225 protein-coding genes, 6 tRNA genes, 1 other RNA gene and 1 pseudogene (2 of these 233 only partly in view) are annotated in these 226,111 nt (G+C 75.1%); 136 read left to right on the forward strand and 97 right to left on the reverse strand.

What is annotated here, in order from left to right; genetic code table 11:
• Window positions 1–491, forward strand: partial view of a sigma-70 family RNA polymerase sigma factor gene (locus BM158_RS16430; RefSeq protein ID WP_091561766.1) — the 3' portion only. It extends 514 nt beyond the left edge of the window; the window shows 491 of its 1,005 coding nt (coding positions 515–1,005); its start codon lies beyond the left edge, outside the window; its stop codon occupies window positions 489–491.
• 1 nt (window position 492) lies between these two features.
• On the opposite strand, the gene BM158_RS16435 is transcribed toward BM158_RS16430, so the two are convergent.
• Window positions 493–563, reverse strand: a tRNA-Gly gene (locus tag BM158_RS16435).
• A 57-nt stretch (window positions 564–620) separates the two neighbouring features.
• Here BM158_RS16435 and BM158_RS16440 point away from each other — a divergent pair.
• The 5 genes from BM158_RS16440 to clpX all read left to right on the forward strand — a co-directional run bounded on the left by BM158_RS16440 (window position 621) and on the right by clpX (window position 5,488).
• Window positions 621–694 (forward strand) — tRNA-Pro (locus BM158_RS16440).
• A 113-nt stretch (window positions 695–807) separates the two neighbouring features.
• On the forward strand, window positions 808–2,397 hold the full coding sequence (gene tig / locus BM158_RS16445; protein ID WP_165628983.1) for a trigger factor: 1,590 nt from the start codon (window positions 808–810) through the stop codon (window positions 2,395–2,397).
• Window positions 2,398–2,659: 262 nt separating this feature from the next.
• A complete protein-coding gene (locus BM158_RS16450; RefSeq protein WP_457920189.1) occupies window positions 2,660–3,292 on the forward strand; it encodes an ATP-dependent Clp protease proteolytic subunit in 633 nt (210 codons plus the stop codon).
• 16 nt (window positions 3,293–3,308) lie between these two features.
• Window positions 3,309–3,935, forward strand: coding sequence for an ATP-dependent Clp protease proteolytic subunit (locus BM158_RS16455; protein ID WP_091561773.1), 627 nt, complete (start codon window positions 3,309–3,311; stop codon window positions 3,933–3,935).
• A 278-nt stretch (window positions 3,936–4,213) separates the two neighbouring features.
• Window positions 4,214–5,488 (forward strand): ATP-dependent Clp protease ATP-binding subunit ClpX, encoded by a 1,275-nt coding sequence (clpX, locus tag BM158_RS16460; RefSeq protein ID WP_091561776.1) that lies wholly within the window; start codon window positions 4,214–4,216, stop codon window positions 5,486–5,488.
• Between the two features lie 154 nt (window positions 5,489–5,642).
• Here the strand turns inward: clpX and valS are convergent, their stop codons facing one another.
• Entirely contained in the window at window positions 5,643–8,219 is a 2,577-nt protein-coding gene (gene valS, locus BM158_RS16465; protein ID WP_229827834.1) for a valine--tRNA ligase, read from the reverse strand.
• 43 nt (window positions 8,220–8,262) lie between these two features.
• On the opposite strand from valS, the gene folC reads away from it, so the two are divergent.
• From folC to def, 12 genes are all read left to right on the forward strand, one after another.
• Window positions 8,263–9,657 carry a bifunctional tetrahydrofolate synthase/dihydrofolate synthase gene (gene folC, locus BM158_RS16470; protein WP_229827833.1) on the forward strand — a complete coding sequence of 465 codons (1,395 nt, stop codon included), beginning with the start codon at window positions 8,263–8,265 and terminating at the stop codon, window positions 9,655–9,657.
• A complete protein-coding gene (locus BM158_RS16475) occupies window positions 9,654–10,046 on the forward strand; it encodes a DUF4233 domain-containing protein (protein ID WP_091561783.1) in 393 nt (130 codons plus the stop codon). Before folC ends, BM158_RS16475 begins: the two co-directional genes overlap by 4 nt.
• Window positions 10,047–10,053: 7 nt before the next feature.
• Entirely contained in the window at window positions 10,054–11,121 is a 1,068-nt protein-coding gene (locus BM158_RS16480; RefSeq protein WP_229827832.1) for a DUF3048 domain-containing protein, read from the forward strand.
• Window positions 11,122–11,132: 11 nt separating this feature from the next.
• A complete protein-coding gene (gene ndk, locus BM158_RS16485) occupies window positions 11,133–11,540 on the forward strand; it encodes a nucleoside-diphosphate kinase (RefSeq protein WP_091561787.1) in 408 nt (135 codons plus the stop codon).
• 47 nt (window positions 11,541–11,587) lie between these two features.
• Window positions 11,588–13,543 (forward strand): TIGR03960 family B12-binding radical SAM protein, encoded by a 1,956-nt coding sequence (locus tag BM158_RS16490; RefSeq protein WP_091561790.1) that lies wholly within the window; start codon window positions 11,588–11,590, stop codon window positions 13,541–13,543.
• A complete protein-coding gene (locus BM158_RS16495; protein WP_091561794.1) occupies window positions 13,543–14,310 on the forward strand; it encodes a TIGR03936 family radical SAM-associated protein in 768 nt (255 codons plus the stop codon). Before BM158_RS16490 ends, BM158_RS16495 begins: the two co-directional genes overlap by 1 nt.
• Before the next feature lie 309 nt (window positions 14,311–14,619).
• The gene (locus BM158_RS16500; RefSeq protein ID WP_091561798.1) at window positions 14,620–17,745 is read left to right on the forward strand and encodes a ribonuclease E/G; all 3,126 of its coding nucleotides are present in this window, start codon (window positions 14,620–14,622) and stop codon (window positions 17,743–17,745) included.
• A gap of 238 nt (window positions 17,746–17,983) precedes the next feature.
• Entirely contained in the window at window positions 17,984–18,304 is a 321-nt protein-coding gene (gene rplU / locus BM158_RS16505; protein ID WP_091561804.1) for a 50S ribosomal protein L21, read from the forward strand.
• Between the two features lie 7 nt (window positions 18,305–18,311).
• Window positions 18,312–18,587 (forward strand): 50S ribosomal protein L27, encoded by a 276-nt coding sequence (rpmA, locus tag BM158_RS16510; RefSeq protein WP_091561808.1) that lies wholly within the window; start codon window positions 18,312–18,314, stop codon window positions 18,585–18,587.
• Window positions 18,588–18,681: 94 nt separating this feature from the next.
• Complete coding sequence (gene obgE, locus BM158_RS16515; RefSeq protein WP_091561812.1) at window positions 18,682–20,157, forward strand: GTPase ObgE; 1,476 nt, start codon at window positions 18,682–18,684, stop codon at window positions 20,155–20,157.
• On the forward strand, window positions 20,154–21,272 hold the full coding sequence (gene proB / locus BM158_RS16520) for a glutamate 5-kinase (protein WP_191328732.1): 1,119 nt from the start codon (window positions 20,154–20,156) through the stop codon (window positions 21,270–21,272). The genes obgE and proB overlap by 4 nt, the downstream gene beginning before the upstream one ends.
• A 12-nt stretch (window positions 21,273–21,284) precedes the next feature.
• Window positions 21,285–21,764 carry a peptide deformylase gene (gene def, locus BM158_RS16525; RefSeq protein ID WP_091561821.1) on the forward strand — a complete coding sequence of 160 codons (480 nt, stop codon included), beginning with the start codon at window positions 21,285–21,287 and terminating at the stop codon, window positions 21,762–21,764.
• A gap of 18 nt (window positions 21,765–21,782) precedes the next feature.
• Here the strand turns inward: def and BM158_RS16530 are convergent, their stop codons facing one another.
• Window positions 21,783–22,328: a GNAT family N-acetyltransferase gene (locus BM158_RS16530; RefSeq protein ID WP_091561825.1), complete on the reverse strand. Its 546-nt coding sequence runs from the start codon at window positions 22,326–22,328 to the stop codon at window positions 21,783–21,785.
• Window positions 22,329–22,412: 84 nt separating this feature from the next.
• Between BM158_RS16530 and BM158_RS16535 the strand changes: the two genes are divergently transcribed.
• From BM158_RS16535 to BM158_RS16565, 7 genes are all read left to right on the forward strand, one after another.
• Window positions 22,413–23,663 (forward strand): glutamate-5-semialdehyde dehydrogenase, encoded by a 1,251-nt coding sequence (locus tag BM158_RS16535; RefSeq protein ID WP_091561827.1) that lies wholly within the window; start codon window positions 22,413–22,415, stop codon window positions 23,661–23,663.
• Between the two features lie 7 nt (window positions 23,664–23,670).
• Window positions 23,671–24,555, forward strand: a complete 885-nt coding sequence (locus tag BM158_RS16540; RefSeq protein ID WP_091561831.1) for an AAA family ATPase — start codon at window positions 23,671–23,673, stop codon at window positions 24,553–24,555.
• The gene (locus tag BM158_RS16545) at window positions 24,555–25,958 is read left to right on the forward strand and encodes a vWA domain-containing protein (protein ID WP_091561835.1); all 1,404 of its coding nucleotides are present in this window, start codon (window positions 24,555–24,557) and stop codon (window positions 25,956–25,958) included. The genes BM158_RS16540 and BM158_RS16545 overlap by 1 nt, the downstream gene beginning before the upstream one ends.
• A gap of 274 nt (window positions 25,959–26,232) precedes the next feature.
• Window positions 26,233–26,946, forward strand: a complete 714-nt coding sequence (gene nadD / locus BM158_RS16550) for a nicotinate-nucleotide adenylyltransferase (RefSeq protein WP_229827831.1) — start codon at window positions 26,233–26,235, stop codon at window positions 26,944–26,946.
• Window positions 26,943–27,380 (forward strand): ribosome silencing factor, encoded by a 438-nt coding sequence (gene rsfS, locus BM158_RS16555; protein ID WP_091561845.1) that lies wholly within the window; start codon window positions 26,943–26,945, stop codon window positions 27,378–27,380. The genes nadD and rsfS overlap by 4 nt, the downstream gene beginning before the upstream one ends.
• The gene (locus BM158_RS16560; protein WP_091561852.1) at window positions 27,377–28,174 is read left to right on the forward strand and encodes a histidine phosphatase family protein; all 798 of its coding nucleotides are present in this window, start codon (window positions 27,377–27,379) and stop codon (window positions 28,172–28,174) included. Before rsfS ends, BM158_RS16560 begins: the two co-directional genes overlap by 4 nt.
• Window positions 28,175–28,207: 33 nt before the next feature.
• Complete coding sequence (locus BM158_RS16565) at window positions 28,208–29,077, forward strand: DegV family protein (RefSeq protein WP_091561856.1); 870 nt, start codon at window positions 28,208–28,210, stop codon at window positions 29,075–29,077.
• A gap of 39 nt (window positions 29,078–29,116) precedes the next feature.
• On the opposite strand, the gene BM158_RS16570 is transcribed toward BM158_RS16565, so the two are convergent.
• Window positions 29,117–30,703, reverse strand: a complete 1,587-nt coding sequence (locus tag BM158_RS16570; RefSeq protein WP_091561862.1) for a hypothetical protein — start codon at window positions 30,701–30,703, stop codon at window positions 29,117–29,119.
• A 93-nt stretch (window positions 30,704–30,796) separates the two neighbouring features.
• On the opposite strand from BM158_RS16570, the gene BM158_RS16575 reads away from it, so the two are divergent.
• The 4 genes and pseudogenes from BM158_RS16575 to holA all read left to right on the forward strand — a co-directional run bounded on the left by BM158_RS16575 (window position 30,797) and on the right by holA (window position 35,893).
• On the forward strand, window positions 30,797–31,696 hold the full coding sequence (locus BM158_RS16575; RefSeq protein WP_091561866.1) for a ComEA family DNA-binding protein: 900 nt from the start codon (window positions 30,797–30,799) through the stop codon (window positions 31,694–31,696).
• A gap of 23 nt (window positions 31,697–31,719) precedes the next feature.
• Window positions 31,720–32,352, forward strand: a complete 633-nt coding sequence (bluB, locus tag BM158_RS16580; RefSeq protein ID WP_091561870.1) for a 5,6-dimethylbenzimidazole synthase — start codon at window positions 31,720–31,722, stop codon at window positions 32,350–32,352.
• Between the two features lie 789 nt (window positions 32,353–33,141).
• Window positions 33,142–34,221, forward strand: a pseudogene (locus BM158_RS22870) (ComEC/Rec2 family competence protein); the annotation flags it as partial.
• Window positions 34,222–34,981: 760 nt separating this feature from the next.
• Window positions 34,982–35,893, forward strand: coding sequence for a DNA polymerase III subunit delta (gene holA, locus BM158_RS22875; RefSeq protein ID WP_423221524.1), 912 nt, complete (start codon window positions 34,982–34,984; stop codon window positions 35,891–35,893).
• A 74-nt stretch (window positions 35,894–35,967) separates the two neighbouring features.
• Here holA and rpsT read toward each other — a convergent pair whose 3' ends face one another.
• Entirely contained in the window at window positions 35,968–36,228 is a 261-nt protein-coding gene (rpsT, locus tag BM158_RS16595; protein ID WP_091561881.1) for a 30S ribosomal protein S20, read from the reverse strand.
• 204 nt (window positions 36,229–36,432) lie between these two features.
• Between rpsT and lepA the strand changes: the two genes are divergently transcribed.
• From lepA to BM158_RS16615, 4 genes are all read left to right on the forward strand, one after another.
• Complete coding sequence (lepA, locus tag BM158_RS16600) at window positions 36,433–38,271, forward strand: translation elongation factor 4 (protein WP_091563222.1); 1,839 nt, start codon at window positions 36,433–36,435, stop codon at window positions 38,269–38,271.
• Complete coding sequence (locus tag BM158_RS16605) at window positions 38,268–38,915, forward strand: MOSC domain-containing protein (protein WP_091561885.1); 648 nt, start codon at window positions 38,268–38,270, stop codon at window positions 38,913–38,915. The genes lepA and BM158_RS16605 overlap by 4 nt, the downstream gene beginning before the upstream one ends.
• A 62-nt stretch (window positions 38,916–38,977) precedes the next feature.
• Window positions 38,978–39,667 (forward strand): LppX_LprAFG lipoprotein, encoded by a 690-nt coding sequence (locus tag BM158_RS16610; protein ID WP_165628985.1) that lies wholly within the window; start codon window positions 38,978–38,980, stop codon window positions 39,665–39,667.
• Window positions 39,636–41,363: an MFS transporter gene (locus BM158_RS16615; RefSeq protein WP_091561891.1), complete on the forward strand. Its 1,728-nt coding sequence runs from the start codon at window positions 39,636–39,638 to the stop codon at window positions 41,361–41,363. Before BM158_RS16610 ends, BM158_RS16615 begins: the two co-directional genes overlap by 32 nt.
• Here the strand turns inward: BM158_RS16615 and BM158_RS16620 are convergent.
• Both BM158_RS16620 and selD read right to left on the reverse strand, forming a co-directional pair.
• Window positions 41,353–42,321: a zinc-binding dehydrogenase gene (locus BM158_RS16620; RefSeq protein WP_091561894.1), complete on the reverse strand. Its 969-nt coding sequence runs from the start codon at window positions 42,319–42,321 to the stop codon at window positions 41,353–41,355. The two genes, BM158_RS16615 and BM158_RS16620, sit on opposite strands and share 11 nt — an antisense overlap.
• A 34-nt stretch (window positions 42,322–42,355) precedes the next feature.
• A complete protein-coding gene (gene selD / locus BM158_RS16625; protein WP_229827830.1) occupies window positions 42,356–43,351 on the reverse strand; it encodes a selenide, water dikinase SelD in 996 nt (331 codons plus the stop codon).
• A gap of 91 nt (window positions 43,352–43,442) precedes the next feature.
• Here selD and BM158_RS16630 point away from each other — a divergent pair, with 91 nt between their 5' ends.
• The 5 genes from BM158_RS16630 to BM158_RS16645 all read left to right on the forward strand — a co-directional run bounded on the left by BM158_RS16630 (window position 43,443) and on the right by BM158_RS16645 (window position 48,151).
• Window positions 43,443–44,498: a permease gene (locus BM158_RS16630; RefSeq protein ID WP_165628987.1), complete on the forward strand. Its 1,056-nt coding sequence runs from the start codon at window positions 43,443–43,445 to the stop codon at window positions 44,496–44,498.
• Window positions 44,499–44,519: 21 nt separating this feature from the next.
• Window positions 44,520–44,615: transfer RNA gene (locus BM158_RS21865), tRNA-OTHER, on the forward strand.
• 49 nt (window positions 44,616–44,664) lie between these two features.
• The gene (gene selA, locus BM158_RS16635; protein WP_229827829.1) at window positions 44,665–45,918 is read left to right on the forward strand and encodes an L-seryl-tRNA(Sec) selenium transferase; all 1,254 of its coding nucleotides are present in this window, start codon (window positions 44,665–44,667) and stop codon (window positions 45,916–45,918) included.
• The gene (gene selB / locus BM158_RS16640; RefSeq protein WP_091561903.1) at window positions 45,909–47,639 is read left to right on the forward strand and encodes a selenocysteine-specific translation elongation factor; all 1,731 of its coding nucleotides are present in this window, start codon (window positions 45,909–45,911) and stop codon (window positions 47,637–47,639) included. Before selA ends, selB begins: the two co-directional genes overlap by 10 nt.
• Complete coding sequence (locus tag BM158_RS16645) at window positions 47,636–48,151, forward strand: GNAT family N-acetyltransferase (protein WP_131802070.1); 516 nt, start codon at window positions 47,636–47,638, stop codon at window positions 48,149–48,151. The genes selB and BM158_RS16645 overlap by 4 nt, the downstream gene beginning before the upstream one ends.
• Here the strand turns inward: BM158_RS16645 and BM158_RS21870 are convergent.
• Together BM158_RS21870 and BM158_RS16650 are read right to left on the reverse strand one after the other, a co-directional pair.
• On the reverse strand, window positions 48,127–48,297 hold the full coding sequence (locus BM158_RS21870) for a hypothetical protein (RefSeq protein WP_165628988.1): 171 nt from the start codon (window positions 48,295–48,297) through the stop codon (window positions 48,127–48,129). The two genes, BM158_RS16645 and BM158_RS21870, sit on opposite strands and share 25 nt — an antisense overlap.
• Window positions 48,298–48,335: 38 nt before the next feature.
• On the reverse strand, window positions 48,336–49,097 hold the full coding sequence (locus BM158_RS16650) for an enoyl-CoA hydratase-related protein (protein ID WP_091561908.1): 762 nt from the start codon (window positions 49,095–49,097) through the stop codon (window positions 48,336–48,338).
• A 40-nt stretch (window positions 49,098–49,137) separates the two neighbouring features.
• Here BM158_RS16650 and hemW point away from each other — a divergent pair, with 40 nt between their 5' ends.
• A complete protein-coding gene (gene hemW, locus BM158_RS16655; RefSeq protein ID WP_191328728.1) occupies window positions 49,138–50,370 on the forward strand; it encodes a radical SAM family heme chaperone HemW in 1,233 nt (410 codons plus the stop codon).
• 55 nt (window positions 50,371–50,425) lie between these two features.
• On the opposite strand, the gene recQ is transcribed toward hemW, so the two are convergent.
• Window positions 50,426–52,237 (reverse strand): DNA helicase RecQ, encoded by a 1,812-nt coding sequence (gene recQ, locus BM158_RS16660; RefSeq protein ID WP_091561911.1) that lies wholly within the window; start codon window positions 52,235–52,237, stop codon window positions 50,426–50,428.
• A gap of 96 nt (window positions 52,238–52,333) precedes the next feature.
• Between recQ and BM158_RS16665 the strand changes: the two genes are divergently transcribed.
• Genes BM158_RS16665 through BM158_RS16680 form a run of 4 tightly spaced genes read left to right on the forward strand, consistent with a single transcriptional unit; the run spans window position 52,334 to window position 55,696 of the window.
• Entirely contained in the window at window positions 52,334–53,215 is an 882-nt protein-coding gene (locus BM158_RS16665; RefSeq protein WP_091561915.1) for an ABC transporter ATP-binding protein, read from the forward strand.
• The gene (locus tag BM158_RS16670) at window positions 53,212–53,955 is read left to right on the forward strand and encodes an ABC transporter permease (protein ID WP_091561920.1); all 744 of its coding nucleotides are present in this window, start codon (window positions 53,212–53,214) and stop codon (window positions 53,953–53,955) included. Before BM158_RS16665 ends, BM158_RS16670 begins: the two co-directional genes overlap by 4 nt.
• A gap of 17 nt (window positions 53,956–53,972) precedes the next feature.
• On the forward strand, window positions 53,973–55,094 hold the full coding sequence (locus BM158_RS16675) for a sensor histidine kinase (protein ID WP_165628989.1): 1,122 nt from the start codon (window positions 53,973–53,975) through the stop codon (window positions 55,092–55,094).
• Window positions 55,091–55,696 carry a response regulator transcription factor gene (locus BM158_RS16680; protein ID WP_091561923.1) on the forward strand — a complete coding sequence of 202 codons (606 nt, stop codon included), beginning with the start codon at window positions 55,091–55,093 and terminating at the stop codon, window positions 55,694–55,696. The genes BM158_RS16675 and BM158_RS16680 overlap by 4 nt, the downstream gene beginning before the upstream one ends.
• Window positions 55,697–55,790: 94 nt before the next feature.
• Here BM158_RS16680 and BM158_RS16685 read toward each other — a convergent pair whose 3' ends face one another.
• Window positions 55,791–56,147 (reverse strand): type II toxin-antitoxin system VapB family antitoxin, encoded by a 357-nt coding sequence (locus BM158_RS16685; protein WP_457920188.1) that lies wholly within the window; start codon window positions 56,145–56,147, stop codon window positions 55,791–55,793.
• Between the two features lie 119 nt (window positions 56,148–56,266).
• Here BM158_RS16685 and hrcA point away from each other — a divergent pair, with 119 nt between their 5' ends.
• The 9 genes from hrcA (at window position 56,267) to BM158_RS16730 (ending at window position 63,808) form a co-directional block, all read left to right on the forward strand.
• Complete coding sequence (hrcA, locus tag BM158_RS16690) at window positions 56,267–57,313, forward strand: heat-inducible transcriptional repressor HrcA (protein WP_091561927.1); 1,047 nt, start codon at window positions 56,267–56,269, stop codon at window positions 57,311–57,313.
• 13 nt (window positions 57,314–57,326) lie between these two features.
• Window positions 57,327–58,463, forward strand: a complete 1,137-nt coding sequence (dnaJ, locus tag BM158_RS16695) for a molecular chaperone DnaJ (protein ID WP_091561930.1) — start codon at window positions 57,327–57,329, stop codon at window positions 58,461–58,463.
• Window positions 58,460–59,215, forward strand: a complete 756-nt coding sequence (locus BM158_RS16700; protein WP_091561933.1) for a 16S rRNA (uracil(1498)-N(3))-methyltransferase — start codon at window positions 58,460–58,462, stop codon at window positions 59,213–59,215. The genes dnaJ and BM158_RS16700 overlap by 4 nt, the downstream gene beginning before the upstream one ends.
• Before the next feature lie 13 nt (window positions 59,216–59,228).
• Window positions 59,229–59,588 (forward strand): HIT domain-containing protein, encoded by a 360-nt coding sequence (locus BM158_RS16705; protein WP_229827828.1) that lies wholly within the window; start codon window positions 59,229–59,231, stop codon window positions 59,586–59,588.
• Window positions 59,585–60,391: an enoyl-CoA hydratase/isomerase family protein gene (locus tag BM158_RS16710; protein ID WP_229827827.1), complete on the forward strand. Its 807-nt coding sequence runs from the start codon at window positions 59,585–59,587 to the stop codon at window positions 60,389–60,391. The genes BM158_RS16705 and BM158_RS16710 overlap by 4 nt, the downstream gene beginning before the upstream one ends.
• A gap of 89 nt (window positions 60,392–60,480) precedes the next feature.
• Window positions 60,481–61,575 (forward strand): PhoH family protein, encoded by a 1,095-nt coding sequence (locus tag BM158_RS16715; RefSeq protein WP_091561940.1) that lies wholly within the window; start codon window positions 60,481–60,483, stop codon window positions 61,573–61,575.
• A gap of 3 nt (window positions 61,576–61,578) precedes the next feature.
• Window positions 61,579–62,070 (forward strand): rRNA maturation RNase YbeY, encoded by a 492-nt coding sequence (gene ybeY, locus BM158_RS16720; RefSeq protein WP_091561941.1) that lies wholly within the window; start codon window positions 61,579–61,581, stop codon window positions 62,068–62,070.
• A complete protein-coding gene (locus tag BM158_RS16725; RefSeq protein WP_091561945.1) occupies window positions 62,067–63,479 on the forward strand; it encodes a hemolysin family protein in 1,413 nt (470 codons plus the stop codon). The genes ybeY and BM158_RS16725 overlap by 4 nt, the downstream gene beginning before the upstream one ends.
• Complete coding sequence (locus tag BM158_RS16730; RefSeq protein WP_091561949.1) at window positions 63,476–63,808, forward strand: cytidine deaminase; 333 nt, start codon at window positions 63,476–63,478, stop codon at window positions 63,806–63,808. The genes BM158_RS16725 and BM158_RS16730 overlap by 4 nt, the downstream gene beginning before the upstream one ends.
• Before the next feature lie 6 nt (window positions 63,809–63,814).
• Here the strand turns inward: BM158_RS16730 and BM158_RS16735 are convergent, their stop codons facing one another.
• On the reverse strand, window positions 63,815–64,411 hold the full coding sequence (locus BM158_RS16735) for a hypothetical protein (protein ID WP_091561951.1): 597 nt from the start codon (window positions 64,409–64,411) through the stop codon (window positions 63,815–63,817).
• 50 nt (window positions 64,412–64,461) lie between these two features.
• Between BM158_RS16735 and era the strand changes: the two genes are divergently transcribed.
• From era to BM158_RS16750, 3 genes are read left to right on the forward strand one after another with little or no spacing between them, the layout of a single operon-like run.
• Window positions 64,462–65,376, forward strand: coding sequence for a GTPase Era (era, locus tag BM158_RS16740; RefSeq protein WP_091561954.1), 915 nt, complete (start codon window positions 64,462–64,464; stop codon window positions 65,374–65,376).
• Window positions 65,377–66,123, forward strand: coding sequence for a DNA repair protein RecO (recO, locus tag BM158_RS16745; RefSeq protein WP_091561957.1), 747 nt, complete (start codon window positions 65,377–65,379; stop codon window positions 66,121–66,123).
• Window positions 66,120–66,884 carry an isoprenyl transferase gene (locus BM158_RS16750; RefSeq protein ID WP_091561961.1) on the forward strand — a complete coding sequence of 255 codons (765 nt, stop codon included), beginning with the start codon at window positions 66,120–66,122 and terminating at the stop codon, window positions 66,882–66,884. The genes recO and BM158_RS16750 overlap by 4 nt, the downstream gene beginning before the upstream one ends.
• Before the next feature lie 21 nt (window positions 66,885–66,905).
• Here BM158_RS16750 and BM158_RS16755 read toward each other — a convergent pair whose 3' ends face one another.
• The 4 genes from BM158_RS16755 to BM158_RS16770 all read right to left on the reverse strand — a co-directional run bounded on the left by BM158_RS16755 (window position 66,906) and on the right by BM158_RS16770 (window position 71,064).
• Window positions 66,906–68,477 carry a serine/threonine-protein kinase gene (locus BM158_RS16755; RefSeq protein WP_207506701.1) on the reverse strand — a complete coding sequence of 524 codons (1,572 nt, stop codon included), beginning with the start codon at window positions 68,475–68,477 and terminating at the stop codon, window positions 66,906–66,908.
• Between the two features lie 67 nt (window positions 68,478–68,544).
• Window positions 68,545–70,242 (reverse strand): serine/threonine-protein kinase, encoded by a 1,698-nt coding sequence (locus BM158_RS22105; RefSeq protein WP_207506703.1) that lies wholly within the window; start codon window positions 70,240–70,242, stop codon window positions 68,545–68,547.
• 82 nt (window positions 70,243–70,324) lie between these two features.
• Window positions 70,325–70,723, reverse strand: a complete 399-nt coding sequence (locus BM158_RS16765; RefSeq protein ID WP_091561964.1) for a Fur family transcriptional regulator — start codon at window positions 70,721–70,723, stop codon at window positions 70,325–70,327.
• Window positions 70,723–71,064 (reverse strand): ArsR/SmtB family transcription factor, encoded by a 342-nt coding sequence (locus BM158_RS16770; RefSeq protein WP_091561968.1) that lies wholly within the window; start codon window positions 71,062–71,064, stop codon window positions 70,723–70,725. Before BM158_RS16770 ends, BM158_RS16765 begins: the two co-directional genes overlap by 1 nt.
• A gap of 52 nt (window positions 71,065–71,116) precedes the next feature.
• On the opposite strand from BM158_RS16770, the gene BM158_RS16775 reads away from it, so the two are divergent.
• The 8 genes from BM158_RS16775 (at window position 71,117) to BM158_RS16810 (ending at window position 78,245) form a co-directional block, all read left to right on the forward strand.
• Window positions 71,117–71,386 carry an antibiotic biosynthesis monooxygenase gene (locus BM158_RS16775; protein WP_229827826.1) on the forward strand — a complete coding sequence of 90 codons (270 nt, stop codon included), beginning with the start codon at window positions 71,117–71,119 and terminating at the stop codon, window positions 71,384–71,386.
• Window positions 71,387–71,451: 65 nt separating this feature from the next.
• A complete protein-coding gene (locus BM158_RS16780) occupies window positions 71,452–72,864 on the forward strand; it encodes a glycine--tRNA ligase (protein WP_242657485.1) in 1,413 nt (470 codons plus the stop codon).
• A 136-nt stretch (window positions 72,865–73,000) separates the two neighbouring features.
• A complete protein-coding gene (gene dusB, locus BM158_RS16785; protein WP_091561975.1) occupies window positions 73,001–74,152 on the forward strand; it encodes a tRNA dihydrouridine synthase DusB in 1,152 nt (383 codons plus the stop codon).
• Entirely contained in the window at window positions 74,149–74,598 is a 450-nt protein-coding gene (locus BM158_RS16790) for an Rv0361 family membrane protein (protein WP_091561979.1), read from the forward strand. The genes dusB and BM158_RS16790 overlap by 4 nt, the downstream gene beginning before the upstream one ends.
• Before the next feature lie 34 nt (window positions 74,599–74,632).
• Window positions 74,633–75,253, forward strand: coding sequence for a YdcF family protein (locus BM158_RS16795; RefSeq protein WP_091561982.1), 621 nt, complete (start codon window positions 74,633–74,635; stop codon window positions 75,251–75,253).
• Window positions 75,250–75,753 (forward strand): hypothetical protein, encoded by a 504-nt coding sequence (locus tag BM158_RS16800; RefSeq protein ID WP_091561987.1) that lies wholly within the window; start codon window positions 75,250–75,252, stop codon window positions 75,751–75,753. The genes BM158_RS16795 and BM158_RS16800 overlap by 4 nt, the downstream gene beginning before the upstream one ends.
• Before the next feature lie 60 nt (window positions 75,754–75,813).
• A complete protein-coding gene (gene dnaG / locus BM158_RS16805) occupies window positions 75,814–77,712 on the forward strand; it encodes a DNA primase (RefSeq protein ID WP_091561991.1) in 1,899 nt (632 codons plus the stop codon).
• Window positions 77,709–78,245 carry a hypothetical protein gene (locus BM158_RS16810; RefSeq protein WP_091561995.1) on the forward strand — a complete coding sequence of 179 codons (537 nt, stop codon included), beginning with the start codon at window positions 77,709–77,711 and terminating at the stop codon, window positions 78,243–78,245. Before dnaG ends, BM158_RS16810 begins: the two co-directional genes overlap by 4 nt.
• Before the next feature lie 4 nt (window positions 78,246–78,249).
• On the opposite strand, the gene BM158_RS16815 is transcribed toward BM158_RS16810, so the two are convergent.
• Window positions 78,250–78,450: a hypothetical protein gene (locus BM158_RS16815; protein ID WP_091561998.1), complete on the reverse strand. Its 201-nt coding sequence runs from the start codon at window positions 78,448–78,450 to the stop codon at window positions 78,250–78,252.
• A gap of 116 nt (window positions 78,451–78,566) precedes the next feature.
• Here BM158_RS16815 and BM158_RS16820 point away from each other — a divergent pair.
• Window positions 78,567–78,642: transfer RNA gene (locus tag BM158_RS16820), tRNA-Asn, on the forward strand.
• A 118-nt stretch (window positions 78,643–78,760) separates the two neighbouring features.
• Window positions 78,761–79,240, forward strand: coding sequence for an ATP-binding protein (locus BM158_RS16825; RefSeq protein WP_091562002.1), 480 nt, complete (start codon window positions 78,761–78,763; stop codon window positions 79,238–79,240).
• Between the two features lie 12 nt (window positions 79,241–79,252).
• Here the strand turns inward: BM158_RS16825 and BM158_RS16830 are convergent, their stop codons facing one another.
• Window positions 79,253–81,340 carry a SpoIIE family protein phosphatase gene (locus BM158_RS16830; protein WP_091563242.1) on the reverse strand — a complete coding sequence of 696 codons (2,088 nt, stop codon included), beginning with the start codon at window positions 81,338–81,340 and terminating at the stop codon, window positions 79,253–79,255.
• Window positions 81,341–81,551: 211 nt separating this feature from the next.
• Between BM158_RS16830 and BM158_RS16835 the strand changes: the two genes are divergently transcribed.
• A complete protein-coding gene (locus tag BM158_RS16835) occupies window positions 81,552–82,343 on the forward strand; it encodes a CPBP family intramembrane glutamic endopeptidase (RefSeq protein ID WP_091562006.1) in 792 nt (263 codons plus the stop codon).
• Window positions 82,344–82,355: 12 nt separating this feature from the next.
• Window positions 82,356–82,916 carry a dihydrofolate reductase family protein gene (locus BM158_RS16840; RefSeq protein ID WP_091562011.1) on the forward strand — a complete coding sequence of 187 codons (561 nt, stop codon included), beginning with the start codon at window positions 82,356–82,358 and terminating at the stop codon, window positions 82,914–82,916.
• Window positions 82,917–82,922: 6 nt separating this feature from the next.
• Here BM158_RS16840 and BM158_RS16845 read toward each other — a convergent pair whose 3' ends face one another.
• The 6 genes from BM158_RS16845 to BM158_RS16865 form a co-directional block, all read right to left on the reverse strand.
• Window positions 82,923–84,203, reverse strand: a complete 1,281-nt coding sequence (locus tag BM158_RS16845) for an ABC transporter permease (RefSeq protein WP_091562015.1) — start codon at window positions 84,201–84,203, stop codon at window positions 82,923–82,925.
• A complete protein-coding gene (locus BM158_RS16850) occupies window positions 84,200–84,916 on the reverse strand; it encodes an ABC transporter ATP-binding protein (protein ID WP_091562018.1) in 717 nt (238 codons plus the stop codon). The genes BM158_RS16845 and BM158_RS16850 overlap by 4 nt, the downstream gene beginning before the upstream one ends.
• The gene (locus BM158_RS16855; protein ID WP_091562022.1) at window positions 84,913–86,451 is read right to left on the reverse strand and encodes an efflux RND transporter periplasmic adaptor subunit; all 1,539 of its coding nucleotides are present in this window, start codon (window positions 86,449–86,451) and stop codon (window positions 84,913–84,915) included. Before BM158_RS16855 ends, BM158_RS16850 begins: the two co-directional genes overlap by 4 nt.
• Before the next feature lie 2 nt (window positions 86,452–86,453).
• Window positions 86,454–86,960 (reverse strand): hypothetical protein, encoded by a 507-nt coding sequence (locus BM158_RS22110; RefSeq protein ID WP_207506707.1) that lies wholly within the window; start codon window positions 86,958–86,960, stop codon window positions 86,454–86,456.
• A 51-nt stretch (window positions 86,961–87,011) separates the two neighbouring features.
• Window positions 87,012–87,452, reverse strand: coding sequence for a hypothetical protein (locus BM158_RS22115; RefSeq protein ID WP_207506709.1), 441 nt, complete (start codon window positions 87,450–87,452; stop codon window positions 87,012–87,014).
• A gap of 114 nt (window positions 87,453–87,566) precedes the next feature.
• A complete protein-coding gene (locus tag BM158_RS16865) occupies window positions 87,567–87,836 on the reverse strand; it encodes a hypothetical protein (RefSeq protein ID WP_091562026.1) in 270 nt (89 codons plus the stop codon).
• A gap of 150 nt (window positions 87,837–87,986) precedes the next feature.
• Here BM158_RS16865 and BM158_RS22740 point away from each other — a divergent pair, with 150 nt between their 5' ends.
• Window positions 87,987–89,078, forward strand: coding sequence for an FUSC family protein (locus BM158_RS22740; RefSeq protein ID WP_091562030.1), 1,092 nt, complete (start codon window positions 87,987–87,989; stop codon window positions 89,076–89,078).
• 19 nt (window positions 89,079–89,097) lie between these two features.
• The gene (locus BM158_RS16875; protein ID WP_091562033.1) at window positions 89,098–89,553 is read left to right on the forward strand and encodes a cupin domain-containing protein; all 456 of its coding nucleotides are present in this window, start codon (window positions 89,098–89,100) and stop codon (window positions 89,551–89,553) included.
• A gap of 4 nt (window positions 89,554–89,557) precedes the next feature.
• On the opposite strand, the gene BM158_RS16880 is transcribed toward BM158_RS16875, so the two are convergent.
• Both BM158_RS16880 and BM158_RS16885 read right to left on the reverse strand, forming a co-directional pair.
• Window positions 89,558–91,744, reverse strand: a complete 2,187-nt coding sequence (locus BM158_RS16880) for an MMPL family transporter (protein ID WP_091562036.1) — start codon at window positions 91,742–91,744, stop codon at window positions 89,558–89,560.
• 5 nt (window positions 91,745–91,749) lie between these two features.
• On the reverse strand, window positions 91,750–92,343 hold the full coding sequence (locus BM158_RS16885) for a TetR/AcrR family transcriptional regulator (RefSeq protein ID WP_229827825.1): 594 nt from the start codon (window positions 92,341–92,343) through the stop codon (window positions 91,750–91,752).
• 183 nt (window positions 92,344–92,526) lie between these two features.
• On the opposite strand from BM158_RS16885, the gene BM158_RS16890 reads away from it, so the two are divergent.
• Window positions 92,527–92,784, forward strand: coding sequence for a hypothetical protein (locus tag BM158_RS16890; RefSeq protein ID WP_091562042.1), 258 nt, complete (start codon window positions 92,527–92,529; stop codon window positions 92,782–92,784).
• A 9-nt stretch (window positions 92,785–92,793) separates the two neighbouring features.
• On the opposite strand, the gene BM158_RS16895 is transcribed toward BM158_RS16890, so the two are convergent.
• Window positions 92,794–94,002, reverse strand: a complete 1,209-nt coding sequence (locus BM158_RS16895) for an acyl-CoA dehydrogenase family protein (RefSeq protein WP_229827824.1) — start codon at window positions 94,000–94,002, stop codon at window positions 92,794–92,796.
• Between the two features lie 28 nt (window positions 94,003–94,030).
• Here BM158_RS16895 and BM158_RS16900 point away from each other — a divergent pair, with 28 nt between their 5' ends.
• Window positions 94,031–95,140, forward strand: a complete 1,110-nt coding sequence (locus BM158_RS16900; protein ID WP_091563244.1) for a glycerate kinase — start codon at window positions 94,031–94,033, stop codon at window positions 95,138–95,140.
• On the opposite strand, the gene BM158_RS16905 is transcribed toward BM158_RS16900, so the two are convergent.
• The 3 genes from BM158_RS16905 to BM158_RS16915 are packed head-to-tail and all read right to left on the reverse strand — an operon-like array spanning window position 95,133 to window position 97,391.
• A complete protein-coding gene (locus BM158_RS16905; RefSeq protein WP_091562049.1) occupies window positions 95,133–95,738 on the reverse strand; it encodes a GyrI-like domain-containing protein in 606 nt (201 codons plus the stop codon). The genes BM158_RS16900 and BM158_RS16905 overlap by 8 nt on opposite strands.
• A complete protein-coding gene (locus BM158_RS16910) occupies window positions 95,735–96,238 on the reverse strand; it encodes a mycothiol transferase (RefSeq protein ID WP_091562052.1) in 504 nt (167 codons plus the stop codon). The genes BM158_RS16905 and BM158_RS16910 overlap by 4 nt, the downstream gene beginning before the upstream one ends.
• A 31-nt stretch (window positions 96,239–96,269) precedes the next feature.
• Window positions 96,270–97,391: a serine/threonine-protein kinase gene (locus tag BM158_RS16915; protein WP_229827823.1), complete on the reverse strand. Its 1,122-nt coding sequence runs from the start codon at window positions 97,389–97,391 to the stop codon at window positions 96,270–96,272.
• A gap of 194 nt (window positions 97,392–97,585) precedes the next feature.
• Between BM158_RS16915 and BM158_RS16920 the strand changes: the two genes are divergently transcribed.
• Window positions 97,586–98,110 carry a gamma carbonic anhydrase family protein gene (locus BM158_RS16920; protein ID WP_091562055.1) on the forward strand — a complete coding sequence of 175 codons (525 nt, stop codon included), beginning with the start codon at window positions 97,586–97,588 and terminating at the stop codon, window positions 98,108–98,110.
• On the opposite strand, the gene BM158_RS16925 is transcribed toward BM158_RS16920, so the two are convergent.
• Together BM158_RS16925 and BM158_RS16930 are read right to left on the reverse strand one after the other, a co-directional pair.
• The gene (locus BM158_RS16925; RefSeq protein ID WP_165628991.1) at window positions 98,103–98,543 is read right to left on the reverse strand and encodes a DUF2505 domain-containing protein; all 441 of its coding nucleotides are present in this window, start codon (window positions 98,541–98,543) and stop codon (window positions 98,103–98,105) included. The genes BM158_RS16920 and BM158_RS16925 overlap by 8 nt on opposite strands.
• A gap of 173 nt (window positions 98,544–98,716) precedes the next feature.
• A tRNA-Ile gene (locus BM158_RS16930) sits at window positions 98,717–98,790 on the reverse strand.
• A 35-nt stretch (window positions 98,791–98,825) separates the two neighbouring features.
• Between BM158_RS16930 and BM158_RS16935 the strand changes: the two genes are divergently transcribed.
• Window positions 98,826–99,329, forward strand: coding sequence for an OsmC family protein (locus BM158_RS16935; RefSeq protein ID WP_091562061.1), 504 nt, complete (start codon window positions 98,826–98,828; stop codon window positions 99,327–99,329).
• Between the two features lie 380 nt (window positions 99,330–99,709).
• Here BM158_RS16935 and BM158_RS16940 read toward each other — a convergent pair whose 3' ends face one another.
• Window positions 99,710–99,982 (reverse strand): hypothetical protein, encoded by a 273-nt coding sequence (locus tag BM158_RS16940; RefSeq protein ID WP_091562064.1) that lies wholly within the window; start codon window positions 99,980–99,982, stop codon window positions 99,710–99,712.
• Between the two features lie 451 nt (window positions 99,983–100,433).
• Between BM158_RS16940 and BM158_RS16945 the strand changes: the two genes are divergently transcribed.
• A complete protein-coding gene (locus tag BM158_RS16945; RefSeq protein ID WP_229827822.1) occupies window positions 100,434–100,901 on the forward strand; it encodes a DUF3145 domain-containing protein in 468 nt (155 codons plus the stop codon).
• Window positions 100,902–101,090: 189 nt separating this feature from the next.
• Here BM158_RS16945 and BM158_RS16950 read toward each other — a convergent pair whose 3' ends face one another.
• The 6 genes from BM158_RS16950 to BM158_RS16975 all read right to left on the reverse strand — a co-directional run bounded on the left by BM158_RS16950 (window position 101,091) and on the right by BM158_RS16975 (window position 107,606).
• Window positions 101,091–102,503: an acyl-CoA carboxylase subunit beta gene (locus tag BM158_RS16950; RefSeq protein WP_229827821.1), complete on the reverse strand. Its 1,413-nt coding sequence runs from the start codon at window positions 102,501–102,503 to the stop codon at window positions 101,091–101,093.
• 10 nt (window positions 102,504–102,513) lie between these two features.
• Entirely contained in the window at window positions 102,514–103,755 is a 1,242-nt protein-coding gene (locus BM158_RS16955) for a beta-ketoacyl-[acyl-carrier-protein] synthase family protein (protein WP_091562070.1), read from the reverse strand.
• A 74-nt stretch (window positions 103,756–103,829) separates the two neighbouring features.
• Complete coding sequence (locus BM158_RS16960) at window positions 103,830–104,072, reverse strand: acyl carrier protein (protein ID WP_091063849.1); 243 nt, start codon at window positions 104,070–104,072, stop codon at window positions 103,830–103,832.
• A 66-nt stretch (window positions 104,073–104,138) separates the two neighbouring features.
• The gene (locus BM158_RS16965) at window positions 104,139–105,119 is read right to left on the reverse strand and encodes a beta-ketoacyl-ACP synthase III (protein ID WP_091562075.1); all 981 of its coding nucleotides are present in this window, start codon (window positions 105,117–105,119) and stop codon (window positions 104,139–104,141) included.
• Window positions 105,116–106,378, reverse strand: coding sequence for an acyltransferase domain-containing protein (locus BM158_RS16970; protein WP_229827820.1), 1,263 nt, complete (start codon window positions 106,376–106,378; stop codon window positions 105,116–105,118). The genes BM158_RS16965 and BM158_RS16970 overlap by 4 nt, the downstream gene beginning before the upstream one ends.
• A gap of 58 nt (window positions 106,379–106,436) precedes the next feature.
• Window positions 106,437–107,606, reverse strand: a complete 1,170-nt coding sequence (locus BM158_RS16975) for a PucR family transcriptional regulator (RefSeq protein ID WP_091562081.1) — start codon at window positions 107,604–107,606, stop codon at window positions 106,437–106,439.
• Between the two features lie 32 nt (window positions 107,607–107,638).
• Here BM158_RS16975 and BM158_RS16980 point away from each other — a divergent pair, with 32 nt between their 5' ends.
• Window positions 107,639–108,295, forward strand: a complete 657-nt coding sequence (locus BM158_RS16980) for a phosphatase PAP2 family protein (RefSeq protein ID WP_229827819.1) — start codon at window positions 107,639–107,641, stop codon at window positions 108,293–108,295.
• A complete protein-coding gene (locus BM158_RS16985; RefSeq protein ID WP_229827818.1) occupies window positions 108,280–108,852 on the forward strand; it encodes a pirin family protein in 573 nt (190 codons plus the stop codon). Before BM158_RS16980 ends, BM158_RS16985 begins: the two co-directional genes overlap by 16 nt.
• Here BM158_RS16985 and BM158_RS16990 read toward each other — a convergent pair.
• Window positions 108,849–109,316: an SRPBCC family protein gene (locus tag BM158_RS16990; protein WP_091562085.1), complete on the reverse strand. Its 468-nt coding sequence runs from the start codon at window positions 109,314–109,316 to the stop codon at window positions 108,849–108,851. The two genes, BM158_RS16985 and BM158_RS16990, sit on opposite strands and share 4 nt — an antisense overlap.
• Window positions 109,313–109,624 carry an ArsR/SmtB family transcription factor gene (locus tag BM158_RS16995; protein WP_091562088.1) on the reverse strand — a complete coding sequence of 104 codons (312 nt, stop codon included), beginning with the start codon at window positions 109,622–109,624 and terminating at the stop codon, window positions 109,313–109,315. The genes BM158_RS16990 and BM158_RS16995 overlap by 4 nt, the downstream gene beginning before the upstream one ends.
• Window positions 109,625–109,707: 83 nt before the next feature.
• Between BM158_RS16995 and BM158_RS17000 the strand changes: the two genes are divergently transcribed.
• Window positions 109,708–110,910 carry a M20 metallopeptidase family protein gene (locus BM158_RS17000; RefSeq protein WP_091562091.1) on the forward strand — a complete coding sequence of 401 codons (1,203 nt, stop codon included), beginning with the start codon at window positions 109,708–109,710 and terminating at the stop codon, window positions 110,908–110,910.
• Between the two features lie 98 nt (window positions 110,911–111,008).
• Here BM158_RS17000 and BM158_RS17005 read toward each other — a convergent pair whose 3' ends face one another.
• Entirely contained in the window at window positions 111,009–112,037 is a 1,029-nt protein-coding gene (locus BM158_RS17005) for a type IV toxin-antitoxin system AbiEi family antitoxin domain-containing protein (RefSeq protein WP_091562094.1), read from the reverse strand.
• A 184-nt stretch (window positions 112,038–112,221) separates the two neighbouring features.
• The gene (aceE, locus tag BM158_RS17010) at window positions 112,222–115,023 is read right to left on the reverse strand and encodes a pyruvate dehydrogenase (acetyl-transferring), homodimeric type (protein WP_091563260.1); all 2,802 of its coding nucleotides are present in this window, start codon (window positions 115,021–115,023) and stop codon (window positions 112,222–112,224) included.
• Between the two features lie 183 nt (window positions 115,024–115,206).
• On the opposite strand from aceE, the gene BM158_RS17015 reads away from it, so the two are divergent.
• The 3 genes from BM158_RS17015 to BM158_RS17025 all read left to right on the forward strand — a co-directional run bounded on the left by BM158_RS17015 (window position 115,207) and on the right by BM158_RS17025 (window position 116,213).
• The gene (locus BM158_RS17015; RefSeq protein ID WP_091562097.1) at window positions 115,207–115,632 is read left to right on the forward strand and encodes a DUF3052 domain-containing protein; all 426 of its coding nucleotides are present in this window, start codon (window positions 115,207–115,209) and stop codon (window positions 115,630–115,632) included.
• Between the two features lie 13 nt (window positions 115,633–115,645).
• Window positions 115,646–116,107, forward strand: a complete 462-nt coding sequence (locus tag BM158_RS17020; protein WP_091562100.1) for a peroxiredoxin — start codon at window positions 115,646–115,648, stop codon at window positions 116,105–116,107.
• A gap of 34 nt (window positions 116,108–116,141) precedes the next feature.
• Window positions 116,142–116,213, forward strand: a tRNA-Val gene (locus BM158_RS17025).
• 16 nt (window positions 116,214–116,229) lie between these two features.
• On the opposite strand, the gene BM158_RS17030 is transcribed toward BM158_RS17025, so the two are convergent.
• Window positions 116,230–118,170, reverse strand: a complete 1,941-nt coding sequence (locus tag BM158_RS17030; protein ID WP_091562104.1) for an FUSC family protein — start codon at window positions 118,168–118,170, stop codon at window positions 116,230–116,232.
• A gap of 52 nt (window positions 118,171–118,222) precedes the next feature.
• On the opposite strand from BM158_RS17030, the gene BM158_RS17035 reads away from it, so the two are divergent.
• The 4 genes from BM158_RS17035 to BM158_RS17050 all read left to right on the forward strand — a co-directional run bounded on the left by BM158_RS17035 (window position 118,223) and on the right by BM158_RS17050 (window position 125,278).
• Window positions 118,223–121,960 (forward strand): ABC transporter transmembrane domain-containing protein, encoded by a 3,738-nt coding sequence (locus BM158_RS17035; protein WP_229827817.1) that lies wholly within the window; start codon window positions 118,223–118,225, stop codon window positions 121,958–121,960.
• 174 nt (window positions 121,961–122,134) lie between these two features.
• Complete coding sequence (locus BM158_RS17040; protein WP_229827816.1) at window positions 122,135–123,409, forward strand: Nif3-like dinuclear metal center hexameric protein; 1,275 nt, start codon at window positions 122,135–122,137, stop codon at window positions 123,407–123,409.
• A gap of 34 nt (window positions 123,410–123,443) precedes the next feature.
• Window positions 123,444–124,184 (forward strand): zinc ribbon domain-containing protein, encoded by a 741-nt coding sequence (locus BM158_RS17045; protein ID WP_091562111.1) that lies wholly within the window; start codon window positions 123,444–123,446, stop codon window positions 124,182–124,184.
• Window positions 124,181–125,278 carry a bifunctional RNase H/acid phosphatase gene (locus BM158_RS17050; protein WP_091562115.1) on the forward strand — a complete coding sequence of 366 codons (1,098 nt, stop codon included), beginning with the start codon at window positions 124,181–124,183 and terminating at the stop codon, window positions 125,276–125,278. The genes BM158_RS17045 and BM158_RS17050 overlap by 4 nt, the downstream gene beginning before the upstream one ends.
• 12 nt (window positions 125,279–125,290) lie before the next feature.
• On the opposite strand, the gene BM158_RS17055 is transcribed toward BM158_RS17050, so the two are convergent.
• The 3 genes from BM158_RS17055 to BM158_RS17065 form a co-directional block, all read right to left on the reverse strand.
• Window positions 125,291–126,037 carry an amino acid ABC transporter ATP-binding protein gene (locus BM158_RS17055; RefSeq protein ID WP_091562119.1) on the reverse strand — a complete coding sequence of 249 codons (747 nt, stop codon included), beginning with the start codon at window positions 126,035–126,037 and terminating at the stop codon, window positions 125,291–125,293.
• Complete coding sequence (locus BM158_RS17060) at window positions 126,034–126,777, reverse strand: amino acid ABC transporter permease (protein ID WP_207506711.1); 744 nt, start codon at window positions 126,775–126,777, stop codon at window positions 126,034–126,036. The genes BM158_RS17055 and BM158_RS17060 overlap by 4 nt, the downstream gene beginning before the upstream one ends.
• Window positions 126,778–126,892: 115 nt before the next feature.
• A complete protein-coding gene (locus tag BM158_RS17065; protein WP_091562126.1) occupies window positions 126,893–127,759 on the reverse strand; it encodes an ABC transporter substrate-binding protein in 867 nt (288 codons plus the stop codon).
• A gap of 86 nt (window positions 127,760–127,845) precedes the next feature.
• Here BM158_RS17065 and nadA point away from each other — a divergent pair, with 86 nt between their 5' ends.
• Together nadA and BM158_RS17075 are read left to right on the forward strand one after the other, a co-directional pair.
• Window positions 127,846–128,874 (forward strand): quinolinate synthase NadA, encoded by a 1,029-nt coding sequence (gene nadA, locus BM158_RS17070; RefSeq protein WP_091562131.1) that lies wholly within the window; start codon window positions 127,846–127,848, stop codon window positions 128,872–128,874.
• A gap of 136 nt (window positions 128,875–129,010) precedes the next feature.
• On the forward strand, window positions 129,011–130,975 hold the full coding sequence (locus BM158_RS17075) for an outer membrane protein assembly factor BamB family protein (RefSeq protein WP_165628993.1): 1,965 nt from the start codon (window positions 129,011–129,013) through the stop codon (window positions 130,973–130,975).
• A gap of 7 nt (window positions 130,976–130,982) precedes the next feature.
• Here the strand turns inward: BM158_RS17075 and BM158_RS17080 are convergent, their stop codons facing one another.
• From BM158_RS17080 to BM158_RS17090, 3 genes are read right to left on the reverse strand one after another with little or no spacing between them, the layout of a single operon-like run.
• Window positions 130,983–132,233 carry an SLC13 family permease gene (locus BM158_RS17080; protein ID WP_191328724.1) on the reverse strand — a complete coding sequence of 417 codons (1,251 nt, stop codon included), beginning with the start codon at window positions 132,231–132,233 and terminating at the stop codon, window positions 130,983–130,985.
• Window positions 132,230–132,985: a sulfite exporter TauE/SafE family protein gene (locus BM158_RS17085; RefSeq protein ID WP_091562137.1), complete on the reverse strand. Its 756-nt coding sequence runs from the start codon at window positions 132,983–132,985 to the stop codon at window positions 132,230–132,232. Before BM158_RS17085 ends, BM158_RS17080 begins: the two co-directional genes overlap by 4 nt.
• A 54-nt stretch (window positions 132,986–133,039) precedes the next feature.
• A complete protein-coding gene (locus BM158_RS17090; RefSeq protein WP_091562140.1) occupies window positions 133,040–135,151 on the reverse strand; it encodes a PKD domain-containing protein in 2,112 nt (703 codons plus the stop codon).
• A 147-nt stretch (window positions 135,152–135,298) separates the two neighbouring features.
• On the opposite strand from BM158_RS17090, the gene BM158_RS17095 reads away from it, so the two are divergent.
• The 3 genes from BM158_RS17095 to BM158_RS17105 are packed head-to-tail and all read left to right on the forward strand — an operon-like array spanning window position 135,299 to window position 138,375.
• Complete coding sequence (locus BM158_RS17095; protein ID WP_091562144.1) at window positions 135,299–136,903, forward strand: MFS transporter; 1,605 nt, start codon at window positions 135,299–135,301, stop codon at window positions 136,901–136,903.
• A gap of 16 nt (window positions 136,904–136,919) precedes the next feature.
• The gene (locus tag BM158_RS17100; protein WP_423221523.1) at window positions 136,920–137,633 is read left to right on the forward strand and encodes an alpha/beta fold hydrolase; all 714 of its coding nucleotides are present in this window, start codon (window positions 136,920–136,922) and stop codon (window positions 137,631–137,633) included.
• Between the two features lie 22 nt (window positions 137,634–137,655).
• The gene (locus BM158_RS17105; RefSeq protein ID WP_091562147.1) at window positions 137,656–138,375 is read left to right on the forward strand and encodes a PIG-L deacetylase family protein; all 720 of its coding nucleotides are present in this window, start codon (window positions 137,656–137,658) and stop codon (window positions 138,373–138,375) included.
• Between the two features lie 6 nt (window positions 138,376–138,381).
• Here BM158_RS17105 and BM158_RS17110 read toward each other — a convergent pair whose 3' ends face one another.
• On the reverse strand, window positions 138,382–139,230 hold the full coding sequence (locus BM158_RS17110) for an NmrA family NAD(P)-binding protein (protein ID WP_091562149.1): 849 nt from the start codon (window positions 139,228–139,230) through the stop codon (window positions 138,382–138,384).
• A gap of 79 nt (window positions 139,231–139,309) precedes the next feature.
• On the opposite strand from BM158_RS17110, the gene BM158_RS17115 reads away from it, so the two are divergent.
• The gene (locus BM158_RS17115; protein ID WP_091562152.1) at window positions 139,310–140,032 is read left to right on the forward strand and encodes a TetR/AcrR family transcriptional regulator; all 723 of its coding nucleotides are present in this window, start codon (window positions 139,310–139,312) and stop codon (window positions 140,030–140,032) included.
• 30 nt (window positions 140,033–140,062) lie between these two features.
• On the opposite strand, the gene BM158_RS17120 is transcribed toward BM158_RS17115, so the two are convergent.
• Window positions 140,063–140,824 (reverse strand): copper homeostasis protein CutC, encoded by a 762-nt coding sequence (locus BM158_RS17120; RefSeq protein WP_091562156.1) that lies wholly within the window; start codon window positions 140,822–140,824, stop codon window positions 140,063–140,065.
• A gap of 66 nt (window positions 140,825–140,890) precedes the next feature.
• Here BM158_RS17120 and rnpB point away from each other — a divergent pair.
• The 3 genes from rnpB (at window position 140,891) to BM158_RS17135 (ending at window position 142,235) form a co-directional block, all read left to right on the forward strand.
• Window positions 140,891–141,293: RNase P RNA component class A (rnpB, locus tag BM158_RS17125), an RNA gene on the forward strand.
• Between the two features lie 28 nt (window positions 141,294–141,321).
• Window positions 141,322–141,552, forward strand: coding sequence for a hypothetical protein (locus tag BM158_RS17130; RefSeq protein WP_091562160.1), 231 nt, complete (start codon window positions 141,322–141,324; stop codon window positions 141,550–141,552).
• Window positions 141,549–142,235, forward strand: coding sequence for an SDR family NAD(P)-dependent oxidoreductase (locus BM158_RS17135; RefSeq protein WP_091562163.1), 687 nt, complete (start codon window positions 141,549–141,551; stop codon window positions 142,233–142,235). Before BM158_RS17130 ends, BM158_RS17135 begins: the two co-directional genes overlap by 4 nt.
• A gap of 31 nt (window positions 142,236–142,266) precedes the next feature.
• Here the strand turns inward: BM158_RS17135 and BM158_RS17140 are convergent, their stop codons facing one another.
• Both BM158_RS17140 and BM158_RS17145 read right to left on the reverse strand, forming a co-directional pair.
• Complete coding sequence (locus BM158_RS17140) at window positions 142,267–142,671, reverse strand: VOC family protein (RefSeq protein ID WP_091562166.1); 405 nt, start codon at window positions 142,669–142,671, stop codon at window positions 142,267–142,269.
• A gap of 22 nt (window positions 142,672–142,693) precedes the next feature.
• Entirely contained in the window at window positions 142,694–142,900 is a 207-nt protein-coding gene (locus BM158_RS17145) for a hypothetical protein (RefSeq protein WP_091562169.1), read from the reverse strand.
• Window positions 142,901–143,057: 157 nt separating this feature from the next.
• On the opposite strand from BM158_RS17145, the gene BM158_RS17150 reads away from it, so the two are divergent.
• From BM158_RS17150 to BM158_RS17205, 12 genes are all read left to right on the forward strand, one after another.
• On the forward strand, window positions 143,058–143,738 hold the full coding sequence (locus BM158_RS17150; protein ID WP_229827814.1) for a prepilin peptidase: 681 nt from the start codon (window positions 143,058–143,060) through the stop codon (window positions 143,736–143,738).
• 180 nt (window positions 143,739–143,918) lie between these two features.
• Window positions 143,919–144,131 (forward strand): Flp family type IVb pilin, encoded by a 213-nt coding sequence (locus BM158_RS17155; RefSeq protein ID WP_091563270.1) that lies wholly within the window; start codon window positions 143,919–143,921, stop codon window positions 144,129–144,131.
• A 106-nt stretch (window positions 144,132–144,237) separates the two neighbouring features.
• Window positions 144,238–144,654 (forward strand): TadE/TadG family type IV pilus assembly protein, encoded by a 417-nt coding sequence (locus BM158_RS17160; RefSeq protein ID WP_165628995.1) that lies wholly within the window; start codon window positions 144,238–144,240, stop codon window positions 144,652–144,654.
• Window positions 144,651–145,613: a pilus assembly protein TadG-related protein gene (locus BM158_RS21400; protein ID WP_165628997.1), complete on the forward strand. Its 963-nt coding sequence runs from the start codon at window positions 144,651–144,653 to the stop codon at window positions 145,611–145,613. The genes BM158_RS17160 and BM158_RS21400 overlap by 4 nt, the downstream gene beginning before the upstream one ends.
• Before the next feature lie 34 nt (window positions 145,614–145,647).
• Entirely contained in the window at window positions 145,648–146,358 is a 711-nt protein-coding gene (cpaB, locus tag BM158_RS17170) for a Flp pilus assembly protein CpaB (protein ID WP_091562178.1), read from the forward strand.
• A complete protein-coding gene (locus BM158_RS22745) occupies window positions 146,355–147,539 on the forward strand; it encodes a CpaE/TadZ family protein (protein ID WP_091562181.1) in 1,185 nt (394 codons plus the stop codon). Before cpaB ends, BM158_RS22745 begins: the two co-directional genes overlap by 4 nt.
• A complete protein-coding gene (locus BM158_RS17180) occupies window positions 147,536–149,032 on the forward strand; it encodes a TadA family conjugal transfer-associated ATPase (RefSeq protein ID WP_091562185.1) in 1,497 nt (498 codons plus the stop codon). Before BM158_RS22745 ends, BM158_RS17180 begins: the two co-directional genes overlap by 4 nt.
• Window positions 149,032–149,967, forward strand: a complete 936-nt coding sequence (locus BM158_RS17185; protein WP_091562189.1) for a type II secretion system F family protein — start codon at window positions 149,032–149,034, stop codon at window positions 149,965–149,967. Before BM158_RS17180 ends, BM158_RS17185 begins: the two co-directional genes overlap by 1 nt.
• On the forward strand, window positions 149,967–150,854 hold the full coding sequence (locus BM158_RS17190) for a type II secretion system F family protein (protein WP_091562192.1): 888 nt from the start codon (window positions 149,967–149,969) through the stop codon (window positions 150,852–150,854). Before BM158_RS17185 ends, BM158_RS17190 begins: the two co-directional genes overlap by 1 nt.
• A gap of 24 nt (window positions 150,855–150,878) precedes the next feature.
• Window positions 150,879–151,094 carry a hypothetical protein gene (locus BM158_RS17195; protein ID WP_091562195.1) on the forward strand — a complete coding sequence of 72 codons (216 nt, stop codon included), beginning with the start codon at window positions 150,879–150,881 and terminating at the stop codon, window positions 151,092–151,094.
• Between the two features lie 4 nt (window positions 151,095–151,098).
• Complete coding sequence (locus BM158_RS17200) at window positions 151,099–151,488, forward strand: acyl-CoA thioesterase (RefSeq protein WP_091562199.1); 390 nt, start codon at window positions 151,099–151,101, stop codon at window positions 151,486–151,488.
• Window positions 151,489–151,498: 10 nt separating this feature from the next.
• Window positions 151,499–151,927, forward strand: coding sequence for a ChaB family protein (locus BM158_RS17205; protein ID WP_091562202.1), 429 nt, complete (start codon window positions 151,499–151,501; stop codon window positions 151,925–151,927).
• Here BM158_RS17205 and BM158_RS17210 read toward each other — a convergent pair.
• Both BM158_RS17210 and BM158_RS17215 read right to left on the reverse strand, forming a co-directional pair.
• A complete protein-coding gene (locus tag BM158_RS17210; RefSeq protein WP_229827813.1) occupies window positions 151,914–153,155 on the reverse strand; it encodes a M24 family metallopeptidase in 1,242 nt (413 codons plus the stop codon). The genes BM158_RS17205 and BM158_RS17210 overlap by 14 nt on opposite strands.
• Window positions 153,156–153,203: 48 nt before the next feature.
• Window positions 153,204–154,304: a GGDEF domain-containing protein gene (locus tag BM158_RS17215; RefSeq protein WP_229827812.1), complete on the reverse strand. Its 1,101-nt coding sequence runs from the start codon at window positions 154,302–154,304 to the stop codon at window positions 153,204–153,206.
• 127 nt (window positions 154,305–154,431) lie between these two features.
• Between BM158_RS17215 and BM158_RS17220 the strand changes: the two genes are divergently transcribed.
• Both BM158_RS17220 and npdG read left to right on the forward strand, forming a co-directional pair.
• Complete coding sequence (locus BM158_RS17220) at window positions 154,432–154,626, forward strand: hypothetical protein (RefSeq protein WP_091563275.1); 195 nt, start codon at window positions 154,432–154,434, stop codon at window positions 154,624–154,626.
• Window positions 154,627–154,674: 48 nt separating this feature from the next.
• Window positions 154,675–155,382: an NADPH-dependent F420 reductase gene (gene npdG, locus BM158_RS17225; protein ID WP_229827811.1), complete on the forward strand. Its 708-nt coding sequence runs from the start codon at window positions 154,675–154,677 to the stop codon at window positions 155,380–155,382.
• Between the two features lie 39 nt (window positions 155,383–155,421).
• Here the strand turns inward: npdG and BM158_RS17230 are convergent, their stop codons facing one another.
• Together BM158_RS17230 and panB are read right to left on the reverse strand one after the other, a co-directional pair.
• Window positions 155,422–156,006 (reverse strand): hypothetical protein, encoded by a 585-nt coding sequence (locus BM158_RS17230; RefSeq protein WP_091562210.1) that lies wholly within the window; start codon window positions 156,004–156,006, stop codon window positions 155,422–155,424.
• A gap of 83 nt (window positions 156,007–156,089) precedes the next feature.
• Window positions 156,090–156,950, reverse strand: coding sequence for a 3-methyl-2-oxobutanoate hydroxymethyltransferase (gene panB / locus BM158_RS17235; protein ID WP_229827810.1), 861 nt, complete (start codon window positions 156,948–156,950; stop codon window positions 156,090–156,092).
• Window positions 156,951–157,096: 146 nt separating this feature from the next.
• Between panB and BM158_RS17240 the strand changes: the two genes are divergently transcribed.
• The 5 genes from BM158_RS17240 (at window position 157,097) to BM158_RS17260 (ending at window position 163,940) form a co-directional block, all read left to right on the forward strand.
• On the forward strand, window positions 157,097–158,296 hold the full coding sequence (locus BM158_RS17240) for a L,D-transpeptidase (RefSeq protein WP_091562220.1): 1,200 nt from the start codon (window positions 157,097–157,099) through the stop codon (window positions 158,294–158,296).
• A 73-nt stretch (window positions 158,297–158,369) separates the two neighbouring features.
• Window positions 158,370–159,710 carry a glutamine synthetase family protein gene (locus BM158_RS17245; protein WP_091562223.1) on the forward strand — a complete coding sequence of 447 codons (1,341 nt, stop codon included), beginning with the start codon at window positions 158,370–158,372 and terminating at the stop codon, window positions 159,708–159,710.
• 92 nt (window positions 159,711–159,802) lie between these two features.
• Window positions 159,803–160,522, forward strand: a complete 720-nt coding sequence (locus BM158_RS17250; protein WP_091562227.1) for a type 1 glutamine amidotransferase — start codon at window positions 159,803–159,805, stop codon at window positions 160,520–160,522.
• A complete protein-coding gene (locus BM158_RS17255; RefSeq protein ID WP_091562231.1) occupies window positions 160,519–163,605 on the forward strand; it encodes a bifunctional [glutamine synthetase] adenylyltransferase/[glutamine synthetase]-adenylyl-L-tyrosine phosphorylase in 3,087 nt (1,028 codons plus the stop codon). Before BM158_RS17250 ends, BM158_RS17255 begins: the two co-directional genes overlap by 4 nt.
• 59 nt (window positions 163,606–163,664) lie before the next feature.
• A complete protein-coding gene (locus BM158_RS17260) occupies window positions 163,665–163,940 on the forward strand; it encodes a CDGSH iron-sulfur domain-containing protein (protein WP_091562236.1) in 276 nt (91 codons plus the stop codon).
• Here BM158_RS17260 and BM158_RS17265 read toward each other — a convergent pair.
• The 4 genes from BM158_RS17265 to glnA form a co-directional block, all read right to left on the reverse strand.
• Window positions 163,898–164,938 (reverse strand): iron-containing redox enzyme family protein, encoded by a 1,041-nt coding sequence (locus BM158_RS17265; protein ID WP_091562239.1) that lies wholly within the window; start codon window positions 164,936–164,938, stop codon window positions 163,898–163,900. The two genes, BM158_RS17260 and BM158_RS17265, sit on opposite strands and share 43 nt — an antisense overlap.
• 61 nt (window positions 164,939–164,999) lie before the next feature.
• On the reverse strand, window positions 165,000–165,173 hold the full coding sequence (locus BM158_RS21875; protein ID WP_165628999.1) for a hypothetical protein: 174 nt from the start codon (window positions 165,171–165,173) through the stop codon (window positions 165,000–165,002).
• 157 nt (window positions 165,174–165,330) lie between these two features.
• Complete coding sequence (locus BM158_RS22750; RefSeq protein WP_091562241.1) at window positions 165,331–166,875, reverse strand: methyl-accepting chemotaxis protein; 1,545 nt, start codon at window positions 166,873–166,875, stop codon at window positions 165,331–165,333.
• A gap of 125 nt (window positions 166,876–167,000) precedes the next feature.
• A complete protein-coding gene (gene glnA / locus BM158_RS17275; protein ID WP_091562243.1) occupies window positions 167,001–168,437 on the reverse strand; it encodes a type I glutamate--ammonia ligase in 1,437 nt (478 codons plus the stop codon).
• Window positions 168,438–168,561: 124 nt separating this feature from the next.
• Here glnA and BM158_RS17280 point away from each other — a divergent pair, with 124 nt between their 5' ends.
• Complete coding sequence (locus BM158_RS17280; protein WP_091562245.1) at window positions 168,562–168,981, forward strand: RDD family protein; 420 nt, start codon at window positions 168,562–168,564, stop codon at window positions 168,979–168,981.
• Between the two features lie 3 nt (window positions 168,982–168,984).
• Here the strand turns inward: BM158_RS17280 and BM158_RS17285 are convergent, their stop codons facing one another.
• From BM158_RS17285 to BM158_RS17300, 4 genes are all read right to left on the reverse strand, one after another.
• Complete coding sequence (locus BM158_RS17285; RefSeq protein WP_091562248.1) at window positions 168,985–170,103, reverse strand: aminotransferase-like domain-containing protein; 1,119 nt, start codon at window positions 170,101–170,103, stop codon at window positions 168,985–168,987.
• Between the two features lie 52 nt (window positions 170,104–170,155).
• On the reverse strand, window positions 170,156–170,938 hold the full coding sequence (locus BM158_RS17290) for a DUF4191 domain-containing protein (RefSeq protein WP_091562250.1): 783 nt from the start codon (window positions 170,936–170,938) through the stop codon (window positions 170,156–170,158).
• A gap of 36 nt (window positions 170,939–170,974) precedes the next feature.
• A complete protein-coding gene (lipA, locus tag BM158_RS17295; protein ID WP_091562252.1) occupies window positions 170,975–171,919 on the reverse strand; it encodes a lipoyl synthase in 945 nt (314 codons plus the stop codon).
• 77 nt (window positions 171,920–171,996) lie between these two features.
• Window positions 171,997–173,310, reverse strand: coding sequence for a hypothetical protein (locus tag BM158_RS17300; RefSeq protein WP_091562255.1), 1,314 nt, complete (start codon window positions 173,308–173,310; stop codon window positions 171,997–171,999).
• A 117-nt stretch (window positions 173,311–173,427) separates the two neighbouring features.
• Here BM158_RS17300 and BM158_RS17305 point away from each other — a divergent pair, with 117 nt between their 5' ends.
• A complete protein-coding gene (locus tag BM158_RS17305) occupies window positions 173,428–174,357 on the forward strand; it encodes an LLM class F420-dependent oxidoreductase (RefSeq protein ID WP_091562258.1) in 930 nt (309 codons plus the stop codon).
• Between the two features lies 1 nt (window position 174,358).
• Here BM158_RS17305 and BM158_RS17310 read toward each other — a convergent pair whose 3' ends face one another.
• The 3 genes from BM158_RS17310 to BM158_RS17320 are packed head-to-tail and all read right to left on the reverse strand — an operon-like array spanning window position 174,359 to window position 175,914.
• Window positions 174,359–174,832 (reverse strand): hypothetical protein, encoded by a 474-nt coding sequence (locus tag BM158_RS17310; RefSeq protein ID WP_091562262.1) that lies wholly within the window; start codon window positions 174,830–174,832, stop codon window positions 174,359–174,361.
• Window positions 174,833–175,276: a hypothetical protein gene (locus tag BM158_RS17315; RefSeq protein WP_091562266.1), complete on the reverse strand. Its 444-nt coding sequence runs from the start codon at window positions 175,274–175,276 to the stop codon at window positions 174,833–174,835.
• A gap of 56 nt (window positions 175,277–175,332) precedes the next feature.
• Window positions 175,333–175,914 (reverse strand): TIGR03086 family metal-binding protein, encoded by a 582-nt coding sequence (locus tag BM158_RS17320; RefSeq protein ID WP_091562269.1) that lies wholly within the window; start codon window positions 175,912–175,914, stop codon window positions 175,333–175,335.
• Between the two features lie 62 nt (window positions 175,915–175,976).
• Here BM158_RS17320 and BM158_RS17325 point away from each other — a divergent pair, with 62 nt between their 5' ends.
• Together BM158_RS17325 and leuS are read left to right on the forward strand one after the other, a co-directional pair.
• A complete protein-coding gene (locus BM158_RS17325; RefSeq protein WP_091562273.1) occupies window positions 175,977–176,927 on the forward strand; it encodes a helix-turn-helix transcriptional regulator in 951 nt (316 codons plus the stop codon).
• Window positions 176,928–177,024: 97 nt separating this feature from the next.
• Window positions 177,025–179,916 (forward strand): leucine--tRNA ligase, encoded by a 2,892-nt coding sequence (gene leuS / locus BM158_RS17330; RefSeq protein WP_207506717.1) that lies wholly within the window; start codon window positions 177,025–177,027, stop codon window positions 179,914–179,916.
• Between the two features lie 94 nt (window positions 179,917–180,010).
• On the opposite strand, the gene BM158_RS17335 is transcribed toward leuS, so the two are convergent.
• From BM158_RS17335 to BM158_RS17345, 3 genes are read right to left on the reverse strand one after another with little or no spacing between them, the layout of a single operon-like run.
• Window positions 180,011–180,388 (reverse strand): PPOX class F420-dependent oxidoreductase, encoded by a 378-nt coding sequence (locus BM158_RS17335; RefSeq protein WP_091562277.1) that lies wholly within the window; start codon window positions 180,386–180,388, stop codon window positions 180,011–180,013.
• Complete coding sequence (gene lipB, locus BM158_RS17340; RefSeq protein ID WP_091562280.1) at window positions 180,385–181,044, reverse strand: lipoyl(octanoyl) transferase LipB; 660 nt, start codon at window positions 181,042–181,044, stop codon at window positions 180,385–180,387. The genes BM158_RS17335 and lipB overlap by 4 nt, the downstream gene beginning before the upstream one ends.
• Before the next feature lie 9 nt (window positions 181,045–181,053).
• Window positions 181,054–182,298 (reverse strand): FAD-dependent oxidoreductase, encoded by a 1,245-nt coding sequence (locus BM158_RS17345; protein ID WP_091562284.1) that lies wholly within the window; start codon window positions 182,296–182,298, stop codon window positions 181,054–181,056.
• 110 nt (window positions 182,299–182,408) lie between these two features.
• On the opposite strand from BM158_RS17345, the gene BM158_RS17350 reads away from it, so the two are divergent.
• Entirely contained in the window at window positions 182,409–184,079 is a 1,671-nt protein-coding gene (locus BM158_RS17350; RefSeq protein ID WP_091563283.1) for a serine/threonine-protein kinase, read from the forward strand.
• Between the two features lie 8 nt (window positions 184,080–184,087).
• Here the strand turns inward: BM158_RS17350 and BM158_RS17355 are convergent, their stop codons facing one another.
• The 3 genes from BM158_RS17355 to lpdA all read right to left on the reverse strand — a co-directional run bounded on the left by BM158_RS17355 (window position 184,088) and on the right by lpdA (window position 188,401).
• Window positions 184,088–184,993 carry a TIGR01777 family oxidoreductase gene (locus tag BM158_RS17355; RefSeq protein WP_091562288.1) on the reverse strand — a complete coding sequence of 302 codons (906 nt, stop codon included), beginning with the start codon at window positions 184,991–184,993 and terminating at the stop codon, window positions 184,088–184,090.
• Window positions 184,994–185,116: 123 nt separating this feature from the next.
• A complete protein-coding gene (gene sucB, locus BM158_RS17360; RefSeq protein ID WP_091562292.1) occupies window positions 185,117–186,973 on the reverse strand; it encodes a 2-oxoglutarate dehydrogenase, E2 component, dihydrolipoamide succinyltransferase in 1,857 nt (618 codons plus the stop codon).
• Between the two features lie 48 nt (window positions 186,974–187,021).
• Window positions 187,022–188,401 (reverse strand): dihydrolipoyl dehydrogenase, encoded by a 1,380-nt coding sequence (lpdA, locus tag BM158_RS17365; protein ID WP_229827808.1) that lies wholly within the window; start codon window positions 188,399–188,401, stop codon window positions 187,022–187,024.
• A 200-nt stretch (window positions 188,402–188,601) separates the two neighbouring features.
• Between lpdA and BM158_RS17370 the strand changes: the two genes are divergently transcribed.
• Entirely contained in the window at window positions 188,602–188,958 is a 357-nt protein-coding gene (locus BM158_RS17370; RefSeq protein WP_229827807.1) for an oxidoreductase, read from the forward strand.
• Between the two features lie 22 nt (window positions 188,959–188,980).
• On the opposite strand, the gene BM158_RS17375 is transcribed toward BM158_RS17370, so the two are convergent.
• Window positions 188,981–190,492 carry a leucyl aminopeptidase gene (locus BM158_RS17375; protein ID WP_091562301.1) on the reverse strand — a complete coding sequence of 504 codons (1,512 nt, stop codon included), beginning with the start codon at window positions 190,490–190,492 and terminating at the stop codon, window positions 188,981–188,983.
• A gap of 37 nt (window positions 190,493–190,529) precedes the next feature.
• Here BM158_RS17375 and gcvT point away from each other — a divergent pair, with 37 nt between their 5' ends.
• The gene (gene gcvT / locus BM158_RS17380; RefSeq protein WP_091562305.1) at window positions 190,530–191,642 is read left to right on the forward strand and encodes a glycine cleavage system aminomethyltransferase GcvT; all 1,113 of its coding nucleotides are present in this window, start codon (window positions 190,530–190,532) and stop codon (window positions 191,640–191,642) included.
• A 3-nt stretch (window positions 191,643–191,645) separates the two neighbouring features.
• Here gcvT and BM158_RS17385 read toward each other — a convergent pair whose 3' ends face one another.
• From BM158_RS17385 to BM158_RS17400, 4 genes are read right to left on the reverse strand one after another with little or no spacing between them, the layout of a single operon-like run.
• On the reverse strand, window positions 191,646–192,791 hold the full coding sequence (locus tag BM158_RS17385) for a YihY/virulence factor BrkB family protein (protein ID WP_091562309.1): 1,146 nt from the start codon (window positions 192,789–192,791) through the stop codon (window positions 191,646–191,648).
• A 13-nt stretch (window positions 192,792–192,804) separates the two neighbouring features.
• A complete protein-coding gene (locus BM158_RS17390; RefSeq protein WP_091562312.1) occupies window positions 192,805–193,077 on the reverse strand; it encodes a DUF4235 domain-containing protein in 273 nt (90 codons plus the stop codon).
• Complete coding sequence (locus tag BM158_RS17395; RefSeq protein ID WP_091562314.1) at window positions 193,074–193,364, reverse strand: DUF3618 domain-containing protein; 291 nt, start codon at window positions 193,362–193,364, stop codon at window positions 193,074–193,076. The genes BM158_RS17390 and BM158_RS17395 overlap by 4 nt, the downstream gene beginning before the upstream one ends.
• A complete protein-coding gene (locus BM158_RS17400) occupies window positions 193,361–193,795 on the reverse strand; it encodes a phage holin family protein (protein WP_091562317.1) in 435 nt (144 codons plus the stop codon). The genes BM158_RS17395 and BM158_RS17400 overlap by 4 nt, the downstream gene beginning before the upstream one ends.
• A gap of 118 nt (window positions 193,796–193,913) precedes the next feature.
• Between BM158_RS17400 and BM158_RS17405 the strand changes: the two genes are divergently transcribed.
• Window positions 193,914–194,138: a hypothetical protein gene (locus BM158_RS17405; RefSeq protein WP_091562320.1), complete on the forward strand. Its 225-nt coding sequence runs from the start codon at window positions 193,914–193,916 to the stop codon at window positions 194,136–194,138.
• A 4-nt stretch (window positions 194,139–194,142) separates the two neighbouring features.
• Here the strand turns inward: BM158_RS17405 and BM158_RS17410 are convergent, their stop codons facing one another.
• Window positions 194,143–195,126 (reverse strand): aldo/keto reductase family protein, encoded by a 984-nt coding sequence (locus BM158_RS17410; protein WP_091562322.1) that lies wholly within the window; start codon window positions 195,124–195,126, stop codon window positions 194,143–194,145.
• Window positions 195,127–195,156: 30 nt separating this feature from the next.
• Window positions 195,157–195,756: a DUF3043 domain-containing protein gene (locus tag BM158_RS17415; RefSeq protein ID WP_091562326.1), complete on the reverse strand. Its 600-nt coding sequence runs from the start codon at window positions 195,754–195,756 to the stop codon at window positions 195,157–195,159.
• A 159-nt stretch (window positions 195,757–195,915) separates the two neighbouring features.
• Between BM158_RS17415 and BM158_RS17420 the strand changes: the two genes are divergently transcribed.
• On the forward strand, window positions 195,916–196,266 hold the full coding sequence (locus BM158_RS17420) for a HesB/IscA family protein (protein WP_091064115.1): 351 nt from the start codon (window positions 195,916–195,918) through the stop codon (window positions 196,264–196,266).
• A 53-nt stretch (window positions 196,267–196,319) separates the two neighbouring features.
• Here the strand turns inward: BM158_RS17420 and asnB are convergent, their stop codons facing one another.
• From asnB to BM158_RS17435, 3 genes are read right to left on the reverse strand one after another with little or no spacing between them, the layout of a single operon-like run.
• On the reverse strand, window positions 196,320–198,281 hold the full coding sequence (gene asnB / locus BM158_RS17425) for an asparagine synthase (glutamine-hydrolyzing) (protein ID WP_091562330.1): 1,962 nt from the start codon (window positions 198,279–198,281) through the stop codon (window positions 196,320–196,322).
• A gap of 39 nt (window positions 198,282–198,320) precedes the next feature.
• A complete protein-coding gene (locus BM158_RS17430; protein ID WP_091562332.1) occupies window positions 198,321–198,686 on the reverse strand; it encodes a DUF3817 domain-containing protein in 366 nt (121 codons plus the stop codon).
• A complete protein-coding gene (locus BM158_RS17435; RefSeq protein ID WP_091562335.1) occupies window positions 198,676–199,035 on the reverse strand; it encodes a metalloprotease in 360 nt (119 codons plus the stop codon). Before BM158_RS17435 ends, BM158_RS17430 begins: the two co-directional genes overlap by 11 nt.
• A gap of 233 nt (window positions 199,036–199,268) precedes the next feature.
• Here BM158_RS17435 and ctaC point away from each other — a divergent pair, with 233 nt between their 5' ends.
• Both ctaC and BM158_RS17445 read left to right on the forward strand, forming a co-directional pair.
• Window positions 199,269–200,150, forward strand: a complete 882-nt coding sequence (gene ctaC, locus BM158_RS17440; protein WP_091562338.1) for an aa3-type cytochrome oxidase subunit II — start codon at window positions 199,269–199,271, stop codon at window positions 200,148–200,150.
• Window positions 200,151–200,189: 39 nt separating this feature from the next.
• Window positions 200,190–200,591, forward strand: coding sequence for a cytochrome c oxidase subunit 4 (locus BM158_RS17445; RefSeq protein WP_091064131.1), 402 nt, complete (start codon window positions 200,190–200,192; stop codon window positions 200,589–200,591).
• A gap of 698 nt (window positions 200,592–201,289) precedes the next feature.
• Here the strand turns inward: BM158_RS17445 and qcrB are convergent.
• From qcrB to ctaE, 4 genes are read right to left on the reverse strand one after another with little or no spacing between them, the layout of a single operon-like run.
• On the reverse strand, window positions 201,290–202,966 hold the full coding sequence (qcrB, locus tag BM158_RS17450) for a cytochrome bc1 complex cytochrome b subunit (RefSeq protein WP_091562341.1): 1,677 nt from the start codon (window positions 202,964–202,966) through the stop codon (window positions 201,290–201,292).
• Entirely contained in the window at window positions 202,966–204,072 is a 1,107-nt protein-coding gene (qcrA, locus tag BM158_RS17455) for a cytochrome bc1 complex Rieske iron-sulfur subunit (protein WP_229827806.1), read from the reverse strand. Before qcrA ends, qcrB begins: the two co-directional genes overlap by 1 nt.
• A complete protein-coding gene (qcrC, locus tag BM158_RS17460) occupies window positions 204,069–204,956 on the reverse strand; it encodes a cytochrome bc1 complex diheme cytochrome c subunit (RefSeq protein WP_207506720.1) in 888 nt (295 codons plus the stop codon). Before qcrC ends, qcrA begins: the two co-directional genes overlap by 4 nt.
• A 7-nt stretch (window positions 204,957–204,963) precedes the next feature.
• Window positions 204,964–205,563 carry an aa3-type cytochrome oxidase subunit III gene (gene ctaE, locus BM158_RS17465; RefSeq protein ID WP_322789675.1) on the reverse strand — a complete coding sequence of 200 codons (600 nt, stop codon included), beginning with the start codon at window positions 205,561–205,563 and terminating at the stop codon, window positions 204,964–204,966.
• 270 nt (window positions 205,564–205,833) lie between these two features.
• Between ctaE and BM158_RS17470 the strand changes: the two genes are divergently transcribed.
• The gene (locus BM158_RS17470) at window positions 205,834–206,277 is read left to right on the forward strand and encodes a response regulator (protein WP_091562348.1); all 444 of its coding nucleotides are present in this window, start codon (window positions 205,834–205,836) and stop codon (window positions 206,275–206,277) included.
• Window positions 206,274–207,344 (forward strand): anthranilate phosphoribosyltransferase, encoded by a 1,071-nt coding sequence (gene trpD, locus BM158_RS17475; protein WP_091562351.1) that lies wholly within the window; start codon window positions 206,274–206,276, stop codon window positions 207,342–207,344. The genes BM158_RS17470 and trpD overlap by 4 nt, the downstream gene beginning before the upstream one ends.
• Here trpD and BM158_RS17480 read toward each other — a convergent pair.
• Both BM158_RS17480 and BM158_RS17485 read right to left on the reverse strand, forming a co-directional pair.
• Window positions 207,341–207,622 carry an Lrp/AsnC family transcriptional regulator gene (locus BM158_RS17480; RefSeq protein WP_091562355.1) on the reverse strand — a complete coding sequence of 94 codons (282 nt, stop codon included), beginning with the start codon at window positions 207,620–207,622 and terminating at the stop codon, window positions 207,341–207,343. The genes trpD and BM158_RS17480 overlap by 4 nt on opposite strands.
• On the reverse strand, window positions 207,619–209,463 hold the full coding sequence (locus BM158_RS17485) for a DEDD exonuclease domain-containing protein (protein ID WP_109504863.1): 1,845 nt from the start codon (window positions 209,461–209,463) through the stop codon (window positions 207,619–207,621). The genes BM158_RS17480 and BM158_RS17485 overlap by 4 nt, the downstream gene beginning before the upstream one ends.
• A gap of 90 nt (window positions 209,464–209,553) precedes the next feature.
• On the opposite strand from BM158_RS17485, the gene BM158_RS17490 reads away from it, so the two are divergent.
• The 5 genes from BM158_RS17490 (at window position 209,554) to BM158_RS17510 (ending at window position 215,401) form a co-directional block, all read left to right on the forward strand.
• Window positions 209,554–211,350: a D-alanyl-D-alanine carboxypeptidase family protein gene (locus tag BM158_RS17490; protein WP_131802071.1), complete on the forward strand. Its 1,797-nt coding sequence runs from the start codon at window positions 209,554–209,556 to the stop codon at window positions 211,348–211,350.
• Window positions 211,351–211,441: 91 nt separating this feature from the next.
• Window positions 211,442–211,777, forward strand: a complete 336-nt coding sequence (locus BM158_RS17495) for a hypothetical protein (protein ID WP_091562361.1) — start codon at window positions 211,442–211,444, stop codon at window positions 211,775–211,777.
• A 210-nt stretch (window positions 211,778–211,987) separates the two neighbouring features.
• A complete protein-coding gene (locus tag BM158_RS17500) occupies window positions 211,988–213,028 on the forward strand; it encodes a C40 family peptidase (RefSeq protein ID WP_091562364.1) in 1,041 nt (346 codons plus the stop codon).
• A gap of 19 nt (window positions 213,029–213,047) precedes the next feature.
• Window positions 213,048–214,283 (forward strand): M48 family metallopeptidase, encoded by a 1,236-nt coding sequence (locus tag BM158_RS17505; protein ID WP_091562367.1) that lies wholly within the window; start codon window positions 213,048–213,050, stop codon window positions 214,281–214,283.
• Window positions 214,271–215,401, forward strand: a complete 1,131-nt coding sequence (locus BM158_RS17510; protein ID WP_278247583.1) for a glycosyltransferase family 4 protein — start codon at window positions 214,271–214,273, stop codon at window positions 215,399–215,401. Before BM158_RS17505 ends, BM158_RS17510 begins: the two co-directional genes overlap by 13 nt.
• A gap of 1 nt (window position 215,402) precedes the next feature.
• Here BM158_RS17510 and BM158_RS17515 read toward each other — a convergent pair whose 3' ends face one another.
• Window positions 215,403–217,217 carry an AMP-dependent synthetase/ligase gene (locus BM158_RS17515; RefSeq protein WP_091562373.1) on the reverse strand — a complete coding sequence of 605 codons (1,815 nt, stop codon included), beginning with the start codon at window positions 217,215–217,217 and terminating at the stop codon, window positions 215,403–215,405.
• 153 nt (window positions 217,218–217,370) lie between these two features.
• Here BM158_RS17515 and BM158_RS17520 point away from each other — a divergent pair, with 153 nt between their 5' ends.
• Genes BM158_RS17520 through BM158_RS17535 form a run of 4 tightly spaced genes read left to right on the forward strand, consistent with a single transcriptional unit; the run spans window position 217,371 to window position 220,214 of the window.
• On the forward strand, window positions 217,371–217,802 hold the full coding sequence (locus BM158_RS17520) for an SRPBCC family protein (RefSeq protein WP_091562376.1): 432 nt from the start codon (window positions 217,371–217,373) through the stop codon (window positions 217,800–217,802).
• A gap of 8 nt (window positions 217,803–217,810) precedes the next feature.
• Window positions 217,811–218,938 carry an ArsA family ATPase gene (locus BM158_RS17525; protein WP_091562380.1) on the forward strand — a complete coding sequence of 376 codons (1,128 nt, stop codon included), beginning with the start codon at window positions 217,811–217,813 and terminating at the stop codon, window positions 218,936–218,938.
• On the forward strand, window positions 218,935–219,234 hold the full coding sequence (locus tag BM158_RS17530) for a hypothetical protein (protein ID WP_091562383.1): 300 nt from the start codon (window positions 218,935–218,937) through the stop codon (window positions 219,232–219,234). The genes BM158_RS17525 and BM158_RS17530 overlap by 4 nt, the downstream gene beginning before the upstream one ends.
• Window positions 219,231–220,214: an ROK family glucokinase gene (locus tag BM158_RS17535; protein WP_091562387.1), complete on the forward strand. Its 984-nt coding sequence runs from the start codon at window positions 219,231–219,233 to the stop codon at window positions 220,212–220,214. The genes BM158_RS17530 and BM158_RS17535 overlap by 4 nt, the downstream gene beginning before the upstream one ends.
• Window positions 220,215–220,218: 4 nt before the next feature.
• Here BM158_RS17535 and BM158_RS17540 read toward each other — a convergent pair whose 3' ends face one another.
• Window positions 220,219–220,920 (reverse strand): hypothetical protein, encoded by a 702-nt coding sequence (locus BM158_RS17540; protein WP_091562390.1) that lies wholly within the window; start codon window positions 220,918–220,920, stop codon window positions 220,219–220,221.
• A gap of 128 nt (window positions 220,921–221,048) precedes the next feature.
• Between BM158_RS17540 and BM158_RS17545 the strand changes: the two genes are divergently transcribed.
• Complete coding sequence (locus BM158_RS17545; RefSeq protein ID WP_091562393.1) at window positions 221,049–221,807, forward strand: lysophospholipid acyltransferase family protein; 759 nt, start codon at window positions 221,049–221,051, stop codon at window positions 221,805–221,807.
• Window positions 221,808–221,819: 12 nt separating this feature from the next.
• On the opposite strand, the gene BM158_RS21880 is transcribed toward BM158_RS17545, so the two are convergent.
• The 3 genes from BM158_RS21880 to BM158_RS17560 are packed head-to-tail and all read right to left on the reverse strand — an operon-like array spanning window position 221,820 to window position 224,805.
• Window positions 221,820–222,368, reverse strand: a complete 549-nt coding sequence (locus tag BM158_RS21880; RefSeq protein ID WP_165629001.1) for a TetR/AcrR family transcriptional regulator — start codon at window positions 222,366–222,368, stop codon at window positions 221,820–221,822.
• Window positions 222,365–223,282, reverse strand: coding sequence for an alpha/beta fold hydrolase (locus tag BM158_RS17555; protein ID WP_091562397.1), 918 nt, complete (start codon window positions 223,280–223,282; stop codon window positions 222,365–222,367). The genes BM158_RS21880 and BM158_RS17555 overlap by 4 nt, the downstream gene beginning before the upstream one ends.
• Window positions 223,279–224,805 (reverse strand): flavin-containing monooxygenase, encoded by a 1,527-nt coding sequence (locus BM158_RS17560; RefSeq protein WP_229827805.1) that lies wholly within the window; start codon window positions 224,803–224,805, stop codon window positions 223,279–223,281. The genes BM158_RS17555 and BM158_RS17560 overlap by 4 nt, the downstream gene beginning before the upstream one ends.
• Window positions 224,806–224,902: 97 nt before the next feature.
• Here BM158_RS17560 and BM158_RS17565 point away from each other — a divergent pair, with 97 nt between their 5' ends.
• The gene (locus tag BM158_RS17565; protein ID WP_091563300.1) at window positions 224,903–225,811 is read left to right on the forward strand and encodes a short-chain dehydrogenase/reductase; all 909 of its coding nucleotides are present in this window, start codon (window positions 224,903–224,905) and stop codon (window positions 225,809–225,811) included.
• A 63-nt stretch (window positions 225,812–225,874) separates the two neighbouring features.
• On the opposite strand, the gene BM158_RS17570 is transcribed toward BM158_RS17565, so the two are convergent.
• Window positions 225,875–226,111, reverse strand: partial view of a DUF6584 family protein gene (locus BM158_RS17570; protein ID WP_109504865.1) — the 3' end only. 282 nt of this gene lie beyond the right edge of the window; the window shows 237 of its 519 coding nt (coding positions 283–519); the start codon falls outside the window, past its right edge; it ends in the stop codon at window positions 225,875–225,877.

Raw genomic sequence — 226,111 nt, forward strand, 5'->3', positions numbered from 1 at the left:
GGCTGCTGGACACCACCGTCGCCGCGGTCAACAGCGCGCTGCAGCGCGCCCGCGCCACGCTGGCCGGGCACGACGGCAAGGCGCGGCCGGGCGAGGTGGACGCCGACCAGGCGGAGCTGCTCGCCGCCTACGTCGACGCCTTCCAGCGCTACGACATGGAGGCCTTCGTCAAGCTGCTGCACGACGACGCCGTGCAGGACATGCCGCCCTTCGCCATGTGGCTGCGCTCGGCGACCGACGTCGTCGCCTGGATGCAGGGCCCGGGCTCGGCCTGCAAGGGCTCGGCGCTGCTGCCGGTGGACCTCAACGGGTCGACCGCGTTCGCGCAGTGGAAGCCCGATGGCCAGGGTGGGTGGGCGCCGTTCGCCTTCCAGGCCCTCGAGGTGCACGACGGCCGGATCAGCCGGATCACGTCGTTCCTGGACACGCGGCTCTTCGAGCTGTTCGGGCTTCCGGCGACCCCTCCTGCGGAGGCGTTGCCCGGGCGGTGAGAGCGGGTGACCGGGATCGAACCGGCATGGCCAGCTTGGAAGGCTGGGGCTCTACCATTGAGCTACACCCGCGGGGCAGTGCCCGACCAGGGTAGCTGTTGGCCTGCGGCCTAGACTCGGGCCTCGCCGCGGGGTGTGGCGCAGCTTGGTAGCGCACCTGCTTTGGGAGCAGGGGGCCGCAGGTTCAAATCCTGTCACCCCGACACGACGCCCACCTGGTCTCTTGGGAGACTGGTGGGCATCTGGGTGCGCTGTGGGTCCCCTCGACCCCCGCGCGCCGCCCACCCTGACCGTCTGCACCGAGGAGCGCTGCACTGTGAAGAGCACCATCGAGAACCTGGGCCCGACCCGGGTCCGGCTCGCGATCGAGGTGCCGTGGGGCGACCTGGACCACGCCTTCGGCGAGGTCTACAAGGAGCTGGGCCGGCAGGTCCGCGTCCCCGGCTTCCGCCCGGGCAAGGTCCCCAACCGCATCCTCGACCAGCGCATCGGCCGGCCGGTCGTCCTGGAGCAGGTCGTCCAGCACGCCGTCCCCGAGGTCTACTCCGAGGTCGTGCGCGAGCACCAGGTCCGCGTGCTGTCCCAGCCCGACGTCGAGGTCACCCGCATCGACGACGGCGACACCCTGGCCTTCACCGCCGAGGTCGACGTCGCCCCCACCCTCGAGCTGCCCGAGCTCGACTCCCTGGCCGTGACCGTCGACGACGTCGAGGTCACCGACGAGGAGATCGACGGGCAGGTCGACACCATGCGCGAGCGCTTCGCCGTGCTGACCGGCGTCGACCGCGCCGCCGCCGACGGCGACTACGTCTCCATCGACCTGGAGGCCACCCTCGACGGCGAGGTCCTCGAGGACGGCACCACCTCGGGCATGTCCTACGAGGTCGGCACCGGCACCCTCATGGAGGGCCTGGACGAGGCCGTGCGCGGCCTGTCCGCCGACGAGTCGGCCACCTTCACCACCGCGCTGCTGTCGGGCGAGAACGCCGGCCGCGACGCCGAGGTCACCGTCACCGTCCGCTCGGTCAAGGCCAAGGACCTGCCCGAGCTGGACGACGACTTCGCCTCCACCGCCAGCGAGTTCGACACCCTCGCCGAGCTGCGCGACGACGTCCGCGCCCGCCTGGGCCGGGTCAAGGTCATGCAGCAGGGCAGCCAGGCCCGCGACAAGCTGGTCGAGCACCTGCTCGAGGTCACCGAGGTCCCGGTGCCGGAGAACCTCGTCGAGCGCGAGCTGCAGTGGCGCACCCAGGCCATGGAGCGCGAGCTGCAGCAGGCCGGCATGGACTGGGACTCCTACTTCGAGATGGCCGGCATCGACGGCCGCGAGGCCTACGACGCCGACATGCGCGGCAACGTGGAGAACGCGGTGCGCACCCAGTTCGTGCTCGACGCGATCGCCGACGCCCGCGAGGTCACGGTCGACAACGACGACCTGTCCGCGCAGATCATGGCCCAGGCCCAGCGCAACCGGATGAGCCCGGAGCAGTACGCCCAGCAGCTGCAGCAGGGCAACGGCATCGCCGACTTCGTCGCCGACGTCCGCCGCACCAAGGCCCTGGCCCAGCTGCTCGAGCAGACCACGATCACCGACGCGTCGGGCAACGAGGTCGACCTCGAGGCGCTGCGTCCGCGCACCGAGCGGGCCGAGGGCTCCGACGACGGCGACGACTCCGCCGAGGAGAAGCCGGCGAAGAAGGCCGCCGTCAAGAAGGCGCCGGCCAAGAAGGCCCCCGCCAAGAAGGCCGCGGCCGCCGAGGCACCGGACGACGAGGCCTCCGAGGAGGCCCCCGCCGCCGACGCCGAGGAGAAGCCGAAGAAGAAGGCCGCCGCCGCCAAGAAGGCCCCGGCCAAGAAGGCCCCCGCGAAGAAGGCCGCCGCGAAGGCCGCCGACGACGAGGCCTGACCTCCCGCTCCACCCCACGACGCCCGCCCCACCGCGCACGCAGCGGTGGGGCGGGCGTCGTCGTCCCCGGGTGCGGTGTGCGCCCTCGGCGAACACCGGCCGCAGCGGGAGTGGCCTGTCGGACGTGCGCGTTAGGGTCGACGTGACACCGAGAAGGGCCACCCCCGCCAGCGGGCACGGCCCGCCCCCGGCGGCCCACAGCTCCACCGCACCACCCACCAGAGACCGCCTGCTCGACAGTCCTACGGAGGTCACCGCACACGTGAGCACCACACACCCGACCGCGCCGGTGATGCGCGGCGCCGGGACCATGATGAACCTCGGCGACTCGGTCTACGAGCGCCTCCTGCGCGAGCGCATCATCTTCCTGGGCACCCAGGTCGACGACACGATCGCCAACCAGCTGGCCGCCCAGATGCTGCTGCTGTCGGCCGAGGACCCCAAGCGCGACATCCACCTGTACATCAACTCGCCCGGTGGCTCGGTCAGCGCCGGCATGGCGATCTACGACACGATGCAGTTCATCGACTGCGACGTGGCCACCTACGGCATGGGCCTGGCGGCCTCGATGGGCCAGTTCCTGCTGACCGCCGGCACCAAGGGCAAGCGCTACGCCCTGCCGCACGCGCGGATCATGATGCACCAGCCCTCCGCCGGCGTCGGCGGCACGGCGGCCGACATCGCGATCCAGGCCGACCTGTTCCGGCGCACGAAGCGGGAGCTCAACGAGCTCCAGTCGCTGCACACCGGGCAGACCGTCGAGCGCATCAACGAGGACTCCGACCGCGACCGCTGGTTCACCGCCCAGGAGGCGCTGGAGTACGGCTTCGTCGACCACGTCGTGAGCAAGGCCTCCGCGACCACCGAGACCGACAACCCGGTCACCGAGAACTGACGCCGGAGGACCCGACATGAGCTTCCAGCTGCCCAGCAGCCGCTACATCCTGCCCTCCTTCACCGAGCGCACCAGCTACGGCATGAAGGAGTCCAACCCCTACAACAAGCTCTTCGAGGAACGCATCATCTTCCTCGGCGTGCAGGTCGACGACGCCAGCGCCAACGACGTCATGGCCCAGCTCATCACGCTGGAGTCCACCGACCCCGACCGCGACATCACGATGTACATCAACTCGCCCGGTGGCTCGTTCACCGCGCTGATGGCCATCTACGACACGATGCAGTTCGTCCGCCCCGACATCCAGACCGTGTGCATGGGCCAGGCCGCCTCCGCGGCCGCCGTCCTGCTCGCGGCCGGGACCAAGGGCAAGCGGCTGGCGCTGCCCTACTCGCGGGTGCTCATCCACCAGCCCTCGGGCGAGGCCGGCGGCCAGGTCACCGACCTGGAGATCCACGCCGCCGAGATCGAGCGCGTGCGCACCCAGATGGAGCAGATCCTCGCCCGGCACACCGGCCGGTCCCAGGAGCAGGTCCGCAAGGACATCGACCGCGACAAGATCCTCACGGCCGCCGAGGCCAAGGAGTACGGGATCGTCGACGAGGTCATCCAGAGCCGCAAGCTCAACGCCCTCCCGGCCTGACCGCACGGGCTCCGGGGCCTCGCTCCTGAGGCTCCGGAGCCCTACGGTCACAGGCGTGCACCGGGGGTCCCCGGGGCGCGTGTGGAAGGCGGTGGACGACGTCTGACACCCGGGTGCGTCACTGCCCGGGAACGTCGGAGAGGGCCGGTACGGTCGGCGGACGCCCGATCCCCGGCACCCGCCGGCTCGCGCACGAGTCCCGCCGCCGGCGGGGTCAGGGACGACGATCGAGGGCCTGCACTTCCCAGCAGGCCCGCTGTGACACGGAGGTCAGCCAGGTGGCACGTATCGGTGAGAGCGGCGACCTGCTCAAGTGCTCCTTCTGCGGGAAGAGCCAGAAGCAGGTCAAGAAGCTCATCGCTGGCCCCGGGGTCTACATCTGCGACGAGTGCATCGAGCTGTGCAACGAGATCATCGAGGAGGAGCTCAGCGAGTCCTCGGACCTCAAGTTCGACGAGCTCCCCAAGCCCAAGGAGATCCACGCCTTCCTCGAGCAGTACGTGATCGGCCAGGACAAGGCCAAGCGCACGCTCGCGGTCGCGGTCTACAACCACTACAAGCGGATCCAGGCCGGCGGTGAGCGCGCCTCGCGCGACGAGGGCGTCGAGCTCGCCAAGTCCAACATCCTGCTGATGGGCCCCACCGGGTGCGGCAAGACCCACCTGGCGCAGACCCTGGCCCGGATGCTCAACGTGCCCTTCGCGATCGCCGACGCCACCGCGCTCACCGAGGCCGGCTACGTGGGCGAGGACGTCGAGAACATCCTGCTCAAGCTGATCCAGGCCGCCGACTACGACGTCAAGCGCGCCGAGACCGGCATCATCTACATCGACGAGGTCGACAAGATCGCCCGCAAGAGCGAGAACCCGTCGATCACCCGCGACGTCTCCGGCGAGGGCGTGCAGCAGGCGCTGCTGAAGATCCTCGAGGGCACCACCGCCTCGGTGCCGCCGCAGGGCGGCCGCAAGCACCCGCACCAGGAGTTCATCCAGATCGACACCACCAACGTGCTGTTCATCGTGGGTGGCGCCTTCGCCGGGCTCGAGGAGGTCATCGAGGCCCGCACCGGCAAGCAGGGCATCGGCTTCGGCGCCCAGGTGCGCGGCAAGGCCGAGATCGAGGAGGCCAACGCCATCGCGCAGGTGCTCCCCGAGGACCTGCTCAAGTTCGGCATGATCCCCGAGTTCATCGGGCGCCTCCCCGTCATCACCACGGTGCAGAAGCTCGACCGCACCGCGCTGATCAACATCCTCACCGAGCCGAAGAACGCCTTGGTGCGCCAGTACCGCAGGCTCTTCGAGCTCGACGGCGTGGAGCTGGAGTTCACCGGCGACGCCCTCGAGGCCGTCGCCGACCAGGCGCTGCTGCGCGGCACCGGGGCCCGTGGGCTGCGGGCGATCCTCGAGGAGGTGCTGCAGTCGGTCATGTACGACATCCCCAGCCGGGACGACGTCGCGACCGTGGTCATCACCGGCGAGGTCGTGCTGGAGCACGTGAACCCGACCATCGTGCCGCGCAAGCCCGCCCGCGAGCGCCGCGAGAAGTCCGCCTGACCCGCTGACACACCGAGGCCCGGCACCCCCGACGGGGTGCCGGGCCTCGCTGCGTCCGGGATCCGGTCAGCCGGTGCGCACCCGGTCACCGCACAGCGATCCGGTCGCGGTGTGCGGTGACCGGATCGCTGCGCGGTGACCGTGTGTGCCGGGGTCAGGCCTCCGCGGCGGGGGCGAGGACGACGTCGACGGTCAGCGGGCCCTCGCCGGGCTCCACGGTGAGCGTGGAGATGATCCCGGCGGCCACCAGGTCGCGGCGCACGGCCTCGACCAGCGCGACCTGGTCGGCCGGGGCGTGCACCACGGCCGACTCGACCGGCGCCCGCATCGACACCTTGGCCTCGCTCTTGGCCTTGCGGACCGCGGCCAGCGCCTCGGCGGCCACGCCCACGAGCGCTGCGTCCCCGCCGGCCGGCAGCTCCTCCACCGTCGGCCAGGGCGCACGGTGCACCGAGCCGGTCCGCCACCACGACCAGACCTCCTCGGTGGCGAAGGGCAGCACCGGCGCCAGCAGCCGGTTGAGCACCGACAGCGCCGTCGCCAGGCCCGCCTTCGCCGAGGTCGCACCCTCGGCGGGGCCGCCGTCCTCCCCGTAGGCGCGGGTCTTCACCAGCTCCACGTGGTCGTCGCAGAACTGCCAGAAGAAGGTCTCGGTGACCTCCAGCGCACGGGTGTAGTTGTAGGCCTCCATCGCCGCGGTCGCCTCGGCGACGACCTCGCGGAGGCGGGTCAGCAACGCCGCGTCGACCGGCTCGCTCACCGGCGTGCCCACCAGGTCGGCGGTGGCGCCGATGCTGCCGAGCACGAACTTGCCGACGTTGAGCAGCTTGATGGCCAGCCGGCGGCCGACCTTCATCTGCACCTCGTCGAAGGGCGAGTCCGCACCCGGCCGCGCGCCGGCGGCCCGCCAGCGGACGGCGTCGGTGCCGTACTTCTCCAGCACGTCGATCGGCGTCGTCGCGTTGCCCTTGGACTTGCTCATCTTCTTGCGGTCGGGGTCGACCACGAAGCCGGAGATCGCCGCGTGCGTCCAGGGCACCTGGCCCTGCTCGTAGTGCGCCCGGACCACGGTGGAGAACAGCCAGGTGCGGATGATGTCGTGCGCCTGCGGCCGCAGGTCCATCGGGAAGACGTGCCCGAACAGCTCCGGGTCGGTGTCCCAGCCGGAGGCGACCTGCGGGGACAGCGACGACGTCGCCCACGTGTCCATGACGTCGGGGTCGGCGGCGAACCCGCCGGGCACCCCGCGCTGGTCCTCGGTGAAGCCCTCGGGCACGTCGGAGGACGGGTCGACCGGCAGCGCCGACTCCGGCGCCAGGATCGGCTCGTCGAACACCGGCTCGCCGGCGTCGTCGAGGCGGTACCAGACCGGGAACGGGACGCCGAAGAACCGCTGCCGGCTGATCAGCCAGTCGCCGTTGAGGCCCTCGACCCAGTTCTCGTAGCGGTGCCGCATGTGCTCGGGGACCCACTGGATCTCGCGCCCGCGGGCGACCAGGGCGGCGCGCAGGTCGGCGTCCCGGCCGCCGTTGCGGATGTACCACTGGCGGGTGGTGACGATCTCCAGCGGGCGCTCGCCCTTCTCGAAGAACTTCACCGGGTGCGTGATGGGCTTCGGGTCGCCCTCGAGGTCGCCGGACTCCCGCAGCAGCTCCACGATGCGCTGCTGGGCGCTGAAGACGGTCTTGCCGGCGAGCTCGGCGTAGACCTCGGCGGGCACGCCGTCGGGGGCGTCGGGCAGCAGCCGGCCGTCCCAGCCGATGATCGCCCGGGTGGGCAGCTGCAGCTCCCGCCACCAGATGACGTCGGTGAGGTCGCCGAAGGTGCAGATCATCGCGATGCCCGAGCCCTTGTCCTTCTCGGCCAAGCGGTGCGCGACGACGGGGACCTCGACGCCGAACAGCGGCGTCCGGACGGTCTGCCCGAACAGCGGCTGGTAGCGCTCGTCGTCGGGGTGGGCGACCAGCGCGACGCAGGCCGGCAGCAGCTCGGGCCGGGTGGTCTCGATGTGCACCGGGCCCTCCGGGCCGGCGAAAGCGACCCGGTGGTAGGCGCCGGGGCGCTCGCGGTCCTCGAGCTCCGCCTGGGCGACGGCGGTGCGGAAGGTGACGTCCCAGAGGGTCGGCGCCTCCTGCGCGTAGGCCTCGCCCCGGGCCAGGTTGTGCAGGAACGCCCGCTGGGCGGTGGCGCGGGAGGTCTCGGAGATGGTCCGGTAGACGTTGCCCCAGTCGACCGACAGGCCGACCTGGCGCCAGAGCTTCTCGAACTCGGCCTCGTCGACGGCGGTGAGCTGCTCGCAGAGCTCGACGAAGTTGCGCCGGCTGATCGGCAGCTGGTCCTTGCCGGGCTTCTCCGGCGGGGTGAACCCGGCGTCGTAGGGCAGCGAGGGGTCGCACCGGACGCCGTAGAAGTTCTGCACCCGGCGCTCGGTCGGCAGGCCGTTGTCGTCCCAGCCCATGGGGTAGAAGACGTGCTTGCCGGTCATCCGGTGGTAGCGGGCGACGATGTCGGTGTGCGTGTAGCTGAACACGTGCCCGACGTGCAGCGACCCGCTCGCGGTCGGCGGCGGGGTGTCGATCGCGTAGGTCTGCGACCGCGGGGCCGCGAGCGCCGCGGCCCGGTCGAAGCCGTAGACGTCGTCGCGCGCCCAGGCGGCCACCCACTTGGCCTCGAGGCCCTCCAGGGTGGGCTTGTCGGGCACCGTGCCCGGGGTGGTGGCGTCTGCTGGCATGGGGCCCATCCTAGGAAGGCCCGCGACTGGCATTCTTGACGGAGTGACCACCTCCCGCGACCGGTCCCGCGACGAGGCCCGGGTCGAGGCCGAGCTCCTGGCCCGGTGGCCCGAGAGCCGCCTGGAACCGAGCCTCACCCGCATCTCCGCGGTGCTGGACCTGCTGGGTTCCCCGCACCGCGCCTTCCCCGTCGTCCACGTGACCGGCACCAACGGCAAGACCTCCACCGCGCGGATGGTCGACGAGCTGCTGCGCGGGTTCGGCCTGCGGGTCGGCCGGTTCACCAGCCCGCACCTGGAATCCGTCCGCGAGCGCATCGTCGTCGACGGCCGGCCGATCAGCGCCGAGCGCTTCGTCGAGGTGCACGACGACATCGCCCCGTACGTGCGGATGGTCGACGGCTCCTCCGACGTCCCGATGTCCTTCTTCGAGGTCATGGTGGCCATGGCCTACGCCGCCTTCGCCGAGACCCCGGTCGACGTCGCGGTGGTCGAGGTCGGGATGGGCGGCACCTGGGACGCCACCAACGTCGTGGACGGCCGGGTCGCCGTCGTCACCCCGGTGTCGCTGGACCACGCCGAGTACCTGGGCCCCGACGTCGCCACCATCGCCGCCGAGAAGGCCGGGATCATCAAGCCCGCGCCCCCGACCGAGGAGGGCGTGCCCGGCCCGGACGTCGTCGCGGTGCTGGCCCACCAGCCGGCCGGCGCCCTGGAGGCCCTCGTCCGCCGGGCGGTGGAGGTCGAGGCCACCGTGGCCCGCGAGGGCACCGAGTTCGGCCTGCTGGAGCGGAAGGTCGCCGTCGGCGGCCAGCAGCTGCGCATCCAGGGCCTGGGCGGGGAGTACCCCGAGGTCTACCTGCCGCTGTTCGGCGCGCACCAGGCGCAGAACGCCACCGTCGCGCTCGCCGCGGTCGAGGCCTTCCTGGGCGCCGGCGCGGCCAGCGGGCCGGTCGACCCCGAGGTCGTGCGCGCGGCCTTCGCCGCCGTCCGCTCGCCGGGCCGGCTGGAGCGGGTGCGCAGCTCGCCGTCGGTGCTGGTGGACGCCGCGCACAACCCGGCCGGGATGCGGGCCACCGTGGAGGCCGTGCGGGAGTCCTTCGACTTCACCCGGCTGGTCGGCGTGGTCGGCTGCGTGCGCGGCAAGGACGTCGCCGGCATGCTCGCCGAGCTCGAGCCGCTGTGCGCCGAGCTGGTCGTCACCCAGAACAGCTCGCCCCGCGCGATGCCGGCCGACGAGCTGGGCGCCCTCGCCGTCGACGTCTTCGGCGCCGACCGGGTCAGCGTGCACCCCCGCCTGCCCGAGGCGCTGGAGTCGGCGATCGAGCTGGCCGAGGCCGGCAGCGACCACGCGCTCGGCGGTTCGGGGGTGCTGGTCACCGGCAGCGTCGTCACCGCCGGCGAGGCCCGCACCCTGATGGGGCGGAAGGACGCATGAGCGGCACCCCCAGGGCGGCGGACCCGGCGCGGGCGGCCAAGGCGCTGTCCGGTGCGGCCGCGGCCACCCTGTTCCTCGAGGGCCTGGCCGTGCTGTTCGTGCCGCGGGCGATCGCGCAGACCGACGGCCTGGGCGGGTGGGTGCTCACCGTCCTCGTGGTGCTCGCGGTCGTGCTCGTGCTGGCCAGCGGGGTGCAGCGGCGCCCGCAGGGCCTGCTGGTGGGCACCGTCCTGCAGGTCCCGCTGCTGCTCACCGGGCTGGCGTCCAGCGCCATGTGGTTCGTCGGCGGCGTCTTCCTGCTGATCTGGCTGTACCTGCTGCAGACCCGCAAGGACCTCGTCGGCTCCCCGTTCGGGCCGGTGCCCGACCCGCCGGCCACCGGCCGATAGGGGAGGGGTGACCCGAACGCGCCGGGCCCGGGCCCTGCTGGTGCTGCTGGCGGTGGCCCTGCCGCTGGTCGGCTGCGGCGCCGACGAGCCCGCCCCGGCCGCGGCCCCCTCGACGACGGCCGCCGCGCCGACGACGACCGCCGCGCCCAGCACGCCCGCGTCGCAGCCGGTGGCCCCGCTCACCGGCCTGCCGGTCGCCGCCGTCGACCCCCGCCCGGCCCTGGCGGTCAAGATCGAGAACCCGCCGATCGCCCGTCCGCAGGCCGGGCTGACCGAGGCCGACATCGTGTGGGAGCAGCTGGTCGAGGGCGGCACCAGCCGGCTGGTCGCGGTCTACCAGTCGCGGGTCCCGGCCAGCATCGGCCCGGTCCGCTCCACCCGGCCGATGGACCCGGCGATCACCGCGCCGCTGCACGGGCTGTTCGCCACCTCCGGCGGCCAGGTGCCCTACCTGCAGGCGGTCAGCGCCGCCGGGCTGCAGCTGTTCAGCTTCGACGCCGGTGACGACGGCTTCGCCCGGCAGGGGCCGCGGTCGGCGCCGCACAACGTCTACCTCGACCCCGCCCCGCTCTACGCCGCCGCCGACCCCGCCCACCAGGCCCCGCCCGCCGCGCAGTTCGGCTACGCACCCACCGCCGGCACGCAGACCACCGTGGTCGCCGGTGCGCCCACCGCCCGGCTGGACCTGCGGCTCTCGCCCGAGGCGGTGCCGTCCTGGACCTGGAACCCGCTCGCCCGGGTGTGGGAGCGGGCCGAGGGCGCCGACCCGGCCTTCGCCGCCGACGGCGTCCGGGTCGCGGCCACCAACGTGGTCGTCCTGCGGGTCGAGGTGGTGGAGACCGGCGCGCTGGACCCGGCCGGCAACCACGTGCCCGAGACCCTGCTGACCGGGCGCGGGGGACAGGCCGTGGTCGCCACCGCGGGACGCACCGCCACGGTCACCTGGTCCAAGGGCTCCGACGCCGACCCCGTCGTCCTCACCGCCGCCGACGGCAGCCCGGTGCTGCTGGCCCCCGGCACCACCTGGGTGGAGCTCGTGCCCACCGGCAGCGGCTCGGTCACGACGGTTCCGTAGGCTCCGGCCTCGTGACTGAGCGCACCCTGATCCTGGTCAAGCCCGACGGCGTCGCCCGCGGCCTCGTCGGCGAGGTCGTCTCGCGGCTGGAGGCCAAGGGCCTGCGGCTGGTGGCCGCCGAGCTGCGCACCCTGCCCCGCGAGACCGCCGAGCAGCACTACGCCGAGCACGCCGAGAAGCCCTTCTTCGGCTCGCTGGTCGACTTCATCACCGGCGGCCCGCTGCTGGCCCTGGTCGCCGAGGGCCCGCGGGCCATCGAGGCCTTCCGCGCGCTGGCCGGCGCGACCGACCCGGTGAAGGCCGCCCCGGGCACCATCCGCGGCGACTTCGCCCTGGAGGTGCAGAACAACATCGTGCACGGCTCGGACTCCCCGGAGTCGGCCCAGCGCGAGATCGGGCTGTTCTTCCCCGCGCTCTGACGAACCCGGGGGCCGGGCCCGCGGGCCCGGCTACCCTGGGGGGCGCCATGACTGTCGAGAGCCTGTACCCCCGCCTCGAGCCGCTGCTGGCCCAGGTGCAGAAGCCCATCCAGTACGTCGGCGGCGAGCTGAACGCGCAGACCAAACCGTGGGACGACGTCGCCGTCCACTGGGCGCTGATGTACCCCGACGCCTACGAGGTCGGCCTGCCCAACCAGGGCCTGATGATCCTGTACGAGGTGCTCAACGAGCGCCCCGACGCCCTGGCCGAGCGCACCTACGCCGTCTGGCCCGACCTCGCCGCACTGATGCGCGAGCACGGCGTCGGCCAGTTCACGCTGGAGAACCACCGGCCGGTGCGCGACTTCGACGTCCTCGGCGTCAGCTTCGCCACCGAGCTCGGCTACACCAACCTGCTCGAGGCCCTCGACCTCGCCGGCGTCCCGCTGCACGCGGTGGACCGCGACGAGACCCACCCGGTCGTCGTCGCCGGCGGGCACGCCGCGTTCAACCCCGAGCCGGTCGCGGACTTCGTCGACTGCGCGGTGCTCGGCGACGGCGAGCAGGTCGTCGGCGACATCACCGACGTCGTCGCCGCCTGGAAGGACGCCGGCCGCCCCGGCGGGCGCACCGAGCTGCTGGCCCGCCTCGCCCGCGTCGAGGGCGTCTACGTGCCGCAGTTCTACGCGGTCAGCTACCTGCCCGACGGCACCATCGAGGCCTTCACCCGCACCCGGGACGACGTCCCCGCGCAGGTGGCCAAGCGCACCGTCATGGACCTCGACGAGTGGCCCTACCCCAAGCAGCCGCTGGTCCCGCTCGCCGAGAGCGTGCACGAGCGGATGAGCGTGGAGATCTTCCGCGGCTGCACCCGTGGCTGCCGGTTCTGCCAGGCCGGGATGATCACCCGCCCGGTGCGCGAGCGGACCATCACCGGCATCGGCTCGATGGTCGACACCGGCCTGAAGGCCACCGGCTACCAGGAGGTCGGCCTGCTCTCCCTGAGCAGTGCCGACCACTCCGAGATCGGGCAGCTGGCCAAGGAGCTGGCCGACCGGTACGAGGGCACCAACACCGGCCTGTCGCTGCCCAGCACCCGGGTCGACGCGTTCAACGTGACCCTGGCCAACGAGCTGTCCCGCAACGGCCGGCGATCCGGGCTCACCTTCGCCCCCGAGGGCGGCAGCGAGCGCATCCGCCGGGTGATCAACAAGACCGTCTCCAAGGACGACCTGGTCCGCACCGTCACCACCGCCTACGCCAACGGGTGGCGGCAGGTGAAGCTCTACTTCATGTGCGGTCTGCCCACCGAGACCGACGAGGACGTGCTCGAGATCGCCGAGCTCGCCACCGAGGTCATCCGGGCCGGACGGGAGGCCAGCGGGTCCAAGGACATCCGCTGCACCGTCTCGATCGGCGGCTTCGTGCCCAAGCCGCACACCCCGTTCCAGTGGGCGTCGCAGGCCTCGGCCGAGACCATCGACCACCGGCTGCGGGTGCTGCGCGAGGCCATCAACGCCGACCGGCGGCTGGGCCGTTCCATCGGCATCCGTTACCACGACGGCAAGCCCGGGATCATCGAGGGCCTGCTGTCCCGCGGCGACCGCCGGGTCGGCCGGGTCATCGAGCGGGTGTGGCGCGACGGCGGGCACTTCGACGGCTGGAGCGAGCACTTCTCCTACGACCGCTGGGTGGCCGCGGCCGCCGACGAGCTGGCGCCCTTCGGCGTCGACCTCGACTGGTACACCACCCGCGAGCGCGGCCAGCACGAGGTGCTGCCCTGGGACCACCTGGAGTCCGGCCTGGACAAGGAGTGGCTCTGGGACGACTGGCAGGACGCGATCAACGAGGACGAGGTCGCCGACTGCCGGTGGACCCCCTGCTACGACTGCGGCGTCTGCCCGACGATGGGCACCGAGATCCAGATCGGCCCCACCGGCCGTTCGCTGATCCCGCTCACCCCGGTCGGTGCCGGTCCGCGCCCCGCGGCGCACGCGCACTGATGGCCCGCCAGCCCGACGGCCCCCCGCCGCCGCCCACCGTGCAGAAGCTGCGGCTGCGCTACACCAAGCGCGGTCCGCTGCGGTTCGCCTCCCACCGCGACCTGGCGCGCGCCCTGGAGCGGGCGCTGCGCCGGGCGCAGGTGCCCATGGCGTTCTCCGCCGGCTTCAGCCCGCACCCCAAGATCAGCTACATGGGTGCGGCGCCGACGGGTGCGGCGTCGGAGGCGGAGTACGTCGAGATCGGGCTGGCGGTCCGCTGCGACCCCGAGGCCGTGCGGGTGGCGCTGGACGCCTCCCTGCCGCCGGGCATCGACGTCCTGGAGTGCGTCGAGGCCGGTGAGGGCACCGGTGGCCTCGCCGAGCGGCTGGACGGCACCCGCTGGCGCGTCGACCTGGCCGACGTCGACCCCGCGGAGCTGTCGGCCGCGGTCGAGCAGCTGCTGGCGGCCGAGGTGGCGATGGTCGCCAAGCGCACGAAGAACGGCACCAAGGACGTTGACGTCCGGGCTGCCCTGGTCTCCGCATCGGTGGCCGGGGAGGCAGGTCGTGCCATACTGCACGTGGTGGTACGGCAGGTGACGCCGACCGTACGACCGGACGACGTGTTGGCCGCACTGGCTGCCGTCGCCGACCTGCACCCGCCGGTGCCCCCCCGGGCCGTGCGTGAGGCGCAGGGCCGGCTCGACGGCACCGGTGAGGTGACCGACCCGCTCGAGCCCGACCGCGAGGCCGGCTCCCGCTGCCAGGGGGAGCCCCAGCCGGTCTGACCCGGACGGGGCCGGACACCCGGGCCGACGCAGGACGTCGCCCCGCACCACGAACTGCCAGCCGTGGCGCACCCAGCCTTCAGCTCCACCCAGCTTCTGCACCACCTGCAGCACCGCTCCACCCGCGAGCCAGCACTGCGCACAGCACCACCCGGGACCCCGGTCACCCGGCCGGGTCCCGCGCACAGACTTCACGCGGGCCCCGGCGCGCCGCACGGCGTACCGACCCGCCCGACCCGCGCCCCTGCGCGGCCGCCAGTCGCCTCCCGGCGATCGGCGCCCGGGGGCGCACCAGGAGGCGAGCCCTTCGTGGCCGACACCGACGACACCACCGGCGACACCACCGAGCAGCAGGTCGCCGAACCGCAGGACACCACCCCGCCGGACACCCCGGCCGGCGAGCCCGCCCCCGACGAGGAGGCCGCCGGGAGCGCCTCCGAGGAGCCGGCCGAGGACGAGGTCCCGGCCGAACCGGTCGCCGAGCTGCGGGCCGACGCCGCCACCCTCGAGGCCGCGGCCATCCCGCCGACCCGCGCGCTGGCCGAGGACGCCGAGGCCCCCCGCTTCGGCGCCCACTTCAGCTCGCCGGAGCCCACCACCGTCACCGCCCGGCCCCGTCGCCGGGCCACCCGCCCGGCGCTGTCGGCCGACCCCGACTCCGTCGAGCCCGCCCCGGCCGCCCCGCCGGCGCCGGCGTTCGTCAGCTTCGTGGCCGCCCCGCAGGAGGTCGCCCCGCCGGCGCCCCGCCGCCGCAGCCGCCGCACCCAGGCCGAGACCCCCGCCGAGCCGGAGGAGCCCTCTGCGCCCGCGGAGGCGCCCGCAGACGAGGACACGGCCAAGCCCCGCCGCAGCCGCTCCCGCCGCCGGGCCGTCGAGCCCGCCGCGGAGGAGCCCGCCGACGAGGCCGTCGTGCTGCAAACCGCGGACGCCGACGAGGACACCCGCGACGCCGAGGACGACGGCACCGACGGCGACGAGGACGACGACCGCGACGCCGCGTCGGGCAGCCGCCGGCGCCGCCGTGGCCGCCGCGGCCGTGGCCGGGGCCGCTCCGGTGAGGACGAGGACGAGCAGCCCGGCACCGCCGAGGGCGAGGGCGCCGAGGACGAGGGCGACGACGAGACCGACGGCGCCGAGGACGAGGACGGCGCCGACGACTCCGCCGAGGGCGGCCGCTCCACCACCCGCCGCCGGCGTCGCCGTCGCCGGCGTGGCGAGTCCGGCGGCGAGGCCACCGACACCGCCGACGACGACCGCCCCGAGCGCGCCGGCCGCAACGGCAAGGACTCCAGCGACGACGCCGTCCGCGGCGTGGCCGGGTCCACCCGGCTGGAGGCCAAGCGCCAGCGCCGCCGCGACGGTCGCGACACCGGCCGCCGCCGCGCCCCGATCCTGAGCGAGTCGGAGTTCCTGGCCCGCCGCGAGGCCGTGGACCGCGCGATGGTCATCCGCCAGCAGGGCGAGCGCACCCAGATCGCCGTCCTCGAGGACGACGTCCTGGTCGAGCACTACGTGACCCAGGCGCAGTCGACGTCCTTCGCCGGCAACGTCTACCTCGGCCGCGTGCAGAACGTGCTGCCCTCCATGGAGGCGGCGTTCGTCGACATCGGCAAGGGCCGCAACGCCGTGCTCTACGCAGGCGAGGTCAACTGGGAGACCGCGGGCCTGTCGGGCAAGTCGCGCTCCATCGAGCAGGCGCTGAAGTCCGGCGACAAGGTGCTGGTGCAGGTCACCAAGGACCCGATCGGCCACAAGGGCGCCCGGCTCACCCAGCAGATCAACCTGCCCGGCCGGTTCCTGGTCTACGTGCCCGGCGGCTCGATGACCGGGATCAGCCGCAAGCTGCCCGACACCGAGCGGCAGCGGCTCAAGGACATCCTGAAGAAGATCGTCCCCGAGGACGCCGGCGTGATCATCCGGACCGCCGCGGAGGGCGCCTCGGAGGAGGAGCTCACCCGCGACGTCGCCCGGCTGCAGGCGCAGTGGGAGGTCATCCAGACCAAGGCCGGGTCGGCGACCAACGCCCCGACGCTGCTCTACGGCGAGCCCGACCTGGCCATCCGGGTCATCCGCGACGTGTTCAACGAGGACTTCAAGCGGCTGGTCGTCCAGGGCGACGACGCCTGGGACACCGTCGAGGCCTACGTCGCGCACGTCTCCCCGGAGCTCTCGCAGCGGCTGGAGCGCTACATCGGCAACGGTGACGTCTTCCGCGACCTGCGCATCGACGAGCAGCTGCTCAAGGCGCTGGACCGCAAGGTCTGGCTGCCCTCGGGCGGGTCGCTGGTCATCGACCGCACCGAGGCGATGACCGTCGTCGACGTCAACACCGGCAAGTTCACCGGCTCGGGCGGCAACCTCGAGCAGACGGTCACCCGGAACAACATCGAGGCCGCCGAGGAGATCGTCCGCCAGCTCCGGCTGCGCGACATCGGCGGCATGATCGTCATCGACTTCATCGACATGGTGCTGGAGAGCAACCGCGACCTGGTGCTCCGCCGGCTCACCGAGTGCCTGGGCCGCGACCGCACCAAGCACCAGGTCGCCGAGGTCACCTCGCTGGGCCTGGTGCAGATGACCCGCAAGCGGGTGGGCCAGGGCCTGCTCGAGGTCTTCAGCGAGAACTGCGAGCACTGCCGCGGCCGCGGCGTCGTCGTCCACCTCGACCCGACCGAGAAGCGCTCCGGCGGCAACGGCGGGAACGGGCACGGCGGCAACGGCGGCGGCAGCGGGAACGGCGGCGGCCGGTCCCGCGGCGAGGACAAGGCCGAGAAGCCGGCCGAGCCCGCCGACGACGCCCCGGCGACCGGGCCGGACACCGAGGGCACCCAGGAGTCCTCGGGCCGCTCGGGCCGCCGCAACCGCGGCCGGCGCAACCGGGGCCGCAGCGGCGACGAGCAGGTGGCCGAGGACGCCGCCGTGCTGGCCGCCAGCCGCGGCGACGAGGCCCCCGAGCCGGCCGACGAGCCCGGTGTCCCCGACACCGGCGACGCCACGACCACCCCGGACGCCGGTGTCCCCGACACCGGGGACGCGGCGGGGGAGAAGGCCGGCGTCGTCGAGCCCGACGAGGTCGCCGACGCCGTCGAGGCCGCTGCGCCGGAGGCCGGTGCGCCGCAGGCCGATGCACGGCAAGCCGAGGCGCCGCAGGGCGAGCCGGCCGAGGTCCAGGCCCCCGACGCCGAGGCCCCGTCCGTGGACGGGTCCGGCGAGGAGGACGGCGACACGGCCCCGGAGGCCCCGGCGCTGCCCGAGCCCGCCGACGCGGTCACCGAGCAGTCCCCGGCCACCAGCACCGAGGGCGACGCCGCCCCCGAGCCGACCGCCGTCGCGGCCGAGGCCGCCCCGACGGCCCCGGACGCGCCCGCCGCGCCCGTGGCCCGTCCGCGGCGTCGTCGGGCGGCCAGCCGACCGGCCGGTCCGCCCGCCGAGTGACCTGCTCCGGCCCGGGGGACCCCCCGGGCCGGAGCGCGGACGCGATGTCCGGCACAGGGGTTCGACCCCGACCGCCGGGCTCGGGTACGCTAGCCGGGTTGCTCCGTCCGGAGTGGCTGCTGCCCTGTGCCCCGTGCGCAGACGGTGGTGGGCCCCGGGTGCGTGAGCGGCCCGTCCCGCACACCGGTCCACGCCGGGGTGCGCCCAGGACAACGAGAGACCTATCGAGGAGTCAGTGGTGTACGCAGTCGTCAAGGCCGGTGGCAAGCAGCACAAGGTTGCTGTCGGTGACCGGTTCACCGTCAACCGTCTCGAGGGTGCGGCCGGCGACACCGTCACGCTCCCCGTGGTGCTCCTGGTCGACGGCGACACCGTCACCAGCGACGCCGAGGCGCTGGCGCAGGTCACCGCCACCGGCGAGATCGTCGAGCACGGCAAGGGCCCGAAGATCCGCATCCACAAGTTCAAGAACAAGACCGGCTACCACAAGCGCCAGGGGCACCGTCAGCCGCTGAGCGAGGTCGTGGTGACCGCCATCGGTTCCGAGAAGAAGGGCTGAGCACGCCATGGCTCACAAGAAGGGCGCATCGTCGTCCCGCAACGGTCGTGACTCCAACGCCCAGCGCCTGGGCGTCAAGCGCTTCGGCGGGCAGATCGTGAAGGCCGGCGAGATCATCGTCCGCCAGCGCGGCACCCACTTCCACCCCGGCCTCGGCGTCGGCCGCGGCAAGGACGACACGCTGTTCGCCCTGACCCCCGGCGCGGTCGAGTTCGGCCGCCGCGGTGGCCGTCGCGTGGTGAACGTCCAGCTCGTCGAGCCGGCCCTCGAGCCGGCCAGCTGACACCAGCACCCGTTCCACCAGCAGGGGCCCGGCGGATGACCCTCCGCCGGGCCCCTGCTGCGTCCGCACCACCGATCGTCTGAGAGGTACCTCCGTGGCCGCGTTCGTCGACCGCGTGACCGTGCACGTCACCGCGGGCAACGGCGGCCACGGCGTGAGCTCCGTGCACCGCGAGAAGTTCAAGCCGCTCGGCGGCCCCGACGGCGGCAACGGCGGCGACGGCGGGGACGTCGTCCTCGAGGTCGACGCCAGCGTGCACACGCTGCTGGACTTCCACCACCACCCGCACCAGAAGGCGCCCAACGGCAAGCCCGGTGCGGGCGGGCACCGCAACGGCGCCCGCGGCGAGGACGCCGTGCTGCGCGTCCCCGAGGGCACCGTCGTCACCATCGGCGGGGAGACCGTGGCCGACCTGATGGGCGTGGGCACCCGGCTGGTGCTCGCCGCCGGCGGCAAGGGCGGGCTCGGCAACGCCGCGCTGGCCAACGCCCGCCGCAAGGCGCCCGGCTTCGCGCTCCTCGGCGAGCCCGGCGAGGAGGTCGACGCCGTCCTCGAGCTCAAGAGCGTCGCCGACGTCGGCCTCGTCGGGTTCCCCTCAGCCGGCAAGTCCTCGCTGGTCGCCGCCATGAGCGCGGCCAAGCCGAAGATCGCCGACTACCCGTTCACCACGCTGGTGCCCAACCTCGGCGTCATCCGCTCCGGCGACGTCACCTACACGATGGCCGACGTCCCCGGCCTCATCCCGGGCGCCTCCACCGGCAAGGGCCTGGGCCTGCAGTTCCTGCGGCACGTCGAGCGCTGCGCCGTCCTGGTGCACGTGGTCGACATGGCCACCATGGAGCCCGGCCGCGACCCCGAGAGCGACATCGAGGCCCTCGAGCACGAGCTGCGCGAGTACGACGAGGAGCTCGACCTCGTCGGCCGGCTGCGCATCGCCGTCCTCAACAAGGTCGACGTCCCCGACGGCCGCGACCTGGTCGACCTGGTCCGCGCGACGCTGGAGGCCCGCGGGCTCGAGGTCTTCCCGATCAGCGCGGTCACCGGCGAGGGCCTGGCCGAGTTCGGCTACGCCCTGGCCCGCGAGGTCGAGGCCCACCGCGCCTCGCTGCCCGCGCCCGACGCCGTCCGGGTCACCCTCACCCCCCGCGCGGTCGACGACGGCGGCTTCAGGGTGCAGCCCGACGCCCGCACCGGCGGCTGGGTGGTGCTCGGCCTCAAGCCCGAGCGCTGGGTCCGGCAGACCGACTTCTCCAACGACGAGGCCGTCGGCTACCTCGCCGACCGGCTCAACCGGCTGGGCGTGGAGATCGAGCTGGCCAAGGCCGGCGCCGTCCCCGGCGACGCGATCACCGTCGGCGACGTCACCTTCGACTGGGAGCCCACGCTGCCGGCCGGCACGCTCACCGTCGAGGAGACCGCCGGGCTGGGCGGCCGCGGCACCGACGCGCGGCTGGAGAGCAACCACCGGCCCCGCGCCGAGGAGCGGCTGGCCGCCAAGCGCCGCCGCCGCACGCCCTACGAGCTCCTGGAGCCGGAGGACGACGACCCCAGCTGGGACGACGAGCCGTGAGCCGCGCGGCGGTCGCCGGTGCGCACCGGGTGGTCGTCAAGGTCGGCTCCTCCAGCCTGACCTCGCTGGAGGACGGGCTGGACGCCGGCCGGCTGCGCGCCCTGGTCGACGTCCTGGCCGGGCTGCGGGCCGCGGGCCGGGAGGTCGTGCTGGTCTCCTCCGGCGCCATCGGCACCGGGCTGGCGCCGCTGGGCATCACCGGGCGGCCCCGGGACCTGGCCACCGCGCAGGCCGCGGCCAGCGTCGGCCAGCTGCGGCTGATGGCCGCCTACGCCGAGGCCTTCGCCGCGCACGGCGCCACGGTGGGCCAGGTGCTGCTCACCGCCGACGACCTGACCCGACGCGGGCACTACCGCAACGCCCGGCAGACCGTCGACCGCCTGCTGGCCCTCGGCGTCGTCCCCGTGGTCAACGAGAACGACACGGTGGCCACCGAGGAGATCCGGTTCGGCGACAACGACCGGCTGGCCGCGCTGGTGGCCCACCTCGCGGTGGCCGATGCGCTGGTGCTGCTGTCCGACATCGACGCGGTCTACGACGGCGACCCCCGCGAGGGCGCGGCGTCGCGCATCGACACCGTCGCCGACCCCGCCGAGCTGGCGTCGGTGGTGCTGGGCTCGGCGTCGCGCAACGGCGTGGGCACCGGCGGCATGGCGACCAAGGTCGAGGCGGCGTTCATCGCCGCGCGCGCCGGCGTCCCCGTCGTCGTCACCTCGACCGCGCAGGCCGCGGCCGCGCTGGCTGGGGAGCCGGTGGGCACGCTGTTCCCCGCCCACGGCCGCCGTCCCTCGGCCCGGCAGTTCTGGCTGCGCTACGCCTCCCGCCCCCGCGGGCAGGTGCTGCTGGACGCCGGCGCGGTCGCCGCGGTCCGCGAGCGCGGCGCCTCGCTGCTGGCCGCCGGCATCACCGGGGTGGCCGGGGACTTCCTGGCCGACGACCCCGTCGAGCTGGTCGGGCCGGACGGCGTGGTGGTCGCCCGGGGGCTCGTCTCCTACGACGCCCGCGAGCTGCCGGCGCTGCTGGGCCGCAAGACCGGGGAGCTGGACCCCGAGCACCGGCGCGAGGTGGTGCACCGCGACGAGATGGTGCTCGTCCGCACCCGCGCGGGCGCCTGAGAGGATCCCCGCGTGGCCGTCCGTCCCCTCCGTGAGCTCGGTGACCCGGTGCTGCGCACCCCCTGCGACCCGGTGCGCGCCTTCGACGCCTCGCTGGCCGCGCTGGTGCGCGACCTGGAGGAGACCGTCGACCACCCCGGCCGGGCGGGCCTGGCGGCCAACCAGATCGGCGTCTCGCTGCGGGTGTTCTCCTACAACGTCGACGACCGGATCGGCCACCTGGTCAACCCGGTGATCGTCGAGCGCAGCGAGGAGACCCAGGACGGCGACGAGGGCTGCCTGTCGGTCCCCGGCCTGTACGCCCCCACCGTGCGGGCGATGTGGTGCGCGGCCGAGGGCTTCGACGTCCACGGCGAGCCGCTCCGGCTGGAGGGCGAGGGCCTGATGGCCCGCTGCCTGCAGCACGAGGTCGACCACCTCGACGGCACGGTCTTCCTCGACCGGCTGACCGGCGACGCCCGCAAGGCGGCGTTGCGCGCCCTCCGCGGCTGACGGCAGCTCCGCGCCGGGTCATCGGGTGGTGCGGCGGGCCCGCCACTCGTCGGCGAGCAGGCTGCCGATCCAGGCGTCGTGCCGCTGGCCCCGGGCCACCGACGACCCGCGCGCGGTGCCCTCGACGAGGAAGCCGTTCCTCTCGGCCACCCGCCGGGACGCGGTGTTCCCGACGAGGGCCTCCCACCGGACGCCGACCAGGTCCCGCTCGCCGAACCCCCACCCCAGTGCCAGTCCGGCGGCGGTCGTCATCACCCCGCGACCGCGGGCCCAGGGGTGCAGGCCGTAGCCGATCGACGCCCAGCCCTCGCCGAAGCGCAGGTCGACGCTGCCGGCGAACCGGCCGTCCACCTCGATCGCCCAGGACGCCGCGCTGCCGTCCTCCCAGCCTCGCCGCACGTGCTCGAGGAACCAGGCCGCGTCCTCGCGGGCGTAGGGGACCGGGACGGTGGTGAACCGCTGCATGTCCGGGTCCTGGCACTGCTCCCACACCGCGTCGAGGTCGGCCTCGGTGTGCGCACGCAGCAGCACGCCGCCGTCGCGGAGCGCGGGCACCTCGGTCATGCCTGCGCACGGTAGGCAGGCGGTGGACACAGGTCATCCGGTTTCCCGGACGGTCAACGCTGACGGTTGCGTAAGCTCGGCCGCGTGCCCGAGGTCGAGCTGCCCCTGATCGGCGACGCCGCCCGTCGCGCCCGCACCGCTGCCCGGGTGCTGCGCACGCTGCCGACGGCCGCCAAGGACGGCGCCCTGCTGGCGATGGCCGACGCCCTCGTCGCGCACACCGACGACGTGCTGGCCGCCAACGCCGCCGACGTCGAGGCCGCCCGGGACGGGGGCACGCCCGACGCGATGCTCGACCGGCTGCGGCTGGACGCCGACCGGGTCGCCGGGGTGGCCGAGGCGCTGCGCCAGCTCGTCGCGCTGCCCGACCCGGTGGGCGACGTCGTCCGCGGGTCGACCCTGGAGAACGGGCTGCAGCTGCGCCAGGTCCGGGTCCCGCTCGGCGTGGTCGGCATCGTCTACGAGGCCCGGCCCAACGTGACCGTCGACGCCGCCGGCCTGTGCCTGAAGAGCGGCAACGCCGCGCTGCTGCGCGGGTCGGCCTCGGCCTACCGGACCAACGTCGCCCTGGTGCAGGTGCTCTCCGAGGCCGCCGCCAAGGCCGGGCTGCCGGCCGACAGCGTGCAGCTGCTGCCCGCCGAGCGGGCCAGCGTCGGGGAGCTGCTCAACGCCCGCGGCCTGGTGGACGTCGTCATCCCGCGCGGTGGCGCCGAGCTGATCCAGCGGGTCGTCCGGGAGTCCACGGTGCCGGTCATCGAGACCGGCGTGGGCAACTGCCACGTCTACGTCGACGCCTCCGCCGACCCGGCGATGGCCGAGGCCGTCGTCCTCAACGCCAAGACCCACCGGGTCAGCGTCTGCAACTCCGCCGAGACCCTGCTGGTGCACCGGGACTACCCGCAGCTCGACCGGCTGCTGGCCGCGCTGGTCGAGGCCGGGGTCACCCTTCACGGCGACGACACCACCCGCACCGCGCACGACGCCGTCGTCCCCGCGACCGACGAGGACTGGGCCACCGAGTACCTGTCGATGGACATGGCCGTGCGGGTGGTCGACGACGTCGACGCCGCGCTGGACCACATCGCTGCGTGGGGGAGCGGGCACTCCGAGGCGATCCTCGCCGACTCCGCCGCGGCGATCTCGGTCTTCGTCGCCGGGGTGGACGCCGCCGCGGTGCTGGTCAACGCCTCGACCCGGTTCACCGACGGCGGCGAGTTCGGGTTCGGCGCCGAGATCGGCATCTCCACCCAGAAGCTGCACGCCCGCGGCCCGCTCGGCCTGCCCGAGCTGACCTCCACCACCTACGTCGTGACCGGTTCCGGCCACACCCGATAGGAGCCCCGTGACGCACGCGCAGCAGGCAGCCCGGTTCGCCGACGTCGCGGACGTGTCCGCGCGGCTGGCCGCGGCCGGGTACCTCCCCGACGCCCAGATCGCCACCACGGTGTTCCTGGCCGACCGGCTGGGCAAGCCGCTGCTGGTGGAGGGCCCGGCCGGCACCGGCAAGACCGAGCTCGCCAAGGCCCTGGCCACCGCGACGTCGTCGGACCTGATCCGGCTGCAGTGCTACGAGGGCCTGGACGAGGCCCGCGCGCTGTACGAGTGGAACTACAAGAAGCAGCTGCTGCGCATCCAGGCCTCCCAGGGCACCGACGGCGCCGACTGGGGCGAGCTGCACGACGACGTGTTCGGCGAGGAGTTCCTGCTCTCCCGGCCGCTGCTGACCGCCATCCGGCGCGAGGACCCCACCGTGCTGCTCATCGACGAGACCGACAAGGCCGACGTCGAGGTCGAGGGCCTGCTGCTGGAGGTGCTCAGCGACTTCCAGGTCACCATCCCCGAGATCGGCACGATCGTGGCCACCCGGCGGCCGATGGTGGTGCTGACCTCCAACGCCACCCGCGAGCTGTCCGAGGCGCTCAAGCGCCGCTGCCTGTACCTCGCGCTGGACTACCCCAGCGCGGAGCGGGAGCGGGAGATCGTGCTGTCCCGGGTGCCCGAGCTCGCGCCGGCGCTGGCCGAGCAGCTGGTGCGCACCGTGCGGGCGCTGCGGGCGATGGAGCTGAAGAAGTCCCCGTCGATCTCCGAGACCCTGGACTGGGCGCAGACCCTGCTCGCCCTCGGCCTGGACACCCTGGGCAACGACGAGGTCCGCGAGACCCTCGGCGTGGTGCTCAAGCACGCCAGCGACCAGACCCGGGCCGCCGCCGAGCTGCGGCTGAACTGATGACCGACGGCGGCCTCCCGGCCCACCTCGACGGCTTCGTGCGCGCGGTGCGCGAGGCCGGCATCCCGGTGGGCATCTCGGCCGCCGTCGACGCCGCGCAGGTGCTCACCGCCGTCGACCTGCTGGACCGGGAGCAGCTGCGCCACGGGCTGGCCGCCGTCCTGCTGCAGCGGGCCGCCCAGCGGCAGACCTACGACGTGCTGTTCGACCTGTGGTGGCCGCTGTCGGACCGGCCGGAGGTGCCCGCCGAGGACGGCGACGACGTCGAGGCCGTCCCCGACGACGGGAGCACCGACGCGGAGCGGCAGGCGGCCCTGGCCGCGCAGCTGCGCGAGGAGCTGCTGCGCCGGCTGCTGGACGGCGACGAGGAGGCGTTGCGCCGGTTCGCCCGGCTCGCCGTCGACCAGCTCGGCCAGGGCCAGCCCTCGGCGTCCGGTCAGTCCTTCTTCTCCTACCGGGTGCTGCGCGCGCTGTCCCCGGACACCCTGGTCTCCCAGCTGCTGGACGGCCTGCTCGGCGGTGCCGACCGCGGCGGGCTGGCCGAGCAGGTGGCCCGGCAGACCGTCCGCGAGCGGCTGGCCGCCTTCCGCGCCGCGGTCGAGGCCGAGGTCCGGCGCCGCTCGGCCGCCGAGCGCGGCCGCGACCGGGTGGCCCGGACGGCGGTCAAGCCGCTGGCCGACCAGGTGGACTTCCTGCGGGCCCAGTCCGCCGACCTGGCCGAGCTGCGCCGGTCCGTGGCGCCGCTGGCCCGGCGGCTGGCCGCGCGGCTGTCGGCCAAGCGCCGGATGGGCCGGGAGGGCCGGCTGGACTTCCGGCGCACCGTCCGGGCGTCGCTGGCCACCGGCGGGGTGCCCGTGGTGACGCACCACAAGCCGCGGACGGTGCACAAGCCCGAGCTCGTCGTGCTGTGCGACATCAGCGGGTCGGTGGCCGGCTTCAGCCACTTCACGCTGATGCTCACCCAGGCGCTGCGCGAGCACTTCTCCGGCGTCCGTGCCTTCGCGTTCGTGGACTCCACCGACGAGGTCACCCGGTTCTTCGCCCCCGGCGCCGACGTCGCCGACGCGGTGCAGCGGATCGGCCGCGAGGCCGAGGTGGTGACCTTCGACGGGCACAGCGACTACGGCAACGCCCTCGGGGTGTTCGCCGAGCGGTGGGCGAGCGCGGTGGGCCCGAAGACGTCGCTGCTGGTCCTCGGCGACGGCCGGACGAACTACCGGCAGCCCGGGTTGCCGGTGCTGGCCGACCTGGTGCGGCGGTCGCGGTCGGCGTACTGGCTGAACCCGGAGCCGGCCCGGCTGTGGGGGAGCGGGGACTCCGCGGCCGACCGGTACGCCGAGGTCATCCCGATGATCGAGGTCCGGAACGCAGCCCAGCTCGCGGACTTCGTCACCACCCTCTGAACCGCCCTGGGTTCGATCCCACGGCGGACGACGAACATTTCTCCGGGTGCGGCCGTAACCGAGTCGGTCCCGTGCCGTTGGTCAGCGCGGAGGCAGGGATGCCTTCGCGCGCCGCCCGGGCAACCGGTCGGCCGGCCGGCGACACGGGGGCGCCGGCCGGGCGGGCCGGCCGGCCCCCCGCCGAGGAGGCGGGGGCCGGTCGGCCCGCACGCGCGCCCCACGGACCTGCGCGATCGCTCCGTGGGCCGCGTGCGGACCGGGCTACGCTGCTGAGGTGGCGGGCAGTCGACTGGGCGTGATGGGTGGCACCTTCGACCCGGTGCACCACGGTCACCTGGTCGCCGCCAGCGAGGTGGCGAGCCTGTTCGAGCTCGACGAGGTGGTCTTCGTGCCCACCGGCGAGCCCTGGCAGAAGGCCGACCGGCAGGTCAGCCACGCCGAGGACCGCTACCTCATGACCGTCATCGCCACCGCGTCCAACCCGCGGTTCTCCGTCAGCCGGGTCGACGTCGACCGCGGCACGACCACCTACACCATCGACACCCTCACCGACCTGCACCGGCAGCGGCCGGACGCGGAGCTGTTCTTCATCACCGGCGCCGACGCGCTGGCCCAGATCGTGGGCTGGCGGGACACCGAGCGGCTGTTCGACCTGGCCCACTTCGTCGGCGTCACCCGGCCCGGCTACCAGCTGGCCAGCGCCGACCTGCCGGCCGACCGGGTCAGCCTGGTGGAGATCCCGGCGCTGGCGATCAGCTCGACCGACTGCCGTGACCGGGTCCGGCGGGGCATGCCGGTCTGGTACCTCGTCCCCGACGGCGTGGTGCAGTACATCGAGAAGCGCGGCCTGTACCGCGACGGCATCCCCGCCACCCCGCCCGGGCAGCTGCTGCCCGGCACCGGCGTCCGTCACGCCGACGCCCCCGTTCCCCCGCCGGCGGTCGACCCCGACCCCGGCACCCCCGAGCTCCAGGAGATCCCCCGATGACCGCCTCGACCGAGGCCCGCGAGACCGCGCTGCTGGCCGCCCAGGCCGCCGCCGACAAGCTCGCCACCGACGTGTCGATCGTCGACGTCAGCGACCGGCTGGCCATCACCGACGCCTTCGTCCTCGCGTCGGCCCCCAACGAGCGCCAGGTGCAGTCCATCGTCGACGAGGTCGAGGACCGGCTGCGCGAGCACGGGATCAAGGCGGTGCGCCGCGAGGGCGTGGCCGAGTCCCGCTGGGTGCTGCTGGACTTCGTCGACGTCGTGGTGCACGTGCAGCACGCCGAGGAGCGGGCCTACTACTCCCTCGAGCGGCTCTGGAAGGACTGCCCGGTCATCCCCTTCACCGACAGCGCGTTGCCGCCGGCCGGGGCGGCAGGGGCGGACGGGGCGCCGGACGCCGACGGGTCCGCGCAGGCCGACGCCGACCGGTGAGCGACGGCACGGGGGAGCAGACCGCACCGACCGTCGAGCGGGTCCTCGTCTGGCGGCACGGCCGGACGGAGTGGAACGCCAGCGGGCGCTTCCAGGGCCAGCTCGACCCGCCGCTGGACGGCACCGGGCGGGAGCAGGCCCGGCGGGCCGCGGACGCCCTGGCCGCCGAGCTGCCCGCGGGCGCCCTCGTCGTGACCAGTGACCTGGTGCGGGCCCGGGACACCGCGCAGACCCTGGCCGACGCGCTCGGCACGCCGCTGCGGGTGGAGCCCCGCCTGCGCGAGCACGGCCTGGGCAGCTGGGAGGGCCGCACCCGCGAGGACGTCGCCCGCGACCTGCCCGAGCAGTACGCCGACTGGACGGCGGGCCGGCCTGTCCGCGGCCGCGGCGGGGAGGACCCCGCCGACGTCACCCGTCGCGCGCTGGCCGCACTCGCCGACCTGCCGTCGGCGCCGGTGGCCGTGCTGGTCACCCACGGCGGCACCGGGGGCCGGCTCATCGAGGCCCTGCTCGGGTTGGGACCGGAGCACCGCCGCGTCTTCGGCCCGCTGGGCAACTGCCACTGGACCGAGCTGGCGCACCAGGGCAGCCGGTGGCGGGTGCTGCGGCACAACGCGTCGGCGACCGGGGGTGCGCCCGGCGTGCCGCGGCGCTCGGGAGCCGACGGGGCCCCGGACGTCGCGGAGGCAGCCGGGGTGCCCGAGGCCGCCCCCGGGGACGGCGGCGTGGTCCGCGCCGGGGCGACACCCGACGAGGCGCCGCCCGCGCCGACCGACGCCGACGCCCTGTCCTGAAGCCGCAGCTGCGGGCCGGTTAGCCTCGCGCCCATGCCCGTCGCCGTGGTCACCGACTCCACGGCCTACCTGCCCGGGCAGCTCGTCGACGAGCTCGGCATCGAGGTGGTCCCGCTCTACGTCGTGCTCACCGGCCGCTCGGGCCGCGAGGGCATCGACGTGGGACCGGCGGAGGTCGCCCGCACCCTCGCGGTGAGGGGCCAGCAGGTCACCACGTCCCGGCCGACGCCGGGGGACTTCGTGGCGGCCTACCGGCGGCGCCTGGACGCCGGGGCCGACCGCATCGTCTCGGTGCACCTGTCCAGCGAGCTGTCCGGTACCTGGGACGCCGCGCGCACCGCCGCCGCCCAGGTCGGCGAGCACGTGGTGACGGTCGTCGACAGCCGCACCGCCGCGATGGGCACCGGGTTCGCCGTGCTCGCCGCGGCCCGGGCCGCCGCCGGGGGCGCCGAGGCAGCGGAGGTCGCCCGGTTGGCCCAGAGCACCGCAGACGCCTCCAGCACCCTGTTCGTGCTCGACACGCTGGAGCACCTGCGCCGGGGCGGGCGGATCGGGCCGGCCGCGGCCGTGCTCGGCACCGCGCTGTCGGTCCGGCCGGTGCTGCACGTCCAGGACGGCCGGATCGTCGCGCTGGAGAAGGTGCGGACGACGTCGCGCGCGGTGGCCAAGCTGGTGCAGCGGGTGGCCGACCTCTGCGGTGACAGGCCGGTCTCCCTCGCCGTGCACCACCTCGCCGCGGCCGCCCGCGCGGACGCGCTCGCCGACCAGCTGCGCGAGCGGGTGCCGGGGCTCCGGGACCTGCACGTCAGCGAGCTGGGGGCGGCGATCGGGGCGCACGTCGGGCCGGGTGCGCTGGGCGTCGTCGTCGACCCCACCGCGACCCCGGCCGCCGTCGCGGACTGACCGCCGGGGACCCGGCCGCCGAGGGCCGGGCCACGGAGGTCAGCAACGGCCGGACGTGCGCCAGCCGCTGGTCACCGTGACCGTCCCGGCCGAGGGTGCGCGGAGGCGCACCGTGCCCTCCGCGGGGCCCGGCTCCAGGCAGCCGTCACCGACCAGCGTCAGCCGGTCGTCCCAGAACATCGACAGCAGCACGTCGCCGCCACCGACCGAGAGCACCAGGTCGGTGCGGCCACTGGCCACCACCTGCGCGTCGCCGTCCAGCACCAGGCCCGGCCCGTCGACGGCGTACAGCGACCAGGTGCCGTCCGACCACACCCGGTCCAGCCCCGGCACCCCGCCGCGGACCAGGGCCGCCTCCTCGCGGCCGGCCCAGTCGGGACGCTGCGTCGACAGCGCGACGTAGGAGACGCCCCGCGCGCGCAACCAGGCCAGGTAGGAGCCGGCGTCCAGCCCGCCGTCGTAGAACAGGGGGTTCCGGGCGAGGTCCAGCTGGCGGGTCCACCCCCGGGCCAACGGCACCTGCGCGCCCATCGCGGCGTCCGAGTGGTCGGCCAGCGGCACCACCTCCACCCGGCCCACCGGACCTCGGCGTCCCAGCTCCGCCAGCAGCGGCGCCGCGGCCCGCTCCACCGGCCCGGTGTCCCTCGGGACCAGGTCCTGGGGCACGAGCGGTGGCAGCAGCCAGGTCACCAGCACCGCGGCCAGCGCCACCAGCACCGTCGACCGGCCCGGGACCGCCACCAGCACCGGCACCGCGAAAAGCAGCACCAGGCGCGTCGTGTTCGAGCCCATCGGGTCGGGCACCAGCCACGCCGCCAGCAGGGCCAGGACGGTCAGCGCCGCCCCGGCGCGCACGACGGGCAGACGTCGGCCGACCACGGCCAGCACCACCAGCGCCGCGAGCACCGCCGCCAGCATCTGGTGCGCGCTGCCGGTCATCGGTCCCCCGGACGCGCCCAGCGCCACCATCACCAGCAGCGGTACGCCGGCCCCCGCCAGCAGGACCGCCACGGCCGTCCACCCGCTCCGTGACCTCCGTGCGGCGACCGCCCACCACGCCACGGCAGCGAGGCCGAGGAGAACGGCCGCCACCGGGCTGAGCGCCCCCGCCACCGCCGCCAGCGACCCGGCCGCGAGAACCCGGCACCGGGTCGGCCGACCCAGCCGGTGCTGCACCGCCACCAGCGCCAGCAGACCTGCCGCCGCGCCCATCGCGAACGTCGTCCGGCCCGACAGCTGGTCGGCCAGGAACGCCAGCGCGCTCACCACCGCCACCGCCGTCGGCCGGGCCGCTCCGCCGCGGACCAGCAGCCGGGTCGTCGCCCAGGCGCCCGTGGTGCTGCTGACCACCCCCGCCACCGCCGGGCCGACCAGGGCCAGCACCCAGGGGGCCAGCAGGCTGTAGGAGACGGCCGGCGAGCCGGCGTACCAGGCCAGGTCGACCGGGTGCCCACCGGCGGAGGCGGCCCAGGACTGCCACCACCGCTGCGCGACCAGGTCGCCACCGCCCACGGGCAGCAGCTCGACCAGCACGCCGCCGACCAGTGCCACCAGCGCCGCGAGCAGCGCGGCGTCCGGTCGGGTCGCAGGTCGGGTCCACCGCGGCAGGGTGACCCGGAGCGGCATGGGGCTGCATGGTGCCATCCACAGCTGGGGGTCCTGTCCACAGATGTCGGCGACGGGGCCCACCGGGTCGGCCGGGGCCCTACGGTCCGCGCCGTGCTGTTCTCCCCGAGGCGGGCCGACGACGCCGACGTGATCCGCGCGCGCCTGCGCGCCCTGCTGGCCGAGGGGTCGGCCCGACCGGGCTGGGTCCCCGACGACGACCCGCCCGGCCCCCGCGACGCCCACCGGCGGGGCACCGGGTCGGACGACGCACTCGACGACGGGGCCGACCCCGAGGACGACGCCTGGTCGCTCGACCCGCCCCACGACCACGGACCGGCCGCCGCGGAGCGACCCGAGGGGGCAGGGTCCGGCCGGCACCGGGCCGCGGGCCCGTCGACCCGGCTGGACCCAGGACCGGTCGGCACCCGCAGCCTCTGGCTGGTCGCCGTCCTCGCCGCCGTCGCGGTCGCCCTGTGGAGCTGGACCAGCCGCCCGGAGGTGACGGCTGCACCCGACCCGGCGCCCTCGGTCCCGGCGGCACCCGCTGCGAGCACCACGTCGCCGTCCGGTGCCGACGCCGGCGGCGCCCCTGCCGACGTCGTCGTGGTGGCCGTGGTCGGTCAGGTGGCCAGCCCGGGCCTGGTCACCCTGCCGGCGGGCTCCCGGGTCGCGGACGCGCTGGCTGCGGCCGGGGGCCTCCTGCCCGGCACCGACCCGGCCACGGTCAACGCCGCGGCGCTGCTGGTCGACGGCCAGCAGGTCGCGGTCGGCGTCCCGGGTGCGGCGCCCGGTGCGGCGGCAGGCGGGCCCGCGCCTGGCGGGCTCGTCGACCTGAACACCGCTGCGCTGGCCGACCTCGACGCGCTGCCGGGCATCGGCCCGGTCCTGGCCCAGCGCATCCTCGACCACCGGGCGCAGCACGGCCCGTTCGGCAGCGTGCAGGAGCTCGACGACGTCAGCGGCATCGGGCCGTCCCTGTTCGCGGAGGTCTCCCCGCTGGTGACCGTCTGACCCCTCCGGTGTGTGATGGGGGCATGGACCCAGGGCTGCACGAGGTCATCCACCGCCGCCGCGACGTGCGCCGCGAGTTCACCGGCGCCCCGGTGGACCCCGCCGCCCTCGAGCGGGTGCTGACCGCAGCCCACGCCGCGCCCAGCGTCGGGATGACCCAGCCGTGGGACTTCGTGCTGGTCCGCGACCAGGGGTTGCGCGCACGCTTCCAGGCCCACGTGGCCGCAGAGCGCGAGGCGTTCGCCGCCGGGCTGGACGCCGAGCGGTCCGAGGTGTTCGCGCGGATCTCCGTCGAGGGCGTCCGGGAGGCCAGCCTCGGCGTCGTCGTCACCTACGACCCCACGCGCGGTGCGCCCGCGGTCCTCGGTCGGCACGCCATCGCCGACACCGGCCTGTACTCCACCTGCCTGGCGGTGCAGAACCTCTGGCTGGCCGCGACCGCGGAGGGCTGGGGCGTGGGCTGGGTGTCGTTCTACCGCGAGCCGTTCCTGCGCGAGCTGCTCGGCATCCCCGACCACGTGCGCCCGGTCGCGTGGCTGTGCGTCGGCCCGGTCGACCGGCTGCAGGAGGTCCCCGACCTGGAGCGGCACGGGTGGCGCCGGCGCCGGCCGCTCGCCGACGCGGTGCACGCCGACCGGTGGGGCGCCCGGCCCTAGCAGACCGGAGGGCGGCGTGCGGCCCGCCGTCCACAACCGTGGTGCCCGTCCACCACCTCGCCGGCGACGGGTCCCGGAGGCCGGGCCGTCCCTAGCGTCGCGGCCGTGCGGGTGCAGCGTCGGCGGGTCGAGGACCGGTGGTCCTGGACGGACCTGCGGCTGGTGCCCCCCGCCGTGGCGGTCTGGTCCACCACGCTCGCGCTGGCCGGGACGGGCTCGGCAGCGGCGGTGGCCCTGGCGGTCGCCGCCGCCGTGCTCGCGGCAGGCGTGGGCCGGTGGGGGCGGCGGGGCCCGGTCCGCCGGGTGGTGCTCGCCGCCCTGGCCGGTGTCCTCGTCGCATCGGCCACCGGTGCCGTCCGCGGGGCGGAGCGCAGCGCCTCGCCCCTGCTGGAGCTGGCCGAGCGCGGCGCCACCGTGACGGTCCTGCTCGACGTCGACGAGGACCCCCGTGCGCTGGCCGCCGGGCTCGGACCACCGCGGGTGCTGGTGACCGGGACCGTCGAACGGGTCCTCGACGGGCCCGGGCAGCGACCGGCCGCGGTGCTGCTGTTCGGTGCGGCCGACGACTGGGCCGGCACCCTGCCCGGCACCCGGGTGACCGTCCGCGCGACGGTGCGCCCGGCCGAGGACGGCGACGACGTCGTGGCGGTGCTCAGCGCCCGCGGGCCGCCGGAGGTGGTGGCAGGAGCCGGGCTGGCCCAGGACGTCGCGGGGGAGCTGCGCGCCGGTCTCGGCGACGCGGCCGCCCGGGTGCTGCCCGCCGACGAGGCCGGCCTGCTGCCCGGCCTGGTGGTCGGGGACACCACCGCCATGCAGCCCGGCGTCACCAGCGACTTCCGGCGCGCCGGGCTCGGCCACCTCACCGCCGTGTCCGGGGCCAACGTGGCGATCGTGCTGGCCCTCCTGCTGTGGCCGCTGCGCCGCCGGGCGGTGGACCGCCGGTGGCAGGCCGTGCTCGGGCTGGCGGGCCTCGTGGGGTTCGTCCTGCTGGCACGGCCGACGGCCAGCGTCGTGCGGGCCGCCGCGATGGGCGCGGTCACCCTGCTGGCCCTGGCCTCCGGGCGCACCCGGGTCGCCGTGCCCGCGCTCGCCGCGTCGGTCTGCGTCCTGCTGCTCGTCGACCCCGCGCTGGCCCGGGACGGCGGCTTCGCGCTCTCGGTGGCCGCCACGGCCGGCATCGTCCTGCTCGCGCCCGGGTGGTCCCGCGCGGTGCGCCGGCGCGGACTGCCGGGACCGCTGGCCGACGCGCTGGCCGTCAGCGCTGCGGCCGGGCTGGTGACCGCACCGCTGGTGGCCGGGCTGTCCGGGCTGGTCAGCCTGGTCTCCCTGCCGGCGAACCTGCTCGCCGCGCCCGCGGTCGCCCCGGCCACCGTGCTGGGCCTGCTGGCCGTGCTCGCCGGCCCGGTCAGCCCCGAGCTGGCCGACCTGCTGGTGTGGCTGGCCGGCTGGCCCACCCGCTGGCTGGTGCTGGTCGCCGACCGCGCCGCCGCCGTCCCCGACGGCGCCTTCGGCTGGCCCGCCGGCGCGGGCGGTGCGCTGCTCCTCGTCGCGCTGGTCGCGGGCGGGGCCGCCGTCCTGGTCCGGTGGCCGCGGGCCCGCCCCCTGGCGCTGGCCGGGCTCGTGGGTGCCGTGGCGATCGGGTGGCCGGCCCGGCAGCTGGCCGACGGCTGGCCGGTCCCCGGCTCCGTGGTGGTGGCCTGCGACGTCGGGCAGGGGGACGCCCTGGTGTTCCCGACCGGCGAGGGCGAGGCGGTGCTCGTCGACGCCGGACCCGACCCCGAGCTCGTCGACGGCTGCCTGACCCTCCTCGGGGTCGAGCGGTTGCCGCTCGTGCTGCTGTCCCACCTGGACGCCGACCACGTCACCGGCCTGCCCGGCGCGCTCGCCGGCCGCGCGGTGGGGGAGGTGGCCACCGGCGTGCTCGCCCCCACCGAGGACCGCCTCGCGCCGGTCGCGCGGGAGGTCGCCGCAGCCGGGGCGCGGCTGACCGTGCTGCCGGCCGGCACGGTCCGCACCGTGGGGACGGCGACCCTGCAGGTGCTCGCGCCCGACGAGGCCGACGCCCGGCCCGGTGCCGACGCGAACGCGCTGTCGGTGCTGGCCCGGGTCACCCAGCACGGGATCACCACCCTGCTCACCGGCGACCTGGGCGCCGACCGCGAGGCGCGGCTGCTCGCCGACGGGCTCAACCTGCGCGCCGACGTGCTCAAGGTCCCGCACCACGGCAGCGGGGACGTCGACCCGGGGTTCCTCGCCGCGGTCGGCGCGCGGGTGGCGCTGGTCTCCGTCGGCGCGGACAACGACTACGGCCACCCCGCGCCGCGGCTGCTGGACCTCCTGGCCGCGGACGGCGTCGCGGTGCACCGCACCGACCTCGACGGCGACGTCGCCGTCGTCGGCGACGCCGGCGGTTGGGGCGTGAGCGCCCGCGGTGTCGACGACGTCCAGCGCGCGGTGGCCACCGCGCCCGTGCCGGCGGTGCCCACCGCCGCTCGACGCGGCCGGGACCGTCGGTGCCCCGTGACACGATGGCCGCGTGCCGCAGACCGCCTCCGCGCCGCCCCCGCTGTCCCGGCTGCGCCTGGTCGTGGGGGAGGAGGAGCTGCTGCGCTCGCGGGCGGTCGCCGAGGTGCGGGCCGCGGTCCGCCAGCTCGACCCCGCCTACGAGGAGCACGAGCTCACCGCCGCCGGGCTCCCGGTGGGGGACCTGGCCGACGTGCTGGCGCCGTCGCTGTTCGGCGGCCACCGGCTGGTGGTCGTCTCCGGTGTGCAGGAGTCCGCGGCCGCGCTGGTCGACTCACTGGTCAGCTACGCCAAGGACCCCGACCCCGAGCTGACCCTGGTGCTGGTGCACGCCGGCGGCAAGCGCAACGAGGCCCTGCTGCAGGCCTTCCGCCAGGCCGGCGCCACCGAGGACACCTGCGCCAAGCTGAGCTCACCCGGCGACCGGATGAGCTTCGTGCGCAACGAGGTCCGCCGGGTGGGCGGGCGCATCACCGCCGACGCGGCCAACGCCCTGCTGGACGCGGTCGGCAACGACCTGCGGTCGCTGTCGGCGGCGGCCAGCCAGCTGGTGTCGGACTTCGGCGGCTCGATCGACGCCGACGCGGTCGCCCGGTTCCACCGCGGTCAGGCCGAGGTCACCGGGTTCACCGTCGCCGAGCGGGTGCTGGTGGGCGACAACGCGGGCTCCATCGAGATGTTGCGGTGGGCGCTGGACCGGGGCGTGCCGCACGTGCTGGTGGCCGACGCCATCGCCGACGGGGTCCGCACCGCGGCCCGGGTGGCCTCGGTCGGCAGCTCGAACGTCGGTGACCTGGCCCGCCAGCTGAAGATGCCGCCGTGGAAGGTCAAGAAGGCGCTCGCCCAGTCCCGGGGCTGGAGCATCCCGGCGCTGCAGCAGGCCGTGGGCGTGGCCGCCGAGCTGAACGCCGACGTCAAGGGTGTCGCGGCGAGCGCGGACTACGCGCTCGAGCGGGCGGTGCGGCGGATCGTGGAGCTGCGCGCCACCGCGGGCGCCGGCCGCGGCCCGCGCCGCTGAGCCCGACCCCGGAACGCGACGAGCCCCCGTCCCCGGTGACCGGGGAGGGGGGCTCGTCGACGAGGCGGTCGGCCTCAGAGCGAGGCGGCCTGCTTGGCCAGCGCCGACTTGCGGTTGGCGGCCTGGTTCTTGTGGATGACGCCCTTGCTGACGGCCTTGTCCAGCAGCTTGCTCGCGTTGCGCAGCGCGGTGCCGGCGGCGTCCTTGTCCCCGGACTCGGCGGCGGTGTGGAACCGACGGACCGACGTCTTCAGGGCGGACTTGACCGCGACGTTGCGCTGACGCGCCTTCTCGTTGGTCTTGATCCGCTTGATCTGGGACTTGATGTTCGCCACGCGTGAGCCTCTGGGTCTTCTCGGGGAAAGTCTTCTCGAGCGTCCACAGCGCATCAGGCGTCCTGCGGACCGGTTCGCCAGGCTACCAGCCCGCCCGGGGCGTGCCCAGCGGCGGCCGGTGCGGTGCGCACCACGTGCGCGGTGCGCGCCCGGGTCCCGGTGGTGCGCCAGCTGGTGGCCGCGACGTGGGACCATGGCAGCACTGTGACTGCTCCCGCCCGCACCGACCCGGCCCGCATCCGGAACTTCTGCATCATCGCCCACATCGACCACGGCAAGTCGACGTTGGCCGACCGGATGCTCGAGGTCACCGGGATCATCGAGGCGCGCCAGATGCGCGCCCAGTACCTCGACCGCATGGACATCGAGCGCGAACGCGGCATCACCATCAAGTCGCAGAACGTGCGGCTGCCGTGGGCCCCGCGCGCCGGTGAGCACGCCGGCGTCGAGCACGTGCTGGACATGATCGACACCCCGGGCCACGTGGACTTCACCTACGAGGTGTCCCGCTCGCTGGCCGCCTGCGAGGGCGCGGTGCTGCTGGTCGACGCCGCGCAGGGCATCGAGGCGCAGACGCTGGCGAACCTCTACCTGGCGATCGAGAACGACCTGACGATCATCCCGGTGCTCAACAAGATCGACCTGCCGGCCGCCCAGCCGGAGAAGTACGCCGCGGAGATCGCGCACATCATCGGCTGCGACCCCGACGACGTGCTGCGGGTCAGCGGCAAGACCGGCGAGGGCGTGCCCGAGCTGCTCGACCGCATCGTGGAGCAGATCCCGGCGCCCACCGGCGTCGACGAGGGCCCCGCCCGCGCGATGATCTTCGACTCCGTCTACGACATCTACCGCGGCGTCATCACCTACGTCCGCGTGGTCGACGGCCGGATCAACAGCCGCGACCGGATCAAGATGATGTCCACCGGCGCCACCCACGAGCTGCTCGAGATCGGCGTCATCTCACCCGAGCCCAAGCCGGTCGACGGCCTCGGCGTCGGCGAGGTGGGCTACTTCATCACCGGCGTGAAGGACGTCCGCCAGTCCAAGGTCGGGGACACCGTCACCCTGCAGCACGCTGCGGCCACCGAGGCGATCGGCGGGTACTCCGACCCCAAGCCCATGGTCTACTCCGGCCTCTACCCGGTCGACGGCAGCGACTACCAGCTGCTGCGCGAGGCGCTGGACAAGCTGCTGCTCAACGACGCGGCGCTGACCTACGAGCCCGAGACGTCGGCGGCGCTGGGCTTCGGGTTCCGGGTCGGCTTCCTGGGCCTGCTGCACCTTGAGATCGTGCGCGAGCGGCTCGAGCGCGAGAGCAACCTCAGCCTCATCTCCACCGCGCCCAACGTGGTCTACCGGGTGGAGATGGAGGACGGCAGCGAGCACGTCGTCACCAACCCCAGCGACTGGCCGCACGGCAAGATGAGCGCGATCTACGAGCCGATCGTCAACGCCACGGTGATCGCCCCCAGCGACTACACCGGCACGATCATGGAGCTCTGCCAGAGCCGGCGCGGGTCGCTGTCGGGCATGGACTACCTGTCGGAGTCCCGCGTCGAGCTGCGCTACACGCTGCCCCTCGGCGAGATCATCTTCGACTTCTTCGACGCGCTGAAGTCCCGCACCCGCGGCTACGCCAGCCTCGACTACGCCGAGGCCGGCGAGCAGCAGGCCGACCTGGTCAAGGTCGACATCCTGCTCCAGGGCGAGGCCGTGGACGCCTTCTCCTCGATCGTGCACAAGGACAAGGCCTACAGCTACGGCGTGATGATGGCCGGCAAGCTGCGCGAGCTCATCCCGCGCCAGCAGTTCGAGGTGCCCATCCAGGCCGCCGTCGGCGCCCGGGTGATCGCCCGCGAGACCGTCCGCGCGATCCGCAAGGACGTCCTCGCCAAGTGCTACGGCGGTGACATCTCGCGCAAGCGCAAGCTGCTGGAGAAGCAGAAGGAGGGCAAGAAGCGGATGAAGATGGTCGGCCGCGTCGAGGTCCCCCAGGAGGCGTTCGTCGCCGCGCTCTCCAACGCCGAGCCCGCCAAGAAGTGACCGGCCGGGTCGAGGCCGTCTGCGTCTCGGGCAGCGACCTGCTGCCCCTGCCGGGCAAGCGGCCCGCGTCGACCGGCATCCGCAAGCGCCCGGTCACCGGCCGGGTCGCCGTCCTCGAGGAGACGCTGGACGGGGACCGGCAGGTCAACCGCAAGCACCACGGCGGCGAGGGCCAGGCGGTCTACGCCTACGCCGCCGAGGACGCCGCCTGGTGGGAGGCCGAGCTCGACCGCGACCTGCCGGCCGGGTCCTTCGGGGAGAACCTGCGGACGACGGGGCTCGACCTGACCGGCGCCGTGCTGGGCGAGCACTGGGCAGTGGGCAGCGCCCTGTTCGAGGTCACCGCGCCGCGCATCCCGTGCGCCAACTTCGCCCGCTTCTGGGACGTGCCCGACCTGGTGAAGCGGTTCACCGCGCACGGCGCGAGCGGGGCCTACCTGCGGGTGCTGCGCACCGGGGACGTCGGCGCCGGCGACCGCGTCGAGGTCGTGCACCGCCCCGGCCACGGCGTCACCGCCGGCACCCTCTTCCGGGCGCTCACCACGCAGCGGTCCCGGCTGGTCGAGGTCGAGCCCGCGCTCGACGCCGTCCCGCACAAGGACCGCGACAACCTGGCCCGGCGGATCGCCGCGCTCGTCGGCTGAACCGTCGGGGTCCCGCGCTACTGTCCGGCCGGGTCCCACCCCGGGGCCGACGGGGAGGGCACGTGCGACTGCGAGCGACGGCGGCGGTGCTGCTCACCGCGCTGGCCCTGGCCGGCTGCGGCGGCGGCAGCTCCGACGAGTCACCCGGCGACCTGCTGTCCCGGGCCAAGACCACCCTGGACGACGCCTCCAGCGCGCACTTCGTGCTCACCAGCGACGGCGCGACCGGCAGCGGCTCCGCCCTGCTCGGCGGCGAGGGCGACATCGCCCGGCCCGCCTCGTTCCGGGGCACGCTGCAGGTGCAGGCCCTGGGCAGCGCCGTCGACGTGCAGGTCGTCTCCGTCGACGGCACCGTCTACGCCCAGCTGCCGCTGACCAGCGGGTTCTCCGTCGTCGACCCGGCCACCATCGGCGTCGGCGACCCCGGCGCGCTGCTGGACCCCGAGTCCGGCATCAGCCAGCTGCTCACCGCGACCGAGGAGCCGACCCTGGGGGAGGAGTCCCGGGTCGACGGCGAGGTGGTGCGCCAGGTCAGCGGCACGCTGCCCGGCCAGCTCGTGGCCGACCTGCTCACCAGCGAGGACCCGGCGCAGGACGTCGACGCCGTCTACTCCGTCGCCACCGACAGCGGGCAGCTGCGCCAGGTGCAGCTGACCGGGCCGTTCTTCTCCGCCGACGCCGAGGGCAGCTACACGATCGTGCTGTCGGACTACGGGGCCGATGTCTCCGTCACCGCACCGCCCACCGGCTGAGGTCGCGGCGCCGGGGCGGGCCGCCGTCGTCCTGGCGACGCTGGCGGTCCTGGTCTCGGCGGCCGACACCTACGTCGTCGTGCTCGCCCTGCCCGACATCCTCACCGGGGTGGGCGTCGGGCTCGACCAGCTCCAGGAGGCCACCCCGATCATCGGGGGCTTCCTGCTCGGCTACACCGCCACCCTGCCGCTGCTGGGCCGCCTCGCCGACCTGCGCGGCCGGCTCCCCGTCCTGGTGGGCTGCCTGCTGCTGTTCGCGCTGGGGTCCCTGCTGACCGCCACCGCCGACTCGCTGGGCCCGGCGGTGCTCGGGCGGGGCCTGCAGGGCATCGGCGCCGGCGGGCTGGTGCCGGCCACCCTGGCGCTGGTCGCCGACCGGTGGCCGCCGGACCGCCGGGCCGTCCCGCTCGGCGTGGTCGGCGCGGTGCAGGAGGCGGGTGCGGTGCTCGGGCCGCTGGCCGGGGCCGCGGTGCTGGCGATCGCGGACTGGCGGGCGATCTTCTGGCTCAACCTGGTCCTCGGCGTCGGGCTGGCCGTGGCGCTGCGGGTGACGGGTCCGCGCCGGCCCGGCCGCGACCTGGCCGGTGTGGCCTGCGCGGTGGTCGCCGCGGCGGCGCTGGCCCTCCAGCTCGCCGAGCCCGAGCCGCTGGTCACCGATGTCACCCTGGGGCTGGGCTGGGTCCCGGTCCTCCCGTCCCAGGGGTGGACGACGCCGCTGGTGCTCGTGGCCGGCCTCGCGGCGGCCGGGCTGGTGGCGCGGTCGCTCGCCGCCGCGCACCCGGTGCTGCCGCTTCGCGGGCTGCCGGCGCTGGCCCGGGAGGTCGACGTCCTGGGCGCCGTCCTCGTGGTGGTGGCCCTGGGCAGCCTGGTCTGGGCGTTCGCCGCCGCCGACCCGGCCACCGAGGTGGTGGCGCACGGCCCTGTGCTGCTGCCGCTGGCGGCGGTCGCGGCGGTCGCGTTCGTGCTGCACGAGCGCCGGACGGCGGAGCCGCTGCTGCCGCTGACCGAGCTGCGGCCGGTCGGCGCGTGGGGCGCGCTCGTGGTCAACCTGCTGGTCGGGGTGGCGCTGGTGGCCGCCCTGGTCGACGTGCCGCTGTTCGCCCGGGCCACCACCGAGACCGACCAGCTGGGTGCCGCGTTGGTGCTGGTGGAGCTGCTCGTCGCCGTCCCGGTGGGCGCGGTCGCCGGTGGCTGGCTGTGCCGGCGCACCGCACCGCGGTGGATCGCCGCGACCGGCATGGCCCTGGCGGCCCTGGCGTTCGTGGCCATGACCCGGTGGGACGCCACGTCGCTGGACGGCTGGACCTCCACGGTCGCGCTGCTGGCCGCCGGTCTCGGGTTCGGGCTGGCCGTCGCACCGGTGAACGCGGTGCTGCTGGCGGTGACGCCGTCGCGGGTGCACGGCAGCGCCAGCGCGCTGGTCGTGGTGGCCCGCACGGTGGGCATGCTGGTCGGGCTGTCGCTGCTGACCGCGATCGCCCTGCGCCGGTTCACGGAGGTGGTCCGGGCGATCCCCAGCCCGCTGGTCACCTGCCCCGACACCCCGGCCGACTGCGCGCCCTACGACCGGGCCGTGGACGCCGCCGTGCTCACCCAGCTGCACACCGTCTTCGCCGGTGCGGCGGTCGCGGCCGGGCTGGCCGCGGTGGCCGCCGTCCTGCTGCTCCGGACGGCGGCCGCCGACGTCAGACGGTGAAGACGATCTTGCCGTTGGTGCGGCCCTCGAGCATCCGCTCGAACCCGTCGCGGGCCTGCGCCAGCGGCAGCTCCACGTCGATCTGCGGGCGCAGCCCGGTGGTGGCGCACAGCTGGACCAGCTGCTCCAGCTCGGTGCGGGTGCCCATGGTCGAGCCGATGACCCGCAGCTGGGTGAAGAACACCCGGTTCAGCTCGGCGGAGGGGTCGAAGCCGGTGGTGGCGCCGGAGGTGACGATCACCCCGCCGGGCTTGAGCGACTTGACGCTGTGCGACCAGGTCGCCTTGCCGACGGTCTCCATGACCGCGTCGACCCGCCCGGGCAGGCGGGCGCCGGTCTCGAAGGCCTGGTCCGCACCGAGCGCGAGCGCGGCGGCCCGCTTCTCCTCCGACCGGCCGGTCACCCACATCCGGTAGCCGGCGACCCGGCCGAGGGCGATGAGCGCGGTCGCCACGCCGCCGGAGGCGCCCTGCACCAGCACGGTCTGGCCCGGCTGCAGCCCGGCCTTGACGAAGAGCATCCGGTAGGCGGTCAGCCAGGCGGTGGGCAGGCAGGCGGCCTCGGCGAAGGACAGGTCGGCGGGCTTGGGCAGCACGTTGCGGGCCGGGACCAGCACCTGCTCGGCCAGCGTGCCCTGGTGCAGTTCGGAGAGCAGGGTGCGCTTGGGGTCCAGCGTCTCGTCACCGGACCAGCCGGGGGTGCCCGGGACGACCGCGTGCACGATCACCTCGTTGCCGTCGGGGTCGGTGCCGGCGGCGTCGCAGCCCAGGGTCATGGGCATCCGCTCCTGCGGGAGGCCGACGCCGCGCAGGCTGAACAGGTCGTGGTGGTTGAGCGAGGCCGCCTTCACGTCGACGGTCACCCACCCGTCGCGGGCCTCGGGGGCCGGGCGCTCGCCCACCTCCAGCACGGACAGCGGGTCGTCGGCGGACGGGGTCGACACGAAGGCAGCCAGCATGGCCGCACGTTAACCGGGGCTTACCTGCCCGGCATCAGCGGACGACGACGGCGTGCTCCCCGGCGGTGACGAACTCCCCGATCACCGGTGACCCCGGCACCTCCCCGGACAGCAGCAGGCCGCCGGAGGTCTGCGCGTCGGCCAGCAGCAGCGCGTCGTCCTCGCCGACGGCGGACAGGTCGGCGTGCGGGCGGACCCAGTCCAGGTTGCGCCGGGTGCCGCCGGAGACGTAGCCGTCGGCGACCGACTGCCGGGCGCCGGCCAGGTACGGGACGTCGGCGGCCGACACCACCGCGGTGACGCCGCTGGCCCGGGCCATCTTGTAGAGGTGGCCGAGCAGGCCGAACCCGGTGACGTCGGTGCCGGCCCGGATCCCGGCGGCGACCGCGGCGACGGAGGCCTCGGCGTTGAGCCGGGTCATCGAGTCGATGGCCTCGGGCGACGGCTCGCCGGTGGCCTTCATCCGGTTGTTCAGGGTGCCCACGCCCAGCGGCTTGGTCAGCGAGATGGCGTCCCCGGCGGCCGCGCGGTCGTTGCGGATCAGCCGCTCCAGGTCCACCAGCCCGGTCACCGCCATGCCGTAGGTGGGCTCGGGGGAGTCGATGGAGTGCCCGCCGCCGACGTGGCAGCCCGCCGCGTGCGCCACCTCGAGCCCGCCGCGCAGCACCTCGGCGGCGAGCTCGGCGGGCAGCACGTCCCGCGGCCAGCCCAGCAGGTTCACCGCGACGACCGGCCGGCCGCCCATGGCGTAGACGTCGGACAGCGCGTTGGCCGCGGCGATCCGGCCGAAGGTGTACGCGTCGTCCACGACCGGGGTGAAGAAGTCGGTGGTGAGCACCAGGCCCTGCCCGCCGGGCAGGCGGACCACCGCGGCGTCGTCGCCGTCGTCCAGACCGACGACCAGCTCGGTGGCGGGGTCGCGCGGGCCGGTGTGGGTGAGCCCGGCGACGACCGCCTCCAGCTCGCCGGGCGGGATCTTGCAGGCGCACCCGCCGCCGTGCGCGTACTGGGTCAGCCGGGTCGCGGTCACCCGCCCCAGTGAACCGGACCGTGCGCCGGGGAGCATGATGGCCCCCGGCCCGAGCAGGGGGTCGCCGACGACCGCCGTCGAGGGGATGCGCGTGACCACCACCGAGCAGCCACCCGTCACCGACCGCCGCCGGCTGCTGGTCCTCGGCGGGGTCGCGGTCGCGCTGCTGGTCGGCGGCCTGTGGTGGGCCAAGTACGGGCCCTACGCCGGGAAGGTGCCGGCCGTGCTGGGCAGCCACGACCTCGGCGCCTCGATCGTCACCGGGGACGGCGACACGGCCCCGCCGGTGTCGCTCGCCGCCGGCTGGGACTTCACCGTCGCCTACACCGCGGCCATCTGGAAGGCCCTCGTCGTCGGGCTGGTGCTGGCCGCGGCCGTACAGGTGCTGCTGCCGGTCAACTGGCTGCGGCGGGTGCTGGGCCGCCCCGACGCCGGCGCCGCCCGCGGCGGGCTCCGCGGTGGTCTGGCGTCGGTCCCGACGCTGATGTGCTCCTGCTGCGCTGCCCCGCTGGCCGTCGGTCTGCGGCGGGCGCGGGCCGGAACCGGCGCGGTGCTCGCCTTCTGGCTGGGCAACCCCGCGCTCAACCCGGTGGTGCTGGTCTTCTGCCTGGCCGTGCTGCCCTGGCCGTGGGCGGTGCTGCGGTTCGGGGCCGGCCTGGCCGTCGTGGTCGGGGCCGTGGTGCTGGCCGGGCGCCGGGGGACGGCGCCGGTCGAGGTGCCCGAGGTGCCCGTGGACACCCGGCCGTCGCCGGTGCGGTTCGTCGCGGTGCTGGCCGGGCTGTCCGTGCGGCTGCTGCCGGAGTACCTCGCCGTCGTCTTCGTGCTGGGGGCGTTCCGCGGCGTGCTGTTCCCCGCCGAGGCGGGGTCCGGTGCCGCCGCGGTCGCCGTCCTCCTGCTCCTCCTGGTCGCCGGCATCGCGCTGCCGGTGCCCACCGGCGGGGAGGTCGCCGTCGTGGCCGCCGCACTGGCCGCGGGCCTGGCCGCACCCGCGGCAGCCGTCCTGCTGGTCACCCTGCCGCTGCTGAGCCTGCCCTCGCTGCTGATGGTCCGGCACGCCTTCCCCCGGCGGCTGCTCGCCGGCACGACGGGGCTGGTGGCCGCGGTCGCGCTGGCCGGCGCCGGGGTGACGGCCGCGCTGACCGGGTGACCCGCACGTAGGGTCTGCGGTGGAGGCGTCAGGGTGTCTGGTGGCCCCCGCGGCCTCTAAAGCCGACGTGGCCCGGTAGCCGGGTCAGGCGGGTTCGATTCCCGTCCGCCTCCGCCAGCAGTCCACCGCACACCAGGGAGACCCGACGACCGACCCCCGCCGGCAGGTGCCCCGCACCGACGCCCTGCTCGCCGACCCCCGGGTCGCCGCAGCCGCCGACCGGCTCGGCCGCGAGCTGGCGAAGTCGGTCGTCGCCGCCGTGCAGCAGCGCGTGCGGGACGGCGAGGTCCCCCCGGCGGACGCCGCCGACGCGGTGGTCGCCGCGCTGCCCGCCTCGGCGGCGAGCCTGCACCGGGTGCTCAACGCCACCGGCGTGCTCGTGCACACCAACCTGGGCCGGGCGCCCTGGTCGACGGCCGCGGTCGAGGCGGTCGTGGCGGCCAGCGGCACCACCGACGTCGAGCTCGACCTGACCACCGGCCGGCGCGGACCCCGCGGCGAGGGCGCGATCCAGGCCCTGCTGTCCGCCGTCCCCGCCGCCGGGGCCGCGATCGTGGTGAACAACTGCGCCGCCGCGCTCGCCCTGGTCGCCACCTGCCTCGGCGGCGAGCTGGTGGTCGCCCGCGGGGAGCTGGTCGAGATCGGCGACGGGTTCCGCATCCCCGACCTGCTGGAGTCGACCGGCGCCCGGCTGCGCGAGGTCGGGACGACGAACCGGGTCGCCCTCGCCGACTACACCGCCGCCGTCGGGCCCGGCACCGGCGCGGTGCTGAAGATCCACCCGTCGAACTTCGTGGTCCGCGGGTTCACCCGCTCCGTCGAGGTGGCCGAGCTGGCCGGGATCGGGGTCCCCGTGGTCGCCGACGTCGGGTCGGGGCTGCTCCGCCCGCACCCGGCGCTGCCCGACGAGCCGGACCTGCAGACCACGCTGGCCGCCGGCGCGGACCTGGTGCTGTGCAGCGGCGACAAGCTGCTCGGCGGGCCGCAGGCCGGGCTGGTGCTGGGCCGCGCCGACCTGGTGCAGCGGCTGCGCCGGCACCCCCTCTACCGCGCGCTGCGGGTGGACAAGACCACCCTCGCCGCGCTGGAGGCCACGCTGCGCGGCCCGGTGCCGCCGGTGCGCCGGATGCTGGAGACGACCGTCGAGGAGCTGCGCACCCGGGCCGAGGCCGTGGTCACCGCGCTGGGCGGCGACGCGCACGTGGTCGAGGCGGGCGCCCGGGTCGGCGGCGGGGGAGCACCGGAGTTCGAGCTGCCCTCCGTCGCGGTGTCGGTCCCGGCCGCCCTCGCCGAGCCGCTCCGGCGCGGCACCCCGCCGGTGGTCGGCTACCTGGCCGAGGGCCGCACGCTGCTGGACCTGCGCAGCCTCGACCCGGCCGACGACCAGGCCCTCGTGGGAGCCGTGCGCGCGTGCAGGTGATCGCCACCGCCGGGCACGTCGACCACGGCAAGTCCGCGCTGGTCACCGCGCTCACCGGCATGCAGCCCGACCGGTGGGAGGAGGAGCGCCGCCGCGGCCTGACCATCGACCTCGGCTTCGCCTGGACGACGCTGCCCGGCGGCCGCACGGTCGCCGTCGTCGACGTCCCCGGGCACGAGCGCTTCGTCGGCAACATGCTCGCCGGCGTCGGGTCGGTCCCCGCCGCGCTGGTCGTGGTCGCCGCCGACGACGGCTGGTCGGCGCAGACCGGCGAGCACGTCGCCGTCCTCGACGCCCTGGGCGTGCGGCACGGCCTGCTGGTGGTGACCAAGTCCGACCTGGCCGACCCCGCGCCGGTGCTCGCCGACGTCCAGGAGCGGCTGGCCGCCACCACGCTGGCCGGCATCCCCGGGGTGGCGGCCAGCTCGCGCACCGGCGACGGCGTGCCCGCGGTCGCCGCCGCCCTGGAGGACGTGCTCGCCGGCCTGCCCGCCCCCGACACCGCCGCGCCCGTGCGGCTGTGGGTGGACCGCGGCTTCACCATCCGCGGCGCCGGCACCGTCGTCACCGGCACGCTCGCCGCCGGGGCGGTCGCGGCGGGGGACCGGCTGACCCTGGGCGGCCAGGACGTCGTGGTCCGCGGCCTGCAGTCCCTCGGTGCACCCGTCGAGCGCGCGGAGGCGACCGCGCGGGTGGCGCTGAACCTGCGCGGGGTGGCCGTCGAGGACCTCTCCCGCGGCGACGCGCTGCTCACCCCGGGGGCGTTCCGGGACACCGCCGAGCTGGACGTCGTGCTGACCCGCCCGGTGGACAGGCTGCCCGCCGAGCTCGTCGTGCACATCGGCTCGGCCACCGTCGCCGCCCGGGTCCGGCCGCTGGACGGCGCCGCGGTGCGGCTGCGGCTGGGCGCACCGCTGCCGCTGCGGGTGGGAGACCGGTTGCTGCTGCGCGACCCGGGCAGCCGCACGGTGCACGGCGCCGGCGTCCGCGACGTCGACCCGCCGGAGCTGCGCCGCCGCGGTGCCGCCCGGGCCCGCGCCGCCGACCTCGCCGCCGGCGGGGGAGCGGCGGCCGACCTGGCCCGCCGCCGGGTGGTGCTGCACGCCGACTTCACCGCGATGGGCTGGTCGGTGCCCGAGGGCGCGACCGCGGTGGGCCGCTGGCTGCTGGCCCCGGGCCTGGCCGACGAGCTGGCCGCCCGGGTGCCCGCCGTCGTCGCCCGCTACCGGCAGCTGCGCCCGCTGGAGCCCGGCCCGCCGACGGCGGTGCTGCGCAGCGCGCTGGACCTGCCCGACGCCGACCTCGTGGCCGGTCTCGTCCGCCCACCGCTGGTGCTGCGCGACGGCCGGGTGGTCGGTGCCGACGCCGGCCTGCCCGAGCCGGTGCAGCGGGCGGTGACCCAGGTGCTGGCCCGGCTGGCCGACGACCCCTTCGCCGCCCCCGACGCCGAGCAGCTCGCCGCCGCCGGCCTGGGTCCGCGGGAGCTGGCGGCGGCGGTGCGCGACGGTCAGCTGGTCCGGGTCGGCGAGGGCGTGGTGCTGGCGCCGGGGGTGGAGGAGCGGGCACGCCGCGCGCTGACCGGGCTGCCGCAGCCGTTCACCCTCAGCCAGGCCCGGCAGGCGTGGGGGACCTCGCGGCGCGTCGCCGTCCCGCTGGCCGAGTGGCTGGACGCCCGCGGCGTCACCGAGCGCCTGGGTGACGCCACCCGGCAGCTGCGGTGAGGGCCGTCGTGCGGACGGCCCTGGCCGGGGAGGCCGAGGCGCTGACGCGGGCGATGGACGCACCCGCCGGGGTCTACGAGGCGCACCTGGCCGCGCAGGCCGGGGGCCGCTGCACCGTGCTGGTCGCCGAGGTGGGCGGCCGGGCCGTCGGCACGGGCATGCTGCGCCGGGACCCGCGGGACGCCGTCGTGCGGGAGCGGCTCGGGCGCCTGCCGGAGATCAGCAACCTGCAGGTGCACCCGGACGAGCGCGGCCGGGGCCACGGCACGGCGCTGGTCGAGGCGCTGTGCGCCCTCGCGGCCGGCCAGGGCGGGACCCGGGTCGGGCTCGGCGTCGCCGACGACAACCCCGACGCGGCCCGGCTGTACCTGCGGCTGGGCTTCGCCGAGACCGGGCTGGCCTACGCCGACCACTACACGTGGACCGACACCGCGGGCGTGGAGCACCACGCGGCCGACGACGTCCGCTACCTGGTGCGCGACCTGGGTCAGGGCAGCGGACCGCCCAGGTAGACCGCGCGGGTCGTCTCGCCCAGGGTCTCCCGCCGTTCCCGGTCGGTGTCCACCGGCCACTGCGCGGTGTCGGTGGTCTCGACCCAGTCGTCGGGCCGGGGCGTGTCGGGCAGGGCGGCGAAGCGGCTGCGGTCGGGCTCGCTCATGCCGGCAGGGTCCCGCTCGCCGGGCCCGCCCGCAAGGGTCAGCCCTGGGGCACCCAGGACGCCGGCCGCTTCTCGCGGAACGCGGCGATGCCCTCCTGGCCCTCGGCCGAGGCGAAGAACCGGGCCGAGGTCTCCAGCAGCGGCGCGAAGTCCAGGTCGGTGCCCGAGCGCAGCAGCCGCTTGGTCTCGGCCAGCGCCGCGGGCGCCCCGGCGGCCAGCGCGGTCACCTGGGCCTGCACGGTCGCGGTCACCTCGTCGTCGGCGACCGCCAGGTCGACCAGCCCGGCGTCGCGCGCGGTGGCGGCGTCGAACACCTCGCCGGTGAGCATCAGCCGGTGCACCGCGTTCGCGTGCATCCGTGGCCGGCAGACCGCCGAGATGACCGCGGGGACGACGCCGATGCGCACCTCGGCGAACCCGAACGTGGCCGAGGTGCCCGCCACCACCACGTCGCAGGCGGCCAGCAGCCCCACGCCGCCGGCCCGGGCCGGACCGCGGACGGCGGCCAGCACCGGCTTGGGCGAGTGCCACAGCGTCGCGAGCAGGTCGGGGAACTCGTTCACGCCCTGGTCCTCCGCGGCGCCGCCGGCGGCCTCGGACAGGTCCATGCCGGAGCAGAACACCCGGCCGGTGTGGTCGAGCACCACCACCCGGACGGCGTCGTCGGCCAGCGCGGCGGACAGCGCCTCGCGCAGCCGGGCGCGCATCGCCCGGGAGAGCGCGTTGCGGTTGGCGGGGGAGTCGAGGGTCAGGGTGGCGACACCGCGGGACACCTCGACGTGCAGCACCGAGTCGGTCACGCGCCCCATCCTGCCGGGCGCGTGGACACTGGGTGCAGCGATGACCACCACCCTGCCGCTGATCGGCCACACCCCTGCCCTGCCGGCCGACCCCTCGATGCTCGACGACGCCGCCCGCGCGGCCGTCCCGACGACGCCGTTCGGGCTGTACGTGCACGTGCCGTTCTGCGCGACCCGGTGCGGCTACTGCGACTTCAACACCTACACCTCCGACGAGCTGGGCCCCGGCGCCAACCGCAGCGAGTACGCGGCCACCGCGATCGCCGAGCTGGAGCTGGCCGCGCGGGTGCTCGGCCCGGAGCCGCCGGAGATCAGCACGGTCTTCGTCGGCGGCGGCACCCCGACGCTGCTGCCGGCGTCCGACCTGGTCGCCGTGCTCGACCGCGCCCGGGAGCTCTTCCCGGTCGCCGCCGACGTCGAGGTCACCACCGAGGCCAACCCCGAGTCGGTGACCCCGGAGTCCCTCGCGGTGCTCCGCGCCGGCGGGTTCACCCGGATCAGCCTCGGCATGCAGTCGGCCGCGCCGCACGTGCTCGCCGTCCTCGACCGCCGGCACACCCCCGGCCGGGCCGCCGCGGCCGCCCGCGAGGCCCGCGCCGCCGGGTTCGAGCACGTCAACCTCGACCTCATCTACGGGGCCCCGGGGGAGACCGACGCCGACTGGGACCTCTCCCTGCAGGCCGTCCTCGACGCACCCGTGGACCACGTCAGCGCCTACGCCCTCATCGTCGAGCAGGGTACCAAGCTGGCCCGCCGGGTCGCCCGCGGCGAGCTGCCGATGCCCGACGACGACGTCCTGGCCGACCGGTACGAGCAGGCCGACCGGGTGCTCCGCGGCGCCGGGCTGGAGTGGTACGAGGTCTCCAACTGGGCCACCGACCGCGCCGCCCGCTGCCGGCACAACGAGCTGTACTGGGCCAACGCGCACTGGTGGGGCATCGGCCCGGGCGCGCACAGCCACGTCGGCGGGCTGCGCTGGTGGAACGTCAAGCACCCGGCCGCCTACGCCGCCCGCCTGGCTGCCGGCGAGCACCCCGCCGCCGGTGCGGAGCGGCTCACGCCCGAGGACGTCGCGCTGGAGACGGTGATGCTGGGCCTGCGGCTGCGCGACGGGCTGGCCCTCACCGCGCTGTCGGACGCCGGCCGGGCCCGCGCCGCGGACGCCGTCGCCCGCGGCCTGCTGGAGCCCGACGCCCACGCGGCGGGCCGCGCCGTCCTCACCGACCCGGGCCGCCTGCTGGCCGACGCCCTCGTCCGGGACCTCACCGACTGATCCCCGGCCGCACCCGGTGCGACCGGACGCGCGCCGGCTGACCGCCTCGGCGGGCTCAGCCCCGCAGGGCCGCGAGGACGCCCTCGCCGTAGCGCTCCAGCTTGGCTGCGCCGACCCCGCTGATGCTGCCCAGCGCCGCGGTGTCGGCCGGCTCCTCGGTGGCGATCTGGCGCAGCGTCGCGTCGTGGAAGACCACGTAGGCGGGCACGCCCTGCTCCTTGGCCGTGGCCGCCCGCCAGGCCCGGAGCCGTTCGAACGCCGGGGCGGCCTCCGCGGGCAGGTCGACGGCGGCCTTGGCGGCCTTGCCGGTGCGCCCGCGGGCCACCCGGTCGGGCTCCCGGCGCATCGGCACGCTGCGCTCCCGGCGCAGCACCGGCCCGCTGGCCTCCGACAGCGCCAGCGTCCCGTACTCGCCCTGCACGGCGAGCAGGCCCTGGGCCAGCAGCTGCCGGACGACGCCGCGCCACTGCACCTCCGACAGGTCGGTGCCGATGCCGAAGGTGGTCAGCTCGTCGTGCCGGTGCTGGGCGACCTTGTCGGTGCGCTTGCCGAGCAGGATGTCGATGGACTGCCCGGCGCCGAAGGACTGCCCGCGCTCGCGCTGCAGCCGCAGGACGGTGGACAGCAGCATCTGCGCCGGGATGGTCGCGTCCCACGTCTCCGGCGGCACCAGGCAGGTGTCGCAGTTCCCGCAGGGCTCGGACTGCTGCCCGAAGTGGGCCAGCAGCCGCACCCGCCGGCACTCCACCGTCTCGCAGAGGGCCAGCATCGCGTCCAGCTGCCGGGTCAGCTGGCGGCGGTGCGCGGCGTCGCCGTCCGAGCCGTCGATCATCTTGCGCTGCTGCACGACGTCGGCCAGGCCGTAGGCCAGCCACGCCGTCGAGGGCAGGCCGTCGCGGCCGGCCCGGCCGGTCTCCTGGTAGTAGCCCTCGACGGACTTGGGCAGGTCCAGGTGCGCGACGAACCGGACGTCGGGCTTGTCGATGCCCATCCCGAACGCGATGGTCGCCACCATCACCAGCCCGTCCTCGCGGAGGAACCGGGACTGGTGCCGCGCACGGGTCCCGGCGTCCAGGCCTGCGTGGTAGGGCAGGGCGGGGATGCCCTGGGCGACCAGGAAGTCCGCCGTCGACTCGACCGAGGCCCGCGACAGGCAGTAGACGATGCCGGCGTCGCCGGGGTGCTCGGTGCGCAGCAGCTCCAGCAGCTGCTTGCGCGGCTCGGCCTTCGGCGCGATCCGGTACTGGATGTTGGGCCGGTCGAACCCGGCGACCACGTGCAGCGCGTCGTCCAGCTGCAGCCGGGTGCTGATCTCGGCGTGCGTGGCCGGGGTGGCCGTGGCGGTGAGCGCGATCCGGGGGACGTCGGGCCAGCGCTCGTGCAGCACCGACAGCGCCAGGTAGTCCGGGCGGAAGTCGTGGCCCCACTGCGCGACGCAGTGCGCCTCGTCGATGGCGAACAGCGCGATCCGGCCGCGCTCCAGCAGCCGCGCGGTGCGCGACCCGCCCCCGCCCAGGGACTCCGGCGCGACGTAGAGCAGGTCCAGCTCGCCGGCGAGGAAGGCCTGCTCGACCGTGCGGCGCTCGTCGGGGTCCTGGCTGGAGTTGAGGAACCCGGCCCGGACGCCGAGCGCGGTCAGCGCGTCGACCTGGTCCTGCATGAGCGCGATCAGCGGGGAGACGACGACGCCGGTGCCCTCGCGCAGCAGCGCCGGCACCTGGTAGCACAGCGACTTCCCGCCACCGGTCGGCATGAGCACCAGGGCGTCGCCGCCGGCCACCACGTGGTCCACGACCTGCTGCTGCGGGCCGCGGAAGGCGTCGTAGCCGAAGACCCGGCCGAGCACCTCCAGGGTCTGCGCACTCACACGGCGAGGGTAGGTCGGCGCCGTCTGACATCCGTCAGCAGCTGTGGACGACGTCTCGCACTACATCCCCGGCGCCGCGCTGACCAGGGTGGACGCATGACACCGGCACTGGACATCCGCGGGCTCACCGTCCGCTACGGCGGCACGACCGCCGTGCACGACCTGGACCTGACCATCGGCCGCGGGGAGACGGTCGCCCTGCTGGGCACCAACGGCGCCGGCAAGTCCTCCACGGTCAACGCCGCGCTCGGGCTGTTCCGGCCCGCCGCCGGGACCGTCGAGGTGCTCGGCCGCAGCCCGCTGGCCGCCGTCCGGGCCGGTGGGGTGGGCGCGATGCTGCAGCACGGCGGCCTGCCCAGCGAGACCCGGGTCGGCGAGGTGCTCCGCCTGGTCGCCGGTCGCTACGAGGAGCCGTGGCCGGTGACCGACCTGGTGACCACCACCGGCATCGACGGCCTGCTCGACCGGCGCTGCGAGCAGCTGTCCGGCGGCCAGCGCCAGCGCGTGCTGCTCGCCCTCGCCCTGGCCGGCACCCCGCCGCTGCTGGTGCTCGACGAGCCCACCAGCGCGATGGACGTCGAGGGCCGGCAGGCGTTCTGGGCGACGATGCGCGACCTCGCCGGCCGCGGCCACACCGTCGTGTTCGCCACCCACCACCTCGCGGAGGCCGACGCCGTCGCCGACCGGGTGGTCGTGGTGGACGGCGGGCGGGTGGTCGCCGACGGCAGCTCCGCGGCCATCAAGTCCCGCATCGCCGGGCGCACCGTCCGGTTCTCCTGCCCCGACCGCACCGGCCTGGGCGACCTGCCCGGCGTCACCGCGGTCGGCGGCACCGGGGACCTGGTGGAGCTGGCCACCACCGACGCGGAGGCCACCCTCCGCGCCCTGCTCACCGCCCGCGACCGCCTGCCCGAGCTCGAGGTGGCCGGCGCCAGCCTCGAGCAGGCCTTCCTCACCCTCACCGGAGGCACGAGGTGACCGCCCTGCTGCTGTTCCAGCTCCGCCGCGTGCTCCGCTCGTGGGAGTACCTGTTCTTCACCGTCGTCCTGCCCGCCCTGTTCACCGTGTTCTTCACCCAGGTGTTCGGCGGCCAGGCCGGCAGCGGCGCGGAGTACCAGGAGTACGCCCGCACCTACATGGTCGCGATGATGGCCTACGGCGGCCTCGGCGCGGCCCTGGGCGCGACCGTCCGGCTGTCGTTCGACCGGGCGTCGGGGTGGCTGCGCCAGGTGCGGGTGCTCCCGATCAGCGGCCGGGAGGTCGTCGCCGCGGACACCGCGGTCGGCATGGTGCTGGTGCTGCCCAGCCTGGTGGTGGTCGCCCTGGTCGGCCGCTTCGTCAACGGCGTCCAGCTCGGGCTGGGCACGTGGGCGGCGCTGGTCGGCGCGCTGTGGGTGGGGTCGGCGGTGTTCGTCGCGCTCGGCATGCTGCTGGGCCTGGCGCTGGAGCAGAAGGCCGCCGGGGCGGCCATGGGCATCGTCTCGGTCGTGCTGGCCGCGCTCGGCGGGCTGTGGATCCCGGTCGAGGTCTTCCCCGACGGGTTCCGGCGGGTCGCCCAGGCGGTGCCCTCGTACTGGTACGGCGAGCTGGGCCGCGACGTCGTCGCCGGGACCGCGCCCGGGCTCGCGGTCGCCGTCCTCGCCGGGTTCGCCGTGCTGTTCGCCGGGGCCGCGCTGGCGGTGGGCGCCCGGCGTCCGCTGCACGCGGTCGCCGGCTGACCGGGCAGACTGCCGTGGTGGACGCCGCCGGGACGCAGCAGCGCAGCCGGCTGCGCGGGCTGGCCTGGGCCCTGCCCTGGCTGGTGTTCCAGGTCTTCCCCGTGCTGGACCTGGTCACCACGCCCCGGCCGGCACCGGCCCGGGTGCTCATCGGGGCACTGCTGGTGGTGTTCACCGTCGCCTACCTCGCGGTGATGAGCCGGTTCAGCGGGGCCCGCGGCTTCCGGGCCGACTTCGTGCTCGTCGTCGCGCTGGCCCTCGGGCTCTCGACGGTGCTGGGCACCAACTACTCGGGGTTGTGGATCTACGTGGCCGCCGCGGCCGCGGCCACCCTGCCGGCCCGCCTGGTCTGGCCCGTGGTGCTGGCCGGCACGGCGGTCTGCGCGGCGGTGATCATCGGGTACCGGGACTGGGCCACGCTGTTCCTCCCGGTGCTCTGCCCGATGACCGCGGCCACCCTGCAGGGCACCCGGCACCTGCTCACCGTCAACGCCGAGCTCACCGCCGCCCGCGAGGAGCTGGCCCGCAACGCCGTCGCGGAGGAGCGGATGCGCTTCGCCCGCGACCTGCACGACCTGCTCGGCCACTCGCTGTCGCTGATCGCGCTCAAGAGCGAGCTGGCCCGCCGGCTCGCCCCGGTGGACGGCGCGCGGGCGGCGGCGGAGATGGCGGACGTGGAGTCCGCGGCCCGTCGCGCGCTGGCCGAGGTGCGGGAGGCGGTCAGCGGCTACCGGCAGGTCAGCTGCGCGCAGGCCCTCGCCGAGGCCCGGGCGGCCCTGACCGGCGCCGGCATCGCCTTCCGCGGGCCCGACCGCGTGCCCGTGCTGCCCGGCACCGTGGACGCCGCCCTGGGCTGGGTGGTGCGGGAGGCGACGACGAACGTGCTGCGGCACAGCGGCGCCTCCGCGGTGGCCGTCGAGCTGGCCGACGACGGCGTGTCGGTGACGTTGACCGTCACCGACGACGGGCGGGGGCCCACCGGGGCCACTGCACCCGGCTCCGGGCTCACCGGGCTGCGCGAGCGGGTCGCCGCCGTCGACGGGGAGCTGACCGGCGGGGCCGGTCCCCGCGGTGGGTGGCAGCTGCGGGCCGTCGTCCCGCTGGTGCCGGCCGTCTCCGCGACCGGGGTGACGACGTGATCCGGGTGCTGCTCGCCGAGGACCAGCAGCTGGTGCGCGGGGCGCTGCGGGCGCTGCTGGAGCTCGAGGAGGACCTCGAGGTGGTGGCCGAGGTCGGCCGCGGGGACCTGGTGCTGGCGGCCGCCCGCGAGCACGCCCCCGACGTCGCGGTCATGGACATCGAGATGCCCGGGTGCGACGGCATCGAGGCGGCCCGGGCGCTGGCCGCCGAGCTGCCCGGGGTCAAGGCGGTCATCCTCACCACCTTCGGGCGGCCGGGGTTCCTGCGCCGGGCCATGGAGGTCGGCGCGCAGGGCTTCCTGGTGAAGGACTCCCCGGTCGCCGAGCTCGCCGCCGCCATCCGGGCGGTGGTCGCCGGCGAGCGGGTCATCGACCGGGACCTGGCCGCCGCGGCGCTCGCGCTGGGCTCCTCGCCGCTGTCGGGGCGGGAGGCCGACGTGCTGCGGGCCGCCGCCGACGGGGCCACGGTGGCCGACATCGCCGGCCGGCTGTTCCTCTCGGAGGGCACCGTGCGCAACTACCTGTCCAACGCCATCGGCAAGACCGGTGCCCGCACCCGGGTCGAGGCCGCGCGGGTCGCCGCCGACAAGGGCTGGCTCTGAGCCGACCCCGCGCGACGTGCCCCGTCGCGGTGCCCCGGCCGCTGGGCACCGCTGGGTGTGGCACCCCGCGGCCACGGGGCGACGCGGGCCCGGGTCAGGCGGTGGGCATCAGGGAGTCGAGGTCCAGGACGCGGACGTGGATGACGTTGCGCTGCTGCAGGGCCGCGCGCAGCGCCCGGTGCAGGCCGTCCTCCAGGAACAGCTCGCCCTTCCACTGCACCGCGTGCGGGAAGAGGTCGCCGTAGAAGGTGGAGTCGTCGGCCAGCAGGGCGTCGAGCTCGAGCTGACGCTTGGTGGTGACCAGGGTGTCCAGCCGGATCTGGCGGGGCGGGATCATCGCCCAGTCGCGGGTCGAGAAGCCGTGGTCGGGGTAGGGCCGACCGTCGCGCACCGCCTTGAAGATCAGTGCCCCGGCTCCCCTCAGACCGCACCCCGGCACCCCGGAGCACATGGACTCGCCCCACCCTAACGGCCCCGGCGGTCCACGACGGCGACCCCGTCCGGTCGTATGCTGGCCGTTGGCACTCGGTGAGCGGGAGTGCCAGACGGCAGGCGGACGGGAGGTGGCAGGTGGCCCACGAGGAACGCCGGTTGCAGGTCCTGCGGGCGATCGTCCAGGACTACGTCTCCACCAACGACCCGGTCGGGTCCAAGGCCCTCGCGGCCCGGCACGACCTCGGCGTGTCGCCGGCCACGATCCGCAACGACATGGCCGTGCTGGAGGAGGAGGGGTACATCACCCAGCCGCACACCAGCGCCGGCCGGGTACCCACCGACAAGGGCTACCGGTTCTTCGTCGACCGGCTCTCGGCCATCAAGCCGCTGTCGTCGGCCGAGCGGCGGGCCATCGAGCGCTTCCTGGACGGCGCGCTCGACCTGGACGACGTGCTGGCCCGCACGGTGCGGCTGCTGGCCCAGCTGACCCGCAACGTCGCGGTGATCCAGTACCCCACGCTGTCCCGCTCCGCCGTCCGGCACCTGGAGGTCGTGCAGCTGGCGACCACCCGGCTGCTGGTCGTGCTCATCACCGACACCGGCCGGGTCGAGCAGCGGGTCGTGGAGGTCCCGCCGGTCGTCGACGCCCCGGCCGGCTCCGACCCGGTCGCCGAGCTGCGCACGCTGATCAACGCCGCGTTCGTCGGTGCCAAGCTCGCCGACGCCGCGGTGAAGGTCGCCGACCTGCTCGACACCGCTCCGGCGCACCTGCGCGGGCTGGTCGCCGCGGTCAGCGCCACCCTGGTCGAGACCCTCGTCGAGCCCGGGGAGGACCGCCTGCTCGTCGGCGGCACGGCCAACCTCACCCGCGGCGGTGCCCTGGACTTCCCGGGCACCCTGCGCCCCCTGCTGGAGGCCCTCGAGGAGCAGGTCGTCGTGCTCCGCCTGATGGGCGAGGTCGCCCCCGGCGCGGTGCTGGTGAGCATCGGCGAGGAGAACGAGCACCACAGCTTCACCGGCGCCTCGGTGGTCTCCGTGGGCTACGGGTCGGCCGGGGGCACCGCCGACCTGGCGCTCGGGGGCCTGGGCGTCGTCGGACCCACCCGGATGGACTACCCCGGGACGATGGCCGCGGTACGAGCCGTGGCCCGCTACGTCGGCCAGCTGCTGGCCGAGAGCTGAGGATCGAGAAGAAGTGGCAACGGACTACTACGGCGTGCTCGGTCTTGCCCAGGGGGCGACCGACAAGGAGATCAAGAGCGCGTACCGCCGCAAGGCCCGCGACCTGCACCCCGACGTCAACCCCGACCCGGCGGCCAAGGAGGAGTTCCAGAAGGTCAGCCGGGCCTACGAGGCCCTCACCGACCCGGACAAGCGGCGCATCGTCGACCTCGGCGGCGACCCGTTCGAGACCGGTGGCGGCGGGGGCGGCAACCCCTTCGGCGGGGCCGGCTTCGGTGGCCTGGGCGACATCATGGACGCCTTCTTCGGGGGCGGGACGGCGACGCGGGGCCCGCGCAGCCGCACCCGCGCCGGCGGCGACGCGCTGATCCGGGTCGACCTCGACCTGGCCGAGACCGTCTTCGGCACCACCACCGAGATCACCGTGGACACCGCGGTGCTGTGCACCCTGTGCACCGGCGCCGGCACCGCGCCGGGCACCCACCCCGCGCAGTGCACCACCTGCAACGGCCGCGGCGAGGTGCAGAGCGTGCAGCGCTCGTTCCTCGGCCAGGTCGTCGCCTCCCGCCCGTGCCCCACCTGCGGGGGCACCGGCCAGGTCATCCCGCAGCCGTGCTCGCAGTGCGCCGGTGACGGCCGGGTGCGCGCCCGCCGCACCATCCCGGTGAAGATCCCGGCCGGCGTCGAGGACGGCATGCGGATCCGGCTGTCCGGGCACGGCGAGGTCGGCCCCGGCGGCGGGCCGGCCGGCGACCTGTACGTCGAGGTGCACGAGCGCCCGCACGACGTGTTCACCCGCGACGGCGAGGACCTGCACTGCCGGGTCACCCTGCCGATGACCGCCGCCGCGCTGGGCACCACCCTCACCCTGCGCACCCTGGACGGCGACGAGCCGCTCGACATCAAGGCCGGCACGCAGTCGGGCTCGGTGCTCACCCTGCGCGCGCACGGCGCCCCCCGGCTGCGCGCCACCGGCCGCGGCAACCTGATGGTGCACGTCGACGTGCAGACCCCCACCAGGCTCGACGCCGAGCAGGAGGAGCTGCTCCGGAAGCTCGCCGCCGTCCGCGGGGAGGACCACCCGGAGGCGAGCCGGGCCCAGCACAACGGCCTGTTCGGCCGGGTCCGCGACGCCTTCAACGGCCGATGACCGACCCCGGCACCCTCACCCACGACGGCGCCCCGCTGTTCCTGGTCGACGAGCTGCCCGCCGGCGGCACGGTGCTGGTCACCGGGCACGAGGCGCGGCACGCCGTCGACGTGCTGCGGATGACGGCGGGGGAGCGGGTCCGGGTCGCCGACGGCGAGGGCACGCTGGTCGAGGGCGTGGTGGCCGCGGCCGGGCCCGAGGGCCTGCAGGTCGAGGTGCTGGCCCGGCACGAGGTGCCCGCCCCGACGCCGGAGCTGGTGCTGGTGCAGGCGCTGCCCAAGGGCGACCGCGGCCCGCTGGCCGTGGAGCTGGCCACCGAGCTCGGCGTCGACCGGGTGGTGCCCTGGACGGCGTCCCGGTGCGTGACGAAGTGGCGGGACGACCGGGTGGACAAGGGGCTGGCCAGGTGGCGGTCGGCGGCCCGCGCGGCGAGCAAGCAGGCCCGCCGCCCCCGGCTGCCCGAGGTCACCGAGCCGATGAGCACCCGCGCGGTCTGCGGGCTGCTCGCCGACGTGGACCTGGCGCTGGTGCTGCACGAGCAGGCCCGCCGTCCGTTCTCCGCGGTGCAGCTGGGCGGCGCCGGCTCGATCGCGGTCGTGGTCGGCCCCGAGGGCGGCATCACCGACGGCGAGGCGGTGGCCTTCCGCGCCGCCGGCGCCGAGGTCGTGCGGCTGGGCGAGGAGGTGCTGCGGACGTCGACCGCCGGTGCCGCGGTCCTCGCCGCGGTCTGCGCCCGCACCCGCTGGGCGTGAGAGGGTCGGCCGCGTGACCGACTGCCTGTTCTGCCGGATGGTCGCCGGGGAGATCCCCGCCGACGTCGTGCACGAGACCGAGCGCACCCTGGCCTTCCGGGACATCGCCCCGCAGGCGCCCACCCACGTGCTGGTGGTCCCGAAGGACCACCACGCCACCGCCGGGCTGCTGGTCGGCGCCGACCCGCAGCTGCTGGCCGAGGTGGTCGCCGCCGCGCACGCCGTCGCCGTGCAGGAGGGGCTGGCCACCGACGAGGCGCCGGAGCCCGGCTACCGGCTGGTCTTCAACTCCGGCCCGCAGGCCGGGCAGACCGTGCACCACGTGCACGGCCACGTCCTCGGCGGGCGCGCCCTGACCTGGCCGCCCGGGTGACCGTCCGGCTGGAGCGCGACGGCGACGTCGCCGTCCTCGTGCTCGACAACCCGCCGCTGAACCTGTTCGACGGCGCCACCTTCGACGCGCTGGAGTCCTGCGTCGACGAGCTGGCCGACCGCACCGCCCCCGGGCGGGCCGACCGGCCGCGGGCGGTGCTGGTCCGCGCCGAGGGCCGGGTGGTCTCCGGCGGGGTCGACGTGTCGTTGTTCGCCGGCATCGCCGAGGGCCCGGACGCCGAGGCCGCCGGCGGCGCGCTGTGGGCCCGGCTGCTGCGCACCGTGCAGACGCTGGAGGACCTGCCGGTGCCCACCGTGTTCGCCGCGCACGCGCTCACCCTCACCGCCGCCTTCGAGCTGGCGCTGGCCTGCGACCTGCTGGTGGCGGCCGAGAGGGCCTCCTTCGGCCTGGTCGAGGTCGTCGTCGGGCTCACCCCGTCGATGGGCGGGCCGCAGCGGCTGGCCGAGCGCGCCGGCACCGCCCGGGCCAAGGAGCTGGTGCTCACCGGCGAGCGGTACTCCGCCGCCACCCTGCACGGCTGGGGCGTGGTGAACCGGGTGCTGCCCGACGAGGGCTTCGCCGAGGCCGCACTGGGCCTGGCCCGGCAGGTCGCCGCCGGGCCGACCGTGGCCCACGCGGCCACCAAGGTGCTGGTCGCCACCGCCGCCCGGCACGGCGTGCGGGCCGCCGACGACGCGGTCCCCGCGGTGTCCGGGGCGCTGTTCGGCACCGAGGACCTGCGCGGTGCAGTGGCCTCCTTCCTGGCCGACGGGCCGGGGAAGGCCACCCACCGGGGTCGGTGAGCCGGGGGAATCCGGGCGCCGGGTCCCCACGGTCGGCGTAGGCTCGGCGGGGTCCCACCCCCGTCGCAGGAAGGCAGGGTCGAGCGTTCTTGCCCGACACCTCACCGAGCTCCACCCCGGCCGAGCAGCCCACCAGCGCGTCCCGTGAGGCCTCGGCCCGCGCCGCCGGCCTGTCCGAGGACGCCGTCCGCACGTCGATCACGGTCCCGGAGTCCATCCCCATGGTGGCGCTGCTGGGCACCGGCGACGAGCTGCTGCGCATGGTCGAGTCCGAGCTCGCCGCCGACGTCCACGTCCGCGGCAACCAGATCTCCCTCACCGGCGAGCCCGGCGACACCGCGTTCGCCGTCCGCGTCTTCGACGAGCTCGTCGCGCTGGTCCGCACCGGCCAGGCGCTGCGCCCGGACTCCGTGCGCCGGGTCGTCGCGATGATGCGCGCGGGGGGCAGCGAGCGGCCCGCCGACGTCCTCAGCCTGGACATCATCAGCCGCCGCGGGCGCACGATCCGGCCCAAGACGCTGAACCAGAAGCACTACGTCGACGCCATCGACGCCAGCACCGTCGTGTTCGGCATCGGCCCGGCCGGCACCGGCAAGACCTACCTGGCGATGGCCAAGGCCGTGCAGGCGCTGCAGACCAAGAACGTCAACCGGATCATCCTGACCCGCCCGGCGGTCGAGGCCGGCGAGCGGCTGGGCTACCTGCCCGGCACGCTCAGCGAGAAGATCGACCCCTACCTGCGGCCGCTGTACGACGCGCTGCACGACATGGTCGACCCCGAGTCGATCCCGCGGCTCATGCAGTCGGGGACGATCGAGGTCGCGCCGCTGGCCTACATGCGCGGGCGCACGCTCAACGACGCGTTCGTGATCCTCGACGAGGCGCAGAACACCACCGCCGAGCAGATGAAGATGTTCCTGACCCGCCTGGGCTTCGGGTCGAAGATGGTCGTCACCGGCGACGTCACCCAGGTCGACCTGCCCGGCGGTGCCCAGTCGGGCCTGCGGGTGGTCCGGGAGATCCTCGCCGGCATCGACGACGTGCACTTCTCGCAGCTGACCAGCTCCGACGTCGTCCGGCACCGCCTCGTCGGCGACATCGTCGACGCCTACGAGCGCTGGGACACCACCCACGCGCAGACCCCCGTGCGCGGCCCCGGGCCGCGGCGGCAGAAGGGCAGCTGACCCGTGGCCGTCGAGGTCGCCAACGAGTCCGGGATCGCCGTCGACGAGACGTCGCTGACCGGGGTGTGCCGCTTCGTGCTGGCCGAGATGGGCGTCAGCCCGCTGGCCGAGCTGTCCGTGCTGTGCGTGGACGTCGACCACATGGCGAGCCTGCACGAGCGGTGGATGGGCGAGAAGGGCCCCACCGACGTGCTGGCCTTCCCGATGGACGAGCTGGAGACCGGCCGTCCCGACGCCCCCGACACCGGCCCGGAGCTGCTCGGCGACGTCGTGCTCTGCCCGGCCGTGGCCATCCGCCAGGCCCGCGCGGCCGGCCACACCATGGACGACGAGCTGCTGCTGCTGGCCACCCACGGCGTGCTGCACATCCTCGGCTACGACCACATGGAGCCCGACGAGGAGAAGGAGATGTTCGGCCTGCAGTCCGACCTCCTGAAGAAGTTCGCCTCCGTGCCCCGTGACCAGGTCACCGGTGAGGAGACCGCGCCGCGATGAGCTCCACCGCGATCACCCTGCTGGTGATCGCCGTCCTGCTCGTCCCCGTCGCCGGTGTGTTCGCCGCGGTCGACGCCGCCCTGCAGGGGATCTCGCGCGCCCGCGTGGAGACGCTGCGCCGCGACGGCGTCCGCCGGGCCGAGGCGCTGCTGGCCGTCGTGGAGGACCGCGCGCGGCACGTCTCGCTGCTGCTCCTGCTGCGGATCGTCTGCGAGACGACCGCGGCGGTGCTGATCGCGGTGATCCTGTTCGTGGAGTTCGACGGCGTGGCCGCCGGCGTGGTCACCGCCGCAGCCGTGATGACGCTGGTCAGCTACGTGCTGGTCGGCGTCGGCCCCCGCACGCTCGGCCGCCAGCACGCCTACTCCATCGCCCTGGCCGCCGCCGGCCCCACCCGGCTGCTGGGCCGGCTGCTGGGCCCGGTCGCCACGCTGCTGATCCTGCTGGGCAATGCCATCACCCCCGGCCGCGGCTTCCGCGACGGCCCGTTCTCCACCGAGGTCGAGCTGCGCGAGCTGGTCGACATCGCCGAGGAGCGCGGGGTGGTGGAGGCCGGCGAGCGCAACATGATCCAGTCGGTGTTCTCCCTCGGCGACACCATCGCCCGCGAGGTCATGGTGCCCCGCCCCGACGTGGTCTTCGTCGAGGCCGGCAAGAACGTGCGCCAGGCCCTCGCGCTGGCGCTGCGCAGCGGGTTCAGCCGCATCCCGGTCATCGGGGAGAACGTCGACGACATCGTCGGCGTCGTCTACCTCAAGGACCTGGTGCGCCGCACCCAGGGCGACCAGGACACCAGCCGGATCCGGGTCGAGGAGATCATGCGCCCGGCCTCCTTCGTCCCGGAGTCCAAGCCGGTGGACGTGCTGCTGCGCGACATGCAGGCCCGCCGCATCCACATGGCCGTGGTGGTCGACGAGTACGGCGGCTTCGCCGGCCTGCTCACCATCGAGGACATCCTCGAGGAGATCGTCGGCGAGATCGACGACGAGCACGACGCGGTGCACCGGCCCCCGGTCGAGGAGCTCCCCGACGGCTCCTACCGGGTCACCGCCCGGCTGCCCGTCGAGGACCTCGCCGACCTGTTCCGGGTCGAGCTGCCCGAGGACGACGACGTCGAGACCGTCGGCGGCCTGCTCGCCCGGGCCATCGGCCGGGTGCCGATCGAGGGCTCGGAGACCGTGGTCGGCGAGCTGCACCTGCTGGCGGAGTCCACCGGCGGCCGGCGCAACCAGATCGACACCATGCTGGTCCGCCGCGTGGAGGAGCCGGAGCCCGAACCCGAGGCGGAGGAGATCGAGGAGCCCGAGGACGACGAGCGGGCCGAGCGGCGCCGGCGCAAGCGGGAGAAGAAGGAGGCCGCCGCCCTCGCGGCCGAGGCCGCCGAGGGGCCTGAGAGGGTGTCCCCGTGACCCAGCTCGAGGCCGAGGACGCCAAGCTCGTGACCCTGGCCCGCTCCGCGCGCGGCCGCACCGGTGCCCCCGAGGGGGCCGCCGTCCGCGACACCGACGGCCGCACCTACCTGGCGGCCACCGTGGCGCTGCCGTCGCTGCAGCTGTCCGCGCTGCAGGCGGCCGTCGCCGCCGCGGTGTCCTCCGGCGTCGAGGGCCTGGAGGCCGCCGCCGTGGTGTCGGCCGCCGGTGCGGTGGAGGAGGCCGGGCTGGCCGCCGTCCACGACCTGACCGCGGGCGCGCCGGTGCACCTGGCCGGTCCCGACGGCACCCTCGTCACCACCGTCTGACCCGGCTCAGCCCAGCGGGCGGTCCAGCGCCTCGGCGAAGGCGTGCGGGTCGCGGACCCGGACGGAGAACGCGCGGTCGCGCTGGCCGTCGGCGGCCAGGTGCCGGACGACGACCCTGCGCCGCCCCGGCCACCAGCCACCCCGCCGCTTCGCCCGCGGCCAGTCCGCCGGGGCCGGGGCCAGGACGACGTCCTCGACGAGCACCAGCGGTACGACGCCGAACGACGACGTCTGCCGGAGCCCGGCGATGTCGTTGGAGACGGCGAAGTCCGAGACGGTGAGCCGGCTGGTGGCCAGCACCAGCACCAGCAGCCCGAGGACGACGGCCAGCGGCGCCTCCGACCTCGCCGCGGCCCACCCGCTGATCAGGCCCAGCGCCACCAGCCAGACCACGACGGCGGCCACGGTGGCGGCCGCGACGCCGGGGGAGACCAGCACGTACTGCCAGTAGCGCAGCGGCGCCGGGGTGACGGTGACCGACCGCTTGGGGCCGCGGCTGGCGAAGAAGCCGTAGCTGGTGACCTGGCTGACGTGCCGCTCCCGGTCGCGGGCGGCGCGCACCGCCGGCGGCTCGTCGTTCTCGCGTCGGGTGCGTCGGGCCATGGGGTCCATCCTCGCAAGCGTTGTCGGACCCCGGTGGGAGACTTGTCTTCGTGAGCAACCCGGAGGTGCCGTACCGCAGCGGCTTCGTCGCGCTGGTCGGTCGCCCCAACGCCGGCAAGACGACGCTGACCAACCGTCTCGTCGGCGACAAGGTCGGCATCGTCAGCAACCGGCCGCAGACCACCCGGCACGCCATCCGCGGCGTGGTGCACCGGCCCGAGGGCCAGCTGGTGCTGGTCGACACCCCCGGCCTGCACAAGCCGAAGAGCCTGCTGGGCCAGCGGCTCAACGACGTCGTCCGCGACACCCTCACCGAGGTCGACGTCGTCGTGTTCTGCATCCCGGCCGACCAGCCCGTCGGCGCCGGCGACGCGTTCATCGCCCGGCAGCTGCGGAACGTCTCCACCCCCGTCGTCCTGGTGGTCACCAAGACCGACGCGGCGTCGAAGAAGCAGATCACCGAGCAGCTGGTGGCCGCCTCGCAGCTGGTCGAGGCCCGCGAGGTCGTCCCGGTCAGCGCCGTCGCCGACGACCAGGTCGACCTGCTCGCCGACCTGCTGATCGGCATGCTGCCCGAGGGTCCGCCGCTCTACCCCGACGACCAGCTGACCGACGACGACGTGGAGCGGCAGATCGCCGAGCTGGTCCGCGAGGCCGCGCTGGAGAAGGTGCGCCAGGAGGTGCCGCACTCCCTGGCGGTCAGCGTCGAGGAGATCGTCCGCAAGCCCGACCCGCGCGACCCCGACGCGGTGTTCACCGAGCTGCACGTGCTGCTGCACTGCGAGCGGCCCAGCCAGAAGCCGATGCTGCTGGGCAAGGGCGGGGCGACCATCAAGGCCATCGGCAGCGAGGCCCGGGTGGGGCTGGAGCACCTGCTCGGCGGCCGGGTGCACCTCGCGCTGCACGTCACCGTGCTCGGCGAGTGGCAGGACGACCCCAAGAAGCTGCAACGGCTGGGCTACTGAGTGAGCACGACCCCCAAGGCCCTCTACCGCGACGAGGGCGTCGTGCTGCGGGTGCAGAAGCTCGGCGAGGCCGACCGCATCGTCACCGTGCTCACCCGCCGCACCGGCAAGGTCCGCGCGGTGGCCAAGGGCGTGCGCCGCACGAAGAGCAAGTTCGGTGCCCGGCTCGAGCCGTTCAGCCACGTCGACCTGCAGCTCTACACCGGCCGCAACCTCGACATCGTCAGCCAGGCCGAGTCGTTGCACTCCTACGGCCCGGCGATCGTGGCCGACTACCGCGCCTACACCGCCGGCACCGCGGTGCTGGAGACCGCCGACCGGCTCACCGCCGAGGAGAAGGAGCCCTCGCTCCGGATGTTCCTGCTGGTCATCGGTGCGCTGCGCAGCCTGGCCGAGCAGGCGCACCCGCCGGGCCTGGTGCTCGACGCCTTCCTGCTGCGCGCGATGTCGGTCGCCGGCTGGGAGCCGGCGCTCAGCGACTGCGCGCGCTGCGCCGAGCCCGGCCCGCACCGGCACTTCTCCGTCCCCGGCGGCGGCATGGTGTGCCCGGCCTGCCGGCCCACCGGGTCGGCGATGCCCAGCCCGGTCACCGTGGAGCTGCTGGACGCGCTGCTCACCGGCGACTGGGCCACCGCCGAGGCCAGCCAGGGGATCAACCGACGCGAGGGGAGCGGGCTCGTGGCCGCGCTGCTGCAGTGGCACCTGGAGCGCGGGCTGCGCTCGCTGAGCCTGGTGGACCGGTCGTGAAGCGGGCCGTCCGCCCGCCGAACCCGCACCCCTCGGGCGCCCGCCCGCCCGCGATCCCGCGCGACAAGGTGCCCCACCACGTCGCCGTCGTCATGGACGGCAACGGCCGGTGGGCCAAGGAGCGCGGGCTGCCCCGCACCAAGGGCCACGAGGCGGGGGAGTCCTCCCTGTTCGACTGCGTCGAGGGCGCCATCGAGCTGGGCATCGGCGCCGTCTCCGCGTACGCGTTCTCCACCGAGAACTGGAAGCGCAGCCCCGAGGAGGTGCGCTTCCTCATGGGCTTCAACCGCGACGTCATCCGCCGCCGCCGCGACGAGATGCACGAGCTCGGGGTGCGGGTCCGCTGGGCCGGTCGCCGGCCGAGGCTCTGGGGGTCGGTGATCAAGGAGCTGGAGGTCGCCGAGGAGCTCACCCGCCACAACGACGTCCTCACCCTGACGATGTGCGTCAACTACGGCGGCCGGGCCGAGATCGCCGACGCGGCCGCGGCCATCGGCCGTGAGGTCGCCGCCGGTCGCCTGGACCCGGCCCGGATAACCGAGAAGACCGTCGCGCGGTTCCTCGACGAGCCCGACATGCCCGACGTCGACCTGTTCCTGCGCAGCTCGGGGGAGAACCGGACGTCGAACTTCCTGCTGTGGCAGTCCGCCTACGCCGAGCTGGTGTTCCAGGACGTGCTGTGGCCCGACTTCGACCGCCGGCACCTGTGGGCGGCGTGCGAGGAGTACGCCTCCCGGCAGCGCCGCTTCGGCAAGGCCTGAGCCGGGGCCTGAGCCGGGGCCTCAGCCGAAGGAGTCGCGGGTGGCCGTCCACCAGTCGGTGAGCTCGGCCAGCCCGTCGGCGCCGGTGCCGGCCGAGGTGGCCACCACCAGCAGCTGCTGGGCGCTGGCGGTCCAGAACAGCACCGCGTCGCCGCGGGTGGTGGTCAGGCAGCCGACGCGCCCGGCGGTCTGCTGGTCGGCGTCGCGCCAGTAGTAGTAGCCGGTCGACGCGGGGCAGGTGTCGCGGGCGGGCAGCGGCGGCAGGTCGGAGCGGTCGACCAGGCCGAGGAAGGCGCCGTCGGCGGCCGACGCGTCGGCGTAGGAGGACACCCGCACCGACGACGGCCCCGGCGCAGCGGCGCCGCACTCGACCCGGGCGGTCTCCCCGGCGCCGTCGGGGGTGGCCGAGGCGCAGTCGGTCAACGCGTCGGGCAGCACCCCGCGCAGCGCTTCCTCCTCGGCCGACGTGGTCGGCGCGGCGCTCGTCGTGGGTGTCGTGGTGGTGTCCTCGCCCCCGCCGCGGGTCAGCACGACCACCAGGACGACGGCGGCGACCACCACCGCGGCGACACCGGCCGCGGCCCAGGGCAGCCAGCGGCGCCGGCTCGGCGGCCCCGGGTGGGTGACCGGCACCGGCGCCGGTCCGCTCCAGGCCGGGGCGGGCGCGGGGGTCCAGCCCGGGCCGGACATGCCGACGGCCTGCGGCGGGGGCGGCGGCGGGCCGGGTGCGGGGCCGTTGTCCCGCTGCGGGGTGACCCCGCCGGTGCTCAGCGCCGCCCGGGCCGCGGTCGCCATCGCCCCGGCCGAGGGCCAGCGCTGCGCGGGGTCCTTGGCCAGCCCGCGGGCCACCACGTCGTCCAGCCCCGGCGGCAGGCCCGGCCGGACCGAGGACACCCGCGGCGGGACGGCGTTGAGGTGGGCGTACATCATGGAGGCCAGGCCCTCGCCGGTGAACGGCCGCCGGCCGGCCAGGCACTCGAACAGCACGCACGCCAGCGCGTACACGTCGGTGCGGGCGTCGACCGGCCGCTCCATGAACCGCTCGGGCGCCATGTAGTCGAAGGAGCCGACCGCCGACCCGGTCTGGGTCAGCGACCCGGTCTCGGAGTCACCGGCCGACCAGGCGATGCCGAAGTCCACCAGGTAGACGAACTCGTCACCGGGGTCGCCGGTGACCAGCACGTTGGAGGGCTTCACGTCGCGGTGCACCAGGCCCTCGTGGTGCGCGGCGTCCAGCGCCCGGGCGACCTGGGCGACCACCGCGACCGCGCGGGCCGGCTCCAGGGCGCCCTCGCGGTGCAGGAGGTCGCCGAGGTCGACGCCCTGCACCAGCCGCATGTCCAGGAACAACCGGCCGTCGACCTCGCCGTAGCGGTGGATCGGGATGACGTGCGGCTCGGACAGCCGGGCGACCGCGTGCGCCTCGCGGCGGAACCGCTCCCGGTAGCCGGGGTCCCCGGCCAGGCCGGAGGAGAGCACCTTGAGCGCGACGGTGCGGCGGTGCTCGGTGTCGAAGGCCCGGTAGACCTCGCCCATGCCGCCGCGCCCGATCAGCTCCTCGATGCGGTAGGCCCCGAACGAACCGGACTCCACGGGCCTCCCTCGGCGCGCGACGGGGCCTGCCCCCGTCGTCGGGACGATGGTAGGGGGACGTGCCGGTTCAGCCTGCCTGGAAGTCGCTCTTGGCCGGGTCGTTCCACCAGTCGAACAGCTCGGCGAGGCGCGTCTCGCCGTCGCTGATGAACACGAACCCCTCGGCGCGGGCGTCCTCCTGGGTCCAGGCCACCACACCGTCGCCGTCGGCGTTGACGAAGCAGGCCACCGACCCGGCGCGCTCACCGTCCTGGCCGGCGTAGTCGATCCAGCCGCGGGCGGTCGCGCAGTCGGCGAGCGAGTCCATCTCCGTCAGCCCCTGCCGGTCGACGTCCCCGCGGAACGCCTCCTGCAGGGTGTCGGTGTCGGGGTAGCCGTAGAAGTTGCCCGACCGCGGCACCGGCCCCGAGATCGCCGCCGAGCAGCGCACGGCCGCGTCGGCGCCGTCGCCGGGGAGGGAGTTCTCCTCGCAGTCGGCGGGGTCGAAGTCGGCGGGCAGCCGGTCCAGCAGCGCGTCGTCGCCGCCCGCCGGCCCGGTGGTCGCCGGCGAGCTGGTGGTCCCCGGCGTGCTGGTGGTGCTGGCGGCCGTCGTCGTCGTGGGCCCGGCGGACGTGGTGGTCGCGGTGGCCGAGCCGGACGTGGCGACGACGTCGCCGCCGTCCCCGCCGCGGGTGGCCACCACCACGACCACCACGAGGACGGCGACGACGACCGTGGCCACGAGGGCGGCGACCAGCGCCGGCGAGGTGCGGGACGGGGCCGGCGGCGGGGGAGCGCCCCAGCCCGGGCCGGTGCCCCCGCCGGTCCACCCCGGGGGCGGACCCGACCAGCCCCCGCCGCCGGAGGGGGCGGTGAACCCCACGGTCTGCGGGGCGGGGCGCTGCACCGGGTGGGGCGGCAGCTGCGGGACGACGACCTCGGTGCGGGCCGGGCCGGCGCGCAGCGCGGCGCGGGCCTGCGCGGCCAGCTCGCCCGCGGTGGCCTGCCGCGCGGCGGGGTCCTTGGCCATGCCCTGCGCGATGACCGCGTCCAGGCCCGCGGGCAGCCCCGGCACCAGCGTGGAGGGGCGGTCGACCGGGGTGTTGACGTGCGCGAACATCTGCGCGGCCAGGCCCTCGCGGGGGAAGGGGCGCCGGCCGGTCAGGCACTCGAAGAGGACGCAGGCCAGCGCGTAGACGTCGACCCGCCGGTCGACGGGCCGCTCCAGGAACCGCTCGGGCGCCATGTAGTCGAAGGAGCCCAGCGCCGCGCCGGTCATGGTGAGCGAGGGACCCTGGGCGTCGGCGGTGGAGCGGGCGATGCCGAAGTCGACCAGGTAGGCGAACTCGCCGTCCCCGCTGCCGGTGAGCAGCACGTTGGAGGGCTTCACGTCGCGGTGCACCAGGCCGTCGGCGTGCGCGGCGTCCAGCGCCTGCGCGACCTGGCTGACCAGCGAGACCGCCCGCTCCGGGGCCATCCGGCCCTCGCGGTGCAGCACGGTGGCCACGTCGTCGCCCTGCACCAGCCGCATGTCCAGGAACAGCCGGCCGTCGATCTCGCCGTAGCGGTGGATGGGCACCACGTGCGGCTCGTTCAGCCGGGCCGCGGCGTGCGCCTCGCGGCGGAACCGCTCCCGGTAGCCGCGGTCGGCGGCCAGGTGCTCGGACAGGACCTTGAGGGCGACGGTGCGCTCGTGCTCGGTGTCCCAGGCCCGGTAGACCTCGCCCATGCCGCCGCGGCCGATCAGCGACTCGATGCGGTAGCTGCCGAACTGCCCGGACTCCACCGCCCGCCCCCTCCGCCTCCGTGGGGCCAGCGCGACCACCGGCCAGGCAGTCTAGGGAGACGCACAGCCGGTGACCAAGGGCTCAGCCCGCCGGTGCGGCGGCGTCCCGGCAGGCCGCGCAGGTGCCGAAGATCTCCAGCGTGTGGCTGACGTCGGCGAAGCCGTGCTCGTCGGCGACCCGGTCGGCCCACCGCTCGACGGCCGGGCCCTCGACCTCCACGGTGCGCCCGCAGCTGCGGCAGACCAGGTGGTGGTGGTGCCGGGTGCTGCAGCGGCGGTACAGCGCCTCGCCGGTGTCGGTGCGGATGGAGTCCAGCTCGCCGTCGTCGGCCAGGGCCTGCACCGCGCGGTAGACCGTCGACAGGCCCACGGTGTCGCCCTCGGCGCGCAGCCGGGCGTGCACCTCCTGGGCGCTGTGGAAGCCCTCGAGCTGGTCGAAGACGGCAGCGACCGCGGTGCGCTGGCGGGTGGTGCGGACCATCAGCCGATCGTCGCAGCCGTGACGTCGCCGTGCCCGGCGTGCTCCAGCGCGTCGCGCACGATGTGGCCCACGTGCGAGTCGACGAGGCGGTAGTGCACCTCGCGGTGCCGGCGGTCGCCGGCCACCAGCCGAGCCCCGCGCAGCACCCGCAGGTGCTGGGAGACCAGGGGCTGGGGGACGCCGAGGGCCTCGACCAGCTCGTGCACGCAGAGGGTGCCGTGCTCGTCGAGCAGCGCCACGATGGACAGGCGCAGCGGCGCGGCCAGGGCGGACAGCAGCTCGCTGGCGGCGGCGACGTCCTCGGGGAGGCGCCGGGGGACCGGGAGCGGGGCGGCCGTCATGGCACCATCGTCCGCGCATGTGAGAACCATTGTCAACTGCGAAGGGGTGCCCGTGTTCGCGCTCACCAGGTTCCGCACCGAGGACCCCGCCGCGCTGCGCGCCGACGCCGCGCTCCTGCTGGCCGCGCTGCGGCGGCGTCCGGGGTTCGTGTCCGGGGAGTTCGGGACGGCGGCCGACGACCCGGGCCTGTGCGCCCTGCTGACCACCTGGGACGGAGTCGGCTCCTACCGCCGGGCGCTGTCCGCGGCCGAGGTGAAGATCGCCGGGGCGCCGGTCTGGCTGCACGCGGTGGACGAGCCCGGGGTGTACCTGCCGGAATGAGGTCGCGGGGGGCGTCTAGCGTTGCAGGGCAACCGCCGACCGCCAGCCGGATGGAGAACCTCCGCGTGAACGAGCGAAGCCCGCACAGCGCTTCTCAGCATGACCCCGCCCGCCTGGACAAGGTGGTCAACCTCTGCAAGCGACGGGGCTTCGTCTTCCCCGCCGGTGAGATCTACGGCGGCACGCGCTCCGCCTGGGACTACGGCCCGCTCGGCGTCGAGCTCAAGGAGAACATCAAGAAGCAGTGGTGGCGGACCGTGGTGCAGAGCCGCGAGGACGTCGTCGGCCTGGACTCCTCGGTCATCCTGCCCCGCCAGACCTGGGTCGCCTCCGGCCACGTCGGGGTGTTCACCGACCCGCTGACCGAGTGCCTCAACTGCCACAAGCGGTTCCGCGCCGACCACCTCGAGGAGGCCTTCGAGGCCAAGAAGGGCCGCCTCCCCGAGGGCCTGACCGAGATCACCTGCCCGAACTGCGGGGTGACCGGCTCCTGGACCGAGCCGCGCGACTTCAACATGATGCTGAAGACCTACCTCGGCCCGGTCGAGGACGAGTCGGGGCTGCACTACCTGCGCCCGGAGACCGCGCAGGGCATCTTCGTCAACTTCGCCAACGTCATGGGTGCCGCCCGCAAGAAGCCGCCGTTCGGCATCGGCCAGATCGGCAAGAGCTTCCGCAACGAGATCACCCCCGGCAACTTCATCTTCCGGACCCGCGAGTTCGAGCAGATGGAGATGGAGTTCTTCGTCAAGCCCGGCGAGGACGAGACCTGGCACCAGTACTGGATCGACGAGCGCACCCGCTGGTACACCGACCTGGGCATCGACCCGGAGAACCTGCGGCACTTCGAGCACCCGGCCGAGAAGCTGTCGCACTACTCCAAGCGCACCGTCGACATCGAGTACCGCTTCGGCTTCCAGGGCTCGGAGTGGGGCGAGCTCGAGGGCATCGCCAACCGCACCGACTTCGACCTGTCGACGCACACCGAGCACTCGGGCACCGACCTGTCCTACTTCGACCAGGCGACCAGCGAGCGCTGGACCCCCTACGTCATCGAGCCGGCAGCCGGGCTCACCCGCTCGCTGATGGCCTTCCTGGTCGAGGCCTACCGCGAGGACGAGGCCCCCAACGCCAAGGGCGGCACCGACACCCGCACCCTGCTGGCGCTGGACCCGCGGCTGGCGCCGGTCAAGGCCGCCGTCCTGCCGCTGTCGCGCAACGCCGACCTCTCGCCCAAGGCGCGTGACCTGGCCGCCGAGCTGCGGAAGAACTGGAACGTCGAGCTCGACGACGCCGGCGCCATCGGCCGCCGGTACCGCCGCCAGGACGAGATCGGGACGCCGTTCTGCCTCACCGTCGACTTCGACACCCTCGAGGACCAGGCCGTCACCGTCCGCTCCCGCGACACCATGACCCAGGAGCGCGTCGCCCTCGACCAGGTCGTCGGCTACCTCGCCCAGCGCCTCGTCGGTTGCTGAGCGGTGGGTTGACCCACCTCGGGGTCCCTCGGTCCACGGCACGCCCGGGACCGGGGGACCGCCGGGTGGGTCAACCCCCCGCGTGCCATCTGTCCGCCGCGATCGGCACGACCAGCGCCCCGCCTACCCTGGACCGGTGACCGCCGTCCTCGACACCGCACTGCCGCCGCTGCGGCTGGGCGCGCTGACCGTCGACCCGGCCGTCGTCCTCGCGCCGATGGCCGGCATCACCGGACCGGCCTTCCGCACGCTGTGCCGCGAGTTCGGCGCCGGGCTCTACGTCTGCGAGATGATCACCACCCGCGCGTTGGTGGAGCGCAACGAGAAGACCCTGCGGATGGTCCGGGCGACCACCGAGGAGCACGACGCCTTCTCCGTGCAGCTCTACGGCACCGACCCGGCCACCGTCGGGCGGGCGGTGGAGATGCTGGTCGACGAGTGCGTCGCCGGCACCCGGCCCGCGCACGTGGACCTCAACTTCGGCTGCCCGGTGCCCAAGGTGACCCGCAAGGGCGGCGGGTCCGCGCTGCCGTGGCGCCGCCGGCTGTTCGCCGACATCGTCACCGCCGCCGTCCGCGCCGCCCGCGACGTCCCGGTCACGGTGAAGACCCGCATCGGCATCGACCCCGAGCACCACACCTACCTCGACGCCGGCCGGATCGCGCAGGACGCCGGTGCCGCGGCGATCACGCTGCACGGCCGCACCGCCGACCAGCTCTACAGCGGGACGGCGGACTGGTCCTACATCTCCCGCCTGGTCGAGGCCGTGGACATCCCGGTGCTGGGCAACGGCGACGTCTGGGAGGCCGACGACGCACTGCGGATGGTCGCCGAGACCGGGTGCGCCGGCGTCGTCGTCGGCCGCGGCTGCCTGGGCCGGCCGTGGCTGTTCGGCGACCTGGCCGCCGCCTTCGCCGGCTCCGCGCAGCGGGCGCTGCCGACCTTCCGCGAGGTCGCGACGGTCATGCACCGGCACGCCACCCTGCTGGCCGCCGAGCACGGCGAGGCGCACGGCTGCGCGGACTTCCGCAAGCACGTCGCCTGGTACACCAAGGGCTTCTCGGTCGGCTCCGAGGTCCGCCGGGCACTGGCGATGGTCGGCTCGCTGGACGAGCTCGCCGGGCTGCTGGCCCGCATCGAGGACCAGCCGTACCCGACCGCCGTCCTCGGCGCCCCCCGCGGGCGGACGTCGTCCCCCCGGCCGGTCGCGCTGCCCGAGGGCTGGCTGGACGACCGCGACGACCCCCGGCCGCCGGCCGGGGCCGAGCTGGAGGTCAGCGGCGGGTGAGCGGCGCCCCGGAGTACCTCTACGACGACGACCCGCAGCCGCTGCACGCCGGCCCCGGCCGCTCCCGCAGAGGCCTGCTGGTCGCCCTGGGCGTCGGCACCGTCGCGGTCGCGGTCGGCGCGGTGGTCGCGCTGCCGCTGCTGCAGGGCACCGGCTCGGAGCAGGCGACGCAGGTGGCCGACGTCTTCAGCCGCGCGCTGGCCGCCGGCGACGCCGAGACCGCCTGGGGCCTGCTCTGCGAGGACGAGCAGGACCGGCTGGCGCCGGGCGACGTGGCGGGGGAGTACCTGCGGCCCGGGACGCCGACCGTCGGCGCGCCCGTGCGCGGCACCGGCGACGAGCGCACCGAGCAGGTCCCGGTCAGCTGGGACGACGGGGGCGCGGTCACCACGGTCGAGCTCACCGTGGTCCCCGAGGACGGCGCCAAGGTCTGCGGCCTGTCCTGACCGCGGCACGGCCGGGCGTGGTACCCATGTCGGCATGCTCGGAGGCTTCGTCGCACGCGCCGTCGGTGCCGCCGTGCTCGCCGTCGCCCTGGTGGTCGTGTCCACGGCCGCGGCGATCTGGTGGACCGCCCGGCAGGACTCCGAGCCCCGCTCCGACGCCATCGTCGTGCTGGGCTCGGCGCAGTACAACGGCGTGCCCAGCTCCATCTTCGAGGCCCGGCTGGAGCACGCGCTGCAGCTGTGGGAGGAGGGCGTCGCGCCGGTCGTGGTGACCGTCGGGGGCCGCCGCGACGGCGACGAGTTCACCGAGGCCGAGGCCGGCCGCGACTACCTGGAGCAGGCCGGCGTCCCGGCCGAGGACCTCGTCCCGGTGACCGACGGCGTGGACACCCTGGAGAGCATGCGGCTGGTCGCCGCCGAGTTCGACCAGCGCGGCTGGCGCACCGCGGTGCTGGTCACCGACCCCTGGCACGCCATGCGCGCCGAGCGGATGGCCGAGGACTCCGGCATCGACGCGGCCAGCTCGCCCACCCGGCAGGGCCCGGCCGTGCAGACCCGCAGCACCCAGTTCCGCTACATCCTCCGCGAGACCGCCGCCTACCTGCTCTACCGCGCCACCGGCGAGAGCGTCGCGGGCGCACCGGGCATCGGGTGACGGTCCACACGCTCTGCCGGGCCGGCCACCGCGGGATGGCGGCCGGGGTGCACGCCGTCGTCGCCGGCGGGGCGGGCGACAAGCACGCGACCGACGGCCTGCTGGTGGCCACCCTGCAGCCGCGCTGGTGGCGCGAGCGGGCGTTGGCCGTGGTCGACGGCGACGAGTGGGTCTACTCCAAGGAGACCGGCGACCTGGGCGCGCGGCTGCACGCCGACCCCGAGCACACCGCGCGGCTCCGGGCGGTCCGCACGTCGTTCTGGACCGGCCGGCACGAGGTCGACCTGGAGGGCACCGTGCTGGGGGTCAGGACCGGGCAGCGCACCCGGGTGTGGACGCTGGGCGACGAGGTGGTCGGCCGCAGCGGACGCGTCGGGTTCTGGAGCCCGGTGCCCACCCTGGAGCTGCGCGACGACGTCCCGCTGCGGCACGTGGTCTTCCTGCTCTGGCTCGAGCACGTGTTCACCCGGCGCAACCAGGCCGCGGCCGCCGCCGCGTGAGCAGCGCTGGGATGATGGGGCACGGATCGGGCAGCGGAGCGGTGCGGGGGGTGGGTCGGCATGGCGGGTGAGCGGCGAGGGCGGATCCGTGCCGCCGACATCGCCACCGTGCGCGAGCGCGCCAAGATCGACGAGGTCGTCGGCGAGCACCTGCAGCTCAAGCGCGCCGGCGGCGGGTCGCTCAAGGGCCTGTGCCCCTTCCACGACGAGAAGTCGCCGTCCTTCCACGTCACCCCGGCCCGCGCGCTGTTCTACTGCTTCGGCTGCGGCGCCGGCGGCGACGTCATCAAGTTCGTGCAGGACATCGACCACCTGAGCTTCGGCGAGGCCGTCGAGCTGCTGGCCGGCAAGGTCGGCATCCAGCTGCAGTACGAGGACGACGGCGGCCGGCCCACCGGCGCCCCCGACCGCGCCGCCGCGGGGCAGCGGGCCCGGCTGGTCGCGGCCAACACCGCCGCGGCGGAGTTCTACCGCGCGCAGCTGGCCACCCCCGACGCCGCCATCGCCCGCACCTTCCTCGCCCAGCGCGGCTTCACCCGCGAGATGGCCGCCGAGTTCGACTGCGGGTTCGCCCCGGCCGGCTGGGACACCCTCACCAAGCACCTGCGCCAGGCCGGGTTCAGCCAGCAGGAGCTGGAGACCGCGGGGTTGTCCAAGCAGTCCTCCCGCGGCACCTCCATCGACCGGTTCCACCGCCGGCTGCTGTGGCCGATCCGGGACATCACCGGCGACGTCATCGGCTTCGGCGCCCGCAAGCTCGCCGACGACGACCCGGGCCCGAAGTACCTGAACACCCCCGAGACCCCGCTGTACAAGAAGTCGACCGTGCTCTACGGCGTGGAGCGGGCCAAGCGCGACATCGCCCGCCAGCACCGTGCCGTCGTCGTCGAGGGCTACACCGACGTGATGGCGTGCCACATCGCGGGCGTGACCACCGCGGTCGCCTCCTGCGGCACCGCGTTCGGCGCCGAGCACATCAACGTGCTGCGCCGGCTGCTCATGGACCAGGACGAGTTCCGCGGCGAGGTCGTCTACTGCTTCGACGGCGACAAGGCCGGCCAGGCCGCGGCCATGAAGACCTTCGCCGAGGACCAGCGCTTCGTCGGCCAGACCTTCGTCGCCGTCGAGCCCGACGGCCGCGACCCCTGCGAGCTGCGCCAGGCGCACGGCGACGCCGCCGTCCGCGACCTGGTCGCCCGCCGGGTGCCGCTGATCGCCTTCGTGCTCAAGACGACGCTGGCCGACTACGACCTGGACACCGTCGAGGGGCGGGTGCACGCCCTGGACAAGGCCGCGCCGATGGTGGCCGGCATCAAGGACCACGCGCTGCGGCCGGCCTACGCCCGCCAGCTGGCCGGGATGCTGGGCAACACCGACGAGGCCGAGGTCCTCGAGCGGGTGCGCGCGCTGACCGGCGAGGGGACGGCGGCCGGCCGGCCGCGGTCCCGGCCCAGGGCGCCGGCCCGCACCGCCGACGACGCCGCGGCCGAGATCGAGCGCGAGGCGGTGAAGACCGCGCTGCAGTGCCCGGAGCTGGCCGGCCCCGCCTTCGACGCGATCGCGCCGGAGTCGTGGACGCACGCCGACTACGCCGCCGTCGCCGCGGCGGTGGCGGCCGCCGGCGGGGCCGCCGCGGCCACGGTGAGCGGTGCCGCCTGGGTGGACCAGGTGGGCCAGCACGCCGGTGCGGACGACGTCCGGCGGCTGCTGCCGGCGCTCGCGGTGGAGCCGCTGAAGTCCCCGGCCGACGAGCCCGACAGCGGCTACGTGCACGCGGTGCTGGCCCGGCTGCAGGAGATGGCCGCCGTGCGCCGGGTGGCCGCGCTCAAGGGCCGGCTGCAGCGGATGAACCCGGTGGAGTCCGCCGACGAGTACACGAAGGTGTTCGGTCAGCTGGTGGCGCTGGAGCAGGAGGCGCGGGCGCTGCGCGAGCGGGCGATCGGGGGGCTGTCGGCGTGAACCCGTTCCGGCGGCTGGTGCAGCGGTTCGGCCGGCCGCCGGCCGAGGTGGCCGCCGCGGCCGGGGACGAGGACGTGCTGGCCTGGGGCGCCCGGGCCGGCGGGGGCTGGCTGGTGGCCGGCTCGGCGGGGCTGCGCGCCGTCCCGGACGGGGAGCTGCTGCCCTGGCACCTGGTCGGGCACGCCCGCTGGACCGCGGCGGGCCAGGGGGGCAGCTTCGCCGTCACCCCGCTCGTGGAGGTCGAGCCCGGGGTGCAGACCCGCGGGCCGGTCACCCGGTACCTGCTCGACGACGCCGGGGAGCTGCCCGCGGTCGTGCGGCGGCGGGTGGACCAGACCGTGGTGGCCAGCACGCGGCACCCGTTGCCCGCCGGCGGCGGGGTGCTGCTGGTCGCCCGGCGGGTGCCCGGTCAGGCGGCCCGGGAGTGGAGCGTGGTGTTCGACGACGACGCCGACCGCGACGACCCCGCCGCCCGCGAGGTCGCCCGGGCGCGGCTGGCCGAGGCCGTGGACGGCGAGGACGCCAGCCGCTGACCCGTCAGCGGCCGCGCAGCTGGGTGCGGAGGGTGGCGAACGCGTGGTCGGCCTGCGCCTGCAGCGTGCCGGCGGCCGACTGCATGCGCGGGTCGTCCTTGGCGTGCTCGTAGGCCCGGCGGATCTGCTCGTAGCGCTCGCGGCCGGCGCGGGCACCCAGGACGTACCCGGCGCCGACGCCGGCGAGGAAGGACAACTTGGCCACGGGAGGACCTCCAGGGGGGTGGCGGGGGACGTCCGACGCTACCGGCCCGACACACCCGGGCCCCGCCCCCGGGGGGCCCGCCCGCGTGGGGTAATCTCGGCACCCGGACGACACGGTCCCCCGTAGCTCAATTGGCAGAGCATTCGACTGTTAATCGAACGGTTTCTGGTTCGAGTCCAGACGGGGGAGCCACCACGGAGGGCCCGGCGCGCACGCGCCGGGCCCTCCGTCGTCCCCGGGGCGGCCTGGCATCATCGACGGTCGAGGGGTCCACCGGGCGGCCCGCACATCCGGACCTCGGGAGCTCACCGTGACCAGCGAGGACCAGCACTCGGCCGCCGTGGCGTCGTGGACGCAGGACAGCCCGGTGCCGGTGCAGGCGGGGGAGCAGCGGCTGACGCTGACCCTGGAGTCGCTGGCCGGGTTGGTGCAGGTGCGCCGGCAGGTGCGCGCCTTCCTGGTGTCCGGGCTGGACGACGGCACCGGGGCCGCCGGGCAGGACGCGGTCGGCGACGCGGTGATGGTGATCGACGAGCTGACGTCGAACGCGCTGCGGCACGGCTCGCCGCCGTCCCGGCTGCTGATCCGGGACGAGCAGGCCGCGTGGACCGTGGTGGTCGTCGACGGTGCCCCCGGGCGGCTGCCGACCCCGGCGACGGGCCGGGTGGAGGGCGAGGGCGGCTACGGGCTCTACATGGTCTCCGACCTCACGGAGTCCCACGGGGTGCACTACGAGGCCGACCGCAAGCTGGTCTGGGCCCGGCTGGCCAAGCCGGCCGGGGGCAGCTGACCCGTCCCGCGGTCAGTCGTCGCGCCGTGACCGCGCGGGTGGCACGCCGGGCGGGACGACGTTGGGCCCGGCCTCGGGTGGCCGGGGCTGGTCCTGGCGGAACAGGCGCACGGCGACCAGCGCGACGTCGTCGTCGGGGTGGCCGTCGACCAGCCGGTCCACCAGTCCGTCGCACAGCTCGTCCAGGGTGCTGCCGTGCAGCTCGGCGACCGCCCGCTGCAGCCGCTCCAGCCCCTCGTCCAGGTGCTGGTCGCGGCGTTCGACGAGCCCGTCGCTGTAGAGCAGGACGGTGGAGTCCTCGTCCAGGGCGAGGACCTGCTGGGTGCGGGGCGTCGTGTCGTCGACGCCGAGCAGCAGCTCACCACGCCGGGAGGCGAGGACGGTCTGGGTGCCGTCGGGGTGGACGACCAGCGGCGCGGGGTGGCCGGCGTTGGCCCACAGCATGCGGGTCACCCCGCGCTCGAACTCCTCGGCGGTCTGCTCCAGCCGGGCGACGACGGCGGTGGCCATCGTGCGGGCGCGCAGCAGCCGCATCGAGGAGTCGAGGCCGCGCAGGACCTCCGCCGGACCCGCGTCGGAGTAGGTCGCGATGCCCCGCAGCAGTTCGCGCAGCTGGCCCATCGCCGCCGCCGCCTCGATGTCGTGCCCGACGACGTCGCCGATGACCAGCATCGTCGCCCCGCCGGGCTGCATGAACGCGTCGTACCAGTCCCCACCCACCCGCGCGGCCTCGCTGGCCGGCACGTAGCGGGCCACGATGTGCGCGTGGTCGGGCTCGGGCGGATCGGCGAGGAGGCTGCGCTGCAGACCCTCGGCGATCGCACCCTGCGCGGCGGCGAGGCGCGCGTTGTCCAGCGCGAGCCCGATGCGTGACGCCAGGTCGCGCGCGGTCTCCTCGACGTCGGGGTCCGGCAGGCGGCCGGCGCCGGAGAACAGGGTCAGCGCCCCGAGCACGCGGTCGCGACCGGGGACCGGCAGCACCAGGCCGTGCTCGGCGTCCAGCGTGCGCAGCAGGTCCCGGGTCGCCCCGTCCGGCAGCATCGCGGCCACCGCGGTGCCGCTGCTGTGCACCGGTGGGGAGCCGGCCAGCACCCGCGCCAGCGGGGAGGTCGACGGCAGCACGTCGAGCCGGGTCCCGCTGTAGGCGGCCAGGGCGGCCCGCTGCTGCGGGTGGGCGTGCCAGCTGCCGACGTCGCGCGGGCGCCCGTCGGCGTCCACCACGGTGAGCACCACGCCCTCGGCCAGGCCGGGCACCATCAGGCGGGGCAGGTCGGCGGCCACGGTGAGGGTGTCGGCGGCCTCGGCGAGGTGGGCGGTGACCTGCGCGGTCAGGGCGAGGCGGGCGGACGTGCGCTCCTGGGCCACGGCGGCGGCCTTGCGGGCGGTGATGTCGGAGAAGTAGACCGACAGCCCGTCCGGGGTGGGCCAGGCCAGCACCTCGTACCAGGCGTCCAGCGGCGCCGGGTAGTACGCCTCGAACGTCTGCGGCCGTCCGGTGTCCACGGCCGACCGGTACACGTCCTCGAACGCCGTCCCCACCGCGTCGGGGAACTCCGCCCACACCGACCGGCCGAGCAGCTGGTCCCGGGTGCGGCCGAGCAGCCGCTCGGCCGCGGCGTTCAGGAAGGAGAACGACCACCCGCGGTCCACGGAGAAGAACCCCGACGGCATGGCCTCGAGCACCCGGGCGGTGCTGGCCGCCCCGTCCCGCAGGTCGGTGGTGTCGAACGCCGCACCGATCAACCGGCCGGCGGCGCCGTCGGGGCCGGGGAGGGCCTGCCCGCGGGCCTGCACCCAGCGGACCTCCCCGCTGGGCAGCACCACGCGGTACTCGGCCTCGAACTCACCGCACGCCGCGATGGTGGCCTGCAGCGCCTGGCCGACCCGCTCCCGGTCATCGGCGTGCACCCGGTCGTTGAACGCCGCGATCGTCTCGCCGAAGTCCTCGCGGGTGTACCCGAACAGCCCCCGCAGCCGGTCGTCCCAGACGAGCCGACCGGTCCGCAGGTCCCAGTCGAAACTGCCCACCTGGGCGCTGTCGACGGCCAGGGAGATCCGCAGCAGCTCCCTGCGCTGCGCAGCGGCGTCGTCCGGCGTCATCGTGGTGGCCCTCTCGCAGGTCGCGTGCACCCGCAATGCGGCGCTGGATCGGTCGGATCCTCGCGCACTGCGCCAGCCGTGTCGATGACCCACCTCACGCCGCGCCGGTCCCGCGGCGTCCGTCGCGGCGGACGGTGTCGTGGAGGCCGTGCCCGGCCGACCGGCAGGGAGGTCACCGCCGCCGCACAGGTCCGGCGGTCAGCCTGCAGCCGTGACCAGGAGCCCCGCGACGGACGCAGCGGCACCGGCCGTGCCCCGGCGGTGGCTGGTCACCGAGGTGTGGCTGGTGTTCGCGCTGTCCCTGGGCGCGGCGGGGCTGCGGGCGGCGATCCAGTTCGTCGGCGCCCTGCTGGCGACCCGTCCGCTCCCGCACCAGGCCGCCGTCCTGAACTCCTCGCAGGCGCCAGGGCGCCCCTGGGTCGACCTGCTGCTCCAGCTGACCAGCCTGGCCACCGGGGTGGTGCCGGTGCTGCTGGCCGTGCACCTGCTCGTCCGGTCGGGGGAGGGCACCCGGCCGCTGGGCCTGCGCCCGGTGCGGGCCGGGTCCGACCTGGCCCGCGGGGTGGGGCTGGCCGCGCTCGTCGGCGGGACCGGGTTGGCCCTGTACCTCGCCGCCCGTGGTGTCGGCGCCGACCTGACGGTGGTCGCCGAGGCGCTGCCCGACGTGTGGTGGCGGATCCCGGTGCTGGTGCTGTCCGCCGCGCAGAACGCCGTCCTCGAGGAGGTGCTGGTCGCGGCCTACCTGCTGCACCGGCTGCGGCAGCTGGGCTGGTCGGAGGGCCGCGCGCTGGCCGTCAGCGCGGTGCTGCGCGGCAGCTACCACCTGTACCAGGGCCCGGGTGGCTTCGTCGGCAACGTGGTCATGGGCCTGCTGTTCGGACGGCTGTTCCAGCGGTGGGGCCGGGTCGGCCCGCTCGTCGTGGCGCACACGCTCATCGACGTGGTCGCCTTCGTCGGCTACGCGGCCCTCGCCGGACGGGTGTCGTGGCTGCCATCGACCTGAGAGGGTCGACCCGTGCGCCGGCTCCGCTACGCCATCAACACCACCCTCGACGGCTGCTGCCACCACGAGGCCGGGCTGCCGCCGGACGACGAGTCGATGGCCTTCTGGACCGGCCGGGTCGCCGGCGCCGGCGCGCTGCTCTACGGCCGGGTGACCTACTCGATGATGGAGTCCGCCTGGCGCCGGCCGGCCGACGGGGACTGGCCGGCCTGGATGGGGGAGCGGGAGACCCGGTTCGCCGAGGCGATCGACGCAGCACCCAAGGTGGTCCTCTCCCGCACCCTCGCCGCGGCCGACTGGCACGCCGAGCTGGTCCGTGACGACCCGGTGGAGACCGTCCGGCGGCTCAAGGAGCAGCCGGGCGACGACCTGCTCCTGGGCGGGGTGCGCCTGCCGGTCGCGCTGGTGGACGCCGGCCTCGTGGACGAGCTGGAGCTGCTGGTGCACCCGCTCGTCGCCGGGCACGGGCCCACCCTGCTCGCCGGGCTGCAGCGGAGGGTCCCCCTGGAGCTGGTCGACCGGCAGGGGTTCGGCTCGGGCGTGGTCGCGCAGCGGTTCCGCGTCGGGCCCTGACCCCGCTCACGTCCCCCCGCGCAGCGTCTCCACGGGTTCGACCCGGGCGGCGCGGCGGGCCGGCAGCCCACCGGCGACCAGGCCCAGCACCGCGCCCAGCAGGGTGCCGCCGAGCGCGGTCCACGGGTCGACGACCGGGCTCCAGCCACGGGCCACCGAGATGCCGACGACGGCGAGCACCCCGACCGCGGCGCCGATCAGCCCGCCCAGCAGGCCGATCACCACGGACTCGGCCACGAACTGACCGGCGATCTGCCGCCGGGTCGCCCCGACCGCACGCCGCAGCCCGATCTCGCCGATCCGCTCGACCACCGACAGCATCGTCACGTTGGCGATCCCGACCCCACCGGCCAGCAGCACCACCACCGACAGGATGACGAACACGCCGTTCACGTCGGCCTGCACCGCCCGGCCCAGCTGCGAGCGGGCCGACGGCGCGTTCACCTCGATCGTCCCCGGGTCGTCAGGTGCCAGCGCCAGGGGTGCCTGCTCGGCCAGCTGCGGGCCGGCGCCCACCGCGATGCGGGCCTGCACGTCCCCGGGCGCACGCAGCCCGAAGTCGGCCCGCGCGGTGCCGGTCGGCAGGACGACGGCGTCCAGCAGCTCGGCCCGGACGTCGGTGGAGTCCACGATCCCCAGCACGGCGTAGGCGATGCCGTCGACGAACACCGAGGGCTGGCTGTCCACCCGGTCCACGCCCAGCCGCTCGGCGGCCCGCTCCCCGAGGACCACCACCCGGTCGGCGCGGGCGTCGTGGCCGCTGTCGAAGAACCGGCCGGTGGACAGGTGCCCGCCGACGGTGTCCAGGAGACCGGCCGACGCGGCGTACAGCGCCGGCGGGGCGACCGGGGCCTGGGAGGGGTCGTTGACCGCGACGGCGGTGACCGTGGCCTCGGGCAGGGACAGCTCGGCCAGCAGCGCCGCCGCGTCCACCCCGGCCAGCCGCTGCACGCGGTCGACGGCGTCCCAGGGCAGGGTGCCGGTGGCCACCGTGTCCCCGCCGCCGGTGCTGGCGGTCGCCGGGGTGACCACCAGCGCGGTGGCGGCCGCGGCGTCGAACTGCCGGGCGATCTGGGCGGCGGCGGTCTGCGCGAACCCGACGGTGGCGATCAGTGCCGCGACGCCGAGCACGGTGCCGACGACCGTGGTCACCAGCCGCCCGGGCCGGGACCCGATGTCGGCGGTGGCCTCCCCGAGCAGGTCGGTCAGCCGGAACCGGTCGGCGGCCGGCACCGGGTCGACGGCGGCGGGGGTGCGGGTTCCCGGGCGCCGGAGCGGGAGCCTCACACCTCCTCCGCGCGGCCGTCGGCCAGCCGGACGCAGCGCTGCGCCCGGCGGGCGACCCCGGCGTCGTGGGTGATCACCACGAGGGTGAGCCCGTCGCCGTGCAGGTCCTCGAAGAGCTCCATGATCCCGCCGGTGGTGGTCTGGTCGAGGTTGCCGGTGGGCTCGTCGGCGAGGAGCACCCGGGGCCGGGTCGCCACGGCCCGGGCGACGGCGACCCGCTGCCGCTCGCCGCCGGACAGCCGGCCGGGCAGGAAGTCGACCCGGTGCCCGAGACCGACCCGCTCCAGCGCCTCCCGGGCCCTCGGCTCGCGCTCGGCGCGCGGGGTGCCGGCGTACAGCATCGGCATCATCACGTTGTCCAGCACGGAGCGCCGGGACATCAGGTGGAAGGCCTGGAACACGAACCCCAGCTGCCGTGCCCGCAGGGCGGCGCGCTCGTCCTCGCTGAGCGTGCCGGTGAGGACCCCGCCCAGCCGGTACTCGCCGACCGTGGGCCGGTCCAGCAGCCCGAGGACGTTGAGCATCGTCGACTTCCCCGACCCGCTGGGCCCCACGACCGACAGGTAGTCCCCGGCCGCGACGGTCAGGTTGACCCCCTTGAGCGCCTGCACCTCGGGGGGCCCGGGGAAGGAGCGGGTGACGTCGCGCAGCTCGATCGCCGGCTCCGTGCCGGGGTCGGCCGGCCGGGCGCCGGCCGGTGCCGCGGCGGTCACCGGCCGACCACCACCAGGTCGCCCTCGTCCAGCTCGCCGCCGGTCGGGGTGACCTCGACCGCGCCGTCGGCGGCCAGCCCGGTGTCCACGGTGACCAGCCGGGTCCCCGCCCGGTCGCCGTCGCGCGGGTCGCCGTCGACGACCTCCACCCGGGACTCCCCGCCCGGCCCGGCCGAGAGCGCGGCGAGCGGCACCGACAGCACGTCGCCCTCGGTGGCCCCGACGGGGATCTGCACCCGCACGTTGGCCCCCTGCAGCGCGGTGATCTGCTCGGGGGTCAACGGGGCGGGTTCCAGCTCGACGGTCCAGCGGTCCTCGGCGTCGGTCCCCGCCGTGACCGCGGTGATGGTGGCGGCCTGCTCCCCGCCGCCGGGCAGGTCGAAGGTGGCGGTCTGGCCGGGGGTGAGCAGCCGGGCGTCGGCCGCGGCGACGGTGCCGGACAACCCCAGCGTGGCCCCGGAGACGGTCATCGCGGCGCCCTCCAGGACGGCGCCGCGGCGCAGCTCGGTGGCGTCGACCCGGCGGGGGAGCTGGGTCAGGTAGAGGACCTCGCCGGCGGGCAGGGCGGGCAGCGCGTCCTGGCGGGCCTGGGCGAGGGCGTCCTGCGCCTGGCCGACCTGCTGCTGGGCGCCGGCGACGGCGGCCCGCTCCTCGGTGGCGCTGCGGGGAGCGCCCAGCTGCTGGCGCTGCAGCTGGGCGAGGGCCAGCGCGTCGCGCAGGTCGCCGATGGTGGCGGTGTCGCCGGGGTCGGTGGCCAGGGCGGCGTCCAGGGCCCGCTGGGCGCTGGCCACCGCGTTGTCCGCCGTCCGCACCTCGACCGGCCCGGGACCGGCCTGGGCGGCGGTGAGCGCGGCCTGGGCCGCGGTCAGTCCCTGCTGGGCGGAGGTGACGGCCTCCTCGGCGGCGGCCACCGCCTCGGCCGCACCCTCGTCGCCGGCGGGTGCCGGGTAGCCGGCCTGGGCGTAGAGCGAGCCGATCGCGGCGGCCGCGGTGCCGTCGAAGAGGTTGCTGGCCGGGTCGCCCGCGTCCAGGCCGACCGCCCGCATCGCCTCCTTGAACTGCACGACGTCGGGCCCGGAGACCCCGACCCGCAGGGTGCGGTAGGCCGGGAGCTCGCCCGGCAGCACGATGACCGGGCGACCGGCGAGCTCCAGCGCCACCGACAGCGGACCGAGCTCGGTGCCCACCTCGGGCACCTGCCCGGTCACCACGGCCGGGCCGGACAGGGTCGAGGTGTCGACGGTGACCTCGACCGGGTCGGCGTAGGCCACCTCGCCCCGGATGGTCACGTCGTTGCTCAGCTGTCCGAGCACGACCGGCGCGGTGACCAGGCCCGGCTCGGGGGTCCCGGCCCCGGCGTCGTCGGGGACGAGCACGAACCGGCCGAGCACGAGCCCGGCCACCAGGGCCAGCGCGGCGACCAGTGCGGTCACCCCGAGCGTGCGGTTCCGTCGGGCCAGGGTGGTCCACGCGGCGAGCCGTCCGCGTCGTCCCTCGTCGGTGGGGTCGCTGGGCTCGAGGTCGTCCCGGTCCACGCTCAGTCCTGCTCGGCCGCGGCGCGCAGCGCCTCGAGCTCGGTCCGGTGGTCGTCCACGAACTGCTGCTCGAGCTCGTTCTGGATGTCGGTCTGCCGGTCGCGGTAGTCGGTCTCGACCCGGCAGTCCAGGTCGGCCAGGGCCAGCTCGACCTCGCGCTCGCCGAGGGCGTCCATCGCGGCCTGGTCGGGCTCGACGTACTCCTCGCCCTCTCCGCCGGCCTCGTAGAGCTCGTTCTGCGCGTCGTAGATGGAGTTCTGCGCGTCGTACTGCTGGGCGAAGCCGGAGTGGCCGGCCGCGTCCATGCAGGCGGCCCACTCACCGTCGAGCGCGCTCATCTCCGGGGACTCCGCGCTGTTCGTCCAGAACTCGTCCATCGCCTCGAACAGCGGCGCGAACTCCTCGGACTGCGCGAGGTCCTCGGCCTCGTACACCTCGTGCTGGGCGACGCCGTAGCAGCCGCTGTCCTGCCAGTCGTACTCGTAGGTGCCGTCCTCCATGGCGGCCATCTGCTCCTCGGTCGGGGCCGGGCCGCTCAGCGCCTCGTAGAAGGCGGTCTGCTAGGACTCCGAGAGGCTCTCGACGTAGTCGCCGTTGGGGTCGACGTACTCCTCGCCGCCGTCCTCGGGGACGTCGTCGCGGCCGGGCCAGTCGACCGCGCCGTAGCCCCACTGGGCGACCCACTCGCGGTCCTCGGGCTCCCACTCCTCGCCCCCGCTCGTGTACGTGCCGGTCGCGGTGTTCGGGACGTACTCGAAGCCCTGCTCCTGCATGCAGCCGGCGACCAGTTCCTCGACCCGCCGGTTCTGGTCCTCGGACCGTCGCTGCTGCTCCTCCTCGGAGAGGTCACCGCCGTAGACGGCGTCCAGGTACACGCCCAGCGGAGACGTGGTCTCCTCGGCGGCCGCCTCGCCACCGCCCCCGGACGAGGAGCAACCGGCCAGGATCAGGGCTGCGACGGCCCCCGCGAGGGCGGTGCCGGGCAGACGACGAACGCGCATGGGGACTCCTCCGGGTTGCGGTGTGCCCGGACAGTAGGACAATCACAGCCTTCTACGAGTCATCCCCGGGTCGGATTCCCAGGTCGTCCTGCGTGCTGAGCCGCCGGCGCCCGGTCAGGGGAGCCAGAGCACGTGCGCGACGCGGCCCTCCCGCTTCTCCACCTGCCGGGTCACCATGCCGGCCTCGTGCAGCTCGGACACCGCGCGGTGCAGGTCCTGCTCGCGTTCCCGCCAGCGGGCGAGGTCGGCCTCCGACGACGTCGCGGGGCGCGGGTTGCACCGGGCGACCAGCTCGCCGACCGTCGTGGGTCGGCCGAGGTCGAACAGGGTGCGCAGGAGGCCCTGCGCGGACGGGCTGGCGAACGGGCGCGGTACGGAGGTCACGCCGATCCACAGTGGTACCGAGCAGGGCCGGATCGGAACCGTCTGCGACGGCCTGCAACCGTATCGTCACCGGGTCGTGTCGCAACCGAGGCCGGCTGCGGCTTGACTTCCCGGGTCGTCCGGGGCAGCCGGGGCCCGCAGGATGGCGGGGTGGACGACGAGCGACGGCGACCCGGGTGGCGCGGCAGCGTCGCGCGCACCTGGGCCCGGCACCCGCGCTGGGGCATGGCGCTCAAGGCGGCGGTGGCGGCGTCCCTGGCCTGGGCGGTGGCGCAGCTGGTGCCGGGCTCGGCCGGGGACTACCCGTACTACGCACCGCTGGGCGCCGTCGTGGCCACCTCCACCACCCTGGCCGGCTCGGCCCGGGAAGGCCTGCAGACCGTCGCCGCCATCGCCGCGGGGGCCGCCGTCGCCCTCGGGGTGGACGCGCTGAGCTACCCGAACGTGCTCACCATCGCGCTGGTCGTGGCCGCGGGCATGGCGGTCGGCGGCTGGCGGGTGCTGGGCGCGGCGGGCAGCTGGGCGCCCACCGCGGCGCTGTTCGTGCTCGTCATCGGCAACGCCGACCCGCTGGGCTACGTCGCCGGGTACGCCGGGCTGACCCTGCTGGGGGCGCTCATCGGCCTGCTGGTCACCGCGGCCTTCCCGCCGCTGCCGCTGGCCCCGGCGCAGGCCGAGCTGGAACGGCTGCGCAGGACCCTGGCCGGGCAGCTGGACGACCTGGTGGACGGCCTGCGGCAGGACGCCCCGCCCGACGAGGCCGGGTGGCGTGCCCGGATGCGCGCCATCGACCCGGTGCTGGGCGACATGCGGGAAGCGGTCGGGCAGGCCGAGTCGGCCCGCCGCGGCAACCGCCGGGCCCGCCGCTACGCCCCGGCCGTCGACCGGCAGTACCGGGAGGCCCGGGCCCTGGAGAGCGTCGCGTTCCTCGTGCAGGACACCGCCGAGCTGCTGCGCGAGCACGAGACCGCCGCCGCCGGGTGGGCCGACGTCGCGCTCGGCCCGCGGCTGCGCCCGCCGACGACGACCGCGATCGCCGCCGTCGCCGACCTGCTGCGGACCCGGGACGACCCGGACGCCGCGCGCACCGCCGCCGACGCCGTGGAGGACCTGGCCGGCTCCGTCCGCGCCGAGCAGGGCCGCACCGGCCACGACCTGTTCGTCGCCGGCAGCCTGGTGACCACGCTGCGCCGGTCGCTCACCGCGCTCACCGGCCGGGACGCGCCCGCCGCCGAGAGCTGACCCCGCTACGGTCGGCGGTGTGCCCGAGGACCCCCAGCCGCTCGTCGTGCGTGCCGGCGAGGGCGAGGAGGTCGACGCCGCCGGCGTCCGGCACCTGTTCGCCCTCACCGCGGGCCAGACCGGCGGGCGGCTCGGGCTGGAGGAGTTCACCCTGCCGCCGGGCGTGGTGGGTGCCCGGCCGCACGTGCACGCCGACCACGACGAGGTCTTCGTCGTCCTCGCCGGCGAGCTCACGCTGAGCACCGCCGGGGACGACGTCGTGCTCACCCCCGGCGACACCGCGGCTGCACTGCGCGGGACGGTGCACGGCTACCGCAACGACGGCGCGCAGCCGGCCCGGGCGCTGTGCGTCTACACCCCGGCCGGCTACGAGCAGTACTTCCGCGACGTGCACGCCGCCGTCGCCGCCGGCGCGGAGCCCACCCCCGAGCTGCTGGGGGAGCTCCGCGCCCGCTACGGCACGACGTCGAGCTGAGCGGTCAGCGGGAGGAGCCGACCAGCTCGCGCCCGTCGTCGGACCGCGGACGCTGCAGCGCCGCGCCCTCGACGTCGAGCTCGGGCAGCCAGGACAGCCAGCGCGGCAGCCACCAGGCCCACTCGCCGAGCAGCGCCAGGGCGGCGGGCACCAGCACCATGCGGACGACGAAGGCGTCGAACAGCACCCCGACGGCGAGGGCGAACCCGATCGACTTGATGGTCGCGTCGCCCGCCGGCACGAACCCGGCGAAGACGCTGAACATGATCAGCGCGGCGGCGAAGACCACCGGCGCGGCGGACCGGAACCCGCTGCGGATCGCCGCGACCGGCGGCTGCCCGTGGGCGTGCGCCTCGTGCATCCGGCTGACCAGGAAGACCTGGTAGTCCATCGCCAGGCCGAACAGGATCCCGATGACCAGGATCGGCGTCAGGCTGATCAGCGGGCCGGTGCCCTCCAGGTTGACCAGGTCGCCCAGCCAGCCCCACTGGAACACCGCGACGGTGGCGCCCAGCGAGGCGCCGATGGTGAGCAGGAAGCCCAGCACGCCGACCAGCGGCACCAGCAGCGAGCGGAAGACCAGCACCAGCAGCACGAGCGCCAGGCCGACGACGAGGGCCAGGTAGACCGGCAGCGCGCCGTTGAGCGAGGCGGCGACGTCGACGCTGACCGCGGTCTGGCCGGTGACCGAGGCGCGCACGCCGCCGTCGAGGTCGGCGAGCTGGGCACGCAGGTCCTCGACCAGCTGCTCGGTGGCCGCGCTGGTCGGGCCGGACCCGGGGACGACGGTGAGCAGCGCGGCGTCGCCGTCGGCGTTCGGCACCGGCGGGGTGACGGTCACGACGTCGTCCAGGCCCTGGATGCCGGGCGTGGCGGTCGCCGCCGCGGTGGCGGCGTCCGGGCCCTCGAACAGCACGGTGATCGGCCCGTTGATGCCGGCGCCGAAGCCGTCGGCGAGCAGCTGCTGGGCCTGCTCCTGGGTGCTGCCGGCCGGCGGGGCCTGGATGAGCGTGGTGCGCATGGAGGCGACCGGGACCGCGACGACGCCCAGGGCGACGACGGCGGCGAGCAGCGCGACCACCCGGTTCCTCGTGACCCCGGCGGCCCAGCGGGCGAACAGGCCGGTGGTGGGCGCGGCGTCGTCGAGGTCGGCGGCCGGTGGCAGGTCGCGCTGCTTCCTCGGCAGCACCCGTCGGCCCAGGAGGGACAGGACGGCGGGGACCAGCGTCAGCGCGACGAGGACCGCCACGACGATGGTGGCGCCGGCGGCGACGCCCATCTGGGTCAGGAACGGGATGCCGGCGACGAACAGGCCGACCAGCGCGATGACGACGGTGAGGCCGGCGGTGACCACCGCGGAGCCCGCCGTCCCCACCGCGGTGGCGATGGCGGACGGGACGTCGGTGCCGCGGCGCAGCTCCTGCCGGTAGCGGTTGATGATGAACAGCGCGTAGTCGATGCCGACCGCCAGGCCCAGCATCGCGGCCAGGATCGAGGTGGTGGAGGACAGCTCCAGGAACCCGGTGGCGATGGTGATGCCGAGGACGCCGATGCCCACGCCGACGGCGGCGGTGAGCAGGTTCATCCCGGCGACGACCAGGGAGCCGTAGGTCAGCGCGAGGACCAGGACGGCGACGACCACACCGGCGATCTCCCCGACGCCGCCGACCTCGGGGGCGCTCTCCAGCGCCTGGCCGGCGACCTCGACGGTCAGCCCCGAGCCGCGGGCGTCGGCGACCGCGTCGCGCAGCGCGTCCTGCTCGGCGGGGGTGACCTCGCCGGGGGCGGCGTCGTAGGTGACGGTGCTGTAGCCGGTGGTGAGGTCGGGGTTGACCGTGGGCGAGGCCGGGTCCAGCGGGTTGCTCGCCGAGGCCACGCCGGGCAGCGTCCCGAGCTCGGTGACCAGCTGCTGCAGCGCGGCGGCCTGGGCCGGGTCGGTCAGGGTCGTGCCGTCCGGGGCCCGGACGACGACCTGCGCGCTGGCCCCGGAGTCGGTGGCGCCGAACTCCTCGGAGATGCGGTCCAGGGCGACCGTGGACTCCTGGCCCGGGATGGAGAACGACGTCGTCGTCTCCCCGGCCAGGGTGGCCGCGCCGGCGCCGCCGGCGACCAGGACGGCCAGCCAGACCAGGACGACGGTCCAGCGGCGGCGGTGCGCGAGGGCGCCGAGCCGGGCGAGCAGTGCAGCCATGGGGGTCAGGCCTCCATCTCGGGGGAGCGGGTGGGGTCGGTGGTGCGGCCGTGGCCGAGCGCGTCGAGGCAGGTGGCGACCACCAGCGGCCGCCAGGTGGTGACCGCGTCGAGCTCGGTGGCCGACAGGGACAGGACGGCGAGGGCGCCGAGGGCGCCGAGCACGCGGACGGTGCGGGTGGGGTCGGCCGGCATCTCGCCGGGCACCAGCCCGAAGGCACGGACGGCGGCGTCCCCGGCGCTGAGCGCGCACTCGGGCGCCGGCTCCTCGCCGGTGGGGGACAGCAGCAGCGCGACCAGCCCGGGGTGGGCGAGGGCGATGTCGACGAGCACCTCGACGGTGGCCCGGTCGCGCTCGAGGCCCTCGGGCAGGCGGGCGCCGGCGGCGAGGACCTGGTCGGCCAACCGGTCGGCCTGGGCGGTGACCGCGGTGTGCAGCGCGTCCTTGCTCGGGAAGTGGTGCAGCAGGCCGGCCTTGGACAGGCCCACGGCGTCGGCGACCTGCTGCACCGACGTGCCGGCGAACCCGTGCCGGGCGAACAGGGCGGCGGCGCGGTCGAGGATCTCCTCGTCGGCGTGCTGGCGCATCAGTCGGGTCACCCGGACGACGGTAGCGCGTGACCGACCAGATCGGTCGGTTGACCGACCGATGTGGTCGGTGACGTCGACCACGTGACGATCCAGTGGCTCTGCGTGCAGCCCGATGCCGTGTCGTGGCGGCCGCGGAGCCGGGGCGGTTGCGATCCGATGGCAGCCCCGTGTGATCGGGGGCACACTGGAGCCGTGGACAGCTACGCCGTCGGGTACGCCCGGCCCGACCGCTGGTCGCGGTCGAAGCCGGAAGACACCGTCTCCTCCTCCTGGCACGCCGTCGAGGCGCACCGCCCGCCCGCCGAGCTCGACGGGGAGGTGGAGCTGGCCGCCTGCGGGGCGATCGTGCAGGTGTGGGGCGCCCACCGCTGGGAGCGGGTCGGGGCCCGGGAGAGCGCCTGCGCCGAGTGCAAGCAGATCACCGTGCGCCAGCTCTCCCGCGCCAGCTGACCCCCGGGGTCAGTCCTTCCGCGGCCGGCGGCCGGTGATCGCCGAGAGCCCGGTGACCTCGCGGCCGACGATCAGCGCCTGCACGTGGTCGGTGCCCTCGAAGGTGTAGATGGCCTCGATGTCGGCGTGGTGGCGGGCGATGTGGTGCTCGAGCAGGATGCCGTCGCCCCCGAACAGGTCACGGGCGTCGGCGATGATCGTGCGCGCCTTCTTGCAGCAGTTCATCTTCGCCAGCGACGCCATCGCGGCGGTCATCCGGCCCTGGTCGGCCAGGGTCGACAGCCGCCAGCACATCAGCTGCATGGTGGTGATCTCGGCCAGCATCCGGGCGAGCTTCTCCTGCACCAGCTGGTAGCCGGCGATCGGCGAGCCGAACTGCTCGCGCTGCAGGGTGTGCGCCAGCGCCAGCTCGTAGGCCGACTGCGCCACGCCGAGGGCCCGCCAGGCCACGGTGTACCGGGTGCGGTCGAGCACCTGGGAGACGTCCTTGAAGTTCCGGCAGTTCGCGAGCTTGTTCTCGCTGCCCACCCGGCTGTTGTCCAGCGTGATCTCGGCCTGCCACACCGCGCGCAGCGCCGTCTTGCCGGTCATGACGGTCGCGGTGAAGCCCGGCGTCCCCTTCTCCACGACGTACCCGCCGACGTCCCCCTCCTCGTCGCGGGCCCAGATGATCACCAGGTCGGCGATGGAGCCGTTGCCGATCCACTTCTTCGCGCCGTTGAGCACGAACCCGTCACCGTCCCGGGTGGCCGTCGTCCCCAGGGCGACGGCGTCGGAGCCGTGGTCGGGCTCGGTCAGGCCGAACGCGCCGATCTTCTCCATCCGCGCCATCTCCGGCAGCCAGCGCTCCTTCTGCTCCTCGCTGCCCAGCAGGTCGATCGACTGCATGGCCAGGAAGGAGTGCACGCCGTGGAAGGTGCCCATCGAGCCGTCGGCCCGGGCCCACTCGGCGGCGACCAGCCCGGCGGCGACCGCGCTCATCCCGGCCGAGCCGTGGCCCTTCACGGTGCCCCCGGCGATGCCCAGGTCGGCCAGCTTCGGGACCAGGTGGGCGGGGAACTCGGCCCGCTCCCAGTAGTCGTTGATGACCGGGGTGACCTCGCGGGCGCAGAACGCCCGCACCCGGTCGCGGATCTCCAGGTCGCCGGGGTCGATGAGGTCGTCGACGGCGTAGAAGTCGGTGGCCGGGGCGAGGGCGTCGGGGGCGTCGGTGCTCACGTCGTCGGACGGTAGGCCGGTGTCGGGCATGCTGCGCGGCGTGCGGATCGTCATCGCCCCGGACAAGTTCAAGGGCACCCTGGACGCCGACGCCGTGGCCGACGCGGTGGCCGACGGGGTGCGGCGGGTGCAGCCGGGCGCCGAGCTGCTGCTGCGGCCGGTCGCCGACGGCGGCGACGGCACCGTCGCGGCGGCGCTGCGGGCCGGCTGGACCGCCCGACCGGTGCGGGTGAGCGGGCCGGACGGCGCCCCCCGCGACGCCGTCCTCGCCCTGGACGGCGGCACGGCGCTGGTCGAGCTGGCCACCGCGGCCGGCCTGCACCTGGCCCCGCCGGCGCCGCTGACCGCGACCACCCGCGGCGTCGGTGAGCTGCTGCGGGCCGCGCTGGACGCGGGCGCCCGCCGGCTCGTGGTCGGCATCGGCGGCAGCGCCACCACCGACGGCGGCACCGGCATGCTCGCTGCGCTGGGCGTCCGGTTCGTGGGTGCCGACGGCGCCGAGCTGCCCCCGGGCGGCGCCGCGCTGGCCGGCCTGGACCGGGTCGACGTGAGCGGGCTGGACCCGCGGCTGGCCGGCGTCGAGGTGGTCGTGGCCACCGACGTGGACAACCCGCTCACCGGACCGCGCGGTGCGGCGGCGGTGTTCGGCCCGCAGAAGGGCGCCGGGCCCGACGACGTGGCGCTGCTGGACGCGGCGCTGGCCCGGTTCGCCGCCGTCGTCCGCCGGGACCTCGGCGTGGAGGTGGACGCGGTGCCCGGCGCCGGGGGAGCGGGCGGCACCGCGGCCGGAGCGCTGGCGGTGCTGGGCGCCCGGATCACCTCGGGTGCGGACCTGGTCTGCGACCTCGTCGGCCTGGACGCAGCCCTCGTCGGCGCCGACCTGTGCCTCACCGGCGAGGGCGCGCTGGACGTGCAGACCCTGTCCGGCAAGGCGCCCGCCGTGGTCGCGCGCCGGGCCGCGGCCGCCGGGGTGCGCTGCGTCGGGCTGGCGGGCGTCGTCCGGCTCGGTCCCGGCGAGCTCGCCGCTGCCGGGTTCGCCGCCGCGCACGGGCTGGTGGACGTCGAGCCCGACGTCGCCGTCTGCCTCGCCGAACCCGCGCGCCTGCTGACGGAGCTGACGGCCCGGGCGCTCAGCTGATCGGCTGGCGGAGGACCGTGCGCTGCTTCTCGGGCGCGGTGCGCCGCGGGTCGGTCAGGTAGACCTCGTGGTGCCTGCCGGTCGGGGCCAACCCGGCGCCGGGCAGCACCTCGGTGTGCAGCCGGCGCAGCACCGGGCCCTCGTCGTCGAACGCGCCGACGTGGAGGGTCTGCATGCAGCGGCCCTCGGTCAGCGTCTCCAGCCGGAGGTCGGCCAGCCGCGGCGGCGCCTTGGGCCGGGTGCGCTCGACGGCGGCGTCCACCTCGGCGGCGCCCAGCCACTCCGGGACGGCGAGCAGCAGCGTCCACTCCCAGACCGCCTTGTCCCGGCGGCGGGTGAAGGCGTCCAGGTCCTGCGCCCACCACAGGCCCTCCAGCGGCGGGACGACGTAGTCGCGGCCGGCGTCCTTCGAGGCGAACTTGAGCGCGTAGGCCACCGGGTACAGCGACTCCACCGCGGGCGCGAACGCCGCGCCGTTCGGGTCGCCCTGCCCGTCGACGGCGAGGTACTGCCGCGGGCCCAGGTCGACCAGCCGCCACTCACCGCGGTGCGCCCGGTAGGCGTCGTCGTCCTTGAGGTCGACCTTCGGTGCGGTCACGCCCCCAGCAGACCACGGGCGTAGGCCGCCTGCCCCGCGTGCTGCAGGTCGTCGGTGACCACGCTGACCAGCCGGACGCCGAGTGTGACCGGCGGGTCCCAGTTCGTGTCCACGACGCGGTCGAGGTCGGCGTCGGAGAGCGTGGCCAGGTACTCCTTCGTCCGGGCGTGCACGGCGTGGTGGTAGCCGGTGAGCAGCTCGGCGTCGGCGCGCACCTTCGCGACGTCCTCGGGGTCCATGCCGTAGCCGTGCTCGGCGTCGTCGAAGGGCAGGTCGAAGCGGCGTGCCCAGCCGTCCGCCGTCCAGACCTGCTCGGAGCCGGCGACGTCGGCGACGTGGTCGTCCTGGATCCGGGTGAGGTGCCAGACCAGCCAGGCGATCGTGTTCGCGCCCGGCCCGGGCGCCTGGGCCAGCTGGTCGGGGGTCAGGCCGTCGACGGCGGCGTCGACCACGCCGGCGATGTTGTCGAAGGCGGCGGCGAGCAGTTCGTCGGTGCGCATGCGTCCGGCGCTACCCGGCGCCGGGCCCGCGTCAACCGCCGAGGAGCTGACCGCCCTCGGCGAGCAGCCAGACCGCCCCGGCAACGAGGGCCACCACGAGCAGCAGCAGGACCAGGGTGGGGACGACGACCCAGCGCCGCTTGAACCGGAACCTCGGCCGGGGCTGCTGCGGGGGCGGCACGTGCTTCTCGGCCAGTGCCTTGAGCGCCTCCTTGGCGTCGTGCGCGCGGCGGCGCAGGTCGGCGGCGTCGAACCGCTGCACCGACCCGCCCGCGGCCGGCACCGCCGGCGCCTCGTACTGCGGCGCGGGGGAGGGCGGTGGCGGCGCGGCCGGGGCGGTGAGCGCGGCCTCGAAGGCCGCGCGGGCCTGGTCGGCGGTGGCCCGGCGCTGCGGGTCGCGGGCCAGCAGCGCGGCCAGCACCGGCTGCAGCGCGCCGGCCCGGACCATCGGCGCGGGGTGGTCGCCGACCACGGCGAGCAGGGTGGCCATCGGCTCGCCGCGGTCGAAGGGCGGGCGGCCCTCGACGGCGGTGTAGAGCGTGGCGCCCAGCGACCAGAGGTCGTCGCGCGGCTGCGGCTGCTGGCCGGTGGCCCGCTCGGGCGACATGTAGGACGGCGACCCGAGCACCGTGCCGGTGGCGGTCAGGCTGGAGTCGCCGGTGGTCGTGGCGATGCCGAAGTCGGTGAGGTGGCCGCGGCCGTCCTCGTCGACCAGGACGTTGGCCGGCTTCACGTCGCGGTGGACGATCCCCTCGCGGTGCGCGGCGCAGAGGGCGTCCAGGACGTCGAGGCCGACCCGGGCGACCAGGTCCACCCGCAGCGGGCCGTGCTCCTCGACCAGCTGCAGCAGCGTCCGGGACCGGACGTGCTCCATCACCAGCCAGGGCCGCCCGTCCTCCTCCACCACGTCGTGCACGGTGGTGACGGCCGGGTGGTCCAGGCGGGCGGCCGCGCGGGCCTCCCGGAAGGTGCGCTCGCGCAGCACCTCGCGTTCCTGCGCGGACACCTGGATCCCGAAGGTGACCTCCTTGACCGCGACCTCGCGGTCGAGCACCTGGTCGTGGGCCCGCCAGACCACGCCCATGCCGCCGCGGCCGATCTCCTCGGCGAGGAGGTAGCGGCCGGCCAGGACACGGGGCTGCTGCGGGTCCACGGGTGGCAACGTACGACGTAAGGGGTCGTCGCGCCCGGTCACTCGGGGTCGCTCTGCTCCTCCAGGTCCTGGGCCTGCTCCTCGGTCTCCTGCTCCAGGGCGATGTCGCGCGGCTGGGGCTCGTCGGACTGCGGTGTCGTCATGTCGACACGGTGCACCTGTGCGGCCGCTCCCGCTGTGCGAGGGTGCGGCCCATGCCGCTGTTCTCCTTCGAGGGCCGTTCCCCGCAGGTGCACCCCGACGCCTGGATCGCCCCGACCGCGACCCTGGTCGGCGACGTCGTGGTGGAGGCGCACGCCTCGGTCTGGTACGGCGCGGTGCTGCGGGCGGACTTCGGCCGCATCGTCGTGCGCGAGGGCGCCAACGTGCAGGACGGCTCGGTGCTCCACGGCGGCGAGGACCCGGCCACCGAGGTCGGCCCCGGCGCCACGATCGGCCACCTCTGCGTGGTGCACAGCTGCGTGGTCGGGGCCGAGGCGCTGGTCGGCAACGGCTCGACCGTGCAGGACGGCGCCCGCATCGGCCGGCGCGCGCTGGTCGGCGCCGGCTCGCTGGTGCCGCCGGGGCTCGTCGTCCCGGACGAGGTGCTGGCGCTGGGGTCGCCCGCCAAGGTCCGCGGGCCGCTGACCGAGGGCGCGGCGCAGTGGGTCGACGGCAACCCCGCGATCTACCAGGAGCTGGCCCGCCGGCACGCCGCCGGCGTCGAGCAGGTCAGCTGACCCGGCGGGCCAGCGTCTGCGCCTCCTTCTTCATCACCACCACGGCGAGCTCGTCGACGCCGCCCTCGGCCTTGCGGCCGACGAAGGGCGCATCGACGTGCGAGCGGCCGGTGGTGCTCAGCGTGCCGCCGGCGATGCGGCGGTCACCCTCGAGACGGACGTCGCGGCCGAACACCGACGCGGTCACCAGCACGGTGCCGGTCGCGGTGTCGCCGTCCACGCTCCAGGTGCGTACGTCGGTCAGCTCGACGCGGTCGCCGACGAAGCGCGCGAACACCTCGGGGATGCCCTGCGTGGGGACGGTGTAGCGCGCCGTCGTCCGGCCCGGCTCGGCCACCACGTCGCGGACGTCCGCACCGAGGTCGGCGAGGAACGCGCGGACGAAGGCCTCGTCGGTCAGCGTGGCGACGACGGTCGCGGCAGGGGCGGTCACGGGTGTCTCGTGGCGGAAGGGCACGGGTCCATCGTCACCCGGATCGGCGCGGCCCGTCGGACGGCGCCGGGCCTGGAGCGGCGTTGATCATGCAGAACGGCAACGCCGACACGCTGCCGGGCAGCGCGCCTCCGTTGCGGTTCTGCAAGGTCAACGGCCCGGCGGCGGTGACGTGGGGCGGGTGGGGCTCGAACCCACGACCCAGGGATTATGAGTCCCATGCTCTGACCGGCTGAGCTACCGCCCCGAGCGGACAGCCTGCCATGCGGGTTCACTGCCCTCATGGACGCCGCCGCCCTGCGCGAGATGCAGGCCCCCATCAAGCAGAAGTACAAGGACGACCCGTCGGCCGCGATGGCCCGGTTGCACGCCGAGGGCGACTTCCGGGACGACGGGATCACCGCCACGATCGAGACCTGGTCCGGCCCCCAGCGCGCCGGGTTCCACGAGACCACCGGCGGCGACGGCTCGGACGCCTGCTCCGGCGACATGCTGCTGCAGGCCCTGCTCGGCTGCTCCGGGGTGACGCTGCGCAGCGTGGCCACCGCGATGTCGATCGACATCCGCAGCGCGAAGCTCAGCGCGCGCGGCGACATGGACGCCCGCGGCACGCTCGGCGTCTCCCGCGAGGCCCCGGTCGGCATGACCGGCATCGAGGTGGTCGCCGAGCTCGACACCGACGCCGACGACGAGAAGCTCGCCACGCTGGCGAAGCTGACCGAGCGGTACTGCGTGGTCGCCCAGACCCTCAAGGAGCCGCCGACCTTCACCGTCCGGCGCGCCTGAGCCCCGGCAGCACGACGGCCCCGCACCTGCGCCAGGTACGGGGCCGTCGTCGTGTCCGGGTCCCCGAGACCGGGGTTCCCGGGGTCATCGAGGTGCCCAGGACCCCGCCAACGCCGATCTCGACGACGCATTGCGGGGTTCTGGCCCCCTCGGCAGGTGCCCGACAGCACGACGGCCCTGCACCTGCGTCAAGTGCGGGACCGTCGTCGTGTCCGGGTCCCCGAGACCGGGGTTCCCGGGGTCATCGAGGTGCCCAGGACCGCGCCAACCCCGATCTCGACGACGCATTGCGGGGTTCTGGCCCCCTCGGCAGGAGCCCCGGCAGCACGACGGCCCCGCACCTGTGTCAGGTGCGGGGCCGTCGTCGTGTCCGGGTGGGCTCAGTCCAGGGCGAGCTCGGCGCAGACGACGCAGGCCGGCGTGCGGCGGGGGTCGGGCCACACCGCGGCGCCGTCCATGCGCGCCACCTCGCGACCGCAGAGGGAGAACACGATCTCGGCCGGTCCGGGCTCGATGGCGTGCCAGGGGCCGCTGGAGTCGACGATCGGCGTCCCGCTCACGCCGTTCCACAGCACCTGGAGGGCTGCCTGCCCGCAGGCGAAGGTCTCCTCGCTGATGACCGAGTGCCGGCCGCGGCGCTGTGTCGACGTCACGCAGCGACCATGGCAGCCGCACAGCCGGTCACCAGTGCGACAGTCCGGACTCCGCGTAACGACACAGTCACGATCGGCCATCCCGGCTCAACCAGAACAACCGCACCACCCAGTGGACATCCAGGCGCCGATCGTCCAGCTACATCTGCCGAAGGCGTCCGCGCCTGCCGATGGGGTGTGGGCAGAACCTGCCTGCGGTGGGCCGGTGGCGGGCAACACGCTGGTTGTCCCACCAACCTCATCCGTCACTTCTGGCACAGCTGGACCCGCGATTCGAACCCGCAGTAGCGCTCGGGCGTGGTAGTCGGGCAGACTGTCCCGAGCACCCCGCACCACCCGTTCGAGCGACACGCACCGCCATCCCGAGTCAGGTCCGTTGGGGAAGACGAGACCCGTCTTGATCCGATGGAGGTGCACTGTGCAACGACGGTCTACGCAGGGTGTTGTCTTCGTGCACGCGTGCCCGAAGGCGCTCTGCCAGCACGTCGACTGGGCCCTCGAGCGGGTCATCGGCGCGCCGGTGAGTTTGTCCTGGGCCGAACAGCCCGCGCAGCACGGTGCCTACCGTGCCGAGGTCGCCTGGACCGGAGCCACCGGCACCGGTGCGAAGCTCGTCGCTGCCCTCAAGGCGTGGCCGATGCTGCGCTTCGAGGTGACCGAGGAGCCCAGCCAGGGGTCCGACGGCGAGCGCATGATGTACGTCCCCGGCCACGGCGTCTTCCGTGCGCCGATGTCGGCCAACGGCGACCTGATGGTGTCCGAGCAGCAGCTCCGCCACCTGGCCGCCACGTCCGGCTCCGGGGAGTCCTTCCGGCACGGCCTGGACGCGCTCCTGGGTGCCGCATGGGACGACGACCTCGAGGTCTACCGCCACGCGGGTGACGGCGCCCCGATCAGCTGGCTGCACCAGGTGGTGTAGCGCGTCCTGGACCCGTCGGCCCCCTGACCCCGGACCGGCGCACCGTCCAGGACGCACCGCGGCCCGGCACCCACGGATGGGTGCCGGGCCGCTGTGCTGTGCGAGGGGTTCACCGTTCGGGTTCTACGGCTGCGTCGCAGGGGCCCGGTGTGCGCGCAGCGTGCACCGGGGGGCGACGTGGTCCTTCGTTCAGAGCGGGATGTTGCCGTGGGCGCCGCGGCCCGCGGGTGCGGCGGCCAGGGCGCCGACCAGGCGCTTGCGGGTCTGCGCCGGCTCGACGACCTCGTCGACCACGCCGATCTCCTGGGCCCGCCCGACGCCGCCGGCGATGCGCTCGTGCTCCTCGGCCAGCTGGGCGTGCAGCGCCTCCCGCTCCCCGGGCTGCGCGGCGGCCAGCTTCTTGCGGTGCAGGATGCCGACCGCGGCCTTGGCGCCCATGACGGCGACCTCGGCACCCGGCCAGGCGTAGACCGCGGTGGCCCCCAGCGAGCGGGAGTTCATCGCGATGTAGGCGCCGCCGTAGGACTTGCGGGTCACCAGGGTCACCCGCGGCACCACGGCCTCGGCGAAGGCGTGCAGCAGCTTGGCGCCGCGGCGCACGACGCCGTCCCACTCCTGGCCGACGCCGGGCAGGTAGCCGGGGACGTCGACCAGCACCACCAGCGGGACGCCGAACGCGTCGCACATGCGCACGAAGCGGGCGGCCTTCTCCGCGGACGGGGAGTCCAGGCAGCCGCCCAGCCGCAGCGGGTTGTTGGCGATGACGCCGACGGTGCGGCCGGCCAGCCGGCCCAGTGCGGTGATGACGTTGGGCGCGTACCGGCTCTGCAGCTCCAGCGGCGCCTCGTCCAGCAGCCCGGCGATCATCGGCTTGACGTCGTAGGCGCGCTGCTTGGCCTCGGGCAGCATCGCCGACAGGTCGTGGTCGGCCTCGCCGTCGACGGAGGCGAAGCTGCCCTGCGCAGCCAGCAGGTCCACCGCACGGCGGGCGGTCTCCAGCGCCTCCTGCTCGGAGTCGGTCACCACGTGCACGACGCCGGAGCGCCGGCCGTGGGTGTCCGGGCCGCCGAGGGCCTCCATGTCGACCTGCTCGCCGGTGACCGATCGGACGACGTCCGGGCCGGTCACGAAGACGCGGCCCAGCGGGCCCATGACGACCAGGTCGGTCAGCGCCGGCCCGTAGGCGGCGCCGCCGGCGGCCGGGCCCAGGACGACGGAGATCTGCGGGATGCGGCCCGACGCGCGGATCATCCCGGCGAACACCTCGCCGACCGCGTGCAGCGCGGTGACGCCCTCGGCCAGCCGGGCGCCGCCGGAGTGCCAGATGCCGATCACCGGGACGTGCTCGCGCAGCGCGGTGTCGATGGCGTCGACGATGTGCCGGCAGCCGTCCACGCCCATCGCGCCGCCCATGATGGTGGCGTCGGTGCAGTAGGCGATGGCCGGTGAGCCCTGCACGGTGCCGCGGGCGGCCATGGCGCCCGAGGTGTCGCGGGCGGCCAGCGGCTGCATGGTGCCGGGGTCGAAGAACCGGGCCAGCCGGTCCTCGGGGTCACGCGGGTCGGGCTCGGCCAGGGTGGCGGCGGGGCTCACGGTGGTCACGGGGGTCTCCTCAGGCGGTGGTGAAGACCAGGGCCATGTTGTGGCCGCCGAACCCGAACGAGTCGTTCAGGGCGGCTGTGAACGTGGCCTTGCGCGGGGCGCCGCGCACGATGTCGAGCTTCTGGACGGCGGCGGAGTCGTCGAGCTGCTCGATGTTCTGGGTGCCGGGGATGACCTGGTCGCGCAGGGCGAGCAGGCAGAACACCGACTCCAGCGCACCGGCGGCCCCCAGCAGGTGGCCGCTCTGGCTCTTGGTGGCGGTGACCGCGGCGTGGTCGCCGATCGCCTCGAGGATCGCCGCGGCCTCGGCGATGTCGCCGACCGGGGTGGAGGTGGCGTGCGCGTTGACGTGGCCGACGTCGGAGGGGGACAGCCCGGCGTCGCGCAGCGCGGCGCCGATGGCCCGCTGGGCACCCTCGCCCTCGGGGTGCGGCGCGACCAGGTCGTAGCCGTCGGAGGTGCCGCCGGCACCGGCGAGCTTGCCGTAGACCTTGGCCCCGCGGGCCCGGGCGGCGTCGGCGCGCTCGAGCACGAGGGCGGCGGCGCCCTCGGCGAGGACGAAGCCGTCGCGGCCGGCGTCGAAGGGCCGGGAGGCGTGCTCGGGGTCGTCGTTGCGGGTGCTCATCGCCCGCATGGAGGCGAAGCCGGCCATCGGCAGCGGGTGCACGCAGGCCTCGGCGCCGCCGACGAGGACGACGTCGGCACGGTCCAGCCGCAGCATGTCCAGGCCCCAGCGGATGGCCTCGGCGCCGGAGGCGCAGGCGCTGACCGGGGCGTGCACGCCGCCGCGGGCGCCGATCGCCAGGCCCACCGCGGCGGCCGGGCCGTTGGGCATGAGCATGGGGATGGTGAAGGGGGACACGCGCTTGGGGCCCTTGGCCTCGAGGACGTCGTCCTGGTCGAGCAGGGTCATGGCGCCGCCGATGCCGGTGCCCATGACCACCGCGACGCGCAGCGAGTCGTAGCCGGCGTCCCCGGCGCCGGAGTCGGCCCAGGCCTCCTCGGCGGCGACGACGGCGACCTGCTGGCTGCGGTCGAGCCGGCGGGAGCGGACCCGGTCGATCTTCTCCGAGGGGTCCTGCGCCAGCCGGGCGACCAGCTGGGCGGGGAAGGGCTCGATCCACTCGTCGGTGATCCGGGTGACCCCGGACTTCCCGGCCAGCAGTGCGTCCCAGGTGGAGGCGACGTCGCCCCCGAGCGGCGTGGTCGCGCCGAGCCCGGTCACCACGACGTCGGTGTTGTTGAAGTTCACGGTTGCTCCTCCTGGAACGAAGTGGGTGGAACGGCCCCGTCGCAGGACGTCGTGCCCTGCGACGGGGGCCAGTGCTACTGGTTCTTCTCGATGAAGGAGATGGCGTCGCCGACGGTCTTGATGCCGCCGAGCTCGTCGTCGGGGATCGCGACGCCGAACTTGTCCTCGACGGCGGTCGCGATCTCGACCATCGACAGCGAGTCGACGTCGAGGTCCTCGGTGAAGGACTTCTCCGGGGTGGCGTCGGCGGGGGCGACCCCGGCCACCTCCTCCAGGATCTCGGCGAGGCCGGACTGGATCTCGGCGGTGCTGGCCACGAGGGCCTCCTCTTCTTCGTGCTGGTCAGGGGGTCGTGCAGACCGGACGGCGGTGCCGCCCGGGGATCAGGGGAGCCGGACGACCTGTCCGGCGAAGGTGAGCCCGGCGCCGTAGCCGAGCAGCAGGGCGAGGTCGCCGCTCTTGGCCTCGCCGGACTCCAGCAGCGCGGAGAGGGCGAGCGGGACCGACGCGGACGAGGTGTTGCCGGCCTGGGCGACGTCGCGGGCGATGACGGTCGACTCGGCCAGGCCCAGCCGCTTGGCCATCAGCTCGATGATCCGCAGGTTGGCCTGGTGCGGGGCGAACACGTCGATGTCGGCGGCGGTCACCCCGGCGCGGTCCATGGCCTGCTGCAGGGTCTCGGTGAGCTTGGTGGTGGCCCAGCGGTAGACGGCCTGGCCGGCCATCGTGAGGTTGCCGGCGTCGGGCTGGCCGGGGGCGGGGATGGCGATGGCGTCCCGCTGGTCGCCGTCGGACCCCCAGACGACGGGGCCGACGCCGGGCTCGTCGCTGGCGCCGAGCACCATCGCCCCGGCGCCGTCGGCGAAGATCACCGCGGTCGAGCGGTCGGTCATGTCGACGACGTCGGTCAGCTTCTCGACCCCGATGACCAGGGCGTGGCGGGCCGAGCCGGCGCGGATGGCGTCGGAGGCCGCGGACAGCGCGTAGCAGAAGCCGGCGCAGCCGGCGTTGACGTCGTACCCGCCGGGGCGGGGGATGCCGAGGCGGTGCGCGACCTCGGGGCCGGCGCCGGGGATCTGCGTGGGCAGGCTGCAGCTGGCCACGACGACCAGGTCGACGTCCTCGGGGGACAGCCCGCTGGCCGCCAGCGCCTTGCCGCCGGCGGCGACCGACATCTCCACGACGGTCTCGTCGTCGTCGGCCCAGCGGCGCTCGCGGATGCCGACGCGGGTGCGGATCCACTCGTCGTTGGTGTCCATCGTCTGCGACAGCTCGTCGTTGGTGACCCGGCGGCGGGGCCGGTACTCACCGATGCCCAGGATCCGGGCGCCGGGCGAACCGGCCGGCAACTGGATGGTGCTCATGCGGACTCCTCCGGGTAGAGACGGGCCAGCGGGTCACCGGCGTCGACGAGGTCGCCCTCGGCCACCAGCCACTCGGCGAGGACGCCGGCGTACCCGGCGGCCACCTCGACGGTCTCGCGGCGCCCGGCGATGCTGGCCAGCGGTGTGCCGGCGGCCAGCCGGGTGCCCTCGGCGATCGGGTGCGGGGAGATCGAGCCGCGGGCGGGGGAGACCACCATCCGCCAGTCCGGGGCCTGCTCGGCCTCGGGGCGGCCGCGCTCGGCGGCGATGAGCTCGCGGGCCCGGTCGAGGTCGGCGGGGCCGGAGATGGCCAGCACCTCGACGTCGTGGCGGCCCTTCCAGTCGCGCTTGGCCAGACCCGCCAGCGCGCCGGCCGGGGGCAGCTCGATGACCGCGGTGACGCCGAGCCCGCGCAGGGTGTCCAGGCAGGCGTCGAACCGGACCGGGCTGGTGACCTGGCTGACCAGCCGGTCGAGCACGCCGGCGCCGGTCTCGACGGCCGAGCCGTCCTTGTTCGACACCAGCAGCCGGGAGGGCTGGGCGGGCCGGAGGCCGCCGACGAGGCCTTCGAGCTCCTCGCGGGCCGAGGCCATGTAGTCGGTGTGGAAGGCGCCGGCGACCGACAGCGGCATGACCCGGGCCTTGGCCGGCGGGTCGGCCTTGAGCGCCGCCAGCCCGTCCAGCGACCCCGCGGCCACGACCTGGCCGGCGCCGTTGACGTTGGCCGGGGTCAGCCCGTGCCCCTCGATGGCGGCCAGCACCTCGGCCGGGTCGCCGCCCAGGACGGCGGACATGCCGGTCGGGGTCTGCGCGCAGGCCCGTGCCATCGCCCGGCCGCGGACCGCGGTGAGCGCGATGGCGGCCTCGACCGACAGCACCCCGGCCAGCGCAGCGGCGGTGAGCTCGCCGACGCTGTGCCCGGCGATGACGACGTCGCGGCCCGTCTGCGGGGTGTGCGCGACCGGGCCGGGCAGACCGCCCAGCTCGCGGGCCACGAACAGCGACATCGCGACGACCAGCGGCTGGGTGACCGCGGTGTCCTTGATGGCCTCGGCGTCGCCGGTGGTGCCCAGCGTGAGCAGGTCGGCGTCGGCGATCGCGCCGGCCCAGCGGAAGAAGGACTCGGCCCCGGGGAGGTCGAGCCAGTCGGTGAGCATCCCGGGTTTCTGGGCCCCCTGGCCGGGGGCGAGGACGGCGAGCACGTGACCACCGTGCCAGTCCGGGTCCGCCGGCGGGCCGTCGTCGGCCACGAAGAACACGGGTGCAGTTCTGGAGGGTTCCCACAAATACGCGACCGATGGTGCGATCGGCCACAGCTCACGACCAGAGCGAGCGACCGCCGTCCAGGGCCGAGAGCGCCAGCGCCACCTGCAGGGTCCAGGAGCCCCGGGGGTCGGTGGCCGACAGCCCGGTGAGCTCGGTGGCCCGCTTGAGCCGGTAGCGCACCGTGTTGGGGTGGACGAACAAGGCGCGGGCGCTGGCCTCGAGGTTGCCGCCGCTGCCCAGGACGGCCCGCACGGTGTCCAGCACGCCGCCGCCGGCGGCCTCCAGCGGCGCGGCCACCCGCTGCGCCAGCGCGGTGCGGGCCAGCGGGTCGCCGTCCAGGGCGCGCTCGGCGAGCAGGGCGTCGGCGTCCACCGGGCGCGGTGCGCCGGGCCAGGCGACGGCGGCCCGCAGGCCGGCCAGCGCGGCCGCCGCGGAGTCGCCGGCCTGGGCGAGGGAGTCCACCGCCGGGCCGCGGACGACGGGCCCGGGCCCGAACTCCGCGCTCACCTTCTCGGCCACCGGCCCCAGGTCGGGCAGCCCGCCCAGGACGACGACCAGCTGGTGGGCGTGCACCCCGACCAGCACGTCGGCGCGCAGCGAGCGGGCGGCGCGGCGGACGGCGGAGTGGTGGTCGTCGACGTCGGGGGCGGTGTGCCCGACGAGCACCAGCACCGGGGCGGTGGCGGCCCAGCCGAGCGCGGCGGCGCGGCCGGGCAGCTCCTCGGGGCGCTCGCCGCGGACCAGCGCGTCGACCACGAGGGCCTCGAGCCGGGCGTCCCAGGCGCCGCGGTTCTCGGCGTAGCTGGCGTAGACGTGCGCGGTGGCGAAGGCGACCTCGCGGCTGTACTTGAGCACCGCCAGCCGCAGCGCCTGCGCCTCGCCGGGCTCGACGACCTGGCCGAGGCGCTCCTCGACGACCTCGACGGTCACCTTGATCAGGTCGACGGTCTGCTTGAGCGGGACGGCGCGGACCAGCTCGCGCGGCGCGGCGCCGAACACCTCGCCGGTCAGCCGCGGCGGCCGGCCGGGGTGGCGGCACCACTCCACGAGCGAGGCGATGCCGGCCTGCGCGACGAGGGTGACCCAGGAGCGCTGGTCGGCCGGCATCGAGCGGAACCAGGGCAGCGAGTCGTCCATCCGGGCGACCGCCTGGGTGGCCAGCGAGCCCGACGCGCGCTCCAGCCGGCGCAACGTCGCCTCTGACGGGCCTGCCGCACTCACCCGTGCAGCCTGTCATGCGGCAGGCTGGGCCGGTGACGACGGCGCAGCGGACCCACCCGATCGGGGCGCGGGTGGCCGCCGTGGCCGGGTGCGCGCTGGTCGTCGTCCTGCTGGGGGTCGGCGTCGGCGTCGGCTGGGGCCCGCAGCTGCGGCTGGACGCCGAGGTCAGCCGCGCGGCCTACGCCGGGGACGGCCGCTCGCCGCTGGTGCAGGGCCTGCTCGACGTGGCCACCGCGCCGGGCTACTCGTGGGCCCGCTTCCTGGTGTTCCTGCCGGTGGTCGTCTGGCTGCTGCGCGCCCACCGGTGGTTGCCCGCAGCCTGGGTCACGGTCTCGGTGGTGGGCGTGGGGGTGCTGAACGAGGCGCTCAAGGAGCTGGTCGGCCGGCCGCGCCCGCAGTTCGCCGACGGCGGCGCCCAGCTGAGCTCGCTGTCCTTCCCCAGCGGGCACGCCTCCGGGGTCGCCTGCCTGGTGACGACGGCGCTGGTGCTGGCCTGGCCGGCCCTGTCGCGGGGGGCCCGGCGCTGGTGGACGGCGGCCGCGGTCGCGCTGGCGCTGCTGGTCGGGCAGTCCCGGTTGTGGCTCGGGGTGCACTACCTGTCCGACGTCGTCGGCGGGTGGGCCTTCGGCGTCGGCTGGACGCTGCTGGTCGTCACGGTCGCTCAGGGGGTGCGGTGGACGAGGGCCTGACCTCCCGGCACCTGGTGGAGCCCACCGACGGCTCGGCCGGGCCGCTGCTGCGCATCGCCGAGGACCGGCTCATGCCCGGCGCCGGCTACGGCGCGCACCACCACGCCGACGTCGACGTGGTCGCGGTGGTGCTGTCCGGGTCGCTGGCGCACGGCTGGGGCGGGCGGGCGACGCTGCGTGCCGGGGACGTCGGGATCCTGCGCGCGGGCACCGGGCTGGTGCACGACGAGGTGGCCGGTGCCGACGGCGCGCACGTGCTGCAGACCTACCTGCGCACCGCCGCGGCCGGCCAGGAGCCCGGGCACCGGCTGGTGCGCTGGTCGGCGGTGGCCGACCGCGGCTGGGTCGACCTGGGCCGCCCCGACGCCCGGCTGTGGGTGGCGCGGGTGCAGGCCGAGGACACCGTCGCGGTCCCCGCGGGGCTGCGGGTGGTCGCCACCCGCGACGAGGTGTGGGCGGCACCGGCCGCGACGACCGGGGAGGGCCGGGTGAGCGGCCCGGCGATGGTCTGCGTGTGGCAGCTGGACCGGGCGCGCCCGCTGTGGGCGGTCGACTAGCGCGCGAGCTCCCGGTAGCGGGGCAGCCGCGCGCCGAACGCGGCGTCCCAGTCGTGCGGCTCCCCGGCCAGCGACGCGGCGAGGCCGTCGAGGTGGGCGTGCCAGCCGGCGCCGTAGCCGGGTGCCTGGTCGGCGCGCAGCAGCCGGTGCACCAGGGTGAGCTCGGTGCCGCCGTCGACGGCGGCCAGGTCGTACCGGACCACCGACTGCTCCTCGCCCGGGTAGTGCCACTCGTGCTCCAGCGTGCGCGGCGGGTCCCAGGTCAGCACGGTGCCGGTGGTGACGTCGTCGCCGTCGAACTCGATGCGGACGGCGCCGCCCACCCGCGGCTCGACGGTCGCCGGGGCGAGCCAGGACGACGGGTCGGCGAGCGCAGCCCAGACCCGCTCGGGCGGGGCGGGCAGGAACCGGACGAAGGTGATGGTGCGGCGGTCGTCGGCGACGGCGGAGTAGCTGCCGGTCATGTCGGGTCCTCCTCGACGAGGTGGTCGGCCAGCCGGTCGAGGGCCGCCGTCCAGCGGGTGCGGTACCGGTCGACCCAGGCGTCGACCTCGGTGAGCGGGGCGGGGGCGAGCCGGTAGACCCGGCGCTGGCCGTCGACCCGGACCCGCACGAGGCCGGCCTCGCGCAGCACGCGCAGGTGGCGGGAGACCGCGGGTTGGGTCAGGGCGGGGGCGGCCTGCGCGAGGTCGCCGGCGGTGCGGTCGCCGTCGGCCAGCAGGTCGAGCACGGCCCGGCGGGTCGGGTCGGCCAGCACGGCGAAGACGTCCACGGGCAGACCGTATTGCTCCGCCGTCATATGACGCAAGGGTGATGCATCGGGGACGGTCGTGAGCCTTGCTGAAGACTGTCGGCATGACCGACGACGCCACGCTGCTCGCTGCCGCCCGTGCCGACGCCGCCTGGGTGGTAGACCTGCGCCGCCGACTGCACCGCCGCCCCGAGGTCGGGCTGCACCTGCCGCAGACCCAGGCGATCGTGCTCGAGGCGCTCGCCGACCTGCCGGTGGAGGTCACCACGGGGACGTCGACGTCCTCGGTGGTGGGCGTGCTGCGCGGCGCGCGGTCGGGACCGACCTACCTGCTGCGCGGCGACATGGACGCGCTGCCGCTGCAGGAGGACACCGGGCTGGACTTCGCCTCCGAGATCCCCGGCGCGATGCACGCCTGCGGGCACGACACGCACGTGGCGATGCTGCTGGGCGCTGCCCGGCTGCTGGCCGAGCGCCGCGAGGAGATCGCCGGGCAGGTCGTGCTGATGGTGCAGCCGGGGGAGGAGGGCCACCACGGCGCCCGGTACATGCTCGACGAGGGTCTGCTGGACGCCGTCCCCGGGGCGCCGGTGAGCGGGGCGTTCGCGATCCACATCAGCACCGCGTTCCCGACCGGGACGGTCAACGTGCGGCCCGGCCCGCTGATGGCCGCCGCCGACCACTTCCGGATCACCCTGCAGGGAGCGGGCGGGCACGCCTCGACCCCGCACGTCACCGCCGACCCGGTCCCGGTGGCCGCGGAGATCGTGCTGGCGCTGCAGGCGATGGTCACCCGCCGGGTCGACGTCTTCGACCCCGCCGTGGTCACCGTCGGGCACATCGCCGCGGGGACGACGAACAACATCATCCCGGCGACCGCCTTCCTCGAGGGCACCATCCGGACGCTGTCGGCGCAGCGCCGCGCCGACGTGGTGGCCCGGGTGCAGCGGGTGGCCGAGAAGGTCGCCGAGGCCCACGACCTCACCGCCGTCTTCGAGCGGGTCGAGGGCTACCCGGTGACCGTGAACGACGCCGTCGTCGCCGGTCAGGTCGAGGCCCGCGCCGCCGCGCTGCTGGGCACCGAGGCGGCCGTGCCCATGCCCGACCCGCTGATGGGTGCCGAGGACTTCTCCTACGTGCTGGAGCGGGTGCCCGGCGCGATGGCGTTCCTGGGTGCCTGCCCGCCGGACCTCGAGCCGGGCAGCTCGCCGGGCAACCACTCGAACCTGGTGGTCTTCGACGAGGACGCGCTCCCCGCCGGCACGGCCCTGTACGCCCGCATGGCCCTCGCCGCCCTCTCCGGGTAGCCCCGGGCCGCAGCGTTGATCAGGGAGGTTGATCGAAGTCCGTCCCCCTGCGCCGGATCTGGTGCAGGAGGACGGACTCCGGTGCAGGAAGACGGGGGTCAGGCCGCCGTGGAGGACGGCGGAGCCACACGCGGGACCAGGCGCAGGCCGCCGTTGCGCTGCTCGACCCGGTAGCGCCGCGGCCCGGCGGGCGGCGGCGTGGCCAGCAGACGGCGCACGCGGGCGAGCTTGACCGGCAGCCCGGCGTGCAGGTCGGCCGGGGCGAAGCGGACCCCGCGCAGGTCGAGGTCGACCAGCTCGTCGTGCCGCAGCTTCTCCTTCCACACCGCCTCGCCCGGCGTCCGGCCGCCCCAGGGGTCGAGCACCTTGACCTTGCCGTCCGCCTCGCCGAAGACGCCCTCCTCGGGCCACAGCCAGTCGAGGACGGCGACCAGCCGGGCCCCCACGAACACCGCCGCCTGCAGCAACGGCTCGGGCAGCCCCGCGCCGACCAGGGCGAGGCGGCTGCGGGTCTCGTGCGGGGAGTGCGCGCCCACCCGGGCCAGGCGGACGGCCTCGGCCGCGCGCGCGATGCGCGGCCAGTGGGTGTGCCGCAGGACGGCTGCGGTGAGCTCCTCCCGGGTCACCCGCCCGTCGGCCAGCGCGTCGTCGATCGCGACCACCGCGTCCACGACGTCCCACTCCCGGGCGACGTCGAGCAGCGTGCGCACCAGCGAGGTGACCCGCAGCCCCTCGACCACCGCGACGTCGTCCGCAGCGAGGCCGGCCTGGTGCACCGTGTAGCCGCGGCCGGCCCGGTAGTTGTCCGGTGCGGTCAGCTCGACCTCGTCGCCGAGCCCGGCGGGCAGCACCAGCCGGTGCACCCGCGCTGCGGACGCGTGGCTGACGACCGCGCCGTCGTCCAGCCGGAGCAGGACGGCGGCGCACTGGAGCAGGTGGGTCGTCCCGGCCGCCTCGTGCGCCCGCCACGCCGCCCCGGTCGTGTAGACCCCGTGCCGCAGCCGCCACCACTCACCCGAGCGGAGCAGCGGGAGGACGTCGTTGCGGCCGACCCCGGCGCGGCGGGCGTCGGCGGCGGCGAAGACCTGGCCGTGGCGGTCCATGGCGGCGCGGATGACGGGGTGCACGGGCGCAGCGTGCGGCGTCGTCGCCGTCCGTGGGGCCTCGTCGAGCGATCTGTGGACGGCGTCCGGTCCTGTGGACGACGTCCTCCTGCACCGAAGTCCGTCCTCCTGCACCAGATCTGGCGCGGGAGGACGGACTTCGATCAACCTCCCTGATCAACGCTGCGACCAGGGGACCGGGGAGGGGTCAGGTGTTGTCGACCGGGCTGTCGTCCGGCGGGGCGGCCTTGGGGTCGGCGATGGCGTACTTCTCGACCGCCTCGGCCACCTTCTGCGGGTCGACCTGGCCGCGCTTGGCCAGCTCGCCCAGCACCCGCACCACGATGGACTCGGCGTCCACGTTGAAGTGCCGGCGCAGCGCCGGCCGGGTGTCGGACAGGCCGAACCCGTCGGTGCCCAGGGTGGCCAGGCCGCCCGGGACGTAGGGCGCGATCAGGTCGGGGACGGCGCGCATCCAGTCCGACACCGCCACGACCGGGCCCTCGACGCCGTCCAGCGCCTCGGTCACGTAGGGCCGCCTGAGGTCGGTCGGGTGGTGCAGGTTGTGCTCGTCGACCTCGACGGCCTGCCGGCGCAGCTCCGTCCACGACGTCACCGACCAGATGTCGGCCGAGACGCCCCACTCGTCGGCGAGGATCTGCTGCGCCTTGAGCGCCCACGGCACCGCCACGCCCGAGGCCAGGATCTGCGCCTTCTTGGCGTCGTCGATCCAAGGGCCCTGGTTGTACCGGTACATGCCGGCCAGCAGGCCCCGGACGTCGACGTCCTCGGGCTCGGCCGGCTGCTGGAACGGCTCGTTGTAGACCGTCAGGTAGTAGAAGACGTCCTGGCTGCGCGACCCGCCCAGCGGGGAGCCCGGGTCCTCGCCGTACATGCGGGCGAGGGCGTCCTTGACGATGTGCCCGAGCTCGTAGCCGAACGCGGGGTCGTAGGACACGACGGCGGGGTTGGTCGCGGCCAGCAGCAGCGAGTGGCCGTCCTCGTGCTGCAGGCCCTCGCCGTTGAGCGTCGTCCGGCCGGCGGTGGCGCCGAGGGCGAACCCGCGGGCCATCTGGTCGGCGGCGGCCCAGAAGGCGTCGCCGGTGCGCTGGAACCCGAACATCGAGTAGAAGATGTAGATCGGGATCATCGCCTCGGCGTGCGTCGAGTACGACGTGCCGACGGCGGTGAACGACGCGGTGGACCCGGCCTCGTTGATGCCCTCGTGCAGGATCGTCCCGGCCGTGGACTCCTTGTAGGCCAGCATCAGCTCGCGGTCGACCGCGGTGTAGGTCTGGCCGTGCGGGGAGTAGATCTTCGACGTCGGGAACAGCGAGTCCATGCCGAAGGTGCGGGCCTCGTCGGGGATGACCGGCACGAAGCGCGGGCCGAGCTCCTTGTCCTTGAGGAACTCCTTCAGCAGCCGGACGAAGGCCATCGTGGTGGCGACCTGCTGCTTGCCCGAGCCGCGGCGCAGCACCTCGAACGCCTTGTCATCGGGGGCCTTGAGCGGCTTGGCCGCCACGTGCCGCCGGGGTACCGCACCGCCGAGCTGACGGCGCCGCTCGAGCATGTACTGCATCTCGTCGGAGTCCGGGTCGGGCTTGTAGTACGGCGGGAGGTACTTGTCCTCGAGCGCGGAGTCGGGGATGTCCAGGTAGAGCCGGTCGCGGAAGTTCGCGAGGTCCTCCGCGGTCAGCTTCTTCATCTGGTGCGTGGAGTTGCGGCCCTCGAAGTGGCTGCCCAGCGTCCAGCCCTTGATGGTCTTGGCCAGGATGACCGTCGGCTGGCCCTTGTGGTCCATCGCGGCCTTGTAGGCGGCGTAGACCTTGCGGTAGTCGTGGCCACCGCGCTGCAGCGCCCAGACCTCGTCGTCGGTCATGCCCTCGACCAGCTTGCGGGTGCGGGGGTCGCGGCCGAAGAAGTGCTCGCGGACGAAGGCGCCGTCCTCGGCCTTGTAGGTCTGGTAGTCGCCGTCGGGCGTGGTGTTCATCAGGTTGACCAGCGCGCCGTCGCGGTCGGCGGCCAGTAGCTTGTCCCAGCCGCGGCCCCAGACGACCTTGATGACGTTCCAGCCGGCGCCGCGGAAGAAGCTCTCCAGCTCCTGGATGACCTTGCCGTTGCCGCGCACCGGGCCGTCGAGGCGCTGCAGGTTGCAGTTCACGACGAAGGTCAGGTTGTCCAGCTCCTCGCGTGCGGCGAGGCCGATCGCGCCGAGCGACTCGGGTTCGTCCATCTCGCCGTCGCCGAGGAAGGCCCAGACGTGCTGGTCGGAGGTGTCCTTGATGCCGCGGTGGTGCAGGTAGCGGTTGAACCGGGCCTGGTAGATCGCGTTGATCGGGCCCAGGCCCATCGAGACGGTCGGGAACTCCCAGAAGTCGGGCATCAGCCGCGGGTGCGGGTAGGAGGACAGCCCGCCGCCGGGGTGGGACACCTCCTGCCGGAAGCCGTCCATCTGCTGCTCGGCCAGCCGGCCCTCGAGGAAGGCGCGTGCGTAGATGCCGGGGGACGCGTGGCCCTGGAACCAGATCTGGTCGCCTCCGCCGGGGTGGTCCTTGCCGCGGAAGAAGTGGTTGAAGCCGACCTCGTACAGCGACGCCGACGAGGCGTAGGAGGAGATGTGGCCGCCGACGCCGACGCCGGGCCGCTGCGCCCGGTGCACCATGATCGCGGCGTTCCAGCGGATGTAGGCGCGGATGCGGCGCTCGACGTGCTCGTCGCCGGGGAACCACGGCTCGCGCTCGGGCGCGATGGTGTTGATGTAGTCGGTGCTGCGCAGGCCGGGGACGCCGACCTGCTGCTCACGGCTGCGCTCCAGCATGCGGAGCATCAGGTAGCGCGCGCGGCCCTTGCCGGCGTGGTCGACGACGGCGTCGAAGGACTCCAGCCACTCCTGGGTCTCGTCGGGGTCGTTGTCGATCAACTGGCTCGGCAGGCCGTCGGTGATGACCGCACGGGGGGTGCCGGACTCGCGGGCGGGGTCTCCGTCCGACTGCTGCGGGGCGCTCATGTGCACCATCGTCTCCTGCCGGACCCGCGGACGTCACGCCGCCTCCGGTTGTGGTCGCAGAGATCTCTCCCCGGCAACGGATTGGGCCGGTCGGCTACCGCTCCGGTCGTGCGTCGGACACACTGACGCACCGACCCCGGATCACCGGGGGCGGACCACGGAGCACATGGAGGACGAGCGGGGATGAGCGTCGACTCGGGCAGCGCCAGCATGGCGGCCCGGCTGGGGATCAAGCCGGGCATGGTCGTGCAGGAGCTCGGCTGGGACGAGGACGCCGACGAGGACCTCCGCGACTCCGTCGTCGAGATCTCCGGCGGGGAGATGGTCGACGAGGACTCCGACGAGGTGGCCGACGTCGTCCTGCTGTGGTGGCGCGAGGAGGACGGCGACCTGATCGACGCCCTCGTGGACTCCATCGCCTCCCTCGCCGACGACGGCGTGGTGTGGCTGCTGACCCCGAAGTCCGGGCGCCCGGGCCACGTCGAGCCCGGTGAGGTCACCGAGGCCGCGCCGACCGCGGGCCTGCAGCAGACCAGCAGCATCTCCGCGGCCAAGGAGTGGGCCGGCATCCGCCTGGTCACCCCCAAGGCGGCCCGCTCCAAGCGCTAGGGATGATCGCGGCATGACTCTCTCCGTGGGTGACGCCGCGCCCGACTTCACGCTGCCCGACTCCGACCGCCAGCCCTTCACGCTGTCCGAGCAGCGCGGGACGCCGGTCCTGGTCGTCTTCTACCCCTTCGCGTTCTCCAGCATCTGCACCGGTGAGCTCTGCCAGCTGCGCGACGAGCTGGACACCTACACCGGCGCCGGTGTGCAGGTCGTGGCCGTCTCCACCGACCCCGCGCCGACGCTGAAGGCGTGGAAGGAGCAGCAGGGCTTCGAGTTCCGGCTGCTGAGCGACTTCTGGCCGCACGGCGAGGTCGCGAAGGCCTACGGCACGTTCTTCGAGACCGCCGGCATGGCCAACCGCGGCACCTTCCTGGTCGACGCCGAGGGCACGGTCGCCTTCACCGAGGTCAACGGCCCCGGGGACGCCCGCGCGCAGAGCGGCTGGAAGGACGCCGTCGCGGCGCTCGCGGTCTGAACCCGGCCCGTCCCACTACGGTGGGACGGCTCCCGGGCGCGTAGCTCAGCGGTAGAGCTCTCGCCTTACAAGCGAGCGGTCGCAGGTTCGAACCCTGCCGCGCCCACCCCCTCCCGGTCGGCTCAGTGCTTCCCCGGCGCCTGCGCACGGACCAGGCGGCGGGCGGCGTCCACCTCGCGCGCGACCGGGGCCAGCACGCCCTCGGCGTGGATCTCGGTGTCGTCGGGGAAGCGGTGCAGCCGCAGGTCGTCGTCCAGCTCGCGGATGGCCCGCCGCAGCACGTGCACCTGGCCCCGCGGGGGCACCGGCTCGCCGGCGCGCATCGCGATGACCGCCTCGGTGACGGCGTCCGACGTCCGCTCCAGCTGGATGATCACCGGGTACCAGGCCGCTGCCCGGGTGCTGATCGGCGGCGGCTCGGACAGCCGCCGCTGCAGCTGGGTCTGCAGCTCGGTCAGCGCCCGGTAGCTGCCGCGGCGGGCCCGCCGGGTCTCCTCGGGGGTGCCGCCGAACGCGGCCTCGACGAACCGGTCGAGCGCGACGGCCGCGCCGCGCAGCGCGTCGTCCAGCGGTGCCCGCCAGGTCTGGGGCCACAGCAGGTAGCCGATGACCAGCACGATCGCGCAGCCGATCAGGGTGTCCACCAGCCGGGGCAGCACCAGGGACGACGGGCTGGGCGCGGCCAGGTCCAGCAGCATGATCACCAGTGGGGTCTGGAAGACCGAGAACAGCCCGAAGTTGGCGTCCCGGGCCCACGGCAGGACGGCGGCGAACAGCGCCATCGCCAGCAGCACCCACACCCCGCGCGGGGGCAGCACCGCCAGCAGCGCCGACCCCAGCAGCACCCCGAGCAGGGTGCCCGCGCCGCGCTGCACGGCCCGGCCGAACACCGACCCGAAGTCGGGCTTGAGGACGACGGCGACGGTGAGCAGCACCCAGTACGGCCGCTCGATGGGCAGCCGCTGCCGGGCGACCTCGGCGGCCACCATGCACAGCGTCAGGCGGACGGCGAAGGCGCGGGAGTCGGCGTTGCCCGTGGTCCGGTCGGCCAGGTCGCGCAGCCGCAGCCGCCACGGCAGCCGCGGGCGGGTCACCGCCGCGGACGCCCGCTCCTCCGGGTCACCGACGACGTCCCAGACCAGCCGGACGCCGTGCCGCACCGCCCGGCGGGTGGCCGGTCCGTCCTCGAGCGCCACGGGCCGGTCCCCGACCAGGGGACGGCGCTGCGCCACCGCGGACCCCAGCGCGTGCGCGGCGGTGACGTCGACCGGGTCGGCGGGGACCCCGGCGCGGGCGGTGGCGACCGCGCCCTCGACCAGCGGCGCGGCAGCGTTGAGGACGCCGGCGAGCTCGGCAAGCTCCCGGCTGCGGCCCGAGGACGTGCTGCGGCTGTGGATCACCCGGTCGTAGCCGGTGTTCAGCGCGCCGGTCAGCGCCCGGCGGGCGTCGTCGGTGCGGGGGGTGCCGACCGCGGCCAGCAGGTCGCCGATCGCGGTGAAGACCGCGCCGACCGCGGCCCGGTCGGGGTCGGCCGGCTCGGTGCGGGACTGCACGAGCACCAGCGCGGTCGCCCACAGCCCGCCGGCGACGAACCAGCCCACCTCGACGTGCAGCGGCAGCGGGGTCTGCAGCCCCGAGGACAGCGCCGCGTAGACCAGCAGCTGCAGCGCCCCCAGCGACAGCGCGGCGTCGATCGAGCTGATCAGCGCCGCGACCGCCGACAGGACGCCGATGACCAGCACCGGCCGCCAGCCCTCGCCGGTGGCCGCCTCGCCGGCCAGCAGGCCCAGCGTGCCGAACCCGCCCGCGGCCACCACGCGGCGCAACCGGGTGCGCAGCGGGCCCGCCTGCGGCGCCAGCGTGGCCGCCAGCGCGCCGGTGGTGGCGAACACCCCGGCGCCCAGCGCGGCGGGGTCCGCGAGCCGACCCAGCAGCGCGACCACGGCCAGGGGGCCGGCGATCGACAGCGCGAACCGGACGACGTCGCGCCACGGGACCGGCGGCCGCTTGGTACGGACCAGCTCCTCGAGCCAGGCCGGTGCCCGCAGCCCCCTGTCCGCCACGGGTGGAGCTTCCCACCCGCGGTTGTCGGACCCCCGGCGCAGACTGGGCGGCGTGCCGCAACCACCGTCGCCCGCCCCCGACCTCGGCGGCTGGTTGCGCCGCCTGGTCGGCTACTGCCTGCGGCACCGCGGCGACCTGGTCGGGGCCTTCGCCGCGGCGCTGGTCGGGTCGGTCATCGCCGCGGGTGTGCCGCTGGTGGTCCGCGAGGTCGTCGACGACGTGGTGGCCGGCGGCGCGCAGTCGGTCACGCCCTACGTGTGGCTGCTGGTGGGAGCCGGCGCCGTGCGGTTCGCCGCCGGCTTCACCCGCCGTTACCTGGCCGGCCGGCTGAGCCTGGACGTGCAGTACGACCTGCGCAACGACGTCGCCGTCGCGCTGTCCCGCCTCGACGGGCGGGGGCAGGACCGCACCCAGACCGGCCAGGTGGTCAGCCGCTCGATCTCCGACGTGACCCTGGTGCAGGGCCTGCTGGCGTTCCTGCCCAACCTGGCCGGCAACGCGCTGCTCTTCGTGGTCTCGATCGCCGTGATGGCCTGGCTGTCCCCGCTGCTCACCCTGGTGGCCCTCGCCGTCGGCCCGGCGCTGTGGTGGGTGGCGCTGCGGTCCCGGCGTGACCTGTTCCCCGCCAACTGGACCGCCCAGCAGCAGGCCGGCGCGGTGGCCGGCGACGTCGAGGCCGCCGTCACCGGCGTCCGGGTGGTGAAGGGGTTCGGCCAGGAGGGCCGCGAGCTCGACCGGCTCGACAGCGGCGCCCGCAAACTGTTCGGCGCCCGCATGCGGGTGGTGGCGTTCAGCGCCCGCTACAACCCGGCGCTGCAGGCCGTCCCAGCGCTGGGCCAGGTCGGCGTGCTGGCCCTCGGTGGCTGGCTGGCCCTGCGCGGCAGCATCTCGCTGGGCACCTTCCTGGCCTTCGCCACCTACCTGGCCTCGCTGGTCTCCCCGGTGCGCCAGCTCGCCGCCGTCCTCACCATCGGCCAGCAGGCGCGCGCCGGCGTCGAGCGCGTGCTCCAGATCGTCGACACCGAGCCCGGGCTGCGGTCGGGCTCCCGCCCGGTGCCCGACGGGCCGCTGTCGCTGGAGCTGGACGACGTGACCTTCGGGTTCGGCACCGGCACGCCGGCGCTGTCGGGGGTGTCGTTGCAGGTCCGGCCGGGGGAGACCCTCGCCCTGGTCGGCACCGCGGGCTCGGGCAAGTCGGCGGTGGTCGGCCTGCTGCCGCGCTTCTACGACGTGGACGCCGGCCACGTGCGGGTCGGCGGGGTCGACGTCCGCGAGCTCGACCTCGACGGTCTGCGCGGCGCGCTCGGCGTGGTGTTCGAGGACAGCTTCCTGTTCTCCGACTCGGTGCGGGCCAACATCGCCTTCGGCCGCCCCGACGCCACCGACGCCGAGGTCCGGGCCGCGGCACGGATCGCCCAGGCCGACGGCTTCGTCGAGGAGCTGCCCGACGGCTACGACACCGTGGTCGGCGAGCAGGGGCTCACCCTGTCCGGCGGCCAGCGGCAGCGGGTCGCGCTGGCCCGTGCACTGCTCACCGACCCCCGGGTGCTGGTGCTCGACGACGCCACCTCCGCGGTCGACGCCACCGTCGAGGCCCGCATCCAGCAGGCGCTGCAGGAGTCCGGCCCGGGCGACCGCACCACCCTCGTCGTGGCGCACCGGGCCTCCACGCTGGCGCTGGCCGACCGGGTGGCCGTGCTCGACGCCGGCCGGGTGGTCGACGTCGGCACCGTCGACGAGCTGGCCGAGCGCAGCCCGCTCTACCGGCTGCTGGTCTCCGGCCTCGACGACGACGTGGACGCCGGTCCCGGTGCGCCTTCCGACGACCCCGGCCGGGCGCCCCGGGAGCAGGACGGCACCGACCCGGCGGCCTGGCCACGGGTGGCGGACGGCCCGGTCGCCGACCGCACGCTGCGCGGGGCGACCAGCTCCATCGGCGGGCGGGGGTCGGCGATGGCGAACATGGCGGCCACCCCGGAGCTGCGCGAGCTGGTGGCGGCGCTCCCCGCGGCCGACGACGACCCGCGGGTGCCGGCCGAGCGCGCCCGGGCCGCCGACCCGGGGTTCACCCTGGCCGGCCTGCTGCGGCCCTTCCGCTGGGTCCTGGCGCTGGCCCTGGTGCTCACCGCCGCCGACGCCGCGGCGCAGATCGCCGTCCCCGCCCTGGTGCGCAGCGGCATCGACCAGGGCGTCTCGGCCGGGTCCCTGGGCGTGCTGCTGGCCATCAGCGGCCTGGCCCTCGCGGTGGTCGTCGCCGACTGGCTGGTCACGGTCTGGGCCACCCGGCTGACCGGCAGCACCGGCGAGCGGCTGCTCTACACGTTGCGGGTCAAGACCTTCGCCCAGCTGCAGCGGCTGGGCCTGGACTACTACGAGCGCGAGCTCGGCGGCCGGATCATGACCCGGATGACCACCGACGTCGACGCGCTGTCGGCGTTCCTGCAGACCGGCCTCACCACGGCGGTGGTCAGCCTGCTCACCCTGGTCGGGGTCCTGGTCGCGCTGCTGCTGCTCGACGTCGAGCTCGCCCTGGTGCTCGTGGCATCCCTGCCGGTGCTCGCGGTGGCCACCTGGTGGTTCCGGCGGCGCTCGGTGCCGGCCTACACCGAGGCACGCGAGCGCGTCAGCGCGGTCAACGCCCGCCTGCAGGAGGACGTCGCCGGCGTGCGGGTCACCCAGGCCGCCGTCCGCACGCAGCGCTCGCTGCAGGTCTTCGGCGACCGGGCGCGGGAGTACCGCGACGTCCGGCTGCGCGCGCAGCGCTACATCGCGACCTACTTCCCGTTCGTGGAGTTCCTCTCCGAGCTGGCCGTCGCCGCCGTCCTCGTCGTCGGCGCGCAGCGGCTGGACACCGGCACGATCACCACCGGCGTGCTGGTCGCCTTCCTGCTCTACGTGGGCACCTTCTTCTCCCCGGTCCAGTCGCTGTCGCAGGTCTTCGACAGCTACCAGCAGGCCGCGGTCGGGCTGCGCCGGCTGCGCGACCTGCTGCAGACCCCCACGTCCACCCCGCCGGCGGCCGACCCGCAGCCGGTCGGCCGGCTGCGCGGCGAGGTCGTGCTCGACGGGGTCACCTTCGCCTACCGGGGGGCGCCGAAGCCGGCCCTGCACGACGTCACGCTGCGGATCGCGCCGGGGGAGACGGTGGCCCTGGTCGGCGAGACCGGCGCCGGCAAGTCGACGGTGGTGAAGCTGATCGCCCGCTTCTACGACCCCACCGGCGGCGCCGTGCTCGTCGACGGCCGCGACCTGCGCGACCTGGACCTGGCGGCCTACCGCGGGCGGCTGGGCGTGGTGCCGCAGGAGGCGCACCTCTTCGACGGCACCGTGCGCGACGCCATCGCCTACGGCCGACCGGCGGCCACCGACGCCGAGGTCGAGGCGGCCGCGCGGGCGGTGGGCGCCCACGAGGTGGTGGCCGCGCTGCCCGAGGGCTACCGCACCCGGGTGGGGGAGCGGGGCCGCTCGCTGTCGGCGGGTCAGCGCCAGCTGCTCGCCCTGGCCCGGGCCGAGCTGGTCGACCCCGACGTGCTGCTGCTCGACGAGGCCACCGCGTCGCTGGACCTGGCGTCGGAGGCGGCGGTCAACCGCGCCGCCGACGCCGTCGCCGGGCGGCGGACCACGGTGGTGGTGGCCCACCGGCTGACCACGGCGGCGCGCGCGGACCGGGTGGTGGTGCTCGACCACGGCCGGGTGGTGCAGGTCGGCCCGCACGTGGAGCTGCGCGCCGTCGAGGGGCCCTACGCCGTCCTGTGGCGGGCCTACGCCGCCGACGCGCTGGTGGACTGACCGCTCCGTGACGTCGGCCACCGCCGGGCATGCGGTACCGGGACGTCCGGGAGGCCTCCGCCGCACGAACACAGGGTGATGACCGTCGATCCGCCGCCACCGGCCGGGAGCCGTGATCGCGCTGCTGCACGCCTGACAGGCGGACCCCAGCGACCCCACCTACAGTCCGGAAACGTGGCGCTCCCCGTGGACGAAGGCAGGTACCCGGACCCGTTGGCGACGGTCCGGGCCCTCCCGCGCGCCGGTGCCCCGCTGGCCGAGGTCGTCGCCGCGCTCGAGGCCCGGTACGACCCCGCGCTGGCCGAGGACTGGGACGCCGTCGGCCTGGTCTGCGGCGACCCGGCGGAGGCCGTGCGGTCGGTGCTGTTCGCCGTCGACCCCACCGACGCCGTCGTGGACGAGGCGATCGAGGCCGGGGTCGACCTGGTCGTCACCCACCACCCGCTGCTGCTCACCCCGGTGCACGGGGTGCCCGCCGACGACCCCAAGGGCCGGGTCGTGCACCGGCTCATCCGGGCCGGCATCGGCCTGTTCGTGGCGCACACCAACGCCGACCGGGCCGCCGACCACGGCGTGAACGACGCGCTGGCCGCCGCGCTCGGCGTGGGCAACACGGTGCCGCTGGAGTCCGTGGGCGCCCCGCAGACCGACACGCTGGTCGTCTTCACCCCCGTCGAGGACAGCGACCGGCTCGTCGACGCGCTCAGCGCCGCCGGCGCCGGCGTCATCGGCGACTACACCCGCTGCGCCTGGCAGACCGTCGGCACCGGCACCTTCATCCCCGGCGACGAGGCCAAGCCCGCGATCGGGTCGAACGGCCGGCTGGAGCGGGTCCCCGAGACCCGGCTGGAGATGGTCGTGCCGCGCGCCGCGCAGGCCGACGTGCTGCGGGCGCTGCACGAGTGGCACCCCTACGAGGACCCCGGCTACGCGATCTTCGAGAACTCCTCCACCCCGAGCCGCGCCGGCCTGGGCCGCCTGGGCGAGCTGGCGCACCCGGTCACGCTGCGCGAGTTCGCCGAGCGCGCCGCCGCCGTGCTGCCCGCCACCGCGGCCGGCATCCGGGTGGCGGGCGACCCCGACCGGCTGGTGCGCACCGTCGCCGTGTGCGGCGGCAGCGGCGGCTCCCTCTACGACACGGCGGCCTCGGCGGGCGCCGACGTCCTGCTCACCAGCGACGTCAAGCACCACCCCGCGCTGGAGGCCATGGAGACCCCCGGCCCGGCCATCTGCGAGGTGGCCCACTACGCCAGCGAGTGGCCGTGGCTGCCGGTCGCCGCCGACGTGCTGCACCGCGACCTGGGTGGCCGGGTCGACGTCGCGGTCTCCCGCCGGCGCACCGACCCGTGGACCCTGCACGTGCCGCAGCGCACCGAGGAGGTCGCCGACCCGGGCGTGCAGCGCGGCGTCCGTGCGGCGGGCGACCGGTCGGAGCACACCCAGGCCTGACCGTCGCCGCCCGCGGCGCGGGTAGGTTGGCCGGGTGCAGGCAGACCACTTCGACCAGCAGAAGCTGCTGGCCCTGGCCGCGGAGGACGTCGCGCTCGCGCAGCTCGCCCACCGCCGGCGGACCCTCCCCGAGAACGCCGCCGTCGCCGCGGCCGAGGAGGCGCAGCGGACGCTGGCCGCGGACGTCGTCCGGGCCGAGACCGAGGTCCGCGACCTCGACCGCGAGCAGAAGCGGCTGGAGACCGACGTCGACGGCGTCCGGGCCCGCGCCGACCGCGACCGGCAGCGCCTGGAGTCGGGGGCGGCGACGCCCAAGGAGATGACCAGCCTGCAGCAGGAGATGGCCTCCCTCGCCCGCCGGCAGGGCGACCTCGAGGACCAGGTGCTCGAGCTGATGGAGCGCCGGGAGGCCGCCGACGAGGTGCTGGCCACCGCGCAGTCCGGCGTGGACGCCGCCCGCGCCGACCAGGCCGCCGCCGAGCAGGCCCGCGACGCCGCGCTGGCCGAGGTCGCCGAGGGCGAGCAGACGCACGGCGCGAAGCGCACCGAGGTCGCGGGCACGGTGCCCGAGCCGCTGCTGGCCCTGTACGAGCGCATCGCGAAGCAGACGGGCGGGACGGGTGCCGCGGCGCTGCACGCCCGGCGCTGCGAGGGCTGCCGGATCGAGCTCTACGGGACCGAGCTGGCCGCGGCCCGCAACGCCGACCCGCACACCGTCATCCGCTGCGAGAACTGCAACCGCATCCTGGTCCGCACCGCCGAGTCCGGGCTGTGACGCGCCGCCTCGTCGTCGAGGCCGACGGCGGGTCGCGGGGCAACCCCGGTCCGGCCGGCTACGGCGCGCTGGTCCGGGACGCCGACACCGGGGACCTGCTGGCCGAGCGGGCGGCCTCCGTCGGCCGGGCGACCAACAACGTCGCCGAGTACGGCGGCCTGGTCGCCGGGCTGCAGGCGGCGCTGGGCATCGACCCGTCCGCCGAGGTCGAGGTCCGGATGGACTCCAAGCTGGTCGTCGAGCAGATGTCGGGCCGCTGGCAGATCAAGCACCCGGACATGCGGAAGCTCGCCGTCCAGGCGCGGGAGATCGCCGGTCAGCTCGGCCGGGTGCGCTACACCTGGATCCCGCGGGCGCAGAACTCCGCGGCCGACGCGCTGGCGAACTCGGCGATGGACGGCAAGCCGGTGCACCGCGACGCCGGCCCGGCCCCCGTCGAGGTGGAGACCGCCCCGCCGGCCGAGCCCGCGCCCGTCGTCACCACCCGCACGCTGCTGCTGCGGCACGGCCGCACCGCGCACACCCCCGAGCGCCGGTTCAGCGGCAGCAGCGACCTGGACCTCTCCGACCTCGGCCGGGCCGACGCCGAGGCCGCCGCGCGCGCGATGGCCGGCCGCGGCGTCGAGGCGATCGTGTCCTCGCCGCTGAAGCGTTGCCGGCAGACCGCCGGGGCGGTGGCCGAGGTGCTGGACATGTCGATCGAGGTGGACCGCGACCTGCGCGAGCTGGACTTCGGCGGCTGGGAGGGCATGACCGGCGCCGAGGCCCTGGCGGCCAACCCGCTGGCCTTCCGCCGCTGGCGGGCCGCGCTCGACGTCCGGCCGCCCGGCGGGGAGTCCGTCGCCGACGTCTCGGCGCGGGTCGCCGCCGCCCGGGCCCGCATCCTCGAACGGCACGCCGGGAAGACCGTCCTGCTGGTCACCCACGTGACCCCGATCAAGCTGATGCTCGCTGCCGGCCTGGGCGTCGGGGACGAGATCGTGCACCGCGTCTTCCTCGAGGCCGCCAGCCTGAGCGAGGTCACCTGGTCCACCGACGGGTCGTCGTCCGTCCGCCTGGTCAACGACACCTCGCACCTGCGCCGGACCACCTGAGGGGGGCGGCGGCTACAGGCGGCCGGCGTCGATGATGCGGCTCAGGAACTGCCGCGTGCGCGGCTCCACCGGGTCGCCCAGGACCTGCGCGGGCGGGCCGGACTCCAGGACGACGCCCTGGTCGAGGAAGCAGACGGTGTCCGCGACCTGCTTGGCGAAGCCCATCTCGTGGGTGGCCATCACGATGGTCATGCCCTGCTCGGCGACCTCGCGGACCAGCCGCAGCACCTCGCCCACCAGCTCGGGGTCCAGCGCCGACGTGATCTCGTCCAGCAGCAGGACGCGGGGGCGGACGGCGAGGGCGCGGACGATCGCGACGCGCTGCTGCTGCCCCCCGGAGAGGCGGTCGGGGTACTCGCCGGACTTGTCGGCCAGCCCGATGCGCTCCAGCAGCGCCAGCGCCTCCTCCCGCGCCTCGGACCGGGACCGGCCGTGCACCCGCACCGGCGCCAGCGTGACGTTGTCCAGCACGGTCAGGTGCGGGAAGAGGTTGTAGGCCTGGAACACCACGCCGAGCCGGCGGCGGACCGCGTCGGCGTCCACCCGCGGGTCGGTGATGTCCTCGCCGTCGAGCAGCACCTGGCCGTCGTCGACGACCTCCAGCAGCGACGCGCACCGCAGCAACGTCGACTTGCCCGACCCCGACCCGCCGATCAGCGCGACGACGCGGTGCTCGTCGACGGCGAGGTCCACCCCGCGCAGCACCACGTTCTCCCCGAACGCCTTGACCACGCCGCGGACCTCGAGGACGGCGCTCACAGGGTGCTCCCGCTCTGCTGGCGCCGCCGGGCCCGGGCGCTGACCGCGTCGGCGATGCGCGCCGACGGCACGGCCAGCAGCACGAACAGCAGCCCGGCGACGACGTAGGGGGTGAAGTTGAAGCTCTGGCCGACCAGGATCTGCGCGGCCCGCACGGCGTCCACCGCACCGAGCACCGAGATCAGGCCGACGTCCTTCTGCAGGGCGACGAAGTCGTTGAGCAGGGCGGGCGTCACGTTCCGCACCGCCTGCGGCAGGACGACGATCCGCATCATCTGGCGGTGGGTGAGGCCCAGCGAGCGGGCGGCGGCCCGCTGCGAGGGGTGCACGGACTCGATGCCGGCACGGAAGACCTCGGCGACGTACGCCGAGTAGGTGAGCACGATGGCCACCGTCCCCAGCACGAACGGCGAGGTCGGGATGCCCTGCAGCCGCAGCGCCGGCAGACCGAAGCCGACCAGGTAGAGCGTGATGATCAGCGGCATGCCGCGGAACAGGTCGACGTAGGCCGTCGCGAGGATGCGCAGCGGCGCGAACGCCGGCCCGCGCAGCGTGCGCAGCACCGCCAGGCCCAGCCCGAGGACGACGACGCAGACCCCGCCGATGAGCAGCACCTGCACGTTGACCCACAGGCCGCGCAGGATGGGCAGGAAGGACTCCCGCCCGAACTCCAGGGAGAAGAACGTCGTCTGCACCCGCGGCCAGCCCGGCGACCGGGTGACCACCAGGTAGGCGACCACGGCGAAGACCAGCGTCGAGACCAGCGCGACGAGGGTCGAGCGCCGCGACCGGCGGGCCCGGTGGGCCCGCCGGTCCAGCTCCAGCGCGCTGGGCGCGGGCAGCGTCAGGTCGGGCTCAGCTCAGGACGGGAGCGTCGGCGGCCTCGGACAGCCACTGCTCCTGCAGCGCGGCGAGCGTGCCGTCGGCGTCCAGCGCGTCGACGGCCTGGGTGACGCAGTCGGTCAGCGGGGAGTCCTTGGCCAGCAGCAGGCCGTACTCGTCGCCGCCGCTGGAGCCCTCGAGCTGGCCCACGATCACGCCGTCCTCCAGCTCGGCGCTGGTGATGTAGAAGGCGGTGGGCAGGTCGACGACGATCGCGTCGACCTGGCCGTTCTGCAGCGCCAGCTTGGCGTCGTCGTTGGTGTTGAACACGACCGGACCGGCGTCGGGGGCGATCTCGTCGGTGAGCGCGGTCAGGCTGGTGGTGGCCACCTGGGCGCCGATCCGCAGGCCCTTCAGGTCCGCGACCGAGGTCGCACCGGCGGCGGGGGAGCCCTCGGTGGTGATCACGGCCTGGGTGGCGGTGTAGTACGGCGAGGAGAAGTCGACGGCCTGGCGGCGCTCGTCGGTGATGGTGAACTGGTTGATGTCGAGGTCGAAGTCCTTGTCGCCCGGGGTGATGGCGGCGTTGAACTGCACCGACGTCCACTCGACCTGGTCGCGGTCGTAGCCGAGCTGCTCGGCCACGGCGTAGGCCACCGCGGACTCGTAGCCCTCGCCGTTGGTGGGGTCGTCGTCGACGAACCAGGGCTCGTAGGCCGGGGTGTCGGTGGCGATGGTCAGCGTGTCGGAGGCGACGGTGGGCAGGTCCTCCGGCGTGCAGGACCCGCCGCCGGAGGAGCCGGACGCGGCCGAGCCGGTCGAGGACTCCTGCGGGGCGCACGCGGACACCGCGAGGGCGGCGGTGGCGAGCACGGCGAGGGCGAGGGGACGACGGCGCACAGCGGGTCCTTGAGGGTTTGACCAGACGGGGACGCGTGGATGGTAAGGGCAGGCTGGTCACCACCAGGTCACGATCGCGGGGGATCATGGTCACCGTGACTGCTGCAGCCCCGACCGTGACCGGCGACGAGCGCACCCTCACCCCGGCCCAGTACGAGGAGTGGGCCGCCGAGGTCCGACGACTGGCCGACGAGCGCGGCGCCGTCGTCCTGGCGCACAACTACCAGGTGCCCGAGATCCAGGACGTCGCCCACCACACCGGCGACTCCCTCTACCTGTCCCGGGTGGCCGCGCAGACCGACGCCCGCGAGATCGTGTTCTGCGGCGTCCACTTCATGGCCGAGACGGCGAAGATCCTGTCGCCGGAGAAGACCGTGCTGCTGCCCGACCACGACGCCGGCTGCTCGCTGGCCGACTCGATCACCGCGGAGCAGCTGCGGGAGTGGAAGGCCGAGCACCCCGGCGCCGTGGTGGTCAGCTACGTCAACACCACCGCGGCGGTGAAGGCCGAGACCGACGTCTGCTGCACCTCCTCCAACGCCGCCGACGTCGTCCGGTCCATCCCCGAGGACCGCGAGATCCTGTTCTGCCCCGACCAGTTCCTCGGCGCGCACGTCAAGCGGGTCACCGGCCGGGAGAACATCCGGATCTGGGCGGGGGAGTGCCACGTGCACGCGGGCATCTCGCCGTCCGACGTCCGCTCGCAGATCGCCGCGCACCCCGACGCCGAGATCCTGGTGCACCCCGAGTGCGGCTGCACCACCTCGGTGCTGGACCTGGTGAGCAACGGCGACCTGCCGGCCGAGCGCACCCGGGTGCTCTCCACCGGCGGCATGGCCGAGGCCGCTGCGGCGACCCGGGCGGGCCAGGTGCTGGTGGCCACCGAGGTCGGCATCCTGCACCAGCTGCGGGCGCTGAACTCCGGCACGCAGTTCATCCCGATGAACGACCGGGCCGCCTGCCGCTACATGAAGATGATCACTCCGGAGAAGCTGCTGCGGACGCTGCAGACCGGCCAGGGCGCGATCGAGGTCCCCGACGACGTCGCCGCCCGCGCCCGCAGGGCCGTCGAGGCCATGATCGCGATCGGTGAGCCCGGCCGCGGCGGGGAGTGACGGAGCGCTGGTGACGGCGTCGCCCGGTCGGGTGATCATCGGCTGACCGGTGGGCGTGCGCCGCCGGACGCCGGCGAGCTGTGTGAACCTCCGCCGCACAGGGCTGCCCCGATGCCCTCGCGAGCGAGGAGCCCCCGTGGGACTGGCGCAGCGCTGCAAGGACCTGGCCGTTCTCCGGCGGGCCGTGGTCGCCGTCGTCGTGTCGGCCGCCCTGTCGGCCGGCTTCCTGGCCCCGTCGGCGTCGGCGGCAGGCCCGGACGGGTGGGCAGCGGCACTCGGCGACGCCGGCAACACCGGCACGAACGCGGGGGAGACCGCCGTCGTCGCCGCGACCGCGTCGCGGGTGGCGCAGGCCTGGACAGCTCCGACCCGCTCCGCCTCACCGGCCGCGCCCGCGGTCGTGGACGGGGTGGCGCTGCGGGTCGTCCCGGGGGTGGACGCCTCCGCCCCCAGTTCGCTCGTCGGCACCTCACCGACGAGCGGCGCGACGCTGTGGCAGGTCGAGCTGCCGGGAGAGGCGTCCTACGACCGGGGCGTGACCGTCGCCGGGTCCTCGGCGGTCATCCCGTTCTCCAGCACCCGTCGGCCCGGTGGCGTCCTCGTCGTCGACCTGACCCGGCGGGTCGTGGTGTGGACCCGGGCCCTGCCCTCGCCGGGCGCGCAGTTCGCCTGGGCGGGCAACCGGGGGGCCGGGCAGGCCTACACCGACGGGCAGCGGGTGTTCGTGAGCGGCAGCGACCAGCGGGTCATCGCCTACCGGCTCACCGACGGTGCGCTCCTGTGGAGCCGGACCATCTCCATCCGCCCGGACGGGGTCCCGACCGACTCCGCAGGCCTCGCCGTCGGTGACGGCCGCGTCTTCCTGGGCAGCAGCGACGGGCTGGTCGCGCTCGACGCGGTGACCGGTCAGCAGCTGTGGACCGGTCCCGGTGGCCGGTGGCCGGTCGTGGCCGGTGGTCGGGTCATCACCACCGCACCCGGCGAGGTGACCGCCTCGTCCACGGCCGGTTGCGGACGAGCGACCTGCCCCGCGCAGTGGACGGCGGCCTTCCCGGTGAACCTGCAGTACCGCCCGGAGGTCGCCGGGGCCGACGGGAGCACGCTGTTCGTCACCACCAACGACGGGTCGGCGGGCACGGTCACCCGGCTGGCCACGGCGACCGGTGCGCGGCAGTGGTCGGCGACCGTCGGGCACTACGTCGCCGGCCTGGTGCGGGGAGGTGACGCGGTCTGGGCGGTGAACGAGTACGTGCTGCCCTCGGGCGCGGTCAGTGCCCGGCTGGTCGCGTTCGCCACGGCCGCGACGGGCAGCGCACCGTTGACCACCCTGGCGCTCCCGACGGACCGGCAGGGCTTCCCGCAACAGCTCGCGGTGGCCGCCGGCACCTTGTTCCAGCAGGTCAACGGTCGCCCGCTGGTGGGCTACCGGGTGGGTGCCGCGGCCCCGGACCCGGTGGTGGCGACGGTCGCGGCGGACAGCTTCCGCCGCACCGCCAGCAACGGCCTGGGCACGGCGGACACCGGCGGCGCCTGGACGTCGACGGCCGGTGCCGGACGGACGTCGGTGTCACCGGGAGCGGCGTCCATCGCGCTCACGCCTGGTTCCGCCGCCCGGGCGCACCTGGGCGGGGTCTCCCGGTCGTCGGTCGACGTCACGGCGACGCTCTCCCTGACCGCGGCGCCGACCGGGGGCGGGGTGAGCACCTACCTGGTCGCCCGTCGCACCGGCACCGACCAGGAGTACCGGCTGCGTGCCCGGTTCCTGCCCGACGGCACGCTCCGGCTCGCGGTCACCGCCCTCACCGGGTCGGCGTCCGAGCGGGTGGTCGGCGCCGAGGTGACGGTCGCCGGCGTCCGGCCGACCGTCGGCACCCCGGTCAACCTGCGGCTGCAGGTCTCCGGCCAGGGCACGACGACGTTGTCGGGCCGGGCCTGGACCGGGACGACCGAGCCGGCCGGCTGGGCCGTCACCCGGACGGACACCTCCCCGACGTTGCAGCAGCCCGGATCGGTGGGGCTCGGCGCCTACCTGTCCAGCAGCGCGGCTGCGACCCCCGTCGCGGTGCGGGTGTCGGCCTACCGGGTGGTCTCGGCGGGCTGACCGCCGCTCAGACCTGCAGCGCGGCCCAGAGCGCGACCGTGGCCAGCACCAGGGTCAGCGGCACGGTCGCCAGGCCGACCAGGCTGAACCGGGCCGCGCTGGGCGAGGGCTCACCGGTGGCGGCGAACACGCGCCGCCACAGCAGGTTGGCCAGCGACCCCACGTAGGTGAGGTTGGGCCCGACGTTGACCCCGATGAGCACGGCCAGCAGCGTCGGCGTGCCGCCCACCGCGGCCGCGGGCAGCAACGCGAGGGTGGCGGGCAGGTTGTTGAGCACGTTGGCCAGCACGGCGGAGACGGCGGCCACGCCCAGCAGCGCCCACAGGCTGTCGCCCGAGGGCAGGACGGCGGTGAGCAGCCGCTCCAGGCCGTTGACCTGCAGCGCCAGCACGACGACCGACAGGCCGAAGACGAACAGCGCGAAGGGCAGGTTGGCCGCGCGCAGCAGCTCGAGGGGCCGGGTGGTGCGCCGGGCCAGCTGCTTGCCGGCCAGCACGAGCACGCCGACCAGCGCCGGCCAGACGGGTGCGACGTCGGTCAGCGAGGCGACGCCGAACCCGACCACGGTGAGCCCGACGACGACCAGCGCCAGCACGGGCGCCGGGGGGACGTCGCGCACCGGCTCGCCGACCTCGACCCGCAGGTCGGCGCGGAACAGCCGGCGCAGCACCAGGTACTCCACCAGCACCGCGACCACCCACGGCCCGGCCATCAGCGCGGTGAAGTGCAGGAAGGTCAGTCCGGTGGCGGCGAAGGCCAGCAGGTTGGTCAGGTTCGACACCGGCATGAGCAGCGACGCCGAGTTCGACAGGTGCCCGGCGGCGTAGGCGTGCGGCCGGGCAGGCACCCGCATCCGCGCGGCGGTGGCCAGCACGACGGGGGTCAGGAGGACGACGGTGGCGTCCAGCGACAGCACCGCGGTGACGACGGCGGACAGCGCGACGACCCGGACCAGCAACCCCTGGGGCGACCGGCCGGCGCGGCGGGCGGTGACCGCCGCGGACCAGGCGAACAGGCCCTCGCGGTCGGCCAGGTCGCTCAGCAGCAGGATCACCACGAGGAACCCGACGGTCGGCGCGACCTCCCGGACGGTGTCCCAGGCCTCCGACCAGCCGACGAAGCCGAGCACGGCGACGAGCAGCGCACCCGGGACGGCGACCGCGGCGGCCGGCAGCCTCGGCGCGTCGACCACGGCGGCCGCCAGCGCGCCCAGCAGCAGCGCCCCGGCGACGACCAGGGCGACGACGTCGACGGTCACGAGCGGACGAGGAGGTAGCCGGCGACCGCGACGCCGAAGACCACGATGAACACGCGCAGCGGCGTGCTCGGCACCCGGTTCGCCACCTTCGCGCCGAGGTACCCGCCGGCCAGGGCCGCCGGGGCGCAGACCGCGACCAGCAGCCAGTCGACCGGCCCGAAGACGCCGAACACCACGACCGTGGTGCTGGCGGTGACCAGGGCGAGCAGGCTCTTGATCGCGTTCGCCAGCTTGAGCCGGCCCAGGCCCAGGGCGAGCACCGCGGTGAGGATGACCCCCAGCGCCCCGCCGAAGTAGCCGCCGTAGACGCAGGCGAGCAGGACGACGAGGTAGAGCCACAGCGGGTCGCGGCGTTCGCCGTCGGTCTCGTTGGCCTGCAGCCGCTTGGTCAGCAGCGGCTGCAGGCCGATGAGCAGGCTGGCCAGCAGCACCAGCACCGGGACGACGGTGTCGAAGGCCGAGCTGGGGGTGGTGAGCAGCAGGATGCTGCCCGCCGTCCCGCCCACGACCGCGACCAGCGACAGCGCGACCAGCCGGGTGCGCTGGCCGCGGTAGTGGTCGCGGAAGCCGACCACCGCGCCCAGGTAGCCCGGCCACTGCGCGACCGAGTTGGTCACGTTGGCCGCGACGGTCGGCAGCCCGAGGGCCACCAGGGTGGGGAACAGGATCAGCGACCCGCCCCCGGCGATGGAGTTGATGCCGCCGGCGAGGAGGGCGACCCCGGCCGCGATGAGGAGGTCGGCGACGGGCACGAGCCGGGAGACTACGGTCCGCCGCTGTGCTGCACCTCCCGGACGCGCACGGGCTCAGTCCAGGAAGCCGTAGTCGGGCAGCTTGAAGGTGCGGCCCGAGTTCGCCCCGGCCAGGTCGTGGTCGCGGTTGCCGACGTTGGCCACGACCGTGAAGCCCTCCGCGGCGCGGGCGGCGCGGCAGTTCTCCTTGGACAGCTGACCGGAGACCGTCGCGTCGCGGAAGCAGATGCCGTCGACCACGTAGCCGGCCTGGGCCAGCTGGTTCGCCGTGCCGCCGGTGTCGGGCGCCCGGCCGGTCACGACGAACACCGCGAAGCCGTCGGCCCGCGCCCGCTGCGCGAAGGCCAGCACGGCCGGGGTGGCGGCGAAGGGCTGGTAGTAGCTCTGCAGCGAGGTGTTGTCGACGTCCAGCACGATCGCCGGCCTCGACGCCACCCCGACCTGGGTGTCGAGGTAGTCGAGCCCGCCGGTCATGGCCAGGTCGACGTCGGCCAGCCACTGGGCCTGGGTGGGTCGTGCCGGGGTGGGGTCCGGGGGAGGCGTGCCGGTCGTCGTCCCGGACACCGCGAGGTCGTCGACGGACAAGGTGACCGCACCGCTCGCCGCGGAGCTGAGGTAGTGGCTGACCGCCACGGAACCCGGCCCCTGGAGCGCAGCCGTGGTGTCGGTGGCGGTGAGCGTCCAGCCGGCGGGCTCGGCGGACGCCGCGGGCCAGGCCCGCATCCGCACCGTGCTCGGGCCGGTGCCGGTGGCCTGCACCCGCAGCCGGACCTGGTCGCCGGCGGCCACCGTCCACGGCAGCCGGGCCCAGGTGAGCACGGTGGTCCCGCTGTTCAGGTACACGGCGGCCGCGCCCGCGGAGCTGACCACCACGCGGCCGGCGTAGCCGGCGCCGCCGGTCTGCCGGACGAGCAGGCTGGTGTAGGAGGACCCCGCCGAGGGCAGCCGGCCGACGGACAGGGTCAGGACCGCATCGGTGTCGGTGCCCGACACCGCGCCCAGCGTCGCGGTGACCGTGCGGCCCGGTGTGCTGGTCAGCTGGCCGCGCGCGCCGTCCACCGTGGACCCCGTGCCGCTCGACACCGTCCAGGCCCCGCCCTGGTCGGCGGTGCCCCACCCGGCGGGGACCGAACGGCCGAAGGCGTCGGCCGCCGTCGTCGGCGGGGTCGGCGCCGGCGGCGGGGGTGCGGACACCGTGACGTCCCGGGTGGTCGACGCGGTGGCGCCGTCGTCGTCGGTCACGGTGAGGCGCACCCGGTAGGTGCCTGCGGCGGCGTACGTGCGGGTGGCCGTCGGCCCGGTGGCCGTGCTGCCGTCGCCGAGGTCCCAGCTGCTGGCCACGACGGTGCCGTCGGCGTCGGTGGAGCCACCGGAGTCCAGCGCGACGGCCAGCCCGCTGCTGGTGGCGGTGAACGCCGCGGTCGGTGGCTGGTTCGGCGGCGGTGCGGTCGCCGTCGTCGTCACGGTGACGTCGTCGACGCCGACGGTCAGCGGGCCGGGTGCGGCACTGCTGAGGTAGTCGACGAGACCGGCGGTGCCGGGCCCCTGCAGGGCGGCGGTGGAGTCCGTCGCCGTCACCTGCCAGGTGGTGGGTTCCGCCGCCGCGGCGGGCCAGGCCCGGGCGCGCAGGGTGGTGGGGCCGGTGCCGGTCACCTCCACGCGCAGCCGCAGCGGCACGTCCGGCGAGACGGTCCACGGCAGGCGGCTGTGCGCCAGCGAGGTGGTCCCGACCATGACCTGGACCATGACCGAGCCCGTCGAGCCGATGACCGTGCGGCCCTGGTAGACCGCGGCGCCCACCCGGCGGCCGACGAGCCCGGGGTAGACCGAGGTGCCCGAGGCGGGCAGCCGCGGCAGCACGAGGGTCGCGGCGGCCTCCGTGTCGGTCGACGAGACCGAGGGCAGGACGGCGGTCAGGGTCTGGCCCGGGGACGGGGTGAGCGCGGCGCGGCCGCCGCCGACCCCGAACGCGGTCGTCGCGCCCGAGGTGGACCAGGCTCCGCCCTGGTCGGCGGTGCCCAGGCCGGCGGTCACCGTGCGGCCGAAGGCGTCGGCGGCCAGCACCTGCCGGTCGGCGGCCGCGGCGGGACCGGGGACGGCGAGCAGCCCCGCGAGGACGACGGCGACCAGCGGCCAGGCGTGGCGGGCGCGGGTGGTGGACGGCATCGGGGACCTCCGGTCGCACGGGTGGCGGCACGCTAGACCCGCCGGTCGTCCCCGGGGAAGGGCTTGCGGCGCGGTGCGCGGACCCAGGAGCGCTTCCGCTGGTGACACGGTGGTTGACGAGTGCACCGGTCGGGCATGGGAGGCGCCATGCGCAAGTGGTGGCCGCTCGTCGCGGTCTGTGCCGGCACGTTCATGCTGCTCATCGACGTCACGATCGTGAACGTCGCGCTGCCCGACATCGCCACCTCGCTGGGGACGTCGTTCGACCAGCTCCAGTGGGTGGTGGACATCTACGCCCTCGCGCTGGCGGCGCTGGTGCTGGGCGCCGGGTCGCTGGCCGACCTGTACGGCCGACGGCGGCTCTACCTGGGCGGGCTGGCTCTGTTCGCGCTGAGCTCGCTGGCCTGCGGGCTCGCGCCGAACGCGGAGCTGCTGATCGTGGCCCGCGCCGTGCAGGGCATCGGGGCGGCGGCGATGTTCAGCACCACCATCGCGCTGCTCAACGCGGTCTACCGGGGCCGCGACCGCGGCACCGCCTTCGGCATCTGGGGTGCGGTCGTGGGCGCGGCCGCCGCGGCCGGACCGATCCTGGGCGGGCTGCTGACCGGGGTCTCGTGGCGGTGGATCTTCCTGGTCAACCTGCCCGTCAGCCTGTTCGCCGTCCTGCTCACCCTCAAGGTGGTCGAGGAGTCCAAGCAGTCCGGCGCCCCGCACCCCGACGTCCCCGGCATCGCCACCTTCACCCTGGGCGCCGGCGCGGTGGTCTACGGCCTGGTCGAGGCAGCGGCGAACGGCTGGTCGGCGGTCGGCTCGTGGGGCCCGATCGCGGCCGGCGTCGTCGTGCTGGTCGGCTGGGTGCTGCTCGAGCTGCGCCGCCGGGCGCCGATGCTGGACCTGCGGCTGTTCCGCACCAGCCGCTTCACCGGCATCATGCTGGGCTCGCTGCTGCTCAACCTGGCCGCGTTCGCCAGCAGCCTGTACCTCTCGTTGTGGCTGCAGTCGATCCTCGGTCTGAGCCCGCTGCAGGCGGGCCTGGTCTTCATCCCGCTGTCGCTGGTCAGCTTCGTGACCGCGGCCGTGGTCGGGAAGACGCTCACGGACCGCTCGCCCCGCGTCGTGCTCGGCGTCGGGCTTGCCCTGGTCGGCGCGGGGAGCCTGCTCATGGCCCGGGTGGACGGCGGTGCGAGCTGGGGCATCCTCGTGCCGGGCCTGGCGGTGCTCGGCCTGGGGGTCGGCATCTGCAACCCGGTGGTCACCTCCGCGGCGCTGTCCTCGGTGCCCCGGGAGCGCAGCGGGATGGCCTCCGGTGCGGTGAACACCTTCCGCCAGCTCGGGTTCGCCGTCGGCGTCGCCGTCCTGGGGTCGGTGTTCGCGGCCGGCACCACCCGCGCGCTGACCGACGGCGGCGCGCCCGACCCGGCCGCCACCGAGGCCGCGCTGTCCGGCGGCCAGGCCCAGGCCGTCATCGCGCAGGCGCCCGTTGAGGCGCGCGGCGGCCTCACCCAGCTGCTGTCCGCCGCCTACGCCGACGGGCTGCGGGACGTCCTGCTGGTGTCGGGGGCGGCCGGGCTGGTGGGTGCGATCCTGGTCGTGCTGCTGGTCCGCGGCCCGGTGCCGCAGACCGACGGCCCGGCCGAGGAGCAGGACGGCGGCGGCCGGCACGAGGCGGGCGGCGAGCACGACGGGGGCCGCCACGAGGCGCCGCACACCCCCGACCACCTCCGGGAGGGCGACGCCGAACCGGTCCGCTGAGCGGTCGAGGGGCAGGATGGCGGCCGTGCGCGACGTCGTCCTGGTCCACGGTGCCTGGCACGGCGCCTGGTGCTGGCGGCGCGTGCTGCCCCTGCTCGCCGCCGGCGGGGCGCGGCCGGTGACCGTCTCGCTGACCGGCGTCGGGGAGAAGGCCCACCTGCTCGGCCCGCAGGTGCGGCTGCGCACCCACGTCGAGGACGTCGTCGCCGTCGTCCGGGCCGAGGAGTGCCACGACGCCGTGCTGGTCGGGCACAGCTACGGCGGCGTCCCCGTCACCGGCGCCGCCGACGTGCTGGGCGACGCGGTCGGACCGCTGGTCTACGTCGACGCCGTCGTCCCGGTGCCGGGGGAGTGCTGGTCCTCCCTCAGCCCGCCGGAGGTCCGGGCGTCCCGCCGGGAGCTGATCGCCGCGACCGGTGCCCTGCCGCCACCTCCGGCGTCGGCGTTCGGGCTCGGCGGCGCCGACGCCGCCTGGGTGGACCGTCGCCAGACCGCGCACCCCGGCGGGGTCCACGACGACCCGCTGGACTTCGACGGCGACCGGTGGGCCGCCCGCCGGCGCACCTACCTCGACTGCACCGACCCGCCGCTGGCCAGCATCGACCCCTCCCGGGCCCGGGTCCGGGGCCAGCAGGGGTGGGAGGTCGTCGAGCTGGCGACCGGGCACGACCCGATGGTCAGCGACCCGGCGGCGCTGGCCGAGCAGCTGCTCCGCGTCGCGGCGGGCTGAGCGCCGGTCCAGACTCGGCCGCATGCCGGCCCCGTTCCCCACCGACTGGTCCCGCGCGCTGGTCGTCGCCGCGCACCCCGACGACATCGAGTACGGCGTCGCCGCCGCGGTCGCGGTCTGGACCGCGGCCGGCAAGGAGGTGCACTACCTGCTGGCCACCCGGGGCGAGGCCGGGATCGCCGGGGTGCCGCCCGCCGAGGCCGGTCCGCTGCGGGAGCAGGAGGAGCGCCGGTCGGCAGCCGTCGTCGGGGTCCCCGAGGTCGAGTTCCTCGACCACCGCGACGGCACCCTGGTCGAGGGCCCGGCGCTGCGGGCGGACCTGGCGGCGGCGATCCGGCGGCACCGGCCGGAACTGGTGGTCACCCTGCACGGCGGGGACACCTGGACGACGCCGGAGGTCACCCCGGCGGCGTGGAACTCCGCCGACCACCGGGCGCTGTCCCGCTCGGTGCTCGACGCGGTGGCCGACGCCGGCAACGAGTGGATCTTCCCCGACCTGCCGGGCGAGCCCTGGTCGGGCACGCAGTACGTGGCGGTGCAGACGATCGGCGAGCCGCCGCACGTCGTCGACGTGGCCGACGGGGTCGAGGCGGCGGTGGCGTCGCTGACCGAGCACCGCCGCTACCTGGAGGTCCTCGACCCGGGCACCCCGGTCGAGGAGCAGGCCCGCCACCAGATCGACCAGGCCACCCTCACCGAGGACGGCGGACGACGGGTGGGGTTCCGGCTGTTCTGGGGCTGACCCGCCTCAGGTCCCGGCCAGCTGGTCGCGCACCGACCGCGGCGCCCGGCCGAGCAGCTCGCCCAGCAGCGGGTCGGTGCCCGCGAACAGGCCCGCCGCGGCCGCCTCGTACATGCCGAGGGTGAAGCGGGCGACGAACTCCTGGCGACCGGCGGCCAGCTGGCCGGCCAGCCAGGCGTCGGGGCCCACCACCGCGAGCTCCACGGGCCGGCCGCCCACCTCGGCGGCCAGGGCGGCCACGTCGGCGAAGGTCGGTGCCTCGGGTGCGGTGAGGGTGACCGGGCCGTCGAACCCTCCGTCGGAGAGCAGCACCGCAGCGGCGGCCTCCGCGGCGTCGTCCCGGGCGGTCCAGGAGACCGGGCCGTCGACCGGCACGCAGACCTGGCCGCTCTCCCGCCACGGCCCGGCGAGCCAGTCCAGGCTGTGCGCGTAGAAGCCGTTGCGCAGCGACGTCCACGGCAGCCCGGAGGCGGCGAGCAGCTGCTCGGTGCGGTGGTGCACCCGGGCAGGGGCGAACGGGGAGACCTCGGCGGCACCCTGGTGGCTGGTGTAGAGCACCCGGCCGACGCCTGCGGCGACCGCGGCGTCGACGGCCGCGGCGTGCAGCGCCACCGCGTCGGCGCCGGGGTCGTTGGAGGAGACCAGCAGCAGCTGGTCGGCGCCGGCGAAGGTGGCCCGCATCGCGGCCGGGTCGTCGTAGCCGGCCTGCCGGACGCCCACGCCGCGGTCGGCGAACCGCTGCGCACGGGCCGGGTCACGGACCACGACGACGACGTCCTCCGCGGGGACCCGCTCGAGCAGGTGGTCGACGGTGGCGCCGTTCAGTGCGCCGGTCGCGCCGGTGACGGTGATCATGGTGTCTCCTCATAACGTCGATACCTCGATATTGGTATCGACGTTAACACCCGACGCGGACCGGCGCTATCGTCGAGGCATGACCGCCGGTACCCGACCCCGCGCCGACACCCGCGAGGCGATCGTCGCCGCCGCTGCGGACCTGCTCGGCTCCGCCGGTGCCGAGGCCGTCACCACCCGTGCGGTGGCCGACGCGGCCGGCGTGCAGGCCCCCGCCATCTACCGGCTCTTCGGCGACAAGGACGGCCTGCTGGAGGCGGTCGTCGAGCACGAACTGGCAGCGCACGTCGCCGCCAAGGCCCGCGCCGTGCGCGACGCCGACGACGGGGACCTGGACCCGGTCGAGGACCTGCGCGCCGGGTGGCGCAGCCAGGTGGGGTTCGGCCTGGCGCACCCCGCCGTGTTCGCGCTGCTCAGCGACCCCGTGCGCGCGCCGCGGTCGGCGGCGGCCCGGGCCGGCCGGGCGGTCCTCGCCGAGCGGGTGCACCGGGTCGCCCGGGCCGGGCGGCTGCGGGTGGCCGAGCGGCACGCCGCCGAGCTCGTGCACGCCGCCGGCACCGGACTGGTGATGTCGTTGCTGGCCGTACCGGTCGACGACCGCGACCTCGGCCTGGTCGACACGATGCTGGACGCCGTGCTGGGCGTCGTCCTGGTCGAGGCACCGGTGGGCCGCGGCGACGCAGGCGTGGTGCCGGCCGCCACGCTGCTCCGCGCCCGGGCCGGCGACCTCGCCGTCCTGACCGCGGCGGAGCGGTCGTTGCTCGTGGAGTGGCTCGACCGGGTGGCCGCCGACCGGTCGTGACGGTCAAGCCGTCCCGACCGGTCGTGACGGTCAAGCCGTCGGCGCGGTGAGCGCCGCGACCACGGCGGCGACCTCCTCGGTCGAGGTGAGGGTGCGCGTGCCGTCGTCGTAGGAGACCGCCGTCGGGCTGCGGTGCCCGAGGGAGCGCACGGTGCGGGCCGCCCGCAGGTGGACGGCGGGCACCCCGGTGGCCCCGACCAGCTCGGCGACGTTCTCGGCCCTGACGCCGCCACCGGCCATGACCTCGATCCGGCCGGCCGCCTGCTCGACCAGTGCGCGCAGCGCCGCCGTCCCCTCGTGGGCGGTGGCCGCGCCGCCGGAGGTGAGCACCCGGGTGACGCCGGCCTCGACGAGGTCCTCGAGCGCGGCCGGCTGGTCGGCAACGGTGTCGAAGGCCCGGTGGAAGGTGACCGGGGCGGACCCGGCAGCGCGCACGACGGCGTCCAGGGCTGCCCGGTCGACCCGGCCCCGCGGGTTCAGCGGACCGACGGCGACCCCCGCGACCGGGACGATGCGGCGGGCCGCGGCGACGTCGGCGCACACCACCTCCAGCTCCACCGGGGAGTGCACGAAGTCGCCGCCGCGCGGGCGGACCAGCACGGTCACGGCCAGCGCGGGCGCCCGCTGCGCCAGCGCGGCGAGGGTGCCCGCGCTGGGGGTCACCCCGCCCTCGCCGAGGGCGGCGCAGAGCTCCACCCGGTCGGCGCCGACGGCCGAGGCGGCGAGGGCGCCTTCGACGTCGTCCACGCAGATCTCGACGGCGGCTCGGCGGGTGCGGGACGTGGCGGGCATGCGGTGATCCTCCCGGTGCGGACCCGGCGTCCCGCGCCGGGGCGGTAGGGTGCCGGGCACGACGGACGAGTCGGCTGGGCGGTCGCGTCGGCGGGGGAGACCCCGTCGCCGAGGAACGTCCGGGCTCCACAGGGCAGGGTGGTCGCCAACAGCGACCCGGGGTGACCCGCGGGACAGTGCCACAGAGAACAGACCGCCAGTGCTCGCACTGGTAAGGGTGAAACGGTGGTGCAAGAGACCACCAGCGCACCGGGTGACCGGTGCGGCTCGGTAAACCCCACCCGGAGCAAGGTCAGGAAGGGCCCCCGGTTCGCCGGGGACCCGCGGAGGCGTTCGAGGGCTGCCCGCCCGAGTCTCCGGGTAGACCGCTCGAGCCTGCCGGCAACGGCAGGCCTAGATGGATGACCGCCCACCGGGACCGCCGCGAGGCGCCCGGGGACAGAACCCGGCGTACAGGCCGACTCGTCCGTCGCCCGCACCTGGGGCACCGTGGGGCCATGCAGACCTACGGCACCGGCCGGGAGACCACCCCCGTCGTCGTCCCCGGCCCCGACGGCGACCTCACCGGGGAGCAGCTGACCGGACCGGTGCACGCCGTCCCCGAGGGGGCAGCGGACCTCGAGCTGGTCACGTCGCTGTGCAACCACGGGGTCCGCGCGGTGGCCGGCGCCGCCTTCGACCCGGCCGCCGACGACGCCTGCCCGGTGTGCGCCGAGCGGGCCCGGTGAGCGACGCGCCCCGCGCCCTGGTCCTGGGCGCCTCGCGCACCCTGGGCCTCGGGCTCGTCCGCGAGCTGGCCGCCCACGGCTGGCAGGTGACCGGGACCGCCCGCGGCGAGCAGCGCACCCCGCTGCACGACCTCGCCGACGCCGACGGCCGGGTCACCGTCGACCGGGTCGACATCACCGTCCCCGACGAGCTCGTGGCCCTGCGCGAGCGCCTGGCCGACCGGTCCTGGGACCTGCTGCTGGTGAACGCCGGCGTCACCGGCGCCGACGAACCGGTCGGCGACGTGGACGCCGCGGAGTTCGCCCGCGTACTGGTGACCAACGCCTGGGCGCCGCTGCAGGCCGTCGAACTGCTCGACGGCCTGGTCGCACCCGGCGGCACCGTCGCGGTGATGTCCTCGCGGCAGGGCAGCATCGGCCTGAACACCCGCGGCGGCCACGAGGTCTACCGGGCCAGCAAGTCCGCGCTGAACCAGCTGATGCGCAGCTACGCCGTCAGGGCGCCGTCGGACCGCACCCTGCTGTGCCTGCACCCCGGCTGGGTGCAGACCGAGCTCGGCGGTTCCGGCGCGCCGCTGACCGTCGAGCAGAGCGTCGCCGGGCTGGTGCGCACCATCGAGGCGCACCGCGGCGAGCCGGGCCTGCAGTTCCGCGACCACGAGGACGCCGTCGTCCCGTGGTGAGCGACGCGCCGGGGCCGGTGGATGCCCGGTGTCAGTCGGCGGTCAGCGGCTCGCCGCGGTAGGTCCCGAAGGACCAGTGGTTGCCCTCGGGGTCCTGCAGCCGGCACTCCCGGCCGTGCCCGGACTCCGCCGGCTCGTCCAGGCCGGTGGCCCCGGCGGCCAGGGCCCGGGCCCAGAGCGCATCGGGGTCGTCGCAGACCACGTAGGCGCCGAAGGTCCCCGGGCGCAGTGGCCAGCGGTCGCCGTCGGAGGGGCGGGCCGAGCCCAGCATCACGCCGCCGCCGGCGGGCCAGGACAGCTGTGCGTGGAGCACGACGTCGCCGTCGGTGAAGACGGCCGCTTCCCGGAAGCCGAAGGCGTCGACGAGGAAGCGGATGAGCGCCGGCGCGTCGGTGGCGCGCACGGTGGGCCAGACCTGGGGTGCCGGGGTCGTCACGCCCCCATCCTGGCCCGGCGGGTCAGCGGCGGGGAAGGCCCGCGCAGCAGTCGGTGACGATGGCGGCGAAGGTGCGGGTGTCGACCTCGTCGTCCACGGTCACGCGGACGATGTCGGTCACCTGCTGGGCCGAGGTGGCGTGCGCGGCGGCGACGCGGGCGGCGGCGACGAGGTGGAGCTGGCGGACGCGGGCGGCCTGGTCGCCGTCGACCGGGGAGAGGAGAGGCATGCCTCGACCATGGCAGGGGCCCCCGTGTGCGCGACAGCATGCCGCGCCACCGATCCGTCGTCACATGTGACGAAACCGGTCCCGGGCGCTCGGCACACCACCACGGCGGCGGCGCGACATCCCTGGTGAGGGAGCCGGCCCGTGGCACCCTGCCGCCGTGGACGCGCACGTGTGGCTGGGCCTGGGCGGGGCCCTGCTCGGGCTGCCGTTGGGCCACGCCCTGAACGTCGCTGCCCAGCAGCTCGTCGCCCGCCGGCCCGACGCCGCGGAGCTGCTGCCCGGTGACCGGCTGGTGCGCCGCACCGCCGTCCGGCCGCCCTGGGTCGAGCTGGGCACCGCCGCCCTGCTCGCGGTCGTCGCCGTCCGGGTCGGGCCCTCGCCGCTGCTGCCCGCCTGGCTCTGGCTGGCCGGGTGGGCGGTGCTGCTGACCGTGGTGGACCTGCAGCACAAGCTCCTGCCGAACCGGGCGCTGCTCCCCGCGACGGCGGGCTCGGCGGTGCTGCTGACCGGGGCCGCGGTGGTCACGGGGGACTGGCCGGCCCTGCTGCGCGCGGTGCTCTCCGCCGTGGCCCTCGGCGTCGTCCTCTACCTGATGGCGCTCGTGACGCCGAACGGGCTGGGTCTGGGCGACGTCAAGCTCGGGCCCCTGCTGGGCCTGCACCTGGGGTGGCTCGGGGTGGCCGCGGTGTTCCTCGGGGTGTTCCTCGGCTTCGTCGTGCAGGCCGTGCTCGCCCTCCTGCTGCTGGCCGCCCGCCGCGTCACCACCGACACGCAGCTGCCGTTCGGGCCCGCCCTGCTCGCCGGGACCCTGGTCGCCGGTCTGCTGACGCTGGGCTGACGCCGACCGGTTCCGGCACCGGCGCGGGACGAAACCCCAGCTCAGCGGTGGTTCACCCCTCGGGGGGAGACCCGGGGAACTCTGCTCCACCTCGGTTGCCCGCAACCCGATGTGCACCCTGCAGCCGCACCCAGGACCACCGTGGTCCGCCCGGGTGACGGCCACCCGGAGGAGCACGACATGACCCACCTGTTCCAGACCCTCTTCGCCCTGACCGTCACCGCCGGCGACCGCATCGAGGCCCACCTGGCCGACCTCAGGGCCCGCGAGACCGGCGCCAGCGCCGTCGAGTACGCCCTGCTCGTCGGCGCGCTGGTCGCCGCGATCGCTGCCGGCCTGGCCGTCTTCGGGCCGAAGCTGCAGGCCGCCATCAGCGGCATCCGGGTCAACTGACCCGGCCGGTGTTCTCCGGTCCCGGCCGGCGGCGCACGCCGTCGCCGGCCGGCCCGGCCCACCGTCCCCACCTGATCCCCGTCCGATCCCCGAGAGGAGCAGTCCCGTGGTGCACGCCCTGACCCGCACCGCCCGCCGCCTGGCCGGCGAGCGCGGCGCCTCGGCCGTCGAGTTCGCCCTCGTCGCCCCGCTGCTGATCGCGCTCCTGTTCGGCATGGCCTCCACGGCCCGGGCCTTCCAGATCCAGGCCGGGGTCTCCGGCGCGGCCCGCGAGGCCGCCCGCACCCTGGCCATCACCAACGACGTCGGCCAGGCCCGCTCGGTCGCCGTCGACGCCGCCGCCAACCAGTCGGTCCAGCTCGGCAGCGGGTCGGTCAGCATCACGCCGACCACCTGCAGCGGCCAGCCGGCCGGCACGAACGTGCGGGTCACGATCGTGTACCGCTACCAGCCGTTCGGCCCGTTCAACGACGGGCTGGCCCTGGACATCACCAGCAAGGCGGTCATCCGGTGCGGCGCGTGAGCCGGCCCCGGTGGGCCCGGCTGCGCGGCCGGGACGGCGAGCGGGGCGGCATCGCCGTCGCGACGGCCCTGCTGCTCCCGGTCTTCATCGGCCTCGCTGCCCTCGCCGTCGACACCGCCGGTGTCTGGGCCGCCCGCCAGCAGGTCGTCAACGGCGCCGACGCCGCCGCCCTCGCCGTCGCCACCGACTGCGCCGCCGGCAACTGCGGTGACATCAAGCCCACCGCCGAGTCCTACTTCTTCGCCAACAACGAGGCGGCCAAGCTGGCCGACCTCAAGGCCGGCTCCGGCTGGATCTACGTCGACGGGCGGCAGATCCGGGCGACCGGCACCTGGCTCATCCGCCACTTCTTCGCCGGCGCGTGGGGGTCACCCACCGGCTCGCTGTCGGTCGAGTCGACCGCCGCGTGGGCACCGGTCGCCTCGTCGACATCCGGTGTCGGCCTCGCCGTGTCCTGGTGCACCTTCCGTGCGGCGGGTCCGGTGAACAGCGGCAGCACCGTGCGCATCGACCTCTCCGCCCAGCCGTCCGGTACCTGCACCGGCCCGACCGGGGGCTCCACCACCGCCGGCTCGATGTGGACGACGACCTCCGCCGGATCGGTGTGCGGCACGACCGCCGCCGTCGAGTCGTCGGTCACCCAGTACCAGCCGACCAGCTCCCGCCCGTCGGGGTGCACCTCCACCTACCTGTCCGGACTCGTGGGCCGCACGGTCGACGTCCCGGTGTGGAGCTCGGTGTCCGGCCGGTCCGCGCAGGTCTACGGATGGGCCTCCCTCCGGGTGACCGCGGTGGACGCGACCTCCCTGAGCGGCCGCTTCGTGTACCGGCCCCGGCAGGTCGGCGATGCCACCCCGCCGCCCACCACCGCCCCCGACCTCGGGGCCCGCGCCGTCTTCCTGACCGACCCGTCCACCTGGACCGGGGCCCGGTGCCAGGACGGCGCCACCACCTGCTGACCAGCCCGACCCCACCCACCACCGAAGGAACCCCATGTCCCGCCGAATCGTCGCCGCCGTCGCGGCAGTCCTGCTGGCCGCCGCCGGTGCCTGGGTGGTCCTGACCTACGTCGGGTCCGCCGAGAGCCGGGCACAGGCGGGCGAGGAGCTCTCGCCGGTGCTGGTCGTCACGGCCCAGGTGCCCACCGGCACCCCGGTCGAGGACCTGGCCGACTCGGTGCGGGTCGAGCAGGTGCCCCAGCGGCTCGTCGCCCCGGGTGCCGTGTCCGACCTGTCCGCCCTCGACGGCCTGGCCACCACCGCGGCGCTGCTGCCCGGCGAGATGCTGCAGACGGGGCGGTTCGCCGACCCGGCGGCCGTGCGCGCCGACGGGTCCCTGCCCACCCCCGACGGGCTCGTCGAGGTCAGTGGCAGCTTCGACACCCAGCGGGCCGGCGGCGGCACCCTCGTCCCCGGTGACAAGGTCGGGATCACCCTCACCTCCCAGGACGCCGGGTCCACCGGGCTGACCTCCTACAGCACTTTCCGGGTGCTGCACGACGTCCTGGTCACCCGGGTCACCGCCCCGGCCGACCCCGCCACGGGCACCTGGACCGTCACCGTGGCGGTCAGCCAGGAGGACGCCTCCACCGTCGTCCTCGGCCTGTCCGCCCAGGCGGTCTGGCTCTCCCTCGAGTCCGACGAGGGCACCGGTTCCACCACCTCCAGCACCACCTCCGTCGCGATCACGGGAGACGACCAGTGAGCACCGTCCTGACCATCGGCGTCGGCGCCGAGCTCGTCCAGCGCTTCGCCACCGCGTGCGACGGCGACGTCGTCGCCCTCGGCGTCGAGGCCCTGGACGCCGACGGCGGGCTGTTCGCCCGCGTCGTCGAGGCCGGTTCGCCCGGTGTCACCGTCCTCGGGCCCGACGTCCCGGAGGAGCGCGCACTGGCCCTGGCCACCCGCGCCGACGTCCTCGCCACCCCGACCTGCATCGTGATGGCGACGAACTCCACCGACCCGGACCTCTGGATGCGGGCCATGCACGCCGGCGTCCGCGACCTGCTGACCGCCGATGCCCACCAGGACCACGTCGACGGCGTGGTCTCCCGCGGCGCCGAGTGGGCCTCCGCCCGCCGGGACGCACTGCGCGAGACCTCCGGCGACCGCGGCCACCGCGTCATCGTCGTCGGCTCGGCCAAGGGCGGGGTCGGCAAGACCACCGTCTCCACCAACCTCGCCGTCGGCCTGGCCCGCTCCGGGGTCGGCTCGACGGTCCTGGTGGACCTCGACGTCCAGTTCGGCGACGTGGCCAGCGCTCTCGGCCTCGCGCCCGAGTACACGCTGCCCGACACCGTGCACGGGGCGGCCTCCACCGACCCGCTGGTGCTCAAGAGCTTCCTGACCCGGCACGAGAGCGGCCTCTACGTCGTGGCCGGCAGCGACTCGCCGGCCGCGGGGGACGCGGTCACCGCGGAGCAGGTCGCCCGGCTGGTCGACACCCTGTCCCAGGAGTTCCGGCACGTGGTCGTCGACACCGCCCCGGGTCTGTCCGACCACACCCTGGTGACCCTGGAGCGGGCCACCGACCTGGTGCTCATGAGCTCGATGGACGTCCCGGGCGTGCGCGGCATGCGCAAGGAGCTGGACGTGCTCACCGAGCTGCACCTGGTGCCGCGCAACCGGCACCTGCTGCTGAACGGCTCCGACGCCGCGGGTGGCCTGAACCTGGCCGACATCGAGGCCACCCTCGGCGCCCCGCTGGACATCGTGCTGTCGCGCAGCAACACCGTGCCGCTGTCGACCAACACCGGTGTGCCGTTGCTGGCGGGCCAGAGCAAGGACCAGGTCGCCCGCGGCCTCCAGACGCTGGTGTCCCGCTTCCTGCCCGAGTCCGAGCCCAAGCGCGGTGTCCTCGGCCGGCTCCGGGTCGGTGCCCGATGAGGCTCGTCGACCGCATCGCCTCCGCGCGGGGCGAGGACGCGCTCGGGCCGGACCCGGTGCGGTTGGCCCGCCAGGCCCCGGCGGACGCCGAGGTCGCGACGCTGTCGGCCCGCGCGGCGCAGGTGCAGCCGGTCGAGGACCTGGCCGCCCGGTTCGTGCAGTCCGAGGCGCCCGGTCACACCGGGGACGGCCTCACCGCGCTCCGTGCACGGGCCACCCAGGCGCTGTTCGACCGGCTGGGCAGCAAGCTCTCCAGCGGGGACATCCCCGAGGAGCAGCTGCACCGCCTGGTGAACTCCGAGCTGCAGCGCGTGGTCGCCAACGACCCCACGCCGCTCTCGGACGCCGACCGCCGCCGGCTGATCACCGAGGTCACCGACGAGGTGCTCGGCTACGGCCCGCTGCAGCCGCACCTGGACAACCCCGACGTCACCGAGATCATGGTCAACGGGCCGGACTCGGTCTACGTCGAGCGCAGCGGCCGGCTGGTCCGCACCGCGTCCACGTTCTCGTCGGAGGAGCACCTGCGCCGGGTCATCGAGCGCATCGTGTCCCGCGTCGGGCGCCGCATCGACGAGTCCTCGCCGATGGTCGACGCCCGGCTGGCCGACGGTTCGCGCGTCAACGCGGTCATCCCGCCGCTGGCGTTCGGCGGGTCGTCGCTGACGATCCGCAAGTTCGCCCGCACCCCGCTGGGGATCGGCGACCTCATCTCCTACGGCACGCTGAGCCCGGAGATGGCCGAGCTGCTGCGCGCCTGCGTGGAGGCCCGGTTGAACATCATCGTCTCCGGCGGCACCGGCACCGGGAAGACGACGCTGCTCAACGTGCTGTCCTCCTTCATCCCGGAGAACGAGCGGATCATCACCATCGAGGACGCCGTGGAGCTGCAGCTGCAGCAGGAGCACGTCGTCCGGCTCGAGTCCCGGCCCCGCAACATCGAGGGCCGCGGCGAGATCTCGATCCGTGAGCTGGTCCGCAACTCGCTGCGCATGCGGCCCGACCGCATCGTCGTCGGCGAGGTCCGCGGCGGGGAGAGCCTGGACATGCTGCAGGCGATGAACACCGGTCACGACGGCTCGCTGTCCACCGTGCACGCCAACACCCCGCGCGACGCCATCGCCCGCCTGGAGACCCTGGTGCTCATGGCCGGCATGGACCTGCCGCTGCGCGCCGTGCGCGAGCAGGTGACCTCGGCCGTCGACCTGGTCGTGCAGATCTCCCGGCTGCGCGACGGCACCCGCCGGATCACCCACGTCACCGAGGTCCAGGGCATGGAGGGCGACACGGTGACGATGCAGGACGCGTTCCTCTTCGACCACTCCGCCGGGTCCGACCTCAACGGCCGCCTCCTGGGGAAGGCCGTCCCCACCGGCGTGCGGCCGCGGTTCGTCGAGCGCTTCGCCGACATGGGGGTCTCGGTCTCCGCCCGCGTGTTCGCCGCGCCGGCCGCCTCGCCGGGGCGTCGGCCGATGTCCGCCGGGCGGGTCTGATGCCCGCCGTCGTCTGGGCCGGCGCCGTCGCCGTGGCTCTGGCCCTCGCGATCGCGGTGCTCGTCCTCGGCAACCCGAAGCAGTCCGTCTCCCGCAACCGGTTGGTCGTGGGTGGCGCCGTCGTCCCCGACCGCCGGGCCACCACGGCGGGGGAGACCGTCGCGCTCGCGCAGCGGGTGCTGCTCCGGGTCGACCCGGCCAACCGGCTCCCCGTCGCCCTGGAGCTGGCCGGGCTGCAGATCAAGGCACCCGACCTGCTGGTCGTCGGTGCCGTCGCCTCGCTGACCGGTGCCCTGCTGGGCGCCGTCCTCGGCGGGGTGGCGCTGGCCGTGCTCCTCCTCGTGGGTGCGCCCCTGGGCATCTTCGTGGTCCTGCGGGTGCGCACCGACCGCCGTCGGCGGGCCTTCGCCGAGCAGCTCGACGACGCCCTCCAGCTGATGGCCAGCAGCCTGCGTGCCGGGCACAGCCTGCTGCGCGCCGTCGACGCCGTGTCCCGCGACACCCAGGCCCCGATGTCGGTGGAGTTCGCGCGCGTGGTCAACGAGGCACGCGTCGGCCGCGACCTCGGCGAGGCCCTCGACGAGGTCGCCGACCGCACCGGCAGCGACGACTTCCGCTGGGTCGTGCAGGCCATCGAGGTGCACCGCGAGGTCGGCGGCAACCTCGCGGAGGTGCTCGACCGGGTCGGCGAGACCCTCCGCGACCGCGCGCAGCTCTTCCGCCAGGCCCGCGCCCTGTCGGCCGAGGGTCGGACGTCGGCCATCGTGCTGCTGGTCATGCCCTTCGCGGTCGGCGCGATCATCTCCGTCACCGCGCCCGCCTACCTCGCGCCGCTGTTCTCCACCGTCACCGGCTTCGTGATGCTCGGTGTCGCCGCCGGCCTGATGGTCGTGGGCGCCCTCTGGCTCCGCTCGATCGTGAAGGTCAGGTTCTGATGTCCCCGCTGCTCGCGGCCGCCTCGGTCGCCGTCGTCCTGCCGCTGGCCCTCGGCGCCTACGCCGTGCTGGGCACCCAGGGCCGACAGCTGGCCATCGCGCACCGCAACCTGACCCGGGGGCTGAGCACCAGCGCACCCATCGCCGGGTCGCTGGAGTCCCGCGGCAACGGGCGCACCGCGTTCCTGCGCACCGTCACCCCCGAGCGGGAGGCCCGGCGGGTCCGCACCCTGCTCCAGCGTGCCGGTTCACCAGCCGGCTGGACGATGACCCGGGTGCTGTCGGCCAAGCCGCTGCTGGCCATCGGCACGGGTCTGGTGACGCTGCTCGCGGCCGCCGGTGAGGCCGGTGCCCTGTGGGTGGTGGTGCTGGCCGCCGCGGCCCTGGGTTCCTACTGGCTGCCCGACGCGGTCCTGCGCAGCCGTGGTGACCAACGCCAGACCGAGCTGGCCCGTGAGCTGCCCGACGTGCTGGACCAGATGACCATCTCCGTGGAGGCCGGTCTCGGCTTCGAGGCCTCGATGAACTGGGTGGCCAACCACGGCAAGGGGATCCTGGCCGAGGAGTTCCGCCGCACCATGGCCGACATCAACGTCGGGCGGTCGCGCCGGGACGCCTACGCCGGCCTGGTCGCCCGCGCCGGGGTGGAGGACCTGCGCCGCTTCGTCGCGGCGATCAACCAGGCCGACAGCTACGGCATCGCCGTGTCCGACGTGCTCAAGGTGCAGGCCGGCGAGATGCGCATCAAGCGTCGGCAGCGGGCCGAGGAGAAGGCCATGAAGGTGCCGGTGAAGGTCTCCTTCCCGCTGATGCTCTGCATCCTCCCCGCCCTGCTGATCGTGGTGCTCGGCCCGGCCATCCTGTCGATCGGCGACGTGCTGGGCTGACCTGCCGGACCTAGGGTCGGCCGCATGACCTCCACGCAGCCGCCCAGCCCCGAGGCGCGGGCCAACGTCACCGAGCACAACGTGGACACGAGGGCGGAGCTGCTGCCCGAGGAGGAGTCCGCCGGCGGCAGCGACGACGCCCGCGGCCAGGCGGCGGCGATCCTCGCCGAGTCCGAGGAGCGCACCCTGCACCCGGACGCGGACGAGGGCGGCCACCGCACGTCGGCCGAGACCGCCTGAGGCGGTGCGCCACCGGCACGCCGTCCAGCTGCGCTGGTCCGACGCCGACCTGTACGGCCACGTCAACCACGCCCGCGCGCTCAGCCTGCTCGAGGACGCCCGTCTCGTGATGGGCTCCGACGGCACGCACGCCCCGCCGATCATCCTGGCCCGCCTCGAGGTCGACTACCGCCGGCAGCTCCGCTACCGGGCGGGCGAGTCCGTCGACGTCGACAGCTGGGTGACCCGGCTGGGCGGCAGCTCGGTCACCGTCCGGCAGGACCTGCACCAGGACGGCGAGGTGGCGATCAGCGTCGTCGCCGTCCTCGTGCACGTCGAGGACGATGCCTCGCGGCCGATGACCGACGCCGAGCGGGCGCACTGGGCGACGTTCTCCGACGACGCAGCCGGGTAGGAGCGCCCGCATGCCGAAGACGACGAAGAGCGGGAAGGTCATCGAGGACGAGCTGCCCAGCACCCTGCAGCGCTCCGACGACAAGGCCAAGGACACCTACGCGCAGGCCCACGACAGCGCGCTGGACACCTACGACGGCGACGAGCAGGCCGCGAACCGGGTGGCGTGGGGCGCGGTCAAGCACACCCACGAGAAGGTCGGGGACCACTGGGAGCCCAAGGACCACAAGGGGCCCTCCGACGAGCAGTCCGCCCACGGCAACCGGGACACCGACCTGGGCACCTCGGGCGGTGTGGACGAGAACGCCATCAAGGAGCACCTGTACGAGCGGGCGCAGGAGCTCGACGTGGAGGGCCGGTCGACGATGACCAAGGACGAGCTGGTCGACGCCCTGGAGAAGGCCAACGACCGCGAGACCCGGGAGGCTAGAGGAGAATGAGCCGGGTCTGCCGGTCGTCGAGGTAGTCGACCCCGGCGGCGGTCAGCGCGATGCCCTGCTCCAGGGCCATCCGCACGACCTGGCCGCCCCACTCGGCCACCGGCACCCGCACGCACAGCTCCAGTGCCCAGGTGGTGTCGGTGTGGACGACGGCCTGCCCGGTGCCGGGCACCCCGCCCTGCGCGTCCCACATGCCGATCGCCGGGCCCGCGCCGTGGCCGTGGTGGCCCACCGGGTGGGAGTAGACGTCGCCGTCGATGCCCTCGGCCGCGGCGCCGGCCCGCGCCGCGGCGAGCACCTCGTCGCCCGTCCGCCCGGGCACCATCGCGCCGGTGACCAGGTCCTGCATCCGGTTGCCCACCGCGTGCGCGGCGACCAGCCCGGCAGGGGGCGCGGTCTCTCCCGGGCGCAGCACGTAGGCGTTGCGCTGGGTGTCGGTGGTCAGCCCCAGCGTGCGCAGGCCGACGTCGCAGTGCACCAGGTCGCCGGGCTCGACGACCAGGTCCTCGTGCACGCCCGGCAGCCCGGCGCGCTGCACGTCGACGGTCGGCTGGAACCACGGGTCGACGCCCAGGTCGTGGAAGCGCTGCCGGATCCACCACGCGACGTCCAGCGCCGTCGTCGTCCCCGGGGTGACCACGGCCCGGGAGAACGCCTCGTCGATCGTGGTGTGCACCAGCGCGTTCATCGCGTGCTGCGCGGCGACCTCCTCGGGCAGCCGGGTCTCCAGCCAGCGCACCGCCAGCTCCTCCGCGGGCACCACCCGCTCCGCCCAGGGCCCGAGCGCGGCCAGCAGCTGCTCGTGGTCGGTGTGGGACAGGCCGTCGGCGTGCGCGAACGTCGCCGACACGTCGATGCCGATGCGCTGCGGGGCGGCGTCGTCGACCGCGCGCCGCACGGCGGCCCACTGCGCGTCCCCCTGGGTGGCGGCGGGGTCGTCGTCCTCGGGCCGCCAGGCCGACCGGAACACCCCGACCGGGTAGCGCGCCACGGCCAGGGCGTCGACGCCGCCGGCGGTGCGGTGCAGCAGCAGCACGGTGCGTCGCCGGGCCGACAACCAGGTGGCCGGCAGCATCGTGGAGAGCACCGGGTCCTCGTGGTACTCCCGCCCGACCAGCACCCAGAGGTCGATCCCGGCGTCGTCCATCCAGCCCGGCAGCAGCGCGGTGAGCCGGTGTGCCAGCCAGCGGTCGCGGACCTCGGCCTGCTCGCGGAGGGGGAGGGGCACCTGCTGGAGGGTCGCCGTCATGGCCCGATCAGACCAGACGCGCAGCCCTCAGCTACCGCCCACCCGGGGCCGGGGGACGACGGGGTCGGCCAGCTCCACGCGGTCGCGGCCGGCCTGCTTGGCCGTGTACATCGCCAGGTCGGCCCGGTCGATGAGCTTGCGGACGGCGTCCTGCGGGTCGTCGTCGGGGTGCGGCCCGGCCAGGGCCACCCCGACCGAGGCGGTGACCGGGTGCAGCCGGTGACCCGCCCGCTGCACCGCGGCGCGCAGCCGCTCGCCCAGCTGCCGGGCGTCGGCGGCGCCGTGCACCAGGCCCAGCACGACCATCTCCTCGCCGCCGGTGCGGGCGAGCACGTCGGCCGGGCGGACGGCGCCGGTGAGCGCGGTGGCGACCGCCTGCAGCACGGCGTCGCCGGCGGCGTGCCCGTGCTCGTCGTTGAGCTCCTTGAACCGGTCGAGGTCGAGGACGAAGGCGGCCACCGACGCCCCGTCGCGCTGGGCCTGCCGCCACAGCCGGTCGCCGCCCGCCACCAGCGACCGGCGGTTGGCCAGGCCGGTGAGCGGGTCGGTGGAGGACAGCCGCTCGGTGTCGGCCAGCAGCCGCTGCACCTGGCGGCGCAGCCAGACCACCCCGAGGGTGGTGACGTCGAGGATCACCGACTGCACGACCACCTGGACGGCGAGCGCACCGGGGTCGTCGAAGCTGGCCTGCAGCGCCACCCAGCAGGCCAGCGGGACCACGCCCAGGTGCACCCGGAGCAGCCAGCCGTCGAGGAACCAGGCGGCGGAGAAGGCGCAGAACAGCAGCATCAGCGGCGGGGCGTACCGCATCGGGTCGGTGATCGAGAGCGCCACGACCACGTAGACCAGGTCGCCCACCAGCACCAGCGAGGCCACGAAGCGGGGGCCCAGCCGGTCGCGGACCCGGACGACGACGGCCAGCACCACCAGCAGCGCCATCGTCCCGGCGTAGACCCACCGGGTACCGCCCGGGCGCAGCACGCCGTCCACGAGCAGGTTGAGCGAGCCCAGCCCGGCACCCACGAGCAGCAGGGCGGCGATGAGCCGGGCCGCGGTGCGCCCGTCTGCCCGGCCGGGACCGCGCACCAGCCACCGGCGGCTGTCGGTGGTGGTCGGTGCGGCGGGCACGCGGGCAGTGTGCCCCACGGCACCGCCGCCCCCGCACCGGTCGCCGCCGGGCGGGACCCGGCGACCGGTGCCACGCTGGCCGGGCACCGCGCATGCGGGCCGCCGCAACCGAGGGGAGAGGGTGCAGATGGCCGACGGACCGTGGTTCTGGTGCCTGAAGGACAACGCCGTGGAGGGCCCCGAGGGGTGCGCCGAGCGGCACCGGCTCGGGCCGTTCGCGACCCGCGAGGAGGCCGAGCACGCGCTGGAGAAGGTCGCCGAGCGCAACGAGAAGGCCGACGCCGAGGACCGCGCCTGGGACCGGGGCGAGCGCAGCAGCTGAGCGGGGCATGATCACCGCCGGGGTCCGCTTCGAGCTGGGGGAGACGACGTGACGGAGAGCAGCGCGGTGGGACGGCCCGTCGGCGAGCTGGTGGTCGGGGTGCTGGGCGGCACCGGCCCCCAGGGCCGGGGCCTGGGCGTGCGGTGGGCCGCGGCCGGGCAGCGGGTGCTGCTGGGCTCGCGGGACGCCGACCGGGCGCAGGAGGTCGCCGACCAGGTGGCGGCCCGGGCGACCGCGGCGTCCGGTGGCGCCGAGGTGTCGGTGCGCGGCGGGTCCAACCAGGACGTCGCCGGCGCGGCCGACGTGGTGGTCGTGGCCGTGCCCTACGCCGGGCACGCGGAGCTGCTGGCGGAGCTCGCGCCGGTGCTGGCCGGCAAGGTCGTCGTCGACTGCGTCGTGCCGATGGGCTGGGACGAGCTCGGTGCCTACGTGCTCGACGTCCCCGAGGGCAGCGTCACCCAGCAGGCCGCGGCCCTGCTCCCCGACAGCCTGGTGGTCGGTGCGTTCCACCACCTGTCGGCGGTGTCGCTGGAGGACCTGTCGCACCCGACGCTGGAGGGCGACGTCATGGTGGTCGGCGACGACCGCGGCGCGATGGACCTGGTGCAGGCCCTCGCCGGGCAGCTGCCGGGCCTGCGCGGGGTCTACGCCGGCCGGCTGCGCAACGCCCGCCAGGTCGAGGCGCTGACCATCAACCTGGTCTCGGTGAACCGCCGGTACAGGACCCACGCCGGCGTCCGGGTGACCGGCGTCTGACGACCGGGGACGACGTCCGCACGGAGGCCGTCGTCCCGCTCAGAGGACCTTGACGCAGACGCCCGGCAGGACCAGGTGCAGGGTGTAGCCGGTGGGGCAGGACCCACCGGCCACCAGGGCGATGTCGGCGACCGACGCGGTCGGGGCCGCGACGCCGACCGACGCGGTGACGCCGGTCGCGGCCGTCGGGGCGGCGACGCCCACGCCGGCGGTGACGCCGACACCGGCGGTCGGGGCGGTGACCCCGACGCCCGCGGTCACGCCGACGTCCGCGGTGGGCGCGGCGACACCGACGCCGGCGGTGCTGCCCACGCCCGCGGTCGTGCCGACCCCGGCGGTGACGCCGACGCCGGCGGTGCTGCCCTGCGCGGCGGTCGGAGCGGTGCCGGCGACCGGTGCGGTGTCGGCGGTGGGGGCCGCCGTCCCGACGGCTGCGGTGGGGGCGGCCGTGCCGGTCGACGCGGTCTCGGCGGTCGGGGCCGCGGCGGCGGTCTCCGCGGTCGCGGCGACGGGCGCGGTGCCCGGGTCGCCGGGGGCCGCGTTGGCGGCCACGCCGCCCACGACGGCAGCCAGGAAGACGACGCCCGAGGCGACGCCGATGACTGCGGTGCGGTCGATCTTCACGGTCCTGCTCCTCCGGGGTCGGTCCTGTCCCGGGGAGTGTCGGCATTGCGGACGGTCCTGTTCAGCTGAACCACCCGCAAGGGTCAGAAGCTGTGCTCCGGCCCGGGGAACGCGCCGCTGCGCACCTCGGCGGCGTACTCCTGCGCCGCGCGCAGCAGCTCGCCGCGCAGGTCGGCGTACTTCTTCACGAACCGTGGCACCCGCCCGCCGTTGAGCCCGGCCATGTCCGGCCACACCAGCACCTGGGCGTCGCACCCCACCCCGGCGCCGATGCCGACGGTGGGCACGGCCAGCTCGGCGGTCACCCGGGCGGCGACGTCGGCCGGCACCATCTCCAGCACGACGGCGAAGGCCCCCGCGTCGGCGACCGCGCGGGCGTCGGCCAGCACCTGGTCGGCGGCGTCGCCGCGGCCCTGCACCCGGAACCCGCCCAGCGCGTGCTCGGACTGCGGGGTGAACCCGACGTGCCCCATGACCGGGATGCCGTTCTCGGACAGCAGCCGCACCTGCGGGGCCACCCGGGCGCCGCCCTCGAGCTTGACCGCCTGCGCGCCGCCCTCCTTCATCATCCGCACCGCGGTGGCGAAGGCCTGCTCGGGCGAGGCCTCGTAGGACCCGAACGGCAGGTCGGCCACGACCAGCGCACGCGACGTCGAGCGGGTGACCGCCTTGGTGAAGACCAGCAGGTCCTCCACGGTGACCGGCACGGTGGAGGAGTGGCCGAGCACCACGTTGCCCGCCGAGTCCCCGACCAGCAGCACCGGGATGCCTGCCTCCTCGAAGACCCGCGCGGTGTAGGTGTCGTAGGCGGTGAGCATCGCCCACCTGTCGCCGTCGGCCTTGGCCTGCTGCAGGTGGTGGATGCGCACCCGGGCGGTGGGGGAGCCCCCGCCGTAGAGGACCGGCTCGGAGCTGGGGGCGGAGGACGACGACGGCGTGGTCACGGCGCCCATCCTGCACCGGCCCCCCGTGGGTGACACCTGACAACCCCGGAGCGCGACGTCGTCGTCCCTGGACGCGGCGGAGGCGCCCCCGGGGCAGTGCGCACTGGTTGCATACCGGCACCACCACCTGCCGAGCCGAGGTCGCCATGCCCGTCCGCCACCGCTGCGCCCCGTTCGCCCTGCTGCTCGTGGTGCTCGCCGGCTGCCAGTCAGGCGTGGACGGCGGGCAGGCCGCCGCACCCGCCACCACCGCGGCACCCACCACGGCCGCGCCGGTGCCGGCCGCGGTGATCAGCACGGACCCGCCGCTGGGCTCGACCGGCGTGGACCCGGTGACGCCGCTGCGGGTGCTCGCCGGGCACGGGACGCTCACCGCGGTCACCGTCACCGCCGAGGACGGCACCCCGCTGCCCGGCGCGCTGGACCCCGCCGCCGGCACCTGGACCGCCGCGGCCGACCTGGGCTACGGCACCACCTACGCCGTGCAGGCCACCGCCACCGACGCCGCCGGCCGCACCAGCACCGCCTCGGGCACGGTCGGCACCGTCACCCCCCGCACGCTCACCATGCCGACGGTCTTCCCGGACGCGGACACCCCGGTGGTGGGTGTGGGCCAGCCGGTCTCGATCACCTTCGACGAGGACGTCACCGACCGGGCCGCCGTCGAGCGCCGGCTGTCGGTGGTGACCACGCCGCACGTCGACGGGTCGTGGTCCTGGCTGTCCGACCGCACCGTGCACTACCGGCCCGCCGCCTACTGGCCCGCGCACACCCACGTCGTCGTGGACGCCGACCTCTACGGCGTGGACGTCGGCGACGGCGTCCACGGCCAGGCCAGCAAGCACGTGGAGTTCGACGTCGGCCCGAAGAAGGTCGGCGCCGTCGACGCCACCGAGCACGTGCTGCGCCTCTACGTCGACGACCAGCTGGTGCAGACGATGCCGACGTCCCTGGGCAAGCCCTCGAGCCCCACGCCGTCCGGCACGTACGTGGTGATGCAGCAGTCCCGGCACTACACGATGGACTCCTCGACCTACGGCGTGCCGATCGACGCCCCGGGCGGCTACCGGACCGACGTGGAGTACGCCTCCCGGCTGTCGAACTCCGGCATCTTCGTGCACGCGGCGCCGTGGTCGGTGGGCCAGCAGGGGTACCGCAACGTCTCGCACGGCTGCCTCAACGTCTCGACGGCGGACGCGGGCTGGTTCTACGAGAACTTCGGCCGCGGCGACGTCGTCGAGGTCAGCAACGCCGGCCCGCGGCTCGCGGGGTCCGACGGGTTCGGCGACTGGAACGTGGGCTGGGACGAGTGGGTCGCGGGGTCGGCGCTGCACCCCGGCGTGTGACCGGCCACCCCGACGGGGCAGGCTCCCGGGTGTCGTAACCGAGCCGACACGACCGGGAGACAGGATGCCCAGCATGGACCGCCAGCAGGAGTTCGTCCTGCGCACCCTGGAAGAGCGCGACATCCGGTTCGTCCGGCTGTGGTTCACCGACGTGTCGGGCTACCTCAAGGCCGTCGCCGTGGCCCCCGCCGAGATCGAGGCGGCGTTCGCCGAGGGCATCGGGTTCGACGGCTCGGCGATCGAGGGCTTCGCCCGGGTCTACGAGTCCGACATGCTCGCCAAGCCCGACCCGGGCACCTTCCAGGTGATGCCCTCGGCCAAGGGCGGGGCGAGCGAGACCGCGCGGATGTTCTGCGACATCACGCTGCCCGACGGCAGCCCCGCGTGGGCCGACCCGCGGCACGTGCTGCGCCGGGCCCTGGGCAAGGCCGCGGACATGGGGTTCACCTTCTACACCCACCCCGAGATCGAGTTCTTCCTGCTCAAGGACCTGCCCGACGACGGCACCCCGCCCACCCCGGCCGACACCGGCGGCTACTTCGACCTGTCCACGCACAACGTGGCGCACGACTTCCGCCGCGAGGCCGTCTTCGCGCTCGAGGCGATGGGCATCTCGGTGGAGTTCAGCCACCACGAGGTCGCGCCCGGCCAGCAGGAGATCGACCTGCGCTACGCCGACGCGCTGTCGATGGCCGACAACATCATGACCCTGCGGCACGTGGTGCGGGAGGTCGCGCTGGCCCAGGGCGTGCACGCCACCTTCATGCCCAAGCCGTTCACCGACCTGGCCGGCTCGGCGATGCACACCCACCTGTCGCTGTTCGAGGGCGACCGCAACGCCTTCCACGACGCCGGCGACCCGATGCGCCTGTCGACCACGGGCAAGCAGTTCATCGCCGGCCTGCTCAAGCACGCCCGCGAGGTCACCGCCGTCACCAACCAGACGGTGAACTCCTACCGCCGCCTGCTCGCCGGCACCGAGGCGCCCACCGCCGCGACCTGGGGCAAGGCCAACCGCTCGGCGCTGGTGCGGCTGCCCTCCTACAAGCCGTCCAAGGCCAACTCCGCCCGCGTCGAGGTGCGCTCGCCCGACAGCGCCTGCAACCCCTACCTCACCTTCGCCGTGCTGCTCGCGGCCGGTCTCAAGGGCATCGAGGAGGGCTACGAGCTCCCGCCGGAGGCCGAGGACGACGTCTGGTCGCTCACCGACACCGAGCGCCGCGCCGCCGGCTACGAGGACCTCCCGGTGAGCCTGGGCGAGGCGCTGACCGCCATGGAGGGCAGCGACCTGGTCGCCGAGACCCTCGGCGAGCACGTGTTCGAGTTCTTCCTGCGCAACAAGTGGGAGGAGTTCAACTCCTACCGCCGCAACGTCACGCCCTTCGAGCTCCAGCGCTACCTGCCCGGGCTCTAGAGAAGGACCCCCTCGCCCCCCCCCACGACGCGCTCCGCACACCGCGGGTCCCTGCGAGGGGGCCGGTCCGACCGGAATCTAGGCTTTCTGGCGTGACCCGTCTGCTCGTCGTCGTCCCGTCCGACACCGACCCGCCGGCCCGGCTGGGGGAGTGGCTCGCCGACGCCGGCCTCGAGCTCGACGAGCGGCACCTGGACGCCGGCGACGAGGTGCCCGCCGACCTGTCCGGGCACGACGGCCTGCTGGTGCTCGGCGGCCCCCAGTCCTCCCTGGACGAGGGGGCCACCGAGCTCGCCCCGGTGCGCGACCTGCTGGCGCAGGCCGCCGCCGACGACGTGCCGACCCTGGCCATCTGCCTGGGCGCCCAGCTGCTGGCCCAGGCCGCCGGCGGGTCCACGCGGGTGCGGCCGGCCGGTCCCGAGGTCGGCGCCACCCTGGTCGCCCGCCGCGACGCCGCCGAGACCGACCCGGTGTTCGCCGGCGTCCCGCTCTCGCCCGACGTGGTCGCCTGGCACCACGACGAGGTCGAGCGGCTGCCCGACGGTGCCGTGCTGCTGGCCGCCAACCCGGTGTGCGACGTCCAGGCCTACCGCCTGGGGACGGCGGTCTACGGGCTGCAGTTCCACATCGAGACCACCCCGGAGATCGCCGCGTCCTGGGCCGCGCACGACCCGGTGGGCGTCGCGGCCAGCGGCCTGGACGTCGAGGAGATCAGCGACCGCGCCGCCGCCGCGCACCCCGACCTGGCCGAGGTCTGGGCGCCGTTCGCCGGCCGGTTCGCCGACGTCGTGCACGCCCGCGCCCGCACGTGACCGACCCGGTCGAGGTCCCGCGCCGCGCCGTCGTCCGGCTGGTCCGGCTCGGCTTCGAGGACGGCGAGCGGGTCGCCCGCACGCTCGCCTCGCCGGAGCTGGGCCTGTGGGACCTGGCGACCAACGAGCCGGCCGACCCCGAGGCCGCGCCGGTGGTGTCCGCGCTGGCCCGCGCCGGTGACCCCGACCTCGCCGTCCTCACCCTGGCCCGGCTCGTGGAGGCCCTCGACCGCGAGGACCCCGGCGGCGAGCTGGCCGCGCACCTGCTCGCCCGGCTGCGCGGCTCGGCCAACCTCCGCGGGCAGCTGCTCGCCGTCCTGGGGGCCAGCGCCGGCCTGGACGACCACCTGGTCGCCCACCCCGAGGACTGGACCGTGCTCGACACCGACGACGGCCCGGTGCGCCCGACGCCGCTGTCGCTGGAGCGCCAGATGCTGCGCGCGGTCGGCGCCGACCCCGACGACCCGCCGTGGGGCGTGGGCCTGGGCACCCCGGCACCGGACGCCGACCTCTCCCGCGTGCGCGACCTGCGCCGGGCCTACCTGCGCGCGGTGCTCTCGGTCGCCGGCCGCGACCTGGGCGGCGGGCTCAGCGCCGACGAGGTGGCCGGCGAGCTCGCCGACCTGGCCGGCGCGGTGCTGGTCGCCGGGCTGGCGCTGGCCGTCGCCGACCAGCCGCCGGGCGCCCCGCACTGCCGGATCGCGGTGATCGGGCTGGGCAAGTGCGGCGGCCGGGAGCTCAACTACGTCAGCGACGTCGACGTCGTGTTCGTCGCCGAGCCGCTGGACGGCAGCGACGACGCCGAGGCCACCGCCACCGCGGCCAAGGTGTGCGCCACGCTGATGCGGGTCTGCCGCGAGGCCGCCTGGGAGGTCGACGCCGCGCTGCGCCCGGAGGGCAAGGCCGGGCAGCTGGTGCGGACGCTGGCCGGGCACGTCGCCTACTACGAGCAGTGGGCCAGCACGTGGGAGTTCCAGGCGCTGCTGAAGATGCGCGGCGTGGCGGGGGACCCGTCGCTGTGCCGGGAGTACGTCGACGCGCTGTTCCCGCTGGTCTGGAAGGCCGGCGACCGGCCCGGCTTCGTCGCCGAGGTGCAGGCGATGCGCCGCCGGGTCGAGTCGCTCATCCCGCCGGCCCAGGCCGGCCGGGAGCTCAAGCTCGGGCGCGGCGGGCTGCGCGACGTCGAGTTCAGCGTGCAGCTGCTGCAGCTGGTGCACGGCCGGGTGGACATCACGCTGCGCACCGGCGGCACCCTGCCGGGGCTGCTGGCGCTGTCGGTCGGCGGGTACGTCGGTCGCGAGGACGCCGTGACCCTGGCCGCGTCCTACCGCTTCCTGCGCACCGTGGAGCACCGTCTGCAGCTGCTCCGGCTGCGCCGCACCCACCTGCTGCCCACCGACGAGGTGCAGCTGCGCTGGCTGGCCCGCTCGCTGGGCTACAAGCCCGACCACCGCGGGGACGCCGTCGCCGTGCTGCGGGCCGAGCTCGCGCTGCACACCCGCGAGGTGCGGCGGATCCACGAGAAGCTGTTCTACCGGCCCCTGCTGTCGGCGGTGGCCCGGGTGCCCGGCGAGCAGCTGGCCCTGGGGCCCGAGGCGGCCGGGGCCTGGCTGCGGGCGCTGGGCTTCGCCGACCCCGACGGCGCGCTGCGGCACCTGGCGGCGCTGACCGGCGGGGTGTCGCGGTCGGCGTCCATGCAGCGCTACCTGCTGCCGGTGGTGCTGCAGACCCTGGCCTCGGCGGCCGACCCCGACGCCGGGCTGCTGGCCTACCGGCAGGTGTCGGAGGCCCTCGGCGGCAACCAGTGGTTCCTGCGGCTGCTGCGCGACGAGGGCCAGGTCGCCGAGCGGCTGGCGCTGCTGCTCGGGTCCTCGCAGTACGTCGCCGGGCTGCTCACCCGCACCCCCGAGGCGCTGCGGCTGCTGGCCCGCGACGAGGAGCTGGTGCCCCGCCCGGCGGCCGCGCTGACCTCGGCCTGGCGGCAGTCGGTGGCCCGTGCGGGCGACGCGGCCGAGGGCGTGCGGGTGCTGCGCGGGCTGCGCCGCACCGAGCTGCTGCGGATCGCCTGCGCCGACCTGCTGGGCCAGCTCGACGTCGTCGGGGTCGGGGTGGCGCTGCGCGACGTCGCCGTCGCCACCCTGGAGGCCGGCCTGGACGCCGCGGTGCGCAGCTGGGCCGCCGAGGCCAAGGTGCCCGCCGACCAGGTGCCGGTCGACCTGGCGGTCATCGGGATGGGCCGGCTCGGCGGCCGGGAGATGAGCTACGGCTCGGACGCCGACGTGCTCTTCGTGCACCGGGTGCGTGCGGGCGCCGACGAGTCGCGGGCGGCCGCGGCGGCCAACCAGGTCGCGCACGCGCTCCGCCGGCTGCTGGCCGAGCCGGCGCCGGACCCCGCGTTCGAGGTCGACGCCAACCTCCGCCCCGAGGGCCGGCAGGGGTCGCTGTCGCGCAGCCTGTCGGCGTTCGCGGAGTACTACCAGCGGTGGGTGTCGGTGTGGGAGGTGCAGGCCCTGCTGCGCGCCGAGCCGGTGGCCGGCGACGCCGAGCTGGGCCGGGAGTTCTGCGCCCTGGTCGACCCGCTGCGCTGGCCCGCCGAGGGGCTCACCGACGCCCAGGTCGCCGAGATCCGCCGGATCAAGGCGCGGGTGGAGAGCGAGCGGCTGCCGCGCGGTGCCGACCCGGCCACGCACACCAAGCTCGGCCGCGGCGGGCTGGCCGACGTGGAGTGGACCGTGCAGCTGCTGCAGCTCCAGCACGCGCACGACCACCCCGCCCTGCAGGTCACCACGACGGTCGACGCGCTGGTCGCCCTCGGCGGCGCGGGCCTGCTGCCGGCCGAGGACGTCGCCGCGCTGCGGGACGCCTGGGAGCGGGCCAGCCGCGCGCGCAACGCCGTCTTCCTGGTGCGCGGCCGCCCCGGGGACCAGCTGCCGCGGCCGGGCCTGGAGCTGTCCGGGGTGGCGCGGGCCAGCGGCTACCCGGCCGACGCCGACCCCGGCGAGTTCGTCGACGACTACCGCCGGGCCACCCGGCACGCCCGATCGGTGGTCGAGCGCGTCTTCTACGGCCGCGCCGACGACTGAGCGCCCGCACCGCGGGGGACCGGCCGGCGGGGTTGAGGCCCCGCGGCGCCGGGCAGGGGATGTCGGTGCCCGACGACCGCGAGCCCGCCACCATCACCCCCTACCGCGACGGCCCGCTGGTCGTGCGCGGTGACTTCCGGCTCGTGGACGCCGACGGCGTGGAGTTCGACCCCGGCCGGGACGTCGTCGCGCTGTGCCGGTGCGGCAAGTCCGGGCTGAAGCCCTTCTGCGACGGCAGCCACAAGCGGACCGGTTTCTCCGCCCCCAGCGCGCCGCGGTCGGACCGGCCCAGTCAGCGGCTGGCGGCGCTCGAGTCCGACCTCGGGGAGGACTGAGCCACGGGGCGGAGAGCCGAGCGGCCCGCCGTCCACTCCTGCAGCACCCGGGCCCCGGCTCGGGACTCCAGCTCCAGCGCGATCGCCGCACCCAGCAGGACGTCGTCCCGCAGCTCCGGTTCGGCGGCCACCAGCGAGCCGCACATGTCGACCGAGGCGACCTGCTCGTGCACGGCGTCGGCCTCGACGTGCTCGTCGTAGAACAGCGTGGCGTCGTCGCCCTTGCCCAGCCGGCGCAGCCCGGAGGCGTACCGGCGGCTGGGCGCGGTGGAGGTCATCTCGACCAGTGCGAGGTGGCCCACGACGGCCCCGCGCAGCCGCCGGTGCAGGCCGAGGAAGCTCATCGCGTTCAGCGTGGCCAGCACCTCGGCGGGCGCGGCGTCCACGTGCGCGCCGTGGGTGTCGTCGAGGTCGAAGGTGCGCATCAGCCGGGCGAACAGCGCCGAGTGCATGCGCACGGGCGACCCGCCGCCGTACTCGTCGGCCTGGATCTCCACCAGCGCGGCCTTGGCCCGCCCGGCGATCCGCGGGATCGCCCAGGTGTGCGGGTCGGCCTCCTTGAGGTGGTAGACCGAGCGCAGGGTGAGGAACTCCGCCCACTGCTCCTCGTCGGCCTGCTTGGCCATGTGGCCCGACAGCGACGGGCCGTCGTCGGCGGCGACCATCGCGGCCAGCTGCCGGTCGACCGTGCCCTCGGGGCAGGCCCGCACCCAGGGTGCGGCGGCGTCGCGGAGGGCGGCCTCGAACGCGCGCTCCAGGACCGCGCGCAGCGCGAGCAGCTGCGGGTCCCACTCCCAGCGGTCGTCGACCTCGTCGAAGCCGCGGTAGTGCAGCTCGTAGCAGGTGTAGAGGGCGACCTGCAGGTCGTCGTCGGCCAGCGGCACCGGGGAGGCGGCGGCCTGGTCGGCCAGCGCGAGGGTGGCCGGGCGCAGCGTCCCGGAGGTCAGGTCGGCGCAGAGCGCTTCGGACAGCGGGCCGCGCGGGGTGGGGAGAGGCACCGTGGTCCCATGCCCGGGGGCGGGGGATCCGGAACCTCCCCGGACGAGGGGACCGGGCGGCTCAGGAGGCCAGGCGGAGAGCCTGCCGCCGGCGGACGGGACGGACGGCGAACCGCTCGTCGGCCAGGGTGGTCTCCAGGCACGGGCCGGTCATCGAGCAGCGGGCGGGACCGCACGCGCACTCGCTGAGGGCCAGCAGCTCGGGACGGCTGCTGCGCGTGGCGGTGCGGGTCATTCCTAGCTCCTCGTGGTTGGGTGTGCACACGAAGTTACCGTCTGGGGACTTGTCGACTCATCGGCAGACACTGCCCAGCCTCGGACGCAGGTCGGTCGAGTCGTGCCGTCGACCTGGACGCGTCCCCGGGGCGCCGTCCACCCCTCACCGTGCCGACTCACCAGGTGTCGAACGCCGCCGCCATCCGGGCCTGCTCCTCGAGCACCTCGTCCATCCGCGCCTGGACCGCACCCAGCCGGCCGATCTCCGTGCTGGTGGCCAGGATGCCGTCGGCGACCGTGCGGGTGGTCTCCTGCATGCCGGTGATCTGGTCGGCGACCCGCTTGGTCGCCCCGGCGGTCTCCCGGGCCAGCTCCTTGACCTCGTTGGCCACCACGGCGAACCCGCGGCCCAGCTCGCCGGCGCGGGCGGCCTCGATGGTGGCGTTGAGGGCCAGCAGGTTGGTCTGGTCGGCGATCCGGCTGATGATCGCGATGACCTCGCCGACCGCGGCCGAGGCCTGTGCCAGGGCGTCGACCTCGGTGGTCATCGACGAGGCCTGCGCGACCGCGGCGGCGGCGACCCGGCCGGCGTCGTGCCCGGCCTCCCGCAGCCGCGAGATCGTCTCCGACAGCGCGCGGGCGTTGGCGGCGTCGTCCTCGACCCGGCGCAGCACCTCCAGGCGCTGGGAGACCAGCTGGGCCACGTTGCGCAGCGCCGAGGCGCGCGACTCCGACAGCGCGATGGTCTCGGTGCTGAAGAAGTCCATCGTCCCGATGACCTCGCCGCCCACCAGGACCGGGAAGCAGACGCCCGACCGGACGCCGGCGCGCTGGGCGGCGGGGGCCCGCACGCAGTCGGTGATGTCGGCGAGGTTGGGCACGAAGACCAGGTCGCGGGCCCGCCACGCCCGCCCGGACAGGCCCACCCCCTCGGCGAAGCTGGCGGCCAGGGTGACCTCGCGGAACTCCGGCCCGGCCGAGCCGGACTCGAACTCGAACCGCAGCACCCGCTCGACCGGGTCCATCGCCCAGTACGAGCCGTAGGCCCAGCCGAAGGCGGTGCGCACCGTCTCCAGCGCGACGTGCAGCGCGCTGGCCCGGTCGGTCGCGGCCGCGACGCTGGTGACCACCTCGGTCACCGCGCCGCGGTCGTCCACGGTCTCCTGCAGCTGGGCTGCGGCCAGCGCCGCGCGGCGGGCGTGGGTGGCCAGCCGGCTCAGCGTCTGCCACTTCTCGGTGCGGCCGCCGAAGAAGGGCAGCTCGGCGGCGCTGTAGTACTCGTGCAGCGCGACCACCCGGTCGTCCTCGACCAGCGGGATGACCGCGCCGTGCCGGGCACCGGCCCGGGCCGCGGCGGCCCAGCGGAGGCAGACGGTGCGGTCGCTGCCGGCGTCGACCAGGACCGGGCGGCGGGTGCGGATGGCCTGGCCGGTGTAGCCGACGTCGGCCCGCTCGCGCTGCCCGACGGTGCCGGGGGCGGCGGCCATGGCGCGGGTCATCGGCCCGGCCTCGCTGACCAGCACCACGTCGTCGCCGTGGACCATCCAGGCCGCGCCGTAGGACAGCTCCAGCGAGCCCACCAGCGAGGTGACGATCTTGACGTGCCCGTCGGTCTCGCTCGAGATGCCCGCGTCGAGGACCTCGATGACCTTCTCGATCGCCTCGACGTCGTGCGGCACCACGGGAGCCGTGGAGGAGACCGGGGCGGAGCTGCGGAACACGGGGTCCTCCTGCGGACGTCGAGCGGTACCCGATCTATCGGCAGGATCAGTTCCGTTTCGGTCGGCCCCGGGACGACGACGGCCCCCGACCTCGGGGAGGTCGGGGGCCGTCGGGACGACGTGGATCAGATGTCGTAGTACATCGCGAACTCGTGCGGGTGCGGGCGCAGACGGATCGGGGTGATCTCGTTCTCCCGCTTGTACTCGATCCAGGTCTCGATCAGGTCGGAGGTGAACACGCCGCCGTCGAGCAGGTAGTCGTGGTCGACCTCGAGCCGGTCGAGGACGGCGTCCAGCGACGCGGGCACCTTCTCGATGCCCAGGGCCTCCTCGGGCGGGAGCTCGTAGAGGTCCTTGTCCACCGGCGCCGGCGGCTCGATCTTGTTCTTCACGCCGTCCAGGCCGGCCATCAGCATGGCCGAGAACGCCAGGTAGGGGTTGGCCGACGGGTCGGGCACCCGGAACTCGATGCGCTTGGCCTTCGGGTTGTCGCCCGAGATCGGGATGCGGGTGCAGGCCGACCGGTTGCGTGCGGAGTAGACCAGGTTGATCGGGGCCTCGAAGCCGGGCACCAGGCGGTGGTAGCTGTTCACCGTGGGGTTGGTGAAGGCCAGCAGCGACGGGGCGTGCTTGAGCAGGCCGCCGATGTAGTGGCGGGCCATGTCCGACAGGCCCGCGTAGCCGGTCTCGGCGGCGAACAGCGGCTGACCGTCCTTCCACAGCGACTGGTGGCAGTGCATGCCCGAGCCGTTGTCGCCGAACAGCGGCTTGGGCATGAAGGTGGCGGTCTTGCCGTGCGCCCAGGCGGTGTTCTTGATGATGTACTTGAACAGCATCAGGCTGTCGGCCGAGCGCAGCAGGGTGTCGAACTTGTAGTTGATCTCGGCCTGCCCGCCGGTGCCCACCTCGTGGTGGCCGCGCTCGAGCTCGAGGCCCGCGTTGGCCAGGTTGGTCATCATGGCCGCGCGCAGGTCGCTCTGGTGGTCGGTCGGCTCGACGGGGAAGTAGCCGCCCTTCATCCGGGTCTTGTAGCCCAGGTTCGGGCCCAGCCCGTTCTCCCCGCTCAGCGAGCCGGTGTTCCAGGAGCCCTCGACCGCGTCGATGTGGTAGTAGCCCTCGTTGATCGCGGTGTTGTGGCGCACCGAGTCGAAGACGTAGAACTCGGCCTCGGGGCCGAAGTAGGCGGTGTCGGCGATGCCGGAGCTGGCCAGGTAGGCCTCGGCCTTCTTCGCCACGTTCCGCGGGTCGCGGGAGTAGGACTCCCGGGTGATCGGGTCGTGGATGAAGAAGTTGACGTTCAGCGTCTTGTAGGTGCGGAACGGGTCCACGAAGGCGCTGTTGGCGTCGGGCAGCAGCAGCATGTCCGACTCGTTGATGGCCTGGAAGCCGCGGATCGAGGAGCCGTCGAAGCCGAGCCCGTCGGTGAAGGTGTCCTCGCCGAAGGTCTCCGCCGGGATGGTGAAGTGCTGCATGACGCCGGGGAGGTCGCAGAACCGGACGTCGACGAACTTGACGTCGTTGTCCTGGATGTACTTCGTGACCTCGTCGGGAGAGTTGAACATCGATCCTCCGGGAGTGGGCGGACGGCCGAGCCGGAACCTACGAGCGGGCGGTTGCCCGCCGGTGTCCCGTGTGTTTCCGATCCGTTACAGCGGCCCCGGCGTGTCGCGCGCCTAGGCTGGCGGCATGGCCGGGGACGAGAGCACACCCTCCCAGAGCCGCGCCCGGGGCGCGGCGCTGGGGCTGCCGGCCGAGGGCCCGGGCTCGATCGCACCCTTCGGCACCCGTGCGGTCGCCTTCGTCGTCGACGTCCTGGTGGCCGCGGTCGTGGCCGGGCTGGTCCTGCAGCGGCTGCCGCAGAACTGGAGCCTGCTGGCCTTCGGGCTGATCACCGTGGTGTCGCTGGTGCTCGTCGGCCGCACGCCCGGGCACGCCCTGCTGGGCCTGCAGCTGGCGCACCCCCGGCCGGGCGAGCGGGTCGCGGTCTGGCGGGCCGTCGTCCGCACCGCGCTGCTGGTGGTGCTGGTGCCGGCGCTGGTCGTCGACGGCGACGGCCGCGGTCTGCACGACCGGCTCACGCAGACCGCGGTCATCCGCCGCGTCTGATCCCTACGCCCGGGCGGCGTGCACCGCCTCGGCCAGCCGCCGGACGCCGTCCTCGACGTCGTCGACCTGCACCGCGGAGTAGGCCAGCCGGAAGGAGTTCTCGCCGCCCTCGAGCAGGAAGTCGGTGCCGGCCACGATGGCCACGCCCCGGTCGGCGGCCTCGGTGACGATGCGGGCGACGTCGTGCCCGGCGTCGGCCGGCAGCGAGACCCACAGGAAGTACCCGCCCTCGGGACGGCGGAAGGTGGCCTCGGGCAGGTGGGTGCGCAGCGCGGCGTCCAGCGCGCCGACCCGCTCGGCCAGCGCGGACTTCACCCGCTCCAGCGCCGCGGGGAACCGCTCGCCGGTGAGGTAGGCGTGCACGATGCCCTGCGCCACCATGTTCGGGGCGATGTAGGTGTTGGTGGCCCGCACCCGGACCTTCGCGATCAGCGCCGGCGGGCCGACCAGGTAGCCCACCCGGATGCCGGGGCAGATGGTCTTGGAGAACGAGCAGGCGTAGACCACGTGCTCGCTGGCCGCGCCGCCGTCGAGCTCCAGCATGCGGGGCAGCGGCTCGCCGCTGAACCGGACGTCGACGTAGGGGTCGTCCTCGAAGACCAGGAACCCGTGCTCGCGGGCCAGCTCCAGCAGCCGCTCCCGCTTGGCCAGCGAGAGCGTGTAGCCGGCCGGGTTCTGGAAGGTGGGGATGACGTGCGCCAGCGCCGGGCGCAGGCCGCCCTCCAGCAGCTGCGCGACCTCGTCGACGGCGATGCCGTCCTCCTCGAGGGTCACCAGCCGGACGTCGGCGCCGCGCTGGCGCAGGCCCAGCAGGGTGCGGTCGTAGGTGGGCCGCTCGGCCAGCACCGCCGTGCCCGGGGTGACCAGCTCGTCGAACAGGAACGCGTCGGCCTGCATGGAGCCGTTGGTGACCAGCACGTGGTCGACCGGGACACCGTGCTTGTCGGCGATCCACTGCCGCAGCGGCGGGTAGCCCACCGCGGTGCCGTAGCCGGTCATCCCGGCCGGGTCGGCGGTGAAGGCGTCGACGGCGGCCTGCTTCAGGCCCTCGACGTCGACGATGTCGGTGGACGGCGCGCCACGCGCGAAGGAGACCGGACGGACGGCGGGGGAGCTGCTCACGGCGGACAGTCTCCCCGACGGCCCGCCCCGGTGCTCCCGGTGGTGCCCGCCGTCAGCGGCGGCGCATCTGCCGCTGGCTGACCGTCATCTGCCGGCCGCCGGGCATGGGCCCGCCGGGGATCGGCATCCGGGCGCCGCCCAGGGCGTTCATCCGCTTGCCCAGGCTGTTGACCTCGGCACCGTCGAGGTTGCGCGGCAGCTTCATGACGTGCGACGAGAGCTTCTTCAGCGGGACCTGGCCCTCGTCGTCGCCGACGGTGATGTCGTAGATCGGGGTGTCGCCGACGACCTTGGCGATGCGCCGCTTCTCCTGCGCGATGAGACCGCGCACCCGCTGCGGGTTGCCCTCGGCGACCAGGATGATGCCGGGGCGGCCCAGCACCCGGTGGACGGCGTCCAGCTGCGGGGTGCCGGCGACGCCGGAGGAGACCCGCCAGTCACCGCGCATGCCCTCGAGGACCCACGCGGCGGCGCCGGGCTGGCCCTCGACCTGCCGGTAGGCCGACCCCTGCGCCCGGCGGCTGAACACGACGAGCGCGGCGAGGGCACCCAACAGGATCGCGATGGGGAGGAACAGCAGCGGCGCGCCGAACAGGATGGCGACCAGCTCCACCACCGCGGCGACGGCCACGAAGGCGATGAGCATGTACCAGGGCAGCTTGGGGTCGTTCCTGTAGGTGAGCTTGTAGGCCTGCCCGACCTGCTTGAGGGTCGTCTTGACCTTCGTCAGCCGGCCGACCTTGGGCTTGCCGTCCTTGCCCACCTTGGCCGCCGTCGAGCCCTTCCCCTGCTTGGTCGCGGGGGCGGGGGCGTCTGTGGACTTGCTGCGGGCCATGCCGCCCAGGATAGGCCCGGGGTCGGCCGGGGGGTCTCAGCTGGTCGGCGCGAGCCCGCGGGCGGCGATGGCCTGCTGGTAGAGGCGGCCGGCGCGGTAGGAGCTGCGGACCAGCGGACCGCCGAGCACCCCGGCGAACCCGATCTCCTCGGCCTGGGCCGAGAAGTCGACGAACTCCTGCGGCTTGACCCACCGCACGACGGGGTGGTGGCGGGGGCTGGGGCGCAGGTACTGGGTGATGGTGAGCAGGTCGCAGCCGGCGTCGTGCAGGGCCTGCATGGTCTCGGTGACCTCGTGCGGCTCCTCGCCCATGCCCAGGATCAGGTTGGACTTGGTGACCAGACCGGCCTCGCGCGCGGCGGTGATGACCGCCAGCGACCGCTCGAACCGGAAGCCGGGGCGGATCCGCTTGAAGATGCGCGGCACGGTCTCGACGTTGTGCGCGAGCACCTCGGGCCGGGAGGAGAAGACCTCGGCGAGCTGGTCGGGGTCGGCGTTGAAGTCGGGGATGAGCAGCTCGACGCCGCAGCCCTCGATCTGGGCGTGGATCTGCCGGACGGTCTCGGCGTACAGCCAGGCGCCGCCGTCCTCGAGGTCGTCGCGGGCGACGCCGGTGACGGTGGCGTACTTCAGCTGCATGGTGGCGACGCTCTCGGCGACCCGGCGGGGCTCGTCGCGGTCGAACTCCGCGGGCTTGCCGGTGTCGATCTGGCAGAAGTCGCAGCGCCGGGTGCACTGGTCACCGCCGATGAGGAAGGTGGCCTCGCGGTCCTCCCAGCACTCGTAGATGTTGGGGCAGCCGGCCTCCTCGCACACGGTGTGCAGGCCCTCGCGCTTCACCAGCGACTTGAGGTCGGTGTACTCCGGGCCCGTGCGCAGCCGGGTCTTGATCCAGTCGGGCTTGCGCTCGATCGGGGTCTGGGAGTTCCGCACCTCCAGGCGCAGCAGCTTGCGCCCGGCCGGCTCGATCGTCGCGCTCATGATCCCCACGGTACGCGCCGAGGGGGCGCCCCGGCGGTCGGCCGGGACGCCCCCTCGGGTCGTCGTGCTGGTGCTGGTCAGCCTTCGCGGCCCAGCGGCGGCTTGTTCAGCGTCTCCTCGGTCGGGACCGGGTTGACCTGGGGCGCGGCGTCGGGCGAGGTCGACTGGGCGTCGTGGTGCTTGCCGTCGCGCCAGCCGAGGTCGGTGCTCTCCGGGGTGGCGTCGCCGGGGGCGTCCTCGGCGGTGGAGACGGCCTGGCCGCCCTCGGTGGGCTCGACCGACTCGTCGGCGGGGGTGCTGGGGCTGCTGGGCACGGGGTCCTCCCGGTAGGTGGGCACCGGGCCGTCGCCGGTGGGGGCGGGGGTCCACGGGTCGTCGGCCGCGGTGGCCCGGCGGACGACGGCGAAGGCCACCCCGCCGACGCCGAGGGCGACCAGCAGCCAGGGCCAGCGACGCGGCTTCTTCTCGATGCCGACCCGCTGCGCGAGCTCGTGGGTGGTGGACAGCGTCTGCTTGCGCGCGTCCTTGGTCGCCTTGGCCGCGGTCCTGGCCAGCTCCTTGCGGCGCTTCTCGGCCTTCTTGGACAGCTTGTCGGCCTTCTTGCCGACCGCCTTGCGGTTGGCCTCGGCGGCGGCGCGCAGCTCGGCGACCCGGGCCGCCGCGACGTCGCGGGCGGCCTCGGCGGCGGCCACGGCGTCCGAGCGCCCGGCCTTGACCTGCTTCGTGGCGACCTTGGCCCTCTTGGCGGCCTCCTTGCGCGCCGCACGGGTCCGCTTGCCGCCCTGCTCGGCGGCGGTGGCCACGGTGCCGCCGACGGCGGCCGCGGCGGTGCCGAGCTCGCCGCGCGCGGACTCCAGGGTGGCCACGACGGACTCGCGCGCCTGGGCCAGCGCCGGGACGACGGTGCTCTGCACGCGGGGGACGACGTCCTTCTCCAGCGTCTTCTGCGCGTTCTTGACCGCGGCCTCGACCCGGGGGGCGGCGGCGTCGCGGGCGTCGGCGAGCTTGGGCCCGGCCGCGGCGACGGCGGTGGCCACACCCGCGGCGGCTGCCTCGCGGGCGGCCTCCAGGCGGGGGACGACGTCCTTCTCGTAGACCTTCTGCGCGTTCTTCAGCTGGGGGGCCAGCGACTTCTGCGCGTTCTTCAGCTGCGGCTCGAGCGCGTCGCGGGCGGCCTCCAGCTTCGGGGCGACGGCGGCGACGGCGGCCTCCACGCGGGGAGCGACGTCCTTCTCCAGGGTCTTCTGCGCGCTCTTCGCCGCGGCCTCGTAGCGCGGGCCGAGGTGCTCGGCGGTGGCCCGGCCGGCCTCGCTGACCGCCGAGCCGATGTGCGCGAGGCCCTCCTGCAGCTCTTCGCCGATGACCTGGGCATGGCTCTTCTTGCGGAACACCTACGCACCTCCGGGTTGATCGTCTCGGGCCATCCTGCCCGCATCGGTCCCGGGCCACACCCCGAGACCGCCACCTGTGACCTGCGGCTCGGCGCCGGGCCTGCCAGCCTGGGCCGCATGCAGCTGCGCGTGTTCACCGAGCCCCAGCAGGGCGCCACCTACGACGACCTGCTGGCCGTCGCCCGGCGGGCCGAGGAGACCGGCTTCGACGCCTTCTTCCGGTCCGACCACTACCTGGCGATGGGCGGGGACGGCCTGCCCGGGCCCACCGACGCCTGGCTGACGCTGGCCGGGCTGGCGCGGGAGACCAGCACGATCCGGCTGGGCACGCTGATGACCGCGGGCACCTTCCGGCTCCCCGGCCCGCTGGCGATCTCGGTGGCCCAGGTCGACCAGATGAGCGGCGGCCGGGTGGAGCTGGGCCTGGGGTCGGGCTGGTTCGAGGCCGAGCACACCGCCTACGGCATCCCGTTCCCGTCGCTGGGGGAGCGGTTCGACCGCTACGCCGAGCAGCTGGCGGTCATCACCGGGCTCTGGTCGACCCCCGCGGGGGAGACCTTCTCGTACGCCGGTGAGCACTACGCCGTGACCGACTCCCCGGCGCTGCCCAAGCCGGTGCAGGACGGCGGCATCCCGGTGCTGGTCGGCGGCCGGGGGGCCAAGCGCACCCCCGCGCTGGCCGCCCGGTACGCGACCGAGTTCAACACCCCGTTCGTCCCCGCCGAGGACGCCGCCGGGCTGTTCGACCGCGTCCGCGCCGCCTGCGCCGACGCCGGCCGCGACCCGGCCACCATGACGATGAGCTCGGCGCTGGTGCTGTGCGTCGGGGCCACCGACGCCGAGCTCGCCCGCCGCGCGGCGTCCATCGGCCGGGACGTCGACGAGCTGGTGGCCAACGGCGTGGCCGGTTCCCCGGCGCAGGCGGTCGACACCCTGGGCCGGTTCGCCGAGGCCGGCGCCGGCCGGGTGTACCTGCAGGTGCTCGACCTCGCCGACCTCGACCACCTCGACCTGGTCGCCGCCGAGGTGGCTCCGCAGCTGCGCTGAGTCAGCCGAGCGGGGTCCACCGCCACCCCGGGTGGTGGCCCCCGCCGTGCTCGACCTGGTAGCCCCGGCCGCAGGCGGTGCAGACGCAGACGCCGTCGTCGACCCGCTGGCGCTCGTCGGTCGCCGTGCCCTCGACGCGGACGTGCCCCCGCGCCTGCTCGCGCTCGGGCTCGGGCTCGTAGCAGCTGTCGCCGGGGTAGCAGGTGCACAGGCACTCGCCCCGGCCGAGGGTGCGCGCCCGCTCCAGGGCCGAGGCGAGGTGGCCGGCGTCCGGGGCCGGCGCCCCGCCGAGGCGCAGGCCCGCGGTCGCCGACTCGATCGCCGGCAGCGCCGTCAGCACCGGGGTCAGGACGGCGGGGTCGCGGGTGCCCAGCACGGTCCACGCCGCGCCGACGACGCGGGCCGGGTCGCGGGACAGCACGTCCTGCACGACGGGCGAGCGCAGCGCCTCCTCCTCGGCGCCGGGCGGGCCCATTCACCGGGCGGGGAGCACCAGCACGAGGAGCCGGTCGTCGTGCGGGGCCGACGCGGTGGAGTCGAGCAGCAGGACGGCGTCCCCGTCGTGCCGCCACCAGTCGGCCGTGGTGGTGTCGATGGAGCGCAGCAGCCGTGCCACGGTGCGGTGCCGGTCGTTCTCCCGGCCCCCCGCCGGGCGGTCGACGTGGAACTGCAGGCGAGGGCCCCACCGCTCGTCGAGCAGCGGCCGCAGCCGCCGGGCGAGGGCCGTGGCCGCCTTCCCGGCCCGGTGCGCGAGCGGCAGGGCGTGGAACAGCCAGGTGGTCTCGCCCTCCAGGCCGGAGAGCTCCCAGGCCAGCTCCTCGTCGCCCTCGGGCCAGGGCAGGTCGAGCATCTGCTCGACGACCCGCACGGTCGTCGAGGGCGGGGCGTCGACGACCGTGTCGGGGTCGGCGTCGCTCACCCGGACAGCGTGCCGGACGGGCCCGCCCCCACGGAACGGGCCCGCCCGCACCGGCGTCAGGGCGTCCAGCGGGGGTCGCGGCCCAGCCAGGCCACCAGCGCCTCGAGCGGCGTGGCGTCCTCGGGGGCGGGCACCTCGTCGCCGAACGGGTACTCCGCGGGACGGCGTCCCGGGGGCAGGATGCGCAGCGACGGCGCGGCACCCGCGGCCACCACGTCGTCGGCCACCTCCACCGGGCGGCCGAGGGAGACCCCGAGGTCCCAGGCGTGGGTGAGGACCTCGCCGGTGTAGGTGGCCAGCAGGGCCCGGCCGGGCATCGGGCCGGCCGGGTGGGTCAGCGTGCGGTCGAGCAGTTCGGGGTCGGACCAGACGGCGAGGGCGTCGTCGGCGGCGTCGGTCAGCGCGGCGTCCACGTCGGGGACGTCGGTGGTGACGTGCGGCAGGTCGAGCGGGGCGCCACCCCGGCCCACGTGGGCCACCCGGAGGAGGACGGTCAGCAGGTGGCCGCGCAGCGTGGCCACGTCGAACTCATCGCACGGGGTGGGCCGGTGCAGGTCCTCGGCGGGCACGTGCAGGGCCACCGGCAGGGCGGCGCGCACGGCGGCGGTGAAGGCGGGGCGGGGGTCGGTGTCGGTCATGCACCCACCATCGGGGGTGAAGTGGCCACCTCCTGGCCACTTCTGCGGGCAGAATTCGGTCCGTGCGCGCCGACCGGTTGATCGCCGTCCTGCTGCTCCTGCAGCGGCGCGGCACGGTGACGGCCGGCCAGGTGGCCGGCGAGCTGGAGATCTCCCCGCGCACCGCCCGCCGGGACCTGGAGGCGCTCGCGCTGGCCGGGGTGCCGGTCTACAGCACCGCGGGCAAGGGCGGCGGCTGGTCGCTGGTCGGTGGGGCGCGCACCGACCTGACCGGGCTCACCGAGGGCGAGGCCCGCGCGCTGTTCCTGGGCACCGGGGTCGGGGACACCCCGGCGGCCCGCGCGGGGCTGCGCAAGCTGCTGGCCGCACTGCCCGCGCAGTGGCGCGCCGACGCCGAGCGGGCCGCCGACGCCGTCCTGGTGGACGCCGCCTCCTGGGGCGCCGAGCCGCAGCCCGAGCCGCCGTCCCTCGCCGTCCTGCTGCGCGCGGTGGTCGACGGCGAGCAGGTCGAGCTCGACTACCGCAGCCGCGGCACGGCCAGCACCCGCACCGTCGACCCGCTGGGCCTGGTGAACAAGGACGGCCGCTGGTACCTGCTCGCCGGCACGCCGGCGGGGGAGCGCACCTTCCGGCTGGACCGGGTGGTCGCCGCCTCGCCGACCGGGGCACCGGCCCGCCGTCCCGAGGGCTTCGACCTGCGCCGGGCGTGGGCCGCGCGGCGCGGGGAGTTCGAGCAGCAGCGGCACGTCGAGCGCACCCGGGTGCTCGTCGAGCCGGCCGCGCTGCCGCGGCTGCGGTGGCTGCTGGCCCACCGGCTGGTCGAGGTGGGCGAGCCGGGCGCGGACGGCCGGGTGCCCGCCGTCGTCCTGGGGCCGGTGGCCGAGGTGGTCGCCCTGGAGCTCGCCGGCTTCGGCGACCGCGTGGAGTTCACCGACCCCGCCGCCCGCGCGCAGCTGGCCCGGCTGGCCGCCGAGCTGCATTCCCGGTACGGATCCGGCCCGGGTGCGGGGTAACCTCGCGGTGTGACCGGTGGCCTGCTCCTTCCGAGGCCGTGCTGACCCGCTCCCCGCACGTCAGCACGGCGACCCCTCCTGCGTGAGGGGTTTTTTCATGCCCACCACCGGCAGCGACACCCAGGAGCCGAAGACGATGAGCGAGACCGTCCCCCCGCACCGGTACACCCCGGAGCTGGCCCAGCAGATCGAGCTGGCCTGGCAGGACCGGTGGGAGGCCGAGGGCACCTTCGCCACGCCCAACCCCACCGGGACGCTGAGCGGGGGGTTCGACCGCGTCGCCGACCGGCCCAAGGCCTTCCTGATGGACATGTTCCCCTACCCCTCGGGGGCGGGGCTGCACGTCGGGCACCCGCTGGGCTACCTGGGCACCGACGTCACCAGCCGCTTCCTGCGCATGGACGGCCACAACGTGCTGCACCCGATGGGCTACGACGCCTTCGGCCTGCCCGCCGAGCAGTACGCCGTGCAGACCGGCCAGCACCCCCGGGTGACCACCGAGGCCAACATCGCGGCCATCTCCGCGCAGCTGCGCCGGCTGGGCGTCGACCACGACCGTCGCCGCACCTTCGCCACCATCGACCCGGGCTACTACAAGTGGACCCAGTGGATCTTCACCCAGATCTTCGGTGCCTGGTTCGACGACGTCGCCGGCAAGGCCCGCCCGATCGAGGAACTGGTCACCGAGCTGGACGCCGGGACCCGGCAGCCCGCCCCCGGCACCCTGCCCGACGGGACCTCCTGGGCCGATCTCGACGAGGTCGGGCGGCGCCGGGTCGTCGACGCGCACCGCCTGGCCTACCTGAACCAGGCCCCGGTCAACTGGTGCCCCGGGCTGGGCACGGTGCTGAGCAACGAGGAGGTCACCGCCGACGGGCGCTCCGAGCGCGGCAACTTCCCCGTCTTCCGGCGCCCGCTGACCCAGTGGATGATGCGGATCACCGCCTACTCCGAGCGGCTGCTGGCCGACCTGGACCGGCTGGACTGGTCGGACTCCCTGAAGCAGATGCAGCGCAACTGGATCGGCCGTTCGCGCGGTGCCCGGGTCCGGTTCGGCGACGTCGAGGTGTTCACCACCCGCCCGGACACCCTGTTCGGCGCCACCTACCTGGTGCTGGCCCCCGAGCACCCGCTGGTCGCCTCGCTGACCGCGTCGGCCTGGCCCGACGGCACCGACCCGCGCTGGACCGGCGGCGCCGGCACCCCGGCCGAGGCGGTCGCGGCCTACCAGCTGCAGGCCTCGCGCCGCTCCGAGCTGGACCGGCAGGCCGAGGGCCGGGAGAAGACCGGCGTGTGGACAGGCTCGTACGCGACCAACCCGCTGACCGGCCGCGAGCTGCCCGTCTTCGTCGCCGACTACGTGCTGACCGGCTACGGCACCGGCGCGATCATGGCCGTGCCCGGCGAGGACACCCGCGACTTCGAGTTCGCCGACGTGTTCGGCCTGCCCGTGGTGCGCACCGTGCAGCCGCCGGAGGGTTTCGAGGGCGGGGCGTACACCGGCGCCGGCCCGATGATCAACAGCTCGAACGAGCACGTGCAGCTGGACGGCCTGGACAAGGCCGAGGCCATCGCGGCGGTCACCGACTGGCTGGTCGCGCACGGGCACGGCGAGTCCACCACCACCTACAAGCTGCGCGACTGGCTGTTCAGCCGGCAGCGCTACTGGGGAGAGCCGTTCCCGGTCGTGTACGCCGTCGACGGCCCGGACGCCGACCTGCCGGTCGCCGTCCCCGCCGACCAGCTGCCCGTGCTGCTGCCCGACGTCGACGACTACTCCCCGACGACCTTCGCCGACGACGACGCGACGTCCTCCCCGGAGCCGCCGCTGTCGCGGGCCACCGAGTGGACGACGGTCGCGCTGGACCTGGGCGACGGGCCGCGCCGCTACCGCCGCGAGACCAACACGATGCCCAACTGGGCCGGGTCGTGCTGGTACTACCTGCGCTACCTGGACCCGGCGAACGACGAGCAGTTCGTCGACCCGGAGCTGGAGGCCTACTGGATGGGGCCGCGCTCCGAGGGCGACGTCGGCGGCGTCGACCTGTACGTCGGCGGCGTCGAGCACGCGGTGCTGCACCTGCTGTACGCGCGCTTCTGGCACAAGGTGCTGTTCGACCTGGGCCACGTGTCCTCGGAGGAGCCGTTCCGCCGGCTGGTCAACCAGGGCTACATCTCGGCCTACGCCTACACCGACGCGCGCGGCTTCTACGTGCCCGCCGCCGAGGTCGTCGAGAAGGACGGCGCCTTCTTCTTCGAGGGCCAGCCGGTCAACCGCGAGTACGGGAAGATCGGCAAGAGCCTGAAGAACATGGTGACCCCCGACGAGATGATCGGGGCCTACGGCGCGGACACCTTCCGGGTCTACGAGATGTCCACCGGGCCGCTGGAGCAGTCCCGCCCGTGGGAGACCAAGGCGGTCGTGGGCTCGCAGCGGCTGCTGCAGCGGATCTGGCGCGTGGTCGTCGACGAGGAGACCGGGGAGGTCCGGGCCGCCGACGTCGAGGTCGCCTCCGAGACGCTCAAGGTGCTGCACCGGGCCGTCGACGGCGTCCGCGACGGCATGACCACGCTGCGGTTCAACATCGCCATCGCCCGCACCACCGAGCTGACCAACCACCTGACCCAGGTGTACGGCCAGTCCGGGCCGGTGCCGCGGCAGGTCGCCGAGTGGCTGACCCTGCTGGTCGCGCCGCTGGCCCCGCACCTGGCCGAGGAGCTGTGGTCGCGGCTGGGCCACCAGGGGTCCTCGGCGTGGGCCCCGTTCCCGGTGGCCGACCCCGCCTACCTGGTCGACGACACCGTGCAGATCGCGGTGCAGGTCAACGGCAAGGTGCGGGCGCAGCTGGACGTGCCCGCCGACGCCGACGCCGCCGCGCTGGAGGCCGCCGCGCTGGCCGACGCCCGGATCGCGGAGCTGCTGGCGGGCAAGACGGTGCGCAAGGTGGTCGCGGTGCCCGGCCGCCTGGTCAACGTCGTCGCCGGCTGAGGCCCGGCCCCCGCAGCGTTGATCAGGGGGGTTGATCGATGTCCGTCCTCCTGCACGAGATCTGGCGCAGGAGGACGGACGTTATTGCAGGAGGTCAGGCGGGGGAGATGCGGATGAGCGCCCGGCGCTCGCGGCGGCGCAGGATCCCGACCAGGCGCCCGGCGCCGTAGGTGATCCGCCACTGCCAGCCGTAGCGGCGGGCCAGCGCCGCCAGGGCGGGCTGCCACTCCCCGGGCGGCAGCAGCCGGGCCTGCGCCTCGACGGCCTCGCCCTGCAGGTTCCCGCGCACGTCGCAGGGCGCGACGGTCACCCGGCTGGTGTGCCGCAGCCGCTTGACCTTGCCCGAGTCGGCGCGCGTCCAGACCACGAGGTCGCCCCCGTCGGGTGCGGCCCACACCGGGGTGGGGACGGCGACGCCGGACCTGCGGAACGTCGTCAGGCTGACGTACCGGCTGTCGGGCAGCGCGCTCACGACGCGGGGACGGCGGTGAGCACCGCCCGCATCTCCTCCTCCACGGCGTCGACCACCTCGGCGACCGGGACGTCGCGGCCCAGCTCGGCCGACAGCGAGGTGACCCCGGCGTCGGTGATGCCGCACGGGATGATGCCGCCGAACCCGGCGGTCAGGTCGGGGTCGCAGTTGAGCGCGAAGCCGTGCATGGTCACGCCCCGGGAGACCCGCACCCCGATGGCGGCGATCTTGCGGTCGGGCTGCGGGCCGACGCCGGGCTGGTAGCCGGCGCGCACCCAGGCCCCGCTGCGGCCCTCGACCTGCTCGGCGGCGACGCCGAACCGGGCGCAGACGGCGATCAGCGCGGTCTCCATGCGGCGGACGTGGGCGACCACGTCGACCGGGTCGGGCAGCGTGACGATCGGGTAGCCCACCAGCTGCCCCGGCCCGTGCCAGGTGATCTTGCCGCCGCGGTCGACGTCGACGACCGGGGTGCCGTCCTGCGGGCGCTCGTGCGGCTCGGTGCGCTTGCCGGCGGTGTACACCGGCGGGTGCTCCAGCAGCAGCATCGTGTCGGGGCCGGTGCCGGCGACGACCTCGGCGTGGATCGCCCGCTGGCGGTCCCACGCCTCCTGGTACTCGACGAGACCGGCCCGCACCACCCGCAGTTCGCTCACCACCCCAGCCTATGCCTGCCCGGCGCCCGGGCGGAGGCGTCGCAGGACCGCGCGGGCGGTGCGGGCCCCGCTGGCCATGGCGCCCTGGATCGAGGGCGTGTCCCGGTGGTCGCCGCAGACGAACAGGCCGCCGCCGAGGTCGACCGGCCGGCGGTGCTGCAGCGGCGGGACGGCGGCGGGCTGCGCGCCGGTGACGGTGACGCTGGTCAGGTGCTCCAGGTCGGTGGCGGCCACGCCCTGCGCCCTCGCCACCTCCTCGCGCACGTCGGCCTCGCGGGTCGGGGCAAGGGTCGAGCTGGCCACCAGGGCCCGGCCGTCGGGGCTGTAGGCGGGCTGGGCGTCGGAGACGACGACCGAGTTGACCAGCTGCCCACCGGGCTCACCCAGCACCACCAGCGGCACGCCGCGGGGTGACGTGTCGAGGACGTGCAGGTGCGTGGTGACCTGCCGCGGTGCCGACGCGCCGACCGGGGGCAGCAGCCGGGACGCGGTGCCCGGGTCGGTGGCGACCACGACCGCGTCGGCCCGGGTGCTTCCGGTGGTGGTGCGCACCTCGTCACCGGCCACCCCGGTCACCTCGGTGCCCCAGTGCCGGGCGGCGGCGGGCAGCCGGTCGGCCAGCTGCTCGCCCACGGCCTGCATACCGCGCGCGGGCAGCCCGATCCGGCCACGGACGAAGCTGCGCCACACCAGGTCCAGGTAGCGGCTCGAGGTCTCCAGGCCCGACTCCAGCAGCACGCCGGACAGGAACGGCCGGAAGAAGCGCTCCATCGCCGCGTCACCGACCCGCGCGGCCCGCAAAGCCTGCTCGGCGGTGCGCTCCGGCGCGGCCAGCAGCCGCTCGACCGGCGCGTAGCCGGCCCGCGCCGAGAACAGCCCGATGGCCGCCTCGTGCAGCAGGCCGCCCAGCGGCGCCCGCACGGTGTCCACGACCGCGGTGGGGTGCTTGCGGGGGTCGACCACCCGGTGCTCGCGGCCGTCGTGCCGGACCACCGCGCCGGTCCAGAACCAGCCCAGGTCCAGCGCCGCCAGGTCGAGGTCGGCGGCCACCCGCGGGTAGCCGGTGTTGAGCACCTGGAAGCCCCGGTCGACGGTGAACCCGTCGACCACCTGCGTGCTCAGCCGCCCGCCCGGGTGGTCGGCGGCGTCGACGACGTGCACCTCGGCCCCCGCGGCGGCGAGCCGGACCGCCGCGGACAACCCCGCCAGCCCCGCCCCGACGACGACGACCTCGGCACGCGGTGGGAGTGGCATGCCGCTGAACCTAGGCGGGTGCAGCGACGCGGACCTGTCGGGGCTGTGGACGACCGCCGGCCTGTGGACGACGCCGGTCGCCGTCGTCGCGGCGCCCTACCGTGCCGTCCGTGCCCGATCGAGACCCGTCGACCGCCCCGGACCGCTGCCCGGTGGTGCCCGGCTACGTGCTCGAGGAACGGCTGGGGCGCGGCGGGTCCGGCGAGGTGTGGCGGGCCCGGCCGCGCCGCGGTGGCCTCCCGGTGGCGGTCAAGGTGCTGCACCGGGGCGACCCGGAGCAGCAGGTGCGCGAGGCCGGGCTGCTGGCCAACCTCGACCACCCGCACCTGGTCCGGCTGCACGAGGTGGTCCGGCGCCGCACCCGCGACGGGGAGCAGGTCGCGCTGGTGCTCGACCTGCTCGCCGGCGGCAGCCTGGCGGACCTGCTGGCTGCCCGGGGGCGGCTGCGGCCGGGGGAGGTGGTCACCGCGGTGGCACCCGTCGCGGCGGCCCTCGCCCACCTGCACGACCGCGGCATCGTGCACGGCGACCTGTCGCCGGGGAACGTCGTGCTCACCGCGGAGGGCCGCCCGGTGCTCACCGACCTCGGTGTGGCCCGCGCAGTGGGGGAGCAGGGCAGCGGCGAGGTCACCCCGCCCTACGTCGACCCGGTGGTCGCGCGGGGCGGTGCGCCGGGACCGGCGTCGGACGTGTTCGGTGCCGCGGCGGCGGCCTTCCACGCCCTCACCGGGATCCCGCCCTGGAACGCCGCGGGGCCGGGGCAGACGGTGGTGGTGGCTGCGGCCGGCGAGCTCCCCGACCTGGCGCTGCTCGCCCCGGGGGCGCCGGCGGAGCTGGTGGCGGTGGTGCGGCGGGGGCTGTCCCCGCACCCGCACCTGCGGGGCACCGCGGCGGCCTTCGCGCTGGACCTGCGGCACGCCTGCCGGCCCGAGCGCATCGCCCTGCCCGCACCGGGGGTGGACCGCGCGGCGCTGGCCCGGACCGGCCACGTACCGCGCACCGAGCTGACCCACCAGGTCCGGCGACCCGCGGGTGCGCACGCCGCGCCGCCCCCGGTTCGCCGCTGGGCGGGATGGTCCGGGCGGGTGGCGGCCCGGGTCCCGGTGCGGGAGGGCGGGCCGGCCCGCGCGGCCCGCCGCGCCCTGGTGGTCACCGCGGTGCTCGCCGCGCTGGCGGGGTCCGGGTGGCTCGGCGTGCAGTGGGGCCGGGGCGCGGACGCCGGGGCGGTCCCCGCCGCGCGCACCGCCCCGGCTGCGTCGCCGACCGCGCCCACCCCGGCGCCTCCGTCCGGGGCGGTGACCGGCACGCCGGCCGGGCCACCCGGCAGCCCGGACCCACCGGCCCCGGTGCCCGCGGACGGGGCGCCGGTCGTCGACGCAGACTCGACGATCGCGCCTACCGACCCGGCGGGGTGGGCGCGGCTGGTGGGCGAGCTCTACGCGCGCCGCGCGACGGCGCTGGCGGAGGGCGACCCCGCGGCACTGGACGGCGTGTACGGCTCGGCCGGGCCGCTGCTCGACACCGACACCGCCTGGGTGGCGGCCCTGGCCGCCGCCGGGCAGCAGGTGGTCGGGTTCGCGCCGGAGGTGGTCACCGTCGGGGCGGTGACCCCCGTCGACGGCGGGGTGCGCGTCGCGCTGGTCGACCGGGTGCCGGCCTACCGGGTCGGGTCAGCGGCGGGCGAGCAGGCCGTGCCCGGCCGGGGCGACCGGCCGGTGCTGCTCACCCTGCTCGCGACCCCGGCGGGCTGGCGCATCGGCGCCGCGGAGCTGACCGGGTGAGCGGCCCGTCAGTGCTGGTCCAGCGCCCACCTCAACGCCGACTCCACGTCGCCGTGGGTGAAGGTGAAGCCGGCCTCCATGAGCACCCGCGGCAGGGCACGCTGGCCGGCCAGCACCCCGAGCTGGGCGAACTCGCCCAGCACCGCCGACAGGGCGAAACCGGGCACCGGGAGCACGGTCGGCCGGTGCAGGACCCGCCCGAGTGCCTGGGTGAAGGCCGCGTTGGTGACCGGCTCGGGCCCGGTGAGGTTGACCGGGCCGGCGACGTCGGCGGTGAGCAGGAAGCGGATGGCGTCGACCTCGTCGCGCAGGCTGATCCAGGGCCACCACTGGTCCCCCGACCCCAGCTTCCCGCCGACGCCGAGCTGGAACAGCGGGCGGATCTTGGCCATCATGCCGCCGCGGGCGAGCACCAGGCCGGTGCGCAGGTGGGCCACCCGGATGCCGGCGGTCTCGGCCGGGGCGGTGGCCGCCTCCCACTGGACGCAGACGTCGGCGAGGAAGTCGCTGCCGGCCGGGCTGCTCTCGTCGAGCACCTGGTCCCCGCCGTCGCCGTAGAACCCGACCGCGGAGGCCGAGAGCAGCGCCCGGGGCCGGTCGGGGTCCGCCGCGGCGGCCTGGGCGAGCGCGGCGGCGACCGTGGCGGTGCTGTCGACCCGGCTGTCGACCACCTCGCGCTTGTAGGCGTCGGTCCAGCGCTTGTCCCCGATGCCGACACCGGCGAGGTTGACCACGGCGTCGACGTCGGCGAGCACGCCGTCGTCGAGCTGGCGGTGGGCGGGGTCCCAGCGGTGCTCGTCGGCGGTGCGGGGCGTCCGGCGCACCAGCCGGCGGACCTCGTGGCCGTCGGCCTGCAGGGTGCGGACGAGCTCGGTGCCGACCAGACCGGAGGAACCGGTCACCGCGATGCGCATGGTCTGGGTGGTCCTCCGGGTCGGGGGCGGATCAACGGCCCCAGCGTGCCCGCAACGGCGCCCGACGGCACCTCGGGCCCCGGCGGAGTCCGCCGGGGCCCGAGGTGGTGGTGCGGGGTCGGGTCAGTTGATCCCGAGCTCGCCGTGGAACGCGCCGGCCTCCAGCCGCTCCTTCACCGTGGTGAGGAAGCGGGCGGCGTCGGCGCCGTCGACGATGCGGTGGTCGTAGGACAGGGCCAGGTAGACCATCGAGCGCACGGCCACGACCTCGCCGAGGTCCGCGTCCTGGACGACGACCGCACGCTTCACGACCGAGCCGGTGCCGAGGATGGCGACCTGCGGCTGGTTGATGATCGGCGTGTCGAACAGGGCGCCCCGGCTGCCGGTGTTGGTCAGCGTGAAGGTGCCGCCGCCCAGCTCGTCGGGGGTGACCTTGTTCGTGCGGGTCCGCTCGGCCAGGTCGGCGATCTTCCGGGCGATGCCGGCGATGCTGAGGTCGCCGGCGTCCTGGATGACCGGGACGAGCAGACCGCGCTCGGTGTCCACCGCGATGCCGAGGTTCTCGGCGTCGTGGTAGGTGACCGTGCCGGCCTCCATGTCCAGCGAAGAGTTCACCGTCGGGTGCGCCTTGAGGGCCTCGACGGCGGCCTTCGCGAAGAACGGCAGGAACGAGAGCTTGACGCCCTCGCGGGCGGCGAAGTCGGCCTTGACCTGGTCGCGCAGCTTCGCGATACGGGTGACGTCGACCTCGACCACGGTGGTGAGCTGCGCGCTGATCTGCAGCGACTCCACCATCCGCTTGGCGATGACCGAGCGGAGCCGGGAGAGCTTCTCGGTGCGGCCGCGGAGCTTGGTGTCCGGGGCGGGCACCGAGGGGGTGGGCCGGGAGGCGGCCGGGGCCTGCGCAGCCGGGGCCGCCGGCGCGGCGGCGGGCGCCGAGGCAGCGGGGGCGGCGGACTCCGCCGCGGCCAGCACGTCCTGCTTGCGGATGCGGCCACCGACACCGGTGCCCGAGACCGACGCCAGGTCGACGCCGTGCTCGGCGGCCAGTCGCCGGACCAGCGGGGTCACGTAGGCGCCGCCGCCGTCGCCGGAGGGGGCCGAGGGCTGCGCCGGGGCCGCCGGGGCCTGCGGGGCGACCTGGGGGGCCGGCTGCGAGGTCGGCGACTGCGCGGGCAGCGCGCCGCTGGAGCCGTAGTCGGCGCCCGGGGTCTCCGAGGAGGTCTCGGCCTTGTCCGGGGTGGGCTGGGCCTGCGCGCCGTCGGACTGCTGGGCCGGCTGCTCGGCCTCGGCCGGCTCCGGGGCCTTCTCCTCGGCCGCGGGGGCGGACCCGCCGCCGCTGCCGCCGCCGATGACGGCCAGCTGCGCGCCGACGTCGACGGTCTCGTCCTCGCCGACCAGGATCTTGGTCAGCGTGCCCGCCGCGGGGGAGGGGATCTCGGTGTCGACCTTGTCGGTGGACACCTCGAGGAGGGGCTCGTCGACCTCGACGGTGTCGCCCTCGGACTTCAGCCAGCGGGTGACGGTGCCCTCGGTGACGCTCTCGCCCAGCGCCGGCATGGTCACCGGGGTGCCCTCGCCGGACCCGCCGTCGGACCCGCCGCCGGACCCACCGCCCGACGACGCCGGGGCAGGCTCGGGCTCCGGGTCGGCCTGCGGCTCCGGCTCGGGGGTGCTCTCCGGCTCGGGTGCCTGCTCGGCGGCGGGCTCCTCGGCGGGCGCGGACCCACCGCCGCCCTCGCCCTCACCGCCGATGACGGCCAGCTCCGCGCCGACCTCCACCGTCTCGTCCTCGGCGACCACGATCTTGGTCAGGACACCGGCCGCCGGCGAGGGGATCTCCGTGTCGACCTTATCGGTGGAGACCTCGAGGAGGGGCTCGTCGACCTCGACGGTGTCCCCCTCCTGCTTCAGCCAGCGGGTGACGGTGCCCTCGGTGACGCTCTCGCCCAGGGCGGGCATGGTGACGGACGTCGGCATCGAGTGCAGTTCTCCTCAGGTCAGGGGTGGGTCAGGGGGACGGTCGGGTCAGCTGTGCGAGTGCAGGGGCTTGCCGGCCAGCGCGAGGTGGGCCTCGCCGACGGCCTCGCTCTGCGTCGGGTGCGGGTGGATCAGGGAGGCCACCTCGTCGGGCAGCGCCTCCCAGTTGTAGATCAGCTGCGCCTCGGCCACGAGCTCGCCGACCCGGCTGCCGACCATGTGCACGCCGACGACGGGACCGTCCTTGGCCCGCACCAGCTTGACCGCGCCGGAGGTCTTGAGGATCTGGCTCTTGCCGTTGCCGCCCAGGTCGTAGTTGACGACCTCGACCTCGCCGAACTTCTCCTTGGCCTGCGCCTCGGTGAGGCCGACCGAGGCGACCTCGGGCTCGGAGTAGGTGACCCGGGGGACACCGGCGTAGTCGATCGGCACGACCGGCAGGCCGGCCAGCCGCTCGGCGACGAGGATGCCCTCGCCGAACCCGACGTGGGCCAGCTGCAGGGTGGGCACCAGGTCGCCGACGGCGGAGATGGTGGGCACGTTGGTCTGCATGTACTCGTCGACGAGCACGAAGCCGCGGTCCATGGCGACGCCGGCCTCCTCGTAGCCCAGGCCCTGGCTGACCGGGCCGCGGCCGACGGCCACGAGCACGATCTCGGCCTCGTAGGACTTGCCGTTCTCCAGCTCGACGGTGACGCCGTCCGAGCCCGGGGTGACCTTGGAGACCCGGCTGCCCAGCGAGAAGTCGATCTTGCGGCGGCGGTAGGCGCGCTCGAGCAGCTTGGAGGAGGCCTCGTCCTCCAGCGGCACCAGGTGGGGCAGGCCCTCGATGATCGTCACGTCGGCGCCGAAGGACTTCCAGACGCTGGCGAACTCGCAGCCGATGACGCCGCCGCCGAGGATGATCACCGAGCTCGGGACGCGCTCGAGCTCGAGGGCCTGGTCGCTGGTGATGACGGTCGTGCCGTTGATGTCGATGCCGGGCAGGCTGCGGGCGTAGGAGCCGGTGGCCAGCAGGACGTGCTTGCCCTCGTAGGTGGTGTCGCCGACGGCCACCGCGGTGGCCGAGACCAGCCGGCCCTCGCCCTCGACGTAGGTGATCTTGCGGCTCTTGATCAGGCCCTGCAGGCCCTTGTAGAGCTTGGCGGTGACGCCGCCCTTGTAGTCGTTGACCCCGGCCATGTCGATGCCGGCCAGCGAGGTCTTCACGCCGAACTGCTCGCCCTCGCGGGCGGAGTCGGCGACCTCGGCGGCGTGCAGGAGGGCCTTGGTGGGGATGCAGCCACGGTGCAGGCAGGTGCCGCCGACCTTGTCCTTCTCGATCAGCACGACCGACAGGCCGAGCTCGGCACCGCGCAGGGCTGCGGCGTAGCCCCCCGACCCACCACCCAGGATGACGAGGTCGGCGGTCTGGGTGGGTGCGCTCACGGGTTCTCCTCGGTGCGGGACGGCGCGGTCGGCGTCGGGCAGGTCATGCCCGGTCGACCTGGTGCGGGGGAGTGCGGTGCCCATCCTGCCACCTGTCGGGAACGCGTACCCGACCTGCTCCGTTGGCCCGCTGGGCACCGGAACGGGAGCCCCGCCCGCCCGGCGCGCACGCCGGTGGCGCTGCACGGGAGGAGCGTGTCGTGGGGTTCTTGGATCGACTGCGGGGACGCCGTCCGGCCAGCGGGCAGGGCGCCCGGGGCGACCGGCACGGCACGCTGGACCGGGCGTCGGGCAAGGCCGACCTCAGCCACGTCGAGCAGTTCGTCGCCACCCGGCGCGGCGTCGAGGGCTACGTCGAGCCGCGCACCGCGGTCACCGAGACGACCATCCTGCTGGTCGCCGCCGACGGCGAGTGGACCCGGCGACGGATCGCCGGGCCCGAGGTGGGCCGCAAGCTGTCCCGGGACCTGGGCATCCCGGTCTACGACGCCCAGGTCACCGGTTACCCGCAGCGGATGCGCGACTGGTCGGCCCGGCAGCAGGACAAGCTGGGCTGAACGGGCCACCCGGGCCCGGCCCTCAGTCGCCGATCAGGCCCTCGATGGTCGCCAGCAGGGTGCGCACCGGGACGCCGGTGCCGCCGACCGGGGTGAAGCCCCACGGCCGGCCGGTGTTGTAGGCCGGTCCGGCCACGTCGATGTGCGCCCAGGGCAGACCGGCCGGCACGAACTCGGCGAGGAAGTGGCCGGCGACCAGCATGCCGCCGAGCCGGTCCGGGTTGGCGTTCACGAAGTCGGCGGTGGCCGAGTCCAGGCCGCGGCGCAGCTCGGCCGGCAGCGGCATCCCCCACATCGGCTCGCCGACCCGGCTGCCCGCGGCGACCACCGCGTCGCGCAGGTCGTCGCTGCCCATGACGCCGGCGGTCCGACCGCCCAGGGCGACGGTCTGCGCGCCGGTGAGCGTGGAGGTCTCCAGCAGGTAGTCGGGGGAGTCCTCGGCGGCCCGCGCGATGGCGTCGGCCAGGATGATCCGGCCCTCGGCGTCGGTGTTGGTGATCTCGGCCTTCTTGCCGTTGCGGAAGGTGACCACGTCGGCGGGCCGGTAGGCGCTGCCCGAGGGCAGGTTCTCGGCGATCGGCACGGTGGCGGTGACGTCCACGGGCAGGCCCAGCTCGGCGACCAGGCAGACGGTGGCGATCACGGCCGCGGCACCGGCCATGTCGCTCTTCATGTCCTCCATCTTCAGCGCGGGCTTGATCGAGAGGCCGCCGCTGTCGAAGGTGATGCCCTTGCCGACCAGCGCCACCGACCGGCGGGCGCGGCGGCCGCGGTAGGACAGCCGCAGCAGGCGGGGGCCGCGGGTCGAGCCGCTGCCGACGGCCAGGACGCCGCCGTAGCCGCCGGCGGCCAGCTGCTCCTCGTCGAGCACCTCGACCGACAGCCCGGCCTTCTTCCCGGCGGCCGCTCCGCGGGCGGCGAGCTCGGCGGGGAAGAGGTCGTTGGGCGGGGTGTTGACCAGGTCGCGGGTCAGCGCGACCGCGTCGGCGACCGCGCGCACCCGCGCCAGCGCCGACTTGGCCGCGCCGGCGTCGGGGACGACGAGCTCGAAGGCCCGGGGCGGGGCCGGCCGGTCGGCGGGCAGGTCGGACTTGTAGGCGGTGAACTCGTAGGCGCCCAGCAGTGCGCCCTCGCCCACCGCGTGCAGCCGCTCGTCGTCGGGCGCGCCGCCGACGGCGGCGAGCAGCGACACCACCGAGGCCCGGCCGGTCAGCGAGCGGGTCGCTGCACCGCTGGCGCGGCGCACGGCGTCGGAGCCGTAGCCGCCGTCCGCGCGGGGCGTCCCGAGGCCGGCCACCGCGACCACCGGGAACGGGCCCTGCCCGAAGGTGGCCAGCCGGGTGACCTCGTCCTCGCCGCCGCGGGCGCCGAGGTCGGCCAGCGCCCCCATCAGGCGACCGCCGAGCAGGCGGTCGACCGCCTCCGCGCCCGGGGTGGTGAGGGGGCCGTCGGGGCCCTTCCCGACGCCGACGACGACGGCGTCGCCGGTCAGCTTCTCGAGCGGGCGGTCGGTGGCGGAGATCGTCGGCGGCACCCCGCCACCCTAGGCGGGCCCCGCTACGGTCGCCTCCGTGACCGCCCTGACCTCGCCCCTGCACGAGCGCCACCTCGCCCTCGGCGCCAAGCTGGCCGACTTCGGCGGCTGGTCGATGCCGCTGGAGTACGCCGGGGGCGGGGTCATCGCCGAGCACACCGCGGTGCGCGAGGGCGTCGGCCTGTTCGACGTCTCGCACCTGGGCACGGGCACGGTCCGCGGGCCGGGCGCCGCCGCGTACGTCGACCGCTGCCTGACCAACGACCTGGGCCGGATCGGCCCGGGCCAGGCGCAGTACACGCTGTGCTGCCTGCCCGACGGGGAGGACCGGGCCGGCGGGGTCGTCGACGACCTCATCGTCTACCTGCACGCCGACGACGACGTGCTGCTGGTGCCCAACGCGGCGAACGCGGCCGAGGTCCTGCGCCGGCTGGCCGACGGGGCGCCCGAGGGCGTGGTCGTCGCCGACCGGCACACCGAGGTCGCGGTGCTGGCGCTGCAGGGCCCCCGGTCGGCCGAGGTGCTCGCCGCGGTCGGGCTGCCCGGTGCGCTGGACTACATGGGTTTCGCCCGCACCCCGGGCACCGGGGACGTCACCGTCTGCCGCACCGGCTACACCGGGGAGCACGGCTACGAGCTGCTCGTCGAGGCGGACCGGGCCGGGGAGCTGTGGGACGCACTGCTGGCGGCGGGGCAGACCGAGCAGATCCGGCCCTGCGGCCTGGGTGCGCGCGACACCCTGCGCACCGAGATGGGCTACCCCCTGCACGGCCACGAGCTGTCGCTCGACATCAGCCCGGTGCAGGCCCGGGCGGGCTGGGCGGTCGGCTGGCGCAAGCCCGCGTTCTGGGGCCGCGATGCCCTGCTGGCCGAGCGGGAGGCCGGTCCCGCCCGCCAGCTGTGGGGGCTGCGTGCCCCCGGCCGTGGCATCCCGCGCCCGGGCATGCAGGTCCTGGACGACGCCGGCGCGCGGGTCGGCGAGGTCACCAGCGGGACCTTCTCGCCGACCCTGCGCGCCGGGATCGCGCTCGCCCTGCTCGACACCGCGGCCCAGCCGGCCCCCGGTCTGGGGCTGGCCGTCGACGTCCGCGGCCGCACCTCACCGGTCGAGGTGGTCAAGCCGCCCTTCGTCGACTCGCACGTGCGCTGAGGGTCACCCGGTCTTCGCGGTCTCCTTCTCCTCCTTCGCCGGGGTCGGCGGCTCGGGCAGCTCGTCGGCCACCGTCGCCCGCCGGTCACCCATCGGGACAGGCTCGCCCTGGGTGGTGTCCTGCGCGGTCTGGTGCTCGGTCTCGGCGTTGATCTCCGCGCCGAGCAGGACCAGGAAGACGGTCAGCTGCAACCACAGCATCAGCACGACGACACCGGCGACGGCGCCGTAGGTGGCCGAGTAGGAACCGAAGTTGCTGACGTAGAAGCTGAACGCGACCGACACCACGATCCAGGCGACGGTGACCACGACCGAGCCGAGGGTGACCCAGCGGAACTTGGGTGCGTCCCGGTCCGGCGCCAGCCGGTAGAGGATGGCCAGCGCGCCGGCCATCAGGCCGAGGAGCAGCACCCACCGCAGCACCTGCGCGAGGATCGTGCCCACGATGCCCAGCGGCAGGGCGTCGAGGACGACGGGCGCCACGGCCACCAGCGAGACGGTCACCAGCACGAAGACGATCGCGCCGAGGGTCAGCAGCAGCGACAGCCCGCGGAGCTTGACGAAGCCGCGGGTCTCGACCTCGTCGTAGGCGATGTTGACCGCGGTGATCAGGTTGTTCACCCCGCCCGACGCCGACCACAGCGCCGCGAGGATGGAGATCACGAGGCTGACCGACAGCGCCCCGCTGTTGGCGCTGGCCACCGAGTCCAGCTGGGTCTCGATGATCGACAGCACTTCCTCGGGCACTGCGCCGCGCAGGCTCATGACCTGCTCCTGCACGGTGGCCGGTGACGCGACCAGGCCGTACAGCGAGATGGCCGCGATCAGCGTCGGGAAGATCGCGAGGAACCCGAAGAAGGCCACGCCGCCGCCGATGATCGGCATGTTGTCGGCCTTGTTCTCCGCCCACGCCCGCTTGAGGATCTGCTGCCAGCCCCGCTTGGGGATCTGGGTGGGGCTCTCGGCGTCCACCCCGGGCAACCGGGCCTGCTGGCCCTTCGCCTGCGGCGGGTCGGTCGCCGTCCGCCTCGGCCCGTGCTCCTGGGCGTGCTCGGCGGCCTCCCGGGCCGCCACCCGGCGGGCTGCCTTCTCCTCGACGCGCTGGCGGATGCGGTCCACCGCGCTGTCGGGGCGCTTGATGCCGTCCATGGTCGGACCTCCGTCAGTCGCCCGGCCAGGAGCCGGTCAGCTTGGTGAACGCCTGCGCGCCGAACCGGTCGACCGCGGCCTTGGTGACGGCGAAGATCGCGCCCTGGATGGCCGCCGCGAGCAGCACGTGCGACGTCCGGTACTCGCTCTGCAGGGCGCCCGGCGCGTCGTCCTCGCCGGCGATGCGCTTCCAGACGACCTTGAACACCCGGCCGGAGATGGCGCCCGCGGCGATGCCGGCGACGAGGCCGACCGGGCGGTAGGCGGCCTTCGCGCCGGCGCTCACCGGCGGGCCCGCCGCACGACCAGGGCCACCACGACCGCGACCAGGGCGACGCCGACGCCGATGACCACCGGCGGGTTCTCCCGGTAGGTCTCCACCGCGGTGTCCTTGGTGCGGGCGGCGGTCTCCTTGGCGCGCGAGCCGACGTCCAGCCGGTGGCTGAGCTCGTCGACGGTGGCCGCCAGCTGCTCACGGGTGGCCTCGATTTCGGCCTTGATCTCGTCAGGCTCGGTGGGGCCGGACACGTCCGGTGCTCCCGGGCCGTGGGCGCCCTCGGGTCGGCTGGTCATCGCGTGGCACTCCCCTTCACGGCGGCGACGTCGGCCTTGACGCTGTCGAGGGTGTCCGTCGGCAGCGGCGGCTTGGCGTCCTGCACGTCCTTCTTGCCCAGCAGCGCGAGCACGCCGGCGACGGCGAAGAGGACGACGGCGATGATGATCGCGGCCAGGTAGCCGGGCAGCACGTTCGCCAGCCCCAGGATCGCGGCGGTGATCAGGGCGTTGAGGCCGAGCAGCGCGACCAGTCCGGCGCCGCCGAACAGGCCCGCGCCGACGCCGAGCTTCTTGGCCTTGCCCTTGACCTCGGCCTGGGCGAGGCGGACCTCGTCGCGGACGAGCCGGGTGACCAGGTCGGGCAGCTCGCCGATCAGCTGGCCGGTCGAGGCCTGGGACGGGTCGGTGGGTGTGCGGGACGCACCGTGGGCCCCGGTGGAGCCGGTCATCGGACCTCCTGTGCGTGGGATGAGTTCGCACAGCCCCATGCCCGTCGTGATCAGGCGCCAACCCTGGGTATCCAGCACCGGACGGTCCCAGATCGGCACCGTCACTAGGGTGACCCGCATGACCTCGCCCACCGGTTGGACCTGGCGGCTGCTCGACGCGTCGGGGGCCGAGCTCGACCCGGCCGACCTGGACGTCGAGGTCCCGGTCGAGGACGCGCAGGCCGAGGCCGAGTCGTGGCTCGGGGAGCACTGGCGCACGCTGCTGGAGCGCGGCGCGGCCAGTGCCACCCTGCTGCGCGGGGACGCCGTGGTCTACGGGCCGATGGGCCTGTCGGCGTCCTGAGGGGTCAGCCCCGGCTGGTCTTGGCCGGGTCCCGCTCGACGACGTCGCCGAGCACCTCGTCGATGCGGGTCAGCACGTCGGCCGACAGCTCGACGCCGGCGGCCTTGACGTTGTCGTGCACCTGCTCGGGGCGGGTGGCGCCGATGATGGCCGCGGCGACGTTCCCGTTCTGCAGCACCCACGCCAGCGCGAGCTGGGCCATGGACAGCCCCAGGTCGTCGGCGATCGGCACCAGACCCTGCACCCGGGTCAGGATGTCGTCGGTCAGGTAGCCCTTCATCGAGCCGCCGGCGCTGGCGTGCCCACCCCGGCTGTCGGCCGGCGGCGCCTGGCCCGGCAGGTACTTGCCGGTGAGCACGCCCTGGGCGAGCGGGGACCACACGATCTGCGAGACGCCCTCGGCCTCGGACGTCGGGACGACCTCGGCCTCGATGACCCGCCAGAGCATGGAGTACTGCGGCTGGTTGCTGATCAGCTGGATGCCCAGGTCGCGGGCCAGCGCGGCACCGGCCGCGATCTCCTCGGCCCGCCACTCCGAGACACCGATGTAGAGCGCCTTGCCCGACCGGACGAGGTCGGCGAAGGCGGTCATCGTCTCCTCGAGGGGGACGGTCGAGTCGTAGCGGTGCGCCTGGTAGAGGTCGACGTAGTCGGTCTGCAGCCGGCGCAGCGAGGCGTGGCAGCTCTCGATGACGTGCTTGCGACCCAGCCCGCGGTCGTTGGCCCCGTCCCCGGTCGGCCAGTAGACCTTGGTGGCGATCTCCAGGGACTCCCGGCGCTGGCCGGCGAGCGCGCGGCCGAGCACGGACTCGGCCTTGGTGCCGGCGTAGACGTCGGCGGTGTCGAAGGTGGTGATGCCGGCGTCGAGGGCGGCGTGCACGCAGGCGTGCGCCGCGTCCTCCTCGACCTGGCTGCCGTGGGTCAGCCAGTTGCCGTAGGCGAGTTCGGTGATGTTCAGGCCGGAGCGGCCCAGTCGGCGTGTCTGCACGCCCCCGAACGTAGGCCCGGGCCCGGCGGGCTACACCTCGGCGCCGAGGCCGACCTGGGGCTTGGGGAACCGCCACCGGCGGACCATCGTGGCGCGGCTGATGCCGTACCAGACCAGACCCTTGGTGCGGGCGTTCGGGAACCGCTCGCCGACGACCTTCTTGATCCGCCGGCCGAGGACGAAGGAGTCGCCGATGATGACCAGGAAGAAGGCGAACCAGAGGAACACGGTGTAGCTCTGCACCGCCTGGTTCGGGATGAAGTAGCCGACCAGCACGAGCGCGGCGACGACCAGGAAGAGGCTGCCGGCGTTGCGCCGGGAGTCCACCACATCGCGGACCAGGCGCTTCTCCGGGCCGCGGTCGCGGGCGGGCAGTGCGCTGTCGTCCCCGCGCGCGGCGGCCTCGCGAGCGCTGCCGCGGTTGGCGGCCTGCTGTTCGCGCATCCGCTTGTAGGCCTCCTTGCGCGTGGTGGGCGGAGGCGGCGGGGGACCCTGCCGACGGCCCTGGGCCTCGCTGCGCTTGGGCGTGGGGCGGCCCTTGCCGACGGCGGTGAGCTGCTGGGCGGTCAGGTCGGCGGCCGGCTCCGGGATGGTCTCGGCGGGCCGGCGGCCGGGCAGGCGGAACTTCACAGCTGCGGAGTCTACGTGCCCGCCGGGGGTGCCCGACCCCGTCGAGTGATGTGCGCGGCACCCGGCCCGGGGGGTTCGCGCCGTACAGTGGGAAGCAGCTCCGCCACGGCGGTGTTGGTCTGATCAGATGCACCGGACCTCGATGTGGGAGGACAGAACATGACCGTGCAGGACACGACCGCCGCCACCGGCGTCATCCTGAGCGACCCGGCCGCGGCCAAGGTCAAGGCGCTGCTGGACCAGGAGGGTCGCGACGACCTGCGCCTGCGCATCGCCGTGCAGCCGGGCGGCTGCTCCGGCCTGCGCTACCAGCTCTTCTTCGACGAGCGCTTCCTCGACGGCGACCAGACCCACGAGTTCGGTGGCGTCGAGGTCATCGTCGACCGGATGAGCTCGCCCTACCTCGGTGGCGCGACCATCGACTTCGTCGACACCATCGAGAAGCAGGGCTTCACGATCGACAACCCCAACGCGGGCAGCTCGTGCGCCTGCGGCGACAGCTTCAGCTGACGTAGCCACGACGAAGGCCCGGCCCCCGCACGGGGGCCGGGCCTTCGTCGTCCCTACAGCGTCACGGGGTAGACGGTCTCGGGCACGTCGACGACGATCCGCTCCTCGACGAAGATGCCGTGCCAGACCATGAACACCAGCACCTCCCACAGCTGACGGGCGGTCCGCTTGTTCGGGGCCGCGCCCTGGGCCGCCGCCGCGCGGAGCCGCTCGAGCAGGCCGAGGACGACCTCGCGGTCGAGCCACTGCTGCGTCTGGCTGCTCATGACGACGTCCCGCGCCCAGTCGTGCAGCGGGCCGGCGAGGAAGTCCGCCGTCGGCACGGGGAAGCCGAGCTTGCGGCGGTCCATGATCCGCGGCGGCACGATCTGCCGCATCGCCTGCCGGAGGGCGTACTTCGTCGTCCCCGCCTGGGCGTGGGCCCGGCCACGGGGCGTGCGCATCCCCAGCGGGAGGGTCGCGGCGAGGGCGAACACCTCCGGGTCCAGGAAGGGCACCCGCAGCTCGAGGGAGTTGGCCATGGTCATCTTGTCGGCCTTGACCAGGATGTCCCCGCGCAGCCAGGTGAACAGGTCCACGTACTGCATGGCGGTGACGTCGTCGTAGCCCACGGTGCGGGCCTGCTCGTAGAGCGCCTCGGTGACCTGGACGTGGGACAGGTCGCGGTCCCGACCGGGCATGAGCGCGGCGAGCTCGTCGTCGCGCAGGTTGCGGGCGTTGCCGTAGTACCGCTGCTCCAGCGGGGTGGCGGCCCGGCGCAGCAGGTCCTGGCCGCGGACACCCTCGGGCAGCAGGCCGGCCAGCCGGGTCAGGGCCCGGCGCCCGGGGGCGGGCAGGTTCTTGGCCCACGACAGGCTCAGCGGCTCGCGGTAGATCGTGTAGCCGCCGAACAGCTCGTCGGCGCCCTCGCCCGACAGCACCACCTTGACGTGCTTGCGGGCCTCGCGGGCCACGAAGTAGAGCGGCACGAGCGCGGGGTCGGCGACCGGGTCGTCGAGGTACCAGACGACCTCGGGGATGGCGTCGGCGAACTGCTGCGCGGTGATCTCCACCGGGATGTGCCGCACACCCAGGATCGAGGCGGACTCCGCAGCGATGTCGACCTCGGACGTCGACTCGCGGGCGAACCCGACGGTGAAGGTCAGCAGGTCGGGGTTGTACCGGTGCGCCAGGGCGGCGATCGCGGTGGAGTCGATCCCGCTGGACAGGAAGGACCCGACGGTGACGTCGGCGCGCATGTGCTTGGCGACCGAGTCGTCGAGCACCTCGGCGATCCGGTCGTACAGCTCCTGCTCGCCGCCGGCGGGCACGGGACGCGGGGTGAACCGGGGGTGGAAGTACCGCTCGGTGCGCAGCTCGCCACCGGCCACGGTGAACCGGGTGCCGCTCTCGACCTTGCGGATGCCGCGGTGCAGGGTCGCGGGCTCGGGCACGTACTGCAGGGTCAGGTAGTGCTGCAGCGACGCCGGGTCGACCCCTCCGGCTGCCTCGGACCCGCCGAGCAGCTCGAGCAGGGCCTTCTTCTCGCTGCTGAACACCAGCCCGCCGTCGGCCAGGCGGGCGGTGAACAGCGGCTTGATGCCGAAGGGGTCCCGGGCGCCGAACGCCGTCCCGGTCTCGGTGTCCCAGATGACGAAGGCGAACATGCCGCGCAGCCGGGTGACCACGTCGGGACCCCAGTGGTGGTAGCCGGCGACGATGGCCTCGGTGTCGCCCTCGGTGGCGAACTCGGCGCCCAACGCGCGCAGCTCGGCGCGCAGCTCGACGTAGTTGTAGACCTCGCCGTTGAACAGGATGCGGTAGCGGTCACCGGCGTAGGGGAGGGGCTGCGGGCTGCCCTCGACGTCGATGATCGACAGCCGGTTGAACCCCAGGACGGCGTGGCCGTCGGCCCACACCGCGGTGTCGTCGGGGCCGCGGTGGTGCAGGCAGTGCAGCGCATGGCGGACGCCGTCGACCCGGGGCTGGTCGACCCGCTCGGCATCGGTGGACAGGTACGCGAGCAGGCCGCACATCAGGCAGAGGTCTCCGGGGGTCTGGGGGAGCGGAGCGGGTCAGACGCGCTCGCCGGCGCGGGTCCGGCGGGTCACGATGCGCTCGGCGACGAAGGACAGGAAGGGGACGGTGCCGGCGAGCAGCACGCCGAGGATGCCCTTCGCCGTCCACCGGGCGCGCAGCGCGAGGTCGAAGGCGGTGAGCAGGAAGACCGCGTAGAGGAACCCGTGCAGGGTGCCGATCACCTCGACGAGCCGGGGCTCGTCGGCGAGGTACTTCAGCGGCATGGCCACCAGCACCAGGACGGCGAGCAGGACGCCGACGACGTAGGCCATCACGCGGTAGCGCAGCAGAGCGGCCGGGATCCTGCGCTGCTCCCAGGTTTTGCCGCCGGGCTTCGGGGCGGTGGTGGGCTCAGCTGCCATCTCGACCTCGCAACGCCTTCTCGTTCAGCTCGGCCAGGTACCGGTTGTAGGCGGCGAGCTCGGGGTCGCCGGTGGTGTCGATGCGGGGACGCTGGTACAGCACGACCTCCTGGCCGGGCTCGTCCTCGTCGGGGTCGCGGTTCAGCTCGACCTTGACCATCTTCCCGTAGAAGAACAGGCCCATGAAGCCGTACAGCGGCCACTGCAGGGCGTAGCTCCAGTTGACCGCGCCGCCGCCGTTCTCCGCCTTGGTGAGCTGCCAGTAGCCCAGGAAGAAGGTGGCCACGAAGAGCACGGCCACCAGCAGGTGCAGGAGCACCCAGCGCGGGGTCAACAACCGGGGGAGCACGCCCCCGACTGTAACCGTCCACCCGGTGCCGACCGGCCGTCCGGACCCAGGTCACACCCGGTCCGACACCCGCCTGCCGGCGCCGTCGGCCAGGGGTCGCCGTCCCGGTGCGGTCGGCTACGCTCGCCCTGACTGTGGTCGAAGTGGGCAGGACCTGTCGGGACACCGTGCAGGCCGCCACCAGCCGGACCGCGCGGGGCACCTCGCGCGGAGGAACAAGGAGGCAGCGGGCAGTGGCTCGACGGAGCAAGCTCGCGCGGACCGCCGCGCTCGGGGTCCTGGCCGTGCTCACCCTCGCCGGGTGCGACCTGAACAACGAGTTCTGGCGGTTCGGGTGGCCCGAGGGCGTCACCGACCAGGCCGAGCAGATGCGTCACCTGTGGACCGGCTCGGTCATCGCGGCGCTGGTCGTCGGCTTCGCCGTCTGGGGCCTGATCTTCTGGTCGATGATCCGCCATCGGAAGCGCGGCGACGAGCTGCCGAAGCAGACGGCGTACAACCTGCCGCTGGAGATCGTCTACACGATCATCCCGTTCGTCATGATCGCGGTGCTGTTCTTCTACACCGTCGTCGTGCAGAACCGGGTCCAGGAGCGCAGCAACGACCCCGACGTGACGATCGCGGTCAACGCGTTCAAGTGGAACTGGCAGTTCGTCTACCCGCAGACCACCGAGTCCAACGGTGGCACGCCGGTCAGCACGACCGGGTCCAGCACCGAGATCCCGATCCTGGTGGTCCCGGTCGACCAGACCATCCGGTTCGAGGTCGCCTCGGCCGACGTCATCCACTCGTTCTGGGTGCCGGAGTTCCTCTTCAAGCTCGACGTCATCCCGGGCAACGAGAACGGCCGCGACAACGTCTTCGAGGTGACCGTCCGCGAGGAGGGCGCCTTCGTCGGCCGCTGCGCCGAGCTGTGCGGCACCTACCACGCGAACATGAACTTCGAGGTCCGCGCGGTGTCCGGTGAGGACTACGAGGCCTACCTGGACGCCCGCGAGGACGGCCTGTCGACCTTCGACGCCCTCGAGGAGATCGGTCAGCCCGGCGCGGCCACCACGACGCAGCCGTTCGACCAGCTCACCGAGAACCAGCAGCTCGACGCGGCCGGCAACTGACGTGACCCGTACCCGGACCCACCAGCGGGAGGACCGACCGTGAAGGTCGAAGCGCTCATCTTCAACCTGATCGCGCTGTTCGCGATCGTCGCGGCCGTGGTCTACGGCCTGTGGTCGCTGGAGCCGATCGGCACGACCGCGCTGGCGCTGTCCGGCGGCCTGCTGGGCCTGATCGGCGGGTTCTTCTGGTTCGTCTCCCGCCGCATCGACTCCCGGCCCGAGGACCTGAAGGACGCCGAGATCGCCGACGGCGCGGGCGAGCTGGGCTTCTTCTCGCCCGGCAGCTACTGGCCCTTCGGCCTGGCGCTGTCCGCCGCCCTCATGGGCCTGGCGCTGGCGTTCTTCTACCCCTGGCTGATCATCATGGCCGGCGCCGCGCTGATCATCACCATCGGCGGCCTGCTCTTCGAGTACTACACCGGGCAGAACGCGCACAGCTGACCCGCACCGCCCGGACCAGGGCCCCGTCCACACCGTGGACGGGGCCCTGTGTCGTCGTGGGCCTGCCGAGCGGGTGGCGGTGCCGCGGCGGCGCACCCCGGTCGCAGGGGTGCGGGCATGGACGGTCCTCTCTGCTGGGGCGAAGTCGCCATGGACCAGCCCGGCTGGTGAGCGCCCTGCAGGCGCTCCGCGGCCGGGCGGGCGGAGAGGTCGACGGCCCCGGCCCGGTACGCCAGCAAGCAGCCCGGGCTCGGGCGCGCCGGTGGGAGGGCGGCTCGGATCCGGCGCGCTGCAGCGCCGACCCGTGGCGCCACCCGACGCATCAGCCCGGTCCGTGGACTGGCGTTCCGGCCGTTGCGGCCGCCCACGAGAGAGACGGTTCCTGTCCCGGGCTCACCGTCGGCCACGGGCCGCGAGGTGTTCCTGCCGGTGACAGCCTCCTGTCCCCAGCAGGCCCAGGGGCCGGCTGGCCGGCGTGCCGTCCCGGGCGGACGCAGGGAGGCGGTGGGCCGGCTCGCAGGCGCCTACGCGTCCGCTCGCGGGCTGCCCGACGTCACGTGCACTCCAGCCGGCGGGGCCCACGACGCTGCACGGGCCCGGTGCGCGAAGCGCCGGCCGGCCCGGGCGGGGGAGCGGACCCGGAACGCACCAGGGCCCCGGCGGAGTCCGCCGGGGCCCTGGTGGGACGTGCTACCGCGTCAGTCGCGCGGGTCCTGCGGACGACCGCCCGCGGAGGGACGGCCACCCTCCGACGGGCGACCCGAGGTGACCTCGCGGTCGGCCTCGGCAGCCGCCAGGCCGCGACGCTCGCGCTGCGCCTCGAGCTCGACGTCCGCGGGCTGCTCGATGGGCTTGAAGAAGCCCTTCACCGCCCGGCGGGCACCGCCGACCTGGTTCATCCGCTTGGGCACCGGAGCACCCGCGTAGGTCAGCTGGCCGTGGCCGTGCTCGTCCACGGGGCCCAGCGGCTGGTGCACCTCGATGAACTCACCGCTGGGCAGCCGGCGGATGACACCGGTCTCGATGCCGTGCTCGAGCACCTCGCGGTCGTGCTTCTGCAGACCCAGGCAGATCCGGTAGGTCACCATGTAGGCGATCGGCGGCAGGACGACGCAGCCGATGCGTCCGAACCAGGTCATCGCGTTGAGGCTGATGTCGAACTTGTCGGCGATCAGGTCGTTGCCGCCCGACAGCCACAGCACGCCGTAGAACATCAGCGCCATGGCGCCGATCGACGTGCGGACGGGGACGTCGCGGGGACGCTGCAGCAGGTGGTGCGAGGCGTCGTCACCGGTCAGCTTGCGCTCGATCTGCGGGTAGAGCGCCAGCAGCGTGAACATCGCACCGGCGATGACGACGGTCGGCCAGAACAGCGCCGGGATCGTGTAGTCGCCGGGGAGGTTGATGTCCCACGCGGGGAACAGACGCGTCGACCCGTCCAGGAAGCCGATGTACCAGTCGGGCTGGGAGCCCGCCGACACCTGAGCCGGGTTGTACGGGCCCCACAGCCAGAACGGGTTGATCTGGACCAGCCCGGCCAGGCCGGCGCAGAGGCCGAACACGATGAAGAACAGCGCCGTCGCCTTGCCCGCGAAGGCGGGGAAGAGCCGGTTGCCGACCACGTTGTGCTCGGTGCGGCCCGGGCCGGGGAACTGCGTGTGCTTCTGCTTGATGAGCAGCAGCAGGTGCAGCGCGATCAGCGCGAGGATGATCGCCGGCAGGATCAGCACGTGGACGATGTAGAGCCGGCCGAGGATGACGTCGCCGACGTAGTCGCCGTCGAAGACCGCCCAGTGCACCCAGGTGCCGACGACCGGGATGCTCAGGATGATCGCCGAGACGATGCGCAGGCCGGTGCCCGACAGCAGGTCGTCGGGGAGGGTGTAGCCGGTGAAGCCCATGGCCAGGGCGAGCACCAGCAGGACCACGCCGATGCCCCAGTTGGTCTCACGGGGCTTGCGGAACGCACCGGTGAAGAAGATGCGCAGCAGGTGCACCACGATCGCGGCGACGAACAGCAGCGCCGCCCAGTGGTGGATCTGCCGGATGAGCAGACCGCCGCGGACGTCGAAGCTGATGCCCAGCGAGCTCTCGTAGGCGCGCGACATCTCGACACCGCGCAGCGGGGCGTAGATGCCCTCGTACTCGGTCTCGGACAGCGACGGGTCGTAGTAGAACGTGAGGAACGTGCCCGACAGCAGCAGGATCACGAACGAGTAGAGGGCGATCTCCCCGAGCAGGAACGACCAGTGGTCGGGGAAGACCTTGTTCAGCGTGCGCCGCAGGGGACCGGCCACGATCAGCCGGTCGTCGACCTCCGACGCGGCCTTGCTGATCCTGGGCGCCGGCTGGTTCGGCGTGATCGTTGTAGCCATCAGATCCGCTCTCGGTTCCAGTAGGTGGGTCCGACTGCCTCAATGTAGTCGCTGCGCGCGACGAAGTACCCCTCGTCATCCAGCGTAATCGGCAGTTCCGGCAGCGGCCGGGTGGCCGGCCCGAAGACCGGCTTGGCACCCTGGATCACGTCGAACTGCGACTGGTGGCACGGGCACAGGATGCGGCTGGTCTCCTGCTCGTACAGCGACACCGGGCAGCCGGCGTGCGTGCAGATCTTGGAGTAGGCGACGTAGTCGCCGTAGCCGAAGTCGGCCTGGCCCTCACGCGGCTGCAGCAGCGACATCTGCTCGGGCCGCAGCCGGATGAGCATCGTGGCGGCGTCGGCGGCCAGGTTGCCACCCGGGACGGCCGGGAAGACCGTCTCCAGCGACCCGGGCTCCTGGTCGCCGGGGCGCACCGGGGAGCCGTCCTGGCGGACCAGGCGGACGCCCTCGGCCCACTCCGTCGTGCCCAGCGGGTTGCCCTTGTTGGGGTTCTTGATGAGGCCGCCGAGCGGGGCGATGAGCACCAGGCCCAGTGCGCCACCGGCGAAGCCGAGGCTGCGGCCGATCATCTTGCGCCGCGGGAAGCCGACCCGGTCGACCCCGCCCATCAGGGTGGCGGCGGTGGTGGTCCGGTCGAAGTGCGAGCCGTCGTGCTTGTCCTGCACGGCCGTCTCGTGCGGCAGCAGCTTCTTGACGAACAGCACCATGCCGACACCGAGGAAGATCAGCGCACCGCCCATGCCCACCCCGAGCAGCGGGGTGTACAGGGCGCTCCAGCCGTTGTCGTCCGAGGCCCACTGCCAGTCCGGCAGGAACCAGCCGGAGCCGAAGTACACGACGGCGAAGGCCAGGGCGAACAGACCGGCGATGCCGAAGGCCATCGACACCTGCCGCTCGGCCTGCTTCTCCAGCGCGGAGCCCGGAGCCGGCGGCGGGTCGACGTGCAGCACCTCGACGCCGTCGTAGCGGGCGCCCAGCCGGTTGAGCTCCTCGCGGTCCATGCCCGCGAGCTGCTCGGGGGTGTAGTCCTCGTCGGGGCCGCCGTGCAGCGGGCCCGCCTCGTCCTCGGGCCGGGAGCCGGCCCGGTCGTCCTTGCTCACGCCTTCGTCCCCATCCAGAAGATCCCGAACAGCAGGGCGCCGATGCCGACGACCCAGATCACCAGACCCTCGGAGACCGGGCCGGCGCGGCCGATGCCGGCGCCACCGGGGTCGGCCTGCTCCTTGAGGGTCTGCACGTAGTCGATGATCGAGCGCTTCTCCTCCGGGGTCAGCTGGTTGTCCCCGAACACCGGCATGTTCTCCGGGCCGGTGAGCATGGCCGCGTAGATCTCCATGTCGTTGGCGTCCTCGAGGCTCGGCGCGGCCTTGCCCGAGGAGAGCGCGCCGCCCTCGCCGACGAAGTTGTGGCAGCTGGCGCAGTTGAGGCGGAACAGCTCGCCGCCCTCGGCCAGGTCGCCCTCGCGCAGGTCACCCGACGGGAGGGTCGGCCCGCCGCCGTTGGCCTGCACGTAGGCCATCAGCTGCTCGATCTCGGCGTCGCTGAAGACCGGGGGCTTGCGGGCCGCGTCGGCCTCCTGGCGGACCAGCGGCATGCGGCCGGTGTGCACCTGGAAGTACACCGAGGCCTCGCCGACCCCGATGAGGGACGGGCCGCGGTCCTGGACACCCTGCAGGTTCGAGCCGTGGCAGCTGATGCAGCTGCGCTCGTACAGCGCCTGGCCGGCGGCCTCGGCGCTGGACTGGGTGGTGGCCGCGTCGTCGGCGGCGTTGGCCGGGGCGATCGCGGAGTAGCCGACACCGGTGAGCACGAGCGCGGCCATCAGGCCGGCCACGTTGGTCATCCGGCGACGCTGCTTCGAGCGGCGCCGGGCCCGGGCGGCGGAGGCGGGCGACCCGGCGGACCGGCCGCCGAAGCGGGCGCGCAGACCGGCGAAGCGGCCCTCGGTCGTCGGGGCGTCGGAGGAGGGGTTCGTGGTGGACACCGGTTCCCTAGCGGATCAGGTAGATCGTGGCGAAGAGCCCGATCCACACGACGTCGACGAAGTGCCAGTAGTAGGAGACCACGATCGCCGAGGTCGCCTGCGCCGGCGTGAAACGGCCCATCGTGGACCGCATGAGCACGAAGACGAAGGCGATGAGACCGCCGACGACGTGCAGGCCGTGGAAGCCGGTCGTGAGGAAGAAGACCGACCCGTAGGTGGAGGAGGAGATGGTCGTGGCGTGCTCGGTCACCAGGACGCGGTACTCGTTCGCCTGGCCGAGGACGAAGACCAGGCCCATGACGAAGGTGATGGTGAACCAGCGCCGCAGGCCGTAGACGTTGCCCTGCTCGGCCGCGAAGACACCGAGCTGGCAGGTGATCGACGACGCCACGAGGATGGTCGTGAAGACCACCGCGTAGGGCAGGTCGAGCTCGGTGGGCGGCGGGGGCCACGGTTCGCCGGCCCGGGCCCGGGCGGTGAAGTACATGGCGAACAGCCCGGCGAAGAACATCAGCTCGCTGGCGAGCCAGATGATCGTGCCGACGCTGACCATGTTCGGTCGGGTCAGGGAGTGCACCCGCGAGGTGTCGAAGGTGCTGCTCGCCACGGGGGCCGTTGTCACAGCGCCATCATGGCATCGCGACAGGCGTCGGACGAGCGCGGGTGCAAGGGCGTGGCGAACCCGGGAGGCGCCCGGGAACCGGGTACCGCGCATCCGCCCCGCCTGGCGCGGACATCGGCCCCGGCGACCGCCGTCGGCGACCGCCGCGGGCGTGGCCGGTGGCCCGGTCCGGGCCGCCGTCGTGACCTGACCGTGATCTCCGGGCCCGGTCGCCGGACGGTCCGCCCGGTGCCGGCGGGCACTAGGGTCGCTGGCGTGAGCGACGCTGCTGCACCGGCCGGGACGGGACCGCGCACCGTGCTGGTCTTCAGCCACCGGCCCGAGGTCCGCGACGCCGTCCGCACGGCGGTCGGCACCCACCCGTCGGCCGACGTCGGCCCGGTGCGGTGGCTGGAGTGCTCCACCGGGGCCGAGGTCGTCGCCGCGGTGGACCGTGGCGGGGTCGACCTCTGCATCCTCGACGGCGAGGCCCAGCCCACCGGCGGCCTGGGCATCGGCCGCCAGCTCAAGCACGAGGTGGACGACTGCCCCCCGGTGCTGGTGCTCGTCGCCCGGCAGGCCGACCGGTGGCTGGCCCACTGGTCGATGGCCGAGGCGACCCTGACCCACCCGGTCGACCCGCTCGTGGCCCCGCAGACGGTCGCCGGGCTGCTGCGCGACCGGGCCGGGCGCCCCGCCGTGCGCGGCCGCGCAGGATGAGCGGCCCCACCCCAGCCGCGCCCACCGCCCCCGCCGCGCCCAGCTGGCGGGACCTGCTGTCCCGGCTGATCGCCCGGCAGGACCTGTCCGAGGACGACACGGCCTGGGCGATGCGCGAGATCATGACCGGCGAGGCCACCCCGGCCCAGGTGGCGGCCTTCGCGGTGGCCCTGCGGGCCAAGGGGGAGGCCCCCGCCGAGGTGGCCGGCCTGGCCGCCACGATGCTCGCGCAGGCCACCCCGGTCCGGCTGCCGCACGACTGCGTGGACATCGTGGGCACCGGCGGCGACGGCGCGCACACGGTGAACATCTCGACCATGGCCGCGGTGGTGGCCGCCGCGGCCGGCGTCCCGGTGGCCAAGCACGGCAACCGGGCCGCGTCGTCGTCCTCCGGGTCCGCCGACGTGCTCGAGGCGCTCGGGGTGGTCATCGACCTGCCCGCCGCGGGCGTGGTGCAGTGCGTCGCCGAGGCCGGCATCGGCTTCTTCTTCGCGCCGGTCTTCCACCCCGGTTACCGGCACACCGCGGCGCCCCGTCGCGAGATGGGCATCGGCACGGTCTTCAACTTCCTCGGCCCGCTGGTCAACCCCGCCCGGCCGGTCGCCGTGGCCATCGGCTGCGCCGACACCCGGATGGCCCCGGTGCTGGCCGCGGTGCTCGCCCGGCGCGGCAGCCGAGGCCTGGTCTTCCGCGGGGACGACGGCCTGGACGAGCTGACCACCGCCACCACCTCCGCGGTGTGGGTGGTGCGCGACGGCGAGGTCGTGCCCGACCGGGTGGACCCGGCCGCGCTCGGCCTGGCGGCACCGGGTCCGGATGCACTGCGCGGCGGGGACGCCGCGGCCAACGCCGAGGTGGTCCGCCGGCTCGTCGCCGGGGAGCCCGGGCCGGTGCGCGACGCCGTCCTGCTCAACGCCGCGGCCGCGCTGACCGCCTTCGACGAGCGCGCGGGCCGGTTGCACGACCAGCTCGCGGCCGGCCTGCAGCAGGCGGCGGCCGCCGTGGACGACGGCCGGGCCGCCGCCGTCCTGGACCGGTGGGCCCGGGTGAGCCAGCAGGCGCGCTAGTCGAGCCCGATGGAGAACGCCGACTCCAGGTCGTGCTGGGAGTAGGCCCGGAAGGCGATGTGGGTGCGGGTGTCGAGCACCCCGGGCACCTTGTTGATGCGGCCGGCGATGACGTCGGCGACGTCGTCGAACTCGCGCACGCGCACCAGCGCGATGAGGTCGGTGCCGCCGCCGGCGACGGAGTAGACCTCGCTGACGCCGTCGAGGTCGGCCAGGGTGGCGGCGACCTCGCCGATCGAGTCGGTCGAGGCGTCGATGAGGACGATGGCGGTGATCACACCGGCGAGGCTAGCGCCGCCCGCCGGCCCCGACCCCCCGCGCCGCGCACCCGGTCGGGGCGGGCGCGGGTCGGGCCGCCGCCGTCGCGCTCGCCGAACGGGTCGCGGGCCGAGCGGCCGGCGTCGACCCGTTCCAGGAACCCGCGCAGACCGCCGGTGCCCGGCACCCGGCAGGCCAGCGTGCCGGTGACCTCGACCAGCCGGGTGCCCGGCTTCTCCATCCAGCGCAGCACCAGCTCGGTCTCCTCGACCGAGGCGGCCAGTTCGCCGGCGGGGGCGGTGACGGTCTCGGCGGTGGCCTTGAGCAGCTGCAGGTGCGTCCGCACCGGGGTGCCCCGCACCGCCACCCCGGCCGCGACCAGCCGGCCCCGGCGGATGACCGACAGCGCCCAGCCGCCGGCGCCGTCGGGCCGGGCGAGGGTCAGCTCGGGGACCTCGGCCAGCAGCGCCAGCCGCTGGCGCCGCCGCAGTGCCCGGACCAGGACCGCGACCCGGTCGCGCAGCACGGCGGCGTCCTCGAACCGGCCCAGGCCGGCCAGCCGGTCGACGCGGGCCAGCAGCGGCGCGCACAGCCGGCCCGGGTCGGCGGACACGGCGGTGGCGAAGACCTCGGCGGTGGCGGCGTACTCCTCGCGGCTCTGCGCCCCGGTGCAGGGCGCCCCGCAGCGGCCCATGCCGGCCAGGGCGCACCCCGGGTGGGTCGGCGAGGGGACGAGCCGGCCGCCGCACTGGCGCAGCGGCACCGCGTCGTGCACGGCCGCCACCGCGGCGTCGGCCGCGCGGCGGTCGGCGAACGGGCCGAGGAAGGTGCCGGTGCCGGGCACGACCCGGCGGACGACGGACAGCCGCGGGAACGGCTCGTCGGTCAGCCGCACCCACAGCACGCGCTCGGGGAAGCGGGACCGGCGGTTGTAGCGGGGCTTGTGCTGGGAGATAAGCCGCAGCTCGCGGACGGCGGCCTCCAGGTCGTGCGCGCAGGGCAGGGACTCGACCCGCTGGGCCAGGCCGACCATCTCGGTCATCCGGCTGCGCTGCTCACCGGCGGTGAAGTAGCTGCGCACCCGGGAGCGCAGGTCGGTGGAGGTGCCCACGTAGAGGGGCTCGTCGCCGGGGCCGCGGAAGACGTACACGCCGGGGCCGTGGGGCACGTGCTCGGCGAGGTGCCGCTTGCGCCGCCGCTCCGGGTCGACCTGGCGGGTCAGGCCGGTCAGCTCCTCCAGCGACGTGACCCCGAGCGGCCCCAGTCGTTCCAGCAGTCCGTGGAGCACGTCGACGGTGGCCCGGGCGTCGTCCAGCGCGCGGTGGGTGGGCGTGGTGCTGGCGGAGAAGAACGGCGCGAGGGTGCCCAGCTTGCAGTTGGGCACCTCGTCGCGGGTGAGCAGCCGGCGGGCCAGCACCGCGGTGTCGACGACGGCGGCGGGGGGCCAGCCGGTGCCGGCGGCCGCGCAGGCGGCCTTGAGGAAGCCGACGTCGAAGGGGGCGTTGTGCGCGACCAGCACCGCCCCGCGGGCGAACTCCAGGAAGTGCGGCAGCACCGCCTCGATGCGCGGCGCGGTGGCCACCATCGTGCTGGTGATCCCGGTGAGCACGCTGATGAACGGCGGGATGGCCCGGCCCGGGTCGACCAGCGTGCCGAACTCCCCGACCACCTCGCCGCCGCGCACCTTGACCGCGCCGATCTCGGTGATCGCGTCGGTCTGGGCGGAGCCACCGGTGGTCTCCAGGTCGACGACGACGAAGGTGACGCCGGTCAGCGGGGTGCCGAGGTCGTCGATGGTCGCCTGCGCGGAGCCGGCACCGCGGTGCCGGCGGAGGAGGGGACCGAGGGGGGAACCGATCACGGGGCGGACGCTAGGTGGGGGGTCCGACACTTCCTGCCCCGCCGCGCGGTCGGCCCGCGCACCCGGGCGGGTGAGCGGGGAGCCACCGGGGTGCACGCGGCCCCCCGCCCGGGGATCATCGCGTCGCGGCACGACGACGGGGTCGGGCGCACGGGGTCGGGGAGGTCCGGGGTGCGGTCGGGGTCGTCGTCCCTGGTGGTCGCGGTGCTGGCCGCCGTCCTGGTGGGCCTGGGGACGGCGCCGGCGGTGGCCGCCCCCAGCGAGCAACCGGGTGGGACCACCGGGGTGCTGGACAGCGCCGAGCTGACCGCGCTGCAGGACCAGGCCGCGTCCGTGCAGGGGGACCTGCAGGAGCGCCAGTCCGCGGTCGCCGCCGCGCAGACCGCGCTGGACCAGGCGCAGCAGGCCGCCGACGCCGCGGCCGCCGAGGTGACCGACGCGCAGACCGCGCTGGACCAGGCGCGGGTCGGGGTGTCGCGCTACGCGGCCGCGGTCTACCGCGACGGCGGGGCCCCCACGGCCCTCGCCCTGCTGCTCGAGGGCGGCGACCCCGGCGACGTCGTGTCCGCGATGGGCTACCTGGACGCCGTGGACGCCGAGAACGACGCGGTGCTGCTGGCCGCCGAGGACCGCCGCCGGCAGGCGCTCGCCCAGCAGGACGCCGCGGCCGCCGCGGTGGCCGACCGGCAGGCGCAGGCCGACGCCGTCGCCGCGCAGGTCGGGGACCTCGAGGCGGCCGCGGCCGCCGTCACCGACCAGCTCGAGGGCGCGCTGGGGGCGGTGGACCGGCAGCTGGCCCAGCTGCAGGCCGAGCAGGTGCTGGTCAACCAGCAGACCGCGGCGGCCTGGCGGTCCTACGTGGACCAGCTGACCGCCGCGGGTGTCGTCCCGCCGCCGGCGGCTGCGCTGCGCGCCCCCGAGTCGGGGCTGCCCGGCGGCCTGGTGCCCGTGGGCGGCTCGACCGGTGCGGCGCAGCCCGGTGCGGCCCAGCTGCCCCGCCAGCCCGCCTCCCTGCTGGTGCTGCCGGCCGAGACGATCGCGGCGGTCAGCGCGGCGATGACCGACCTGGGCCTGCCCTTCGCGCCCGGGACGTCGGGCCCGGAGTCCTTCGACTGCGGCTCGCTGGTGCAGGCCGCCTACGGCGCCGCCGGCATTCCGCTGCCGGCCACCCAGGGCGACCTGTTCGCGACCACCGCGCCGGTCGCGCCGGCCGACGTGCTCCCGGGGGACCTGGTGTTCCTGGGGACGCCGGAGTCGGGTCTCTCGCACGTGGGCATCGCGCTGGACCCGCAGACCATGCTCGCCGCCGACGGCCGGGCCGGGGCCGTCGTGGTGCGCACGCTGCCCACCGACCAGGTGCTCGGCATCGGCCGGCCCAGCCTCGCGCAGCGCGCCGCCGTCGCGGTGCCCGGGCCCACCGGCGGCGCCCTGGCGGTGGAGTGCGGCAACACCGTCTACCCCGCCACCTACGACGGCAGCCGGCAGTGGGGCGGCTACCCCAACGGGCTGATCCCGCCGTCGGCGATGTGCCCGCTGGGGGCGGCCGGGCACGTGCTGCGCTGCGACGCCGCGGCGGCCTACCGCGCGATGTCGGCGGCCTACGCCGCCGCGTGGGGCTCCCCGCTGTGCATCACCGACTCCTACCGCAGCTACGCCAGCCAGGTGACCCTCTACGGCCAGAAACCGGCCCTGGCGGCGGTCCCGGGCACCAGCAACCACGGCTGGGGCCTGGCCGTGGACCTGTGCGGGGGCATCGAGTCCTTCGGGACGGCGCAGTACGCCTGGATGGTCGCCAACGCCGGCCGGTTCGGCTTCATCCACCCGACCTGGGCAGACCCCGGGAACGGCCGCGAGGAGCCCTGGCACTGGGAGTACGCGGGCAGCTGAGCGGAATTGTCGGTGGGCGGTCCTAGCGTCCGCGGCGCCGGACCGGACAGGGGGTCGGCACCGTGCACCACCCACCGCCAGGAGGCCCGACGTGCTCATCGACTGCGACACCTGCACCGTCCGCGGGGAGGGCTGCGGCGACTGCGTGGTCACCGTGCTGCTGGGCGCCCCGCCCGGCTCCCGCGGCGCCCCGGTGGTCGTCCCGCTGGGCCGCCGGCCCGGCCGGGCCGCGCAGCCGGCACTGCCCGGGCTGACGGAGGGGGAGGGGCTGGGCGAGGCACTCGGCGACACCCTGGTGTCCGGGCCGTCCCGGCGGGGCCGGCTGGTCGACTTCGACGAGGTGGAGCGGCGCGCGCTGCTCGTGCTCGCCCAGGTCGGGCTGGTCCCCCCGCTGCGGCACCGGCCGCCGGTGCGCGACGTCGGCTGACCGGACACGCCCGGCACGCCGCGGCGCGCCGCGGGTGGCGCTGATCATGCCGAAACCACACGCGTGGAACTAGCAGATCGGACGCCGATCATTGCTTCTGTGACTCTTCGTTTCGACCCGATCACGCCCGTACGTTGGTCGAGGCCGATCGAGCCCCCACCACCCGACCGCGGGTGGTCCCGGTCGGCGGAACGAGGAGAACCGCAGCCCGTGCCTGTCCGCACCAGCCCCACGTCCTCCGTCGCCCCCTCGGCCACGCTCCGCCGCGGCGGACGCGGGCTCCTGGCGGTCGGCGTGGTGGGTCTGTCGCTGACCCTGCTGCCCGCCACCGCGCACGCGGCCCCCGGCCAGGCGAGCACGCCCGAGGAGGCGACGCAGCTCGTCGCCGACGCCACCCACCAGCTCGAGGTGGTCACCGAGCAGGTCAACGACGCGCAGGTGCAGCTGGCCGAGCAGCAGGCCGCCGCCGTGGCCGCCCAGCAGTCCGCCGCCGGCGCGCAGGCCCAGCTGCAGACCCTCGGCGCCCAGATGGACGAGGTCGCCGTCAGCGCCTACACCGGCAACCCCTCCGGCTTCGCCGCGCTGCTGACCAGCGCCTCGCCCGAGGACTTCCTCGCCCAGGTCAGCACCCTGGACATGCTCGCCGGGCACACCGACGCGCTGCTCACCGAGGTGTCGGCCGTGGCGCAGGCCGCCACCGACGCCCAGGCCGCCGCGGACGCCGCCGCCGCGCAGGCGCAGCAGACCCTCGACCAGGTCAGCGCCCAGCAGGCCGACCTGCAGCAGCAGATCGCCGCCTACCAGGCCCAGTTCGCCGCCCTCAGCGCCCCGCAGCAGGCCGCCGTCGTCGAGGCGACCAGCGGGCCCGAGGTCACCGCGCCGGCCAGCGTCGTCGCCGACAGCGCCGCCGCGCAGACCGTCGTCGACACCGCGATGGCCCAGCGCGGGGACCCCTACGTCTGGGGCGCCGGCGGGCCGGGCAGCTTCGACTGCTCGGGCCTGACCGCCTACGCCTACGCCGCCGCCGGCATCTCGCTGCCGCACTCCAGTGCCGCGCAGGCCCGGATGGGCTCCCCGGTGTCGCGGGCGGACCTGCAGCCCGGCGACCTCGTCTACTTCTACTCGCCGGTCAGCCACATCGGCATCTACATCGGCAACGGGATGATGGTCCACGCGCCCACCTCGGGCGACGTGGTCAAGGTCGCCAGCGTCGACATGTCCGGCTACGCCGGGGCCCGCCGGCTGCTGTAGCGGTGGTTAGGGTCCGGGGGTGGGTCCACGTCGCCCCGCCCTGCTGGCGGCACTGCTCCTCGGCCTGGCCCTCGTCGTCGTCCTCTGGCTGCGCATCCCGTGGGCGGCCGTCCCGCAGGTGACCGACCCGACCGCCGGGCTGACGGCCGAGCAGGTCTCCCGTGCGGACGCGTTCGCCGCCGCGGTCCGCCCGGCGTCGGTGGTCAACCTGCTGCTGGGTCTGGCCGTCAGCGGGGTGCTCGGACTGACCCGCCTGGGGTCGCGCTGGGTGGCCGCCGCGGCCCGGCCGCTGGGCGGGGGCTGGTTCTGGCAGGTCGTGCTCGGCACGCTGGTGCTCACCGTCGCCGGCCGGCTGGTCACCCTGCCGCTGTCGGCCTACGGCGAGGTGGTGCGGCACCGGTACGGGCTGTCCACCCGCAGCTGGCCGCTGTTCGCCCGGGACGTCGCGGTCGACACCGGCATCACCGCCGGGCTCACCGCGCTGGGCCTCCTGCTCCTCGTGGCGCTGGCCCGCCGGGCCCCGCGGACCTGGTGGGCCTGGGCCGGGGCGGGCGCGGCCGGGCTGGTGGTCGCCGGGTCCTTCCTCTACCCGGTGGTCGTCGAACCGGCCTTCAACGACTTCACCTCCCTGCCGGCCGGTCAGCTGCGCACCGACCTGCTCGACCTCGCCGAGGCCAACGGCACCCCGGTGCAGGACGTGCTGGTCGCCGACGCCAGCCGGCGCACCACCGCGCTCAACGCCTACGTCTCCGGCTTCGGCTCCACCCGCCGCATCGTCGTCTACGACACCCTGCTGCAGCAGCTGCCCGACGACCAGGTCGAGTCGATCGCGGCGCACGAGCTCGGCCACGTGGCCACCGACGACGTCCTCACCGGCACCCTGGTCGGCGCGCTGGGGGCCGCGGCCGGGGTGGCGCTGCTGGGCTGGCTGCTCGGCTCGGCCCGGCTGCTGCGCCGGGCCGGCGCCGACGGTCCGGGCGATGCCCGCGTGGTGCCGCTGGTCCTGCTGCTGGTCGCGGTCGGCACCCTGCTGTCCACCCCGGTGCAGAACGGGGTGTCCCGCCAGCTGGAGGCCCGGGCCGACCAGCACGCCCTGGACCTCACCCGCGACCCCGACGCCTTCGCCGCGGTGATGCGCCGCCTCGCGGCGGCCAACCTCAACCAGCCCGACCCGCCGGCCGCCTGGCAGTGGTTCTTCGGCTCCCACCCGACCACCGCCCAGCGGGTGGCCGCCGCCCAGGAGTGGTCCCGCTGACCCGCACGCTCGTCGTCACCAACGACTTCCCGCCCCGGCAGGGCGGCATCCAGACCTTCGTCGCGGCGCTGCTGGAGCGGCTGCCGCCCGAGGACCTGGTGGTGCTCGCCTCCACCTCGCCCGGCGCCGCCGAGCACGATGCCGGGCTGCCCTACCGGGTGGTCCGCCGGCCGACCTCCGTGCTCCTGCCCACGCCCGGCACCGCGCGGGCCGCCGCCGCGCTGGTCCGCGAGCACCGCGCCGAGGCCGTCGTCTTCGGGGCCGCCGCCCCGCTGGGGCTGCTCGCCCCGGGCCTGCGGCGCGCCGGCGCCGCCCGCACGCTGGGCATCACCCACGGCCACGAGACCGGGTGGGTCGCCCTCCCGGTCGGCCGCCAGCTGCTGCAGCGCATCGCCACCGGCGTCGACGTCCTCACCTACATCTCCGACTTCACCCGCGGGCAGCTCGCGCCCGCGCTGGGCGGGCGCGCCGAGCTGCGCCAGCTCTCGCCCGGGGTGGACGTCGACAGGTTCCACCCCGGCGTGGACGGCGGCCCGGTGCGCGCCCGGTACGGCCTCGGGGACGCACCGGTGGTGGTGTGCGTGTCGCGGCTGGTCCGCCGCAAGGGCCAGGACGTGCTCGTCGAGGCCTGGCCGCGAGTGCTCGAGCGGCACCCCGGCGCGCGGCTGCTGCTGGTCGGCGGCGGCCCGGACGAGGCCCGGCTGCGCCACCGGGTGCAGGCCGCGGGGCTGGCCGGCTCCGTCGTCCTCACCGGGCCGGTGGCACCGGCGTCCCTGCCCGAGCACTACGCGGCGGGGACGGTCTTCGCCATGCCGTGCCGCACCCGCCGGGGCGGGCTGGACGTCGAGGGCCTCGGGATGGTCTTCCTGGAGGCGGCGGCGTGCGGGCTGCCGGTGGTGGCGGGCACCTCCGGCGGCGCCCCCGAGGCGGTGCGCGAGGGCGTCACCGGCCACGTGGTGGACCCGCGCTCGCCGGACGCGGTCGCCGCGGCGCTCACCGGCCTGCTGGACGACCACGCCCGGTCGGCCGCGATGGGGGCGGCCGGCCGGGCGTGGGTGGAGCAGCGCTGGTCGTGGACGACGATCGGGGCGACCTTCGCCGACCTGCTGGCGGGCTAGGTCAGGACCGACCGGCGGGGGCCTTGGCGTAGAGCGCCTCGACCTGGTCGCCGTACTCCTTCATGACCACGTTCCGCTTGAGCTTCATGCTCGGGGTCAGCGTGCCGTTGGCCTCGGTGAAGTCCATCGGCAGCACCCGGAACTTGCGGATGCTCTCGGCGTGCGACACCGCCTTGTTCGCCTCGGCGACCGCACCCTCCATCTCGGCCTGCAGGTCGGGGTCGTCGACCAGGTCGGCGGGGGTCAGCGAGGCGTCCTTGCCCTTGAGCTTCAGCCAGGCCGGCAGCGCCTCCTCGTCGAGGGTGATCAGCGCGCCGATGAAGGGCTTGCCGTCGCCGACGACGATGGTCTGGCTGACCAGCGCGTGCGCCCGGATGCGGTCCTCGAGGACGGCCGGCGCGACGTTCTTGCCGCCGGCGGTCACCAGGATCTCCTTCTTGCGCCCGGTGATCTTCAGGAAGCCCTGGCTGTCGAGCTCGCCGATGTCGCCGGTGTGGAACCAGCCGTCGGCGTCGATCGCCTCGGCGGTGGCCTTCTCGTTCTGCCAGTAGCCGCGCATCACGATGCCCCCGCGCAGCAGCACCTCGCCGTCGTCGGCGATGGCGGCGTCGGTGCCCGGCAGCGGCCGGCCGACGGTGCCCATCCGGAAGGCCGCGTCGTGGTTCACCGCGGCGGCCGCGGTGGTCTCGGTGAGGCCGTAGCCCTCGTAGACGGTGACGCCGACGCCGCGGAAGAAGTGGCCCAGCCGCTCGCCCAGCGGCGCACCGCCGGAGACCGCGCCGATGCAGCGGCCGCCGAGGGCGGCCCGCAGCTTCCGGTAGACGAGCAGGTCGAACACCTTGTGCGCGGCGGTGAGGCCGAGCCCGGCGCCGCCGGTGTCCTGCGCCCTGGACCAGTCGATGGCCACCTGGGCGGCCTTGTCGTAGACCTTGCCCTTGCCGCCCTCGTCGGCGGTGGCCTTGCCCTGGTTGTAGACCTTCTCGAACACCCGCGGGACGGCGAGCACGAACGTGGGCTTGAAGGTGCCCAGGTCGGCGACGAGATCCTTGATGTCGGAGGTGTGCCCGATGACGGTCTGGGTGCGGAACGCGCCGACCTGCAGGACCCGGGCCAGCACGTGTGCCAGCGGGATGAACAGCAGCAGCGACCCGTCGACGTTGAGGAAGCGGCCCAGCAGCGACATGCCGTTGTTGATCTCGAACAGGAAGTTGCCGTGCGTGAGCTCGCAGCCCTTGGGCCGGCCGGTGGTGCCGCTGGTGTAGATCAGCGTGGCCAGGCTGTCGGCGCCCAGCGTCGCCCGGCGGGCCTCGAGCTCGGAGTCGGGGACGTCGGCGCCGGCGGAGGCCAGGGTGCCGAGCACGTCGTCGTCGATCACCCAGACCGGGCCGAGGTCGGGGGCCTGGCCGCGCACGGACTCGACGACGTCGGCGTGCTCCTGCTTCTCCACGAACGCCGCGGTGGCGCCGCTGTCGGACAGGATCCAGGCGACCTGGTCGGGGCTGGAGGTCTCGTACACGGGCACGACGACGCACCCGGCGGCCCAGATGCCGAAGTCCAGCACCGTCCACTCGTAGCGGGTGCGGGCCTGCAGGGCGACCCGGTCACCGGCCTTGATGCCGCTGGCGACCAGGCCCTTGGCGACCCCGGCGACCTGCTCGCCGAACTCGCGGTAGGTGACGTCGGACCACTGCCCCGGCGAGCGCTGCACCCGCAGACCCACCTTGTCGGGGAACTCGGCCAGGTTGTGGGCCAGCAGGTCGGGGATCGCCTCGTCGGGGCCCACGGTGTAGGTGGGGGGAACGCTCAGCTCGCGCACGCCGGTCCTCTCCTCCCCGCGCGGAGCGCCAGCCTCGTCGCCGGCCTGCGGACGCGGGATCGTGATCACCCAATCTACCGGGCCCTCCCTACTGGGGAGTAGGTGACCTGCACCGGAGCACGTCGGGTCGGGCCCGGCGACTACCCTGCGCGCATGGCCGACCAGTCCACCCAGTCCATCGTGATCGACGCGCCGGCGTCCGCCGTGATGGCCGTGGTCGCCGACTTCCCGGCCTACCCGCAGTGGGTGGCGGCGGCCAAGACCGTCGAGGTGCTGGAGACCGGCGCCGACGGCCGGGCCTCCAGGGTGCACTTCGTGCTCGACGCCGGGGCGGTCAAGGACGACTACGTGCTGGCCTACACCTGGGACGGCGACCGGGAGGTGCGCTGGAGCCTGGTGCAGGGCCAGATGCAGAAGCGCCAGGACGGCAGCTACACGCTCGTGGAGACCGGCGGGCGCACCGAGGTCACCTACACGATCAGCATCGACCTCTCCATCCCGATGCTCGGCATGATCAAGCGCAAGGCCGAGAAGGTCATCCTGGACACCGCGCTCAAGGAGCTCAAGAAGCGCGTCGAGGCCTGACCGGCCCGGTGCGCACGCTCCTCGTCACCGGCCCGGGCGGGGCCGGTTCCTCCACCGTCGCCGCGGCGACCGCCCTCGCCCTCGCCGGGTCGGGGGAGCGGGTCGTGCTGCTGGCGGCCGCCCCGCCACCGGTCGACGGCCTGGGCGGCACGGACGGCGTCGACGTGCGCGTGGTGCAGGCCGGCCCCGCGCTGGAGGCGGCCTGGGCCGGGCACGCCGACGCGCTGGCCGCGCTGGTGCCGGTGCTGACCCTGCCGCCGGCCACCTCGGTGGTGCCCCCACCCGGCGCCGGGACCGTCGCCCTGCTGACCGGGCTGGGCCGCGTTGCCGGCGCCGCCGACGTCGTGGTGGTCGACGCCGGGCCGCTGCCGCAGGCCCTCGAGCTGCTCGCGCTGCCCGGTGCGGCGCGGTGGTGGCTGGCCCAGCTGGCGCCGCCGCGGCTGCGGGTGCTCGCGTCGGTGCGCGCGCTGACCGGGAAGGGGCGGGCCGGCGCGGTCGACGCCGCCCTGGCCGCGGTCGCCGCCCTGGAGGCCGCGTTGGCCCAGGTCCCCGAGGCGCCCGAGGTGCACGTGGTGGTCGCCCCCGACGGGCGGGCGGTGCCCGCGGTGCGCCGGGCGGGCGCCGCGGCGGGGCTGCTCGGCCACCCGCTGGCCTCGGTCACCCTGGCCCGGGTGCTGCCCGCCGGTGCGGGGGAGTGGGCCACCGCCCGCGCCGCCGTCCAGGACCGGGTGCGGGCCGAGCTGGCCGGGTTCGCCGTCCGCGAGGTGGCCGAGGCGCCGGTGCCGCCGTCCGACGTCCCCGGCCTGCGGGCCCTCGGGGCGGAGCTGCCCGGGACCGTCCCCGAGCCGCTGCCGGTGCCGCGGGCCCGGCGCGAGGGCGCCGGGTGGGTGCTGCCGGTGCCGCTGCCCGGTGCCGGGCGCGGCGAGGTCGAGCTGACCCGCTGGAGCGACGAGCTGGTGGTCGGCCTGGCCGGGCTGCGCCGGTCGCTGCCGCTGGACCCGCTGCTGCGCCGCTGCACGGTCACCGGGGCGAGCGTGCAGCACCCCGGGACGCCGGACGCCGTCCTGGCCGTGGCCTTCGCGCCCGACCCGGCGCAGTGGCCGGCCGACCTGCTGGCCGCGGAGGGCGCCCGGTGACCGCCACCCCGCCGCTGGGCGAGCAGCTGCGCGGCCTGGTCGAGGCGCTGACCGGCGCCCTCGGCGCGGCCGCCGGCGAGGACTCCTCCGCGGAGTGCCGCACCTGCCCGGTCTGCACCGCGCTGGCCGTGCTCCGCGGCCAGCGACCGGAGCTGTCCGAGGCGCTGGCCGACCTGCTGACCACCGCGGCCACGGCCCTGCGCGGGCTGACCCGCCCTGAGCCGCAGGACGAGGCGACGACCGACCCCGGACCGGCCCCCGCGCCGGTCCCCGTGCAACGCATCGAGGTGGCATGAGCTCCCCGCAGGACCTGCCGGCGCTGGGCATCGACATCGGCGGCACCAAGGTGGCCGGCGGCGTGGTGGCCCCCGACGGCACCATCACCGACACCGCCCGCCGGGCGACGCCGGGCACCTCGGTGCGCGCCACCGAGGACGCCATCGCCGCGGTGGTGGAGGAGCTGGCCGAGCGGCACGGCGGACCGCTGGTCGGCGTCGGCGTCGGCGCGGCCGGCTGGTTCGACCGGACCGGCGACACCGTGCTGTTCTCCCCGCACCTGGCCTGGCGGAACCAGCCGCTGCGCCAGGACCTCGGCCGGCGCCTGCAGCGGCCGCTGTGGGTCGGCAACGACGCCGACGCCGCGGCCTGGGCCGAGTACCGCTACGGCGCCGCCCGCGGCTCGGACCTGGCCGTGATGATCACGCTGGGCACCGGCATCGGCGGCGGCATGGTCATCGACGGCCGGCTGCAGCGCGGGGCGCACGGGGTGGCCGGCGAGTGGGGCCACATGCGGGTGGTCCCCGACGGCCGGCTGTGCGCGTGCGGCAACCGCGGCTGCTGGGAGCAGTACGCCTCGGGCAACGCGCTGGGCCTGACCGCCCGCGAGGTGGCCACCAGCTCCCCGGCCGCGGCGGCGCTGCTGCTGGAGCGGGTGGGCGGCCGGGCCGAGCGGTTGACCGGCGAGGACGTCGCGACGGCGGCCAAGGCCGGTGACCCGCTGGCGCTGGAGCTGCTGGCCGAGGTCGGCACCTGGCTGGGCCAGGGCATCGCCGACATGGCCGCGATCCTCGACCCCGACGTCGTGGTCATCGGCGGCGGCGTCAGCGTGCTCGGCGAGATGGTGCTCGGCCCGGCGCGGGAGCGGCTGGAGCGGGCGCTGCCCGGCCGCGGCTTCCGCCCCGGCCCGACGGTGGTGGCCGCGCAGCTCGGCGCCCAGGCCGGCCTGGTCGGCGCCGCGGACCTCGTCCGCCGCGCCGTCGCGGAGGGCACCGCCTAGTTCGTCAGACCACTGCGCCGTCGTCGCCGTCGTCGGGGCGGTCGCGCATCCGGGACACCAGGACGGCGACCCCGCCGACCACCGCGAGCACCCCGATGACGATCCCCACGTCCAGGCTCAGCCCGACGGCGCCGGGCGCGATGATGCAGACCGCGCCCGCGGCGATGAGCAGCAGCGCGTACAGCGACGCCGGGGCCGGCACCGGCAGCGGTGGGGGCGGCGGCGGTTCGAAGTGCTCGTCGGGCCGGTCGAGGACGGGCACCTCGGCGGGGGGTGGCGGGGGGTCGTCGCGCGGCGGCTCCGGCGGGGCGGGCGGGGGAGCGCCGGTGGCGGCCTCCTCGGCCTCCCAGGCGGCGACGATGCGGGCGAACTCCGCGTCGGTGGCGGCGGCGTCCTCGGCGCGGTCGGTGCGCCGCCGCCGCGGGGTGGGCTCGGCGGCGGGGTGCTCGTCGGCGTGCGTGTCGACCAGGGTGCGGGCGTCGGCCCGGCGGGCGCGGTCGACGAAGAGCCGGTCGGTGGGCGGGGAGGGCAGGAACTGCGTGCGGGTGTAGGGCCCGGTGTCGGTGGAGGGCGCCAGGTACGCGGCGATGCCCTCCTCGCGCAGCACGTCGAGCAGGTGCTCCCCGACCCGGGGGTCGACGTCGCGCAGGGGGTGCCAGAGGGGGGCGTCGAGGCCGTTGTCCCGACGGCCGCGCGAAGCGCTCATGCTGCCCTCCCGTGCACGGCTGGAAGCGTTCCCGCCCGGTCGCCCGTTGTCCAGGGCCGAGCGGACCGGACCCGCGATTGTGACCCAGGCCGGCGCTCCCTAGTCTGGCAGTCGCTGAGGGAGGCGCGTTGTTCTACTGGTTCCTCAAGTTCGTGGCCATCGGGCCGGTCGTGCGGCTGGTCTTCCGGCCGCGGGCGACCGGCCTGGAGAACGTGCCCGCCCGGGGTGCCGCCGTGCTGGCGAGCAACCACCTGGCGGCCTCGGACTGGATCTTCATGCCGCTGGTGCTCAAGCGGCGGGTGACGTTCCTGGCCAAGGCCGAGTACTTCACCGCGCCGGGGGTCAAGGGCTTCCTGCAGCGCATCTTCTTCGGCGGCAGCGGCCAGGTGCCCATCGACCGCGCCAGTGCCGACGCCGCGGAGAACGCGCTGACCACCGGCATCCGCATCCTGCGCGAGGGCAAGCTGCTGGGCATCTACCCCGAGGGCACCCGCTCGCCCGACGGCCGGCTCTTCCGCGGCAAGACCGGGGTGGCCCGGATGACGCTGGAGACCGGCTGCCCCGTCGTCCCGGTGGCGATGGTGCCCGGCCGCACCTTCAGGGTGCTGGGCAAGAAGCTGACCCGTGTGGACGTCGTCATCGGCGAGCCGCTGGACTTCTCCCGCTACGCCGGGCTGTCGGGTGACCGGTTCGTGGAGCGGTCGATCACCGACGAGATCATGTACGAGATCATGCTGCTGTCGGGCCAGGAGTACGTGGACCTCTACGGCGCGAAGGTGAAGAAGTCGATGGACTCCACCGGGGCCAGTGCCGTCGAGGTGGTCGGCAAGCTGCAGCCGCCGCCGCACGAGGCGGCCGACCGCCTGCCCAGCTCGCTGGCCGGCTGACCCGGCCCGCCCTCAGCGGGCGGTGATCCGGGCCAGCACGTCGGTGGCCAGCGCCAGCACCTCGTCGCGGGCCATGCTCGGCTCGGCGGTCCAGCCGATGACCAGGTCCTCGGTGAAGGCGAACCACGACCGCACGAGCTGGCGGTGCCGCGGGTCGTCGGGCAGGCCGACGGCGGTCAGCGTGCCGTCGACCAGCCGCTCGCGGGCGCGGGTGTACACGTCGGCGACCGCGGGGTCGCCGCCCACCGCGCCGCGGACGAAGGCGACGTAGCTGTCCCGGTAGGTCTCTACCCAGCCCACGAACCGGTCGAGCATGCCCGCCTGCGCGCCCGGACCCTCCAGCACGTGGGTGCACAGCAGGTCGGCGGCCGCGGTGGTGACGGCGTCGATGTAGTCGGTCTTGGTGGCGAAGTAGTGGAACAGCAGGCTGCGGCTGATGCCGGCCCGCCGGGCCACCTCGTCGACGGTGAGCTCGGGCACCGGGGTGGTCGGCAGCAGCTCCAGGCCGATCTCGACCAGCTGGGCCCGACGGTCGGCGGCCGAGCGCCGGGACGCGGTCACGGGCTGGGCAGCAACCGGCGGATCGCGTCGGTCACCAGGTCGGGGCGCTCCTGGGGCAGCATGTGCCCGCAGCCGGGCACGATCTGCAGGTGGGCGGTCGGGATGGCCTCGGCCAGCTTCCCGGAGTGCTTCACGGGGGTCAGCTTGTCGGAGTCCCCGACCAGCACCTCCACCGGGACCGTACCGAGCTCGGCGAGGGCCGCGGCCTTGTCGTGCGCGCCGAGGGCGGGGTAGAAGGCGACGAAGGCCCGCACCGACGACCCGGCCATGATCTCCGCACCGCGGGCGACCATGTCGTCGGTGGCGTCGGTGCCGTAGAGGATGCCGCGCACGACGCGGCGGTGGTGCGGGCTCGACGGCGGGACCCGCCGGCGCCAGCCCTCGACCCGGCGGGCGTGCGCCACGGCCCAGGCACCGACGACGGGCAGCAGCTTCTCCTGCAGCCGCTCCACGGCGTTCCGCGGCGGGTGCGAGAGCTCGCCGGCCGACGTGTCCACCAGCGCCACCCCGCGCACCCGGTCCCCGATCAGCTCGGGGTGCGCCGCGGCCAGCGCCATGATCGTCATGCCGCCCATCGAGTGGCCGCCGAGCACCACCGGCCCGGACGGCGCCAGCGCCTCGAGGACGGCGGCCAGGTCCTCGCCGAGCAGGTCGATCGACACCGGGTCGGCCCCGCCCCAGGTGGAGCGGCCGTGCCCGCGCTGGTCGTAGCGGACCAGCCGCAGCGCGCCGGCTGCGACGTCGGGGGCCAGCAGCGCGGCGACGTCGTCCCAGGCGGCCTGGGCCAGCGTCCAGCCGTGCGCCAGGACGACGGTCACCGGGGCGGCGTCGTCGCCGTCGACCGTGGCGTGCAGGAGGGCGCCGTCGGGCGTGCGGACGGCGTGCACCTCGTGGCGGGTGAGCGCGGTGGTCATGCCGCCACCCCGGCGGTCTCGCGCTCCGGCGTCCCCACGTAGTTCTCCCGGTCCAGGTCACGGGTGAGGCGGCGGAACAGGAAGGTGAAGTCCGGCCACAGCGTGGTGTTGTGCCCGTGCCGGTCCAGGTACCAGGAGCCGCAGCCCCCGCCCAGCCACACGGTGCCCGCCGAGCGCTGCGCGATGAGCTCGCGGTAGGCCTCCTGGGCGGCCGGGGTGGTCTCCAGCGTGGCCAGGCCCTCGACGGCCATCGCCCGCAGCGCCTCGCCGACGTAGGCGACCTGCGACTCGATCATGTAGACCATCGAGGTGTGCCCGACGCCGACGTTGGGGCCGACCAGCAGGAACAGGTTCGGGAACCCGGCGACGGTGGAGCCGCGGTTGGTGACCATGCCCTCGTCCCAGACCTCGGCGAGGCTGCGGCCGTCGCGGCCGGTGATCCGGTGCGCGATGGGCAGGTCGGTGACGTGGAAGCCGGTGGCCAGCACCAGGGTGTCGGTGGGCCGCTCGACGCCGTCGCGGGTGACCACCGAGTGCGGGCGGATCTCCGCGATGCCGGCGGTGACGACCTCGGCGTTGGGCGCGGAGACGGCCGGGTACCAGTCGTTGCTGATCAGGATGCGCTTGCAGCCGATCGTGTAGTCCGGGGTGACGGCGGCGCGCAGCTGCGGGTCCCGCACCTGGCGCTCCAGGTGGGTGCGGGCCAGCTTCTGCACCGGGGCCAGCAGCCGCCGGTTCTTGGCCATGCCGAACACCAGGAACTCGCGGCCGGCGTAGAGCGCGCCGCGCACCGCCTTCTGGACGGCGGGGAAGCGGCGGTACAGCGCGCGCTCGAAGGGGGTGGTGGGCCGGTCGCCGCGGGGGATGACCCACGGGGGAGTGCGCTGGTAGACCGCGATCGACCCGACGCGGGGCTGGATGGCCGGCACGACCTGGATCGCCGAGGCGCCGGTGCCGATGACCGCGACCCGCTCCCCGGCGAGGTCGTGCTCGTGGTACCAGCGAGCGGTGTGCATGACGGTGCCGGCGAAGGTCTCGATGCCGGGGATGTCGGGGTAGGAGGGGTCGGCCAGCGCGCCCGCGCCGGAGACCAGGACCTTGGCCCGGAAGTCGCCGGCGGTGGTCTCGACGTCCCAGCGGCGGGCCGCGTCGTCCCAGGTGGCGGCGGTGACCTCGGCGCCGAAGACGTGCTTGTCGCGCAGCTCGTAGCGGTCGGCGACGCCGCGCAGGTAGGCGAAGATCTCCGGCTGCTCGGAGTAGGTGCGCGGCCAGTCGGGGTTGGGCGCGAAGGAGAAGGAGTAGAGGTTGGACTGCACGTCGCAGGCCGCGCCCGGGTAGCTGTTGTCGCGCCACGTGCCGCCGACGTCGTGGCCCCGCTCGAGCACCACGAAGTCCTCGATGCCCTGCTTGCGCAGCTGGATGGCCATGCCGAGGCCGGCGAACCCGGACCCGATGACGGCCACGTGGACCTCGCGGACGGTGCCGGGCTTCTCGGCGCGGCTCTTCTCGATCGTGCTGGTCACCGGTCGGCTCCTCTGCTGACGGCTTGCTGAGCAACGCTCAACAAGGTACACATCTGTTGAGCAGTGCTCAACAGCAACTCGACGAGGAGGAGCCCCGATGGCCCGCAGGACCCGGAACACCCGCTCGCTGGCCGGCCAGGCCGTGCTCATCACCGGGGCCGCCCGGGGGATCGGCGCCGAGCTCGCCCGCAAGGCCGCCGCCCGCGGCGCCCGGGTGGCGCTGGTCGGCCTCGAGCCCGAGCTGCTCGCCCAGGTCGCCGCCGAGCTCGGCCCCGAGCACCTGTGGGTCGAGGCCGACGTCACCGACGCCGACGCCATGGCCGCCGCGGTGACCCGGGCGGTGGACGTCTTCGGCGGCCTGGACGTCGTCGTGGCCAACGCCGGCATCGCCCCGATGAACACGGTGGCGACGGCGTCGGCGCGGGCGCTGGCCCGCACCATCGAGGTCAACCTGACCGGCGCGATGCTCACCGCGCACGCCGCCCTGCCGGAGATCTCCGAGCGCCGGGGCCACGTGCTGCTGATCTCCTCGGCGGCCGCCTTCTCGGTGCTGCCCGGGTTGAGCGCGTACTGCGCCGCCAAGGCCGGCCTGGAGCGGTTCGGGGACGTGCTGCGGCTGGAGGTCGCGCACCGCGGCGTGACCGTGGCCAGCGCGCACCCGGTGTGGATCGACACCGACATGGTGCGCGACACCAAGGCGGCGCTGCCCACCTTCAAGGCCACCCTCGACCGGCTCCCCGGGCCCCTGGGCTCCTACACCTCGGTGTCCGACTGCGCCGACGCGCTGCTGCGCAACCTGGAGAACCGGGGCCGGCGCGTGTTCGTCCCCCGCTCGGTCGGCGTCGTCGCCGCCTGGCGCCAGGCCATCATCGGCGCCCTCGGCGAGAAGCTGGTGCTGACCCAGGCGAAGACGGCCGTGCCGCAGCTGGAGCAGGAGATCGCCGCGCTGGGCGGCGAGGAGTTCGGCGCCAACTCCGTGGAGCGCGGCCGCCGCACCGCGGGCTGACCCGTCGAGCGTGCAGCTGCGGCCCCCGGAAGCACACTCCCGGGGCCGCAGCTGCACAGTGGGTCAGGAGACGAGATCGACCAGCCACCGGACGACGGTCACCGTCCCGACGACGGTGCACCCCAGGACGAGGACGACGACGCCGCCGATCGCCCAGTCCAGGACGCGGTCCCCGGCGGTGGGTTCCCAGGGCTCCTCGCGACGCCGGCCCGTGGCCCAGTCGACCGGCCCACCCGCCTCCTCCTCCGCCTCGGTGCGGAGCGCGCGCAGGCGTTCGGCGGCGGAGGGCCCGGCAGCGTC

Source organism: Klenkia taihuensis (genome assembly GCF_900112525.1).
GTDB classification, from domain to species: domain Bacteria; phylum Actinomycetota; class Actinomycetes; order Mycobacteriales; family Geodermatophilaceae; genus Klenkia; species Klenkia taihuensis.

Coding starts and splice junctions, on each gene's coding strand:
- BM158_RS16490 (WP_091561790.1), top strand. CDS start 11,588: ATGACTGTCGAGAGCCTGTACCCCCGCCTCGAGCCGCTGCTGGCCCAG.
- BM158_RS17420 (WP_091064115.1), top strand. CDS start 195,916: ATGACCGTGCAGGACACGACCGCCGCCACCGGCGTCATCCTGAGCGAC.
- BM158_RS16770 (WP_091561968.1), bottom strand. CDS start 71,064: ATGACGGCCGCCCCGCTCCCGGTCCCCCGGCGCCTCCCCGAGGACGTC.
- nadA (WP_091562131.1), top strand. CDS start 127,846: ATGGTCACCGTGACTGCTGCAGCCCCGACCGTGACCGGCGACGAGCGC.
- BM158_RS17555 (WP_091562397.1), bottom strand. CDS start 223,282: ATGACCACCGCGCTCACCCGCCACGAGGTGCACGCCGTCCGCACGCCC.
- BM158_RS16965 (WP_091562075.1), bottom strand. CDS start 105,119: ATGAGCACCATCCAGTTGCCGGCCGGTTCGCCCGGCGCCCGGATCCTG.
- BM158_RS17115 (WP_091562152.1), top strand. CDS start 139,310: ATGACCGCCGGTACCCGACCCCGCGCCGACACCCGCGAGGCGATCGTC.
- leuS (WP_207506717.1), top strand. CDS start 177,025: ATGCCCACCACCGGCAGCGACACCCAGGAGCCGAAGACGATGAGCGAG.
- BM158_RS17185 (WP_091562189.1), top strand. CDS start 149,032: ATGCCCGCCGTCGTCTGGGCCGGCGCCGTCGCCGTGGCTCTGGCCCTC.
- BM158_RS21870 (WP_165628988.1), bottom strand. CDS start 48,297: ATGAGCGAGCCCGACCGCAGCCGCTTCGCCGCCCTGCCCGACACGCCC.
- BM158_RS16735 (WP_091561951.1), bottom strand. CDS start 64,411: ATGGCCCGACGCACCCGACGCGAGAACGACGAGCCGCCGGCGGTGCGC.
- BM158_RS17430 (WP_091562332.1), bottom strand. CDS start 198,686: ATGGCAGCTGAGCCCACCACCGCCCCGAAGCCCGGCGGCAAAACCTGG.
- BM158_RS16830 (WP_091563242.1), bottom strand. CDS start 81,340: ATGACGCCGGACGACGCCGCTGCGCAGCGCAGGGAGCTGCTGCGGATC.
- bluB (WP_091561870.1), top strand. CDS start 31,720: ATGGACCCAGGGCTGCACGAGGTCATCCACCGCCGCCGCGACGTGCGC.
- BM158_RS16725 (WP_091561945.1), top strand. CDS start 62,067: ATGAGCTCCACCGCGATCACCCTGCTGGTGATCGCCGTCCTGCTCGTC.
- BM158_RS17195 (WP_091562195.1), top strand. CDS start 150,879: ATGACCTCCACGCAGCCGCCCAGCCCCGAGGCGCGGGCCAACGTCACC.
- dnaG (WP_091561991.1), top strand. CDS start 75,814: ATGGCGGGTGAGCGGCGAGGGCGGATCCGTGCCGCCGACATCGCCACC.
- BM158_RS17385 (WP_091562309.1), bottom strand. CDS start 192,791: ATGGACGGCATCAAGCGCCCCGACAGCGCGGTGGACCGCATCCGCCAG.
- BM158_RS17290 (WP_091562250.1), bottom strand. CDS start 170,938: ATGGCCCGCAGCAAGTCCACAGACGCCCCCGCCCCCGCGACCAAGCAG.
- valS (WP_229827834.1), bottom strand. CDS start 8,219: ATGCCAGCAGACGCCACCACCCCGGGCACGGTGCCCGACAAGCCCACC.
- BM158_RS16615 (WP_091561891.1), top strand. CDS start 39,636: ATGTCTCCGTCACCGCACCGCCCACCGGCTGAGGTCGCGGCGCCGGGG.
- trpD (WP_091562351.1), top strand. CDS start 206,274: ATGAGCGGCCCCACCCCAGCCGCGCCCACCGCCCCCGCCGCGCCCAGC.
- BM158_RS17355 (WP_091562288.1), bottom strand. CDS start 184,993: ATGCGCATCGCGGTGACCGGTTCCTCCGGTCTGGTCGGCACCGAGCTC.
- glnA (WP_091562243.1), bottom strand. CDS start 168,437: ATGTTCAACTCTCCCGACGAGGTCACGAAGTACATCCAGGACAACGAC.
- BM158_RS17405 (WP_091562320.1), top strand. CDS start 193,914: ATGACCTCGCCCACCGGTTGGACCTGGCGGCTGCTCGACGCGTCGGGG.
- BM158_RS17520 (WP_091562376.1), top strand. CDS start 217,371: ATGGCCGACCAGTCCACCCAGTCCATCGTGATCGACGCGCCGGCGTCC.
- BM158_RS17400 (WP_091562317.1), bottom strand. CDS start 193,795: ATGACCGGCTCCACCGGGGCCCACGGTGCGTCCCGCACACCCACCGAC.
- BM158_RS16665 (WP_091561915.1), top strand. CDS start 52,334: ATGACACCGGCACTGGACATCCGCGGGCTCACCGTCCGCTACGGCGGC.
- BM158_RS17305 (WP_091562258.1), top strand. CDS start 173,428: ATGCAGCTGCGCGTGTTCACCGAGCCCCAGCAGGGCGCCACCTACGAC.
- BM158_RS17220 (WP_091563275.1), top strand. CDS start 154,432: ATGGCCGACGGACCGTGGTTCTGGTGCCTGAAGGACAACGCCGTGGAG.
- BM158_RS16570 (WP_091561862.1), bottom strand. CDS start 30,703: ATGCCGCTCCGGGTCACCCTGCCGCGGTGGACCCGACCTGCGACCCGA.
- BM158_RS16880 (WP_091562036.1), bottom strand. CDS start 91,744: ATGGCTGCACTGCTCGCCCGGCTCGGCGCCCTCGCGCACCGCCGCCGC.
- asnB (WP_091562330.1), bottom strand. CDS start 198,281: ATGTGCGGCCTGCTCGCGTACCTGTCCACCGATGCCGAGCGGGTCGAC.
- BM158_RS16910 (WP_091562052.1), bottom strand. CDS start 96,238: ATGCGCACCGACGAACTGCTCGCCGCCGCCTTCGACAACATCGCCGGC.
- BM158_RS17280 (WP_091562245.1), top strand. CDS start 168,562: ATGGCCGGGGACGAGAGCACACCCTCCCAGAGCCGCGCCCGGGGCGCG.
- BM158_RS16530 (WP_091561825.1), bottom strand. CDS start 22,328: ATGACCGAGGTGCCCGCGCTCCGCGACGGCGGCGTGCTGCTGCGTGCG.
- BM158_RS16900 (WP_091563244.1), top strand. CDS start 94,031: ATGCTGCGCGGCGTGCGGATCGTCATCGCCCCGGACAAGTTCAAGGGC.
- BM158_RS16935 (WP_091562061.1), top strand. CDS start 98,826: ATGGACGCCGCCGCCCTGCGCGAGATGCAGGCCCCCATCAAGCAGAAG.
- BM158_RS17110 (WP_091562149.1), bottom strand. CDS start 139,230: ATGATCACCGTCACCGGCGCGACCGGCGCACTGAACGGCGCCACCGTC.
- BM158_RS16475 (WP_091561783.1), top strand. CDS start 9,654: ATGAGCGGCACCCCCAGGGCGGCGGACCCGGCGCGGGCGGCCAAGGCG.
- BM158_RS17095 (WP_091562144.1), top strand. CDS start 135,299: ATGCGCAAGTGGTGGCCGCTCGTCGCGGTCTGTGCCGGCACGTTCATG.
- BM158_RS17345 (WP_091562284.1), bottom strand. CDS start 182,298: ATGCCACTCCCACCGCGTGCCGAGGTCGTCGTCGTCGGGGCGGGGCTG.
- BM158_RS16990 (WP_091562085.1), bottom strand. CDS start 109,316: ATGACCGGCAGCTACTCCGCCGTCGCCGACGACCGCCGCACCATCACC.
- BM158_RS17120 (WP_091562156.1), bottom strand. CDS start 140,824: ATGCCCGCCACGTCCCGCACCCGCCGAGCCGCCGTCGAGATCTGCGTG.
- BM158_RS16455 (WP_091561773.1), top strand. CDS start 3,309: ATGAGCTTCCAGCTGCCCAGCAGCCGCTACATCCTGCCCTCCTTCACC.
- aceE (WP_091563260.1), bottom strand. CDS start 115,023: ATGAGCGCCCCGCAGCAGTCGGACGGAGACCCCGCCCGCGAGTCCGGC.
- rpmA (WP_091561808.1), top strand. CDS start 18,312: ATGGCTCACAAGAAGGGCGCATCGTCGTCCCGCAACGGTCGTGACTCC.
- BM158_RS17245 (WP_091562223.1), top strand. CDS start 158,370: ATGGACCGCCAGCAGGAGTTCGTCCTGCGCACCCTGGAAGAGCGCGAC.
- BM158_RS22110 (WP_207506707.1), bottom strand. CDS start 86,960: ATGGCCGCCATGGAGGACGGCACCTACGAGTACGACTGGCAGGACAGC.
- cpaB (WP_091562178.1), top strand. CDS start 145,648: ATGTCCCGCCGAATCGTCGCCGCCGTCGCGGCAGTCCTGCTGGCCGCC.
- BM158_RS17540 (WP_091562390.1), bottom strand. CDS start 220,920: ATGAGCGCTTCGCGCGGCCGTCGGGACAACGGCCTCGACGCCCCCCTC.
- BM158_RS16795 (WP_091561982.1), top strand. CDS start 74,633: ATGCTCGGAGGCTTCGTCGCACGCGCCGTCGGTGCCGCCGTGCTCGCC.
- hemW (WP_191328728.1), top strand. CDS start 49,138: ATGACCACCACCCTGCCGCTGATCGGCCACACCCCTGCCCTGCCGGCC.
- BM158_RS16565 (WP_091561856.1), top strand. CDS start 28,208: ATGCCCGTCGCCGTGGTCACCGACTCCACGGCCTACCTGCCCGGGCAG.
- BM158_RS17100 (WP_423221523.1), top strand. CDS start 136,920: ATGGCGGCCGTGCGCGACGTCGTCCTGGTCCACGGTGCCTGGCACGGC.
- BM158_RS16495 (WP_091561794.1), top strand. CDS start 13,543: ATGGCCCGCCAGCCCGACGGCCCCCCGCCGCCGCCCACCGTGCAGAAG.
- BM158_RS17240 (WP_091562220.1), top strand. CDS start 157,097: ATGCCCGTCCGCCACCGCTGCGCCCCGTTCGCCCTGCTGCTCGTGGTG.
- BM158_RS16545 (WP_091561835.1), top strand. CDS start 24,555: ATGACCGACGGCGGCCTCCCGGCCCACCTCGACGGCTTCGTGCGCGCG.
- BM158_RS17015 (WP_091562097.1), top strand. CDS start 115,207: ATGAGCGTCGACTCGGGCAGCGCCAGCATGGCGGCCCGGCTGGGGATC.
- BM158_RS16920 (WP_091562055.1), top strand. CDS start 97,586: ATGCCGCTGTTCTCCTTCGAGGGCCGTTCCCCGCAGGTGCACCCCGAC.
- BM158_RS17155 (WP_091563270.1), top strand. CDS start 143,919: ATGACCCACCTGTTCCAGACCCTCTTCGCCCTGACCGTCACCGCCGGC.
- BM158_RS17190 (WP_091562192.1), top strand. CDS start 149,967: ATGTCCCCGCTGCTCGCGGCCGCCTCGGTCGCCGTCGTCCTGCCGCTG.
- BM158_RS17180 (WP_091562185.1), top strand. CDS start 147,536: ATGAGGCTCGTCGACCGCATCGCCTCCGCGCGGGGCGAGGACGCGCTC.
- BM158_RS17260 (WP_091562236.1), top strand. CDS start 163,665: ATGTCGGTGCCCGACGACCGCGAGCCCGCCACCATCACCCCCTACCGC.
- BM158_RS17565 (WP_091563300.1), top strand. CDS start 224,903: ATGGCCCGCAGGACCCGGAACACCCGCTCGCTGGCCGGCCAGGCCGTG.
- BM158_RS17020 (WP_091562100.1), top strand. CDS start 115,646: ATGACTCTCTCCGTGGGTGACGCCGCGCCCGACTTCACGCTGCCCGAC.
- BM158_RS17205 (WP_091562202.1), top strand. CDS start 151,499: ATGCCGAAGACGACGAAGAGCGGGAAGGTCATCGAGGACGAGCTGCCC.
- BM158_RS16685 (WP_457920188.1), bottom strand. CDS start 56,147: ATGTGCTCCGGGGTGCCGGGGTGCGGTCTGAGGGGAGCCGGGGCACTG.
- qcrB (WP_091562341.1), bottom strand. CDS start 202,966: ATGGCTACAACGATCACGCCGAACCAGCCGGCGCCCAGGATCAGCAAG.
- BM158_RS17105 (WP_091562147.1), top strand. CDS start 137,656: ATGCCGGCCCCGTTCCCCACCGACTGGTCCCGCGCGCTGGTCGTCGCC.
- BM158_RS16620 (WP_091561894.1), bottom strand. CDS start 42,321: ATGCTGGCTGCCTTCGTGTCGACCCCGTCCGCCGACGACCCGCTGTCC.
- BM158_RS17000 (WP_091562091.1), top strand. CDS start 109,708: ATGACCGACGACGCCACGCTGCTCGCTGCCGCCCGTGCCGACGCCGCC.
- BM158_RS22115 (WP_207506709.1), bottom strand. CDS start 87,452: ATGCGCGTTCGTCGTCTGCCCGGCACCGCCCTCGCGGGGGCCGTCGCA.
- BM158_RS16765 (WP_091561964.1), bottom strand. CDS start 70,723: ATGGTCCGCACCACCCGCCAGCGCACCGCGGTCGCTGCCGTCTTCGAC.
- BM158_RS17130 (WP_091562160.1), top strand. CDS start 141,322: ATGCAGACCTACGGCACCGGCCGGGAGACCACCCCCGTCGTCGTCCCC.
- BM158_RS17310 (WP_091562262.1), bottom strand. CDS start 174,832: ATGGGCCCGCCCGGCGCCGAGGAGGAGGCGCTGCGCTCGCCCGTCGTG.
- BM158_RS16700 (WP_091561933.1), top strand. CDS start 58,460: ATGACCGACCCCGGCACCCTCACCCACGACGGCGCCCCGCTGTTCCTG.
- BM158_RS17145 (WP_091562169.1), bottom strand. CDS start 142,900: ATGCCTCTCCTCTCCCCGGTCGACGGCGACCAGGCCGCCCGCGTCCGC.
- BM158_RS17535 (WP_091562387.1), top strand. CDS start 219,231: ATGAGCTCCCCGCAGGACCTGCCGGCGCTGGGCATCGACATCGGCGGC.
- rsfS (WP_091561845.1), top strand. CDS start 26,943: ATGACCGCCTCGACCGAGGCCCGCGAGACCGCGCTGCTGGCCGCCCAG.
- BM158_RS17395 (WP_091562314.1), bottom strand. CDS start 193,364: ATGACCAGCCGACCCGAGGGCGCCCACGGCCCGGGAGCACCGGACGTG.
- sucB (WP_091562292.1), bottom strand. CDS start 186,973: ATGCCGACGTCCGTCACCATGCCCGCCCTGGGCGAGAGCGTCACCGAG.
- BM158_RS17090 (WP_091562140.1), bottom strand. CDS start 135,151: ATGCCGTCCACCACCCGCGCCCGCCACGCCTGGCCGCTGGTCGCCGTC.
- BM158_RS17320 (WP_091562269.1), bottom strand. CDS start 175,914: ATGACCGACACCGACCCCCGCCCCGCCTTCACCGCCGCCGTGCGCGCC.
- BM158_RS21875 (WP_165628999.1), bottom strand. CDS start 165,173: ATGACCCGCACCGCCACGCGCAGCAGCCGTCCCGAGCTGCTGGCCCTC.
- lipA (WP_091562252.1), bottom strand. CDS start 171,919: ATGAGCGCGACGATCGAGCCGGCCGGGCGCAAGCTGCTGCGCCTGGAG.